This window comes from Streptococcus equinus (assembly GCF_049393805.1).
GTDB classification, from domain to species: domain Bacteria; phylum Bacillota; class Bacilli; order Lactobacillales; family Streptococcaceae; genus Streptococcus; species Streptococcus equinus.
Map to the genome: position 1 here is coordinate 57,672 of NZ_CP185763.1, position 230,686 is coordinate 288,357.

The window sequence follows — 230,686 nt, forward strand, 5'->3', positions numbered from 1 at the left end:
TCCTATGACGATAAAAATGTTATTTTTAACTAAAATTCATAAATAGTGATAGTGACTCAATTCGTTTATATAGTTTCACAGAAAAACAGCTCCTTGAGCTGTTTTTTTGTACTATCATTTTGAATATATTCAACATTTTGCCTTCTTAAAAGAAAAACATATTATAATGTTTCAAAATCAATTAAGGAGACAAAATGATGATATTATTTTTTAAAAATAAAATTTATAGCCTTCTAACCATTTCTCGTTTTCTAAATACTATTGGATCCTCCTTATATAATATTGTTTTTGTTATCTATGCTGCTACCGTTTTTCATTCGAAAATTATGGTTAGTATCGCCAATGTAACCATGGTTGTTCCGACACTTTTTACCATTTGGGTTGGCGTAAAAGCTGATCAAATCCAAGCTAAAAGGAAATGGATTGTCATCACTGGTTTTGTTCAATCAATTATTTTTACACTCTTAGCATTCATAATCACTGAGCCTAGTTTGCTGGCTTTCTCTTTTATCTGTCTTTTTAACATTTTTAGTGATGTGTTAAGTGATTTTTCAAATGGCCTACGAATGCCTGTCATTCAAAAATATGTTTTCCAAGAGGATTTAACCGAGGCCTATTCTTTTACGCAATTCATCACTTATATCTGCAGTTTTTCTGGACAAGCTTTAGGTATTTGGTTGCTAAAGATTTCTCAGCATAATTTTTCACTTGTTGCACTTATCAATGCGTTATCGTTTTCACTGTCAGCGCTTGTTGTATTACTCATCAAAGATAATACAAATTATGATGTCTTACCTAAAGACGAAAAACAGTCACTAAAAAAACATTTTTCATCTTTATATCACAACGTGATGCTAATTTTTAATGAGACTAGTGCACTCGATTTTAGTCGCCTAATTTTGTCAATTCTTTTTTTAAATATGCTCAGCGGCTCAGTTAATGCCATTTATAATATTTGGCTACTAACTGCAAATATTAGTCATTTTTCTTACAGTCAAGCACTACTCCTTATTGAGTTTATCTTAGTTGGTGGTATTTTGATAGGAAGCTTAACACCACACGATTATTTTTCTCAAAAATCAATTAGAGAGTTGCTAAAGATTAATGCGCTAATCTTCTTTTTCGTTGGTCTTTCAAATCTGATTCATCTGCCTTTAATTTTCGGTATTCTGCTACTAGGATTTGCAAGCTATCTGGTGGGTAAAGTCAACCCTAAAATTAGTTCTTTATTATTAAGTAATATTCCTACTGAGTCTTTGGCTCAGACAAGTAACTTCTTATCCTTTCTATTCACCCTATCACTTCCTATTGGGACTGTTTTATTTAGCAGTTTATCTTCGTGTAACATTACACTTACTTGGTTTACATTTCTTATTGTTACAGTTATTATTTTTAAATTCTCAAAGTCAAGAAAATAATTAAAAATGAAAAAAGAACCTGAGATTAGTCTTCAGATTCCTTTTTCTATATATCAGTCTATTTCTTCTCAATCGGTGCGACACTAGCCAGTAGTTTTTTGAGTCCGACTTCTGGGAAATTAATTTTAAGTTCTTGTGTTTTACCTGTTCCAGAGACAGCAAGGACAGTTCCATCACCCCATTTTCTGTGATGAGCGATATCTCCAATTTGCCAGTCGACTGCTTCTTTTGAAGCGCTAGCTGATTGACCAAACGGAACCCCTTTAACAGCTTTTGAATATGGCTGTGCTGCTCGTGTCGTTGGTTGAACTTTTGCTTTACGTGCTTGAAGAGCTTGTTGAAGACTCATGCCTTTACCAAACGACATTGAGTTATCATTGCTATTGCTATAGCGTACTCCAAATGAGGAATTAGCTGGGCGAGCTAAACCTTGGTATTGCAATAGCTCATCATCGATTTCACGAATGAAGCGTGATGGACGATTGTAACTTGTTTTACCAAACAAAGTACGTGTATTAGCATTTGTCACAAAAAGTAACTGCTCTGCACGAGTGATACCAACATAAGCTAAACGACGTTCTTCTTCCAACTCGTCTTGGTCTTCAGCAGCTCGAGAAAGTGGGAATACCCCTTCTTCCATACCAATCAAGAAGACAATTGGAAATTCCAAACCTTTTGCAGCGTGTAATGTCATCAAAGTCACTTCTGCTGTCTCAGCATCGCCATCATCAGTATCAGCAATCAAAGCCAAGTCATTCAAGAAACGGCTTAGTTTGTCAATACCAGATTCATCTTCTGGAGCATCATCTTGATTTTCATCAAAGTTTTTCGTAACTGTCAAGAATTCTTCGATATTTTCAATACGTGCTTGGCTTTCAAGAGTATTTTGCACACGAAGGGCATCAAGATAGCCAGTCTTGTCAAGGACTGCTTCAACTAATTCAGTCACACTGTATTTGTCTAAATCATCACGAAGATTCATGAGCAAATTAGACAACTCCCAAACAGCTTGCGCTGCTTTTCCTTTAACATCAGAAAGCATGATATTAGCCGATGCATCAAGTAAACTCATATTTTGTTGATTAGCAAAAGTACGAATTTTTTCAAGTGTACCAGGACCAACACCACGTTTTGGTTCATTAACGATGCGTTCATAACTAATGTTATCAGCAGTATTTGCAATGACATTCAAGTATGAAATGACATCACGGATTTCTTTACGGCTGTAGAACTTCGTACCACCAACCATTGTGTAAGGAATATTTGATTTGAGCAAAGCTTCTTCAATGGTACGTGATTGGGCATTCGTACGGTAAAGAACCGCAAAATCTTTAAAGTTTTTACCTTGTTCACGGACAATGTTATCAATAGTTGAGGCTACAAAAACGGCTTCTTCACGTTCGTCACGCGCACGGTAGTAAACAATCTGCTCACCATCAGCATTTTGTGTCCAAAGATTTTTAGGACGACGATTGCGGTTGTTATTGATAACAGCGTTTGCTGCCTGAAGAATCTTCTTAGTTGAACGATAGTTTTCTTCAAGCATAACCACTTTAGCTTCTGGATAATCTTTTTCGAAATCAAGAATATTTTGCATGTCAGCACCACGCCAACCATAAATAGATTGGTCTGCATCACCGACGACACAAATATTTTTAAAACGAGAAGCTAAAAGTTTGACCAACTGATATTGTGCATGGTTAGTATCTTGATACTCATCAACGTGAATGTATTGGTAGCGTTGTTGATAGTATGCCAAGACATCAGGATTTTGGTCAAACAAACGAAGCGTCAACATGATGAGATCATCAAAATCCATAGCTTCACTTTGACGAAGTTCTGCTTGATATGCTTTGTAACATTTGGCTACAATTTGCGTATACATATCACCTGCTTGATTTTCATAGGCAACTTCATCAAGAAGGTCATTCTTAGCATTTGAAATTGTCCCCAAAATCGCACGTTCATTCCATTTTTTAGGATCAAGATTAAGCGTTTTAAGGATTCGTTTCATAAGCGTACGTTGTTCACCAGGATCAACAATCGTAAAGTTGCGATTATAGCCAATATGGTCAGCATCACGGCGCAAAATACGAACACACATACTGTGGAAAGTTGCAATCAGAGTATCTGCTGTTGCTGGATTTAAAGCCATCGCACGTTCACGCATTTCACGCGCCGCTTTATTGGTGAAAGTAATCGCTAAGATATTCCAAGGATTGACAAATTTTTCATCAATCAAATAGGCGATTCGATGTGTCAACACACGTGTCTTACCTGAACCAGCTCCTGCCATAATCAAAAGCGGACCTTCCGTTGTTTTTACAGCTTCGGCCTGCTTGTCATTCATACCATTTAATAAAGGATTCATCGTATACTTTCACGGACATGTAACTGCTAAAATATCCGCGATTTATTCCTCTCTATATCAATAATTTCATTTTTAAATAATGCTTATCTATTGTACCATTTTTTGGAGAAATAGTCTTTGCTGCTTATTCTTTGTTTTGACAAATCTTTAAGAAATATGAATGAATGCTATTATCGTTATCAACTTCTGGGTGATAGGCTAAAGCAATTTGATTTTGATAGCGTACTGCAACGATTTTACCATGATGCTCAGATAAAATCTCAACACCATTTCTAACCTCACTAATGAATGGGGCACGGATAAAAGTTGCAGGTACTTGACCAATATTTTTAAAATCTAGATGAGTAAAAAAACTCCCTAGCTGTCTTCCATAAGCATTTCTTCTAACCGTTACTGGCAAGGTTGCTAAATACGTTTTAGATTGATTTTCAACCTGCTCAGATAGTAAAATCAGTCCAGCGCAAGTTGCAAGAACAGGTAAACCTTGTATAATCTTCTCACGCAAAGGCTCTAAAAGAGACAAATCATTCAATAGTTTTCCTTGAACTGTTGATTCACCACCTGGTAACACAATGCCATCCAAAGGTTTGTGTAAATCATCAAATTGCCTAATATCAACTGTCTCAGCTCCTAATGAAGCTAATTTTGCTTTATGCTCTGCAAAATCACCTTGCAAAGCTAGTACTCCAATTAAAACCATTATACCTCCTAAATGCCTCGTTCAGCCATGAGCAACTGAATTTCTTCTTCATTAATCCCAACCATAGCTTCGCCGAGATTCTCTGATAAATTAGCAAGTAAGTTTTTATCTTGATAGTTTGTCACCGCTTGAACGATTGCACGAGCGCGCTTTTGAGGATTTCCAGATTTAAAAATTCCTGAACCAACAAAAACTCCTTCTGCCCCAAGTTGCATCATAAGCGCAGCATCAGCAGGCGTCGCTACACCTCCTGCAGCAAATAAAACTACAGGTAATTTTCCGTTCTCATGAACCTCTTTTACTAAATCATAAGGCACTTGCAATTCTTTAGCAGCTTGATACAATTCATCTTCACGAAGAGATTGTAGACGATGAATTTCTTTGTTTAATTCACGTAAATGACGAACAGCTTGGACAACATCTCCTGTACCAGGTTCACCTTTTGACCGAATCATGCTAGCTCCTTCAGAAATACGACGAAGGGCCTCACCTAAATTTTTTGCCCCACAGACAAAGGGAACATTAAATGTTGTCTTATCGATATGATAAAGGTCATCAGCAGGTGATAAAACTTCGCTTTCATCAATGTAATCAATCTCAATCGCCTCTAAAATTTGTGCCTCAACAAAATGCCCAATTCGAACTTTTGCCATAACAGGAATAGAAACAGCTTCTTGGATTTCTTTAATCATTTTAGGGTCACTCATGCGAGATACTCCACCTGCAGCACGAATATCTGCTGGAATTCTTTCAAGCGCCATAACGGCACAAGCTCCCGCTTGTTCAGCTATCCTTGCTTGCTCGGGTGTTGTCACATCCATAATAACGCCACCTTTTAACATTTGCGCTAATTGTTTATTGATCTGATAACGTTGATTTCCCATAAAAAAACACCTCATTTACATTTTTATTGCTTTTCATTATAATAAAAACTGACATGGTATCAAGCACCAAATAAAATCTTTTTTATAGGGTCAGATTGGAGAATTTATGCTTACATATTCACTAGATAATCACGGAAATATTCCGCTATACGAACAACTTTATCGTGCAATAAAACAGGATATTACAAGAGGTACTTTATCAGCTAACGAAAAACTTCCCTCAAAGCGAAATTTAGCCAAACATCTTGGAATATCAATGGTTACTATCGAAAACAGCTATCAACAACTTAAAGCAGAAGGATATATTTACAGTCTACCTAAAAAGGGGTTTTTCGTTTCTGAAATCAACCTGCACCATCCGCCTGTTGAAAAAACACTAAGGTTACTTTCACATCCAGAAACCAGGCCAGATGAAAATAAGTCTCTTTTACGATTAAGCAATAATCAAACTAATTCAGAAACTTTCCCATTTGCAACCTGGTCAAAAATTGTTAGACAAGTGCTAAATAATTGTCAAAACGAACTTGTCCAACCATCTCCTAGTAAAGGTATTCTTTTACTTCGACAGGCAATTGCAAAGCATCTTAACGACTATCGAGGAATGGCTGTCGATCCAAGACAGATTATCATTGGTGCTGGGACAGAGTATTTGTATACTATTCTCATTCAATTACTTGGGCTTGATAAAATAATCGCCTTGGAAGATCCAAGTTATCCTAAAATCCGAAAGATTTACCAGCAATTTAATATTAATCAAACCTACATTGATATGGAAAAAGACGGCATTAGTATTTCAAAACTAAAGCAAACAAAAGCTGAGGTTATTCACTTATCACCCTCTCATCAATTTCCAACTGGGAGTATTCTTTCGATTGGTAAACGTTACGAGCTTCTTAGCTGGGCTAATCAAGGAAATCGTTATATTATTGAAGATGATTATGACAGTGAGTTCCGTTTTCAAGGTCTTCCCATACCCAGTCTGCAAGAAATCGATACACTTGGAAAAGTGATATATATTAATACTTTTAGTAAAAGTCTTTCTTCTACGCTGCGAATTAGTTATATGATTCTTCCACCACAGTTACTTGAGCAATTTGAAGATAAGCTAAATTTTTACAGCAATACTGTATCGAATTTGCAGCAATACACTCTTGCTTATTTTATAAAGGACGGCTATTTTGAAAAACATTTAAATCGTATGCGTCTGTTTTACCAAAGAAAACGTGATAGCTTGATTCAAAAATTACTTTCAAGTCCACTCAAAAATCACATTACAATACATGAGGACGAATCTGGTCTGCATTTTATCATGACTATCACCAGTGATTTATCAGAAGAAAAAATTTGTCAACTAGCATTAGAAAATCATTTGTTAATGACTCCAATTTCACATTACTATCACGGGAAAAATAGGCTATTTGAGAAAAGTTTTATTGTCAATTATGCCAACATTTCTGAAAAAGAAAGTGATTACATCATTAATGTTTTATCAAAAATAATTCTCTGATTTTTTAATTTTTTATATTTTTCCCAAACAATTCAAAAAATAGGCTTGACAAAGTTCGGCTTTTACTTTATCATAGTAGACAAATCAAATAGCGAACCGAATGATGTCATTCAGGAGAAGAAAGCTTGCCTTTCGCCGAAGGAGTTACGCTCTCAGGTGTCATAGACAGGGACTGGGTGATGGACGGACTTCTGGAGAGACCTAGCCATTTTCAATGGCACTGGTATTCTTTAGTTAGTATGTTTTTAAGGACTAAGTATTATAATACTAACTTTGAGTACTGGATAGGCGCCGAAGGGGCAAGGCTAAACGTTTTGTTTAGCTCAAACTCTCAGGCAAAAGGACAGAAGATAAGAATCGATTAACAGGTAAGGTATATTATCTTTGTCAGTCTTCTTATCACTTTTCAGGAGTTATCTTAATGATAACTCCTTTTTCTTTTCTTAATGGCATCATAGGCGCTATATTAGTAGGAGACTATTCATATATGCTTAACTTTTTTACAATACTTGATGATATTGTCTGGGGTGCCCCACTATTGATTTTATTGGTGGGAACAGGGATTTACTTGACTATTCGTCTTGGTTTACTTCAGATTCTTAAACTCCCTAAAGCATTTAAATTAATTTTTGCTGACGATAAAGGGCAAGGAGATATTTCAAGTTTCGCTGCTCTTGCAACAGCCTTGGCTGCGACAGTTGGTACTGGTAATATTGTTGGTGTCGCAACAGCTATCAAGGCTGGTGGACCAGGAGCTCTCTTTTGGATGTGGATTGCTGCATTCTTTGGAATGGCTACCAAATACTCTGAAGGGCTTCTTGCCATTAAATACCGCACTCGTGATGATAACGGAGAAGTTTCTGGTGGACCAATGTACTACATTTTAAATGGTATGGGAAAACGTTGGAAACCACTTGCTATCTTCTTTGCCGTTGCAGGAATTCTTGTAGCTTACTTTGGTATTGGTACTTTTTCACAAGTTAACTCAATCACTTCATCTCTTGAAAATTCTTTCGGACTAGCACCGCAAATTGTTAGTATCGTAGTTGCAGTTGTGGTGGCCATTATTATCTTTGGTGGTATCAAGTCAATTTCTAAAGTTGCTGAAAAAGTGGTTCCTTTCATGGCAATCATTTACATTCTTGCTACTCTTGCTGTTATTTTCTGTAATGCTAACCAAATCATTCCAGCCTTTGGGCAAATTTTCTCTGGTGCATTTACAGGAACTGCTGCTGTCGGTGGTTTTGCTGGTGCTGTTGTAAAAGATGCTATTCAAAAAGGTATTGCGCGTGGTGTTTTCTCAAATGAATCTGGACTTGGTTCTGCTCCGATTGCCGCTGCTGCCGCTAAAACTGAAGAGCCTGTAGAACAAGGGCTTATCTCAATGACAGGGACTTTCATTGATACAATCATCATCTGTACATTAACTGGACTTTCAATCATCGTAACTGAAAAATGGACAGTTGCAGGTCTTGAAGGTGCTCCGTTAACACAAGCTGCCTTCTCTTCTCTTTTTGGAACTCCAGGAGCACTAGCTCTTACATTCTGTCTTGTTCTATTTGCCTTTACGACTATTCTTGGTTGGTCATATTACGGTGAACGTTGCTTTGAGTTTCTTTTTGGAACAAAGCACATTAAACTTTACCGAGTAATCTTTGTTATCATGGTTGCTCTTGGTGGTTTCTTGAAACTTGAGCTTATCTGGATTATTGCGGATATCGTAAATGGTCTAATGGCTTTGCCAAATTTGATTGCGCTTTTAGCACTTTCACCAGTTATCATCCGTGAAACAAAAAATTACTTTGCTCGTATGAAATAAATCAAACTCCTGAGATTTCTCAGGAGTTTTTTGTTTTAATGAGATGCTAAATATTTTTCAATAACTTGAAAAACACCAGATTTAGTATTTGCCGGAGCAATAAAGCGTGCTGTACTTTTCACACGTTCAGTTGCGTTTTCCATAGCATAAGAATATTCTGCTAACTCAAGCATGGCTAAGTCATTATCACCATCACCAAATGCCATGACTTGGTTGCTTGATATGTTTTCCAATTTCATTAGTTTTTTAATACCAAGTGCTTTATCGACACCAGGTAAAACAACATCAATGGCGCCAAAACCACTAGCCATAGGTACTAAATCTGGAAATTCTTTTTTGAATTCTTTTGTTACGTCTTCTTCCAACTTTTCAGGCAACTGCATGGTTAGCTTATTAATTGGCTCATTCGGAAGTTCAAACATTGAATCAAGAAGAATTACATTTGGAAAACTCGCATTATAATAAGCAAGTCTTTCAGGATTTCCAAGATTTTGACAATTGTAAGCGCCTTTTGTCATGTAAGAATGGTCAGGTGACGAGATGACCATATGATAATCATTAAAATGATTTTGATAAAAGTCCAAAAGGTGGTCGAACTGCTTTGATGTAAAATTTTTCAAGTACTTCGTTTCATTTTTTACAACCAAATGACTGCCATTTCCAACAACGTATGCAAGTCGCTCTGCTTGTTTGCCAAAAGCGAGTCTCATTCGAGAAATTTGATTTCCAGTAGCTACAACAAAAATTATCCCGCGTTTATCTAGCTCGTTAAGAATTTTTTCAAATCTTTCAAAATCATACTCACCTTTTCCGTCCAGAAAAGTACCATCCATGTCCACTGCAATCATTTTTATCATATTTTTCACCATTTCAAAGTATTCTAATACTATGATAGCAGTTTCAAAAATCTTTCGCAAAATAAAAACTGGAAGTTGCTTAAACTTCCAATTTTGTAATCATACATCTACTACTTTAACAAATGGATTACCTAAACTGTTGATATCACCTGCTTGTGTACTTTGTTCTCTCCAAAGAAGTGCAATTGGATACCAACCATTATTTGAAGCGTTGTATGGGTCGTAAACATATGTATTACCGTTTGAGTAGCCTTTAAGAACAATCTCATGACTAGTTCCCCACCCCCAAGGTGAGAATTTATCCATTTGAACAGCAGCTAAAACATAGTGCCCCTCTTTCAAGACGTTTGATAACGCTCCTTCTGAATGAACAACCGAAGTTTGCAAGCCCCAATTTTGAGCTCCCATTATCACACCTCTTCCAGTGGTTCCTGCACCACCACGATTATATTCAATAGTGTTGTTATAAAGGTAACTGCATACTGTTGTAGGGAGCACCTCATGACCTGTTAGTGCTGAAACAACCATTGCAACACTTGTCGGAGCACAAGCTGTTGCAGCCATTGTATAATACCCAAAATGTGTATTTGCCCAACGTCCATCACGTTGATTGTAGTATGGCGCGCTATAATTCGTACGTTTTACTGTGAAATCAGTTGATGTTAAGAAATACATTTGTCCATTATCAGACTGGTAAACATGTAAATGATAAGTGCCAGTTCCAGAATGATTTGCAACATTGATTAAACCGTTTGCTGAATTTCCCGATGTAATAGCATCATACCATCTAATGTCATCTTGACCGTTAACATCAGACCACACAGCATATTTAACGACTCCACTTGAATATACTCCTGAAATGCTTATGCCGTAGACACCTGTTCCTTTGTAATTAGTTGAAACACTAGCAGTTACTTGCTTATTATCTAAAGCGTATTGCCCGAGATTATAACCAATTGTTTCACCATCTTTTGTCTTGACATAAACATAAACAGTATAATTAGCGGGAATGTTGTGATGATATTTTTCATCGACAGTAATAATAACTTTGCCGTCTACAACTTTTGCAGAATTATACCAATGAAGATTTTTTTGATTTGGGTCTGACCAAGCAGCAACTGTAACACTTTGAATATCTTTTGAATTCTCAGTTTCTGCAATCACAACTTGTAATGTGCCTCTTTCAGAATCATGATTTTGAACAGTTACCGTTGGATTTGTAAGAGATTCATCAAAAATTAAATCAATTCCATCAGAACCCGATAAACAAACAAAAGAATGTGTCACTTCACTCGTACCATAGACATGAACATTATAGTGGCCTGATTCAAATTTATGATTTTTGGCATAGAACGTATACACATAAGAACCATCAGCTTGTTTAGTAGTATGATACCACTTGATATCATCCTGACCACCTTTTTCTGTCCAAGTTGGTAGTTGAATATCATGAATATAAACAGGAACATTTGAAATAGTTACTTTTGCTGAATAATCTGTCACCTTATCAATCTGAACAGCAACTTCTGGTTTTGAAATATCAAGACTAGTTGCACCAATACAAATCATTTTACCATTGACATTTGCATAAGTGTGTACGTGATATGTACCGTAGTCTCCTGTATACGGAGCCACTACATGTCCTGTGGTATCGCTGTACCACTTGATATCATCTTGACCGTTGACTTTTGACCAAACCGCATGAGACACATTTCCTACTTTTGCAATATCTTGAGGCATCGTGATTTCAATACCAGTTGCACCCAATTGGGCTGTAATGGCAATGTCTCCAAGATGATAATCACTAGTAAAACTTGTACCACCTAGACCTGTTAAAGTATTGGTGACACTGCTAATTCCGTAATAGTGAACATTATACTTGCCACTTTCAAAATTATGTTCAGCGACACTAAATGTTTTAGTGAATGTGCCATCAGATTGACGTTCTGCTGCATACCAGATAGTATCATCCTGACCACCCTTTTCTGTCCAAGTTGGTAGTTGAACACTTGTAATATAAGCAGGAACGTCTGACACAATAACTTTATAAGTTGTTCCACTTTCTTTTACGATACTAACTTTGGCACTTGGTTTTGGAATATCAATAGTGGTAGAGCCAATACAAATCATTTGGCCTTTGACATTCGCATATGTGTCCACAAAATATGTACCGTAGTCTCCTGTATATGAAGCCACAACATGACCTGTGCTATCGCTGTACCATTTCAAATCATCCTGACCGTTGACTTTTGACCAAACCGCATGAGACACATTAGCTAATTTTGCTACTTCTTGTGGCATCGTAATTTCAATACCAGTTGCGCCCATTTGAGCTGCAATGGCAATGTCTCCAAACTGATAATCACAATTAAAACTTGTACCACCTAGACCCGTTAAAGTATTGGTGACACTACTAATTCCGTAATAGTGAACATTATACTTGCCACTTTCAAAATTATGTTCAGCGACACTAAAGATTTTGGTGAATGTGCCATCAGATTGACGCTCTGCTGTATACCAGATAGTATCATCTTGATCATTTTTAGCCGTCCAGATTGGTAGTTGAACACTTGTAATATAAGCAGGAACATCTGACACAATAACTTTATAAGTTGTTCCACTTTCTTTTACGATACTAACTTTGGCACTTGGTTTTGGAATATCAATAGTGGTAGAGCCAATGCAAATCATTTGGCCTTTGACATTCGCATATGTGTCCACAAAATATGTACCGTAGTCTCCTGTATACGGAGCCACAACATGACCTGTGCTATCGCTGTACCATTTCAAATCATCTTGACCGTTGACTTCTGACCAAACCGCATGAGACACATTAGCTACTTTTGCTATATCTTGTGGCATCGCGATTTCAATACCAGTTGCACCCATTTGGGCTGTGATGGCAATGTCTCCAAACTGATAATCACAATTAAAACTTGTACCACCTAAACCCGTTAAAGTATTGGTGACACTGCTAATTCCGTAATAGTGAACATTGTATTTACCACTTTCAAAATTATGTTCAGCGACACTAAAGGTTTTTGTGAATATTCCATCAGATTGACGTTCTGCTGTATACCAGATAATATCATCTTGATCATTTTTAGCCGTCCAGGTTGGGAGTTGAACACTTGTAATATAAGCAGGAACATCAGACACTATAACTTTATAGGTTGTTCCACTTTCTTTTACGATACTAACTTTGGCACTTGGTTTTGGGACGTCGATTGTACGCCCGTTTAAACCTTTCATCTGACCATTAAGATTTTGGTAAGTATGAATGTTGTATAAACCATATGTGCCAGTATACTTAGCAATGGCATGGCCGTTACTATCAGCCGTATACCAAATCAAATCATCTTGACCATTGACCTCTGACCAAACGGCAAACATGATTTTAGCACCTGGTGTGATGGCTTCATTGTATTGAAGGTCAAAGCCTTTAGCGGTTAGAGTTGCACTTGTTGTTTCTGTTGTAGCACTTCCGGTTGCTCCTTTTTTATCCGCCTTCAGAATAATTTGATTGTCAGAAGTTACTTGATCTTGTTTTGCTAATTCAAGCGGAGTTTCAGTAATCGATTCTGAATTGTCAATTTCTGTACTTTCAATTTGTTTTTCTTGCTCACTTGACACTCCATTAGAATTACCTTCATTTGAAGTATCAGAAATGACATCATCACTTTTTAGTATTTGACTACTATCAGATGTTTCAGTTGTAGCAATCGTTGACGATTGAGACGTAGAATTACTTTGATTGTCATCAACAGTTTCATTTGTTTTAGAGACTTCCCCATCATTAGTTGTTGCTGTGAAACTGTCAGCTGTTTCAGTTAATGGACTATCAATCTGATTTTCTACATTTGACACATTTTCAATAACATTAGATGAAGTATTAGTCACTTCATCAGCACTGACACTTTCATTTCCAAAAGACACAATCAAAGCAGCCGATAGTAAAAGCGTGCCTATTACCCCATAAGCTTTTGATTTCTTAATTGTTCCATGACCTTTAATTTTCATAAGTTTCTCCTGTTCAAACGTTTTCATAACACAGCTTTATTCTATCATAATTATCGTATGAAAGTTACTAGAAAGCTGAATTTACAAACAAAAATCCCTTCCACCATAGGTGAAAGGGCAAAGGATTCACATTAATTTTCTATTATTTTTGTTCAGCTTCTTCAATAGCTTTTTGTCCATTTGTTGCAATTACATCTTTATACCAATAGAAGCTATCTTTCGGCGTGCGGTTAAGAGTACCATTACCTGCGTCATCCATATCAACATAAATGAAGCCGTAACGTTTACGCATTTCACCTGTACCTGCTGAAACGATATCGATACATCCCCAAGTTGTGTAACCGATAAGATCTACCCCGTTTGCAATAGCATCTGCCATAGCATTGATATGAGCACGGTGATAATCGATACGATAATCATCATGGATTGAACCATCTTCTTCAACAGTATCAAAAGCACCAAGACCATTTTCAACAACCATCAACGGAATTTCGTAACGGTCGTAGATTTTTTCTAGATAGTATTGAAGTCCTACTGGGTCATGTGCCCATCCCCAATCAGAGTATGTCAAGTAAGGGTTTTTGGCACCAGTCGAGAAGTTCCCTGCCACTTCTTCAACCCCAGTATGAGTAGTAACGTTGTTAGACATGTAGTAAGAGAATGTGTACATATCAACTGTACCACGTTTCAAATCTTCAAGGTCTTCTTCAGTGATATCTAACTCAACATTGTGTTCTTTCCAGAGACGTTTTGCATAAGTGCCATATTTACCTTTGGCTTGAACATCACCACAGTAGTAAATACCTGATTGCCATTTGTGTTCATTAGCCAAGATATCTGCAGGGTCACAAGTTCCTGGGTAGAATGTAATACCACAAATCATGTTACCAATCATAAAGTCTGGATTGATAGCATGTCCGATTTGGACTGCTTTAGCTGACGCGACAAATTGGTGGTGAAGAATTTGGTAACCTTCTTGATAATCAGCATCGGTTGCTTTTGCACCAAACATGTCAAGGAACATAGTTGTATTGTTGATTTCGTTGAACGTCAACCAATATTTGACCAAGTCTTTGTATTCGTTGAAAATCACTTCACAGTAGCGAACATAAAAATCGATGAGTTTACGATTCTTCCAGCCGCCATAGTTTTCTTCAAGAGCAAGTGGTGTATCAAAGTGCCAAATTGAAACAAGTGGTTCAATATTGTATTTACGACATTCTTCAAAAACTGAGCGATAGAAATCAAGTCCAGCTTGATTTGGTTCTTTATCATCACCATTTAGGAAAATACGTGCCCAAGAAATTGACAAACGGAATACTGAATATCCCATTTCAGCAAACATTTTAATGTCTTCTTTATAGCGATGATAGAAATCAACTGCCATGTGATTTGGATAATGTTCAGTATCTAAAACAGCGTGTTTTGCACCTTCAGGAATTTTACCATTGTGTCCCATGGCTGGTACTTTACCAGGATTACCATCTTTATCAATGTATGTCATGTAACGTGGTGAGTTAACGCTACCACCTGTAGTTACATCTGTAGCAACGAGTCCACGACCATCTTCATTATAGGCTCCTTCGGCTTGGTTTGCTGCGATCGCACCACCCCAAAGGAAATTTTTTGGAAATGCTTTTGTCATCTATTCATTCCTTCTTTCAATGTTTTACAATAATATTATACCGTCATTTGGAAGCGCAATCTTGCATTATTATCTTAGGAACTGATACTATCCAACTATAAATGCTGCTGAATAATTTTAGAAATGATAGTATAACCATCTATCGTCAAATGAAGACCATCAACTGTTAAGTCACGACATAATTGTCCAGATTCATCACAAAGCAAGTCATGAACATCCAGCCATTTCACTTTATCACTTGCCAAGTGAGAGAGAAATTTATTTAGTATTGAAATACTTTTATTACTTCGAAGACTTGGTGTGCGAATAAATTCAGGTGACTCATTCATCGGAAAAACTGACAGCAGAAAAATCTGTGTTTCAGGTAATTTTTGCTGAATCTTATCAATAATTTCACAGACAGTTTCACAGACTTCCTCTGGTTGTCGATTTTTCAAATCATTGACACCAATCAACAAAAAGACTTTATTTGGTTTCAAGTCTAAAATTTGACTGTCAATATGATCTAGCAATTGCAGACTATTGATGCCGTGAATACCACGGTTGTAAAGTTTCAATTCAGATTGAAGCATTTCATGGACTGGGAAAAATTCGGTAATCGAATCACCAGCAAAAACAATGTTTGGTTGTGAGGCAAGCTTATTAAGCGCAGCGTATTTTTCCCACAACTGCTCCTGCTGATCCTTTAGCACATACGCTCGAAATTCTTTGACATCACTTTTTTGATACAAAACTTGAAAATTAGTCATTTAGATTCCTCTTTCTAAAATGTTTTCAATCGCATTGAGCACGCCATCTCTTGCATTTGATTGGATAATGTAACGAGCAACCTTTTTAATCTCATCTGAAGCATTAGCAACAGCATAAGACTGCCCAGCTAACTCAAGCATTTCACGGTCATTACCGCCGTCACCAAAAGCAGCAACTTCTTCTGGTTTAATGCCATGTTTAGACATCAACGTTTGCACTCCCCAAGCTTTATGAATCCCAGTTTTGATAATATCAACAGCACCATAGCCACTTGCGACCGCACGCAGTTCACCTTTAAAAGCTCGATTAAATCGCTTTGTAACCTTTTTAGCGGACTTTTCACTAACGGTCATCGTGATTTTAACAATCGGGTCAGCAGGGCGTTTATGAAAATCATCAACTTGAACCATATTTTTGAAAAATTGTTGTACATCTTCTAATTCGAAATCAAAGGCTTCCATATCAAAATCAGTCCCAGTCATAACGTAAGCCGAATCAATCCCTGAAAGTACGATACGATAATCTTGAAATTTGTCATCAAAAAAATCAAGAACAGCATTTACCTGTTCTTCTGACATAGACTCACGCGCAATCACTTCACCATGATCAATAACAAGCGCTCCATTTTCAGCAACAAAATCGATGTTACCAGAAATTCCTGAAAAAATAGCATTCAAACGGTCCATGCGATTACCGCTTGCTACTACAAAAGAGATGCCTTTTTCAGTCATTTTATCAAGTAATTTTTGGAAACGTTCTTTGTCATATGCCCCTTTTGGATTTAAAAACGTTCCATCCATATCACTAACAATTAATTTAATCACAATCTGCCCCCTTCAAGAAATAATCTGACAAGACTCTCAGTACCCCATTTTCCTGATTTGATGGTGCTTGATAACTAGCAATATCTTTAATAGCCTGCGGTGCATTAGACATAGCAAAAGAGTACTTAGCTAATTTCATCATTTCAATATCATTACCACCGTCACCAAATACCATAAGGTTTTCTGGACCATATCCCCAATGATTGAGTAAAAAATCAAGCCCAGTTCCTTTATGAACATGTGACGGAATTACATCGATACAGCCAAATCCACTAGACGTTGCTGTTAGCTCATACTTTTCAAAAAGTGTATTGATTTCATTGCGAACTTGAAATGTTAATTCATCACGAACAAGCAAGGTCACTTTGAAAAAATCGTCATCAGGAATTGGATGAAGATTATCAACGTATTTTAATACAGGTAAATAGTATTGCAACATATTCTTTGCCTTAATCGGTGTTGATTTTGGAAGATACGATGAAGCTTTACCAGCTAAATTAATAATAGTATCAGGATACTTTTTCTCAATATAGTTTACCAAAGCTGATACAGCTTCTGTCGTTTCAAATTCTTCCTGTAACGTCTTTCCATTTTCAACAATGTGACCACCATTTTCGGCAACAAAAGACATCAAATGTTTGTGTTTTGGAAATTGCTTGATAATCTGACGATATTGATTACCACTTGCTACCACAAATTTAATACCTTCTTCAAGAAAATGATCAAAAAGACGTTCAAAGAGATCTTTATCGTATGTTTTTGAATCTGTTAAAAACGTTCCATCCATATCTGTTGCAATTACTTTTACTGTCATATGAGTCTCCTTTACTTTCATTATACGATAGATTCCTGAAAATTTCTTTGAATATCTTCAGAAAAAATAATACTATGATATGAAAAGTATCTTATTTTCTTTCATTTCAAAACAAAAAAAGAACGGGAAAACCCGCTCTTAATTTTTATTAAGCTTCTACGCCTTCTTCTTTGAGAAGTTTCAAATCATACATTTTAAGGAATGGGAACCAAACAAAGAATGCTGCTACAGCACAAACAAGAGCTGTAATAACGGCACCGATGTTACCACCTGATCCGATGTAAGCACCAAGACCGATTGGTGTTGGCCATGGAGTTTGAATGATAGATACAGCGGCAAAACCAAGTTTGATTGACCAATATGCGATTGAAGCACTCACGATTGGTGCCAAGATGAATGGAAGGGCAAGAATTGGGTTGTATACAACTGGAAGACCAAAGATAAGTGGTTCATTGATATTGAAGATTGCAGGACCCATAGCTGCACGACCAAGCATTTTAAGTTGAGATGATTTAGCTGCTACTGCAAGCCATACACAGGCAAGAAGCATTGCACCAGAACCACCCATGATAACGTATGAGTTTGAGAATTCACCGGCAAATGCGATGTGAGCTCCATCAACGTTTTCTGCCATGTTTGACAAAAGGATTGGGTTAACAAGCCCCATGACAATGTTAGCACCGTGAATACCAACAATCCACAAAGCGTGAACAAGAAGGTAAATAACAACAATACCAAGCCAAGAGTTTGCGATGTGTTTAACAAATCCAAATGGAATAGCAACAACGTTGTATATATCAGTACCAAGTGAAATGAAGATACCGTTGATGATAAGAACAACAAATGCAACAACTGCTGCTGGAATCAAAGCTGAGAATGAACGAGCTACACCTGAAGGAACAGCTTCTGGCATTTTTACAACCCAATTGCGTTTAATACAAGTTTTGTAAAGTTGTACAGCAAGAATTGCCATCAAAATAGCTGTAAACATACCTGAAGTTGACAAACGGTCTAGGCTGTTACCACCAACAGTCCAACCATTGATTGTAGCACCTTTAACGTTCAAGTATTCAAATGCACCATTTTTGACAAATAGTTGTGGAATTGTCAAGAAGTATGCAAATACTGAAAGCAAAGCACCGTAAACTGGATCTACTTCAAGTTCTTCTTCATCAGCGAAGATCTTTGTGTATTCATAACCAATAACAATGGCAAAGTATAGAGACAAGATACCCATTGTACAGTTGTAAGCTTGCAAGTAAAGTGGTGCAATCTTATCAACTGAGTTTGCCCAAATAGTGGCTAAGGCAGGAATTGGAAAGGCTTGTGGAATAATGCTCAAGACAAGGAACATTGACCCCACGATAGTAAATGGAATACTGGCCATACCAGCGGCAACAATTGCACGGACAGGACGCCAAGCAGATACTTTAGCCATTGGCCCCATCAAGTACTTTTCTAAGAATTCAAACATTTTCTTCTCCTCCTAAAAACTGTTGAATTTTTTATAAACTAATTAATTGATGCCAAATATTGTTGAATGCGGTAATATTGTTTGTCTGCATTTCGATTGATACGTCCAAGTTTTACTAACATCCATGATGCAATCATAATCCCGAGTAAAAGCACCACAAGAAGGAAAATTTGTGTCGTACCATTTTCAGACAAGAATGGATAAAAGTATGGATATTGATTAAATAAAGTAGCAATCATTAAAATGACATTTAATGCAATAATCGTTTGGAAATAAAATTGCGTTTTAACCGCAGGTTTTTGCTCCCTTGAATACATTTGCGATTGTTCCCACATACAAATAGCACCAAAAATCGCCATAAGAACTGGAATGATAACTAGACTGATTCGGCTGGCTGATAGAAACATCAAAATCCAGTACAGATTTACGAAAAAGAAGAAAGCAACCACATAACGAATGAGAAAATATCGTGTGTAATACATGTTTTTAATCCCATTTTCACGTCTTGTTGCATCTAATTCTCTTTTTTCTTTCTCTGTTAAAGCAGCCATAGCTATCCCCTTTCTTGCCTAACTAACCAAGTTTTTTGTATAGATTTAACATTTCAAGCGCCACTTCACGAAGTGTCATTGTTGTCATCAAATGGTCTTGGGCATGAACCATAATGATTTCAACATTAATCTCTTTACCACCTGCATATTCTTGTAACAAATGGGTTTGTGACTGGTGCGCTTTTAGCAGTTCATCATTTGATTCTTTCAACTTTTCTTCTGCTAGCGCGTAGTCTCCATCACGCATAGCATCGAATGCTTCGTGCACAATTGAACGAGCATTCCCAGAATTTAGAATAATTTCAAATGCTGCAACTTGCAATTCTTCTGAATTCATATAACTCCTACTTCCTTTTTAAATAGATAAAAATATTTTTTTAAATTCATCAAATGATTGGCAAGCTAACATTTGTTCTTGAAGTTTTGGATTATCAACCAAATCAACAATGGCAGATGTCAACTCTGGTAAGCCATCATTATCATGAATCGACATTGACATTAAAAAGATGATCTTAATTGAAGGATATTGTTCATCCCATTTGACACCATTTTTGACAATGGCTACTGCAAAGTGATGTTTGCTTCCGACGGCTTTTAATGGATGTGGTACAGCGATATTTTCGCCAAATACAATCGAGCTCATCGCCTCACGCTGTTTCATCATATCCAATAAACGTTTTTCAAATTGATCATTTTCATTAACTGAAATACTTTCAGCAAGTTTTTTCAAAACATCCTCTTTTGTCGCATCAGACATTAAGAAGAAATAATCTTCTGAAAAATAATCGTCAAAAACATCTTTTACACTAAGTTCAGATTGATGATCTTCGACATTTGCCATAGAAGTATTCAAATGAGCGATTCCCTGTTTAATATCTTTCAATTCCTCATCATTTAAAAAGACTGAAACCGTAAATACTGGAATGTTAAACATCAGATTTGATAAATCGATGGAAGATACGATAAAATCGATCCCTTTTAACTTTTCATCATTGATTTCGTAGTATCCGATAACATCCGTAATTGAAACTAAGTTCCCGAGCTCATTTTCAATTCTGCTCTTAAGCATTTGAGCGCTTCCGTAACCTGTAGCACAGATAACGAGAACATTGTATTTACGCTGTTCTTTGTAACGCTCTTTTGCCGCCATAAAATGCAGAGCAATGTATGCGATTTCATTTGGTGATAAAGTATAAGGACTGAAAGTTGGCATATTTGACACCACGCGCTCTGCTAACTGATACATGTCACGATAGTTGGCTTGGATTTCTGCTGTTAAAGGATTTTCCATAACAACTTTTCCTTGCAAACGAATGTACATAGTAGACAGATGAGCTAAAAGCCCTTCAATCAGTTGAAAATCATTTTTCACAGTTGGATTTATCTGATCAATACTGTCAATCAATTCCTGACGAACTTGCTCTTGCAAAACTTCAGAAATGTGACAAGAGTTCCCATGACCTTTTGACACCAAGTGAAGCGTAATGTAATCAACTTCTTCAACCGGAAAATGAATTCCTGTTGAAACTGAAACGCGTTTTAAAATATTTTCAGCAACACGTCGTTCTGCCAAGCCTCTCAGCACCACTTCATCATCAGACACCTTACTGATACGAAAACCTTCAGTAATACGTCTAATAGCTAAAGCAATATGGATGACCAAATTTTGAATCACAAAATCTGATAATTTAAGACCACCCTCCCGGCACTCATCAAGAACGATAATCGTTAACTCTTCAAAAGAAATCTTTTGGTTGAGCAACTCATTATCGACATATGAATGCATGGTATTGATGAAACCAGAATCGATAAAGTAATCCATAATGAATCGACGTTTATCACGTTCTTGCCCCATCACGTAAACACCCTTATTGGCTTTGCTTTCAATTTTTAAATGATACGGTTTAAACTTTTCTCTAATCTTTTTAAAGTCACTGGATAAAGTTGATCGACTTACAAATAATTCATCTGCTAAATCATCAAAATAAATTTCGTTTTGTTCAAACAACAATTTATTTAACAGAAAATTGTAGCGATCATTGATATCCGTTACACTTTGATAATTAAAATGGTGATCATTGATGTGATTTTCTTCCAAGAAATCAGCATAAGCATCATCGTCTAAGATATCAAGCTTATAACCGTATCCTTGCTTAGAAATCAAATCAAGTCCAGAATGATTATCTAATTTTTCAACTAGTGTTTTATAGTAAGTTCTAATTGTTCTATCCGAACATCCCATGTGCGCTGCTAGTTCTTTACTAGTTACAAATTGTTCTTTATCTTTTGTTAGATATTGAATAATTTGCTTTTCTTTTTTGTTTAACACAGAAAAGGACACCTCCAAACAACAATAGAACTATTATATCACATTAGGCATTAGATGTTTTCTTTCACCAAAGCTGCCATTTTTTCAATTCCCATTGGAATTGGAATGTAAGCTTGCGGTGGAATTTGAACGATTGGTTTGTTTTTCTTAGCAGCAGCATCTGCTAATTGTTTGAAGTTCATTTTTGTTTGTGGGCTGACAAGATACAAATCATATTTATCAGCTTCAATACGTTTTTGACCTTCTGGAACACCAACGGCATCCATTTCGATGTCTTCACCTTTTTCTTGAAGGTATGTCATCGTTTTTTTAGCAATCATTGATGATGACATACCGCCTGCACAGATAATTAAAGCTTGTTTAGCCATAATGTGAATCTCCTTTGTTTTTTGTTTACAATGATATTATATGAAAACGCATCCACTATGTAAACGTATTCTTTTTCCTTTGCAATACGGAAAAAATTCCTACTATTGCGGAAATTACTGTAAAATCTTGATTTTTTCCGCATTGAAAAATTTCCACTACGGAAAATACTTGTTTTTTTTTAGAAAAAAAAGGAGACAGACTAGAAAACTAGTCTGACTTCTCTAAAAGAAAGCTGGAATAAATAGTTTTGTGTAAATTACAGAAACTTGATTTTCTTGCAAACCTAACTCATTGATAATTAGCTTTTTAAGTTTTTCATCATTCACCTTAGAATATACACGATAGCCTTTAGAGTCCTTGTGAAGCAGTTGAATTGTTTCAGCAATTTTTTGATTTGTTAAAATATCTGGCTGCTTATCAAGATTTGAAAACTTGATAATATAGGGACCTCCCATTTGTTCACCTTGATTATCATAAGTTTTTCGATATTTACTTGTTCCAAACCAAGCAGCTGCAATTGCTACCAAAAAAAGTACAAGCCATAAATTAAAGTGAAGCATTTTTACATCTCCTACATCATACCAAGTGCACCAGATAGTTGTGCTGGGCGAATAAAGACCTGTTCATCTGATAAGTGATAGTCTGCCATTAAAATCTTTTTCAATTCCACATCGTTGAGGTGTGATTGAACACTGCAAATATCATCTGATGAGCTAACAACTCTAATTTTTCCTTTAAGGTGCGCATTACTTGCTAAATCAGGCAATGTTACCCCATCTTTCACCACCACTACGTAGTTATAACCAAAGGTTTTTGTCACCAATAGTTTTGCATGAACTGCGTAAATAGCAGCTGCAATAAAAGCAAGCATTACAATAATTCCTACTGTTTCTAACATCGTTAATCTCCTTATGCCTTTTATTCTGAAGTGTTTCTTAAAACTTCATTGACATTATAAGACATTTATACAAAAAAACAATTATTTTTTAAAACAAAATGTCATAAATATTAACTTTTTTATTTTTGAACTTCTTCGACAAGTACCTGAGTTGAATCTAAACCATAGTCTTTCATCAAGGTTGTTTTCAGCTCAGTATCATTAATCTTTGATTGTACCATACAAGTAACATCTGTCATTGAAATAATCTTAATTTTTCCTCTGAGATTATGATTTTTTCTCAAATCTGGTAACTTCAAGCCATGTTGCATAGCAATCGAATAATGGTAAATTGGACCTTTAGTTAGTCCAAGCTTAATCTGGGCAACCCGAACAATTGCAAAAACGAGCAAGAGTCCAAAAATAATTGCTAAAATCGTCACCATAATACCTTAAACACCTCCTGGTTCCTAACAGGAACACTCGAATTATACGATTACTATAATCTTTTTTGAAAGCCCTGTCAATTATTTTCTGCAAAGCTAAATTCTGTGATTAAATAAGAAGATTTTACAACATTTCTCTTGCAAAAAAAGCCTTCAAAACATCGATTTATCAACATTTTAAAGACTTTTAAGATTATTTATAAATGATTTTACAAATTAGGATAATTCCTGCTAAAGCAACAGAAATGGAATTTGCTACGATTAGAGCTGGATCTGAGACAGAAATGCCATGAGCCAACCATAATGCCATACCAGATACTGACATGGTATACATGCCAAGTGAAATTGATTCAACATCTTTTGTCTTTAAAACTTTAATCATTTGTGGTAAAAAACCAAAAGTTGTCAAACAAGCTGCAATATATCCAATCATGACTTTCTCTCTTTCTTACAACCATCTAAAAACCTTCGTGAGGTAAGAGATTACACCCTCACAAAGGTTTCATAAATAAATTAATAGTTTTAGACTTCTTCACCATTAGAAGCGATGACTTTTTTGTACCAGTCAAATGACAATTTTGGTGTACGTTTGTATGTGCCGTTACCTTCATCATCTTTATCAACGTAAATGAAACCATAACGTTTACGCATTTCACCCGTACTTGCTGAGACAAGGTCGATACAACCCCATGGTGTGTATCCCATCAAATCAACACCATCTTCGTCAACAGCTTTAATCATTTCTTTAATGTGAGCGCCAAGGTAATCAATACGATAATCATCGTGAACCATGCCGTCTTCTTCAACTTGGTCAATAGCACCAAAACCATTTTCTACGATGAAAAGTGGCAAGTGGTACATATCAGTAAACCAGTTCAAGCTATAACGAAGTCCTTCTGGGTCAATTTGCCAACCCCATTCAGAAGCTTTGACGTATTTATTTTTAATCAAATCTTCTGTTTCAAGGTAGTCAAAGTGAGGATTATTTTCACGGTGGGCATCAATTGCAAATGACATGTAGTAAGAGAACCCGATGTAATCAACAGTTCCTTCTTTCAAATCTGCCAAATCTTCTTCCGTCACGTCGACATTAATGCCTTTACGTTCCCAATACTTAAGAATGTGATTTGGATAGAAACCATGAACATGTACATCAGCAAAATAATAACGTTTTTCCATGGCTTTTTGTGCCATCAAAATGTCTTTTGGATTACATGTTGCTGGATAAATTGGACACATAGCAATCATACAACCAATTTGGAAATCAGGGTTGATTTCACGACCAATCTTAACCGCACGCGCTGACGCTACCAATTCATAGTGAGCTGCTTGGTACATAATCGCTTCGCGGTCATCACCTTCTTTGTAGACGATGCCAGAGTTTGTGAACGGTGCAAAATCTTCTTGATAGTTAGCTTGGTTATTGATTTCATTGAATGTCATCCAATATTTAACTTTATCTTTGTAGCGACGGAAACATGTTTCAGCAAAGCGAACAAAGAAGTCAACCAATTTACGATTTGTGAAACCACCGTATTCTTTAACTAAGTGATATGGCAATTCAAAGTGAGACAAAGTGACAACTGGTTCAATACCATGTTTCAAACATTCATCAAATAAGTCATCGTAGAATTGCAAACCTGCTTCATTTGGTTCTAATTCATCCCCATTTGGGAAAATTCGTGTCCATGCAATTGAAGTACGGAAGCATTTGAAGCCCATTTCAGCAAACAAAGCAATGTCTTCTTTGTAGTGGTGATAGAAATCAATTGCTTCATGGTTTGGATAATATTTTCCTTCAACAACACCATCAGTGATTTCACGAGGAACACCATGACGTCCTGCTGTCATCACGTCAGCAACACTGAGTCCTTTTCCTCCTTCTTTCCAACCACCTTCAAGTTGGTGAGCAGCAACTGCACCACCCCACAAAAAATTATCTGGTAACTTAGCCATTACATATCCTCCTTGTTTTTTACAATGTCATTATAGCAAGCGGTTACAAAAATAAAAATAGAAAAAATTTCCTAAGTCATTAGGAAATTCTATCTATCTTGTTTCAGTACTATTTTTTCAAAATGAGAAGTAAATCCCATACAAAAAGTAAACCAGACATAGCAAATAGCCCTATCGATACTGGAGTCATTTGTGGGTTAAAGCTCAAAATTACTGCTGCCATTAAAACAGCAAAAAAGAGAATGCTCACGACAAATCGATTAGCTACTCTATTAAAGAACTTAATGCGATTTGTGTAGTCGTACAGGTCATGATTAACTAAGATTCGTCCGTTTAGCACCTGCTCTAAAAGTTGATTGAGCCTGCGAGGGATATTTTTGCCATTTTTGAGTTGATAGAATAGCTCAATAAGCAAAGTTTCTTTATTCAATGCTTGTTTGAGCATATCTGGTCCCATATTTTCCAAGAAATAATTCTTAGCAAGCGTCATTAAATCAACTTCTGGTGCTAACTCTCGGAAAATTCCTTCGATTTGAAGCGCAGCTTTTTCCAAAATCGTAATCTGTGGCGAAGCCTTCAGACCATTTTTGACAAAAACATTAAGCAAGTCTTCAATCAAATCTGTAATAGATAAAGCACCGATATCAAGGCTAGAATACTTAGCAAGCATGCGTTCAACATCTTGGGCTAGCGCTGTTTTGTTCATCGATGTGTCGAAACTTGTGACTGCAAGAATTCCTTGCATCATTCCTTCAACATCTTGAGCCGTAAAACTATAGAGAATGTCATTTAAAGCCACGCGCATGCCATTTTCAAGTTTTCCCATGATACCAAAATCAATAAAATATATCTTACCTTCAGAAATAAAAAGATTTCCTGGATGCGGATCACCATGGAAAAATCCGTCTTTAAAGACTTGCTTGATAAAGCTTAGCATCAGCTTTTTACCAACATCTTCAAGGTCATAACCAGCTTTAACCAACTCATCATAATGATTAATTGGAATACCTGAAACGTAGTCTTCGACAATCATTCGAGGAGTCGTAAATTCATCATAAACTTCTGGAATAGCAACACATTTAACGTTTTGATTGAGATCCGCAAAAGTAATCATAGCTTGTGCTTCGTTACGAAAATCAATCTCACGTGTCAGACTTTCCTTAATCTGTTGCAAAACTTCAGGTAGATTGACCATTGGAAGAAGTGCTTTTGGAACACGTCTTGATAGTCGAATTAACAAAGTTAAATCTTGTTCAATAATTTCAGGTAAATGAGGTCGTTGAATCTTGATAATGACATCTCGACCATTTAACAAACGAGCGCGATGTGTCTGAGCAACTGAGCCACTTGCCAAAGGTTCTGGTGTAATTTCAGTAAAGTATGCTGAAACTGGACCAGAAAGCTCATCAGAAATGGCCTCCATCACCAGTTCAGTTGGCAATGGAAGCACATTACTTTGCAATTTACTCAACTCTTTGACATAAGCTTCAGGAAACAAATCACTTCGTGTTGATAAAATTTGACCAATTTTTACAAAACTTGGTCCTAGTTTTTCAAAAGCAAGACGTAATTTTCTTGGCGTTGACTTATCTTCTGTTGCTTTTCCTTTTTCGATTATAGACGTTAATCCAACTGAACTAAAAGCACCAATGATTTCTCGTAAGCGTCTACCTGACATACTCCACCTTTTCTAATTTAGGATATTTGATTTTTTCAACAATGCATCAATCTTGTCTTCAAGACGAGAAACATCTTCCTTGGTAGCGTATTGAATTGGCTTTGTTTTTCTATCAAGGTCAGTTAAGAATTCTTTTGCTTCGTCTTCACTTCGTCTCTTGAGTTCAGACTGTAATTCCTTTCCTTCGTCAACAGTGAGGCGTCCTTTTTCGACTAACTCTTTAACAAAAGCGTCAGCTTTTTCCAAAGTCATAGACGTCAAACCAATACCAGCTAAGAGAACTTTTTTCAATTCTTCCATGATAATTCCTCCTTGAACGACTTTTATTAACATTATGTTTACCCTTTCATTCTACTACTTTTGAATCAAAATAGCTAAAAAGAAGGGCAACCTTTCATGAAAATACCGTTAGCGCTTTTCCAAGCAATAATACTTTAATATTGATATTTTTTAGAAAAGCCATGAAAACCCTTTCTAGAATGCGCTTCCATTTTTCAAAAACTTTTGATATAATAAAAAGGTATTATAATACTATGATATGATTAGAAGGATTGTTATATGAATAAGATTAATTCTGCTCATGAAATCAAAATAGATGAAAGTAAACATCTATTGCCTTACGGCTACTACAGCACAGTCGTTGAAAATGGCCGTCCTGACGTGCTTTTTCACTGGCATCCAGAGGTTGAAATCAATTATATCTATGAAGGTTCAGCGCGTTTTCACATTGACTATGATTATTTTAATAGTCAAGCTGGTGATATTATCCTCATCAGACCTAATGGTATGCACTCTATTCACCCACTTGAAAATCAAAAACATGTGACTGATACTTTCCGCTTTCACCTAGATATGATTGGCTATTCAATCGTTGACCAAGTTAGTTTAAGATACTTGCAGCCTTTGCAAACCAGTCTTTACAAATTTGTTCCACGCATTCAACCTGATATGGAAGGTTACGAAGAAATCAAAGAATGCCTCTTCACTATCTTTGAACTTTCAAAAAATGAAGGACGTCACTTTGAATTGATGTTAAAATCGAAACTCAACGAATTTCTCTATCTACTCTTTTACTATCGTTATGTTTTGCAAAAAAATACTGACGATACTTACCGCAAAAACGAGCAAATTCGTGAATTGATTGATTTTATTAACAATAACTACCAAAAGAATCTTTCAATTGATTATTTATCGAAGTTTATGGGTTATAGTAAAACCCATTTCATGGCTGTTTTTAAGCAGCACACTGGTAGTTCATGTACTGAATTTATCATTCAAGTTCGACTTAGTAAAGCATGTGATATGCTAATTAATACCTCAAATCCAGTTCTTGAAATTGCAACAGCCGTTGGCTTTAATAATTTATCTAATTTTAATCGACAGTTCAAACGCTACTATGAATTGACTCCAAGTCAATACCGCAAACAATTCAGCAAACGAAAAGAAAGTCGAATCTTGATTAATCCAGCTAAAAACACTAAATAAACTAAGCCAAAACGGCTTAGTTTTTTTAATTAAATTCAGATATTTACTGCAAGAAAAAAAGAGCGCTTTTCGCGCTCCCTTTTTGTTAGGCGAGTGTAGTGAGGAGATAGTCGCCTGTAGTAATTTGTGTTTCTTGAGTTGTCAAAACATCTTCATAATCTGATGAATTTGTCACAATAATTGGTGAGATGACTGGAAGATTTGCTTTGCGAATAGTATCCAAATCAAACTCAAGTAATTTTTGACCTGCTTGAACTTTATCACCAACTTTAACAAGTGTATTGAAGCCATTACCTTCAAGTGACACAGTATCCATACCAACGTGAATCAAGATTTCTGCTCCATTTTCAGTACGCATACCAATAGCATGTCCAGTTGGGAAGACAAGAGTGATTTCACCAGATGCTGGTGCTGCTACTAAACCTTCAGCTGGATCAACAGCAATACCTTTACCCATAGCTCCAGAAGCAAATACTTCATCAGGAACATTTTCGAGTTTTACAACTTTACCAGAAATTGGGCTAGCAATGATTTCTTGTTTTAATTCTTTAAGTTCAGCAACTGGTTGTGCTGGTTTTTCTTCAGTTTTTGGAGTTTCATCTTTTGGTCCACCGTAAAGGTAAGGAACTGGGGCAACCATTTGAATGGCAAATGAGATAAGAATTGCAGCAAGTGTGAATGCAAGACCAATCCACATTGGAGTCATCCCTTTAGTTGGGCTAACCCATGCTGGGAATTGGAAAATACCCATTGCACCAAAAGCGTACATTTTAATATGGAAGAGTGATAGACCTGCACCAATCAAACCTGAAACTGCACATGAAATGTAGAATGGAGTTTTCATTGGTAGAGTAATACCATAAATTGCTGGTTCAGTAACACCAAAGATTGATGAAATGAATGCTGGCATTGCAATTGTTTTAACTTTTTGTTCTTTTGTTTTAAGCATAATTGCTGCAAGAACACCTGTTTGTGTAAAGTTTGGAAGAGCTGCAGCAAGAAGAATATCTGTCCATCCGTTTTGTGAGAATTGAAGCATTGCAAGTGGAACAAGTGCCCAGTGAAGGCCAAACATAACCATAACTTGCCACAAAGCACCAAGTAACAATCCATAAACGATTGGACTAAAGTTCATAATTGATGTAAAGGCATTTGAAATTAAATCAGATGCGTAGTTAGCAACTGGTCCCACAACCAAGAAAGTCAATGGAACAGTTACGATAATTGTAACAAATGGAACAACGAAAACTTTAACAACATCTGGAGTAATTTTCTTCATCCATTTTTCAATCAATGAACCAACCCAAACTGCCAAGATAACTGGCATTACAGTTGAAAGGTATGAACCTGATGAAGGTAATTCAAAAGGAATACCTAAAACGTTATTAACGCCTGCTTTTGTCAAAGTCGCAACAGTTGTTGCAATATCAGGATATACAAGTGCTGTAGCAATCGCTGCTGCTGTCCATTCGTTCATCTTGAATTTACGAGCTGAAGTAAATGCGATTAAGACTGGTAAGTATTGGAAGAAACCATCACCTGCAGCATTTAAAATAGCATAAAGTGCATTGTTATCTGCTGTCCATCCAAGAGTTGCACCTAAAATAGCAACTACACCTTTAACAATACCTGCAGCAGCAAGTGGTCCAAGGAATGGTTGGAAAATACCTGAAATCAAATCAACAAATCTATCAAAGAGATTTCCTTTTGGTCCGTCACCCTCATCGATATCAAGACTTCCTCCAGCAGCAATGCCACCAACTTTAAGAACTTCGTCGTAAACATCTGGAACGTGATTTCCGATAACAACTTGGTATTGGCCACCTGCTTTAACAACCGTTACAACACCGTCGCGTTGTTTGAGATAATCATCATCTGCTTTTGATTCATCTTTCAAATCAAAACGAAGACGTGTGACACAATGTTTTAAGCTGTTGACATTTTCTTTACCACCAACGTGTGCTAAAATGTCTTGAGCTAATTCAGTATATTTAGCCATAATTGGCTCCTTTCTAAGTAACAGAAAAAACCTAAATAAACACCAAACAACTTCTTGCGCCCAATCGGTAACGCCGAAATTATCTCGTATTTATTTAGGTTTTGCCTGCTTATCAGTAACAATCCTTTTAACAGTTCTTAGTATAGCATGCGCTTTCATAAAATGCAAGCGCTTTTTTGAAACTTTTTCTAGCATTTTAAACCGTTTTCATAAAAATGAAAGCAAAAACTTTCTTCATTTCCTGCTACTTCAAGTTTTTTCAGCGCTTTCCAAAAAATTTTCATCATAAAAAATTTTTTAAAAAAATCTTCTCGAACTCAATTCGAGAAGATTTAGACTTAATTACTACTAGTTTCTAAACGTTGAATATGGATGGTAATATAGACCTGCTCATCTTTGCTCATTAGAAAATCGTAGCTACTTTCAACATAGTTTTTAATCTTTTCAGAACACGAAAAAGCCACAGGATAGTTTAATTTAACTTGTTCGTACAAAAAACTATCATTTTTCCCTTGAACAACGCCATTAACAACACGTTGGGCAAAATACTGAATATGAGTAATGAAACGATTGTAACTAACCGAATCCTCATCAACGACTTTACCATAGAACAAGCGTACAATTCCCAAAATATCTGTTACAATTTTTGAAATTTGATAATTTTGTTCTATCATGCCAGAATCCTTCTGAGCATTAATAAAATGAAGTGCAATTGATGAGATTTCATCATCTGGAAGAATGACACCCAATTTTTCAAAGATAATCTTCAAAGCATCACGTCCCAATTGATACTCTTTTGGGAAAAATTTTCGAATTTCCCAAGATAGTGGATTTTGAATCGTTAAATTCTCACGATTTCGTTGAAGTGTATAATGGAGGTGGTCAGCAAGCGCTATATAAAAGGCTGTATCAAAAGTTGTATCAAGAACCTTTTGTCCATGCTTGATAATATCAAGAACTACCTCAGTCTCTGCTGGAGACAAATCAACATAGACACGTGTCAATTCATTAGTAGCTTTGCTGTCTTGCATAACAAATGTTTTTTCAATTAAAGATGCATCAATCTCATCACCTGGTTTCTTTTGAAAACCAAGACCTCTCCCCATTACGATGATTTCTTCGTTGTTGTCACCTTTAACCAAAACAACATTGTTATTATAGACTTTATCAATCCTCATTATCTACTACTCCCTCAAAAAAATTCGGAAAGAAAAGGCAAAACTAATGTACACAAAAGGCAATGCCAAATTGACATTTTCTTTACACTGTACATTAGGTTTTGCCTGCTTAACCAGTAACAATCCTCTTACGCTATCCATTGTATCAAAACTTTTAAGAAAATGAAAGGGGATACAAAACTTTTGCTCAGTAATTTACATTAATAATTGACGAATTTTTCCAATTTCTGGCTCATTGACTACCAAGAAAATGGTGTCACCAGCATTGAGGACAGTATTTCCTCGTACAACCTCTGATTTTTGACGATGAATTTGGGTTGTGATTAAAACATTTTTTGGAAGAGTCAAATCACGAACACGTTTACCTGCTATTTTATCAGACACGGTTAACTCGATAAGGGTTGGTTCAATGACTTCTCGGTCTTTAGAAATTGATAGCTTGGCAAGCATTGCTTCATAGATTGGTTCACCTTTTAATAAATCCATGACAATATAAGCAACCAAAGTAACTACCGCAATTGTCATAAGTTGACGGAAATCACCAACCATTTCAGTTACCAAAATCATAGCAGTTAGCGGAGCTTTAGAAATGGCACCAAAATAGCCAGCCATGCCAAGTACAAGAAAATTAATCAAGGCTGCTGTGCTAATAAAGCCAAGCTGATTAACACCCAAACCAAAGCCGAAACCAAGAAGTGCTCCCAAAGTTAAAATTGGAAGGAAAATCCCTCCTGGTAGGCCACTAGCATAACTTAAAGCACTCCAAGTAAATCTGATAATAAAATACAAGAAAACTACTGCTAAAGTCAAATGACTAGTCGTCAAAGACGTGATTAAACCATTACCACCACCAAGAAGTTGTGGAAAAAAATAACCAACTGGGATAATCAAAACTGCTGCAAAAATGCCATAAAAATAATTCGGAATATGGCATACTTTTCCTAAGAAATCATAGACAACACCTGCATTCAACGTTACCTTTTCATAAAGATAGCCCATAGCACCTAAAAATGCTCCCAAAATCAGCAAAAGCCAATAATCTTTCAAAGGTAGGATAACAAGTTCACCAGGCATGTCAAGAACTGGTGTCAAACCAAAAATATTTAAAGAAATAAAGTTAGCAACTAAACTTGCAACCAAGGCTGATATCCAAACCAAACGAGAAAACTGGTGATAGATTTCTTCAACAACAAAGAGCAATCCTGCAATTGGAGCATTAAAGGCAGCTGAAAGTCCTGCTGCTGCACCACTAGCAATCAAAACACGCTGTTCCATACGCTGCGCTTTCAACGTTTTTGCAACACCTTTTCCTGCCATTGCTCCCAATTGAATACTAGGACCTTCACGACCTAGCATAAATCCCATTGAAATTGCCAGAGTACCACCAAGGAATTTTTTCCAAAGAACAGACCACCAATCAGGGTGAAGTAACCCTTTTAACTCACCTTCCACGTGAGGAATTCCAGAGCCTTTAATATCAGGATCAGATTTCACCAAAAATCCAATTGAGATGACTACAATAACACTTACTAGCAAAATCAAACCTAACAAAGAAGGGTTTTCATGTGATAGTTGGTAATATTTGACAACTTGAGCAAAGATTTTTGCAATCAAGAGTCTAAAAAGGCTAACCACGATTCCTGCAGTGCACCCAACTACAATTCCTCGCCAGACAAAACTCAAAATCGAGGACAAAGAAAATTCATATTCCCTACGATAACTTTCCATTTAACGCTCCTTACTAAATCTTATTAAGTACAAACTGTTATTAAAGATTTTCAAAAAATCTCTCATTACTATTTTATCAAATCTTAGTGATGATTTCGAGTTCATTAAAAAAGAGCTTGGAAATTTCCAAACTCAATTTATCATTTACGATACATTTTAAATTGTAAGTATAAATCGTTATAAATGCCAAGCCATTTTTGACCAAGATTGTCATAAACTTCTAGATGTTTAAAAGTTTCTGTTGATGGATAAAATGCCTTGTCTTTTTTAATGTCGTCAGGTAACAACTTCTTAGCCTCATTATTTGGTGTTGCATAGCCGATGTATTCAGCATTCTGCGCAGCATTTTCAGGCTTAAGCATAAAGTTAATGAAAGCGTAAGCTTCTTTAATGTGTTTTGCTGTTTTTGGAATGACAAGATTATCAAACCAAAGATTTGAACCTTCGCTCGGAACTACATAATGTAAGTGTTCATTAGAATCAAGCATTTCACTTGCTTCACCTGAGAAAGTGACACCAATCGCCGCATCACCATTAATCATATAGCCTTTCATCTCGTCGCCAACAATCGCTTTGATATTTGGTGTTAGACTATCTAATTTTTTAGATGCCGCATCAAGTTCAGTTAATGATTTTGTATTTAGGCTATAACCAAGTGTTCCAAGTCCAATTCCCATCGCTTCACGGGCACCATCAACAAGCATGATGTCATTAGCGTACTCAGACTTCCAAAGATCTGACCAGTGCTCAGGTGCATTAGCAACCATAGTATCATTGTAAACAATACCTAGCGTTCCCCAGAAATATGGAACAGAATAATCATTGTTTTTATCAAAGCTTAAGCCAAGAAATTCTTTTCCAATGTTACCCAAGCCATCAATCTTTGATTTATCAAGCTTGATAAGAAGATTTTCTTTACGCATCTTATCAATCATGTAATCAGATGGAACTGTAATGTCATAAGTTGTCCCACCTTGCTTGATTTTAGTGTACATAGATTCATTAGAATCAAAAGTCTCGTACTGAACCTCAATACCAGTTTCTTTGGTAAATTTTGTAATTAAATCAGGGTCAATGTAATCACCCCAGTTATAAATGACCAATTTATCAGACTGGCTAGAAGAACTTGACGTCCTTTGCATATAGACTGAAACACCAAACAAGACGAAAGTTACCGCAATTATTCCGAAAACAAATGAATATAGTCTACGCATCGCGAGCCTCCTTCTTATCTTGCGAGATGAAGTAATAGCCAATCACGAGCAAAATACTAAAGATAAAGACAATCGTTGAAAGTGCATTAATTTCTAGAGAGATTCCACGTCTTGCACGTGAATAAATTTCAACTGAAAGTGTTGAGAAACCATTTCCTGTGACAAAGAAAGTTACCGCAAAATCATCCAAAGAATAAGTAAATGCCATGAAGAATCCTGAAATAATTCCAGGTGTCAAATATGGCAGCATCACTTCTTTCAGCATTTGCCATGGAGTTGCTCCCAAGTCATAGGCTGCATTAATCATATCGTCATTCATTTCTTTAAGTCGTGGCAACACCATAAGCACCACAATCGGAATTGAAAACGCAATGTGACTTAGCAAAACAGTCATAAATCCTAGATTAAAATGAAAAATATCAGCCAAACGAGTGAACAGAATCAGGAAACTTGCACCAATCATAACATCAGGCGCCACCATCAAAATATTATTCAGAGATAAAATAGATTGCTGACGTTTTTGGCGTGATTGGTAAATGTAAATTGCTCCAAAAGTACCGATTGCTGTCGCTAAAATCGAACTCAAAAATGCTAGGAAAAATGTCTGAATCAAAATCAGCATCAAACGGCTATCTGCAAACATTTCTGAATAATGCTCTAAAGTAAGACCTGTGAAGCCGTTCATATCTCCACCTTGATTAAATGAATAAAAAATCAAATAAAAAATTGGGATATAAAGGATAACAAAGACCAAGGCTAAATATAGATTTGCAAATTTTTTCATTTTCGTCTCTCCTTAGTCATCCACATAATCACAAGCATTGCCATGATTAAAATTACTCCAATAGTAGAACCCATTCCCCAGTTTTGAGTTGTTAGGAAATGTTGCTCAATGGCAGTACCAAGTGTAATCACTCGGTTACCACCAATCAAACGAGTCAACATGAACAGACTTAAACTTGGAATAAAGACAGACTGAACACCACTTCTGACACCGTTTAATGACAGTGGAAAGACAACCTTTGTAAAGGTTTGAAAATTATTTCCGCCCAAGTCATGACTGGCATTAATCAAATTCTCATCAATATCATCAAGCGCATTAAAAATCGGCAAAATCATAAATGGAATTTCGATATATGATGCAACAAAGATAAATGAAAAATCAGTAAACAAGATTTGTTTTGGACCAATACCGACAAATGACAAGAATGCGTTGACACCACCTTGTTGACCAAAAATTCCCATAAAAGCGTAAGCTTTTAACAAAAGATTAATCCAAGTTGGCAAAATCACCAGCATTAACCAGAGTTGCTTATGCTTAAGCTGCGTCAAAAAATAGGCAGTCGGGTAAGAAATGACCAAAGTTACCAAAGTGATAATAGCCGCATACAAGATTGAGTTAAAACTCATTCTAAGATAAGTCCAAGAACTGAAAAAAGTCTTGTAGTTATCTAGCGTAAACTGACCTTGGATGTCAAAAAATGATTGCCACAAAATCAAAATAACTGGCGCAATGACAAACAGCAACAACCATAAAATATATGGAATGGAGAAGAAACTATTTTTCTTCATTTCGCTCCTCCTCGATTGCATGAATCAAACCATCTTCATGCTCTTCCATTTCAACATACTCTTCCAAACGAGCATCAAATTCTTCTTCTGTCTCATTTAGACGCATGATGTGAATATCTTCTGGCGTGAAATCAAGACCAATGACTTCTCCTTCAATCGCCTTGCGTGTTGAGTGAATCATCCATTCATTACCAAGTTCATCATGAGCCATAATTTCATAGTGAACACCACGGAAAAGTTGTGTATCAACTTTAACACGAAGTTTTCCTTCTTCTGGCATTGTGATTTGCAAATCTTCTGGACGAATGACAACTTCAACCGCCTCATTTGGTCGCATACCACCATCAACTGCTTCAAAGCGTTTGCCATTGAACTCTACCAAGTAATCTTCAATCATTGTTCCTGGCAAAATATTTGACTCACCAATGAAAGTCGCAACGAAATGATTGATTGGTTCATCGTAAATATCAACAGGTGTACCAGATTGGACAATCTCACCATCATTCATGACAAAAATCCAGTCAGACATAGCGAGTGCTTCTTCTTGGTCGTGAGTGACAAAAACAAAGGTAATCCCAAGGCGTTGTTGCAATTCACGAAGCTCATATTGCATCTCTGTACGAAGTTTTAAATCCAACGCTGACAAAGGTTCATCAAGCAAGACTACTCGTGGCTCATTGATAATAGCACGCGCAATAGCCACACGCTGACGCTGCCCACCAGATAATTTTTGAATTGGACGCTTCTCAAAGCCAGCCAAACGCACCATTTTAAGTGCTTCTTCTACACGACGCTCAATTTCTTTTTTGTCGACTTTTTTTAATTTTAGAGGAAAAGCGACATTTTCAAAAACATTCATATGTGGAAATAGAGCGTAATTTTGAAAAACAGTGTGGACATCACGTTTATTAATTGGAATTTCATTAATACGTTCACCATCAAGGAAGACATCACCAGTCGTTGGTTGTAAAAGACCAGCAATGATATTTAAAATGGTCGATTTACCTGAACCTGATGCACCAAGAAGGGTGTAAAACTTTCCTTCTTCAAGTTCAAAGTTAATGTCCTTTAAAACAACTGTACCGCTGTCTTCAAATACTTTTGATACATTTTTAAATGCAATAATTGGATTAGTCAATTCTCATAAAACCTCCATGGAGCTTCTTTAATCTTTTTTCTCACCGATAATTCGAACTTCTCGTTCTAAGCGAACACCTGAATTTTTCTCAACGGTATCAATAACGTAAGCAATCAAATCTTCATAATCTTGTGCTGTACCATCAGCAACATTCACCATAAATCCAGCGTGTTTCTTACTAACTTCAACACCACCGATACGGTGTCCTTTTAGATTTGCCTCAGTAATCAATTGTCCAGCAAAGTGACCAACAGGTCGTTTGAATACTGAACCACATGATGGGTATTCAAGTGGTTGTTTCAATTCACGTAAATGTGTTAAACGAGCCATTTCTTGCTCGATAAGAACATAGTCACCTGGTTTAAGGGCAAATTTTGCTGAAATAACAATATCACCACTGTCTTGAACTGCAGAATGACGGTAACCAAACTTCATGTCACGTGCTTCAATTGTCTTAACTTTTCCTTCTTTTGTAAGCACTTGTGCAGAAACTAAGACATGTGAAATTTCACCACCGTAAGCTCCTGCATTCATGAAAACAGCACCACCGACACTACCTGGAATACCACAAGCAAATTCAAAGCCTGTTAAACTGTGGTATTTAGCAATACGTGTTGTTTCTGCTAAGTTTGCACCTGCTTCTGCTTCAATAACATAACCGTTAACAGTAACGGTATTTAATTTATCAAACATGATGACAAAACCACGAATACCACCATCTCGAACAATAATATTACTTGCATTACCAAGTACCATCCATGGAATGTCATTTTTATTAGCGAATTCGACGATACGAACCAATTCATAACGATTACGTGGAAAAGCGAGATAGTCTGCTGGACCTCCCACTTTTGTAAACGTATATTTTTTTAAAGGTTCATTAACGCGAATATCAATTCCTTTTAGTTCATCATTTAAAAATTCTAACATTTTCTTCCAACTCTAAAACTATTTAATCAAAATCGTAGTTATCTTTTGATTAAAATCAACTAATTCATCTAAAAAATTAATTAGCTCATTTATGATCAAATGATTGTATCGACTACTAAAAAATCGGCATAAAGCCGACCTTAATTATAACAAAAAAATCAGCTTTTGACGATATTTAAGACTGAAGTTTTCGCACTTCTTCAAGATTTAATTTTTTTAAATAAGACGTAATAGATTTGCCACAAATGTCAAGTGACGGTGCAATATCATGCAAAGGCACCAAAACAAAGGCACGTTCTGTCATATAAGGGTGCGGAACTTTCAAATTTTCTTCATTAATAAGGTCATCACCATACAAAAGAATATCAATATCAATTGTTCTTGGTCCCCAATGTTCATGACGAACACGGTCTAAATCTTTCTCAATTTGTTGACAATTCACTAGCAACTCTTGTGCAGGTAAACTAGTTTCCAACTCACAGCACAGATTTAAAAAATCATCTTGGTCTGTTTTACCCCAGGCCGCTGTTTCATAAAATGGTGAAATAGACACTACCTGAGTTTTTGGCAATTGGTTTAGCTTATTAAGAGCAGATTCTAAATATGCCTTTTTATCACCAATATTACTACCAAGACTTAAAAATACTTTTGTCATTGACGCTCCCGTTCTAACTCAATGCCAACTGAGTCGTAATGTCCATTAATTGGCGGATTTTCTTTTGAAATTCTGATTTTAATGGCTTGAACAGCAGGAAATTGTTCAAAAATATCTTGGCAGATTGCACCGCCTAAGCGTTCAATTAAAATATATTTATGTTCTTCGACTTGTCTTTTAATTGCTTCAAAAACTAAACCATAATGAACAGTATCTTCTAAACAGTCACTTTGCGAAGCCTTTTGTAAATCAACAGACAAGGTGCAGTCAACGACAAAAATTTGACCTAATGTCTGTTCTTCTTTGAAGGCACCGTGATAACCATAAAATCGGCAACCTTGCAGATAAATTTTATCCATATATCTTTATACAACAAAGAAGCTTTGCCATATAGCAAAGACAACTTTTATTACTCCTTTCAAGCGAGTTGACTAATGACATTAACAATATCTCGGTTAGCTTCCACGTTATGCACACGAACAATTTGACAACCTTTTGTAATTGCCCATGCAGATAACGCTGCTGTACCCATATCACGCTCAGTAGCTTTTGTTCCACCACCGAGCAAAAAGTCAACTGTGCGTTTACGTGAAATACCAAAAAGAACTGGGTATCCTAATTGACAAACGGCATCTAAACCTTTCAACAGTTCAATATTTTGTGCTTCATTTTTAGCAAAGCCAAAACCTGGATCAATCCAGATATTTTCTTTAGCAACGCCAGATGCTAAAGCTGCATTTGCTCTTTCTTTCAAGAATTCACAGACTTCTCTAGTGATATTGTCGTATTTTTCTTCTTCCTGGTTGTGCATTAAAATAATCGGAACATTCTTTTCGGCAGCAAGCGCTAGCATTTCGCCATCATAAAGACCTGCCCAAACATCATTTAAAATGTCTGCGCCAGCCTCCAAGGCAGCACGAGCTGTTTGAGTTTTATAAGTATCAATACTCACTAGCACATCAAATTTTTCTTTGAGAGCTTTGATGACTGGAACAACACGTTTTATTTCTTCTTCAGCATCGACAAAAGTGTACCCTGGGCGTGTTGATTCTCCGCCAACATCGATGATTTTAGCACCTTGTGCAATCATTTTTTCTGCTTGATTAAGCGCTTTTTCAACAGATGTATAAGAACCACCATCTGAAAATGAATCAGGAGTGACATTTAAGACACCCATGATGCATGCTTTTCCAGCAACACTATGCTTACCAATTTTCATCATTCTCTCCTTTTACCAGTGCTTAACTAGCTATTATTTCCCTAAAATAAGTAACAAAATTTCTTTTCGTTCTTCACGATTTTCTTTAAAAATACCACGAGCAACTGTTGTTACAGTCTTACTACCTGGCTTTTTAATACCGCGCATTGTCATGCACATGTGCTCTGCTTCTACCATCACAAAAACACCTTTTGGATGAAGTGCTTCTTCGAGGGCAGTCGCTACTTGATCAGTTAAGCGTTCTTGCAATTGTGGACGTTTACTTGCCACTTCAACAGCACGCGCTAATTTGCTAAGACCAGTTACGCGACCATCACTTGGCAAATAAGCAACATGCGCTTTTCCGTAAAAAGGAACTAAGTGGTGCTCACACATTGAATAAAAAGGAATATCCTTCACAAGCACAACCTCGTCATGATTTTCAGAAAAAACTGCTGTAAATTGATCTTTTGGATCTTCGTTTAAGCCTGAAAACATCTCTTGATACATCTTTGCAACACGTTTAGGAGTGTCAAGCAATCCTTCACGTTCAGGGTTTTCACCCAGTGCTTCTAAAAGTTGATATACTGCTGCTTCAAGTTTTTCTTGATTTGCCATTATCTTTTCCAATCTTTTTATATTTTTTCTATTATAGCTTAATTTTCCTGTCTTGACAAAAGTACGGGACGTACTTGTGAAATAAAATAAAGTGAACCTGTAATTAAATAAAAGTCTTCTTGACTATTTAGGTTAATCTTATCAATCCACTCTTTCCAATTAGCAACTTTATGGTAGTTGCTTGGGTATTTTTCAAGTGGTAGTGAATTGTGATAAACAAAAGTTGTCACATCAACATCAGCTAGTTGGCTGAGCAATTCCAACATGGAATCAATAGGTTTGGTATCAATTGCTGCAAACAAAATGTGAAGATTTTTATCTTTGTATTTTTGCATCACATCAACCAAAGCTTTGACGCTCTCATTATTATGCGCACCATCAATCATAACATTTGGAAACATGAGTTCAGTACGTCCAACCCAATGTGTCTCCTCAAGGCCTTTTCTAATAATATCATTAGTTACTTTTGGATAATCCTTTTTCAACAACAAAGCGGCTGTAATTGTTAAGCTAGCATTACTAACTTGATGTTTTCCAGGCATTGAAAGTTTCACATTTTTAAGATTTTCAAGGCCTTGATAATCAAAACCGTTTTCATTTTCTTGAGCATAAAAATCTTTTGAAAACTCAAACAGACGGCTATCACAATCATGTGCTTTATTGACAAAAACGTGACGAACATCTTCTCGTTCAGTCGCAAAAATAAACGGCACTTGCTCTTTTAGAACGCCAACTTTTTGCGCAGCGATTTCTGCATAAGTCTGTCCCAAAACATTTTGGTGATCTAATCCAATCGATGGGCAAACCACTGCTAAAGCTTTGAAAACATTTGTCGAATCATAAAGTCCACCCATTCCTGCTTCAATGATTGCAATATCAACTGGATGCATGTGACCAAAATATTCAAACATCAACACAGTAATTACTTCAAATTCTGTTGCTGGTTCTAAATCAGTTTCGACTGACAAACGCTCAACAACAGGACGAACACGTTCGACCAAGTCAAGAAAATCAGTTTCTGAAATCATTTGACCATTTAGACTGATACGTTCACGAAAATCAACGATGTAAGGTGATGTAAACGTTCCAACTTCGTACCCAGCTGATGAAAAAATATGCTGTAAATAACTTGTGACAGAACCTTTGCCGTTTGTCCCAACAACGTGGACAGCTGCTAAATTTTTTTGAGGATTTCCAAGTTCTTCTAGCATCCATGCCATTCGTTCTAAACCAGGTTTAATTCCAAATTTTAACTTGCCATGAATCCAATCCAAAGCTTCTTGATAATTCATTAATGAATGTCCTACTATGACCAAAAGTTGCTGACATTAAAAATAAGATTGAGACATTTACCTCGAAATCTTTCAATGATAAGCTTTTAGCGCATATACCTTTCTCTTATAAAATTACAATAACACTTCTATTATAGCACAAGGAAAGTCGATAGAAACGATTTCTAAAAGAAGCTTTGCTATTTATTCAAAGTGATTTCATAAACGCCACGAACACTATTACAAGCATAAATGTGACTAGCTTTCTTTAAATCATCTTTTGTCAAATATGCTTCAAACACGCGACCTTCCTTAATTAATTTTTGCCTGCAAATGCCATCTAAAATACCCACATCAACCGAGGGCGTATACCATTTCCCATCAATTTCTAAAATGAGATTACCAATAGTCGTTTCCTGCAGATAACCCTTATTAGAAATAAAGATAGACTCACCAGATAAACTTTGTAAATGCGGACGATAGGTCGTCTTAAAATAAGTAAACGGACCGTCAATTGACTCACTGCGATGAACCAGCTCAGCTTTCAGATAATTTTCTGGCAGGTCTCTAAGTTCTGCTAGCTGGAACTGAATAGCACCAGTTTGCTTCACTAAAATTCGCAAACGATAGTCAGCATCATCTAACTCCTCAAGCTTCTTAGACAGTTTTGCTAAAAAATCTTCTTTTGAGAACGGGTAAGCAAAATACCTTGCCGACTCTTTTAAACGCTTGATGTGTTCGTCTAAATCCACCACTTGCTTACGAGATACCCTAGCGGTTGTGAGTATGTCAAAGTCAGGTTGATTGCGATATAAAACCGCAGCCTTATCACAAGCCTCTTTATACTCATCATCGCAGGCACTCCCCCAAGTAATGCCGCCACCAGCACCATAAATAGCCTGATTACCTAGTTTTTGAATGGTACGGATACCGACATTAAAGATAGCATCTCCATTCGGCAGACAAATCCCAATCGTCCCACAATAAACGCCTCGAGGTTGCTTTTCTAGCTGATTGATAATCGCCATTGTCGCAATCTTTGGAGCTCCGGTAATTGACCCACAGGGAAAAAGGGCAGAAAAAATATCTAAAAGACTTTTATCTGATTGCAACTGACTTTCAATGGTTGAGGTCATTTGCCAAACCGTTGAGTATTGTTCAACCTCACAAAGTTTTGTTACCTTAACGCTACCGATTTCTGAAATGCGTCCCATATCATTACGTAACAAATCAACAATCATCATGTTTTCAGCACGATTTTTACTATCATTTGCCAGCCAGATTTTATTTTCCAAATCTTCTTTAGTGCTGTAACCGCGAGTAATCGTTCCCTTCATCGGACGCGTTATCAAACGATTTCCTTTTTTCTTAAAAAACAGCTCTGGACTAACAGACAAAATAGCAAAATCATCATGTTCGATATAGCAATTGTAAGCTGCTTCTTGAGCAATGACTAAGTGATTATATAAAGTAAAAGCATCTTCCTCAAGCAGACTAGATAACTGCAAAGTGTAGTTAACTTGGTAGGTATTTCCTTGCCTAATTTCTTCTTTAATCCTAGCAATAGCTTTCACATAATCGCCTTTACTCGTTCTTGATTGCCATGATTTTGGCAATTGAATATTTTTTTGAGATTGACACGGGAAAGGCTCTTTTTTAACTTCTTGATGAACCGTAAAATAAGCCAAATACTCACCTGAAAGCGGACGAGTCTTAACTGAAAACTTATCGTCAAAGGCTTGGGCAGCTTCATAACTCACATAACCAATGACATAATATCCTTGCATTTGGTAATTCTCTACCTCTTGCAAAATGGTTTTAACATCCTTTGCTGACTTAGCAGAAAGCTCAATCAAGGGATTTTCAAAAATCAAACGTTGCCCTAATTCCTTAAAATCAACAACAGTTTTTTTGTGCATGTTAGCTCCAAACTACTTATTTTTACGCATCACAATAACTTGTCCTAAAATAAAGACAGCAATGGCAATCCAGATAAAGATAAATCCTTTTAATTGTCCTACAGCTATTGTTTCTTTAAAAATAAGAACCGCAATAATCAACTGAATCGTCGGGTTAATGTATTGGATAAACCCAATAATATTTAAAGGTGCTCGCTTAACGGCCTCTGCAAATAAAAGCAAAGGAATTGCCGTCACCACACCAGAAATTACCAACAAAACATTTTCCAGTAAAGTATAATCAAGCATACTTTCCTTACTAAAAGCTACCAAATAAATGATGACAAAAGGCAAAACCAGACTACTTTCAACCAGCATAGCAACATCACTTGAGAGTCGAACATTTTTCTTAACCAAGCCATATAAGCCAAAAGATAAGGCTAAAACAATCGAAACTAGTGGCACTTGACCTGTGTCAAAAGCAAGCATTCCAACTCCAAATCCTGCAATAGCAATTGCTAAAAGCATCCAAGAACTTAAACTTTCGTGCAAGAAAATCACAGCAAGTAAAATGGAAACAAGCGGCATAATATAATAACCAAAACTCGCCTGAGTTGCTTGACCATGTGCCACTGCAAAGATGTAAGTCAGCCAGTTAATAGCAATCAAAAAGCTCGCCAAAATCATCATAAATGACTTCTTCTTATCAGCTATCAAACTACCAATCTCACTCTGATACCGCTTGTAATTTCTGGATAACAGCATGTAAAGCAACATGGTAATAACTGTGAAAATGATACGATAAGAAAAGGTGTTATATGAACTAACACCTGAAAGTATTTTCCAATAAAGGGACAAAAAGCCCCACAAAATGTATGTTACTAAACCAAGTAGAAAACCTAAATTAGTCTTTTTCAACAAAAACTCCTTTAGTATCTACATATAGAGCAACTACCTCACCGTCCAAGCCAAGTGATTGAACAGCCTCTAGAACTTTGCTTTCTTGCTCTTTTGGCGTCAAAACCATCACTGTTGGACCAGCACCAGAAAGATAAGTCGCATAAGCACCAGCTTGATGCGCTTTTTCTTTAATCTGAGCAAATTCTTTTACTAATTTTTGACGGAAACGTTCATGGAAAAGGTCAGCTTCAATCGCTTTTCCAGCTTTTTTCAAATCTCCTGTCAAAAGAGCTGCAATAGCAACATTGGCAATTGATGACGCTGCTACAGCTTCTTTATACGATAGCTCATGAGGCAACACATTGCGACTATCACTGGTTTTCAATTCATAATTTGGAATGAAAGCAACAAATGACGCTTCTGGAAATGGTGCAACAATGCTGCTGACTTTTCCTTCGACATACGATGAAACGACAAGGTTACCAAAAATCGCTGGCGCAACATTATCAGGATGCCCTTCAATTTTAGTGGCTAAAGTTAACTTTTCATCATCAGACAAATTCAAATCTGCTAATTGATTAGCTAACTCAATCCCCACTACAATAACTGAAGATGAAGACCCTAATCCTCGCGCTAACGGGATATCAGAAATCATCTTGATACGATGAGGAATGAGGTCTTCTTTTACTTGCAATGCTGTTGCAACCAAAAGATTTTTTTTATCACTAGGCACATCCCCTAAGTCATGTAAAACTTCCCATTTATCAGCAGGTTCAAGCACTTCAATTGTAAGGTACTTAGAAACTGCTACACCAACTGAATCAAACCCAGGTCCAATGTTAGCAGATGTCGCTGGTACAGTTATTTTCATATCTCTATCAATGCTCATTTTACATGAGCTTTCCTTTCATTTACTAAGTAATTCTTATTCGCCCAAAACTTTAAGTGTATTTAATACTTTGAAATCTTTTTCAGCTTCAAGTTTTTCAGTAACTGCTGCCAATTGTGTCTTACTCATTGAGTGAGTGATAATGACAACACGTGCACGTGTTCCATTTGCTTTTTGCTGAAGCACTTGTTCAAATGAAATGTTTTCAGAGTTAAAAATTTCAGCTAAGCGAAGCAATTGACCTTTTTTGTCTGGCGTATTAATTGCAAAATAATAATGACTTGTCACATCTGATGGATTTGCCATTTTTGTCTCACGAGCAAATTCATTGAAAGGTTTGCCGACATTTCCATCTTTGATACGGCGACAAATGCGGATAATATCCGCTGTAACTGAAGTAGCGGTTGGTTTTTGACCAGCACCTGGTCCGTAGTACATTGATTCACCAATACCGATTGACTCAACAAAAACGGCATTCATCACATCGTTTACACTAGCAAGTGGGTGTGATTTAGGCAAGAATGTTGGAGAAACCTCAGCTGAGATACCAGACTCAACTTCACGAATATCACCAACAAGCTTAATGACATAGCCAAGTTTTTGTGCAACCGCAACATCATCTGGTGTGATTGTAGTAATCCCTTTGTGAGCAACATCATCAAAATCAATTGTCATACCAAAACCAAATTGACTCAAGATAACTGCTTTATAGGCTGCATCAATACCTTCAACGTCATTTGTTGGGTCACTTTCAGCGTAGCCAAGTTCTTGAGCTGTCTTAAGAGCATCATCGTAAGTCCAACCTTCATCAACCATTTTAGTCATCATGAAGTTTGAAGTACCATTGAGAACACCCAAAATACGAGTGACTTTATCAGAAGTGAGTGAGTTAGCTAGAGTACGAAGAATTGGAATACCGCCAGCAACTGCTGCTTCATAATAGAAAGCAACACCCTTGTCTTTTGCAAGAGCAATCAATTCTTTACCGTGAGTCGCAATCAAATCTTTGTTAGCAGAAACAACGTTTTTCCCAGCTTCAAGCGCTTTTGTAATGAATGTACGAGCTGGTTCAATACGTCCCATTAACTCGATAACAATGTCAATAGTTTCATCACTCAAAATCTCATCAACATTTGTAACAAAATTATAGTCGTTCCCAGCAGCCAACAAACGATTCTTTTCATCATCGTCTTTAACGAGAACTTTTGCGATTTCAATGGTATCATGAGCTGCTTCTGTAATTTTTGTTTGATTTTCTTTCAAAAGAAAAGGAACACCACTAGCAACCGTACCAAAACCGAGCAAAGCAATTTTTATTGACATCTTATTCTCCTTAGTAAGTAATTTTGAATAGAAAAGCGGTCCCGAAAACCAACAATCCTAAGTATAAAAACATTTTCTACATTATACCACAAAATTATTCAGAATTTACAGAAAATATAACAAACTATGAAAATCTTTTTCTAATTTAAGGTAAATTCTTTATTTTACTTTCAAAAAACAGTACAATAGAAGAAAGATTTTATTTTTGGGAGAGATTTTTATGAAAAAACGTTACAAGCACGAAAAGAATTCAAAAAAGCCTTTGGCAATTATTAATATCATTCTTTTATTAGCTTGTATTATCGCTAGTGTTTTCCTTTTCTTTGTCTTAAGGAATAATCACTTGATTTTATCAAATGAAAAAACAGAACACGTTGTGCAGAAAAAAGCAAAACAATCAAGCGCCACTTCTTCTAGCAGCTCTTCTCAAGCAGATCAAAGCATTGAAAAGACTGAAGAAGTTAATTGGGTTCAACAAGACTCAGATGTTTCTCTTCCAATTTTAATGTATCACGCTATTCATGAAATGGCACCTGAAGAAGAATCTAATGCTAACCTTATCGTTAACCCGGCGACATTTGAAAGTCATATTCAGCGTCTATCTGAAGAAGGTTACTATTTCTTAACCCCAGAAGAAGCTTACAAAGTCTTGACTGAAAATGTTTTACCGAATGGAAATTCAAAAATCATTTGGTTAACTTTCGACGACAGCTTATGGGATTTTTACACCAACGCTTATCCAATTTTAAAAAAATATCAGGCAAAAGGCACAAATAATGTCATCACAAGTACTGTCGGTGATAATGGAAACTTAACTCTTGATCAAATGTTAGAAATGAAAGAACAAGGAATGTCTTTCCAAAGTCATACTTCTACTCACCCTGATTTGTCAGCAAGCGATGATGACACTCAGAAATCTGAAATGGAAGATGCTAAAACGTACCTTGATAACAATTTATCACAAGACACGATGGCAATCGCCTATCCTGCAGGACGCTATTCAGATACAACACTTCAACTAGCTAGTAACCTCAACTACAAGATTGGTGTCACTACTAACGAAGGAATTGCAAACAAAGAAGATGGCCTTCTATCATTGGATCGCGTACGAATTTTACCAGAAACCACTGCTGATAGTCTCATAGCAAGCATCAGCCAGTAAAAGGAGCCCCATTCGGGTTCTTTTTTTGTCTTCAATTTTCTCCAATATTAAATTTTAGTCAATATCCTATTCAAGAATATCTACCTATAATTTCAAATAACTATATTCCCAGAAAACATTTTTCTACCAACTTTTTGTGCTTATTTCTCTTTGAAGTGCTATAATAGTTCTGTTCGTTACATAAAATGAAAGTAGTTGATAGCATGGTATGTAAAAAATGTGGTAAATTACAACAAATAAAAGATACAAAGAACAGACTTTTTCTCGCTTTTATCTGTCTTATGAGAAATGAAAAATACGAAAACATCACAATCAAAGATATCCTTGAATACGCTGAAGTTTCTAGAAGAACATTTTACAGGCACTTTAAAAATAAAGATGATCTCTTAAATGATTATTTTGAAAAAATTATTAACGATTATTTAGACGAGCGTAAAAAATTTGCACAATCAGAGAGCTTCGAAAAAATGTTAGAAGGCTCTTTTAACTTTTGGTACAAACAACGTGAGGTTCTATCAATTATAATGAAACATCAGAAACCTGAGCTTTTATTTCACCAAATGAAAAAATACTCAAAGGAAATCTACGATAGTATCACTCTTCCTTGGTTTGCTTACGACGGAGATGTTACTAAAATAAATTATGCCATGTCATTTATCATCGGTGGTTATTACAGTGTACTATGTAATTGGTTAGTAAAAGACGAACCTGAAGATCCTAGTGTTATTGCCATCGAAGTTAAGAAAATGGTTATAAAACTTACCAAATTTTTCGACCTAGATGTTGAGCAGAACTCACAAGATTCAAGTGAAATCAAAAAAGCTTTGTAATAATTTCAAAGCTTTTTATTTTTTTTATAGAAATTTTTGGAATATCACAAGGATAAAAATCAAAATCATTACAGAATAACTCTGAATAAATTTTTTCTCGGTTTCAAGCAAAATGGGAAACTCTCTCAAATTAGCCTTTTTTCGATACCATTTTGACCAGAGTATACTGACTTCGCCAATAATGATTGTGATAAAAGAAAAAAGAAAGAGAGAATCTTTATGAGGATAGCTATAAAACGTTCCTTCTTTAAATTGATTTAAAGTTGAGCTTGGCGAAAGAAAAAAGAAAACTAACGTCATAAGAAAAAATATGAGGTACAAAATTCTAACATATAAGGCCATTTTTTTCATAAAACTGCGCTCCTACTACATTCTCAACCACAATCATAGTCTTTAAAATGGAAATTGTCAATGTATCTTACGATTTTGTCTTTTCAAAACTATAAAAAAACCGCTAGTCCTAAGACCAGCGGTTTTATCAGCTTTATTAAGCTACTTGAGTAATAACTCTATTATTTAAGAGTGATTGAAGCTCCAGCTTCTTCAAGTTTAGCTTTGATTTCTTCAGCTTCTGCAGTAGCAACGCCTTCTTTAACGTTAGCAGGTGCACCATCAACAAGAGCTTTAGCTTCTTTAAGACCAAGACCTGTAACTTCACGTACAGCTTTGATAACAGCAACTTTTTTGTCACCAGCTGAAGTCAATTCAACGTCAAATGAGTCTTTAGCAGCACCAGCGTCTGCAGCACCAGCAGCAGCTACAGCTACAGGAGCAGCTGCAGTTACACCAAATTCTTCTTCGATAGCTTTTACAAGATCGTTCAATTCAAGGATTGAAGCTTCTTTAATTTCAGCAATAATGTTTTCAATGTTCAATGCCATTGTAGATTCCTCCAAAAATATTAATGTTTTATTAGATAAATGTTTGTAGCGCTAGGCTACCATACGCATTAAGCAGCGTCGTCTTCTTTGTTGTCTGCAACTGCTTTGACAGCAAGTGCAACGTTGCGAACTGGCGCTTGAAGAACAGAAAGGAGCATAGAAAGAAGTCCTTCGCGGCTTGGCAATGATGCAAGGGCAACAATTTCTTCTTTAGAAGATACAGCGCCTTCAATTGCTCCACCTTTGATTTCAAGTGCTTCAGCATCTTTAGCAAAGTCGTTAATAACTTTTGCTGGTGCAACAACATCTTCGTTAGAAAATGCTACTGCAGATGGTCCTACGAAAAGATCTTTCATTCCGTCAAGACCTGCTTTTTCAGCTGCACGAGTCAAGATTGAATTTTTGATAACTTTAAATTCAACACCGTTTTCGCGAAGATTACGACGAAGAACTGTATCTTGTTCAACTGTAAGACCACGTGAATCAACAACAACGATAGATGCAGCAGCTTTCATTTTTTCAGCAACAGCATCAACTTGTTCAGCTTTTTTAGCAATAATTGCTTCACTCATTAGTTTTTACCTCCGTTATTATTTTTGGGCTAGGTACAAAAAAATTCGCACCTAAACCTAGACACGAAAGTACAAATACGTTATTTCATCATTACGTTTTGTGCCTCGGCAGGAATATTATGAGCACTGCTCCCCTGCTGTCTTAGGTCAGTTTCATTACAAAACCTCATTTATTATAACTTACATTTTTGACTCTGTCAACACTTTTTTATTATTTTTTTCAAAATTAATTACTTTTTATTGTTTCTACTATTAAATTATTTTATAATTCTTCTTTTATGATGACTGTTTTTTGCACCATTTCAGATTATAGTATCACAATTATAATTTATAAAACGCTATCTAAGAAAAATAATCATATTTTCTGCGCATAAATCTTTGACTTTTACTGACCAATGAGTTATTATATCCTCAGAAGGTGATTGATAGGAACAATCAAAGATTTCTTTAAATACGACCTCTCTACTCTGATATGTAAAGACTAAAGAACTCCTACCTTCTATCAAATCGTATCATTTTGATTTGATTAAATTTCACAAATAAAGCGAGGTAATTAATATGGCAAACAATCAATTTTATGGAAGAGATCCTTTTGGAAACATGGATGACATTTTCAACCAACTTATGGGAAATATGGGAGGATATAACACAGAGAACAAACGTTATTTGATTAACGGACGTGAAGTTACTCCTGAGGAATTTGCTCAATATCGTCAAACCGGTAAACTTCCTGGAAATGCTGAATACCAAGAAGGAGCTCCTACTTCTGCTCCAAAAGAAGGTGGTATCTTGGCTAAACTAGGAACTAACTTAACTGAACGTGCTCGTAATAATGAACTTGACCCAGTTATCGGACGTAACAAAGAAATCCAAGAAACTGCTGAAATCTTGTCACGTCGTACAAAAAATAACCCAGTTCTAGTCGGAGATGCTGGTGTCGGTAAGACTGCTGTCGTTGAAGGGTTAGCGCAAGCTATTGTTAATGGTGATGTTCCTGCTGCTATCAAGAATAAAGAAATCATCTCAATTGATATCTCAGGGCTTGAAGCTGGTACACAATACCGCGGTGCTTTCGAAGAAAACATCCAAAACATGATTAAAGAAGTTAAAGATGCAGGTAATATCATCCTCTTCTTCGACGAAATCCATCAAATTCTTGGTGCTGGCTCAACTGGAGGTGACTCTGGTTCTAAAGGTTTAGCAGATATCCTAAAACCAGCCCTTTCTCGTGGTGAATTGACTGTTATTGGTGCAACTACTCAAGATGAATACCGCAATACTATTTTGAAAAATGCTGCGCTAGCTCGTCGTTTCAATGAAGTAAAAGTAAACGCACCTTCTGCCCAAGACAGTTTCAACATCTTGATGGGAATTCGTGACCTTTACGAAAAACACCACAACGTCATTCTTCCAGATAATGTTTTGAAAGCTGCTGTTGATTTTTCAATTCAATACATCCCACAACGTAGCCTTCCTGATAAAGCAATCGACTTAATTGATATGACTGCTGCTCACTTGGCTGCGCAACATCCTGTGACTGATGTCAAATCTTTAGAAAAAGAAATTGCAGAACAAAAAGAAAAACAAGAAGCTGCCGCTGCAAAAGAAGATTACGAAGCTGCGCTTAATGCTAAAGTTCGTATCGAAGAATTGCAAAAACAAATCGACAATCACACAGAAGATAAAAAAGTCACTGCAACTGTTAACGACGTGGCTGAATCCGTTGAACGTTTGACTGGTGTGCCTGTTTCAAATATGGGAGCTTCAGATATTGAACGTTTGAAAGAATTGGCTAGCCGTTTGAAAGGTAAAGTCATCGGTCAAGACGAAGCTGTTGAAGCTGTTGCACGCGCCATCCGTCGTAACCGTGCTGGTTTTGACGAAGGTAACCGCCCAATCGGTAGTTTCCTATTTGTCGGACCAACTGGTGTCGGTAAAACAGAACTTGCTAAACAATTGGCACTTGATATGTTTGGCTCAAAAGATGCCATTATCCGTCTAGATATGTCCGAGTACTCTGATCGCACAGCTGTATCTAAATTAATCGGTACTACAGCCGGTTACGTTGGTTACGATGACAATAACAACACACTTACTGAACGTGTTCGTCGTAACCCTTACTCAATCGTCCTTCTTGATGAAATTGAAAAAGCTGACCCCCAAGTTATCACACTTCTTCTCCAAGTTTTGGATGATGGTCGTTTGACAGATGGTCAAGGTAATACTATCAACTTCAAGAACACTGTCATCATTGCAACTTCAAATGCTGGATTTGGTAATGAAGCCTTGACAGGTCAAGAAGACAAAGATGTGAAGATTATGGATCGTATCGCTCCATACTTCCGTCCTGAATTCCTCAACCGTTTCAACGGTATCATTGAATTCTCACACTTGACTAAAGATGACTTGAACGAAATTGTTGACTTGATGTTAACTGAAGTTAGCAAGACTATTGCTAAAAAAGGTATTGACTTGGTTGTTAGCGACGATGCTAAGAAACATCTTATCGAAGAAGGATACGATGAAGCAATGGGTGTTCGACCACTCCGCCGTGTTATCGAACAAGAAATCCGTGATAAAATCACTGACTTCTACCTTGATCACACTGATGTTAAACACCTTAAAGCTGATATGGTTGACGGAGAACTCATCATCAGCGAAAAATAAATGTAATCTTACTCCTATTTCTAAGCACTCCTTACATAGCTCAACTCAGACTAATGAGTTGAGCTTTTTTATTGTAATCGCAAAAATTTCACAAATCCATCAATGAATCCTTTCAACCTATCGATGATTTCAAGAAAATCTTTCTCATTTGAATTAATTAAAGTTCGATTATTTTTTTCACAAATCTCCCCTAGTACCTGACTTAATAAAATGTTACAATATGACTGTTGACTCTATTAGAAAGAAGGACATGGTGTGAATGATTTAGAATACATGCCTCAAAATAGTCGTTTTGAAGCTGTTTTACTTGGATTTTTAGGCGGAGCTCTTGATGTCTACTGTCAAATTCAATTTGACACCTTAGTTGCTACTCAAACAGGGAACATTTTGTTTCTTATTGCTGATATCAGCCATAGTTCACTACATCAGACATTAATCCGTTTTTATTCAGTTTTCTTTTTCTCACTCGGATTTATGTTTGGATTGCGTGTTCGAGCTCGGGCAAAAACAGCATTTTGGCGTGCTTATGCTATTTTACCATTGCTATTTGTTACCATTGCTCTACCGCTCTTACCTGAAAATCGACTTTTATGGGTAATTCTTTTAGCATTAGGAACTGGTCTATTAACCTTGACCTTCTCAGGCAGCCAAATTGAATCACACGCTTACTCGATTTTGATGACTTCCGGAAATTATCGTAAGATGATTACCGCTTGGCATAACTACCTTACTACTGAAAATAAAACTGCTAAGATGAAACGACAAGCTGTCAATTATTCATTGGTCGTTGTCAGTTTTGTTCTTGGTGCTATCTTTGTAGCAATCATTCACCACTTTATCCAAGTAAGAACCATTTGGATTGTATCATTGATACTATTAGCAATCATTTATCACTATACAAGTGTCGTTATCCGCTATCGCTTGCAAACGGCAAATATTTAACAAAAAACGTCTAGAAAATTTCTAGACGTTTTTATTATCTAAGATGATTAGTCAAACAAGCAATGTCATCAGGTGTTGTTCGGCAACAGCCCCCAACAACTTTTGCACCGAATTGATGCCAAATCTGACTGTTTTCTAGTAAAGTGTGAGTGTGATCCGGAAGAGATTTCCAAGTCTGTGTAGCCCCGTCATAAATCTCTCCCGAGTTAGGATAAGTGACTAGTGGCTTTTGTGACACTGTTCTAATTTTCTTAAGTAAATTTGAAATAACAGCTGGACTGCTGCAATTAATCCCCAAAGCTAAAATCTGCTTGCTAGCATCACACAAAGCTGCTACAGTTTCAATCGCAGTTCCATCAGAAATAGACTCATCATCCTGTGCCGTAAATGACATATAAGCCTCAGTTTCTGGAAATTCATCAGCTAATAATTCAATTAAAGCTTCTGTTTCAACAACATTTGGAATGGTTTCAATTCCCAAAAAATCACAGCCAGCTGACAATAGTGCCTTGATACGAGTGCGATGAAAATCTTTGAACTCTTCCTTAGACAAGTGATAGTTTCCATTGTATTCGGAACCATCAGCCAAATAAGCAGCGTAAGGTCCAACATCACCAGAAATCAAAGGATAGGGACGTTTACTCTTTTCATCATCAGACAAAACATTCCAAACATTTTCTCTTGCTTTTTTTGCCAAATCTACTGTTAAAGCAATGGTGTCAGTAGCTTCTTGTTCTGTTAAACCGTAATCTTCAAGTCCTTGAATGGTTGCCTGATAACTTGAAGTTGTGATGATATCAGCACCAGCTCGCAAATAAACTTCGTGTAAATCTTGAATCACTTTTGGATTTTCAAGTAAATACTTTGCAGACCAAAGTTTTCCTGACACATCATAGCCGCGATTTTCTAACTCCGTTCCAAGCGCACCATCTAAGATAACATATTCATTCTTGTCTAGTAAATCCTTAAATTTCCCCATAACTAACCTTTCTTACCATTTTTTATAACGAAGGTAATGATACAAATAACACAAAATAATAAATGGAATTCCAAAATAAAGTCCCGCTCTTTGCGAAGCATCCCAAGCAATCCCAACAATTGAAATTAACAATAGGATAATAGTAACGTATGGTAGCACCGGCGTAAATGGAGTTTTGTACGATAACTCAGAAATAGAGTGTTCTTTTAAAAAGACTTTTCTGAACTTAATCTGAGCTAAAGGAATTGATAGCCAAACCACTACCACAGCAAAACCAGCAATAGAAACAAGAGCAAGATAGACAGTATCTGCAGCGTATATACTTGAAAAAAGTGATAAAACAGCACCCAGCATTGATAATAATAATGCGCGCATTGGAACACCATGCTCATTAATCTTAACAATCTTTTTAGAAAGCATGCCTTCATTTGCAAGAGACCAGAGCATGCGACTTGAAGCATATAGTCCAGAATTTCCTGCTGATAAAATAGCTGTTAGAATAACAAAATTCATCACATCAGCTGCAAACGGAATTCCCATTTTATCAAAAACATCAACAAATGGTGCACTTGATACTCCAGCTTCTTTCATTGGTAACAGCGATGCCAAAACAAGAATTGTCAAAACAAAAAAGATGACCAAACGACCAATCGTTGTTTTAATTGCCTTTGGCACTGCTTCTTTAGGATTGTCAGTCTCACCTGCAGCAATTCCAATTAATTCAGTTCCAGAAAAAGCATAATTGACTGCTAACATTACTGAAACAACTGCAGCAAAACCTTTTGGAAATGCGCCGTTAGCAGTTAGATTTGTAAATAAAATTGCCTTGTGCTGACCTTCAAAACTGACTATTCCAAGCATTGCACCTAACCCAAGAATGATAAAGATAATGATGGCAATGACCTTAATGGATGCAAAAAAGGACTCCGCTTCCGCAAAACTTTTTACACTTAAGGCATTAATAGCAAAAATAATCAGAGCAAAAAATGTTGCAAAAGCCCATGTCGGAACACCTGGAAACCATCGTCCCATGAGCATTGCTGCGCCTAAAAATTCAGTTCCCAAAGCAACTGTCCAACAAATCCAGTACAGCCAGGCAACTGTAAATCCAGTTCCGGGACTTATGAATTTTGTAGCATAAGTGTGAAAAGACCCAGTAACGGGCATCGCTACAGCTAGCTCACCAAGTGATAGCATAACCAAATAAACAACAACAGCTCCTACCAAGTAAGATAGAACTGCTCCGAAAGGACCTGCTTGCGCAATTGTATACCCAGAACTGAGAAATAATCCCGTTCCAATAACACCACCAAGCGACAACATAAAGAGATGCCTGCTTGTCATCTTGCGTTGAAATTGACCTTCATTTTCAAAATTATGATTTTCCATAAAAACCTCTCAATACATAATAGGTCTATGATATCACAAGATTTTAAGAAACGGTAATAGACTTTAACTATCGACTTCTTAGTTTAAAACTATAGCATTGAAAAAAGCTTGAAATTTTCATCTCAAGCTTTCAATATTATAATTCTTCTAAAATACTATCCCATGATTCATCAAGACCAGTACGATCAACAGATGAAAAGACAATAAATTTATCAGTCTTATCGAAGTTCAATTTTTTCTTGATAGCTGATTCATGCTTATTCCATTTACCTCGTGGAATTTTATCTGCTTTCGTCGCAACAACGATAACAGGAATTTCATAATATTTTAGGAATTCATACATTTGGATGTCATCAGCACTTGGGTCATGACGAAAATCAACTAAGCTGACAACTGCACGAAGATTATCACGGCTTACAAGATATTCTTCAATCATTTTGCCCCATTTAGCACGCTCAGATTTAGAAACTTTGGCATAACCGTACCCTGGAACGTCAACAAAACGCAATTTGTCATCAATATTATAGAAATTAAGCAACTGCGTTTTTCCTGGCTTACTTGACGTACGTGCCAAGTTTTTACGCCCTAAAAGTGTGTTGATAAAACTAGATTTTCCAACATTTGAACGACCTGCTAAAGCAATTTCAGGCAGATCATCTTGTGGGTAATGTGATTTATTAGCTGCACTTAGTAGAAGTGAGGCATTATGGGTATTTAAATACTCAGTCATTTTCTCTCCTTATGCAGTTTCTAAGATAGGTTTATCAGTACCTTCGACAGCATCTTTAGTGATGCGAACTTTGGTAACTTCTTCGCGACTAGGAATTTCAAACATGATATCCATCATTGTTTCTTCGATAATTGAACGAAGTCCACGCGCACCTGTCTTACGTTCGATAGCTTTATTAGCAATTGCTTGAAGAGCATCTTCATCAAATTCCAACTCAACACCATCATAAGATAGCAATGTTTGGTATTGTTTAACCAAGGCATTGCGAGGTTCAGTCAAGATACGAACCAAATCATCCGCAGTCAATTGTTCAAGCGCAGCTACTACAGGCAAGCGTCCGATAAACTCTGGAATAAGACCAAATTTTTGAATATCTTCTGAGATGATTTCTTGCATATAAGATGCATCTTCATCAATTTTACGGTTATTTTGACCAAAACCAATAATTTTTTCACCAAGACGTTGTTTAACAATATCTTCGATACCGTCGAACGCACCACCAACGATGAAAAGAATATTCTTGGTATCAATTTGAATCATTTCTTGGTTAGGGTGTTTACGTCCACCTTGTGGTGGTACGCTAGCAACAGTTCCTTCAATGATTTTAAGAAGAGCTTGTTGAACACCTTCACCTGAAACGTCACGAGTAATTGAAACATTTTCACCTTTTTTAGCGATTTTATCAATTTCATCGACGTAGATAATACCACGTTCAGCACGTTCAATATTAAAATCAGCTGCTTGAATCAGTTTCAAAAGGATATTTTCAACGTCTTCACCGACATATCCTGCTTCAGTCAATGATGTCGCATCTGCAATCGCAAATGGAACATTAAGACTTTTAGCCAATGTTTGAGCAAGGAAAGTTTTCCCTGACCCTGTTGGTCCGATAAGCAAAATGTTTGATTTTTGCAATTCAACATCTTCTTCATCACGACTTTCAGCAAAAGATACACGCTTGTAGTGATTGTAAACTGCTACTGCAAGAGCACGTTTTGCACGTTCTTGACCAACAACATATTCATCAAGGGTAGCTAGTAATTCTTTTGGTTTTGGAACTTCTGCCAAATCTGCAAGAACTTCTTCTGCTAATTCTTCTTTAATAATCTCTTGGGATAAAGCCACACATTCATTACAAATAAAAACATTATTTCCTGCAATAATTTTTCTTACTTCGTCTTGGCTTTTTCCACAAAATGAGCAATAAACTTTTACATCATTTGTTCGATTTCCAACCATTTTGTTCTCTCTAACTTTATTTTTTCTCTCTATATATTAAAACAAGGTACCATACACGGCATGAATGGTATTTACAATATTAGTAAATGCATTCAAAAATAAAAGGACAGCTAATCCATAGCGTTTTTTACGAAGTGCTGGAATTGCACACAAAATACAGATAACTGCGAGCAGAGCCGTGAATACACCGAAAATACTTCTTTGCATTCCTATCTCCATGTGTTATTTTTCAAAAACAGTAATTGTAAAGTCATAGGCATTCTTGTCATCTTTTTCATAAAATGACTCAGAAACCTTTGTAAATTGTTCTAAATCAACGTCTGGGAAGTAAGTATCTCCCTCAAACTCACCGTGAACTGTTGTTTTTATAATCTCATCACAATAAGGCAAGAAGGCTTTATAAATACTTGCACCACCAACAACATAAAGGGTCTTATCGTGATTTTTAAACCACTCAAATACTTGATCCATATCGTGAACGACCGTCACACCATCAGCTTCAAAAGCTTTATCTCGAGTCAAAATCAATGTTTCACGGCCAGGTAAGATGCGACGTTTCATGCCATCAAAGGTCACTCGCCCCATTAAAAGAGCTTGTCCCATCGTTGTTTCTTTAAAATGCTTCAGTTCCTTTGGGAGTCGCCAAGGCAACCCATCATTCACACCGATTAGATGATTTTCATCTTCGGCCCAGATAGCAACGATTTTCTTTGTCATATTGTCCTCTCATTCATTACTTTCATTTTATCAGATTTCCTGTAAAAATGCAGAGATGCGATACGAAAAAGCCATGAAATAGATTAAATGGCTAAGTCAAATTTTAATTGTGGTTTGACTGGATCATAATCGACTAATTCAAAATCTTCAGGCTTAATATCAAAGAAATCTGTTCCATCTGGCACATTAAGAACCAAACGAGGTTTGCAATCAGTAGGTTCACGACGAAGCAATTCTTTTGCTTGTTCAAATTGATTGTCATAAATGTGCAAGTTGTTAACGAAATAGAAGAATTTTCCGACCTTCCAACCGAAGTGTTTTGCAATCATCATTTGGAGAGCAACGTATTGCATAGCATTAATATGGTGTGAAACCAACATGTCATTTGAACGTTGAGTCAAAGTGGCATCAAGATAAATATCGCCATCAACACGACGCACATCATACATAGTTTGGAAAGCACATGGCAAAAGACCATCTGTATTTTCAAAAGCTTCGTAATCCCAAAGTGAGATAACATTACGACGATTCCATGGATTGGCTTCTAATTGTTTTAAGATTTTACGAATGATATCGTGTTTCTTAACAACCGCTCCATAACGTTCACCGATTGTACCAGTGCCATCGACTTCCCAATCGTTCCAATATTTAACGTTGTATTTATCATTTAGAACTGAAAGATCATTGGTTTGATCTTGATAGATCCAAAAAATTTCGCGAATAGCACTTTTAATTGGAATAGGACGAAGAGTTGTAATCGGGAATTCACCTTTACTCAAATCATATTCAGCAAAAGCACCTGTTACGTATTTAGAATTTGCTTGTCCACCGCTTTGGTAAACAGGACGTGCGTTTTCTGAAAATACCCCTTCATCCATAATTCTTTTGATATTTTCTTTAAAAATAACATCTGCTTTTGTCATGCTATCCGCTCTCCTTTGATTTATTGTTTGATTTTTAAAAAATCATTCTTTTCCATTTTATCTGAAAACAGTTAAAATTTCCAGCTTTTTAGTAGATTTAATAAGATTTTCTCATTTACTTTGAAAGATTAAATCAATATTTTTTTATAGAGTAATTAGGCTACTTTATGGTAAAATTATCAATGGACAATTAGTCACGCCGTAAATTTACTAAAAAAGAGTTTCTTATTTAAAAGGATTTCCCCGCCTTTTAAAAACTTGTTAGGCTAATAAGAAGAAAGTAAAACACCTAACATTTATTGGAAATTCAATAAAAAGAAAGGTTTTTTCATGAACATTGGTATTGATAAAATTGGATTTGCAACAGCACAATATATGCTGAATATGGACGACCTAGCCGAGAGCCGAGACGTTGATCCAGATAAATATAGTAAAGGTCTTCTATTAAATAACTTAAGTATCACACCTGTTAACGACGACATCGTAACACTTGGTGCTTCTGCTGCAAAAAGTATTCTTAGCGACCAAGATAAAGAAGACATTGATATGGTCATTGTAGCAACAGAATCATCTGTTGACCAAAGTAAAGCTGCTGCAACTTGGATTCACCACCTTTTGGGTATCCAACCTTTTGCTCGCAGCATCGAAATGAAAGAAGCTTGCTACAGTGCAACAGCTGCACTTGACTATGCTCGATTGCATGTTCAAAAACACCCTGAATCAAAAGTATTGGTTATTGCTGCTGACGTAGCACGCTACGGGGCGAACACACCAGGTGAACCTACTCAAGGTGCTGGAAGTATCGCTATGCTGATTTCAAAAGACCCACGCATTATGCTTTTGAATGATAATTCAGTTGCTCAAACGCGTGATATCATGGATTTCTGGCGTCCGAACTACTCAACAACACCTTTTGTAAATGGTATTTACTCTACAAAACAATACCTTAGCATGCTAAAAACAACTTGGGAAGAATTCCAAAAACGTTTTGAAACATCACTAGCTGACTTTTCAGCCTTTTGTTTCCACTTGCCATTTCCAAAATTAGCCCTCAAAGGCTTTAATAAAGTAATGGATAAAAATCTACCAGAAGAATTGCAAGCTAAACTCAAAGACAACTTTGAAAAATCAATTCTCTACAGCAAACAAGTTGGTAACATGTACACTGGTTCACTCTACCTTGGACTTCTATCACTTCTTGAAAACTCTGAAAATCTCGCTGCTGGTGACAACATTGCCCTCTTTAGTTATGGTAGTGGTGCCGTAGCAGAAATTTTCACAGGAACTTTGGTAGAAGGATTTAAAGATATGCTTCAGACAAGTCGTCTTGAATCTCTAAAAAATCGTATCAAACTTTCTGTTGAAGAATATGAAAAACTCTTCTTTGAAGAAGTTGAAGTTGACTCAGAAGGTAATGCTACCGTTGCCGATTACAAAACTGGTGCATTTGCCCTCAAAGAAATTCGTGAACATCAAAGAATCTATGGTGAAGTAAATGACAACAAATAAAGTGACTTGGGGAGGTTTCTCCAAAAAAACGTTGGCTGAACGCCTTGAACATCTCAAAAAAAATGAACTAATCAGTTCTGAAAATCTTGACCGTTTAAAATCAAATGAACTACTCTCACTTGAAACAGCTAATCAGATGACAGAAAATCTTATCGGAACATTTTCATTGCCGTTTTCATTAGCACCCGATTTTCAAATTGATGGAGCTATTTTCAATGTTCCAATGGTAACTGAAGAACCTTCAGTGGTTGCTGCAGCTAGCTTTGCTGCGAAAATTATCAAACGTTCTGGAGGCTTCAAAACTCAAGTTCACTCTCGTAAAATGATTGGACAAATTGCACTTTACGATGTTCCAAATAAAAGTGCTGCAAAAAAAGCAATCATCGAACACACCGACCAACTGATTACTTTAGCAAACGATGCTCATCCTTCTATCGTAAAACGTGGGGGTGGTGCTCGTGAATTGAGTATCGATGAAAAAGATGATTTCCTTATTGTCTACTTAACCGTTGACACTCAAGAAGCGATGGGCGCTAACATGGTCAACACCATGATGGAGGCTTTAGTACCAAGTCTTGAAGAACTCTCTGGCGGAAAAAGCTTAATGGCAATTCTGTCAAACTATGCGACCGAATCTTTAGTAACTTCAGAATGTCAAGTTGACCTACGTTACCTCAGTCGTAATAAAGATGAAGCTAAAGAGTTAGCTCGAAAATTCCACCTAGCAAGCAAACTTGCTCAAGAAGATGTTTACCGAGCAAGCACACATAACAAAGGTATTTTTAACGGAATTGACGCTGTTGTTATGGCAACAGGAAATGACTGGCGTGCCATCGAAGCTGGTGCAAACACTTATGCTTGTAAAGATGGTCAATACCGCGGTCTTGCCACTTGGAATTACGATGAAGAGGCTCAGGTGCTTCGTGGTCAGCTAACGCTTCCTATGCCAATCGCAACTCGCGGAGGTTCAATTGGTCTTAATCCAACAGTCAAAATCGCTCACGATATGCTTGGTTACCCTGATGCTCGTCAACTAGCTCGAATCATCGTTTCTGTCGGTTTAGCACAAAACTTTGCTGCCGTTAAAGCTTTGACTTCAACTGGTATTCAAGCAGGACACATGAAACTACAAGCAAAATCGCTTGCCCTTCTTTCAGGTGCTAAAGATAAAGAAGTTGCTGAAGTTGTAAAAGCTTTGCTTAAGGCACCACATATGAACCTTGAAACAGCGCAGCACATCTTACAAAATATTAGAAATTAAATTACATCGAGCCAACTTATTAATATTGGCTCGATTTTTATTTTTGAACTCAGGACAGTTAACCAGCTCTTCTATTTCCCGGCTCGTGAAAAAACTGTCCACTGGACAGTTTTTTTCCTTGACTTCAATTATCGATAATTATATAATCTAGTTATCAATACTAGATGAAGAGGTGGAGATAACTTTATGAGTACTACTTATCCAAAATGGTCTGAGTTACCACAAATTGATTTATACTTAGACCAAGTTCTTCTTTATGTTAATCAAGTTGGTCAGGCTAATCAACAAGATGCTAAAGGCTTGACTGCTTCTATGATAAATAATTATGTAAAACATGGTCATCTTGAAAAACCAATTAAAAAGAAATATAGCCGTAAACAAGTCGCTAGACTAATCGTTATTACAGCATTAAAAAATGTTTTTTCAATTCAAGAAATTAGTCAAACTTTGGCACTCTTAACTGCTGATGATCAATCACAAAAACGTTACGATGATTTTGTGTCATGTATGAATGACGAGAAAATTGATGACTTACCTCCTGTGGTCGTCTCTGCTTGTCAAACTTTGAAACTTTATTTTCAAACACATGAATTAGTCCAAAAATTAGAAGGAGATTCTCATGAAAGCTAGCATGACTTTAAAACTCAGTAAACGTCTTTCTTTTGGTGAAGAGGTTGCAAATAGTGTTACTCACGCGGTTGGTGCGGTAGCAATGCTTGTACTACTTCCTATCACTGCTATTTATAGTTATCATCACTATGGCATGCAAGCTGCTGTGGGAATGTCAATTTTCGATATTAGTTTATTTTTGATGTTTCTGTCGTCAACAGTTTATCACTCAATGCAGTATGACTCACCACAAAAATTCATTTTACGAATCATTGACCACAGCATGATTTACATTGCTATTGCGGGTTCATACACACCAGTTGCTCTTTCTCTTGTTGGTGGCTGGCTTGGTTATTTGATTATCATTTTGCAATGGGGTGCCACAATCTTTGGCATTCTTTACAAAATTTTTGCTAAAAAAATCAATGAAAAATTCTCACTCTTTCTTTACTTGCTCATGGGATGGTTGGTCATATTCATCATTCCAAGTATTGTAAGTAAGACTGGCGTCGTCTTTTGGGCTCTAATGCTTGCCGGTGGTCTAGCTTATACTATTGGTGCAGTTTTCTATGCTAGAAAACGTCCTTACGACCACATGATTTGGCATATCTTTATCTTGATTGCTTCTGTTCTTCATTACATTGCAATTGTTTATTTCATGCTATGATACAAAAAAACACTGATTTAAAATCAGTGCTTTTTATTTGCTTCGCTTAATTTTCCGTATAAAAGGTAATCAACATTTCGTAAGTCTGCAATCGTCTTACAATTAAGAGCACACATAATAAGACGCAAATCATCTTTCCAGCCATTTACAATATCAACAACTTGCTCAACTGGATATTTCTCAACAAGCTCTAAAACAGTTCGTGAAAGACCGACACCTTTTGCACCAAGAACAAAGCATTTCACCATGTCAAGAGGATGACGTACACCACCTGAAGCCAGAATTTCGACGGTGTCAACAAAATCTTGTAGATTTAAAAGGCTTTGAACAGTAGTTTGACCCCATTCATTTAAGTATGAACGGTCGCCACCACGTTGGTTTTCAATAAAAGCAAAACTTGTTCCGCCACGTCCTGAAATATCAAAGGTTTTAATGCCAAATGCATGTGCCATCTGAATAGTTTTTAAATCCATTCCAAATCCAACTTCTTTTAAAACGACTGGAACAGGCATTTTTGTAGCGTAGTTTTCTAAATTTTTCTTCCAAGAACGAAACTCTCGTTCACCCTCAGGCATCAAGAGTTCCTGCATCAAATTCACGTGAACTTGCAAGAAGATAGGCTGCATTTCATCAACGGTCTGCAATCCTAGTTCATATGGTTTGTCAATACCAAGATTTGTCGCAAGTAATAAATCTGGATAATCTTTCTTGCTTGGATAAGAATCATCTTGCGGATTTTTTAGCGCGGCACTATATGACCCTGTCACCATGACAAGACCTGTCGCTTGAGCAACTTGAGCTAATTTACGGTTAACTGCCTTTGCTTTTTCTGAGCCACCTGTCATCGCATTGATATAAAATGGGTAATCAAAATCGCGCCCAGCAAAATGCGTGTGCAAATCAATCTCACTCAAATCATAATCTGGAAGAGAATGGTGAATCAATTCCATCTCATCAAAGGAATTATAAGGAGATTGGTATTTCAATGCATACTTAATATGCTCATCTTTACGATTCATCATGATAATTTCTCCAAATCTAGTAGTTCAATACCAAGATTTTGCCAACGTGTGATAAGTTCTTTCGTGTCATTGCTGTCAAATGATATTGCAATACCACAGTCACCACCGCCTGAACCAGATGATTTAGCAATCACATCCAGACCTTCTTCTGCAGCCTTCAAATCTTTTAGTTTATCAATGTAAATAGCTGAGCTAAGGCTGAGCAATAAATCACTGACGTTTTGAAGTGCAGATTTAATTTTCTCTTTATCACCGCTCAAAAGAGCTTTTTTACAAGTTTGAACTTGCTGTTCAGTTTCCGTCAAAAATTCTTCTGAAATGGCTGATTTAACGAGATTAATCATATCTTTTGAAATTGACGGTTGCTTAGTCCAACCGACCAAAAACTCACAAGACAAGGCTGGTTTTATCACCTCAATCTGATATTCCCAGTCTTTATCAAGGACAGTCTGAATTGGCTCATCCGCAATCCATTTGGCAACCTTTTGTCGATTAAATGAAGTAAATGCAACTAAGTCATCGTATGCAATACAAGCAATATCCCCCATCGAACCATTGTCACCAAGTTTTAAAAGTGTGTAAGACGCCAATTTAAAAAGAAGGTCGGCTGACAAATTCAAATCATAAAAAGCTGATAAAGCCTTGAGCGTTAGGACAGTGACTGAACCACTTGAACCAATGCCAAATTTTTTCCCGTCACGTTCCATTTTTCCTGTGATTTCAAGTGAAAATGGTACTAATTCATCAATTGACTTGCCAAGATAATCAGCTAAAGTCTGAACACTTGCTTGAATTAAAGCATAATTTTTATCTTCAGACATTGTAGCTGAGTAATCAAACATATCAGAAGAAAGCTTGATTGTAGAATTCTCTTTAACAACCGCTGTCATATGAATTGGGATATTTTTAATGATTGCAGTCTGCCCTGGTGTCAGCACAGCGTATTCTCCAGCGATATAGAGTTTTCCGCCTGTCTGAACTTTAGTCATTTTCATATGGTAATTCCTTAGTACGTGAAACAATTACACGATAGTTTTCTTCAAAACGTTTTGTCAATCGCTCTAAATCTTCTTCTAAACAAAGCACTTTAACATTTGGCCCAGCATCCATTGTGAAGTAACATTTTTCACCTTCAGCACGAAGTTGTTTGACAAAGTCCATTGCCTTATAACTTTCTTCTGTCAAGTAGTTAAACGGTGGGTTGGCATGCGTGTTTGTGTCATGCATTGCAAGTGCGTTGCGTTCAGTTAACTCACCAACACGTTCAAAGTCGTTATTTTTAAGATAACCTAGCATGTCTTTGTAATCTTGTTCAGATTGTTTGACCCAATTCTCAAACGTTGTTGATGTTTCAACACAGCGTTTCATACCTTCTCGACTAGAGATTGGTTTCTTGCTATCGCTCAAAACAAGCATAATCATGCCAAGTTTGAGGTCAGTTTCTACTTGATAGACTTCTCCAGTATCTTTATCCCAAGCAGCAAGTGGTCCGAAGAATGAACGTGAAGATGAACCAGAAGCAAATTTTGCTTTTTGAGCCAGTTCAGCCTGAGTCAAACCAGTTTCAAAAAGTTCATTACATGCCTTCACAAGCGCTGACAATCCACTAGAACTTGATGACAATCCTGCTGCTGTTGGCATGTTATTACTTGTCTCTACTTTTACAAACTCAGTACGCTGCCCGCGGTACTGATCAATGATGGCAGAAATTTTAGCATGCTCTTTCTCATCTTGCAAAACACCGTTAATATAAAATTCATCGTGAGTTGCTGTGCCTGGCAAAAAGGATACACTTGTTGTGGTAAACATATTTTCCAGTGTCAATGAAATACTGCTGGTTGCTGGAATCATCTTAGCTGCGTCAGCTTTCCCCCAGTATTTAATAATAGCGATATTGGCATATGATTTTACCGTTACAATTTTTCGATCCACGTTTGAACCGCTCCTCCTTCTGTTAATGCTTTACTAATTTTTTCTGCTTGTGCTTTGGTCTGTGCAAGGGCAATAATGCATCCACCAAGACCTCCGCCACTCATTTTGGCACCAAGGGCACCATTTTCTAAAGAAATCTGAACTAATTGGTCAGCTTTTTCAATGCTAACGCCAATTGCTTGTAAGTGACTGTGTGCTTTTGTCATCAAGGAACCAATTTCAGAAATAGCCTTGTCTTGAATCGCTTTTTGAACCATTTCTGTCAAGTCTCCTAAAGCTGCAAGATGTGGCAAATTAGCTTCCTCAGCTTGTGCAACTTTTTCAACTGCTTCACGCGTATTTCCATAAATACCCGTATCTGCGATAACAAGATAAGCATCCAAGTCTAGGTCAAGTGTGCTAAAACCAATATTTCGAATAAAGGTAATTGCCTTGTCACTCAAACATGTCTTAGCATCAAGGCCACTCGGATTTGAATGTGCAATAATTTCTGCTTTATTTACCAAAATTTCAAGAGTATCCATGTCAATACTTTGCTCGAAATAATCAAACACGGCACGAATTGCTGCGATTGAAACCGCCGCTGATGAACCCATGCCTCGTTTTTGAGGAATTTCTGAGCGAATATCATAAGTGATTGAAACATCAGTATGATTTAGGTACTCAAGTGCCGCATAAACGGCTGTTGATAGTGTATCATAATAATCAAAGTGAATTTTTTCATCAGCTGGATAAATACGACATTCCACTTCAATGCCTTGAAGTGGAATTGCAATGGCAGGATAGCCATACACCACTGAATGTTCACCCATCCAAATAATCTTACTATGCGCCTTTCCGACGCCAATTTTCTTAGTCATTTTCTTCTCTTACAATTTTTAGTTTACACTCCATTTTATCATTGTTCCGCAAAAAAAGCGACTCTTACTAAAAAATGTTTTAGCATTCAAATAAATCACGAAAAAATCTGAGATAATCAATCTCAGATTTCTTAATTTTTACATTGTTGATTTTTTAATCAACTTCACCACTCTCTACGACCAAGTCATCTGCTTTTGCAGCATCACCGTAAACTGGAGCTAATGTCTTGTCATAGTCTTCGTGGAAGAAGTTTTCATCACCCAAAGATTTAATTTCATCATTAATCCAATCAAGAAGCTCAGTATTTCCTTTTTGAACTGCTGGAGCAATGGTATCTGTGTCACCCAAACTTGTAATGCCAACTTCGTAACCTTTATTTTCCAAAGCCCATGCTAAAACTTCTGTATTGTCAGTTGATAGCGCGTCACCTCGACCATCTAACAGTGCTTGATATGCTTCGCTGTACTGATCAAATTTTAAAAGATTTACTTTTGGATAATGTTTTTCAAAGTATGTTTCAGCTGTTGTTCCTTTGCCAACGATCAAAGTTTTTCCTTCTAAAGCATCAACGTCAGAAATTAATTGATTACTTGGCGATACGACACCTAACGCCACTTTCATGTATGGCAAAGCAAAATCAACTTGTTTTGCACGTTCGTCAGTCACTGTAAAGTTGGCAAGAATAATATCTACTTTAGCTGATGTCAAATACTCAACACGACTTGCTGGGTCTACTGAAACATATTTAACTTTAACACCCAAATCTTTTGCTAAACGGTTTGCAAAATAAACATCATATCCTTGGTATTTTCCTTTGTCATCAACATAACCAAACGGTTTTTTATCTGAGAAAACTCCAATTTTAATGGTACCGCTCTTCTTGATTGCATCAAGAGAGCGAGCTTTGGCTGTTGACGTAGCTGAAGATGAATTTTTAGTAGTTGAAGATTTTGAAGTTGAGCATCCTGCAGCAAAAACAATTAATAAAAGACTAACAATCGCTAAAAAACGTTTTACAATTTTCATATATAACTCCTTAAATTTTTATTACCTATTTAACCAACTGTAGAAAAATCAAAGACATTCAAGAAATCACGCGCACGTTGAGTTCTTGGTTGCCTGAAAAATAATCTCGCATCACTTTCTTCTACAATTTGTCCCTTTTCAAGAAAAATCACACGATCTGCTATCGCTTTTGCAAACTGTAGCTCATGCGTCACAATAATCATTGTCCTACCTTCGTGTGCAAGTTCCCCAATCAACTCTAAAACTTCTCTAACCATTTCAGGGTCAAGTGACGCTGTAACTTCATCAAATAGAAGCACTTCAGGATGTAAAAGTAAACTTCTCACAATAGCAACCCTTTGCATCTGACCGCCAGATAACTCGTGAGGATAACTATTTTCTTTTCCTTCTAAACCAACTCGCTTAAGTAGTTTTAATGCCTCGCCCTTCACTTCCTCTACTGACCTTTTTTGAACCTTTACTGGTGCTAATAAAAGATTTTTTAGAACTGTTAAGTGTGGGAAAAGGTCGTAGGATTGAAATACCATGCCGATTTTTTGGCGAACAAGGGGAAGATTTTTAGACTCTTTTAAAATTTCCTTGCCTTCAAGTTCAACTCTTCCTGCTTGAATTGGTTCCAAGCCATTGATACAACGAAGTAATGTTGATTTTCCACAACCTGACGGACCTAGAATGACTAAAACTTCACCCTCTTCAACGGAAAACGAAACTTGGTTGAGAATCTTTTGCTCGCCATAAGATTTTTCAATATCTTTAAGTTCTAAAATCGTTGCCAAATGATTCACTCCTTCCAACGTTTTTCTAAATAAACTGACAATCTCGAGATTGGAAAACAAACAGCAAAATACATCATAAAGATTAAGCCATAAATCCAAATTGCGGTACTAGGTACCGTCAAACGATTAGCTTCAATAATCTCTTGACCAACTTTTACCACTTCGACAACACCAATCAAAACAATTAATGACGTTGTTTTAATCATTCGTGTCATTAGGTTAACCGCTTGGGGTAATAATTGTCGTAAAATTTGTGGCATAACAACGTAAATGAATAACTGTCGATTGTTTAATCCCAGAGCAAGACCACTTTCAATTTGGTGTTTTGGTAGTGATGTCAACGCTCCGCGAACAAGATCTCCCATCTCAGCTGTCCCCCACATTGAAAAGACAATAAGTGCTGCTACTTCACCAGATAAATTGAGATTAAAAGTTCTAGCTAAACCAAAATAAACAAGAAAGAGCAAGACTAATTGTGGCATGATTCGAATAAATTCTAGATAGATTTGTGAAATAAAGCGAATCACTCTAAAGCGTGAAATCATTATAAAACCAAATAAGAATCCTAAAACCACTGAAATAAGAATGGACACTAAGGAAATATTAATCGTAACTAACAGTCCTTTAAGGAGTCGCAAAAGATTATTTCCCTGAAACAGCACCTGGAGTCCTGAAACCTGCATGATGCAACCTCCTTTCTAGTACCCTTGCCAATAGTGAAATCGGTAAAAGAACAATCAAGTAAGCAACGACCAACATTAACAACGCCTCATCGGTCTCATAATACAGTCCAATCAAATCCTTAGCAATGTACATCAAATCAGCAAGTGCAACAATTGAAAAGACAGACGTCTCTTTGACAAGAAAGATGATATTAGCAACCAACGACGGAAGTGCAACTGCGATTGCTTGAGGAAGGATGACATAAAAAACATTCTGAAGATGTGATAATCCGATGCTCAAACCAACTTCATACTGTCTTTTGGACACTGCTTCCAACCCTGACCGAAATGACTCCGCCATGTAAGAACCACCTAAAAAGATTAGACCAACAATCGCACAAAGCTCCGATGGTAAAACCACTCCAACTTTAGGCAAGCCATAATAGAGAAAATAAAGCTGTATCAAAAGCGGCGTGTTACGAGACAATTCAATATAAATCTGGCAAATTTGACTTAAAATAGCTACATTGTAGTACTTAATCAAACTAATGAAAAAGCCTAAAATAATCGCTCCCAAGATGCCAAATAGAGCCAAACGAATCGTAAGCACCAAAGCTTGTTGATACAAGGGAATATTCTCATAAACAAAGCCCCAATCTAACATAATATCCCTCCAAACGTTATAAAGGTATTATAAAGAATTCTTCTATAGTCGTGTACTCTAAATATTTTATGCTGTGCCATAAATATTTTTTATAGCACAACACTTAAAAAGAAGCTGAAATGTATCAGCCTCCTTTTGTTTAGGTAATTAGTTCAATTGATAAAACCAGTCATAACATAGCTTTTTACTTCTTCTTTTTCAATAATCTCATAAGAGCCATCTATATCACTGGGTCAATATTTAATTCTGGAATAATTCGTGTCAAGAATTGTTTGGTACGTTCTTCTTTTGGTCGTGTGAAGAATTCTTTCGGGTCACCTTCTTCGATGATATGCCCACCTTCCATAAAAATAACGTGCGTTGCGACATCACGCGCAAAACTCATTTCGTGAGTAACTACCACCATTGTCACACCCTCTTTAGCAAGTTCTTTCATGACATCAAGCACATCACCGATTAATTCTGGATCGAGTGCAGACGTTGGTTCGTCAAAAAGAATAACCTCTGGTTTTACCGCAATAGCACGCGCGATTCCAATACGTTGTTGTTGACCACCTGATAATTGGCTTGGGTAAAAATCTCTTTTTTCTAACAATCCAACTTTTTTTAACGCACTCTCAGCAATCGGAATGGCTTCTGCTTTTGGAACTTTTCTTGCAATGACTAAGCCTTCTAAGATATTTTCAAGCGCTGTTTTGTTGGCAAATAAATTATAATTTTGAAAGACAAAGGCTGTTTTTTTGCGGATTTCAAGCACCTCTTTACGGTTAATTTTTGGCAAATCATATGTCTTTCCGTCCAACTCTAACAGACCTGAATCAGCTGCTTCAAGATGGTTTAACGTTCTCAAAAAAGTTGTCTTTCCTGACCCAGATGGCCCTAGAATAGCAACAACATCCCCTTTATTTACCGTCAAACTAATCCCATCTAAAACTTTCTTTTCTCCAAAAGATTTCTCAATATTTTTAACTGTTAGCATAACTTCTCCCATCTTTTCTCTCAACCAATCTGAGCACGTCTTTCCAACACTTTAAAAGCATATTGAATCAACCCACAAATCACAATATAAATCACAAAAATAACAAAGTAAGATTCAAAATAATGATAGCCGTATGCTGCCTCAACCTTAGCAATCGCCGTTATATCTTTTACTGTCATTACAAAAACAAGAGAGGTACCTTTAACTAGATTAATGACAAGATTGCAAAGATTAGGAAGAGCTTGCTTAATGGCTTGTGGAAAAATAATCCTCAAATAAGCTTGCTTTTTCGTAAGTCCTATAGCAAGTGCTGCTTCTAGTTGCCCTTTATTAACCGTCAAAAGACTCGAACGAATAATCTCTGAAAGACTGCCTGTTGTCATAAGCCCAAAAATAACAAACGCGTAATAAATAGGATTGATGTCAAAAACGTTAAAACCAGAAGCTTTCAATACTTGATTAATCAAACTTGGAAACAGACTGTAAAAAAATAAAATTAACAAAATCGGCGGCGTTGAGCGAATAAAAGCAAGATAAACCACTGAAAATCCCGTAACACCTTTTACTTTGTGAATACGCCCCAATGCTAGAAAAAGTGCCGGAAAAAAGCTGATAAGAATTGAAACAATCATAATTCCTAAAGTGACCGGAATTCCTGCAAGAGCCTTGATAAACGTTTCTGAAATATAAGAAAAATCCATAATCTCCTCCTTAGCCCTTTTCGGTATTCAATTCATTTTCAGTCACATGTGCAATAAAAGATAAGAAGAAGGCTAAAACCCAGTAAACAATAGCAACTGCCGTATAAGTTTCAAGAGAATAATTTCCCATGTTTCTTGAAATGATGAGATTTCCTTCTCCCATTAAATCAACTAAACCAATTGTATAAGCAAGTGCAATATCTTTTAAAAGATTAATAATAGCTGTCACAATATTTGGAAGTGCAATTCGAAACGCCTGTGGTAAAAGAATTCTAATAAAGGTTTGATATTCTGTCAGACCAATGCTAAGTCCAGCCTCTAATTGCCCCTTAGGTAGAGCTTGATAAGATGACTTAAAAACTTCAGAAATGCTTGCACCAAACAGCAAAGTCATTGCCAAAATGACAAATACCGCACGAGACCAGCCATTCACATCGATGCCAAGCCACCATTCAATAAAACGAGGTAAACCATAAAACACAAGAAAAATGAGAACAATCGGTGGCGTACATCTCAAAATAAAAACATAACCTTTTGCGATTTGAGAAAAGCTAGCTTCTCTCGATATTTGTGCATAAGCTAGTAAGAAACCTAATAAGCTTCCTAATAAAACAGTCACAACTAAAACCCAAAGAGTGAGAGGCAAAGCTGACAAGATTTCAGGAATAACTCTTATCACACGAGACGGTTCATAAGAAACCATAGGCACCTCCTAATCTGTTACATAACTAAAGACATCTTCTCCAAAGTATTTTTCTGAAAGTTTTGCAATCGTACCGTCTTCCTGCAATTCTTTAACTGCTTTGTCATACTCTTTTGCAAATGCTTTGTTAGTTGAATTTTTGTGAATCAACGGATAAGTTTCAATTCCCTTATATGGGAACCAAGTTAATTGATCAGCGTACTGATGATAAGCACCATCTTCTTTTTGAACGGCTTCTTCAAATGATAATTTAATTGAGAAATAAGCATCGTAACGACCTTCAAGAACCCAAGCATAAGCATCAGCAACAGAGAAACTTTCTGACTCAGTCAATTCAATCTGATTTTTAGCTTTCTTATTGTATTCTTGAATCACATTGTATTGAGCATTTTGAGGGGAAATTGGCACTAACTTACCACCGTTTTTTGCAAAAGAATCAATATCTTTGTATTTAGATTCGTCCTCCTTTCGAATAGCAAAGCCAATAACACTTGCACCGATAGCTTCATCAGGAATAATGAATTTTTGAGCACGTTCTTCAGTGTACCAAGCACCTTTGACACCAATGTCATATTTACCAGATTCAAGTCCAATCAACAAATCTTCATCACTTGTTCCAGTGTAATCGAATTTATAGTTTTTCAATTTTTCATCAACAGCTTTCAATACCGCAACTTCAAAACCATCGCTATCACCTTTTTCGTTGATATAATCATATGGAACATAGTTTTGCGTGTGAGCGACTTGCAAAGTTGTCACTTTTTCAGAGCTTTCTGATGAACTATCTGCACTTGCTGAATTTTTCCCTGTCAATTGACGTCCAACAATAGTTGCTGCAACAAGTGCTACGATAACGCTTCCTGAAATAATCCATTTTTTCTTACTCATATAACTCTCCTTTTTCTTTTTACCTAAAACTTTCCTTGATTTCTGAAATCTCTAAAATCCGACTGCTTCTTTGACCCAAGCAATGCGCTCAGCTTCAATGTCATTTGGCACTGTGCAGTCAGCTCCAATAACTACACCTTTTCGACCTGTTTCATCGAGAATTTCTCTAACTTTATTTTGAATCGCTTCTTTGCTGCCTCGATAAAGCAAGTCATTTTCAGTATTTCTAAATCCGCCAAGAACTGTCTTCCCGCCAAATAATTCACGACCTTCTGATAAGCTAACACCTTCCAATTCAACAGCCCAATTAATCACATCAGCAGGATAACCAGTGTAGTAAGAAATGTCATTTGTCGCACCTTCGTAACCGCAAATGTGAAGAATGTTTGTGCCACCTGAGCTAATAGCTCGATTCAAGATATGAAGTTCACCTGGCTTAATAACATGGTCATATTCCTTACGACTCAATCGTGAATCTTGCAAATTTTGAACACTGAGATAAATACCATCAACACCTGCTTCTTCAATCAAACGTTTCGTTAACAAGCCAATATCAAAAGCAATCACATCAAGAACTGTCTTTGTCAACTCAGCATCTTCTTTGATAAAATCTTCGATAATCGTATCACCATTACCACCTTTTCCTGCGAGATGCCATTTGAGATAAGTCGCTGGGGCAAAAATATTATAAAAAGAGGCAATATCTTCTGGAAAATCGTCACGGATTTTTTTTGCGAGCTCAATTTGCTTTTCAATCCATGGATGATTTTCACCGATTGATGTGATACCTTCGAGTTCTTTAATAGAAGTGATTCCTTCACGAATCTGTTCGTTTGGATAAGTGAAGAAACCATCGCTCATGATTTTGACAAAATCAGGATTAACGTCAGCGACAAATTTTTTGTGACCAGCAATATTTTTATTAAAAATTTCTGGATTAAAACCATCACTTCGTTCCTCATCAGTTGTAAAGTGATACCAGAAGCCGACTGGAACCTTGTCAACTGATTCATTTTTAAATGCCTGTAAAACCCATTCTCTTTTTGTTGTCATAATGTCATCTCCTTTGCAATTGGTATGGCAATTATACTATCACGCTTTAGAAAACTTGAAAAATCTATTTTATTTATGCTTGGTCATAAAGATTAGTTATGACCTTAAAAATTATGATGACACAAAAAAGAAGCTGAGCACTTTTATCCCAGCTTCCTTTACTCGTAAGGTAGATGTGTTAAATTTCTTAGACTATCTAAAAAAACAATATCTTCCTTTTCAATATGTGAAGAGATTTTATTAGTTTGATAGGCTTTGAAGGAAGAATATTTAAAAAATATTAGAAGAGATATGACAAGAACAATTGTAACAACGATTGAACTATTTCTTAAGCGCTTTTCTGTAAAGAGCATTAACACATCACCTCCGAGAAGCTTTCTAGGCTCATTGTAGCAAGCTTTCACACATTTGAAAAATCTTTATTTTTTATGGCTAGCCATAATATTGGTTAATGATTAGATTGTTTTATCACTGGCTATAGGATTTTTTTATCAAGACTTTAAATATTTTTATCAGAATATTGCTGATTTTTTAATTTAATTCAATTATAATAATATCAATTATTTCAAGAAGGGATGATGTTTTATGAATTTCCAACAATGTCGTTATGTCGAAGTCGTCGCTCGTGTGGGGTCTTTTAGTCAGGCTGCCAAGGAATTATATATGACTCAACCCAACTTGTCATGTTCTATCAAGGATTTGGAAAATGAACTTGGTGTTCAACTGTTTACTCGCTCAAACACTGGAACGCGTTTAACAGAGGACGGGCATGATTTTTTGAAATACGCCAAGCGTATCATTGGTGAGCTAGATTTGTTGCAACAACGCTATCATGACCAATTCAAAAAGAGCTTTACGGTTGCTTCTCATCACTATGACTTCTTATCAATTCCCCTTGCCAAAGTCGCTCAAGAATTCAAACATGACTACCAAGAATTTCAAACCATCGAAACAAGTACTAAAAAAATCTTAGACAGCGTAGCATCTTTTGAAGCTGATTTGGGAATTATTTACCTAGATGATGAAAATAAGCATATTTTAAAATCAGCTCTGGAGCACCATGAACTCGAGTTCACTTCACTTGGTGACTTTCCAACACGTATTTTTCTTAGACGGAATCACCCTTTGGCAAGTAAAACTGTCATTTCTGAAAGTGACTTGAAAGGTTATAATCAAATTCGTTTTCGTCAAGAACAGTCTGGGCTCAATTTTGACGAAGACGCACTTGAAATTCATGATAAGCAACATATTCTCTATAGCAATGACCGTGGAACTGTGATGAATTTATTGTGTGCAACCGATGCTTACGCTTCTGGTCTTGGAATTGTCAATAGCTTTGTTCGAAATCAAATTGTTCTTATTCCTCTAAAAAACAGTCCAAAGCACACGCTTGGTTATGTGACCAATAAGAAGAAAAAATTGGCGCCAATCAGCCAATATTTTATCAATGAAATCAAACTTAGCTTAAATGAATTCGCTGACCATAGCAACATAGTTTGAGACAAATTTTTTTACCATGAAAGCCTATTATGCTAGAATCAAGGAAAAAAGGAGAATTAGCATGGAATATAAAACTCTAAATAATGGTGTTGAAATTCCAAAATTGGGATTTGGTGTTTGGCAAATTTTCGACCAATCTGAATGTCAAAAATCTGTTGAAGATGCTCTTGAAGTCGGCTACCGTCTTATCGATACTGCTGCTCTTTACAAAAACGAAGAAGCAGTTGGTCAAGCTATCAAAGCTTCTGGTATCAAACGTGAAGATGTTTTCATCACAACAAAAGCGTGGATTAACCAGCTTGGCTACGATGAAACCAAAAAAGCATTTGAAACAAGTCTTAAAAAACTAGGAACAGATTATCTCGATCTTTATCTCATTCACCAACCTTATGGTGACACTCATGGTGCTTGGCGTGCAATGAATGAACTTTACAAAGAAGGTCGTATTCGTGCCATTGGAGTGTCAAACTTCTCAACTGGGCGCGTGACTGACTTTGCAATCAACACCGACATCGTTCCTGCACTAAATCAAATCGAACTTCACCCATACAAGCAACAAACCATTCTTCGTGCGACAAACCAAGAACTCGGTGTTGCTACCCAAGCTTGGAGTCCATTTAACCAAGGAAAAGATGATATTTTTAAAGACGCTACGCTCAATAGCATCGCTGAAAAATACGGCAAGTCTGTCGCTCAAATCATCCTTCGCTGGCAAATTCAAAACGACATTCTTACCATTCCAAAATCAGTTCACATCAACCGTATCAAAGAAAATTTTGACGTTTTTGATTTTGAACTTACCCAAAACGACCTTGATACCATCGCTAAACTTGACCGTTTTCCAAACAACTACGGACCAAACGAAAGTCTCGAACAAGTCAAACGACTTTCAGGATTTAGTGTTTGAGAACTAAAAACCAGCTAGTTTAACTAGCTGGTTATTTTATATGCTCACCACAAATGTAATGGTATCATCTTTATAGTTCACAGAGATATTTCCCTTAAAGAGTTTCACCATAGTTCGTGCCATAGAAAGTCCGATGCCGTAGCCAGATTTCTGGTTATTGTGCGACTCATCTTCACGGTAAAAGCGTTCGAAAAATTTGCTGTAATCAACGTCTTTGCCTTCAGCATAAGTGTTTGAAATTTCAAGTTTTGCTTTGGATAATCTGCCCTTACTCAAGACAACAGAAACTGTACCACCTGGGTCACAGTATTTATTGGCATTATCAACGAGAAGCGTAACCAACTCAAACAAAGACTTTTCTTCAGCCTTGATGTGAATATTTGGCTGAATGTCCATGACGAATTTCTTGCCATCTTTGATAACTGGTCCTTTGAAATCTTCTGCAGCATCTTCTGCAATCTCTGAAAAATTCAAATCCGTTAGCACAACTTCAGGCTGTTCTTCTAAACGCGCCATAGCAACCAAACCATTAATCAGACCAGTCATGCGCTGAATCTGGTCATTTGTACTTTTTGTCCACTCTGACTCACCATTCATCAGCTCAACAAGTTCATTATTAGCTGAAATGATGGCAAGAGGCGTCTTTAATTCGTGTCCGGCATTTGTGATGAAACGACGCTGCCTTTCATAATTTCTGATAAATGGCTTAATAACCTTACCAGAGACAATCGAAATCACCAAGACAAAGAAAATAAAACTAATTCCCGACATCCAAATTGACAAGTGCACTAAAGTCATGTTGTCATTAAATTGATTGGTCGAGTCAAGAACAACGATTGATTTTACCCCCTTGTCCTTTGTCACCAAATAAGAATAGGTGTGGTGATTGAACGAAAAATCATCTCTTGTGTTTCTAGACTTGCTCACCTTAACAAGAAACTCTTCTACTTGCTGGTCAGACAAATCTGAAATATTACTTGAATTCATGGAAATAATATTGCCATTTTGATTGATTTTCGCACTAAAATAACGGTATTGAAAGAGTGTATCTGTCGAAACGGTGTCACCAAGCTCACTTGTCGTCTTAGAAATACTTGGAAAACTACCACCATTATCTGCTAATAAATTCAAGATTTTATTAATCTCATCTACTGTCTGAACATGGCGTGCTGAATTTAAAACCCCAACAACCGAAAACAAGACAAGTAAAATCGCTAAAGAAGCAATTGTAATAAACCGTATCCGAAGTTTCCGAAACATATGCCACCTACAATTCTCTTAACTCGTAGTCTCCCATTTCCTCTCCTTCAATCACGAGATTTGCCCCAATAGCTTGAAGTTTCTGGCGAAGGTAGGAAACATATATAAAGACATAACCATTATCAATGTCAGGGTCATCCTTATCTGTTGCCCATACGTGATTAAAAATTTGGTCGGTTGATAATTTTTTCCCTGGGTTCAGCATGAAGAATTCAAGCATTTTTGCTTCTTTACCAGCTAATCGAATCGTATTTTGGCTAGCAAGTTCCTGCTCACCGACATTTAAAGTAACACTACCCAGTTTTAAAATATTTGAAGTGAAAGCTGTATCTACACGACGTGACATTGAACGAAGTCGCGCGAGCAATTCCTTCAACGAAAAAGGTTTTGTCAGATAGTCGTCAGCTCCTGCATCAAGCCCTGTCACACGGTCGTCGATTTCTGACATAGCTGTCAGCATAATGATATGAGCTTGATTGCCACTCTGGCGAATTTCCTGCACAGCCTCAATTCCAGACTTAATGGGCATCATGATATCCATGACCATGACGTCATATGCATTTTCATTTGCCTTATCAATCGCAGCTTGTCCATCATAAACAGAATCAACGTCATATCCTTCATGTGTCAACGCTGTTGTCAAAACACGATTCATCTGAACTTCATCTTCTGCAATCAAAACTTTCATCGTTTTCTCCTTAAGTTAATCACTTTCCTGAATCAAATTACGAATGGTTTGCATGGTCAAATCACACGATGCCAATTCATCTGCACAACGTTTTAACTCACGTACAATTCGTTTTGGGTCTTTGATGTCATGCTTGTATTTCATTTGATGTTCAAGACTCGCCCAAGAATCCATAGCAATCGTGCGAAGCTGAATTTCAATGAAGTATGAGCCTTGCTCATTCCCAAGACAGTCAGGATATGGTGTCACCACTTCTACAATCATGTGATATGAGCGGTAGCCGTTTGGTTTAGCATTTTTGATGTAGTCTTTTTCAGTAACCACTTTACAATCATCAAAACTGCGAATCAGTTCAACCAAGGTATAAATATCATCGACAAAGCCACAGACAATTCGAAGACCAATACTGTCACGAATTTCTTTTAAAGCTGACTCAGTAGTCACTGGAAGACTTTTTCGTTGGCATTTTTCAACCATACTCTCAGGCGTCTTCACACGCGCCACAAAATGCTCAAATAACTTATATCCTGTCGCCTGCTTCGCCTCTTTATTTTTTTCTTGAATACGCTCGCTAAAATCTTCTAAAATCAAAGGAAGGTACCCAGCATATTCTCCATAAATTGTATCTGTCATATTATTTCCTAACTAAGTGATATCTCAATTATAGCAAAATTCCTTAAAATAAAGATAAATCAAGCTATTGAGACAAATAAAAAGCCGGTCTAGCCAGCTTTTTCATTTTTAAATAATTCTTCAATCAAGTAGAAAAGTAAGTTAGCAAGTAAACTCAAACCAACTGCCAAAATAATACCCCAGAGGAGCTTAACTAGACTCATCGTTCGAAGTCCATCAAACAAAATAGTCCCAATTCCACCCGCATTAATTATTGCACCAATGGTTGCTATGGCAATAATCATCTTATCTGATGGTTTTCTAAAAGCCCTCTTAAATTTTCTGTAAACATCGCTGTCGCTGACAATAAAACTTCTTGTTGTTCTTTGCTTAAAGCTGCCATTGCTTGCGCTTCAAAGTTCGATAAAGGTTCCAACAATTCTGCAGCAAATTTTTCACCTTTTTCAGTCAAACGAACAATTTTTTTGCGACCATCTTTTTTAGAAGGCTCTAAATATAGAATATCCTTTTTGATGTAAGTTTTTACAATCGCTTGAATAACTTGTTTTGTTGAAAATGTTCTTTTTGCGATACTTTCTTGAGTCATACCGTGTGAATTGTGATAAATCCACATAAAAACTAATAATGACTTGCTGTTTAATCCATGTTTTTTAGCGTAATTTTCAAATAAAGCGTACTGTTCGTCACGTAAACGAGCGTATTTTTTTGCGTTACTAATCATCTTCACCTCCAAAGATTGATTTCGCGGTTAATTAAATTCGCGTAATACATTAGATCAATATTTTCAATCTGTAAATCATCGATTTCTTTAAGTATCAATCGACTATGTTCAACTTCATATAAAAATTTCTCTGATTTGATGTGATATTTTTCTAAAATGGCAGGCATTTGATAAAATGGTATCTTCTTACCTTCGAAATACTGTCGGTACTGCCAAGCATTTTTGACATCAACTGAAGCATAAAAAGCCTCTGCTGAGGTAACTTCAAGATAAGTCTCACCTTTGAATAAATACTGAAACTTTGCTTTTATTGGATAAATAGGAACCATGAAAAATTCTTTGATTGTATCAAGAGGTTTCTCTTCTAAAAAGAACTTTAGATACTTAAAAATAAGATTTTCATCAAAATCACCATTTTCAGTAATCATTTTTTGTAAGACCCAGTCAATAATCGGCGGAGTGTCCATGTTAGTCGTCACATCAGAACCTTCATGATGATTAAAAGATGCTCCCCTAAAAACGTGTTGCTTAGTCTTCATATCAAAGTAAGTATAATTATTGGTATCTTTAATGATTAAATTTTCAATAAAGCGATAGTCAAAATAAACATCCAACACACGAAGACACTCTTCAAATCGTTTCTGATTAAAATTTGTTATCTCAAAGAAAATGACTTCATTATTCAAGCTAATTGGAACCATTCCTTCATCAGTCAGTGTTTTTAGTAAACCAACCAACAAAAGATTATGAACCAACCGCATGCTGTAAGCATATCTTGGTGTGTGTAAATCATGTTCAAAAGGTGTATCCATACTTCCTTGAATGGGATACAACAATCGATTAAGTGCTAAACGATGCTCAGGCTCAGATTGCCATCTGCCCAATACCCGTGCTAACTGACGTTTAAAGTAAGAATCTTTTACCGTTTCTAACATGATATAAGATTGAATATGCGTCAAATCAAGACGAATAGCTCTTTCATATCTTTTGGTTTTAACTTGAGAGGACCATGATTTTTGAGGATTATAATTTTCAACATAAAAGCCAATTGGAGCTGATGCTCCTGATAATATCGTAAAATGCGAAAGTTGAGTTACGGCACCATTCTTTCCAAAAGTTTGTCGGATTGCTTTTTTAGGATTTTTGGATTGATAACAATCGTACAACTGTTTCAATTCTCCTTGTAAAAAATAGCAAAAAGGCTTGTATTTTTGGGGAATAAAAACTGAATAGGCATCCTGTAATTTTGATTTTGTATAAAATGATTCTGTCAGCTGCGCATCTGTCGTTGTTTCATTAACAGGAATATGAAAATTTCCCTTAAACGTTTCTAACAGATATCTTTTTTGTTGAAAAACTTCTTGAAAAGCTTTACTTCTAAAAATAATTTCTAAATGCGATAAATACTCTCTCTGATTTTTAGCAGGTGGCAGCAACGATTGAATTTCCAAGCGTTCAAATGAGTTATGATAAATTCTGCCATCAAAGGTTTCAATATCAAGCATCAACGGATGAGACAATAAGGCTAAATAGTCCTCATAAAAATTGACTTTTAGGTCTAACGTTTTAAGTGTATCATTCAGTCGCTTGGTTGGAGCCATATCAAAAGCATTCAACTCTTGAAGCTTTTGCAAGAAAATATCATTTGCAACTTTCTCTTTTAATAAAATAGTAATTAAAACAATCATTGGTTTTTCAATATGATTTCCTCGGTAAGAAATCTTGTAAAAAGTTTTATTTCTAACAATCCAATCTAGCTTCTCTTTAAATAATTTGCTGTCAGAAAAATAATCATAAACAGCGTATTTTCCTTGATACCAAAAATGTAATTTCAAAGAATCTTTAACAGTGAGTGAATAATAAATAAATTTCATATCGTCTTCCTTTTTCACATTATGTCATATCCTTGAAATATAGTCAAATATTTTTACTATTTTAAACACAAAAAGAAAACTAGAAAAGCTCTAGTTTTCTAACATTTTTATGCTACTTCAAACTGTGAGTTGTAAAGGTCAGCATAGAAGCCACCTTCTGTCATCAACTCATCATGATTTCCTTGTTCGATGATGTTACCATCTTTCATAACAAGGATAAGATCAGCGTTTTTAATAGTTGATAGGCGGTGAGCAATTACAAATGATGTGCGACCTTCCATCAATTTATCCATAGCTTTTTGAATCAATTCTTCAGTACGTGTATCAACTGATGACGTTGCCTCATCCAAGATAAGAAGCGGAGCATTTTTCAAGAGCGCACGCGCAATTGTCAAAAGTTGTTTTTGACCAATTGAAAGGGTTACTGAATCATCAAGATAAGTATCATATCCATCAGGAAGCGTCATGATAAAGTGGTGAACACCGACTGCTTTAGCCGCAGCAACCACTTGTTCATCAGTAATGTTTTCTTGGTTGTAAATCAAGTTTTCTTTGATTGTACCTTCAAACAACCAAGTATCTTGAAGCACCATTGAGAATTGATCGTGAACTTCTTCTCGTGACATGTTACGAGTATCGATACCATCGATAGAGATTTGACCTTTGTCAATTTCATAGAATTTCATAAGCAAATTAACAATGGTTGTTTTACCAGCACCTGTTGGTCCAACGATAGCCACTTTTTGTCCTGGTTTAGCAACAGCTGAGAAATCATGGATAATCGTTTTATCTTTAGAATAACCAAAAAAGACATTATCAAAGGCAACCTCACCTTTAACAGCTGTCAATTGACGTTCTTTGTGAGAATCATCTTCCATTTCTTCTTCTTCAAGGAACTCAAAGACGCGGCTCATTGCAGCAGTTGCTGATTGCATTTGTGTGAAGGCTTGCGCAATTTGTGACAATGGTTGTGAGAAGATACGAACGTAAGTCATAAAGGCAACCACGTCACCCATTGTAATATCACCGTTAATAACTTTTACGGCACCAACAACACAGACCATAACGTAACCAAAGTTACCAATGAAAATCATCAGCGGCATCATAATACCAGACAAGAATTGTGATTGCCACATTGATTTATAAAGGTTTGTATTTAGTTTCTTAAAGGCTTCACTTGTTTCTTCAGACGCGTTGTAACTTGTTACCACATTGTGTCCAGAATAAATTTCTTCGACATAACCATTGACTGCTGCCAAGTTATTTTGTTGACGTTTAAACAATGGTTGTGATGAACCCATAATGACGATAACCAAAAGGAAACCAACGAAAACTGAGCCAATAGCTGTCAAAGCCATGCTGACGTTTGAATGGAACATCATGAAAATTGAACCAAACAAAAGCACAACAGAAGTCACTAATGTTCCCAAACTTTGGTTAAGTGATTGAGCAAGTAAGTCAACATCGTTTGTCACACGAGAAAGGGTATCACCTTGTGAATGACTATCAAAATAATTTAGTGGAACACGGTCAATTTTAACTTGAATAGCTGCACGTAATCGTTGTGAAAAACGTTGAACGATTGTGGCAACTGTAAAGTTTTGAATATAACCAACCACAGCTGAGACACCATACAAAATAGCAAGTGTCATTGCAATTTCTCCGACTTTGTCCAAATCAACACCTGGAATTGTTCCCATTTTCGTAGGTGTCAATCCGTCCATAATCGTATTTGTAATCTCTTTTAATTTATCAGGTCCAATAACCGTGATAGTCGCAGAAATAATCGCTCCAATCACCGCAAGGATGAATGGAAATTGGAAACCTTTGATATATGGCTTCATTCTGCTATAGAAAGATGCTTTTTTCTTATTTTCCATTTTCTAATTCCTCCTTAGATAATTGTGAGTAGGCAATTTCACGGTAAACTTCGTTGTTTGCAAGAAGTTCTTCGTGAGTACCTTGACCTACAACTTTACCTTCGTCAAGAACCAAGATTTGGTCGGCGTCCATGATTGTCGAAATACGTTGAGCAACAATCAACTTTGTCATGTTGGCTGTGCGTTCTTTCAATTGTGAACGAAGAATTCGGTCAGTCTTGTAATCAAGTGCAGAGAATGAATCATCAAAGATAATGATTTCTGGTTTACGTGCAAGAGCACGCGCAATTGCCAAACGTTGCTTTTGACCACCTGAGAAGTTCTGACCGCCTTGAGAAACGGGTGCTTTTAGTTGACCTTCTTTGCTTTCAACAAAGTCTCTACCTTGAGCCAAGTCAAGAGCTTCCCAGATTTTATCATCATCAAGTGGTGAGCTATTGCTGTCACCCATATCCATATTAGAAGTGATATCTCCGCTAAAGAGAACTGCTTTTTGTGGAATGTATCCGACAATCTTATGAAGCGTATCATGGTCGTAATCACGAACATTGACACCATCAACCTTGATTGTTCCTTCAGTTGCATCGTAGAAACGTGGAATCAAGTTCACTAAGGTTGATTTACCTGAACCAGTTGACCCAATAAAGGCAACAGTATCACCAGCTTTTGCTTTGAAAGAAACATGTTCTAGGACAGCCTCAGAATTTTTACTGTATCGGAATGAAACATTGTCAAATTCTACAGTTCCTTTTTCTTTTGGTTCAGCTTTACTTTCTTCAGGATAAAGTACAGATGATTTTGTATCCAAAACTTCATTGATACGACCTGCCGCTACAACCGCACGCGGCAAGATGAAGAACACAGCAATCATCATCATAAATCCGATAACAACTTGCATGGCATATGATGAATAAACCACCATATCAGAGAAAATGTTCACCTTGTCTTGCATAGCGCCTGCAATTTTTGTCGGATCTTTTGGAATAGCAATATCTTCAATCAAGAAGGCACCAATCCAGTAAATCGCCAATGTCATACCACTTGAAATACTTGTCATAACTGGTGACATCAATGACATTGAACGTCCAATGAAAAGGTTAAGATTTGTGACATCGTTATTTGCCTTTTCGAATTTAGCGTCTTGGTAGCTTTCAGCGTTATAAGCTCGAACAGCACGAATACCACTTAATGATTCACGTGTAATACTGTTTAGTTTATCAGTAAGTTTTTGAATCATACGTTGTTTTGGCATTACCATCATAAGAAGGAAAGCAAGCATGAAAATCATGACTGCAACCGCCACAACAAGTACCATTAACCATTCATGGTTTTTATCAGCAATCTTAGTAATTGCCCAAATCGCCATAATCGGACCTTTAGTAACAACTTGAAGTCCCATTGTGAAAACTAATTGAATTTGAGTAATATCGTTCGTTGTACGTGTTAAAAGACTTGGAATTGAAAACTTCTTGATTTCGGCATCCGAATAGTCTAAAACACTATGGAAAATATCATCACGCAGACGTGTACTGAAACTTGCTGCGATACGTGCCGCTAAGAAACCGACAACCACAGATGCTGCAAAACTTCCTAAAGAAAGCAAGATCATACGCATTCCAGGGGCATCAAAATTCCAAGCAAATATATCTTTCGCTTTTGTTCCTTGAGTTGATAGCAAGGATGTGATATCTGACATGTAATCAGGGATTTTTAAATCCAAGAAAACATTCAAACACACAAATAGTACGGCAATAATTATCATAGCGACTTCTTTTGCCGTTAATCGTTTAAAAATCTTTAACATGCGTTACTCCTTGTTTTCTAAATTTTTCAAAATACGATCAAAGACACGACCAGAAATTTCTAGCTCTTCACGACTAATGCCAGCAAAAATTTGCTTGTGAACCGCAGCGTGAAAGGCATCAATATCTTTTGTCTTAGCTCGACCAAGTTCAGTAAGCACTACACGCTTGTAACGTTTATCTACTTCAGATGGAACAACTTTTATAAAACCATTCTTTTCCATTCTTTTAATCAAATTACTGGTTACAGATTTTGAAATTTTAAGCTTACGTTCAATATCTTTAATGAAAACTTCTTTATCTTCATTATCTCTCAAATATAAAACCGCAAACCCCTGCGGACCAGCTAAGTTCTCCACATCATGAAGTTCACCGAGTTCGTGCACACGGTTTTCCATCAAATTAACGAAGTCTCTTAATTGTGAAAACGGATCTTTATCTCGCATTTTTTCCTCACTTTCTGAAAAGTTTTCAAGAATAATTCTTGCAAGTTACATTCTAGTTCTTATGAGAACTATTGTCAAGAAAAAAGTTCTCATGGTAATTATTTTTTAACTATAAAAGAAAAAGCACTGACTATCAGCGCTTTCACCTTAAATAATAATACCTTCTAAATGATCCAACTCATGCTGACAAATTTGTGCAGGTAGCCCTGTCAACGTAAGGCTTTGCTTGTTCCAATTTTTATCCATGAAAGTAACATCAATTTTTTGATAACGACGTGTCGAACGTGAACCCAGCAAAGAAAGGCATGATTCCTCTGTATCAAAAGGCAATGATTTATTCGTCAAAACTGGGTTAAACATAACTAAATCACCTAGTCCCATATTCACAATGATGGCACGTTTTTTAACGCCAATCATATTTGCCGCCATACCAACACAATTTTCACGATTCGCATTCAAGGTATCTTGTAAATCTGCTGCAAGATATAAATCAGCTTCTGTTGCTTCTTCTGATTTTTGTGCCAAGAAAAACGTATCTTTTACAATTTCTTTAATCATATTTACTCCATTACTAATTCCATAATATCAAAATCAATCAAAAGTCCATCGACTTCCATAAAACCTTTAAAGGTACCAATTTTTTGAAAACCCAAGCTTTCATAAAGGTGAATAGCTGACTTATTGTCAGACCTAACCTCAAGGGAAAGAATTTTTAAACCAGACTGCTTTGCAAGAGCAATTAATTGAGTCATCAACTTTCGACCGATTCCTTGATTCCAATTAGACTTTTTTACCGCAATCCCAATCTCAGCTCTATGAGCTAAGCGTTTTTTACGAAAACCACTACAGTTACAAGTACCAACAATTTGGTTATTAATTTCAGCTAACAGAAAAAAAGATGTGTCAGCATTTTGAATTTCTGCTAAAATACTCTCTTCGTCGGCAACAGAAAGTCCAATGCCTTCACTCCCATAGGAAAGATTGTCCGTTTCTGAACCAATTTGCTGACAAAATTCTATAATGGCTTTAGCATCACTTGCTTTTGCTTCCCTTATTGTGATCATGTGAAAGTCTCCTCTTTCGATAGAATCATTATATCAAAAAATGGTATTAACCAAAAGAGCCCACCAAAGTGAGCTCCGTTCGTTTATTTGATATTAGAGAATTAATTAAGATAATAATGGCTTGTTTAATCTGTCTGTATGCTTCTAAAAAATTAGACAATACCTTGTGCTGACATAGCTTCCGCAACTTTAAGGAAACCAGCAACGTTAGCACCGACAACAAGGTTACCCTCTGCACCAAATTCCTTGGCTGCAGATGCTGCGTTTTCGTAGATACCTTTCATGATGTTATAAAGTTTAGCATCTACTTCTTCGAATGTCCATGGTGTGCGTTGGCTATTTTGTGCCATTTCAAGTGCTGAAACAGCTACACCACCAGCGTTTGCTGCTTTGGCAGGACCAAATGAAACACCAGCTTTTTGGAAGACTTCAATTGCTTCAAGTGTAGATGGCATGTTTGCACCTTCAGTGACTGCAATAACACCATTTGCAACAAGAGCTTTTGCGTGTTCTTCGTTGATTTCATTTTGAGTAGCACATGGGAATGCAAGGTCTGCTTTGATGTTCCAGATTGACCCTTCAGATGCAGGAGTGAATGTTGCACTTGGACGAGCTTCAGCGTATTTAACGATACGAGCACGTTCAACTTCTTTCAATTGTTTAAGAAGTGGTACATCAATACCTTCTGGATCATAAACGAAACCAGATGAATCTGAAACAGCGACAACTTTAGCACCCAATGTTTGAAGTTTTTCAGTTGCATAAATCGCTACGTTACCTGAACCAGATACAAGAGCTACTTTACCAGCAAAATCTTCGCCACGTGCTTTAAGCATTTGTTCTGCAAAGTAAACTGCACCGTAACCAGTTGCTTCAGTACGAGCAAGTGATCCACCATAAGTAAGGCCTTTACCAGTAAGAACACCAGTGTATTCGTTACGAAGGCGTTTGTATTGACCGTAAAGGTAACCAATTTCACGTCCACCTACACCGATATCACCAGCTGGTACGTCAGTATCAGCGCCGATGTGTTTGCTCAACTCAGTCATAAAGCTTTGGCAGAAACGCATAATTTCGTTGTCTGATTTACCTTTAGGATCAAAGTTTGAACCACCTTTACCACCGCCGATTGGTTGACCAGTAAGAGAGTTTTTGAAAATTTGTTCGAAACCAAGGAATTTAATGATTGATTGGTTTACAGAAGGGTGGAAGCGAAGACCACCTTTGTATGGTCCAATTGCAGATGAGAACTGAACACGGAAACCACGATTCACTTGAACTTGACCTTTATCGTCAACCCAAGGAACACGGAAAGTGATAATACGTTCTGGTTCTACCAAGCGTTCAAGAAGGTTTTCTTCGATATATTTTGGATATTTATCGAACACTGGGACAAGTGATTCAAAAACTTCTTCTACTGCTTGTAGAAACTCTGGTTCGTGAGCATTTTGAGCTTTAACCTTTTCAAAGACGCCAGCTACGTACTCTTTACCTGTTGTCATATATATTCCTCCAAATGCGAGATTGTAATTTTTATTACATTAAATATTATAAATTTTCTGAATATTATTGTCAAGCATTTTCGGTAAGTTTTTTGAAAAATTCACGATTTTATGTCATAAAATATTACATAGAATGTTAAAAAGTCCTAAAAACCTGTCAGTACATGCTCTAACAATCTTTTTTGTGAAAAATGTGATATGATAAAGGTGACTTATAGGAGGTATCATTATGAAACGTTTTTCATTTCTAGCAGGGATTATCGCAACCCTTATCGGCTTGTTTCTTTTTATCCATCCTTTTACAACAACTGCTATGATTGGCTGGATCATCGCCATCATCATTTTCTTGTCTGGTTTCACCAGTCTTATGATGTTTTCTAGCAGTTTCACTCGTTCACCTTGGTACTTATTACAAGGAATTCTATCCATTATTTTTGGCATTATTCTTCTCTCAAGTTCAGTTATGTCACTATCAAGTGCGGTTATGACAATCGCTGCTTATTGGTTTTTGATTAGTGGTATTCTTCGCTTAATTGGTGGATTTCAAATGCGTAAAGCAGGATTTTACGACGCTAATCGATTTTTGAGTTCAGCCGTAATTGCTATTCTTATTGGACTCTTCCTCCTATTTAATCCAACATTATCAGCTATATTTGTTGGTCGACTTGCTGGTCTTCTTCTTATGGCTGTTGGTGTTTCAGGAATTACTTTTTCATTTAAACTATAATAAACAAAAGTCTCGGATAATTTTCCGAGACTTTATTTTTAGCGGTTATCAATTTTTTCTGGGTAGAGATCGTGATTCATCAAACGATGCTCTGCCATTTTTTCATATTTTGTACCAGGTTTACCATAGTTGAAGTATGGATCAATTGACAATCCACCACGTGGTGTGAATTTCCCCCAAACTTCAAGATATCGAGGATTAAGTAATTTAATCAAATCTTTCCCGATTGTGTTAATGCAATTTTCATGGAAATCTCCATGATTGCGGTAACTAAAAAGATAAAGTTTTAAAGATTTTGATTCAACACAAAGTTTGTCAGGGATGTATGATAGATAAATAGTAGCAAAATCAGGTTGCCCTGTAATCGGACAAAGCGATGTAAACTCTGGACAGTTAAATTTGATAAAATAATCATTTTCAACGTGTCGATTATCAAATGATTCTAAGATACTTGGGTCGTATTCATATGTGTATTTTGTGTTTTGGTTTCCCAAAAGTGTTAAGTCTTTCATTTCATCTGTTCTTGTCATTTTAAATCTCCTTTTTTAGACACCACGTTTATTGTCATATAAAAGCGTATGTAATTGTGGCAATACTCGTACAGATTGCCATTCAGGGTCTGCAGCCACCGTTTCCCATAGCATGCGCAGACGATTAAGCTGTGCTTCTACAATATTTCCAGCAGCGTGGGGCTCTGGGTTACCTGCAGATAAGTACAAAACATCTGGTTGATAACGGTTTTGAATCATTTTTGCAAATGCCAAATCGTCATCATCAAAGACAGGAATTTTAAAAGTAAGCTGGTCTTTTTCCAATTGTGACACAATAAAATCAAGTGTTTCAAAATTCACAGTCATTTTACTTGATGGTGGTTTTGGGCTAAGTGTCACCTGATCAATATCCTTAAGCCAAGTTTGCCAACGTGACCCTTGCGTTTCAATACCAAGTGTGACACCACGCGCCTTGAGTTTAGTAACTAATTCTCCCATACTTGCCCCTAAAAGGCATGGATTCCCACCTGACAAAGTCACATAATCGTAAGTACCAAGTCGATCGAGCTCAGCGATGATTTCATCTGCTGTCATTCGACTTGGCTTTTCAGAACCATTCCACGTAAAATCTGAATCACACCAAGCACAATGATAATCACAGCCACCTGTTCTGACAAACATGGTCTTTTGTCCAATTGCTCTGCCTTCTCCTTGGAAAGTTGGACCAAAAATTTCTAAAACAGGAATGGTTAATGGTCGCTTAGGCATCTAACTCCCACTCCCTTCTGAACTCAGCATAAGAAGTTGGTGTTTCATATAAACGGACATATTCTACTCGAATATCTCGCTCTTTTGGCAGATGCTGCTCCAACTGTTTAAAAATCCAATAAACCATATTTTCAGCAGTCGTATTCATGTAGGGTAGACTTTCATTTAAATAGCGATGATCCAAATATGGTTCCAAGTGGTCTTTATAAATTTGCTTGATATCTCCAAAATCAACTGCCATTGCGCGATTATCCAGCATTCCAGAAACAGCAAGTTGCAAGTGATAAGTATGCCCATGAAGTGCCTTACACTTTCCATCATAATCATATAAATGATGCGCTGCATCAAATGTAAATTCTTTTGAAACCATGACACGGTGCGGACAATACACAAGTGACTCACCTGTCGGTTTTTTAATTTCTTTTGGAATTTCAAACATCAGTCTTGACCTCTTCTAGCTAAATACTTTTCAAGACCAGCTTGACGAAGTTTACATGAAGGGCATTCACCACAACCACTTCCCTTGATACCATTGTAACAAGTCAAAGTGTTTTCTCGGACATAATCAAATTTTCCAAGTTTATCTGCCAACTCCCATGTTTCTGACTTATCAAGCCACATTAAAGGGGTTTGAATGACAAAGTTATAATCCATTGCCAAATTCAAAGTCACATTTAGTGATTTAACAAAGGCATCACGACAGTCAGGATAACCTGAAAAGTCAGTTTCACAAACACCAGTGATAATATCTGTAATGCCAAGACGTTTTGCAAGCACAGCCGCAAACGATAAGAAGAGATGATTACGACCATCAACAAAAGTATTTGGCACATCATCATCAGGATTTTCAATCTCAATATCACGAGTCAATGCATTTTCAGTTAATTGCCCGAGCAATGACATATCAAGCAAGTGATTTTTAACACCTTGCTCAGCTGCAATTTGTTTAGCAACTTCGATTTCAAGGCTATGGCGTTGACCATAATTAAAAGTCACAGTTTCGACATGTTCATAGTGCTTCAAAGCCCAAAATAGGCAAGTAGTTGAATCTTGTCCGCCACTAAAGACGACAAGAGCAGATTGACGTTTCATTCAATATCTCTTTTCTAAGATATCTGGGCAAAGAAAAAGCCCCTATGGGAATCCACAGGGGCGCTAATATCAGTCATTAGGCTGGTTTTTTTTAGCGATGGCTTTTCCCAAACATCGATAATATTACTTTCTAATCATACCATTTTTAAAACTGATATTCAATTTTTAACTGTTTTTAGCAAACTGGCTATTGTAAAGGTCATAATAGAATCCCTTAGCAGCAAGTAAACTTTCATGATTTCCTTGTTCAACAATTTGACCATTGTTCAAAACAAGAATTTTGTCAGCATCTTGAATAGTAGACAAACGGTGAGCAATGACAAAGCTTGTTCTGCCATGCATCAATTTTTCCATTGCTTTTTGGATAAGCAATTCCAATCGTGTATCAACTGAAGATGTCGCTTCATCCAAAATCAAAATTTTTGGATCTGCTAGAAGAGCACGCGCAATTGTTAATAATTGTTTTTGTCCAAGAGAAACATTACTTGATTCTTGATTCATTTCCATGTTGTATCCACCAGGAAGGGTGCGAATAAAGTGGTCAACGTTCGCGGCTTTAGCAGCTTCAACAATTTCTTCATCAGTCGCATCAAGATTACCAAAACGGAGATTTTCTTTAATCGTTGCTTCATAAAGCCATGCATCTTGCAAGACCATACCAAACTGCTTACGATATTCCTGACGTGATAGATTTCGAATGTCATGACCATCAATTTTAATTGAACCACCAGTGACATCGTAAAATCTCATCAACAGATTAATCAAGGTTGTCTTACCAGCACCCGTTGGACCAACAATTGCAACCATTTCTCCTGGTTTGACGTCAAGATTAAAGTTACGGATGAGTGGTTTGTCAGGTGTGTATTGGAAAGAAACATCCTCAAAAGTGACTTGACCAGACAAATCATGTGTCAACTGTTCTTTGACTTCAGCTGCTTCTTCTGGCTCATCAAGAACTTCAAAGATACGTTCTAGTGATGATTTTGCACTTTGTAGAATACTTGCCAGTTGCGTAATCGTTTGAACTGGCTGGCTAATTTGCCAAACGTATTGAACAAAAGCCTGCATGTTACCAATCGTCAAAGCACCTGCTAACACTTGAAGCGCACTGAGCATGGCAATGAGTAAGTAAGCCATATCTGAAATTGCACTTAAAACGGGCATCATAATCCCAGAAATGAAACTGGCTTTAAAACCTACTTCTTGAAGATTTTCTGTAATGTCTCGAAATTCTTCACTTGAAATTTCTTCACGACCATAGAGTTTAATGACATTAAAACCAGAAAGATTTTCCTGAACAAAACCATTCATATCTCCAAGCGTATCGGCTTGTTTTTTGAAATAGGGCTGAGATTTTTTCAAAATGAACTTAGCACTGAAATAATTAATCGGAATAATGGCTACAACAATCAAAGCTAATTTCCAGTTAAGGTAGAAAACCATAAACATAACAGCAAAAATCGTTACAAAAGCATTGATAATTTGCAAGAAACTTTGTTGAAGAGCGTTTGACACTGTTTCAACATCAGATGTGAAACGTCCCAAAACATTACCAAATTGTTGGCTATCAAAATATGAAACTGGAATTTTATTGATTTTTTCACTCAAATCACGACGCAAATCATGAATCGTTTTTTGCACCGCTTTAGTCATAAAGAAGTTTGAGCCGTATGAACCAATTTCATAACCAAATCCACGAATAAAATACAGTACCAAAATAATCGCAATATAAGTTGTATTGATATGTGCGCCAGAAACACCTCGAGCCATATCAAGTAAGTTTGCTGTTAATTCAGTAATTGCAAGACCAAGTACGAAAGGCTCCAACACACTCATGATACCACTGAAAATTTTAAGAAAAATCGCTAAGAAAAGTGAGCCTTTATAGTTGCGGAGATAATCCCATAAACGTAAAAATACATTTCGTTTTTCCATGTTTACTCTCCTTTCATTCCATCTACATTTTTCAACTGTGAATTAGCAATTTCACGATAAATATCATTTGATTGCATTAATTCGTCGTGTGTACCACGACCTACAATTTCACCCTTATCAAGAACGATAATTTGGTCAGCATTCATGATAGTACCAACACGTTGAGCAACAATTAAAACCGTCGCATTATGCGTAACCTCTTTTAAACGAGCACGCAACTGCGCATCAGTCTTATAATCAAGAGCTGAGAATGAATCATCGAAAATGTAAATATCGGGTTTCTTAACAACCGCACGCGCAATTGACAAACGTTGTTTTTGACCACCAGACAAATTGCTTCCGCCCTCTGCCAAGTGAGTCTGATAACGTTCATCACGACTTTCAATAAATTCTTTTGCCTGCGCAACGTCTGCAGCTTCTTGCAATTCAAAGTTTGTTGCGTCAGCCTTACCATATTTTAAGTTTTCCTCAATTGTTCCTGTAAATAGCAAAGCTTTTTGAGGAATAAAACCAATTTTTTGACGAAGTGCTTTCAACTGATAATCTCTGACATCAACACCATCCACTAAGATTTTACCAAGTGTAACATCGTAAAAACGTGGAATCAGATTCACAAGAGAAGATTTACCAGAACCAGTTGACCCGATAAAGGCAATGGTTTCACCAGGTTTTGCCTTGAAGGAAATATCTTTTAAGACCGGGCTTTCTGTTTCGCCAGGATAAGCGAATGTAACCTTGTCAAATTCCAAATAACCTTTTGTTTGTGTTTCAGTTACACCATCTTCATTCGGATTGATAGAGATTGGCATATTCATAACTTCAGAAATACGTTCACTTGAAACAACCATTCTTGGATACATGGTAAATAAATTGGCAAAAAGCAAGAATGAAAATAATGCGTGGAAACTATACTCAATGAAGGCAACTAGGTTACCGATTTGCAAAGCACCACTTGCTAACGGGTTCAAAGCAAACCAGACAATTGAGACAATCATTGAAATGATAATCAAAACAAACAGCGGCTCGGTCAATCCTGTCAAAATAAAGAGACGACTTGATAAATCTTTGTATTCTTCATTTTTCGAATCAAAACGTTTTTCTTGGAAATCTTCTCTAGCAAATGCACGAATAACGCGCAAGCCAGTTAAATTTTCACGAACATATTGGTTAATTTTATCTAGAGTTGCTTGTTGTTTTTCAGATAATGGACGTGTCTTAGTTGCCACATAATAAACAACTAAAATCAAAAATGGAATGGCAACTGCTACAATCCATGCTAACGACGGACTTGTCAGCAAAATCATAACAACACTAGAAACCATCATCAAAGGTGTAATCACACCCATTCGAAGTGACTGCTCAGCAAATTGTGTCAAGATGAAAGCATCACTCGTCATACGCGTAACAAGGGAAGACACACCAATTTGTTCATATTCATGGTGTGAATATTGTTGTAATTTATCATACATATCATTACGCATATCTTTAATCATATTAGTTGTGATTTTACCCGCCGCATAAGCAAGTACAACACGCCCAACAGTACCAATGACAATGATGGCAAACATAACAATCGCCCAAAAATAAACACGTTCTTTATTTCCAGGTGTTACCCCTTGGTCAATCATTCGAGCTAGAGCTGTTGGCAAACCTAAGTTAACCAATACAAAAGTTAAGGCTCCGACAACATCTAGAATTAGCCATTTAGGATATTTTTTCAAATAAGTCCAAATTAGTTTCATGGTCTTTCCTTTCTATATTTTGTGTATGAAAGAAGTGACCTCGCCTACTCGGCTAAGTCACTTAGGTATTCATATCTTTCGTATTTTTCAAGTAAGTTTTCATTAGCTTCATCTAATGAACGTTGAAGCTCTGCTAATTTACCATAATCACTGGCATTTTCTTGCATTTGAGCTTCGATAGATTCGATGTCTTCTTCAAGTTTGGCAATTTCATCTTCGATGACTTCCCATTCTTGTTTTTCAAAATAAGACATGCGTTTCTTTTTCGTTTTTTCTTTTTCGGTCTTTTGTTGTGATTCTTTTTTAACTTGTTCTGCTGCATTTTCTTCAAATGCTTTTTCGTCAAGATAATCCGTGTAATTTCCGAAAAATTCTCTGATATGACCATTTTCAAAGGCCAAAATTTTATTAGCTACCTTATCAAGGAAATAGCGGTCGTGACTAACTGTGATAACTGGCCCTTGGAAAGTTTGTAAGAAGCTTTCAAGAACAGTCAAAGTCGCAATGTCAAGGTCGTTTGTCGGTTCGTCGAGCAAAAGAACATTTGGTTTTTCAATCAAAATTTTCAAGAGGTAAAGACGTTTCTTCTCACCACCAGAAAGTTTTGAAATCAAAGTTCCATGCGTTGAACGTGGGAACAAGAATTGTTCAAGTAAATCTGTGACGCTTGTTGAACCTACACTTGTCTTAACCTCATCTGCCACTTCTTGAAGATAATTGATAACACGTTTGTTCTCGTCCATATCTTTTGGCAATTGTGAGAAATAACCAATGCGAACAGTCTCACCAATTTCAAGTTTACCTGAACTTGGCTTCAAATCACCATTAATCAAATTAAGAAGGGTTGATTTCCCGACTCCGTTATCTCCAACAATCCCAATTCGGTCTTTATTTTGCACCAATAAATTGAAATCTGTTAGGATTTGTTTATCAGGAAAAGCAAATGAAACATCTTCAAAATTGATAACTTTTTTCCCGATACGGCTTGTTTCAAAGTTAATTTCAAGCTCTGTCGACTGAGTCGTACCAGACAAGTCAGCTTTTAAATCATTAAATCGATTAATACGTGCTTGTTGTTTTGTTGCACGAGCTTGTGGTTGCGTACGCATCCAAGCCAACTCCTGCTTGTAAAGTTGTTTTTTCTTGTGAAGCGTTGCTGCGTCACGCTCGTCTTGTTCTGCACGCAAACGAACGTAGTCCTGATAATTTCCTTGGTATTCTGTCAATTGACTATTTGCCAATTCAAAAATGCGTGTTGCCACATTATCCAAGAAATATCGGTCGTGGGTGATGAAAAGAACTGTCTTTTTAGAAGTTTTCAAGAAATTTGTCAGCCAAGCAATGGTATCAATATCCAAATGGTTTGTCGGCTCGTCAAGCAACAACAAGTCAGCATCATTTAGCAAGACTTGTGCTAATTGCACGCGGCGACGAAGACCTCCAGACAAATCACCAACTTTTTGTGACAAATCTTCAAGACCAAGTTTTGTCAAAACTGTCTTCACTTCACTCTCAATCGCCCAAGCATCAAGTGAGTCCATCTCGGCCATGACTTTTTCAAGCTTATCTTGATTAGCTTCATCATAATTTGCCATCAAGGTTTCATAAGTCTTAATCAAAGTCATTTCGCGTAAATCAGATGACAAAACAGTGTCCAAAATGGTTTTCTCATTGTCAAATTCAGGTTCTTGCGTCAAATAAGCAATTTTATAACCATTCTTGGCAGAAAATGGTGACACATCACCGTCAAAACCAAGTCGACCTGAGATAACATCGAGCAAGGTTGTTTTACCGGTCCCATTAACACCAATAATTCCGATACGATCAAAATCATGAATAATAAAGGAAATATCACGAAAGACGGTTTTATCCCCAACAGATTTTGTTAAATGTTCTACGATAAAATCGCTCATTTGTTTTCCTTTCTAATGAATTCAAAAATTGCCTCTTTGTCGTTTGCTAATTCTCCAAGGACAATTTGTTTTTCGATTTCTTTTAAGATTTTACCAAGTTCTGGTCCTGGTTTGTATTGCATTTCTTTGATTAAAATGCCTCCATTAACCACAATTTCATGCTTATCATGAATCGTCAATTCTTTATCTAATCGATCAATAATGTCAAAATCAACTGGCAAACCAAAACCTAAGCGAAGATCTTCAGCTTGCTCAATCAAGTTTCTACCATAGCTATACATTTCCATCTTGTCAAGTTCATTGGTCATGCGGAAACGATAAATTGATACGATTTTTTCAACATCCTTTTGAAATTGACTTGACGTTTTCCAAGCACGCAAGAATGCTCGAACATCCTTAATCTCTAAAGCTAATAGCAAAGCTGCCCAAGCTTGTTCAGACGATTTAAAGTGATAATCACAAGATAAATCATCCAACAATTGCTGCAAATTATCATGTGCATTTTCAAGATAAGGAAGATATTTTTGAGCATCACTTGCAATCATGGCTTTAATCCCTTTACGCCAGAAAGGTGCCATCAAAAGTTTGTCAAACTCAATAAAAGAGCGCTCTACCGAAATTTTTTCAAGTAAGGGCGCATGTGCTGCCATTGCAGCAAAAGTTTCAGGTTCAATGTCAAAATCAAGACTCGCAGAAAAACGGAAACCACGCATAATGCGAAGAGCATCTTCGTTAAAACGCTCTGCAGGATTTCCTACTGCGCGCAAAAGCTTCGCTTTCAAGTCGTCTAAACCATTGAATTTATCAATAATCAAACCTGTTTCGTCAAGAGCAAAAGCATTCACCGTAAAATCACGACGTTTCAAATCTTCTTCAAGTGATCGAACAAATGATACGCTGCTTGGTCTACGATAATCCACGTAAACATCTTCAGTACGGAAAGTCGTAATTTCATACTCTCCACCCTCTTCTAACACGAGAACTGTTCCGTGTTCAATACCGATATCAACCGTACGATGAAAAATGCTTTTTGTCTCTTCTGGATAAGAGCTTGTCGCAATATCAACATCGTGAATTGGGCGGTGCAATAACACATCACGTACACTGCCGCCAACAAAGTAAGCTTCATAGCCTGCTTCACGAATTTTCTTTAAAATTGGTAAAGCCTCCTGAAATTCAGAAGGCAAATTATTTAATTTCATAGTAATTTTTCCAAACCATAAACAAGTTTATCTTGTTTCACAACTGCTTTAATTCCAATATTTACGCCACTCATAAATGAAATACGATCATATGAATCATGACGAAGTGTCAAACCTTCACCTTGTGCTCCAAAAATAACTTCTTGGTGAGCAACCAAACCAGGTAAACGAACACTGTGAATACGCATGCCATCAAAATCAGCACCACGCGCACCCTTTAGTGTTTCAACTTCATCAGCTGCACCTTGTTTTTTAGGCTGACGCACTTCACGGATCAATTCAGCAGTCTTAACAGCTGTTCCTGAAGGAGCATCTTTCTTCTTATCATGATGTAGTTCAATAATCTCAACATCTGGGAAGTATTTAGCAGCTTTAGCGGCAAATTCCATGAGTAAAATAGCACCGATAGCAAAATTTGGAGCGATTAGCCCACCAGTTTTCTTTTCTTCAGAAAGAGCAATAAGCTCTGCAATTTCTTCTTCAGAAAAACCAGTTGTTCCAACAACAGGAGCAAAACCATTCTCCAAGGCAAAACGAGTATTTTCATAAGCGACAGATGGCATCGTAAAATCAACCCACACGTCAGCGTCAAAGCCAACTAGTTGTGATTTGTCAGTAAAAACTGGAACACCGTCAACTTCTGTTTCAGTCGCAAATGGATCAAGCAAGCCTGCTAAGTTCAAGTCTTTGTCTTCCTTAACCATATTAACGGCTGCTGAGCCCATTCTCCCTTTAAAACCTGCTACGATAACTTTAATACTCATGTTTTTTTCCTCTCTAACACTTAGACAATTGGTGTGAAACCAAATGCAACTGCGCCTTCCCCTAAATGAGTAGCAATTACGCCATCAAATGATACAATTTCAAGATTATCAGTCTGACCTTTATCTGCCAAAGCTTGATAGAAGTGTTGTGCTTTTTCTTCGGCACGAGAATGGATAATAAAGACTTCGTAATCTCCATTAACTGTCACTTCTGAAAGAACATCAACGAGACGTTTAATAGCTTTTTTCTCTGTTCGAACTTTTTCGTAAACTTCAATAACACCTTCGTCGTTAAAGTAAAGAATTGGTTTGATGCTAAGCAAGTTACCAATCAAAGCTGAACCATTTGACAAACGACCACCTTTTACCAAGTGATTCAAATCATCCACCATAATAAAGGCACTTGTTCCATCGATTTGTTTTTGCAATTTTGCTAAAATATCGTCGAATGAAACACCTGCTTCAGCCCAATTCAAAGTATTGCGAACCATGCTACCTAGTGGTGCTGAAGTGATTTTGCTATCTGGAAATGCAATCGTCAATTCAGGGTAGTCTTCAATCAAGAATTGAATATTTTGCCAGAATCCTGAAATACCAGATGACAAGAACAAACCAACAACATGTGTGTAGCCTTCAGAAGAAACTTTTGTTAAGATTTCATCTAATTTTGCTAAACTTGGTTGACTTGTTTTTGGAAGAACTGGTGATGCTGCCATTTTCTTGTAAAAATCATCTAAGCTTAGATTTTTACCTTCTACATAAGAAACACCATCAATCATAATAGGGATATCAAGGACAAAAAGATTCTCTTTAGCCTTGATGTCATCTGACAAAACTGCGGTTGTATCTGTTATAACTGCTAATTTCATTAATTTCTAAACTCCAATTTAACCCCTGGACGATCGAGGGCAATTTCGGTTACTTCGTATGTTAGGCGTTGCACGATATCTAGTAAAGGTGCAGCCAAATATTCAACTTCGTCCTTAGTGAATTCGCTTGGTTCGTTAACAATACGATTTTGAATGTGAACCATTTGTGAGACAACACCGCTAATAACAAACTCTTGTTTCACGACCATAAACTGCAAAACAGAAACAATTGTTGTTTGATTGTTGTCTGTGTCTTTTTTCACTAATTGAAATGTTACTTCAAAATTAGTCTTCGGTGTACCATTTTCTTTTTCCCATTCGAGATTTCTTGCATCATAATGGTATTGGTTGACAAATTCTTTTTCACGTACTAATTCCATACTAATCTCCTCTTTGTATATCACTTTTCATTATAGCATAAATAACTTGTATTTTGCACGCTTTTCTTTGAAGTTTGAAACAATATCGAACAACTTTTTCAAAAGAAGGAAACGCTCACCAACTATCGTAAATTGTCAAGTCATATTCTGAAATAATTTGGTTTAACTTGCTGCCATACGATGTGTCTGTGGCATAAGTTCCTGTCAATGCTGCCGTAGCATCTTGATAAGATGTTGTATTTGATTTTCGAACTCCAGCATAAATATCTTTTTGTAAGAACTGTGCATAATCTTGTAACGATTCTTCTTGGCTACCGTAAGAACGGAACTGAGCATCAATCGTATAAGTATTCCCACTGCCATCATCTTCCCAAGTTTGCATAGTTGTCGACTGCCCGTTGTAATCACCTTTAATGCCAAAATAATTATAGTAAGGAGGTTGACTAAGTGCAGACTGACCACTATTTGACTCAAGAATAGCTTGCGCAATCATAACCGAAGCATACAAATCATTTTGAGCAGCAATTTGGCGCGCTGTTTCACCAATTTCCTGAATAAATGAAATCGTTGTCGTATCTTGAGATGATTGGCTTGTATCTGCAGAAGCTGAATAAGCGCCGTCTTGCGAAGAAATGGCATAGAACATCAAGGTCGAACAAGACAAAAAAGCCAGAAAAACCATTCCATACAAAACTGATTTTGACAGTTTTTTAGAAGTTCGTTTTCTCCTAACTTTTCTTCTTCCTTTTATTTTTCTTACCTTTGCCAAATGCACACAATCCTTTCAAAATATCAATTTTCAGTATACCAAATTTTCATTAAAAATGAGTTAATCAACTGTTAAGTTAAGAAAAAAGTCAGCGTCTAACGGCACTGACCTTTCTATTTTATTAATCTACATTTTTCAAAATGTTGTTAACGATATTTTCTACAGAAATACCATTTTCAGCTAACAATTCTTGAGCATTGTAACGGTCATGGAAAGCTTTTTCCACTCCGTAGTTTTGAACCTTAAGATCATGGTCACCAAGATAGCTTGCAACCATTTGACCGTAACCACCTTCAAGTACGCCATCTTCAAGCGTTACAACAAGCTGGTGCTCAACTGCCAAGCTATCAAGCAATTCTTCATCCAATCCTGTGATGAATTTTGGATTAACAATTGTCGCTGTAATACCATGTTTGTCAGCTAATTTATTAGCAACTTCCTCTGCTAAAGCGTAGAAGTTACCAAGTCCAAAGATAGCAACCTTGTTACCTTTTTGAGTCACTTGGTTTTTATTAAGAATTGAGTAATCTGTGTTATCTGCAACACCTGTCTCACGAAGTGGTCCAACAGGAATACGGATAGCAACTGGATGTTCATTTTGTTCAACTGCCCAATCAAGCATAGCCATGTGTTCTTCCTTACTTGTTGGTGCCAAATAAACAACGTTTGGAATGTGTGCCAAGAATGGAATATCAAAAAAACCAAGGTGACTTTCGTCATTCATTGCATTAACAGATGCTGAGTAAACAAGTGTTGTAACCGGAAGATTGTTCAGCGCAATGTCATGAGACCATTGGTCATATGTACGTTGCATAAATGGCGCTGCAACATACCAAATTGGTTTGGCACCATTTTTAGCAAGCCCAGCTGACATTGTAGCAGCTTCTTCTTCAGCGATACCGACATCAACAAATTGTTTCCCGGCTTCTTTACGTTGATCTTGGTTCAACATAAACATTGGTGTTCCTGCATTAACAGCAACAACTGTCGGATCATTCTTAATTTTATTCAAGACAAAATCTGTAGTGATGCTATTGTATGTTTCACCAGCATTTCCACCTCGAAGATACACACCTGTTTCGGGATTGTAGGGTCCACCTGCATGGAATGCTTCACGATTTTCTTCCATGAATGTCACACCATGACCTTTTTGCGTATGAATATGTAACAAAACTGGATGATTAGTATCTTTGATCTTTTCAAACAAAGCAATCAAAGCATCGAGGTCATTACCCGCATCAAGGTAATGATAATCAAATCCAAGAGCTTCGAAAAGATTATTTTCAGCTTGACCATTGCTTTCACGCAGGTCACGAAGGGCTGTGTAAATACCACCAGTTGGGTTAACAGCAATTGATTGGTCGTTATCGTTAACAATGACAATTATATTTGTGCCTTCTGTTGCGATTTGGTTCAAACCTTCGTATGCCATACCACCTGAAAGAGAACCATCCCCAATGACTGCAACTACGTTGTATGATTCATCTTTTAAATCACGCGCTTTAGCAACACCTGATGCAAGAGACAAAGAAGTTGACGTGTGACCTACTGTGAAGAGGTCATGTTCGCTTTCTTTAGGATTTGTGTAACCTGATACGTCATCATAATGCGCTGAGTCAAGAAAAGCTTGCGCACGACCAGTTAACATTTTATGAACGTATGATTGGTGTGACACGTCAAAAATGAATTTATCTACTGGTGAATTAAAGACATAGTGCATAGCAACTGTCATTTCAACCATACCAAAGTTCGGTCCATTGTGTCCACCATGTTGGCTTGTTTTTTCAAGAAGCGCTTGTCGTGCTTCATCAACAACACGGTGCAAATCTTCACGTGATAATTGTTTTAAATCTTGTGGTGATGAAATTGTTTCAAGTACCATATCGTCTCCTTTGAATTTTTTTTAAGTATGATTATCATACACCTTGGAGTCCACTCCAAGTCAAATACTTTTTTAATTTTTTTCAATAATAAACTAACTAATCAGACCGTTATCTGCCAACCAGCTATTAATTGACGTTTCGCTTGATAAAATACGCCCCTTGACAGGATTTTTCAGCAAATTATACATTTCAATCTGGGCATCACTATAAGTTGAACCGCCAGAGGTTGCAAAACTAGCCACTTTTTTATCAGACAAGTCCAAAGCTTCGATGACCGTATAGATGATACGTGGCGGAATTCCCCACCAAATCGGATGACCAAAAATAACTGTGTCATATTGGCTAATATCAGGCAATTCCCCGTGATAAGCTGGGCGACTTGCTGAATCTTTTTGTTCAACATTGGCACGACAATTTGGAATTATCCAGTCTAAATCCTTACTTGTATAGGGATTTTCAACGTCAATTTGATACAAATCAGCGCCTATTTTACGTGCCATTTGCTGTGCAACACGTTTCGTATTTCCTGTAATGGAAAAGTAAATAATCAATGATTTCGACATCAGAATCCTCCCTTCTGGAAGCCATTAAACTTTCCAAGTGTCTTTTATCATACACCTTAGAGTCAACTCTACGTCAAGCTGTTTTTTGACTTTAATCAAAGATTTTTTCAATAGGTGTATTACCTGGATTAATCGCAATCACACGTTTAAAAGTTGACGGTTTGTCAACAATTTCTGCTAAAACACTCGCCACATCTTCAATTGAAATAGCGGTAAAGCCTTTATCTCCCAAAGCAATGTGACCTTGCCCTGCTTCTTCCAATAAATTTCCTGGCTGAACAATCGTGTAGTCCAAACCAGATTGATTCACCAGATAATTATCCGCAAAGAATTTAGCGATATAATAATCAGTCAGATTCTCAGGCCATTTTTCTGGTGTTAACGAAAAGAGAGCACTGAGCATAACAAAGCGTGTTATGCCAACTTTTTTAGCTGCCTGCATTAATTTGACAGCGCCGTAGTCATCGGTTTGTAGCAAATCCTTACCACGAGAACCCGCCGCAAACACAACAACGTCAGCACCTTTTAAAAGTTCTGCAATATTATCAACCGAAGCATGCAAATCCATTTTCTGTGGCGTAACATTGGGGAGTTCAACAACTGCTTCTGGACGACGAGCACCCGCAATCACTTGGTAATTTTTTGCTGATAATTTTTTCAAAAGTTCTGTCGCTACACGACCTGTCGAACCTGCCACAAAAATCTTCATTTTGATACTCCTTTTCTGTCTCATTCGTTCCAACCAAATAAACCATGTCCACGGTCAAGCTGGCGAATTGCTTCCATATCTTTAGCAGACAATTCAAAATCAAAAACCTCAAAATTCTGTTTCATCCGTTCACTATTGGCTGATTTTGGAATAGCTACCACACCTTCTTGAAGTAAAAAGCGTAAAATAACCTGCGCAGCTGTCTTGTGATATTGGCTGCCAATCGTTGTTAACAAAGGATGATTAAAAATATTTTCCTTGCCTTCGCCAAAAGGCGCCCAAGATTCAAATTGAATATCATTTTCGTGGCAAAATTGTCGCATAGCAACTTGTTGCTGAAAAACGTGCATTTCATTTTGGAGCACCGCTGGTTTCACAGAAAATTTAGCTAAAATTCCTTTGATTTGTTCTTGGTTAAAATTCGACAAACCGATTGCTTTTAATTGACCTGCTTGATAAGCTTCTTGCAAAGCTTGGTAAGTTCCTTCGTAATCAGATACCACCCAATGAATCAACATCAAATCAATATAATCTGTTTGCAAATTCTTTAAAGCCTGCGCAATCTGTGCCTTTGTCGCACGATAACCTGATGTTGCTAATTTGGTTGTGATGAAAAAGCCCTCTCTTGGCAAACCAGACGCCTTAATCGCCTGACCAACACCAACTTCATTACGATAATATTGTGCCGTATCAATGTGACGGTAGCCTGTTTTTATCGCTTGCCTAACAATTCTCTCTGTCTCTTTTTCAGGAATTTGATAAACACCAAATCCCAACTGAGGCATCTGTGCCCCAGTATTGAGGGTTACGTATTGCATCGCTTTCTCCTTTCGCTTTGAAATGAAAGAAATTATTCCGCAGATAAAACTTCAACAAATTTTTCGGCTTGCTCTGATAAGTTAGCATCACTTAGCTTAAGAGTGCCTGTTGTAATAAATGGCTCTAAAAATTGCAAACCTGTGTGATATTGGATAGTCACAATTGGTTTTAAAACCTCTTCAATAGTTGTGTGAAAACGACCTTCAAGTTGGTAATCATCAAGAGCTGCACCAAAACTTGCTGCTAAAATTACTTCTTTACCACAAAGAGCATTTCCAGTTGAACCATAAGCCCAACCATATTCTAAAACAGCATCAAACCATTGTTTTAGAAGAGCGGGTGTTTGGTACCAATAAATCGGAAATTGCAAAACAATTCGATCAGCTGCCTCAAGTGCTGCTTGTTCTGCTGCCACATCAATTTTAAAATCGGGATATAATTGATAAACATCGCGAACTTCAAAACCTGCTGTACTGGCTGCTTTTGCAAGGTTAGCGTTAATGCGTGAGCCATTTTCTAAATTAGGGTGAAATGTAAAAATAGTTGTTTTCAATTGCATACTCCTCTCAACAATTAAGCTTGACCTTCCCAACCACCACGAGTATCAACAACTGATGCAACAGCAGTTTGTTCCAATTGTGAGACTTCCTCATCTGTCAAGATAATAGTCGAAGCTTGCGCGGCATCAATCACTTGTTCCACTTTTGTTACACCTAAAATCGGTGTTGTTCCTCGACCAATCGCCCAAGCAGTCGCAATTTGTGCTGGAGAAACGTCATATTTGTCAGCTAATTTACGCAAACCAGCAAGTAAATCTTTCAAAGCTGGGAAAAGTGGATTATAAGTTTTACCACGACTTGAATTTTCTGGTAGCAAGTGGTTCTCATCATATTTTCCTGAAAGAGCACCTTGTTCTAGCACCATATATGAGAAAAATTGAATATCATTTTCTTTACAATAATCAAGTAGTCCATCTTCGATAGAATTACGGTACAAAAGACTAAAGTGATTTTGAACAGCTGAAACTTTAATACCATGTGGCGCTAAAATGTCTTGGACTCGCTTCACTTGGCTAAGACTGTGATTTGAAACACCAATACGTCCAATTTTTCCAGTTTTTACCGCATCAACCAAAAGTGGTGTCCAACGTTCTACATCTGCTGAATTGTGAATCCAATAAATATCAATAAAATCAGTTCCTAAACGTTTTAAACTTCCTTCGAGCATATCAACAACTGGATTTTCAGCTGCATCATTTTGCATACCTGGTGTAAATTTATCTGAAATAACGACTTGGTCACGACCATAAGCATTAGAAAGTTCACCAAGAATACGTTCAGATTCACCATTTGCGTAAGCGTAAGCTGTGTCAAAAACATTAAATCCATTATCCATGGCAGTATTAAAGACGTCTTTCAAATCAGCTGTATCTAGTTGGTTACCAAAAACGGCATCACCACCAGCAAAACCACCAACTCCCCAAGACCATGTTCCTAGTGCAATTTTTGCTTCTGTTTTTTGAGTCATATCTGTCACCTCTTATTTTCCTTTATAGTCTGTAATATTTTCTGCGATAATATTAGCTTGAAATTCGTGAACATCATAAGTTGCCATATCTGGATAGTAAGCATCTTTAGCAATCAATTCATCTAATTCAGCTCTGCTATTTGCCTGTGCAATCACAAGCCCTGCCATTGCTTTATCACGATATGGTCCTACTAACAAAAAATTACCTGCCTTAGCTTGAGCACCAAACCATTCGCGATGCCCAGCCAAAAGTTCATCAGCCTTATCAGCAGGAACTTGCTCAGCGTTAATTGTAATATCGATTAAATACATTTTTTCTCCTATTTCATCAAATTTAAAATACAATTTTCAATCATTTCTGAAACACTCATGTAAACGTAAGGAACTTCTGCCTCAGCCATTGCTTCTTTTTGTTTTTCTGTCACTTCTGTGTACGGATAAACGCCGTAAAGAAATGGGAAAAAGGCAAAAATAAACTGTTGATTGGCTATCTCATTTCGTTTTGGAAAATGTTTTTCAAGTATCTGTCTCACCAAATCAAGAGAGCGTCCATAAACTTTTTTAAACTCTACTAAAGGTTCAATTCGACTTTCAGCATCAAGCGAAGCCATGTCCACCGCTAAAATTTTAAGCAAAGTTAATCTCTCTTCAAGACTTTTTGCCATTTCACTAGCAAACATTTCTTGAGTTAGTTTTTCCTTTTTCAAAATGTCTTGCAAATCTTGCTCCCATTTTAAATATTCTCGCTCCAAAAGAGCTAAAAAGATTTCTTCTTTATTATCAAAATAGGTATAAATAGCTGTGCGGGTAAACGACAGACGATTACCAATTTCTTTAACATTGATTTCCTTAAATGGCATTTCTTGGTAAAGAGCTTGTGCTACATCAATGATTTCCTCACGTCTTCTCTGACATTCTTCTCTAGAAATTCTACCCATATCTACCTCCTTTTATTTTGACACCATGTCATTTTATGTTTTTATTATACTCTTTTATGACACCGTGTCAAGTTAAATGAATCGAATTAACCAAAAAAAGTTTCCAGCACAAAGCCAGAAACTTTTGTCTTATAAGGCACCTACAATTTTATGTGGCAAATATTTTTCATCTAAATAAGCCATATCATCTTCAGTTAATGTCACATCAAAAGCGCCCATAAAATCATCTAGGTATTTTTCTTTTGTGACACCGACAATTGGTGAGTCAATTCCTTTTTGCCATAGCCAAGCAAGTGCAACTTGAGCGCGAGTCACACCATATTTTTCTGCGACTTCTGCCACACGCGCAACAATTGCTTTATCTTGCTCTTCAGTGCTATCGTATTTCATTTTTGCAGTTTCATCCGTTTTACTGCGAGCAGTATCAGCATCCCAATCTCTAACCACACGACCAGCAGCTAAAGGACTATATGGTGCTAAACCAACACCTGAATCTTTACAAAACGGAATCATTTCACGTTCATCTTCACGATAAAGCATATTGTAATGATTTTGCATGACTGAAAATTTCGTCCAACCATTTTTCTCAGCCACATATTGTGCTTTTTGAAATTGCCAAGTATACATTGCTGACGCACCAAGATAATGCACCTTGCCAGAACGCACCAAATCATTTAGGGCAGACATGGTTTCTTCAATCGGCGTATTGTAATCCCAACGGTGAATGTAAAGAACATCGATATAATCAGTTCCCAAGCGTTTAAGACTAGCTTCCACTTGATTAAAAATCGCTTTTCTAGATAAACCAGTTGTATTTCTTCCATCGTGCTGACCATCACCAAAGAAAACCTTAGTAGCGATAATCACTTCATCACGGTCTGCAAAATCACGAAGGGCACGCCCAAGATATTCTTCGCTAGTTCCTTTTCCGTAAACATTGGCTGTATCAAAAAAATTGACACCCAAATCAAGGGCTTTTTTAATAATAACGCGTGATTTTTCTTCATCTAAGAGCCAACCAGAATGAAAACCAAGGCTAGCATCCCCAAAACTCATGCAACCAAGGCACAATTTTGACACTTCAAGACCTGTATTTCCCAATTTTGTGTATTCCATAAGAGACCTCCACTTATTTTTTAAACGGTTTCATTTTACACCTTAGAGCCCACTCCAAGTCAAGAAAAAAATGGACTTAATTGTCCATTTTTATGATATTTTTTGTTTTTTCTCTTCCACCTTTTGGTGAATGTAATTAACTAGCTCGACAGTTAAATCATATCGCATAAAAGGGGTAATAAGATAAATCCCATTAAAAAACTCTAAAGCGTAGTCAATTAAAGCCTTGCTTTCTTGTAATGCTAATTCTTGACATTTATTCTTATCGTCTTTGACCGCTTCTATTTTTTCTAAAAAGTCATCCGACAACTGAATACCTGGAACCTCATTATGTAGAAAAATTGCGTTATTGTAGCTCGTAATTGGCATTATTCCAACAAAAAACGGTGCTTCATAATCTCTTGTTAGCTCTGCTAAATTTTCAATAATCTCTTTGTTAAATATGGGCTGCGTAATAAAACAATCAGCTCCTGCAGCAATTTTTTTATCTATCAAACGACTGCAACGTGATAAATTTTTAACATTTGGGTTAAATGCTGCAGCTGCTGTAAAAGTTGTTTCTTTTTTTATGCTAGCGCCACTGTATCCTTTTCCCTTGTTAAGCTGCTTAATCAGCTCTAATAACTTAAAACTTGTAGCATCATATACGCTGGTTGCTCCCGGAAAATCTCCTATTTTAGATGGATCCCCTGTAATTGCTAGAACTTGATGAAATCCTAAAATGTCCATTCCCAAAAGACGTGATTGAAGACCTATCATATTGTGATCACGACACGATAAATGTAGTAAAAATGGTGTTGAAATCTCATTTTTCAAAAGTGATGCAATACTGACATTGCAAATTCTTGTCTTAGCAAGAGAATTATCTGCCAATGTTATAGCTGAGACACCTGCGTCATCTAGAGCTTTGACACCTTCAGTAAACTTCTCAATATCCAACGTTTTTGGAGGATCAATTTCTGCAATTACGGTCACTTGCCGTTTTACCTTGTCGACAATAGTCTCAGACTGCTTGACTGCCTTAATCAGCTCAGCTTCTTCAACCATTGGTGTCACAAATTTTCGCGAAACTGGTTTTAAACCTTTGACAGCACGCTTAACAGCTCTAATATGATCTGGTGTCGTACCACAACATCCACCAATCAAACGAGCCCCTTCAGCCACTAAAAGCTCTGCACTTTTTCCAAAATAATCCGCATTTTGACTAAAGCCATATTGCCCACTACCATTATCATCAACAAATGATAATAAACTAGCATTTGGATAAACCGACAAATAAGACTGGGCAAAAAGCGGAACTTGTTTTAGAGATTGAATCATGTGATAAGGTCCCAAATGACAATTTAATCCAACAACATCCGCTCCCAACATGACTAATTTGCCAAAAATTTCTACTAAAGGCTTACCATTTTCTGTAATTCCCGCCTCATGAAGAGCAATATTAGTAATAATTGGTAAATCCGTCAATGGCCTGACTGCTTTTAAAACCGCGATAATTTCTTCTTCATCATAATAAGTTTCAAAAAGTAATCCATCAATCTGATTAGTTTCAAGTAAGTAGTTCACCTGTTCAAGCGTTTCTTGGATAATTTCATCAAGTGATAACTCACACTGTTTTAGACCACGAAGAGCACCAACCGTTCCCAAAACAAAGGTATCCTTCCCAGCAGCTTGTCTTGCAATTCTGACTCCAGCTTGATTAATCTCCTTGACTTTATCTTCATAGCCATATCCCTTAAGTCGGTGTCGTTTTGCTGCATATGTGTTAGTCTGGATGACATCAGCTCCTGCTTCAATATAAGCTTTATGAATGGCAGATACCTTTTCAGGATGAATCAAATTATAGGCTTCATAGCAATTGTCAAGACCATTGGCGTAAAGAAGAGTTCCCATAGCACCGTCAGCTACCAGAATATCTGTTTTTAAACGTTCTAATAATCGTGACATAGCTTAACCTTCCTTATTTTCTGTATTTTGCTCGGACTTCCTTTGTTGCTTCCACTAAAACTTTAAGCGCTGCAACTGTTTCTGGTTCACGACGTGTTTTTAATCCACAGTCAGGATTAACCCAGAATTGTTCGACAGACAATTGACGAAGAGGACGTTCGATATTTGCAATAACTTCTTCTTTTGTTGGAACACGAGGTGAGTGAATATCGTAAACACCAAGACCGATTCCAAGCGGATAAACCGCTGTTTCAAATGACTGAATAACATCTCCATGACTACGACTTGTCTCAATTGAAATAACATCAGCATCCAAATCTCGAATTGAGTCAATAATTTCGTTAAATTTTGAATAACACATATGTGTGTGAATTTGCGTTTCATCTTTAACCGACGAAGTAGCAATACGAAAAGCATGCACAGCATCGTCAAGATATGCCTGTTGTTTAGCTTTACGAAGTGGCAAGCCCTCACGAAGTGCTGCCTCATCTACTTGGATAATAGCAATACCCGCATCTTCTAGCAATTTGATTTCGTCTTTGATGGCAAGCCCAATTTGATTAAATAAATCAGCACGTGAAATATCAGAACGCTCAAACGACCAATTCGTAATCGTGATTGGACCTGTTAGCATACCTTTAACCGGACGATCAGTTAAACTTTGTGCATAAACCACTTCTTTCACTGATAATGGTTGAATGTGTTTCACATCACCATAAATAATCGGCGGTTTAACGGCACGAGAACCATACGATTGAACCCAACCAAGTTTTGTTGTGGTGAATCCAGCCAATTTTTGACCGAAGAATTCCACCATATCCACACGTTCAAATTCACCGTGCACCAGAACATCGAGATCTAAATCCTCTTGAATTTTAATCCAACGAGCAATTTCGGATTTGATAAAATCTTCGTATTCTGTATCAGAAATATCCCCACGCTTCCAAGCCAAACGTGTTCTTCTAACCTCTGGTGATTGTGGAAATGAGCCAATAGTTGTAGTCGGAAGAGTTGGCAAACCAAGTTTAGCTTCTTGTACTTTACGACGAACTTTATAGTTTACACGCTGAGTTGGAACATTATCTAGGTTTTCAAGGGTAACATTTCGAAAATCAGCTGCTTGTAAAGCATCAAAGTTAGCAAGATGCTGTTTGTAACTATCTGACTCTTTCCCATCTAAATGCTGAGCTAAAAGAACCAGCTCTTCTAATTTTTCATCAGCAAAAGCAAGACCATTTTTCAATACTAACTCTAGCTCATTCTCATTTTTTGTCGTCACCGGAACATGAAGTAGGGAACAAGACGGTTGAATCACAAGATTACCAACCTTATCTTGGAGCTTTTTCAACAGTTCTGATGTTTTTACAAAATCATTTGCCCAAATATTTCGCCCATCAACTACGCCAGCAAAAACTTCTTTATTCTCAAAAAGACCATTTTCGACAGCTTGCAAATTTTCATCAAACCCATGAACAAAGTCAAGTCCAAAAGCAGCTACAGGAAGTTCAGACAATGTTTCAGCATCAATCAATGCTTCAAAATACGTTTGGAAAATAATATTCACCTCTGGCACTTCCTTTGCAAAATAAGAATAAACATATTTTGCAGCCTCTAAAAGTCCAGCACCCTCATCCGTCACAAAAATTGGTTCATCAACTTGAACATAAGTCGCACCAGCTGCAGCTAATTCTTTAAAAACTTGCTTATAAAGTGGTAAAAGTTTTTTTACTGCCGATGTAAAATCACTAACTTCAGATGAAAGTGCAACATAAGTAATAGGACCTGTAATTACCGGCTTTGCCTTATCACCAACAACCTCTCTTGCCTCAATGTATAAATCAAGCAAGCGTGTATTTGTCAAATGCGGCTTCACTTTTGACCATTCAGGTACAATGTAGTGATAATTTGTATTGAACCATTTTTTCATTGAAGAAGCCACATTGTCCTTGTTTCCACGAGCAATCGCAAAAAACAAATCCAGATTGACGTCTTCTTTTGAAAAACGATTTGGAATAACACCAAATTGAACAGATAAATCCAAAATATGGTCATAAAGTGAAAAATCACCTACTGGAATAAAATCAAGCCCTGCCTCAGCTTGCTTTTTCAAAAATGACAGACGCAACGTCTTAGCTTGTGCTTCTAACTCAGCTTGAGAAATATTTCCAGACCAATACGATTCAATCAGTTTTTTCCACTCACGATTCTCACCTAAACGCGGATAACCCAAATTCGAAACCTTAATCATAGTTACCTCCTATAACCTCATTAGTTTAAAACTATATGATTCAAAAATTTTATAGTTTAGATTTTAACTGATAAGCCCTTATTTTTCAACGGTTCTAGCCATTCTATCTTTTTATGCTTTGTTATAGTTATCAGCTATGTAGTTAGATATTGTTATAGTTATAAACTATAACTGTGGTGTTTAAATAACAAAAAGAACCCCCGAAGGGGTTCTCTAGTGTGTTAGATTAATAAAATTTTATATTAGTTGTTTTTAATTATTTAGCTTTGCGAAGAGCACCAAATAGGATACCCGCAATGATTGCTCCGATGATAACAAAGACAAGGTAAAGGATTGGAGCGCTTGTCAATGCAATAACGAAGATACCACCGTGTGGAGCCATAAGTTTGATACCAAATGCACCAACAAGACCACCAGCTACAGCTGAACCAACCATGAAGCTTGGGATAGCACGAGCAGGGTCAGCAGCACCAAATGGAATAGCACCTTCAGTAATGAATGAAAGACCCATGATAATGTTAGTCAAACCTGAGTTGCGTTCTTCTTCAGTGAATTTATTTTTGAAAAGAAGAGTTGCAACAAATACTGCAAGTGGAGGAACCATACCACCAGCCATAACTGATGCCATAGCAACTGAACCACCTGATGCTACAGATGCAGCAAGTGTACCTGTACCAAATACGTAAGCAGCTTTGTTAAATGGTCCACCCATATCGATAGCCATCATTCCACCAAGGATAGCACCTAGAAGAACAGCTGATGCACCTTGAAGACCTCCAAGGAAGTTGTTCAAACCAGTGTTGATTGCTGCCATTGGGATATTAACAAATAGCATTGCAAAACCTGTCAAGAATACACCAAGTAATGGGTAAAGCAAGATAGATTTAATACCTTCAAGTGAACGTGGAAGACCAGCACATGCTTTTTTAACAAGGTTTACAAGCCAACCAGCAAGGAAACCACCAACAAGAGCACCAAGGAATCCTGAAGGAGTTCCTTCAAGGTTACCCCATGCAGCACCACTTGAAGCAATAGCACCAGCTACGAAACCAGCTACAAGACCTGGTTTTTCAGCGATTGAGTATGCAATGTAACCAGCTAAAATTGGAAGCATGAATCCAAATGCTGCATTACCAATTGTTTTGAAGTAAGCAGCTGCTTGGTGATATGTACCCAAGTTAGAAAGTTGATCTTTTGGTACACCCAAAATGTTATCAATCAAGAATGCAAGTGCAATCATGATACCACCACCGATAACGAATGGCAACATTTGAGAAACACCACTCATCAAGTGTTTGTAGAATGCAGCACCAAGGCTAAGTTTTTCACTTGATTCTTTTTCTTCAGTAGAAGAACCTGCTGCAGCTTTGTAAGTATCAGCTTTACCATCAAGGATGATGTTAATTAATTCTTCAGTTTTCTTGATACCGTCAGCAACTGGACGAGATACCAATTGTTTACCGTCGAAACGAGCCATTTCAACAGCTTTATCAGCAGCAACGATAACACCTTTAGCGCGAGCAATTTCATCTGCTGTCAAGCGGTTACCAACACCTGATGCACCATTTGTTTCAACACGAACTGTTACACCCATTTCTTCACCTTGTTTGATGAGGGCTTCTTCTGCCATGTAAGTATGTGCAATACCAGTTGTACATGCTGTTACAGCAACGATAAGTGGTTTATCATCTGAAACTGGAGCAGCTTTGACTTCTTCTTTTGCTTTGTTATCTTCTTCTGCAGCGTTAAATGTTGCAATAACTTCATCAGCAGTAGTTACTTTACGCAATTGATCTGCAAAACCGTCTTTCAAAAGGTATTTTGAAAGTTCAGCAAGGGCTGCCAAGTGAGTATCGTTTGCCCCGTCTGGTGCAGCGATCATGAAGAATAGGTATGTTGGTTGTCCATCCAAGGCTTCATAGTCAACACCAGCAGTAGATTTTGCAAAAAGAACTGTTGCTTCTTTTACAGCAGCATTTTTGCTGTGTGGCATAGCAATACCATCACCTAAACCAGTTGATGTTTGAGCTTCACGGTTCATGATACCTTGTTTAAAAGTATCAAAATCGGTTACAACACCGTTTTCAACAAGGCTTGTAATCATTTCATCGATAACAGCTTCTTTTGAAGTTGCTTTCAAATCAAGAATCATGACTTCTTTTTTAAGCAAGTCTTGAATTTTCATAGTTTTTCTACCTCTACTTTTTGATATGTTTCTTTGATGAATTCAGCTGTTGCTAAGTCATCTGAGAATGTAGTTGCTGTTCCACAAGCGACACCCCATTTAAGAGCTTCAACAGGGTCACCAGATTTAACGTATTCTCCAGTGAAACCTGCCACCATTGAGTCACCAGCACCTACAGAGTTTTTAACTGTACCTTTAATTGGTTTTGCGAAGTATGCTGCTTCTGGAGTTACAAGCAATGCGCCATCTCCAGCCATTGAAATAATAACGTTTTTAGCACCTTTAGCAAGAATTTCACGAGCGTATTTTTCAATATCAGCTAGACCATTCAATTCTACACCAAAGATATCAGCCAATTCGTGATTATTTGGTTTTACTAAAAGCGGTTGATAGTTTAGTGAGTCAAGAAGAGTTTGCCCTTCAAAATCACATACTACTTCAGCACCAGCTTTTTTAGCAATTGGAATCAAAGTGTTGTAAACTTGGTTTCCAAGGCTGCTTGGAGCTGAACCCGCAAAAACAACAGTATCTTCGCTAGACAAGCCAGCAAGAATTGATTTCAATTCTTCTAATTTTTCATCTGAAATTTTTGGACCAGCACCATTAATTTCAGTTTCTTCACCAGCTTTGATTTTAACGTTAATACGTGTATCTTCAGAAACTTCAACAAAGTCTGTTTTAATACCTTCAGCTACTAAGCTATCAGCAACAAAACGTCCAGTGAAACCACCGATAAAACCAGTTGCAGTATTATCGATATCCAATCGTTGCAAGATACGACTAACGTTAATTCCTTTACCACCAGCAAACTTATCATCGCTAGACATACGGTTAACACTGTCAAGCACTAAGTTATCCAAGCGAACGATAAAGTCGATTGATGGATTCAGAGTTACTGTGTAAATCATACTTCAATTACCCTCGTATTTTCTTTTATTTTTTTCATCAGTGCTCCGCTAGATTGATTGGTAATGATCGTAACATTTTCAATCTTTTCAACCTTTGCAAAAGAAATACGACCAATCTTTGATGAGTCAGTGACTACATAAGTCTTTCTGGCATTCTCGATAACTGTCCTTTTAATAACCGCTTCCTCTACGTCAGGTGTTGTTAGGAATTTTTCATCAATTCCATTAATACCTAAGAAAGCCTTATCAAAATTCAACTGTCGAATTTGATCGTAAGCTGCTACTCCGATACTTGCATCAGTTGATTTTTTTACATGACCACCAATAATGATGGTCTTGACGTTTTTATCAACCAACTTAGCAGCGTGGTGAATTGAATTCGTTACAACCGTTAAATTATCCTGATTTAAATAGCCTAATAATAATTCGTTGGTTGTTCCTGCATCCACAAAAATAACTTCATCACTTGAAATCATTTCTGCTGCTTTTTGAGCAACTAGCTTTTTTTCTTGAATGTTTTTGATAGATTTTTGTTGATTGGTAAATTCCTCTTGGAGCGAGTGAGGAAGTTCAGCTCCACCATGAACTCGGTGAAGTTTTCGCTCACTTTCAAGCTCGTCTAAATCCCTTCGAACAGTGGATTCAGAGGTATCTAGCAGGCTAACTAAGTCATCCAGCCGAACAAATTTATCATGAGACAATTTCTGCATGATTAATTGTTTTCGTTTAGACTTTAGAATCCTCATCACCTCCATTGAAATCGTTTACAGATAGAATTATACTATATTTCCAATCAATGTCAAGCACTTTCTCTCAAATTCTATCATTTTTCTGCAAAAACGTCAATTTCAGAAAATGAATTTTTGATTTCAGAAAAAGCCTTGTAAAACAAGTGGAATTCACTGTCTTACAAGGCTTTTTTATTATTCATTAATTAATGATGTTGAGTGAACAACTCGATTATCACGATCAGGGAAAATGTATTTAATAGCTTGGTTAATAGCTGTTGGTGCTTCACCAAAACCAGTTGCAATCAAATCAACTTTTCCTTCGTAATCAGCTGCATCACCGATTGCATAGACACCTGGTTGACTTGTTTCAAACAATGGTGAAACTGTAATACTTGAACGTTTGTAATCAACATTCCAGTTTTTTAGGTTTTTATTTGAAGTTGAAAAACCAAAGCTTACAATCAATGCATCAAGCGGTAACTCTACTGTCTCATCTGATTTCACCTTTTGAACTGTTAAGCTCTTAGCAAATTGGCCATCACCTGAGAGTTCGTATGGTACATAAGGTGTCAAAATATTGACATTTGAATTTTTCAACACTTCAACACTGTGTTCATGAGCTCGGAAAGCATCACGACGGTGTACGATTGTGACACTTTTAGCCAAACCATCCAAGTGGTTTGCCCAGTCAACTGCTGAGTCTCCTCCACCACAAATAACAACATTTTTACCAGCGAATTGGTCAAGTTTGTGAACGTTGTAGAAAAGGTTATTATCTGCGTATAATTCTTCGCCTTCTAGACCAAGTGTACGAGGAGCAAATGCGCCATTACCACAAGCAATCACAATCGCACGTGAAAAATGTTGTCCTTTATTTGTATCGATAGTGAAGATGTCACCATCTTTTTCAAAAGTTTTAACTTCCTCTTTAAGGCAAATAGCTGTGTTATCTTTAAAACGATCCAATTGTTTAATAAGATTTTCAGTCAAATCTGCTGCTGTGATTCCTGGGAAACCAGCAACGTCGTAAACCATTTTTTCAGGATAAAGAACTGCAGGTTGGCCACCAAGTTCAGATAAACTTTCAATGATTTTTACTGAAACTCCACGCAAACCAGCATAAAATGCTGCAAACAGACCAACAGGTCCACCACCAATGATAGTAATGTCATAGATTTCACGATTTTCTGACATTTAAATTTCCATCTCCTTATATATTTGTTCAATAATAGTTGATTTATAGGCTATATAGCTATCGATATCTTTAGGAAATAGCTGCGCTGCTTTCTCTTTTACTTCGCCATAAACCTGAACAGCTTCTGGATGACAGCGCAAATAATCTCGAAAAGCAAGATGACGTTTTAACTCACGCGAACTTTCAGGGCAGACGTAAAGGTGATGAAGTTGCAAGTGCTCTTTGCCAGAATAAGCAAAAGCTTCTCTTCCTTCTATCCCTAAATTTCCTTCATGAACATAACCAATTTTTGACAAACTATCAATCACTTCAGTTAAATCTGTATCATCTGAAACAACAAGATCAATATCAATAATTGGCTTTGCCGAAAGTCCTTGAACGGAAGTACTACCGACATGTTCAATTCGAAGTATTAGCTTCCCTGCAGCTTCTTGTAACTCTTTTGAGATTTGCTCAAAATCGTCTTTCCAACTTTCTTGGTAAGAAAGCACTACAACATCTTTTGTTCGCATAAAACCTCCACAAAAATAAAAAGACATACAGCCGCATGTCCTTTATTATATCACATATTCTATTTTTTCGCGTCTCTATCCTTTAGAATCTTACGGAAAATGGCCTCTTCTTCCTTCGTAAAGGTATAGTTTTCCAACAAATCAGGTCGACGATCCAATGTTTTGCGAAGGCTTTGTTCAATTCGCCACTTACGAATATTCTCATGGTGACCACTCATCAAGACATCAGGCACCTTCATACCACGGAAGTCATATGGACGAGTGTACTGAGGAAATTCTAACAAACCAGATGAAAATGAATCATCTTGGTGACTTGCTTCTTTTCCGAGAACATTTGGAATCAAGCGAACTGTCGCATCAACGATTGTCATCGCTGCTAACTCACCACCCGTTAAAACAAAATCGCCAAGTGAAATCTCATCTGTCACTAACGTCTTGATACGCTCATCATAGCCTTCATAATGACCACAGATAAAGATTAACTCTTCTTCTTGTGAAAGCTCCTCTGCATAGCTTTGGTCAAATTTACGACCTGCAGGATCCAAAAGAATCACACGAGGTTTTTTAGCGTTAATTTTGTCAATCGTATCAAAAATAGGCTGCGCACGAAGTAACATTCCTTGACCGCCACCATAAGGTTCATCATCAACATGACGAGCTTTTTCAGCATTATCACGGAAATTGTGGTAATTAATGTCAAGCAGTCCTTTTTCAGTCGCTTTTCCGACAATTGAGTATTCAAGCGGTGCAAACATTTCTGGAAAGAGTGTCAAGATATCAATCTTCATCGTCAAGTCCTTCCAATACATCTACATCAACACGATTACCTGCAACGTCAACATTCAAAACAACTGGTGGAATGTACGGCAATAGCAAATCGCGTTTTCCTTTACGTTTGACAACCCAAACATCATTAGCACCAGGTTGAAGAATTTCTTTAATTTGCCCAATTAAAACATCATTTTCATAAACGTCAAGTCCAATGATTTCATGATAGTAAAATTCACCATCTTCAAGTTCTGAAAGATTTTCTTCAGCAACCTTCAATGAGCAACCTTTATATTTTTCGATATCATTGATATGATACATACCTTTGAATTTGATGATGTCAAAATTCTTTTGTTTGCGATGGCTTGCAATTTCTACATCAAGCAGAAAACGATCCTTATCATCAAAAACAGCTAGTTTTGAACCTTTTTTAAAACGTTCTTCAGCAAAATCTGTAACTGACAAAACACGCATCTCACCTTGAAGACCTTGTGTGTTGACAATTCTTCCAACATTATAGTAATTCATTTTCACTCCACATAACTTAGTCTTTATCATTTTACCATAAAAATAGTAAAGAAAAAACCAGCTGCCCTACTGCAACTGGTCAAGATAGTCCGTACGGGATTCGAACCCGTGTTACCGCCGTGAAAAGGCGGTGTCTTAACCCCTTGACCAACGGACCATATTAACAAAACCATACGGTTTACTGGGGTAGCTGGATTCGAACCAACGCATGAGGGAGTCAAAGTCCCTTGCCTTACCGCTTGGCTATACCCCATAAATAACATAATTTATTCTATCGCAATCAGCTTTATTTGTCAACCCCTTTTTTGAAGTTTTTTTAAAAGTTTTTTTCAACTGCGATAATCTGACTTGCACAACAACTCTCAAAAGTTGTCTCTCAAATCAAGACAAGATATATTCTATCATGATCGAACTACTTTGGCAATACTTTTTTGAAACTTTTTTCAATTTTTTCAGGATACTTGACATTTACAAAAAGAAAAAGAGTAGCATAACACTACTCTTCTCCTTTTTCGTCAATAACGAGTCTTACTTTTTTACCTTGAGTTGGTACCGAATAGACAATCGATCTTATCGCTGTAATGGTACGACCTTTTTTACCGATAACACGACCGATGTCCTGTGCATCCAAATCCAGATGATATTCTAAAAACTCAGGTGTATCTTCAATTTTAATGGTAAGATTATCTGGTTGTGAAATCAAAGGTTTCACAATAGCGATAATAAGATTTTCAATGGTATCCATAGGCTTTTGTTACTCTATTATTTTGAGAATTTTGAATCGTGGAATTTTTTCATAACGCCTTGTTTAGAAAGGATGTTACGAACTGTATCTGAAGGTTGAGCACCTTTAGACAACCATTCAAGAACACGTTCTTCTTTAAGTGTTACTTGGTTTTCAGCTACAAGTGGGTTGTAAGTACCAACTGTTTCGATGAAACGACCATCACGTGGAGCACGTGAATCAGCTACGTTGATACGGTAGAAAGGTTTTTTCTTAGAACCCATACGAGTTAAACGGATTTTTACTGCCATTAGTATAAAGTCTCTTTTCTATTTTTTTGTTTAGGTTAATAGCTCTGCTACTAACTCACTTAACTTATTATACCATAAAAGAAGAGGGTGTCAAGAAAAAAACTTGACACGAGTTCATATTTTTTTAAATACCTATAAATCAAGAGATTTATCCAAATTTATTCCAAAATAAATATGTGATGGCAAGGCCTAGGCACAGTCCAAAACCAATTAGTAAATAAAATATTTGGCTGGATTTTATTGCAAAAACTCCAAATACCAAAAGTGTAAGAATAGCTAACAGAGTAAGAAATTTTTTTCTTCCGTCCATAGTGTCTACTCCTCTAAAGCTTTATATAGAGCTGCCTTTAATTCTCCTATTGTAGTAGCTCTAGGTGAATCTAAGCTTAGTTCTTCTACGACTTGTCCAGTTTCAGTATCATAGGATTTTGAAATAGCATGATTATCACTTACAGAAAAGAATAGTCCTCCATCAGAATCAGCAATAATTTTAGTATCATCCGACACATTCATCACTTTAAACATCTCATCAACATAATCTTTTGTGAAATATTCTTCTCCCTTATAACTATTAACAATTTTACTAATTGTGTAATTTTCGACATCCTCATTTATCTCTATGTCTTTTGCTTCAACATTATAAATTACTAATGTTCCAGCAAACAAAAACAATGCTCCAATTAACAAAATTCCCTTTTTTATCATAATTAACTCCCAAATAATGTAGTTTTCACTTGCATCATTTTATGCATGTACTTGATTATAGCTGAATTGTACTATTTTCCCATAAATCAGTCAATCAAATTGAATATCATTATCTTTTTTCTAAATCATCCAAGAAAAAAGAACACTTTACAGTGTTCTTCAAATCTCAATAACTCCATAATGGAATTTTTGATTTTTTCTTATAAGATGTTCAAAGCCATATTTTTCAAAGACATCATCTCTAAAATGAGCTTTAATGATAATCTTCTTTCTAGCCACGCGCTTAGTTTCTTGCAAAAGCTCTTCTGAAAAAGCTGTGACATTAGCATACTGACGTAAGCCATCCAGATTCTTCGATTCCTCAATTCTCTCAGAAAACATCGGATCACAATAAACAATATCAAAAGAATCATTCGGTAGTTTTTTTAAGTATTCCAGATTCTCAGCACAAATAGTCTTGATTGAACGCATTGCTTGGTTTAGTGAATCAGAGTCACTTTGATAGTTTTTTAAACCTTCTGAAACAATAAAATGGATTAAAGGATTGCTTTCTATTGCAGTCACATCATGTCGAGCATGGGACATAACAATACTATCACTTGCTAATCCCATTGTCGTGTCAAGAACCTTCAAAGAGTCCGTACCAAGTAAATCAACCAATGCATCGTGTGAACTTTTTATTCGTAGCATAGCCGTATCTGGATGAAAAGAAAGCTCACTACCATCTTGATTTAATAAGCGCAGCTTATTTTCATAAACCAAAAGGACACCCTCGCGACCCTGCAACAGCTTTTTTGCTGATTGTTTATTTCGCTCAATCACTGGAAGATTAAGCTTTTCACCGATTGATTTTGCTTTAGCAAGCAAATTAGCATTTTCTCTCAAACTAGTTGTAATTACAATTGACATAACCACATTATACCAAAATCACAAAAAACTTTTGATGAATCTTCCACCATAAATCCAAAAATAACTAAAAGCAACAATCGAAATCGGCTTACAAATTAAGATAATGTATAAGAATCGTTTAAAGGACATTCTTGATAAGCCGGTTATCATAACCAAGATATCTGCTGGTGATATAGGAGAAGCCATATTCAAAGCAAATACAGTTTCATATGTTGATGATGCCAATTTTTGCTCATAATGCTTAAATGATTTCTCATCTACAAATAATAAAATAAACGGTTTACCATATCGCCTCGTAAGCAAAAATAGAATGATGCTCCCAATCACAATTCCAACATAATTCAGAATAAATCCCAGAATTGGTCCAAATGCCATAAAACCAACAACCGTTGTCACACCACCTGGAATAATCGGGATAACAACTTGAATAATTTGTAATAGTAGAAATCCAATGCTACCTATAATCAAATGGCCTTTAAGCGCTCTTGTTAAAGCATCAGGATCATTTAAAATATCCATGTTCTTAAATAGATAGACTAAAAATAAAACAGTCAAAGCAATTGAAAAAATTCCCAAAAATTTAACCAACTTCTTCAAAGTATCATACATCATATCACCCTTTATCACATCTATTACTTAAATTTATTATACAAGGGTTATTCTTTTTTAACAAGAAATTATGTAACTCCTTTCATTATTCATAACGAAGGGCTTCAATTGGATTTAGTTTACTTGCTTTGTTAGCCGGTAATAGCCCAAATACAATACCGATAAAGGCTGAAAAGATAAGGCTACCTAGTGCAATATTTAGAGAAATAGATGGTTTAACATTTGGAATAGCATTTCCAAGCAAGGCTGTCACTCCAGACGCTAAGGCAAGCCCAATCAATCCACCTAAAATTGTTAAGACCATTGATTCAATCAAAAATTGAGTCAAAATTTTCTGGCGCGTAGCACCGAGAGCTTTACGTAAACCAATCTCACGTGTTCTCTCAGTTACAGATACTAACATGATATTCATGACACCAATACCACCAACAAGCAATGAAATACCTGCAATAGCACCGATAACCGTTGTCATCATGCCATAAGCTGATTTCACCTGAGAAAGTACTTGCGTCATGTCATAAATTGTAAATCGACCAGTTCTAACACCAGAAATCTGTGTCATCAAACGAGCAGCTTCTTTTCCGACTTTAGACGATTCTTTAACATCGCTGACATGAACAAATGCTCCCTGAACCTCGTCAATGTTGAACTCTGCAGCTAACTGAGTATTTGTCATAACAGCATTTCCGCCTGATTGCATGCCATACTGTGCCGAACCAGCATCTGGGTCTTTATAAACGCCAACAACTAGATAGGTTTTTGAACCGATAGAAACTTGCTGATTAAGCGCAGCATCATTGCTGCCGAAAAGTTTAACAGCTAATTTTGTATCCAACATAACAATACGAGAAAAACGATCATAATCTCCCTTTTCAAAACTTCGTCCTGCTAGTACTTTGAATTTTTTTACCGCAAAATAAGTCTTGTTTACCCCTGTTATATTAACATTTTTAGATTTTTTCTGATTTCCCTCAACTGTTGATGTTGTCCCATTTGTCAAATAGTAATTCGTAACACCTGGAAGCTCGCTTGTGATTTTTTGCAACCACTCTTCCTTAATTTGTGGTCCTTTGTCAGACGCCGTAGGGTCTTCATCATCAAAAATATCAATATCATCTGACTTCTTAGTTGTGTAATAAATTTGAATATTTTGATTGTCAGAAGCAAACATATTAGTGACTTGATTTGTCATTCCTTCACCCAATGCCATAATGACAACCACTGAAGCCACACCGATAATGATTCCTAAAGTTGTTAAAAACGAACGCATCTTGTGCCCCATGATTGAACTTAGGGCGAATTTCCAATTTTCCATCATAATCCTCCCTTAATCAATTCGAACACTTTCTGTGGTATCTCTTGTAATCTCACCATCACGAATAATAATTTTTCGTGTTGCAAAATCAGCCACCTCAGGCTCGTGCGTTACCATAACAATCGTTTTTCCTTCACGATTTAACTCCGTCAATAAGTCCATGATTTGAATACTTGTCTTAGTATCAAGGGCACCTGTTGGCTCATCGGCAAGAATAATTGAAGGATTATTGACCAAAGCACGCGCAATGGCAACACGTTGCTTTTGTCCACCAGACAACTCAGATGGCAAATGCTTCATTCGTTCGCTCAACTCAACTTTTTCTAAAAATTGTTTTGCTAATTGACGACGCTTGGAAGCACCGACACCAGCGTAAATGAGTGGAAGTTCAACATTTTGTAGAGCTGATAACTTAGACAGAAGGAAGAATTGTTGGAAGACAAATCCAATTTCTTCGTTTCTAACTCTGGCAAGTTCTTTTTCTTTGAGTTCTTCGACTTGTTTGCCATTCAAGCTATAATCACCAGATGTTGGTCTATCCAAGAGACCGATAATGTTCATCAAGGTTGATTTACCTGAACCAGATGGTCCCATAATGGCAAGAAATTCACCTTCATAAACTGTTAAATCAATTCCTTTTAAAACATTGAGTTCTTGATCGCCATTCTGGTAAGATTTTATAATATTATTTAATTGAATTAGTGGTTTTTTCTCATCTGTCACTACTGTCACCTCTTATTCTTCTTTAGCAGTGGCATCTTCTTTAGTTACATGTTCAACTTTTTTACCATTTTTTAGAGCTTTATCAGGATTTGAAATAACAGATTGACCTACTTCTACTCCACTTAAAATTTCTTGTTGTGAAGCATCAGCATTTCCAAGGGCTACTTCTACTTTGCTTACTTTTTTAGAATCTTTGTCATAAATCCAGACAAACTTTTTATCTCCCTCAGTAGAGACAGCGTCAACTGGGACAAGTTTATTTTTGTTTTCATTAACAACTTCTACTGAAACTGTAAATCCTTGTTGAAGGTTAGTAGTGTCACCTGTCAAATCAATTTTGTAATCATATGAAGCTGAACTATTTGATGAGTTGCTTGATTCAGAAGTTGCTGCATCAGCAGTTTGATTTGGGTAATTTGAAATGTATGAAATTGTACCAGTCCATTCTTGATCAGGATAAACTTTTGACTTAATCTTAACGTTTTGACCAGTCTTAATGTTTGCCAAATCGTATTCTGTCAATGTTCCTTTTACCTGAAGTTGACCTTCTGTTGCCACGTGAACAAGCGTTTGACTATTTTTAGATGATGGGTCAATATCATTATTAACTTCAACAACTGTACCAGAAACATCACTTGTAATAATTGTTTCATTTAGTGATTGTTGAGCTTTATTTACCTCAGCTTGAGCATCCGCATAAGAATCATTCAAATCTTGTAATTGCTGATTGTATTCAGCAGTTTGTTGAGCTGTTGGCTGAGAAGTAACTGTTGTTTCCTCACCAGTTTCTTCATCGGTACTAGTTGTTGTTGTTGGCAGGTTACCGTATTTTTTCAAATAGTCAATTTGGCGTCCAACTTTATTAAGTCCACGAACAGCTGTATCGTAAGCTGCTTGTGCCGCAGTTGAGTCATATTGAACAAGTTGTTGACCTGTTGTGATTTGGTCTCCGACAGCTACAGTTGGTCTAGCTGAAGTACCTTTACTACTATCAAAATACACATATTGCTCCTGAGAAGCTTTCACTTTCCCAGTTAGTAAAGTAGATGATGAAATTGTACCTTCTGTTACATTGACAGTGTTGTAAGATACTTCACTTTTTACTGATGATTTGGACTGTTGCCACATCATCAATCCCCCACCAGCAACCACAAAAATAGCTACTGCTGCTCCAATTGTAATCTTAGTCTTTTTTGACATACTTGACTTGCTTCTTCTAGACATTTTCTTCCTCGATTTCTTATTGTATAATTGTATCGCTAAGATAGAACAATTATACATTTTTGGTATTTTACTGTCAAGAATAAACCGAAGTTCATCTTTATAACCATTATAGTTGAATTCGTTAGCAAAAATTCTTACAAGTTTGTAAGTGAAAACAAAAAAGCTGAGACCATAGTCTCAGCCTTTGATTTATATTAGATGGCTTGTGTTGTAAATCCACGACTTTCAAGCACACGAATCATAGCATCTACTGTATCCAGCGCAGTAAAGAGAGGAACACCGTGCTCAATAGCAGAGCTACGAATAATAGCTCCATCTTCATCAAGAGTACGTTTTGTACCAACTGTATTAACAATTGCTTGAACTTTTCCTGCACGAACAAGTGCTGGAATGTCATTATCGTCATCTTGACCAATCTTATCAATGATTGTTGAATGAAGGCCATGCTCAGCAAAGAACTTAGCTGTTCCGTGTGTTGCAAGGATACAGTATCCAATGTTAGCAAAACGTTTTGCTAATCCAAGTGCTTCAGCTTTAGTATCATCAGATACGGTAAAGACTACATTACCAAATGATGGCAAGTGAAGATATGAAGCTTCGAACGCTTTGTAAAGAGCTTTTTCAAGTGTTTGATCTGATCCCATGACTTCACCAGTTGATTTCATTTCAGGACCCAAAAGGCTATCAACTTTAGCAAGTTTTGTAAATGAGAAGACTGGTGCTTTGACATGGACATAATCAGCTTCTGGATAAAGACCATCTTCATAACCAAGGTCTGCCAAAGTTTGTCCAAGAATCAATTTTGTTGCTACTTGAGCCATTGGAATATTTGTTACTTTAGATAAGAATGGAACCGTACGACTTGCACGCGGGTTAACTTCGATAACATAAACAGTTTCATCTTTGATAACAAATTGGATATTCATCATACCAAAGCAATTCAACCCAATCGCTAGACGTTTTGTGTAATCCGCGATAGTTTCTTGAACTTTCTTAGAAAGTGTTTGTGGTGGGTAAACAGCCATTGAGTCACCTGAGTGAACACCAGCACGTTCAATGTGTTCCATAATACCTGGAATCAAAACATCTTTACCATCTGAAATGGCATCCACTTCACATTCACGACCAACAATATATGAGTCTACAAGAACGGGATGGTCAGGACTTGCTTTTACAGCTGTACGCATGTATGAACGAAGATCTTCTTCATTTTCAACGATTTCCATAGCACGTCCACCTAGAACATAAGATGGGCGAACAAGAACTGGGAAACCAATCTTATGAGCTGCTTCTACTGCTTCTTCTTCATTTGTTGCAGTTTGTCCTGGTGGTTGTGGAATGTTCAAAGCTTTTAGAGCTTGTTCAAAAAGATCTCGGTCTTCAGCACGGTCAAGGTCAGCCACTTGTGTACCAAGAATTTTGACACCTGCTTTTGATAATGGCTCTGCTAAGTTAATCGCTGTTTGACCACCAAATTGAACGATAACACCTTTTGGCTGTTCAAGCTCAATTACATTCATAACATCTTCAAATGTAAGTGGTTCAAAGTAAAGTTTATCTGAAATTGAGAAGTCAGTTGAAACTGTTTCAGGATTTGAGTTCATGATAATAGCTTCATATCCTGCAGCTTGAATTGCTTTAACAGAGTGAACTGTTGCGTAGTCAAATTCGACACCTTGACCAATTCGGATTGGTCCAGAACCAAGTACGATAATTGATTCTTTGTCTGATTTGATTGATTCATTTTCCCATTCATATGTTGAATAGAAGTATGGTGTTGCTGATTCGAACTCAGCAGCACATGTATCAACCATTTTATAAACTGGAATGATTTTATTTTCGATTCGAAGAGCTCGAACTTCTTCAGCATTCATGTTCCAAAGCTCTGCGATTTTAAGATCCGCAAATCCATTTCGTTTTGCTTCTTTAAGAACATCGACATCACCAACGTGAGTAGCTAATTCTTGCTCGATTTCAAAAATGTGAAGCAATTTATCAAGGAAGAAAAGATCAATTTTTGTTAGTTTTGATAATTCTTCAATTGTGTATCCACGACGGATGGCTTCAGATAGGTAGAAAAGGCGATCGTCTTGAGCACGAACAATCTTATTCACCAAATCATCATCTGAAACATTTGCTAATTCGGGCATTTCATTGTGATGAACACCAATTTCAAGAGAGCGACAAGCTTTCAAAAGTGACTCTTCAATGTTACGACCGATAGCCATAACTTCACCAGTCGCTTTCATTTGAGTACCTAAACGACGTTCACCATTTTCAAATTTATCAAATGGGAAGCGAGGAATCTTAGCTACCACATAGTCAAGAGCTGGTTCAAACATAGCGTATGTCGTACCAGTAACAGGGTTTACCATTTCATCAAGTGTTAAACCAACAGCAATCTTAGCAGCTAATTTTGCGATTGGGTAACCAGTAGCTTTTGAAGCAAGAGCTGATGAACGTGACACACGTGGATTTACTTCGATAACATAGTATTTAAAGCTATTTGGATCAAGGGCAAGTTGAACGTTACATCCACCTTCAATTTTAAGAGCGCGGATAATACTCAAACTTGCATCACGCAACATTTGGTTTTCAATATCTGAAAGAGTTTGCGTTGGCGCAAAAACAATTGAGTCACCTGTGTGAATACCAACAGGGTCAAAGTTTTCCATGTTACAAACAACCAAAGCATTGTCTGCTGCATCACGCATCACTTCGTATTCAATTTCTTTAAAACCTGCAATTGAACGTTCAATCAAACATTGAGTAACTGGTGACAATTTCAAACCATTTTCAGCGATTTCACGGAGTTCTTCTTCATTGTCACACATACCACCACCAGTACCACCAAGAGTAAAGGCTGGACGAACAATAACTGGATAACCAATTGAGTCAGCAAAAGCAACTGCTTCATCAACAGTATTTACAATTTCAGATTCAGGAATAGGTTGATTCAAATCTTCCATCAATTGTTTAAATTGATCGCGGTCTTCAGCTTGGTCAATAGCTGATAATTTTGTACCTAGCAATTCAACTCCAAGTTCATCAAGAATTCCTGCTTTTGACAATTCCATTGCCATGTTAAGACCAGTTTGTCCACCTAATGTGGGAAGAAGTGCATCTGGACGTTCTTTACGAAGAATTCTAGTTACAAATTCTGTTGTCAAAGGCTCAATGTAAACTTTATCAGCAATTTCTTTATCTGTCATGATTGTTGCAGGATTTGAGTTAACAAGAACAACGCTGTATCCTTCTTCTTTCAAAGCAAGACAAGCTTGTGTTCCTGCGTAGTCAAATTCAGCAGCCTGACCGATAATAATCGGACCAGAACCAATCACCATAATTTTTTTAATATCAGTACGTTTCGGCATAATCTATGATACAAGAGTTACTCATCCAACAACTGGTGAGCACTCAAATGCTCAAGTTAACTTCTAGCTAACTTGCAGCTTGTATCTTCTCCTTTCTATATTCTCTATCTCACGGGATAGAATTAAATAGTTCTCCGACATTTAAAACTAACTTATTCGCAAAATCAGTTTCAAACTCAAGTATGACTAGTCATACTTCTTATATTTTCTAACTCTCAGGTTAGCTTTAAACATTAGTTACGAGTTTTTCCAGCTTGAAAAGCATCAATTAATTCGATGAAATCATCAAATAGATAACTTGCATCATGTGGTCCAGGCGCAGCGTCTGGGTGGAATTGAACTGAAAATGCTGGGAAATCACGGTGACGAACACCTTCTACAGATTTATCGTTGATTTCTTCATGAGTAACCATCAAGCAATCAGGAAGTGAGTCTCGATCAACTGCATAACCATGGTTTTGACTTGTAAAATCAATACGTCCAGTGGCAATTTCGCGCACCGCATGGTTAAATCCACGGTGACCGAATTTCATTTTATATGTTTTAGCACCATTTGCTAAGCTGAAAAGTTGGTGACCCATACAAATACCGAAGATTGGAATTTTTCCTTGAACACCACGAATCATATCCAGAACTTCTGGAACATCTTCTGGGTTACCTGGACCATTTGACAGCATAACACCGTCAGGGTTGAGTTGGAGAATCTCATCAGCAGTAATGTTATAAGGTACAACCGTTACATTACATTTACGTTTTGAAAATTCTCGTAAAATAGAATGTTTAAGTCCAAAGTCAACCAAAACAATATTTTTACCAACACCTGGTGCTGGATAAGCAGTTTTTGTTGATACTTGCTCAATATTATTAGTTGGTAAAACTGTTGCTCGCAACTGGTCTTGTAAATGCTCAAGAGTATCTCCTGCATTTGCCAAAGTTGCTTTCATCGTACCATGTTTTCGAATGATTTTTGTTAGAGCTCGTGTGTCAACTCCTGAAATTCCAGGAATATTTTTTGCTTTCAAAAATTCATCCAAAGTCATTTGATTACGCCAATTATTAGGTCGACGTGTGTTTTCTGAAACAACAACCCCTTTACATGTTGGTTTGATTGATTCGTAGTCATCTCGATTGACACCGTAGTTACCCACTAGCGGATAAGTAAATGTCAAGATTTGACCGTTATAAGACTGGTCAGTAATTGATTCTTGGTAACCTGTCATACCAGTATTAAAAACAATCTCACCTGTTACATCAAGGTCAGCTCCAAAAGCTTTCCCTTCAAAAATTGTTCCATCTTCTAAAATTAAAAGTCTTTTTGCCATTTTTATTCCTCTCGTTTGCTCTCACGGGAGCAGTTTAACGTTTTTAGCGGACACTTCAAATAAGTAGTAAATAGTTAAGCTTTACCATTAAGTACAGCTTCTAAGATTGCCATTCTCACAAAAACACCGTTTTGCATTTGTGTAGCAATTCTTGATTTTGGTGCTTCTACCAGTTTATCAGCAATCTCAACATCACGATTAACTGGTGCTGGGTGCATAATGATGGCAGAAGTCTTCATTTTGTCATAACGTTCATAAGTTAGACCATAAGTTTTATGATAAGTTTCTTTTGAAAAACCACGCTCGCTATCATGACGTTCATGCTGAACACGCAACATCATCATGACATCAACTTTGTCAACAATCTCATCAATTGTTACAAATTTTCCATAGACATCAAATTCACTTGAATACCATTGCTCTGGACCAGCAAAGTATAACACTGCTCCAAGTCGTTTAAGAATTTGCATGTTCGATTTTGCAACACGAGAATGTGTGATATCACCGACAATAGCAACTTTAAGATTTTCAAAACTTCCAAACTCTTCATAAATTGTCATCAAATCAAGCAAACACTGACTTGGGTGTTGACCAGAACCGTCACCACCATTAACAATTGCTGTTTGAATTGTTCGGCTATCAATCAACTCTTTGTAATAATCCTCCATTGAGTGACGAATCACGCAGATATCAATTCCCAATGAGCTCATTGTCAAAATCGTATCATACAAAGTCTCACCTTTGTTAACAGAACTTGTTTTTGCATCAAACTCAATGACATCAAGTCCAAGTTTTCTTTCAGCAACTTCAAAAGATTTGTGTGTACGAGTTGATGGTTCAAAGAAAAGATTAGCCGCAAAATATTGTCTATCTAAACTAAAGTCAACTTCGTTATTCTTAAACTGAATACCACGTTTGATTAAGCCTAACACTTCTTCATTTGATAATGTTTCCATTGTAACCAAATGTTTTAATGAAACAACGCCATCTGTAATTGCCATTTTTTAGTCCTTTTCTGGAAGAATTTGATACAAGATAATTCCTAAAAGTGTTGAGAAAGCAACACCTGTAATTTGAAGACCAGCGACTTGTAATGTCAAACCACCGATACCAGAAACTAGGATAACACTTGCAATTAAAAGATTTTTCTTATTATCAAAATCAATTTTATTTTCAACTAAAATTTTAAGACCACTTGATGCAATAACACCAAAGAGTGCAATTGAAATACCACCGATAACTGGTGTTGGAATTGATGAAAGAAGAGCTGAGATTTTTCCGATAAAGCTCATCACAACCGCAATCACAGCAGCTCCAGCGATAACGTACACTGAATAGATTTTGTTAAGAGCCATGACACCGATGTTTTCACCATATGATGTTACCGGTGGAGCACCGAAGAAACCTGCGATAATTTGTGCTAGACCATCACCTGTAAGAGTGTGATCAAGACCTGGATCTTTAAAGAAGTCACGTCCAGTTAAGCTATTAAGAACCATAACGTGTCCAAAGTGCTCAGTCATTGTAACAAAAGCGATTGGAGCCATTGTCAAGATAGCACTTGGATAAAGTTTAAAGTGATAATCTACAAAAAGAATATCAAAATCTGGAACTTGGAACCAAGCTGATTTTGCAACGCCTGACAAATCAACAATGCTTTGACCTGTCACAGCACCAATAACCAAGGCAAAAATATAACCAACAATCAATCCAAGAAGAATTGGAATAACACCGATGATTTTTTTGCCATACATGTTAAAGAGAATAACCGCAAGCAATGTTACCATACCAATCAAAAGGTAAGTGAAATTATAAGCGCCATCTTTAAGCATTACATCATTAACGGCTGTTGTTGCAAGGCTAAGACCGATAACAATGATGATTGGACCAACCACAACCGGTGGCAATACTTTATCAATCCAAGCATTTCCTGCAAATTTCACAATCAAGGCAACAATCAAGTAAACCAAACCACCAGCAATTGCCCCCTGAGCTACCGCAGCAATCCCATCTGTTTTCATGAGCATTTGCATTGTTGCGATGTAAGCAAAACTTGAACCCATATAAGCTGGAATTTTATATTTGGTTACTGTCAAATGCGCTAGAGTACCCAAACCACTTGAAAATAGTGCAATCGCAGGATCAATTCCAACTAGGATTGGAACCAAAACTGTTGAACCAAACATTGCAAACAAATGTTGAAATGATAGTCCAAAAAGCATTCCTGGTTTTGGCATATCATGCACATCGTATCTTACGTTTTCCACTTTTTATCACTCTCCTTAATTCTTATACTGATTAACTTGGATCAACAATGCTAACGCGATCTTTACCGTCTACTTCGATAACTTCAACGATAATTTCTTCGATTGCACTTGTTGGAATGTTTTTACCAACGTAATCAGCACGAATTGGGAGTTCACGGTGTCCACGGTCAACTAATACTGCAAGACTGACACGCGCTGGACGACCAAGACTTACCAAGTTATCAATTGCTGCACGAATTGTACGACCTGTATAAAGAACGTCATCTACCAAAATAACGTCTTTACCAGTAATATCAACTGGCATATCAGTTGTATCTTCTTCAACTTTCATATCATCTCGGAAAGGTTTGGTATCAAGGTCACCAATCGGAATATCAATACCTTCCAATTGTTTCAAACGGTCTTGAATACGACGAGCGATATAAACACCACGTGTCTTAATACCTGCAAGGACGATATTATCAAGATTTTTATTGCGCTCGATAATTTCATAAGTGATACGTGTAATAGCACGTTTCATTGTTACGCCATCAACAATTTCTTTTGTTTTCATAAACAAACCTCTCTAAATATACAAAAAATCTCCTCGTTACCAAGGAGATTCCACAAAATATAGGTACAACTATACCAGTTGCACTTTTCTTTTACCGTTCTCTCCTTGCCTGCCTCACGGGACAGTATTAAAGGATAATATTTACTGTCTATATAATACCAAATCGTTTATCGTTTGACAAGTAATTTACGAACTTGGACAAAAAATATCTTGAAATTATTTTTAAAAGACGAATAAAAAACAGGTAGCAATCAGCTGCTAATCCTGTTTTTATCATATTTTCTTACGCTTTACCGCTTCTTAATTTTTCTAGTGTTTCTTTAAAAATTTCAGGAACTTCTGCCGTAAATGTCATTGTTTCACCAGTTTTTGGATGTGTAAAGCCAAGAGTTTGCGCATGCAAAAATTGACCGTGACCTTTAAGTGTTTTACGTGGTCCGTAAAGTGGATCACCTGCAACAGGATGTCCAATATAAGCCATGTGCACACGAATTTGGTGAGTACGACCTGTCTCCAAAGTCAATTCAACGAGTGTGTAGCTTCCAAATCGTTCCAAGACTTTAAAATGTGTCACAGCTGGTTTTCCCTTAGCTGTTACAGCTTGTTTTTTACGATCTTTGTCTGAACGGCCAATAGGTGCTTCAATCACACCACGATCATTTGGAATATTTCCGTGAACAATGGCAACATACTTACGAAGTGATTTTTTATCTTTCAACTCTGCTGCGAGAGCATTATGCGCAGTATCATTCTTTGCAATCATCAAAAGGCCTGAAGTATCTTTATCAATACGATGGACAATACCCGGGCGAATAACACCATTAATTGATGATAAATCTTTAATGTGATACATCAATGCATTTACTAACGTACCAGATGTATGCCCAACTGACGGATGAACAACCATACCTTGTGGCTTATTAACAACAGCTACATCTTCATCCTCATAAATAATATCAAGTGGAATATTTTCAGCAGTATACTCTAGTACTTCTTCTTCTGGAACTTCGTAAGTGACAACATCACCAACTTTAACAGCATATTTCGCTTTGACAGCTTTGCCATTTACCAAAACAGTTCCTTTTTTAATTTCATCATTAGCTTGGCTACGTGACAATTCTGTCAAATCCGCTAAGGCTTTGTCCAAACGAGCACCAGCTTCTTTAATGATTAATTCCATTTTCCTCCTCTTTCCATAGGGTAATGAAAAGAATAATTACCCCAACAGTTAAATACGAATCTGCCACATTAAAAATCGCAAAATTCATAAAATCTAAGTGAACCATATCAACAACATAGCCTAGGCGCACGCGATCAATAAAATTTCCTAATCCGCCTGAAATGATTAACAAAAGCCCAAACAAGAGCCAAAAATTACCTTGTAAATTTTTAATAAAATAATAACAAGCAGCGCCAACAACAGCAAAAGTAATCACCGTAAAGAACCATTGCTGATTTTGTAAAATTGAGAACGCAGCGCCATAATTACGCAAGTAAGTTAAACTAAAAATACCCGGCAAAAATTTATGAATAGTGTTTAAAGGAATATGATTGACAATCCATAGCTTGCTCAATTGATCTAATGCAATCAAAACAACAGCAGCTAATGGAAAATAAATTTTTCTGTAGTTTTTCATTTGGTCACCTTTGGACTGAATTTTTCAAAATAATCTCTCATGACAGCAGTAAATTTTAAAGCAATCGGTGATAAGTTTTTATCACGTCGTTTAATATAAACCATTTTATTATCCAGCTTATCTTCAAGAGGAATAACAGTGATACCATTAACACTTCTACTATCCAGAAAACCTGACCCTGTTGCAAATGCATCTGTTCGCTCTAAAATACCATTTAATGTTGCCCTGTCAGTCACATTGAAAATATGAGGGCTGTCAGAAGTGTCTACAAAGTTTTCAGAATAATAAAGATACTCATCTTTTTCTTGAGTGAAACGCACCGTTGGAAAGTTCTTCAAGTCATCCATTACAAGACTTTCTTTTTGAGCTAAAGGATGATTCTTAGCAATATAAATGTGGGTTTTAAACGGAATCAATTCAATAAATTCCAAACCCAGTTTTTCCATACGCTGTAAGAGTCCCTTTCGATTTTGATTATTTAGATAAATAATCCCAATCTCACTGTCACCTTGTGCAACCTCATCAAGGATTTGAATGGTCGTTGATTCAAAAATACGAAAATCCTTGTGTTCTGGATGAGCCTTAGAAAAAGCTGTGATTAACGGTGGCAAAAAATCATAGTGCTGACTTGCAATTGAGAATTCATCAGAATCAACTGCCGATTGCGAAAATTGCTTTTCAAAAGAATCAAAACTCTTAACAACTTCGAGTGCCTTTTCATAAAACGTCATACCATGACTGGTCAAAACAGCACCAGTTGTTGTTCGTGTAAAAATTTGAAACCCTAATTCACCTTCAAGATCCTTTATAGCTACTGACAAACTCGGTTGGCTAACAAAAAGCTTAGACGCCGCTTCACGAAAAGTACCGCTATTTGCAATAGCTACAACGTAACGTAGTTGCTGTATATTCATGTCAATCATTCTTTCTAAAAAATCAATCAGTTTCATTATATCAAAATATAGTAAAAGGCGCTATATCAAGTAAAAATTGACAATAACTTAAAAAATCAAACAAAAAAAGTCTGCACAAAGCAGACTCTTTTGCTAAATTATTTTGCGATTGGATAAACTGATACTTGACGTTTATCGCGACCTTTACGTTCGAAGCGAACAACACCTTCAACTTTAGCGAAAAGTGTATCGTCACCACCGCGACCTACGTTCACACCTGGGTAGATGTGAGTACCGCGTTGACGGTAAAGGATTGATCCACCTGAAACAGTTTGACCGTCAGCTGCTTTAGCACCAAGACGTTTTGCTTCAGAATCACGACCATTTGATGTAGAACCTCCACCTTTTTTGTGGGCGAAAAGTTGCAAGTTAGCAAGATTCATTTTTAACATATGTAGTGTCCTCTTTTCAAATTAGTTTGCAATGACCTTAACTGAGACAAACTCTTGAGAGTTCTCTGCCAAGTTGGTCATTCCTAAAAGAAAGCTTTCAAATAAAAGTTGAACTTTCTCATCTGTCTTTTTGGTCATATGAGAGATATCAATCTTCATATAACCACCATCAATCTCATTGACAGCTAAATCAACGTCACAATCTGTCAAAGCCTCTAACGAATTAACTAAATTAATCGATAAGGTTGAGACAGCTGCGCATACGATATCAAAGCCATATTCACCACTGCCAGCATGTCCAGTAAGCTCAACACTTTCTAGATTTCCTTCATGACGAATAAAAGTTGCTTGAATCATGAGAATGCTAAATTAAGCGTTGATAGCGTTGATAACAACTTTAGTGTAAGGTTGACGGTGACCTTGTTTACGGTGTGAACCTTTTTTAGGTTTGTATTTGAAAGTAACAACTTTCTTTTGTTTTCCTTGTTTTTCAACAGTACCAACAACAGAAGCTCCTTCAACAACTGGTGTACCAACAACAGTTTTTTCACCACCAACAAGAACAACTTCGTTAAATGTTACTTCTGAACCAGCTTCAACATCAAGTTTTTCAACATAGATAGCTTGACCTACTTCAACTTTAACTTGTTTTCCACCAGTTTTGATGATTGCATATGTGCTCATCGTGCACCTCCTATAAATTTTTGTTGCGGATTTTTCCGCTTGTGAAGACTCGCCTAAATCGTGAACCTCGAAAGTTTCTTAAAAACGATTTTCGTGCGGTTGCACAGGATGTGCATTTAGTCAACGTTCATATTTTAACACGTTAAGGTGATTAAAGCAAGGAATATGCTGCCTTTTTTTAATGATAGTACGTTTTCATTCTCTATTTTTTATCATAAGATACTTTTACTAAACCTAGAACTGCTTTTTTCGTCAATTTTTCGATAGAGTCAATTGCAATTGTTTTATTATTTGCCATCATCTGATAAGTCTCAGTACCCTCATGATAATAATATACTGTAATGTGAAAACCATTTTTCTCATAAAAACGCACGCGTTTCAAACGTTGGTCAAAGTTGTCAGCTTTTTCATCCATTGGCTCAATAGCTAGAACAACTGGACGGTTTCCTGCTATTTTTTTGATATCCTGCAAAATCTCAGAGCCATATCCACGGGAACGAATTTGCGGATTAACCGCCAAGAAAAATAAATAAACGACATCTTCATTTTGTAAAACATAGGCTAATCCAACAAAGTCATCTCCATCATAATAAGCGTAAAAATCTGCCAATTCTCGGTAACTTGTCAAAAGCATCGGAACATACGGCACACGTTCAACAGCTGGAAATGCTGATAAGTATAAGTTTTTGACATCACGGGAACTTTTTGAAAAAAGTTTCACCTTTTGACGTTTTAATTCCATTGTAAATTCACCAATTCATTCATTTCTTGATAGGCAGTATCAACTCTTTCTTGCATTGCTGCATCGAGTTTATCACGATATTTACCACCTTTGATAAAATCTTCCAAAATCAGCGTACGGTAATCTGAAAGTACAAAACCTTCTGAACCAACTACGCCTTTGCTCCAAACCCAAACCATAGTTGGGTGAGCAGCAACCTTCTTAATAGTAGTTTTATTGTTTTTCTTCTCAAATGTCACATCCATCAATAAACCACGTTCTGTCCAAATATCATCTACTGTCTCCAAACGTTGATTAGAAATGAAGTTTCCCATTGAGTAGATGATAAATTTCTTCTCACCATTTTTTTCGATTGTTTCGGATGGTTCTACCACGTGTGGATGTCCACCAAAAATAACGTCTGCACCCCAATCAATCATTTTGTGATAGAGCGTTACCTGCTCTTGAGTTGGTTCGCGCTGATATTCAACACCCATTTGGGGCATGACGATAGTGACATCAGCTTTCTTTTCTGCTTCCTCGATTTCAGACTTCATCTTATCTTCATCTAAATCAGACATGTATTTTTCATAGTCACTTGAAGAAAGATTTGCTTCTAAACCATTGTAAGCATAAGAATAACCTAGGATTGCAATTTTGATTCCATTGACATTTTTAATTAAAATATCTTCTTTGTCACGATTGTTTTTATAGACTCCGATACTTGGCATACCAAGTTTGTCAAATGTTTTTACAGTATTAATGGCACCTGAAAGCCCTGAATCCAAAATATGATTATGAGCTAAATCAACGACATCATAACCTGTATCCTTCATTGCATCAGCAATCTCACTTGGCGCATTAAATAGCGGGTAACCTGCTAGAGGATAATCAGGACTAATTGTCCCTTCATAGTCTCCAATCGCTAAATCAGCGCTTGAAATCCAATCTTTAGCATACTCAAAGAAAGGCTTAAAATCATACGTTCCATCAGATTGCTCAGCACTGCCATAAAGTCCATTATGGATTAGAATATCTCCATTTGCCATAACACGCGCAGTTTTAACTTTTTTAGAACTTACTTTTGCCTGATTAACACTGCTTGCCGCATGCTTTTCAAAAATCAAACCATAAATAGCACTTCCAAACAAGCTAACCAGTAAAAAAGCCAAGCAAGCCAAGGTTGTTTTTTTATAAATCATCCTATCTAACATCTCAGTCACACCTCCATGGGCATATTATACCATTTTATGATGAGGCTTTCAGACTTTAACTGGTACAAAAAAGCCATCTAAGATGGCTTTTATACTATAGTAAGTCGTCGATTAAATCATCGACTTCATCATGTTCAGCTTGAGGTGTAATTGTTGTCACTTTGATACCAGCAACTGCACGTTCAACAAGGCCTTCAACATCCATACGTTTTTCGTATTGTTCAACATTTTTGATTTTTGGATTTGTTTTTGGACGATCTGGTGCAAAGATTGTACAACAATCTTCAAATGGTTGGATTGAAATATCAAAAGTATCGATTTTTTGCGCGATATCAATAATTTCCAATTTATCCATTGTAACAACAGGACGAATGATTGGTGTTGCAGTTACAGCATTAATAGCACGCATACTTTCAAGTGTTTGACTAGCAACTTGACCAAGGCTTTCACCATTGATGATAACCAAACCATTACGTTCTTCACGAATTCGGTCTGTAATGCGCATCATGAAACGACGAGTCAAAGTCATCAAGTAAGCTTCTGGCGCTTTTTCTTTGATTTCCTCTTGAATTTCGGTAAATGGAACTTCGATGAAATCAATATTTCCACCAAATTTTGTCAATTTACGTGTTAAATCTTGAGCTTTTTTAAGAGCACCGGGACTAGTATATGGTGGACTAGCAAAGTGAACAGCCTCGATATCAACACCACGTTTAAGAGCAAGGTAGCCAGCAACTGGTGAATCAATACCACCAGAAAGCATTAACATACCACGACCTGCAGTTCCTACAGGAAGGCCTCCAGCACCTTTAATGTTTTCATATGAAAGATATGCCGCTTCTTCACGAATCTCAACTTTTAAGTTGACATCTGGGCCTTTCATTTGTGCTTGAATATCTGGTAAGACTTCAAAAACAGCTGAGCCAAGGTATTGGTTTAACTCACGGCTGTCCATTTCAAAGTTGTGATCACTACGTTTACTTGTGATTTTGAAAGTAAGCCCTTCACGATAAACGTCTTTCATCACATCTTGAACAGCTTTTTTGATTGTTTCAAGATTTTTTTCAACCTTGTAAGACGGTGAAAATGCTTGAATCCCGAAAATTTGTTTCAATGATTCAGCAACTGGTACGTAATCTGTTCCATTCAAATAAATGTGAGCGCGGTCGCGGTCTGCCACAACTCTGACATCAGGGTAAATTGAAAGAACATGTTTCATGTTACGTTTCAATTTATTGATGAAACGCATGCGGTTCTTACCTTTTGTTGATAATTCGCCGTAGCGAACCATGATTTCTGAGTATTGCATAGTTTATTAAAGAGAGAACTCTCTTTATCCTTTCTTCTTATTATCTAACTTTTTTTGTTTTTTCGTAAACTTGTTTGAAAATCGTTAAGAATTGCTCAACTTGCCCCATATCATTGTCGTCGTCAAGACTAATACGAACAGCTGATTGAGCTTGTTTTGTTGGAACTCCCATAGCAATCAAAGTTCCAGCTGGTTTTCCAGCTTTTGATGAACATGCTGATGTTGTAGAAATGTAGATTTCGTGCTCTTCAAAAGCATGAACAACAACTTCGCCTCGAACACCTCTAATACCAAAGGTTAGGATATTCGGTGCAAAATCATTTCCTTTACCAGAGAAAATCATGATATCTTCGTGTTTTGCAAGTTCATCATAGATGATTTCTTTCATTTTAGCAATTTTTGGAAGAGCAAATTCTTCTTTATCTGTTACCAAACGAAGTGCCTTAGCTGTTGCTGCAATTCCTGCAACGTTTTCAGTAGTTGAACGAAGGTCACCTTCTTGCCCGCCACCGGCTAGCAATGGATTTAATTTCTTGCCTTCTTTTTTGTAAATGAATCCAACACCACGAACACTGTGGAATTTGTGACCAGAAAAGCTTGCAAAATCAACGCGTTCTGTCAAATATTCATTCACAGGGATTTTACCAATTGCTTGTACGGCATCCACGTGAAAAGAGATTCCAGGTTTGTCAGCTAATAATTCTGAAATAGCATGAATTGGCTGGATTGAGCCGATTTCATTATTGACTGCCATGATTGACACCAAAGTAGTATCTGGGCGCAAGAGCTCAGATAATTTATCAACATCGACAAAACCTTTATCATTAACAGGTGCATATGAAACTTCAAATCCGTGTTCTGCTAACCATTTTGCAGATTCTTTAACAGCTGGGTGTTCGATATCTGATACGATGATGTGTTTTCCATAGCGTTCTTTTTCAAAAGCAACACCTTTTAGCACCCAGTTATCTCCTTCTGTCCCGCCAGAAGTGAAAATAATCTCTGTATTTTTGACACCAAGTAAGTCAGCAATTTGTTTACGACTAGCTTCTAGAATACGGCTAGCTTTTGTTCCGAGATTGTGCAAACTTGATGGATTTCCATAAATCTTAGTTGCCACTTCCTGATATGTTCGTAAAACCTCAGGATAAGGAATTGTAGTGGCAGAGTTATCAAAGTAAATCATTTTTTCTTCCTTCACAAAAAAATCAATACTACCATTATAGCACAGTCTATCAAAAGTGTGAAAGCTTTAATACTAAGTTTTTAAGGCTTATTTTAAGAATCTCTGATAAAATATTTTATAAAAGACAGCTATTTTATACTAGACATTTAAAATGAAAAAACTATAATAGAATCATACGCGAAAAAGGAGTTAAAAATGTCTCAACATTATTCAAGACGTCAAAAATCATCAACTGAAGATAAGGAACCAACTCCGGCAAAACACATCAAAAAAGGTTTTTCAGCCTTTCAAAAAACAGTTGCCCTAATCGGTTCTATTCTTAGTATCATTGTGGCAAGTATTACGATTACTAATGCTCTTAAAGGTTCATCAGCAACTAAGCCAACTGACAAATCAACGACAACTGTTGTCATCAAAGGTGGCAATAACAGCAAAACTGACACATCAGCATCCTCAGCTTATTCTGATGATACTGATAATGATTCAGGCACAGTTAATAATACTTACAATGACGATGCTAACACAACTTACAGTTCAAGTTCAGATACTACATACAGCTATAGTTCTGACGACAGTCAAAGTGATAGCACACAAAACAGCGCAGCAACTTCTGATGACACTGCAAGTAGTGCCACTGAAGCTACTGAATAAGTTACTAACGGAAGGAGACATATTATCTCTCCTTCCTTTTTTATAAGGTATTAATAACAATGAACTATACTACTACACTTAATTGGATTCATTCTCACAAAGCTAATGGTAGAAGACCTAGCCTTGAACGCATGCGTTACTTACTTGATTTACTTGACAATCCCCAAGATAAATTTCCTGCTGTCCATGTTGTCGGAACAAACGGCAAAGGCTCAACAACAAGCTTTTTACAGCATATTTTAACAAGTTCAGGATATAAGACCGGCACATTCACTTCGCCATTTATCACGCGCTTTAACGAACGTATTGCAATTAACGGCGAACAAATTTCAGATAACCACTTAGTCCAAACAGCACAAGCAATTAAGCCAATTGTTGAATCAGATTCTTTTCAAGAAAAAGTTGGAAAGGTGACTGAATTTGAATTAGTCACAGCTCTGATGTTTTACTACTTTGCTAACATTAATCCTGTTGATATTGCTGTTATTGAAGCTGGAATTGGCGGAACATTTGACTCAACCAATGTATTCGTTGCTCAAGCAGTCATCTGCCCTTCAATTAGTATTGACCATCAAGACACGCTTGGAAAGACTTTAGTTGAAATTGCTGCTCATAAAGCTGGAGTTTTAAAATCAAATGTGCCATTCATTTTTGGAAAAATGGCCCCTGAAGTTAGAGAAGTTTTTTACCAAAAATCAACTTCTTTAGGATGTCCAACATATGAAATAGACAAAGACTTTTTTGTCACTGAAAACAAGAAAACATTTACTTTTACTCAAAATGATTTCTCTATCTCAGACATTTCATTGAAAATGCTTGGGCACCATCAAAAATCTAATGCAGCTCTTGCAGCTATGACGGCACTAATTCTTCAAGATAAATTTTCAAAAATCAGCAGAGATAGTATTAAAAATGGTCTAGAAAATACCATTTGGGCAGGACGATGTGAATTAATGACTCCAAACCTCATGTTAGACGGCGCCCATAACGAAGACTCCATTGCAAAATTAATTGACGTTCTCAGAAATGAATTCTCAGGAAAGCATATCCACATTCTTTTTGCAGGATTAAGTCGCAAACCATTAGACACTATGCTTAAAGAGTTATCAGATTTTGATCTGTGTGTCACAACCTTTAACTTCTATCAAGCACAGGCTCTTTCTGATTATCCCGAAAAATATCAAAAAATACCGGATTATAAAAAATGGTTACAACAAGCAGAGCAAAATCCTAACGACATGTTTGTCGTCACAGGTTCTCTTTATTTCATTTCAGAGGTTCGAAACTACTTACTAAATCAATAATCCCATCTAACCAGATGGGATTTCTTTTTTATTAATTCAGACTTTCTGCAAATTTACGTTTAATAAAATTAGCTGAGTTTTCTAGCTTAGCCTCTTCGTCTGCTGGAAGAGTCAATTTAATTTGTTCAACAATACCATCTCGACCGACAATTGCTGGATAACTAAGATAAGTATCGAGTGGCTCATAGTAATTTGAAACCGGTAGTTCTTCGTGACTATCAGAAACTACCGCAATTGCCAAACGAATAGCTGCACTTGCAATGCCATAACTTGTATATTTTTTACCATAAAAGACTGTATGACCACCTACCATTGCTTCGTGCGCAATTTTTTCCAAGGTTGCTTCGTCTGTAAAAGTTGAAATCGGTTGTCCTTTAACACGTACTTGACTCCAAGCTGTAAACTGAGAATTTCCGTGTTCGCCTAAATTATAGCCGTAAACACTGCGAGCATCAACTCCAAAACGTTCTGAAACCGCACGCTTCATTCGAGCTGTATCAAGTAGTGTTCCTGTGCCAATAACGCGTTCTTTAGGAAGACCAGAATAATGCTGATAGAGGCTCGTAATGACATCAACAGGATTTGAAATGGCAATGATAATTCCGCTAAATCCTACTTCTTTTAATTTTTTAGCAACTGTGGGAACTTCTTTTGCAGTAAAAGGCAACTCAGCAAAACGATCCGCGTTAGGGTTGTCTTGAAGTTTGATATTTCCCAAAGCCGAAATGACAACATCCGCATCAGCTAAAGCATTATAGTCATTAACCACAATATTTGCATGTTGATTAAGGTTTGCTGCTGCATCTCTAAAATCAACAGCATCTGCCGTTACTTTTTTCTCATTAATATCAATTAAGACATAATCATCAAAAGCACCTTGCGCAATCAGACCATGAGCAACTGTTGAGCCAACATGACCCATTCCAATAATTCCAACTTTACGTGACATAAAACAACCTCCTTATAAAAGTTAACACTCATTATAGACCTTTACGGATAAAAACACGAAAAAAACCTAACACAAAATGTTAGGTTGCAATCACTACTTCAAAAGATCTTGAAGTGGACCAAAAATAATTTTTTCAAGGTCTGAAACATATACTGACAAAGATTGTTGAGCACCAAGGTATGCTTTCAAGATTGGATTTGCTTCAATTTTTGCCCCCAATTCTTGCATCTTAGTTTGCTCATCACCTGTAGGCATTTGACCAGATTGTAATTTTGCATAAAGTCCTTGTTGAAATTCAGTAAATTCTTTGAACAAAGCTTTTGCTTCAGCATCACCGTCAATTGCTGCGCGGCACTCTTGTGCTTTTTTATATTCTGGAAGAACGCGAATTTCACGTTCCAATTCGTTTGCTAAATCATAAATATTTGCCATGATAATTCTCCTTAATTAAATATGTACTTTATAGTTTGTTTTTTCTGTGATAACTTTCTTAGCGTGCTCCAAGTCTTTGGCACTCTTAAAGGAAATTTGTAAAATACCATTAATATCTTCACGATTCTCTTCATTAATATGAATATTGACCAAAGAAATCCCTCGAAGTAATTCCAAAATTTCTAGAATAACATCTTCTTTATCTGGGACATCAACAAAAATATCAAAGGCACTTTCTACCCCACCGCGCTTATGGATACGCATTGCCTTACGAGTCTCTCTAGCTTGGTTGAAGTAATTCCAAATAGCGTCACCATCACCCTGAGCAATCAATTCTTTTACACCGTCGAGCCTTGTTTTGAAATCATCAATACGCTCCATAACAGCTGATTGATTAGTTAAAAGAATACTTGTCCACATACCAGGTTCACTCTCAGCAATACGTGTCATATCACGAAAAGCACCTGCAGCAAAATGATTTGTCATCTCATGCTCACAAGCATAATCACCAGCCTGTTCCATCAGACTTGCCGCTAAAATATGTGGAAAATGCGAAATCTGACTAGTAACGCGGTCATGCTCACAAGCATCAATTTCTACAAAACGAGCATGCAAGCCAGATAAAATTTCTTTCATCTCATCAATGGTACCTGCTGTTGTTAGCGGTGATGGTGTAAAAATATAATAAGCATTTTCAAACAAATTGACATCTGCTGCGATTGCTCCAGACTTGTGTGAACCTGCCATTGGATGTGAGCCAACAAATCTAACATTTTTTCCAGTTAAATACTTTTCTCCAGCCTCGACGATTTCTCGTTTTGTTGACCCCGCATCAGTGATGATGACATTGTCCTTCAAATCCATTTCAGCTAAATCTTTAATGAATTCAATGGTCTGCTTGATTGGAACAGCTAATATAATCACATCCGCTTGAGGAGCAAATGCTTTAAAATCTCCAGTAGCCTCATCAACAATTCCTCTTTCCAGAGCAACATTTCTCGATTTGTCAGAACGATTATAGCCTAAAATTTTATAGTCAGGATGGTCACGCTTAATTCCTAGCGCAAGCGATGCACCAATTAATCCTAAACCAGCAACATAAATCACTTTATTTTCCATAATTTCTCCATTTCCGGAATCTACAATCTTTATAGAAATAATGGAGAGCCTACGCTCTCCATGTCAACTGTTTATGCATTAAAAATGTTTGACATAATCACGGTGACGGGCAACAGCTTCTTTTAATTCTTCAAGATTATCAGAAGAGAATTTCTCAAGAATCTCATCAGCAATAACAGTTGCTACAACTGCCTCCATAACAACTCCAGCTGCTGGAAGAGCAGTCGGATCAGAACGTTCAACTGTTGCTTTATATGGTTCATGAGTTTCAATATCAACTGACATCAAAGGTTTATAAAGTGTCGGAATTGGTTTCATAACGCCACGAACAACAATAGGTTGTCCGTTTGTCATGCCACCTTCAAAACCACCAAGATTATTCGTGCGACGTGTATAACCTTCTTCTTCGTTCCAAAGGATTTCATCCATCACTTGGCTTCCCTTGAGATATCCATCTTTGAATCCCAAGCCAAATTCAACACCTTTAAAAGCATTGATGGAAACAACCGCACCTGCAATCTTAGCATCTAGTTTCTTATCCCATTGGACATATGAGCCAAGTCCAACTGGGACACCTCCAACAACTGTCTCAACGACACCACCAATCGTGTCACCATCTTTTTTAATCTGGTCAATGTAGTCTTTGATTTCTTGTTCTCGTTCTTGATTAACGATTGAAACTTCAGATTGACTTGCCAATTCTCGAATTTGAGAGACTGTTAGTCCTTCCGGAACGTCGATTTCTTTTCCACCAAACACCACAACATGGTTAGCGATTTCGATATCAAGCTCTGCTAAAATACGTTTTGCAACAGCTCCTACTGCTACGCGCATAGTTGTTTCACGCGCAGACGAGCGTTCAAGGGAATTTCGCAAATCCTCAAAACGATATTTCATACCTCCGACCAAATCAGCATGCCCTGGACGTGGATGCGTAATTTTTCGTTTTGTTTTTAGAGAATCATCAATATCCTCAACTGCCATAATATCAAGCCACTTTTCATGGTCTTTATTAATGACATTCAGAGTAATAGGAGCACCAGTAGTTTTTCCGTGACGTACACCAGAAGTAATTTCGACTTTATCTGACTCAATCTTCATACGACCGCCACGACCATAGCCACCTTGGCGTCGTTTCAAATCTACATTAATATCTTCAGCAGTCAGTGGGAGCCCTGCTGGAACTCCTTCAATAATTGCAGTTAAACGTGGTCCGTGGGATTCACCAGCTGTCAAATATCTCATATTATTTCTCCAAATACTCTTTCATCTCTTCTAAAGGAATCTGATTGATTGCTGCACTACCAAGCTCTGGCACGATGACGGTCTTAATCATTTTTCCACGAGCTTTTTTATCATGCACTAAAGCACCATATAAAACATCAATATCCCATGGTTGATAATCTGTTGGCAAACCAAATTTTTGGCACATGTTAAAGATATCTTTTGTGATACCTTTAGGCATCAAGCCTTTTTTCTCAGCAATTCGAGAAATTTGCACCATACCAATCGCAACAGCTTCACCATGCATAACTTTGCCATAACCTGCTGTCGCTTCAACAGCGTGTCCAATAGTGTGACCAAAATTAAGGTAAAGTCGAACACCATTATCAAGCTCATCTTCTACAACAACTTTGCGTTTAACATTGCATGAACGATAAATAATACTTTCAGCATGCTTTAAGATGCTTTCTGGTGAACCATCCATAGCTGACAGCTCATCCCACAATTCAACATCTTCAATCAATCCATACTTGATAACCTCACCCATACCTTCAATGAGTTCACGTTTACCAAGCGTTTGAAGGGTTTCTGGATCAATTAATACACCATCAGGCTGCGTAAAAGTACCAACCATATTTTTAGCAAATGGTGTATTTACCCCTGTTTTACCACCAATTGACGAATCAACTTGAGCAGTTAAACTTGTCGGAATTTGTAAGAAATGGATTCCGCGCATATAAGTAGACGCAACAAAACCAGCTAAATCTCCAACGACACCACCTCCGAGGGCAACAATACCATCACTGCGTGTCATCTCGTTTTTAACCAAAAATTCGTAAGCTTTATTTACAGTTTGAAGATTTTTAGAAGCTTCACCTTCTAGAAAATCAAAAACAATCACTTCAAAACCAGCATCTTCAATACTGAGTTTAACCTTTTCAGCATAAAGACTTCCAACATGGTTATCTGTAATAAGGGCGATTTTTTGAGGTTGCCATAATGATTTTACCCAATCACCGGCTTTTGCTAAGACACCTTTTTCAATGACAATATCATAAGGTGTTTGGGGGAGATTAACATTTAATTTCATTAGCGTCACCTATGTTTTATCCTATTTTGTATTGTACTTTTCTTCTAATGCAGACCAAATCTCAGCAGTCGGCATTTTTTCACCAGTCCAGATTTCAAAAGCTTCAGCCGCTTGGAACAAAAGCATTCCAAGTCCATTAAGAGCTGTTAAGCCTTTACTTCTAGCTAATTTCAAGAACGGCGTTTCAAATGGTTGGTAAATCGTATCAGCAACTAAAAGTCCTTCAGGAAACTCAAAGTCTTCTGTAATAATCATTGACTTACCATCCATCCCAACACTTGTCGCGTTGACAAAAAGTTGTGATTCTAACACTTTTTCTTGAATTGCCTTTAAATCTTCGACTGGATATACAGTGATTGATACACCTGTTTTATCAGAAAGTTCTTCAGCTTTTTGACGTGTAGCATCTAAGAACTGTGTCTGATTAAAAATGTTAATATGACCAGCACCGTTAAGCGCTGCTTGAGCAATTAAAGCTGTTGCAGCCCCTCCGCCTCCAAGGATGGTCATTGTTTTACCTTTGACATCAAAATCAGCAAAAGTAGAAAGGCTTCTAAAGAAACCAATACCATCGGTATTGTGACCAACTAATTTACCATCACGATTAATGACAGTATTCACAGCACCAATCAAGGCTGCTGAATCAGTCAACTCATCCATGTACGGCATAACTTTTTGCTTGTACGGCATGGAAATATTCACACCGAACATGTCATAACGTTTAACATTTTCTAAAGTAACCGCTAAATCTTCTTCTGGGATATCCCAAGCAACATAAACACCATTCACACCTGTCTTATCAAAGGCGTAGTTATGAATAAACGGTGAAATAGAGTGCTTAATAGGTGTTGCCACGACAGCGGCTAAGCGAGTGTATCCATCAATCTGCATCAAGTACCTCCCTAATACGTTTCATATCAGCAAGAGCAACCTGTCCTGGTGCGCTTGTTTGATCTAGGCTTGCAAAAGTCCATGATGATCCGAAAACATCAACAGCAAAACGTGATACGCGACCAAGTTTGCCCATTGACATAGTGGCATACTCTTGCTCAGGATTTAATGTCTTAAATCCGCGAGTATAGTTCATCAAGTCAATAACATCTTGTTCACTCTGTGGCATAACGGCAACTTTAACAACACGTGGTGCTAAAGCTGTCAGCTCAGAAAATGATTCCATCAAATTCTCAGGTGTCTCATCAAAGTTATGATAAGACAAAACGAGATTTGGAAATTCCAACATTTGTTGGAAAGCTTCTTTATGTGAAAAATATTCAAAGTCAATATAGTCTGGGTGGTAAATAGCATTAATATTTTTCAAAAGCTCAACATATTCTTCATCAGATATGCTAAGGTTTCCACCTTCTTTATCTGTACGAATTGTAAAAATAATTTCTCTGCCAGAAAATTTTTCAAAGATTGCTGGTGCAACAGTCATGATATCTTCTTTAGGTAAAAAATCTGCTCGCCATTCAATAACATCGACGTCGTCAAATCTTGAAATATCAATCGACTGTGCCTCATCTAAATCTCTCGGCATAATAGGTACTACTATTTTCATTTCTTAACCTTTATTGTAAATACTTTCAAATAATTACTGCTCATGTCTGCTTTGTTAACCGTGAAATCACTTGGCAATTGCTGCAAACGAATGTATTCGTGTTTAACAGAAGCAAATCCCTTTTCCAATTGCTTTTTAAACTGCGCTACTGTTAAGTTAGCTGCGTTTGTAGATGCGATTATTGTTCCATCATCAGATAATACTTCCAATGCTTGGCTAATTAATCGGTGATAGTCTTTAGCAACTGAAAATGTTTGTTTTTTATTACGAGCAAAACTTGGTGGATCGATAACAATCAAATCAAAAGTCAAGTTTTTGCGCTTAGCGTACTTGAAATATTCAAAAACATCCATGACCACAAAATGATGATTTACCAAATCAAGGCCATTGGCTTCAAAATGTGCTTGAGATAGCTCTCGAGAACGTTTAGCAAGGTCTACAGATGTTGTTTCTGTTGCACCACCCATTGCTGCTGCAACAGAAAACGCCGCTGTATAAGAAAACATGTTCAAAACGCGTTTTCCAAGACCAAGTTCATTAATCAAAGCATCACGGACTTCATGCTGATCTAAAAAGATCCCTGTCATCAGGCCATCATTCATGAAAACACTGTATTTGACACCATTTTCCAAAATTGTAAAGGTTTCAGGTGCTTCTTCACCATAAATATGAGCTGACTCATAATCAAGTCCTTTAAAACGGATTTTCTCATATCCGCCCTTAACCGTAGGATAAACCTCTTGGATGGCTTTGACAATTACATCACGATACTGATAAACAAAAGTGTTGTACCAAGAAAATACAACAAAATCAGCATAACGATCTATCGTCACACCACCAAAATTATCTCCATCTTGATTAAATAATCGATAAGCTGTTGTCAAATCCGAGTTTTCAAAATGCTGACGTTTTTTCTTTGCTTTCTTGAACAGGTTAACAAAGTAAGTTTCGTTCAAATCAACATTTCCATTTCCTAAAAACCAACCAATCCCTTTATTTTGACGAGAAAGGTATGCTGTTCCTAAGAACTTGCGTGAATGATTATAAAGAGCAACTAATTGATCATCTAAATCAAGTTGATGAAAATCTTTTCCATCCAAAAGTTGAATACCACGCTTAATTTTCTTTTCAACAAAAGAATCCACGTATAGTTTGTTCATGAAGCCTATTATATCAAAAATTCAGAATTTTTCCCACTAAATTTTGCATTTCTCACTCATACCAATAAAACTTTTTATGTTATAATTGAAGATGAGATTGTATCTTTAGGAAAAAAAGAATAAAGGAAGTTCCTACAGTGAAAAAATTGAAACAAATTATCTCTCACGTGGTTAACACACGTTTGGGATTTATTTTGACACTTTTAGTCATTTATTGGCTAAAAACAATGTGGGCTTATCATGTTGACTTTAGTCTTGGACTAGAGAATCCGTACCAACTACTACTATCACTTATTAATCCTATTCCATTAGGATTACTTTTACTCGGGTTAAGCCTTTATATCAAAAGAACGCGTGTTTTTTATATCGTTAGTTGGATTATCTATACGATTTTAAACATCCTGCTTATTTCCAACGCGATTTATTTCCGTGAATTCACAGACTTCATTACTGTAAGTACATTGCTCGCAAGTAGTAAAGTTTCTGCCGGTCTCGGGGATTCTGCCTTGAATCTATTTCGTGTCTGGGATGTTATTTATATCATCGACTACGTTATTTTAATCGCGCTATTTGCTACTAAAAAAATTAAAGCTGATAATCGTCCGTTTAACAAACGCGCAAGCTTTGCTATTACAGCCTTATCAACTTTATTTTTTTCAATTAACTTATTCATGGCTGAAATTGATCGTCCAGAACTTTTAACGCGTGGCTTTTCAAACGTATATGTTGTCCGCGCTCTCGGATTGCCATCGTTTACAGCCTACAGTGCTAATCAAACTTATCAAACTGAAAAAGTTCGTAGCGAAGCTACAGCATCTGATTTAGATGAAGCTAAGAGTTATATTAGTGAGCACTACGCAGCACCTAATTCAAAATATTTTGGGATTGCTAAAGGTAGGAACGTAATTGTTATCCACTTGGAAAGTTTCCAACAATTCTTGATTGACTATCATTTACAAGTCGATGGTAAATCATACGAAGTAACACCTTTCCTTAATTCACTTTACCATTCAAATTCAACCCTTGCCTTCTCAAACTTCTTCCACCAAGTTAAAGCCGGAAAAACATCTGATGCTGAAACATTGATGGAAACATCGTTATTTGGTCTTAGCAATGGTTCTTATTTAGTTAACTACGGTGGTACTAATACCGCTTATGCTGCCCCATCAATCCTCGGTCAAACAGGCGATTACACAAGTGCCGTATTCCACGGTAACGTTGGTACTTTCTGGAACCGAAACAATGCCTATAAACAATGGGGTTACGATTATTTCTTTGATTCTTCATATTTCACAAAACAAAATAGTGAAAATTCATTCCAATATGGTTTGAACGATAAATATATGTTTGCTGACTCAATCAAATACCTTGAGCACATGCAACAACCTTTCTACACTAAGTTCATTACTGTAAGTAACCACTATCCATACACTAGTTTAGCCGGAAATTCTGATGAAGAAGGATTCCCATTGGCTGATACCGATGATGAAACAATCAATGGTTACTTTGCTACAGCGAACTACCTAGATTCTGCTGTCAAAGCATTCTTTGATTATTTGAAAGAATCTGGTTTATATGATAATTCTATTATCGTCCTCTACGGTGACCACTACGGTATTTCAAACTCAAGAAACACTGACTTGGCTCCGCTTCTTGGAAAAGATTCTGAAACATGGACAAGCTATGATAACGCCATGCTTCAACGTGTCCCTTATATGATTCACATCCCAGGATTTACCGAAGGACATATCAGCGATACCTTTGGTGGTGAAGTTGATAATTTACCAACACTACTTCATTTGTTAGGTGTTGATACAAGCGATTATATTCAACTTGGGCAAGATTTACTGTCAGAAGACAATGACCAAACCGTTGCATTCCGAACTGCTGGAGATTACGTTACACCAACTTATACCAGCAGCAGCGGACACTTATACTACACTGCTACTGGTGAGGAAATTACTAATCCTGACGAGAATACTCAAGCAGCAACTAAAGCAATACGTGATGCTGTTGCCTTACAGCTCTCTACAAGCGATGAGATTCAGACCGGAGATCTTCTTCGATTCGCAAAAATCCCAGGTTTAAAACAAGTTGATAGCTCATCAATTTCCTACACAGACTCACTTAAATCATTAAAAGCTATTGAGAAAAAACGTGGCGATGAGTCGACAAGTCTTTACAGTGAACACGACAACGAATCAACTGTAGATATGTTTAAAGCTCCAAGTTACATGCAACTTCACGAAAGTTCAAGTAGCTATAGCAGCGAATCAGAATAACTTATCTATAATCAATAAACCACCAGCAATGCTGGTGGTTTTCTTATACTCTATTACTTTACTACATAACTGCTTCTTGATATATATCTTCTCCTACTCTATAGGAAAAAAATATGATTAAATTAAGTTTACTCCTCAAACAGCAGGTAATTTAAACACAAAAAAAAGACTAACATTTGTTAGTCTTTAATTAATTATTTACCAAGTTTAGCTTTAGCTGCATCTGCAAGAGCTGTGAAAGCTGCTGCATCGTTAACTGCTAAATCAGCAAGCATTTTACGGTTAACTTCGATTTCAGCCAATTTCAAACCGTGCATCAATTGTGAGTATGACAAACCGTTCATACGAGCTGCCGCATTGATACGAGTGATCCAAAGTTTACGGAAATCACGTTTTTTCTGACGACGGTCACGGTATGCATAGTAGTAAGAGTTCATTACTTGTTCTTTTGCAGTACGGAACAAGATATGTTTTGCACCATAGTAACCTTTAGCAAGTTTCAATACACGTTTACGACGTTTGCGTGATACAACGCCACCTTTAACACGAGCCATTTATATTCTCCTCCAAATAATTCTTTAATAATATCGAGTAATTGCTTTAGTCTTATTTAAGACCTGAAAGCATTGCTTTAATACGTTTGAAATCTCCTGAGTGCACCATAGCTGCTTTACGAAGATGACGACGTTGTTTTTTAGTTTTACCGTGGAAACGGTGTGAAGTAAATGCGCGGAAGCGTTTCAATCCACCAGAACCTGTACGTTTGAAACGTTTAGCTGATGCGCGGTGTGTTTTTTGTTTTGGCATTTTAAAATTCTCCTCTTAAAATAGTTTAAAATTGACAATTATTTTTTGTCTGGAATTGGAGCAAGTTGCATGAACATTTGACGTCCATCCATTTTAGCTCTTTGCTCAATAATAGCAATGTCTTGCGTTCTTTCTGCAAATTCCGCCAATACCTTTGCTCCAATTTCTTTGTGAGTAATCATACGACCTCTAAAGCGAATAGAGACTTTCACTTTGTTCCCTTTTTCAAGGAATTTACGGCCGTTACGAAGTTTAGTCTCAAAGTCACCTTTATCGATAACTGGGCTAAGACGAACTTCTTTAACAGTCACAACGGCTTGTTTTTTGCGTTGTTCCTTACGTTTCTTCTGATACTCAAATTTGAACTTTCCGTAGTCCATAATTCTAGCAACAGGTGGCGTAGCTTGTGGTTGAATAAGAACCAAATCAACATTAGCGTCATCAGCAATAGCTTGAGCTTCTGATAATGGTTTAATTCCTAATTGTTCACCATCAAGACCAATGAGACGAACTTCGCGAACGCGGATTTCATCGTTAATGAATAGATCTTTCTTAGCTATGATCTTCACCTCTTTATTTTTTTAGAGAAAAACGAAACGGACCTGATAAAATCAAGCCCGCACACACGTAATATTCCTAATGGAATCTTTGACATGTTGGGCCAGACAACCGTAGTCGCAAGGCGAGAAGTTCTCACTTCTGCTTTTCTCATTGGTTATATTCTATCACAGTAACTAATCCATGTCAATGATTTTTTCTGCTTTTTCTTGAATAAATTTGACAACACCGTCAATATCTACTCCAGTTGTGTCAAAAGTGATGGCATCTTCAGCTGCTTTTAGTGGAGAGACTTCACGGTGACTATCTTTGTAATCACGCTCAGCAATTTCGCGTTTTAACGTTTCAAAATCAGTTTCAATACCTTTTTCTTTATTTTCTTTGAATCGACGTTCTGCACGCTCTTCAACAGATGCAATCAAAAAGATTTTAAGTTCTGCATCAGGTAAAACAACCGTTCCAATATCTCGACCATCCATGATAATCGCTCCATTTTTAGCGATGCGACGTTGCTGTTCGACAAGTTCTTCACGAACTTCTGGAATAGCTGCTACCCAAGAAACATTATTTGTTACGTCATTTTGACGAATATCAAGGGTAACTTCTTTATCTCCAACAAATACTGTTTGACTACCATCTTCAGCTCGTCCAAATGATACTGGATTCTCTGCCAAAGCTTTTAAAATTTCTGCTACATTATTTTCTGTTAAATTATTTTTTAATGCAAGATAAGTTGCTGAACGGTACATTGCTCCAGTATCAAGATAAGTATAGCCAAGATTTTTAGCAATAATCTTGGCTACAGTACTCTTTCCACTTGAAGCAGGACCATCAATCGCAATTCTAATTGATTTCATGATTCCTTTTTTCTTCCTAATTAACGTGTACTTCATCTCCAGGATTGGCGTACCAATATCCTTGAGTCATGTGGTCTGGGTTTAATTCGTAAAGTTTATCGACTGAGATGCCAGCACGAGCTGCAATTGAGGCAGCACCTTCACCTGACATAACAGTGATTGTATCGCCGTTGCTTTCACTTAATGATTCTTCTGTTTCATCACTTGAACTTTCTTCAGTTGAAGAAGCTTCTGTTGATTCTTGAGAAGTTTCAGAACTTGTTGCTTCACTTGAAGATACGACGCTGCTAGACGATGCACCGTAAAAGTTTGATGTTTCTGATGCTTTGTCGCCACCACGATTTGAAGTGTAAAAAACAACAAACAAAATCGCAACAACAATAACAAAGAAAACACTCAATAAAGCTGTCAAAAAAGGTGTGCTAATAACAGAATCTTTTGTTTTACGGCTAATTCTGATTTCGTTGTCATCGACTACTTTTTCTTCCCATGGTTGTTTTGCCATAATGTCCCCTTGTTAAATATATCATTTCATACTACAATAGTAATATGAAAGTATCAATTATTCCTGAAAAATGTATCGCTTGCGGTCTTTGCCAAACATACTCTGACCGTTTTGATTATCATGATGATGGCATTGTAAAATTTGCTAATTCTGATTCATTAGAACAAACATTTCCAGACTCAGACAAGGACACACTTCTCGCTGTCAAATCTTGTCCAACCAAAGCTCTTACGATTTAGTAGGAGCTTTTTTGTCAGACTTATAAGTTTCAAAATAATCAAGTTTAATTAGATTATCCGTCAGCTCAACTGAACCACGGAAATCTGGGTGAACAGCCAAAGCATCTAAGAAATATTTCTTAGGCCATTTTCTCATGTAAAAAATTCTATCTGGCTGATTTTTTATTTTTAAAGTTAAACCTGATTTATTAACATCAATTCTTTTAATCTGTGCAATTGCAACTCTTGATTTTTTGAAAGGATTTAATGAAACGATGCGAAGCTTTCCATCTTCTTCTATCACAAAATAACGGTGAAAACCTAATCCAACCAAAATAATAAAGATAGCAAATAAAACAAAGAATTGACTTGGTATTTTTGTTCGTTCAAACAATAATGATAAGCCGATAAACATTGGTACCAGAGCAATTGACCAATAAATAATTGACCAGGATAGTTCTGGCTGCCAGTGATATCGAATCTTTCCAAAGATTTTAATCATTGCAGTCCTCCGTTAGTTAGTGTAACAAACATTGCTTAGATAAAACTTAACTATTTTTGAACAATTCCAATGATAACATCAACTGCTTTTTCCATTGTTTGAAGGCTGACGAACTCAAAACGTCCGTGCATGTTTTCACCACCAGCAAACAAGTTAGGTGTTGGAATACCCATAAATGAGATTTTAGACCCGTCTGTTCCACCACGAATTGGTTCAATGACAGGCTTGATATCTAAATCTTCCATAACTTCTTTTGCTAGTTCAACAGAAGTCATATCTTTTTCAATGACTTTTTTCATGTTGTAGTATTGGTCATTGAGTGTAATAATAACACACTCTTTGCCAAGTTCAGCATTCATTTTATTAGCGATTTCTTGAACCATTTTTTTACGATTTTCAAATGATTCATCTTCAAAGTCACGAATGATGTATGAACTATGTGCTTGCTCTACGCTACCATTCATTCCGTGCAAGTGGAAGAATCCTTCATAGCCTTCAGTGTTTTCAGGACGATCAGCTTCTGGTAGTTTATTGTGGAAATCGATTGCCAATTGCAAAGCGTTAATCATTTGATTTTTAGCTGTACCTGGGTGAACATTGCGTCCCATGAAATCAATTTCTAAGCCAGCAGCGCTAAATGTTTCGTACTGAAGTTCTCCAAGAGGACCACCATCAACAGTATACGCAAAGTCAACGTTGAAGTCTTCAACATCAAACTTATCAGCACCAACACCGATTTCTTCATCAGGACCAAATCCAACACGAATCTCACCATGCTTGATTTCTGGGTGAGCAACAAGGTACTCGATTGCTGTCATAATTTCAGCAATACCAGATTTATCATCAGAACCAAGAAGTGTTGTCCCGTCTGTTGTTACCAAAGTTTGACCAAGGTAATTATTCAAATTTGGAAATTCTTCTGGTGTAAGAGCATAACCTGATTGACCAAGTTCGATAGCTCCTCCAGCATAGTTCTCAACGATTTGTGGAGCAATTCCTTCAGCATTAAAATCAGCTGTATCCATGTGAGCGATAAAGCCAATTTTGCGTGTTTTTGTAGCATCGTTTGCTGGTAATGTACCAACAAGATAACCATTTGTTAAGTAGTGCACATCTTGCAAACCAACAGCTTCCATTTCAGGTTTCAAAACGTTAAGTGCAAAATCAACCTGAGTCTGAGTTGAAGGTGTTGTTGTGCTTTCTGGGTTACTACGTGTATTGACTTTCACATAAGTCAAAAAACGATTCAATAAGTTTTCGTAAGACATTATTCACCTCTATATTTTTCCATATCATTATACCATATATTCACCAACAAAAAAACAACCACGTAGGTTGTTTTTTGCATGAGTTTTAGAAAAATATTTTCTAATTTGAAACGTGATAATAAGCTTTCGAAGCTAAGTCACCAGAACCAATATCTGCTGAAGAAATCACACGATCTTTAGAAATATCTGTATTATCATCTTGTCCATTTAAGTAGTCAGATGAAAATGTTGTATTCGCTGGAACAATATAAAGCGTAACATTTGAACGTTGTCCTGTCTGAACATCAAGCAAAAGAATACCATTTTGATCAATGTCCAAAATATTAGGCGTCATACCTTCAGTTGCTAATCCTTGATTACTAAAAGTTAGGACATTTCCTGCAGCATTTTGCCAATTTCCTGCCATTGTCGAATAGTTTGCTTTTAAGATCGCACCAGTATAAATCGGAGCAATCTCTTGTTCAGCTTGTGATTGTTCAGTTGATGTTTCTACTGTAGATGATTGACTCTCTTGAGAATTAGACGATGAACTACTTGTGCTTGAACTTGAGCTAGAAGAAGTAACTTTAGTACTTGTCTTTGTTGTTTGTGAACTGTGTTTTGTCTGATGTTGAGTCTGACTTGTACAAGCTGTCACCATGCAAAGTGATAAAACTAAAGTCAGAACAAGTTTCAATTTATTTTTCATCGTAATTCTCCTCCCTTACCAAGTGAATCGACCAGTATAATCAATACTTTCATCGAGTGGATGAGATAATTTTGGCGATGCACTTGTATACTGCCATGCAGCACTATTTGAATAGTAAGACAATGACTTAGCAGATTCTTGATCCAAATACTGAGTAGAGTACAAATAATGCGCTACCCAAAGATTTGACATGCCAAATTTTGAAGTGTTGAATTTTCCACCTTTAACATCAAGCCAAGATGCCATTGTGTAATAAACGTTATTGTTGTAACCAAGACGATTCATCTCGTCTTTCCAAGCTTGTGTATTAGCATTCAAATCACTTCTAAGCATAGTCTGCTCTTCCATATCATTAACCATAGTCGTCGCACCAGAAAGCCCCATTGACTTAGCAGCATTTACAAAATATTGCGCCTCAGCTTTTGCTTCTGCTGCTGTTTCATAATGAGAATAGTGGTAAGCCGATACTCGCAAACCTGCAGCTTGCGCATTAGCAATTTGAGTACGAGCATATGGGTTCGTATAGGAAGTTCCTTCGGTTAATTTAACAACTACTCCAGTAATTCCTTGACGTTTCAATGATTGATACTCGCTAACAGAAATCACACCATTGTGACTACTGATATCGATAAAGTATGACTGAGCATGAACTGGTTTATCAGCATTCAAACGATAGGTACCAAGATTAAATCCTGAAGTTGTGTTATCCGTAAAGTCTACATAAACGTGAACAGTATAATCTCCTTTGATATAGTCATGATTCTTTTCATTAACCATAACAGTCACTACGCCGTCATGGATGTCTGAACTTGTATACCAGTGAAGATTTGATTGATTGCTTTCTGACCATGCTGCAACACGAACAAGTTTTATAGTCTTAGAATTCTCTGATTCTGCAATACGAACTTTCAAAGTACCGCCATTGGCATCATGATTTTGAACAGTTACAGTTGGTTCAACAACATATTTCTCAGTTGCTAAATCTACACCACCTGTAGATGACAATCCTTCTAATGAGTGACTGATTTGGCTCTGACCATAAATGTGAATATTATAGTGACCTGATTCAAAATTATGTTGTTTAGGTGAGAAATTTAAAACATATGTACCATCAGATTGCTTAGTAGCCTGATACCATTTAAGATCGTCTTGACCATTTGATTCAGTCCAAACAGGAATTGTGATACCAGTAATATAAACAGGAACATTGGAAACCATTACTTTAACACTAACTTCACTTTCTTTGGTGATTGTTGTTTTAATTTCTGGTTTTGGAATATCAATAGTGGTAGAGCCAATACAAATCATTTGGCCTTTGACATTCGCATATGTGTCCACAAAATATGTACCGTAGTCTCCTGAGTATGGAGCTAATACATGTCCTGTAGTATCGCCGTACCACTTGATATCATCTTGACCTTTGACTTCTGACCAAACCGCATGAGACACATTAGCTACTTTTGCTATATCTTGTGGCATCGTGATTTCAATACCATTTGCCCCCGCTTTGGCTGTGATGGCAATATCTCCAAACTGATAATCACAATTAAAACTTGTACCACCTAGACCTGTTAAAGTATTGGTAACACTGCTAATTCCGTAATAGTGAACATTATACTTGCCACTTTCAAAATTATGTTCAGCGATACTAAATGTTTTAGTGAATGTGCCATCAGATTGACGCTCTGCTGTATACCAGATAGTATCATCTTGATCATTTTTAGCCGTCCAGATTGGTAGTTGAACACTTGTAATATAAGCAGGAACATCTGACACAATAACTTTATAGGTTGTTCCACTTTCTTTTACGATACTAACTTTAGCACTTGGTTTTGGAATATCAATAGTGGTAGAGCCAATGCAAATCATTTGGCCTTTGACATTCGCATAAGTATCCACAAAATATGTACCGTAGTCTCCTGTATAAGGAGCCACTACATGTCCTGTGGTATCGCTGTACCATTTCAAATCGTCTTGACCGTTGACGTTTGACCAAACCGCATGAGACACATTAGCTACTTTTGCAATATCTTGTGGCATCGTAATTTCAATACCAGTTGCGCCCGCTTTGGCTGTGATGGCAATGTCTCCAAACTGATAATCACAATTAAAACTTGTACCACCTAGACCTGTTAAAGTATTGGTAACACTGCTAATTCCGTAATAGTGAACATTATACTTGCCACTTTCAAAATTATGTTCAGCGACACTAAAGGTTTTTGTGAATGTTCCATTAGATTGACGTTCTGCTGTATACCAGATAATATCATCTTGATCATTTTTAGCCGTCCAGGTTGGGAGTTGAACACTTGTAATATAAGCAGGAACATCTGACACTATAACTTTATAGGTTGTTCCACTTTCTTTTACGATACTAACTTTGGCACTTGGTTTTGGAACGTCAATAGTGGTAGAGCCAATGCAAATCATTTGGCCTTTGACATTCGCATATGTATCCACAAAATATGTACCGTAGTCTCCTGTATAAGAAGCCACAACATGCCCTGTGGTATCGCTGTACCATTTCAAATCATCTTGACCGTTGACTTTTGACCAAACCGCATGAGACACATTAGCTACTTTTGCAATATCTTGTGGCATCGTAATTTCAATACCAGTTGCGCCCATTTGAGCTGTAATGGCAATGTCTCCAAACTGATAATCACAATTAAAACTTGTACCACCTAGACCTGTTAAAGTATTGGTAACACTGCTAATTCCGTAATAGTGAACATTATACTTGCCACTTTCAAGATTATGTTCGGCGATACTAAATGTTTTAGTGAAAGTTCCGTCAGAATTGTAAGTTGTACCATACCACTGAATATCATCTTGACCACCCTTTTCTGTCCAGGTTGGTAGTTGAATGCTAGTGATGTAGGCTGGAATATCTGATAGTGTTACCTTATAAGTTGTTCCACTTTCTTTCACGATGCTAACTTTAGCACTTGGTTTTGGAACGTCAATTGTTCGGCCATCCACGACAATCATTTGACCATTAAGATTTTGGTAAGTATGAATGTTGTATAATCCATATGAACCTGTATATTTAGCTACTACATGACCATTACTATCAGCCGTATACCAAATCAAATCATCTTGACCATTGACCTCTGACCAAACGGCAAACATGATTTTAGCACCTGGTGTGATGGCTTCATTGTATTGAAGGTCAAAGCCTTTTGCTGTTAGAGCTGCACTTGTTGTTTCTTTCTTAACAACTTTTGAATCAGCTAATTGATCAATAACTTTCTGGCTAAGTGCTTGAATATTCGATGTAGAAACTTTAGAGTCTGTAAGAATTAAATTTTTCGTCTCATCTGGAGAGAGATTTTCATCATCACTATTAGTTTCTTGCTGTTCAGACTCTGAAGTAGTGATATTTTCATCTTTAATAGATTTATCAGATGTCTCTTGTGAAATCACAGGGGAGATTAAATTATTATCTTCTGTAGTTTCTTGAGTCTCAGAAGACACTGCTTCTTGATTATTAAAATCTGATTGTTCTTGATCTACTGACTGATTCTCCGATAATTGAATGTCGTTATTCGTATCAGTATTTTGCTGAGCTGACTCAGATTCATTTACAGTTGATTGAACATTCTCAGTGACTGTCGTTGCTTGCGTTGGGACATTTTCATCAGCGAAAACGTGCCCCGAACTTAAAAAAGCTCCTATAATAAGTGGAGATACTAGGCAGCTTCGAAGGATATTCTTTTTCACATTAATCCCCCTCTTTCTATCTTTCCTAATAATCATTTTACCATGATTTTGAAAGCCCTTCAAGTGTTCAAAATATTGAAATGGCAGTGATTACTACCACTGCCATTCATTTTAATCTGGATAAATGTATGAAACGTCACCGCCCCAGAATGAATCAAGCGGATTAAACCAGCCTCGGAAATTACCAATATAATGTTTTCCTGCATAGTTTGCTTCTTTAACTTGAATACGTGTATTACTTGAAACATGAGTTACGTAAGCAACATGTCCATATCCGCCACCATCATGAGGCCAAACAACAATTGATCCTACTCTTGGAGTCGTTCCTACTCTAAATCCCTTCGCACGCGCATTGACTGCCCATCCGCCAGCATTTCCAAGCCAGTTTGGAATCCAAGGTGCTAAAGACTTAACACCCCAAGTACATTGTCCAACCGGATACGTATTGGTCTCATTAATGTATGTTGTAATACGTGGAGATGGGGTTGCTTGAGGTTTATAAGACTGATCAGCAAGATTAAATGTTGCTGTCGAATTATCTGAGTAAATCACCGTCGCAGTCACAGAGAAAGTATCTGCTTGATTATTAATAGATTTCAAATCTACTATCTGAGAAACCTTACCGTAAGACGTCGTTTTTGCCTCGTACATTTTTGATTTTTGTGAATTTGATTTTGAAGTAACTTGTACTCGCAACCCATTAACTCGTTTGGACATTGCCTTTTCAGTAGCAGTTACTTTAAATGTACCATTTCCTGTATTAACCTCACTAATACCAATTGCAGGATTTTCTAGGCCACTAATCTGTTCAACTCGGAAACCCGGGGTTCCAGACAAACAATCAAAATTATTTGTAATTGAATTCTGACCATAAATGTGAACACTGTAGTCTCCTAAATCAAATCCATGATTAGTTAATTGAACTACAGCTTTGTAAGTACCATCAGAAATTTTATCAGCCTGATACCATTTTAAATCATCTTGACTATTGACATTTGACCAGACTGGTACAGTGATTGAAGTAATGTATTCAGGAACATTTCTAACCACAACTTCATAAGTCTTATCAGAAATCTGATTAATCTGGCTTGAAACTTCTTGCTTTTCAATCATTGTATCCTGACCATTAATTGCAGTCATTTTACCGTTTTGAGCTAAGTACGTATGAACAAAATATCTTCCATATCCTTTATGATTTTTCAAGTCGACGCTCGTCACACCTTTTCCTGAATCATCATACCATCTTAAATCATCTTGTCCGTTTTCCTCTGACCAAACAGCATAAGTAATTCTTCCGTTAGATGGTGCATTGATATCAGTTGACAACTGAATTTTACCATTTTGAACACTTACTTGCGGAGCTTTTGGATTAATTTTTATAGCATCTAATGCTACACCTGAAACTCGTCCATCGGAATAAGTTGTATAAACATGAGTAATATAATTCCCAGCACGATTACCATAATCCGCTAAATTAACTTTAACTTTTGCTTGACCATCATTAATATCAGTTACATTGTACCACTTAAGATCATCCTGTCCATTTTCTTCTGACCAAACGGCAACATCAATACGCTTAATCTCCTTACACTTTTCTGTTTTTTGTGCTGTCACTTCAAACGTTTTACTAACAGCATCGAATGGTGTTTTTGTTACCAGAGCATCGTTTTGTTGATCTGCCATGACAGAGTTAGAAAGAATTGCCATACTTAGTACGGCCGTAGACAATAAAGCTGATTTGATTTTATTCAAAAAGCTGTTCTCCTTTTTTAATATAATGTTTTACACTATATTAATTCGGAAAAACAGCTAAAAACTTTTATAAAATTTTAATTTTATCCCTTTTCTTTGATGATATAAACAGGACGCTTTTTAGTCTCAAGGAAAATCTTAGAAATATATTTTCCGATAATTCCAAGAGCAAGTAGTTGAATACCACCAATAAATAAAATAATACAAACTAAACTTGCCCAACCAGAAACACTACCACCAATTGTAAGTTTTCGGATAATGATAAATAGAATTCCAATAACAGAAACGAGAAATGAAATTGATCCCGCCCATAGTGAAAGATTCAATGGCGCTTCAGAAAAATTGATGAACCCTTCCATTGAGTATTTTAGTAAGCTCCAAAAACTCCATGATGTTTCACCGGCCACGCGCTCACGATTTTCATAAGCGATATATGTGACATCAAAGCCAACCCAAGAAAAGATTCCTTTTGAGAAACGATTAACTTCACCAAGTTCCAAGATACTATCCACAACTTGTCTAGTCATTAATCGGAAATCACGCGCGCCGTCAACCATCTCTGTATCAGAAACGGCATTAATGATTTTATAAAACATTTTTGAAAAGAAAGAACGAATAACTGGTTCACCTTTTCGATCAGCACGACGTGTTCCCACAACATCGTAACCCTCTTTGATTTTTTCATACATATCAATCAAAAGTTCAGGTGGATCTTGCAAGTCAGCATCCATAACGGTGATAAAGTCACCGTCTGCAGCTTCAAGCCCAGCTAATAAACCGGCCTCTTTTCCAAAATTACGTGAAAATGAAAGATAATGAACGTTAGGAAAACGACTTGCAACATCACGCAATACGTTTAATGTTTCATCTTTTGAACCGTCATTAACAAAAATATAATCAAACACCAAATGATTTTTTAACTTTTGCTCGACTTTTTGAGTTTCTTCTAAAAATGGATAAATTGTTTCTTGTTCGTTGTAGCAAGGAACAACAATAGATAATTTTTTCATTTATTTACCTTCAATCTGATTTAGCACCTTATAAGTATAACACAGTATAAAATAATTTTCATGAAAAACTTCAAAAGAAAAAAGAGAAGGAAAAACCTTCTCTCATATAAAAATTCATAACTTTTTCAACTTTTGTCTAACTCTATAAAGAGTGTGACTAATTTTACGAGCACAACGTTCCAATTTTGTAGGCTCAGTATTAACTGTAAATAAATCAGCAATATGACGTAACGAACTCTTAGAGGTCAATGCTTTTTGAGATTTAATTTTTGAAATAATTTCCTCATAAGTCTTCTCAACTTTGTATAATTGTTTAGCTTTTTCTTTATCTTGATGAGCTTGAATGTAAACCTCTTGTTGATTCCCCAACATAGAGATAATCATACCACTTAGCTCATCAACATCCCCCAAATGATACATTGAACCAATTTTGAAAATATCGTAAGCAGTCTTATGTCCTAAATTATCTGATAAAATTACTGGAAGACCTTTAAGTATAGCTTCAACATAAACCAAACCAAATGTTTCTTGAGCTGATGTAAAAACACAAATATCTTTATCAGTAAGGTACTCCCAAGGATTTGATTTAAAACCTAAGAATGAAATATTTGTCAAATTATGTTCATCAATATAATTTTGGCATTTTTTCTTGTAGTCATCATCCCAAGGACCTATGAATACTAATTCAAGATTACTATTTTCATCTTTTTGTAACTGTCCAAAACTCTGAATCAACTCGAGCTGATTTTTTCTCTCATTAACTCGACCAACAGAGACAATTCTAGCCTTATCCCCTTTATCTAATTCCATATCAGGAATTTGTGTGTACGGAACAAAACAACCTATTTGTTTGTCATTAAATAGTTGTTGAAGTTTATCATTAAGATTTCCTGAAACACTAAAAATTTCTGTTGAGAATTCTGAAATAAAATCACATTTGTCAAGATAGTAAGCAAACTCTTTTTCAGGGAACTCATGTATTAACCAGTAATGAGGCACCCCTGCAACCTTTGCTGCTACAGCTCCTTGAAATACATTTACTGTATTTGAAATAACTAAATCAATAGAGTATTCTTCAATGACGTCGCCAATTTCTTTTATATTTCGACGATAAGACTCTACGCGATGAGCCTTGGAACCTGGCTGGCCACCAGGTGCATCCTCCCACCACCACTTAGCAGCAGGAAGATAAATCGCATTAATCCCAACCTCATCATAGTGTTTTCGATGCTCATCTTGCTGCGGTTCAGGAATCTCCTGACAAACACTAAAGACATTATATCCTTGCGACACCAAGTATTTCATCAGATAAAAAATAGATATTTCTGCACCATTATCAAATGTTGTAGTTGGTGTTACAAATAAAATATTTTTCATTTCTACCCTTCTAAAAAATTCTTTTTAATTGCACTAGTAGTTGAATTAGTCATAACTGATTGATAAGCATTTTCTGCTATTTGAATTCTAAAATCTTTATCGACAATTAACCGTTCTAGTTTTTCTTTCCACTCTGTTTCAGAAGCTAGAACACCATCAATACCATCTTCAATCACATCTTCAAATGAACCTATTTTACTAGCAACTGTCGGAACTTTAACAGCAGCTGCTTCAAGCCATTTTATCTCTGATTTAGCTTCATTAAAGGTTGACTGAACTAGGGGCGCTAAATTAATATCTATAGATGAAATCAATTTTGGTAATTCTCTCCAATCAACATATGGATGCGTCACAATCTGCTCACCAAAACAAGCAATATCCTCAGGAATATCTAAATGCCCCGCTAAGTGTAATTCAAGGTTTTTATATTCTTTCAATAAAGAAATAATAGCTGGTTTAATCATTTCAAAGTTTTCATTATGAGTTATTGAACCTGAGAAATATCCCATTCTAACTTTGTTATCATCAAGTTCCATATGTGGAGTTTTCTGACTAATTTCAACCAACTCTTGTGATAACACATTACGATTCAAAATCACAGTTGACTTATAATTTCTTAATTCTTTTGCCAACTGATTTGTTGAAGTAATGACTGCATCACATTTATCAAGCATTCGACCATAGCCTCGAACACTTTCATCGTAGTTATTTTTATCTGCTGTTGATAAGCCTTGCGTATAAGCAAGTTGATCAGTATATTTTATATCAAAAACCAAATCATCAATATCATAGAAAACTGGAACACCTGTTTTATTTGCTAACTGACAAACTTTACTTAAAATAGGAAGATCCGGCGCACGATAAATAATAATACGACTAGCACCTTTGCAGTCTAACAATTGAAGTTTAGAAAGGTTAACGACCTTCACATCATATCCAAGTTTTTCAAGCTGCTCAGCTTTATTTAAGACACGGTATCTTGTACACTGAGGAATGATATTTTCAACACCATCAATGATTAAAACGTATTTTTTCTCTGATTTTTTTTTAAAATCATCAATGATATCTGTGATAATTTCAACAGGATAATCAGTCTTTTCTTCAATATATGAGATAAGTTCTGGAATTTCACTCTGACGTTCCAAGCCTTGCCAAATAAATTGATTGTCATTATAATTTGACAACGCTGAATATTTTATCAGTGGAGAACCCTGATTTAGTACACGCAAAGGATGAATGTACATAGCACTATCAGTTGTATCTCTAATCAAAGCATCATAACGAAAACCTAGGTTAGCAAAATGTTTTGTAAAAAATGTTTCGTGTTTGCCAATGGCCTTTTGACGCGAATCAGTATCTCCAAGCTTCTCCCAGTAGCGGTAAAATGAGTTTTGATGTAATAAGCTACGTTCAATAACTAAAAAATACGTTTGAATATGTTCTGGAATATAACCAAACGGATTTAAACCAGTAAAGTCTGGTTGGATTTCACCAAGTGAAACACCCCAAAAATCTAACATTTTTGAATCTACTGATGAAAATACAGTTTCTAAATCTTTAAAAGGACCAATATTAGTATCATTAACCAATAACAACTGATCATATTCTTTTAAACGTTCTTGGCCAAGATTTAAAATTCCAGCTCTAAAAGCTGCTACATCATAACCTTTATTTTCTCTTAAAGTTACTTTACCAATTTTTTCGAGACGTTCAACATCTGACTGAGATAGTTCACCATTAACAACGATATGAGCTTCATCAACAATTTTAGCTAGTGCCTCCAAAAAAATAATCTTATATTCTTGAAGAGCATCTTTTCCCTCAAAAATATTATAGATCAAAATACGTTTTGCACGTGGAAGATAGTTGTTATCTCGAAAGTTGTCTCGAAAAACTCGAAGTATAAGGCATCTTAGTTTTAAGATAGCTTTCTTACCAAAACGAACAATTTTTTTAAGAACTTGTGCAATTTTTCGCAGTACTGCCTTCATTTTAACTAAAAGTTGTTTTTTACTAATATTCCTCATTTTCATTTCCAATCTATTTACTCTTATCTATTTTACACTAAAGCAATCTTTTTTTCACTAATAAAATTATTAAAGTAGCTATTCAAGGAAATATGTAGATATAGTAAAGATATAATTTTCTTATACTTGATATTGCTTAAAAAATTTTTAAAGATAGTTCAATTACCATAAGTCATATTTTCTATTGAGCCGGTTAAAGTTAAAATGAAACTAACACTATCTTTTCATTGTTAGTTTCACTTTATACATTAACACACCCAAACTATTTATATTCACTATTCCTAATAAAAAACAGACTAACCTTTTATGGTTAACCTGTCTCCATTTAAAGAATTATCATAACATATTTGAAATGCTACTTCATTACAACATAAAGTCCGTCTTCATTGGAATAAATTGCATATAGTTTGCTATCCTGTATTTTTTCAAACATTCTTACGTCAACCTTTGTTTCATCAAAAGGTTGTAAATCAACATTTAAATTAGTTAACTCATTAAATCTCATTGTCATATCCCAAGAAATATTCGAGTTAGGCATTATTAATGAATTTAAAATAGGATAATTAATTGCTGAGTTAGTGTAAATCTTTGAATTTGTGAATAATCTATTTAGATGAACCACATTACTAGTCTGCTGTGGTAAATAACGGTTTAAATCGCCTGCTAGCATAATAGACTGACTTTTAAAAACATCGTTTTGTTGTTTGAGTGCACTAGGATATAATAGAGAGAAAATCGCTAAATAAAATGATAATAATAATACAACTAATTGATTCGATTGTCTAAAAATATGTCCCTTATATCTTAAACTGAGTAAAATCAATATCGTGCTAAGAAAAAAACCAAAGCCGTATTCGTAACGAGGACGCAACAATGAGTATGGCGTCATAAAAATTAAATAAGTACCATAACTTAGCACTGAGGAAAGTCCAAGATAGGCAGTTACTAAAAGAATAGTTAATAATTTATTTAATTTAGAAGTTAGAACAACATTAAATACAAATAATACAACCGATATCAATGCTAAAACTACCCATACTTTATTACTCTGGTTGTATATATTTCTCAAATAAATTTTGCTATTTAGAAAAATAAAATGTACTAGCTTATTGATTGGCGCCGTATCAGCAGCACTAGAAAAGACTGGTGGAAAAAGTTTGATTTGACAGAAATATAACAACACTCCCATAACATAAGAAATTGCCGCACTTCCAAATCTATAAAGTAAGCTAATAACATTTTCTTTATTCACTACGTCAAGTAATAACATTGTAGCTGTTAAGACTAAAAAAATTCCAGATGATGCTTGATAAGAATTACACATCAAAAAAGTAGAAATAACTGACGAAACAATGAATAACCTTCTGGATTTATTCCAAAAAATAAATGGAATAATAGAGAATAGAACACTTAGAGTCATAAAAGGAGAGTCAAACCTAAAGCTTAAACATTCGATAAAGAGAGGGTTAATTCCGATTAGAGTTGATGCAAAAGAAGTTATTTTACTTACCTTTTTTGTTGGAATAAATATATAGATAAGTAATAAACTTGAAAGAGTCATTATAATCGCAGATAAAATTTGCGAAGCTAAACCTATATCAGATAAGTGCCCCCCTAGATTTAAAAAACGAACAGCAACTTCGCTAACATATCTAGAATAATGTTCTGAAAATCCTGAATACCCCTGAATTTGTCTACCAATATCATCAATATAAGGAAATTCTGCTAATCCGATATTAAGACAAACAATTAGATAAATAATCAGTATAAAAAGTGCACTGGATTTATTAGACTTAATAAATCTTAAAAAATCTTTCCAAATAGAAATTATGTCTTGATGCAATTCTTTAATCATTTTTTCTCCTTGTAATACAGTACTACTAAAAATTAATATTTAAAATTGTACTTCTCTCCTTCTTATTCTGGAAATTCAAAAAAGTGCTTATAATTATTAATATAATTCTCACCCTCAGTTAAGTCATATTGAATCATTTTAAGATCATTTGCAATTTGTTTACCATCACTATCCAACTTATCTTTATCGACACTTGCTTTATTCAAAACTTCTGTCAACAATGCATAATAAGGTGAAACACGCGAATTTGTGTGTGCTAATAATTCAGCAGGAAAATCACTTGAATTTACTAATGGGTAATATTCTTTTGTAGTACCGTGATTTGACCAAATAAAGTAATCTGTAAGATATTGAAGTTCAGGATTGTCATTAAACATCGTTTGAGGATATAAACCTGGTAAGTGATCTCCATAAAACACAACTGTTATTTTCTTATCAATTCCTTCAAGTTTTTGTAAGAACTCAGCAGTACTACTATCTGTATAACTCAAAAGTCTTGCATAATTTGTAAGGCTTGCATTTTGATCACTTGTTAACCCTTCACCACTTGCTGTAATGTCGCTAAAATCAGTCTCTGACCACATGCCATGATTTTGCATTGTCATCACAGAAAAAAACTGATTTTTATTAGTATCGATTTCAGATAAAATATTGTCGTATGTTGATTTATCGCTCGGATAACCACCAAATATTTCTACCTCATCCGCGATAGTATCAGAACCTGATCTTGCAATAAACTTATTAAATTTTAGTTTTGCGTAAACCGTATTTCGGGCATAATGTGTTGCATCCGACAAATGAATAGCTATCCTATTTTTAGGAGCGAAAGCATTACTAATTGATGGCATATAATTCATGTCAGGAACAATTTCTGTGTACAAGATTGATATCATGTCATTAAAGTTATACATAGGTAAACCAGTCAGAGACTGAAATTCCATATTAGCTGTACCACCACCATAGCCATCTGATTTCATCAATCCCGAAGTCGTTCCAGCTTGAATTTGCTGAATTTGCGGCAATACTGAAGCAGACAAAGATATTCCTGGAATACGAGTTGGATCCGATAAGCTTTCGCTCAAAATAAAGATGACTGTCTGGTCAGAAATATTTCCTGTCCTTGTTGTATTAATCTCATCAGCTATTTTAGTGTATTTTTTATAGATTTCATCAATCTTATCTTGAGTATACCCCTTAGGTTTTTCCATATCAGAAATTGTTAATTGCTTTAACCAAACAAAACTCAATGATTGAAATCTTGCATTAGCTGACGTTCCAAGCCAATTTACATCATAAAGATTATAAACAGCAGATAAAACCGGAATTTTATCCGGAATTCTACCATCTTCTTCGTTAGAAAATACTGTTAAAACTGTTACAAAAGATAATATGATTGTAGCAATTAACGTTAAACGTAGTTTCAGATTTTTATAAATTTTACCTGGCAAGCAGCTTTTTCTAAAATAATACAAAGCAAAAATAACCCAAGCTATTAACGTTAAAGCGACTAATAAAGTATTATCGTCAACATAGTTTTTAAAAAATCCTATATCTCCAATCCAATTCAAATCCGACAATAAAAGCGGCTCATTACGAGCAGAGAATTTGACAATGTTAATATAACTGATTAATACTCCTATGATAACATTTATAATTGTTGCTAATAAATACCTATTTATCAGTACGTAAATAAATAAGAAGCATATTGCAATAAAAACTATTTGAAAAATAGTTGCACCTGATGCAGTATAATACCCGTACCAACTTCCTTGATCAGTAATTCCTGCTTGAATTGAATAATTAAAAACAAAAGCCAAAAGAAAACTTGTTGATAAAGCTAAAGCTGGCGTCGGCTTATTTTCACAAAGATAGGCAATGCCTTTTATAGCCGAATATGTTATCAAACTGAAAAAGAGATACATTCCAAGAGAATACCAGAACAACTGACCTGCGTAAGGTACTTTTTTTATATCACTTACGGCAAAAAGCTTATTCGATAGAAAACTTTGAACAAACTGATTACTTGTAACAATAAACATCGTTGCAAACTGACTCAATATGTGAAAATATAATTTTGAATTTTTTTTATACTCAAAATTAAAAAATTTTATGTCCAAGAGTTTTTTCGAAGCTATCATCTTAAATACGAAAATAAGCAACAATAAAATCAAAAAACATGGGATAAAATTCGTATCCCAAAAGCCATGAAATTTTGTCCACTCAAAATCCTCATTATTAAGATTTAATGTCATTTTAGCGAAATATGATCCAGCTAGAAATAAGCAATAAATAGATAAAAATATTAATGACCACCACTTATTAACAATTGATTTCACTTGTATTGCATACAAAATAACAAGTATTCCTAGAGGAATCCAAATAATCGGTGAAATAAAGCACTGACTCTTTTTATCAATTATCAGAATAAGAAGCAAGTAAGAAATAAAATAGGTTACAAAATAAGAGATAAAAACTAACCTATTTTTAAACCACTGCTCACCTATTGATTTTATATTTAACATTTAATTTTTTAATCCTTACCCTTTAAATTCTTGTGCACCCAAGTGAAACAAATTATTGAGTAAAATACTTCTCCTCTCCCGTTATGCTAACAAGTATAGCATATTATTATACCCAGTAGTAAGTAACTATAACGACAGTTGAAATAGCAACATTAATAAGAATCATCACCGTCACAATTCTTACTAAAAATTTTGAATCAACTTTAACACTCAGCTTTGATTTATAAGCACTGAATAGAGGTGCTAAATAAATCAAGAAAGGTGTGAAATAACGGCCCTGTGCCCCCTGAGAAACACTTGCATTTGGTCCTAAGACTTTTGGAGTCCAAGCAAAATACATCCCAGCAATGATAGCTAAAATTTGAAGTGGAAAAATTAGGGCAGATGCCACTCCTTCAAGTTTTGTCATTTTAAAATCTTCACTAAAGAAAATGAGTGTCAAAATAACTATGTCAATAAAAATCAACCATAGTGGTAAAGCAGTAGCTAACCAACCAAAGTAGCCAAAAATACCAATTGTTAAGAACGTATTCAAATGACCATTTTCTTGATTTAAAAACATCGTATTGAACATCACCCAAATAAAATGGAAACTTCCACCTCGAGATTTTAAGAAGAAATAAAGTCCAAGTAGTCCAAGTACAATCACTGCTGTAATAAAATACTTACGATACTTTTTGAAAAAATCATAAGCTAAATTTAAGAAAGACAGTTGTCCCTCAAAATTAAAATCAATCATTGCTAAAAATGGAAGTAACAATAGATTGTTAGCCTTACTTCCCCATAGAAGAATTACCAATATGAATAACTCAACAAATCTTTTATTAGTGAATTTACGATCATTTGACAGATTTACATAAAAGACAAAAAAAGCTGCTATAAAGACATAATTTAAAACATCATATGATAAAGAAGCTGCCTGCTGTAACATCATTGGCAATAATGAGATAAATAACATTGCTAATTTACCAACTTGTAGATGCTTAATCAAGAAATACATAACAAAAACATATACAAAAGCATTAAGTAAACGTCCACACATCATCATTACACCTAACGATGGATATATCGCTCTTCCGATTAACATTCCAATTACTTGAGGCAAATGAATAATATTTTTAATTGAGATTTTTGGGGCAAAGACATCAGATGAAAAATCCTTTTTCTCAATAAAAAAATTAGCATACTTTTCTTTGCTTACGTCAGCTGGTATTGGAGTATTATTATTAATAATATCTGTTTGATGAAGTGTTAGCCAATCAAATGTTTTACTATTATCATAAAAAATATCCCATGCCATACTTGCATGCATTCCTTCATCAGGGGCCTCAGTTACTGGCACCAAAAAAACAAACAATGCAATGCACGGAACTGCTAATAGTAAAAATAATTTTTCTATTTTCATTTTCTCTCCTTATATGAGTCTTTTGCGCTAAAATAAATAACTAGTGATACTAGTAGCCATGTCAGCATTGATAATGTAAATGATATAGAAGCACCATAAATACCATAGTGTTCAACTAGAGGATTTGCTGAAAGACATGAAACACAAAAACCACTAGCAAATGATATAACCAAGAGTTTTTGCTTACGCAAGACTGTCAAAATGTTATCACAAACCGTCGCAAATGTACTTGCAATTCCTCCAGACATCAAAATAATAAATGGAACTAAATACCTACTTAAATTAGTTGAATAAACAATATTTAAAATTGGAATACCAATTACAGATACAATTGCTAAAATAAAAAACGAAATAACGACGAGTAACTTCAATAACTTTCTACGATAATTAACAAATGCTTCATATTCTTTTTTCTCAAGATAAATTGCCATCTGTGTCATCATAGGCCTGAAAAAAATTAGCATCAAATTCATGGAAAAAACAGGCATGAACAAAATATTAAAATCTGTCTGAATTCCTACCTCTAATGAACCTCGCTCAAATAAATTATCCAATGCATATTTAGGCTGATTATAAATTGAAACCAGTAAAAATCCGTTGATAAACAGCGGACTACTTTCAATCAATAAGCCTTTGATTTGTTTAAATGAGAAATGGAAAGCTTTAATTTTACTGAAGTATCTACTTAACAAAAAATCAAATACAAATACAAAAGCAAACGATAGCGCATTCATAATAATCAACGATAATAGTAACTCATGTGTAATAATCAATGCGATTGTAAAACCTACAAAGATAAAACCATTTCTAAAAAAAAGCGATTTTCCAGCAATATCCAAACGTTCGTGCTGTTGAAACATACCTTGAAAAACATCGGATAATGCATCACTACTTCGATAAAAACAAATCAGTACAACACATAAAGATTTATAAAAATCATATCCGTGAACAACAACATAGCCCAATGCAACTACTATCATAATAATGATAGTCAATACACGTGCATAAAAATAATTGTTAAAGGAATACTTTTCTCTAATATCTGTTGCCTGAAAATCACGAACTTGGAAAGTTGCTACAGTAATTAATAGATTACCAACTGCATAAGCAATACTAAAGACATCAGCGTTATAACTATCCAACAAACGAGCAACTGATAATAATAATAGTGTCGACATCGCTGCAGAAGCTAAACTCCCTAAAATATTCCACATGAAAACTTCTTTTTGAGAAACTTTCTGCCCTATTTTTAATAACTTAATCATCTTTCTTCTCACTTAGTGCAACTTGCTGAGCTAAACTCTTAATTTTTGAAGTTTGGATAGATACAACACGAGTTAGTGAGAAAAGAATCCACAAACTCAAGCAAAATCCAACAAAAAAGACTAGATTAATTGGAGAATAAATTCCAAAAATATTTGCTAAAATAACTAATAAATTTGGAAACCAAACCGCAATCAGTAAAATAACACTTAAAATGTACCATGATAAAGAATAGCGGATTGATAATTTATCCTTTTTAATCAAATGGAACGAGTAAACAACAAAAAGAATAATAACAATCGAAATAAAAAGGCTTGCAGTTTGTGTCATCTTATTTCCCCCTTAATTTTACAAATAAAATAGCCAATGTTACTTTAATCATGTAATAAACTGATTTTGTTGCAGAAATTGATGAAACTCCACCCTGTCTTTCATTCATGATGACAGGAATTTCTTTAACAGAATATCCTTTATTTAACAAAGAAACGATTGTTTCCGGCTCTGGATAATCATCTGGATAATCATTTGCAAATAATTCAATGATATTTCGATCAATCATTCTAAGACCTGATGTTGCATCAGTGATTTTTTTACCTGTTAACATACGAATTAATCCAGTAAAATATCGAATACCTACACGTCTCATGAATGATGATTGGAAACCTTCTTTTTCAAGGAAACGTGAACCAATGACCATGTTAACATTACTTTCAATTAACTCATCAGCCATTTTTGATAAGAAAGCAGGGTTATGTTGTCCATCACCATCTACTTGAACAGCAAGATCATAGCCATACTTTTTAGCATACAAGTAACCAGTCTGAACAGCACCACCAATGCCCAAATTGATTGGAAGTGAAACTACATTAAAGTTATTTTTGTGACAAATTTCAAGCGTATTATCTGTCGAACAATCATTGATAATGACATAGTCAAAATCTGGTGCATCTTTTTTAATTGCAGCAACCGTACCTTCAATATTGCTACTTTCATTATAAGCTGGAATAATAATTAATTTTTTAAGCACGTAGCCGCCTCCTATTGGTTTGAATTTTGACTTTTTTGATAAAACTTAATCAAAAAATTGGCAATCGCTTTCGGCCAAAGTAATTGATACATTTGCAAGTCTTCATTTGTGCGAGTATTATTAGAAATCGTCGCTGTCGTTTCAGATTCTTCATGAATACGATGGAACATCAAAGGTTCTTTAATGTAAGAAAAGCGCCCTTTATATTGTGTAGAAATAGTATACCAAGCATACCAGTCCAAACTTGTTTTCATTTCTTCATCAAATTTAAAATCAGACAGTTTAGACATATTGTATGAAACACTAGGACAACAAATTGGATTGCCAAATGACAGAACTCGATTACGCCACCATTTTGAACCTGGGCATGCAGATAAAACATTAAGCATCAAACGTTTGATTTTCAAATTCTGATTGCTAGCAATATCTTTTGCACCTTCTGCTGTCATTTTTAATTCATGGTAATCAGTATAAATAATTGTTGAATCCGGGTGTTTTTCAAACGAAATCATTACCTTCTCAGTGAAAGTTTCATCATATAAGTCATCTTGGTGAACAATTGTTGCATATGTTGTCTTGCAATGTGAAAGAGCTTGATTCCAGTCAGCTCCGATTGATTTACGTTCACCAACATATAATGGAAGATGATGTTTCTCTGCTATTGATTTAATGTAATCATTTGGTGTTGAAGTATATAAATAAACATCAGATGATACGGTTTGTTGCTCAACTGAACGAATACACTCTTCTAAATATGAACTTTCCCCATATGCGCAAATGGCAATGGTATGTTTATTTTCACTCATTTATTATGTTTTTCCTTAACTAATTTGATTAAATTTAGACGTTTTAAAAAATAAGTCAGAGTCAATTGGGTTGCTTTTTTAAAGAATCTCATAACTATTTTAGCGCTTACTGGATAGTTAATTTCATCAGGAACATCAAGTTCCGATGCAAAAAGCATATCATTTGCTTTTTGGGCATCAATTAAGGCAGGTAAACTTGCTTTATTTGGTAACAAAACAAAATCATAGCGCTCTTTCCAATTGAAAAATGGAAGAAGTTTCTCAAAATCTGAAAGCGCTAGATTACCTTTGCCATTACATAACTTTTGTAATTCATCTAGCCTAATCCAATAAGACGCCCAGGATTTTTCTATCATAGGATTTTTCATTTCTGCTTCAGAAAGATTAAATTTATCCAGAATTTCTTTATTGACGGGTAATTGACTATCTTTATATCTTTCATATGAAAGCATATCAGGAATAGCTAAACCAATCTTTTCATCATCAAGAAATGTTTTCTTAATGGTATCCTCTGATGAAAACATCATCTCAAGTAGTTCAACTAGGCTATAGGAGTCAACCAGATGGTTTGAAAAGAAATCTGAAACATGGATATAGGCTATGCAATTACCATCAAACATCTCAAAAGAATCACTAAGAAATTTTTGCCAATCACTAACACTTGCAATATGTGCGTAAGCATAACTAGTGACATCTTCTTGCTGGAACCGTTCTTTTACTTCCTCTAAAAGTTTCTCTGATTCAGCACTAACTAAAGTTATAATGTTTTTACGACTCTTCAAAAAACTAGTTAAAATTTCTACACCATTTCGTGTTGAAAAATGTAGATGTAAAACTGTCTTTGAAATTTGCTTTAGCACATTGTTATCAGACTGATTCAACTTTTTATAAGGTAATAAGAAAGATGTAGTCGGCGATAATATATTAGATAAATGATTAACGATTAAATCACTTGGATACTCACTCTTTTCTTCAACCGCTTTTAAAACATACGGTGCTAAGTAATCTGCATGGCTAAATGACTTAATTTTGATAAATGGAATTCCATTCTGAATGATTAAATCAGGTCTGAAAATAGAAACATTGCCAAGCTCTGGTTTGTTTGACAAGTCAAGCGCTGAAGCATAATGGAAACCTGCTTCAACTAATTGTTCAGTCAATTTTGCTTCATAAGCATCAATGACTTGTTGAACATTTTTGTAAATTTTAACATTTGACCAAAAATCAATAAACGCTTGACTCTCTACAACCTGTTTCTTAAAAGAGAGAAAATATGATTGCAGATGCTCTGCCACATAGCTTCCCCCCTTTAATTTACAAGCTGCATGATTAGTCAACCCCCAAAAATCAATGGTATCATCTAACTCAAATTGATTCATGATAATTTTAAAATCCCACAAAGGGCCAAAACAGGTATCATTCATCAAGGTTAATGAATCAAAATTCTTTATACTATCTAATGAAGCAAAAATACCATCTTTCCATGCTGCAAAATCATAACCTTCATTTTGTCGTTCAAGTAAATCTTCAATGAGCTTAGCATCTTGCAATTTTTGAACTGCTTTCTTGCTTAACTTACTATTCGAAATGAAATAGATTGATGAAAACAACGGCCTTAGGTGTTCAAGTTGGTAGAGAACATGGGGACTTAGTTCATTAAATTTATTGTAATGAACATAAAGTAAGAGACGTTTCATCGATTTCTCCTAAATAAATTGATTATTTTTGTTGTAATAATCCAACGTTTTGAATGAATAACCTTATTATACTCATCTACCCAATATTCTTTTTCAGCTATTGTACTTTTCAGATTTTCCTCAGTTATTTTTAAGTTTGCCCTCTCTTCAAGTAATTCCTCTAAAATAGATTTTGCATTCGTCAATTGAGTTGCTAGTTCCCGTTGACGGAGAGCAAGAATTTTCTCATGCTCCGTATTTTCTAAGAAAAGATAACGTGTTAATGCATTGAAATCTATACGAGAGTAATACTTATCAAGGTACTCTTCTTGGGTTTCTTGAAGTTTTTCAAAACGTTTTGACATTTTTTCAACAGATGCTGGATGTGAATCTGAGCCTTCATGCAAGCGATAAACAGTTGTCGCTTCAGGCAAAAATGTCAACTCAGTTTTCATAAACAATTCTAGTTGAAGACAAAATGTATCATCAACAGCATCTGGAGTGATAGCTTCATTCACTTTCAACATCAATTTACGATCTACTAACCAAGTTGATGACATGGTCATTCCTCGAAATGCTAGCATTTCTTCAAAACTAGACATTTTGCGGATAATTCCATTTTTAATAGCTTCTTTATGGCGAAGCTCTCCTGACTCAGAAATAATGTCAAAATCACTACAAGACCAACTTGATGTTTCTGATTTATCCAAAATATCAACTTGCTTCTGAAGTTTATATTCATCTATCCAATAGTCATCGCCATCACAGCGGGCAATATAATCACCTTGAGCTAACTTACAAGCCTCAATCCATGTCTTTGTAATTCCAAGATTTTCTTGATGAAAAACGGCTTTAATTTTTTCTGGAAATTGTTTAGCATAGTGCTCAATAATTTGAGGAGAATGATCACTAGAAGCGTCATCAACTAAAATGATTTCATAGTCAAAATTACATTTCTGGTTCAAGAAACTCTGAATAGCTTCTTCTATCCACGCTTCTTTATTATAATTTGTACAAATAATAGATACTTTCATTCTTTACCTCATTTATTGAACCATTATTTTAAAAATCCCATTGACCATTACGTTGAATAAGACCTGTTGCTGAATCAACTTCAGATTCATTATTATAATCAAGATCATCACGTGTTAATAAAATAATTGGTGATTTTTCAGCTGGGACAAAGCCAATCATTTGTCCATCTTTATCTCGAATTGTCACTTCCAATTTCAATTTCAAATCATTCACATTTGGAATGTGACAACTATATTTAACATTTTTTTTACCAGCGCCTGTTGTCATATGTTCTTTCGAATTATCATTATAAATCCAGATATTACGGTCAATATCTGTAAATGATAGAGCCACATATGTATCCATATCTTGAAGCATGTTGTAATTGACTTCAAAAGAAATTTCATCTTTTGGTGTTAGGCGTTTTTCAGATAATAAGTTAATAGAAATATCTGAGATTTTATCATCTTCTTTAACTTCTCGTTCTTCTTGAACATTGTCATCATATTCTTTTTCAGTATTATCATAACTGTATTGATTAGCTACATCAAATGGATTACCATACGCTTTAACTAAACCATTTTCAATTAAAACAGCTCGGTTACAATATTTCTTAACTGCTCCCATATCATGGGTAACAAGAATAGTTGTCTTACCACTTTCTTTACGTTCCATAAAGTAATCGTTACATTTACGTTGGAAAGCCTCATCACCTACGGCAAGAACTTCATCAAGAATGAGCACGTCACCTTGAGCTTTAATCGCAACTGAGAATGCTAGACGAACTTGCATACCACTTGAGTAGTTTTTAAGTTTTTGGTTCATAAAATCTTCAAGCTCAGCAAATTCGACAATGTCATCGTACATTGCATCGATTTCTTCGGTTGTAAAGCCAAGCATGGCACCATTCATATAGACATTTTCACGTCCAGTCAATTCAGGATTAAATCCAACACCAAGTTCGATAAATGAAACCATTTTACCATTTACTGTAACTGAACCTTTTTCAGGGACGTAAATTTGTGAAATGATTTTCAAAAGTGTTGATTTACCTGAACCATTACGACCAACAATCCCAAAGAAATCTCCTTTATGAACATCAAATGAAATATCCTTTAAGACATGTTGCTCACGATAACCTTTGATTCCTTTAAAACGGTTAACAAGTGCTGTACGTAAACTGTGTGTTGCTTCAGTTGGTAATTTAAAATATTTACTTACATGATCTACTTTTACTGCAATTTCTTTATCTGACATTATAAAATCTCCGCAAATTTCTTAGCATGTTTATGGAAAATTGAATATCCAATTGCAAGAATTACAAATGGAATAACGTATGGAACTAGAGCAATGATATTATTATTAATCAGTTCCCAACCTCGCATATTTCCAGAATAAACAATAAAATGACGCATATCTTGGATAACTTGTGCAATAGGATTTAGCATCATAATTTTACCAATAGTATAGTGGTGACGTTGTAAAATAAATGTCAAAGAATAGATAATCGGTGTGCCATACATACCAGCCTGAAGAATTACTTCCCAAATTGGTCCCAAGTCACGATATTTAACAAATAGGGTTGACAAGATAAACGCAACACCAGTAGCTAAAACAAATAATTCAATAAACAAAGGGAAAATTACTAAGAAACCAAAGCTAGGATGGACACCATTTAATAAAGCAAAAATGAACACAACCACCATGTTGATAGCATAGTTAATTGCCGCACCAACAACTGATGAAATAACAATAATTTCTTTTGAAAAATTCAATTTACGAAGCAAGTCACCACGTGACACAATAGAAAGCATCCCCATGTTTGTCGCTTCAGCAAAGAAGTTCCATGTCACCATACCAATCAATAAACCAATTGCGTAGTGAGGTGTTCCATCATCAAAGCGCAAGAAACGAACGAATACCAAATACATAATTGTAAATAGCATCATTGGTTTAAGAATTGACCACAAGTGCCCGATTAGACTTCCCTGGTAACGAAGTTTAAAGTCCGTTTTTACCATTTCTTTTAATAAGATTTTATTTTCTCTACTAAAGAACTTCATTTATTTCTCCTATAACCAAATTTGGTAATAATTAGTGTTCTAAATACAAAAGTATGGAATGCTCTGTTTTTTCGTAAGCTGTATTTTCTTAAAGTACGGATACGTTGAAAAAGTGGCTTATCCAAAATAGTTATGAACTGTTCAACCAGTTCTCTATTTTCAGGTGATAAATCTGTATCCAATAAAAAGCGAGCCTGAGTTTGGCTTGCACTGATTAACCACCAATATTTTTCAACTAATTTATGAGGTTTAATCCAATTTTTTATACGTTTAGACCATGTACGCGCTCCTAAAACATTAGCATCGTGTTGACGATACAATTCTGTTGGGTAGTTAACATAAGCAAGTGTCCCTAGAGCACTTGCTAACAAGGCTAAATACCAGTCATGCATCAACAAATCTTCTGTCGATGTCCATAACTCAGCAAGAGCATGATTAATCATCGCTGTTCCACCGGTTACTGTATTTTCTGTTAACTCTTGAACCAGCTCGGTATTAGCATGATCAGATTGCGTTTTTATCATACTTTCATGTAAAACATTTAATTCACGGTCAACAACTTTCAAATCTGTGTAAACCAATAAAGGCTTTTGATTATCGTGTTTTTGCGCTTCTGCTATAGTCACAGCTAACTTATCTTCTAGCCAAATATCATCTTGGTCAGAAAAGAAATAATAATCTGCTTCGCTATGTTTCAAAAGCGTATAAAAGTTTTTGATGACACCAAAATTTTCACGATTGTCGGCATTAATAAAAATAATACGTGAGTCAGCCTGAGCATATCGTTTAATAATATCTGGTGTTTTGTCACTTGAACCGTCATCTCGAATGTAAAGCGTCCAATCTTTGACCGTTTGATGCTGAATACTCTCTATCTGCTCAGCCAAAAATTGCTCACCATTGTAGGTAGACATCAGTATATTAATCTTCATTTAAAAATAGTCCCTCATACTCTCCTACAATTTTTTCCCATGTATAATTTTTCTTCACAATCGCACGCGCACGGTTACCATATTCTGTAAAATCATAATGACCATCAGCGTCGTTAATCAAACATGAGAGATTTCCAGATGTCTTATTCCAGTAAAATGCACTCTGCCCAGCGACAGATTTATTGAAATCAACATCCAAAACGAGATTTAACTTCGTATGTCCCAAAGCCTCAAGCAAACCAGGGTTTGTTCCACCGACTTCATGACCGTGAATATAAGCGAAGGCATTTTCACGGATGTAATTTAACAAATCACGATCATAAACTGTTCCGACAAATTTGACCCTATAATCACGTTCAAAATTTGTCAAATGCTTCAACTTTTCAAAGTAAGCACTATTCTTATGATTCGTAATGATAATCAAATCACGTCTAGTTTTTGATTTCATAAATTCACGAATAGCTGTTTCATAGTTATTTTCTGGAACAAAACGTCCGACAATCAAATAATAGTCATTCTCTTTTGTTTTCCAATTATCGAAGCATTTTCTTACCTTGTAATCATCAGCTGTTAAAGTTGATTTCTTCAAATCTGTTCCATAAGCAATAAAACGCGTCTTAGCTTCTGGATATGACTCTTTAATGTAATTTTCAATTCCAATGTTATCAGAAATGACCAAATCAGCTGTCTTAGCCATCGATTTTTCAGCATATTTTAAATAAGCTTGAACCGGTTTTGACCATTTTGAGCGTTTCCATTCAAGACCATCTGGATTGACGTAAACTTTTCCGCCAACAGCGTGAATTAGTCTTGCAAAGGGCGCAATAAAAGCACCAATCGTGTTGCCCAAGATATAAAAAATAGGTTTTTTAATACCAGATCTTTTTACCATTTTAAGTCCGTAAGTAATCGCCATCATATCATAGGCGATAACACGAGCAGGACCAATCTTAGGTGCCTTGATGGTAAAACAGTCTGCGCCCTCGTATTTGAAATGCGTATGGTGCTTATCATCGCTTAAACAAGCGACATGATAAACAATGTCTGAGCTCTGCTTATTTTTCACCAACTCCTCAACAAAAGTCTCAAAGCCACCGTACTTAGCTGGCAAGCCTCGACTTCCGATGATGAATACATGTTGCATGGCACACTTCTCCATTCTAAAATACAATCAAAAATATTATATCATAATTTAGATAAGCTGGCGATGAAAAAACGAAAGAGCCTATATATAACAGGAAAGGCAGCCATTTTTAGGACAATAAAAAAATATCAGTAATCGTAAGATTACTGATATTTTTCTATTATCTAATTCCTAAAGCAATGCGAGCATAGCGACTCATTTTATCAACCGTCCAAGCTGGATACCATACCAACTTGACCTCTACGTCTGCCACCTCAGGAATATCACGCATTGCATCATGAATTTGATCAGTCAGAAGATTAGCCAACGGGCATCCCATTGTTGTTAATGTCATATCAATCTCAGTATGTCCATTCTGTTCAAATCGAATCTCATAAACAAGACCAAGATTGACAATATCAATTCCCAACTCTGGGTCAACAACCGTCTCCAAAGCTTCAAGAATTCGATCTTTAATCTTTGTGACGTCTTCTTCTGTATATTTTTGCTCAGACATAAGCGAACCTCTTGATTAATTTTAATCTTCGATAAAATCGCGAAGCTGTTTGCTACGGCTCGGATGACGAAGTTTACGAAGTGCCTTAGCCTCAATCTGACGAATACGTTCACGTGTCACATTGAAGACTTTACCAACATCTTCTAATGTACGCATTTTACCATCATCAAGACCAAAACGCAAGCGTAAAACATTTTCTTCACGATCAGTCAATGTATCCAAAACTTCATCAAGTTGTTCACGAAGGACAACACGTGTTGTATAGTCTACAGGGTTTTCAATAACTTCATCTTCAATGAAATCTCCAAGATGGCTATCATCTTCTTCACCAATCGGTGTTTCAAGAGAAACTGGTTCTTGAGCAATTTTCAAGATTTCACGAACTTTATCAGGAGTCATATCCATACGTTCAGCGATTTGTTCTGGTGTTGGATCTTGTCCAAGTTCTTGAAGAAGGTTACGTTGTTCACGAACAAGTTTGTTAATTGTTTCAACCATGTGAACTGGGATACGGATTGTACGAGCTTGGTCTGCAATCGCACGTGTGATTGCTTGACGAATCCACCAAGTCGCATAAGTTGAGAATTTGAAACCTTTTGAGTAATCAAATTTATCAACAGCTTTCATCAATCCCATGTTTCCTTCTTGGATAAGGTCAAGGAATTGCATACCACGTCCAACATAGCGTTTTGCGATAGATACAACCAAACGCAAGTTAGCTTCTGCCAAACGTTGTTTTGCTTGAAGGTCACCTGCAGCAACTGCGACTGCCAATTCTTTTTCTTCTTCGCTTGAAAGAAGCGGCACAACACCAATTTCTTTAAGGTACATACGAACTGGGTCATTAACTTTTGCTGAGTTGCTACCAAGTAACTCTTCGTCAGTTAATTCTTCAGGTTTTGGTTCTTCAACAACGTATTTAGTTGATGGATTTCCTTCTTTGTCGGTAATTGAAATACCACCATCTGTCAAACGTTCCAAAAGGTCATCAATTTGATCGGCGTCCAATGAAAATGGAATAACCAATTTTTCTGTCACTTCATCATCGACAGCTGTTCCGTTCTTTTTATGATTACGAATAAATTCTGCAACTTGAACATTAAAAGTTGTAATTTCTTTTTCTTTAGCCATATTTTCCTCTATTCCATTTTTCTTTTTTGGGCAATAAGATTTTCTAAAGCAGCTAGAGCCGCATCAACGTCACCAAGGTTGCTAGATTCACGAATTAATTTACTTTGCTTTTGTAAATCTCTCTCCTGAAGCAGACGATTACGTTTCTGAATAATTTCTTCTATTTCATTAGGAGCGACTTCATCTGGTAAATTTTCCTCCAAAACTCGATAATACATCTGCCGCGTTCGATCATCCAACTGCGCTAGGTCATAAGATGTTATCTCACCTTGCTGCATCAATATATCGTACAAATTCTGCAACTCTTTGGTATCAAAAATAAACTCTTCTTGATTTCTAAATTCATTGAGCAAATAGTCATGCGTCATCAAACGTTGCAACAGCTGACCTTCTGCTTTCATAATTGCAGAAATGTTTTTAGATATCGGCAACTCAACTACAGTGACGCTTTGCTGAACAGCTCCTGTTTGGAGAGCAGAGCGATTTTGAAGTCGTTCGCTGTTAACCGACTGCTCCACTTGATAGTAATCAAAGTCAGGTAATAAATCAGCCACCATATTAATATACGAATTTTGTGCTGTAATTGACGGCGACTGCGCAATAATTTTAGAAATTTGCTCAACATAAGCAATCTCAGCCTGAAGATTATCACTATTTTCTGGTTTCAAGTAATGAATAAAAAATTCCGTACTGCTAATGCGACTATTTTCAAGCAAGTTCGCTAGAGCGTCAGGTGAATTTTTTTGGATAAATTCATCAGGGTCCATTTGTTCAGGAACTCGCACAATTTCTACATTAAAGTCTTTTAGAAGTTCCAAAGATTTAGCAATTGCATTTTGACCTGCGTTATCACCATCATAGGTCAAAATAACCTTCTTAACATAACGTTTTAAATGTCTCACATGTTCTGGTGTCAAAGCAGTCCCCATAGAAGCGACGGCATTTTCAATACCTGCCCTATAAGCGGCAATTACATCCATAAAACCTTCCATCAAATAGACTTCATGTTTTTTAGACATCACCGGACGCGCTTTATCCAAATGGTAAAGTTCATATGATTTGTTAAAAAGCGCTGTTGACCGCGTATTTTTGTACTTAGACTGCTTAGCTTCTAAATCTTCCTTGGTCCATATACGCCCCGAAAATGCAACCACCTGACCAGTATCATCCGTCAATGGAAACATAATTCGGTTTTGGAAAGCATCATAAACACGATTCGTGCGTTCAGACAAATTAAAAAGACCTGAAGCCATCAAAGCATTTTCTTCATACCGTTTTGCGAGAGTTTGATAAAGAAAATCAGGCTCATTTGGCGACAATCCAATGTTAAAATAATCAATCAAATCATCTGTCAGTCCACGCTGTGCCAAGTAAGCTTTCGCTTCTTGTCCTTCTTTAGTTGTTTTTAAGACAGCATTGTAAAACTTAGCCGCATCCTTATGAATGTCAATCAAAACTTGATTTGGATTTTTAGGCTTAGATTGCACTTGCTGTGTTTCAACTTGCAAAGGAATCCCAGCACGCTCTGCAACAAGATGAACACTTTCTAAAAAGCTAATCTGACGATATTCTTCCAAAAATTTGTAAACATCACCAGATTTTCCGCAACCAAAACAATGAAAAAACTGCTTATCTTCTATTACATTAAAAGAAGGTGTTTTTTCCTTGTGAAACGGACACAATCCGATATAGTTGCGACCTGCGCGTGTAAGATTGACTACTTCGCCAATAACATCAACAATATTAACGCTATTTTTTATCTCGGTAATTAACTCTTTGTCAATTGCCAAAAGCTTCACCTCCACGCACTATTCCCATTTTAGTTTTGTATTTCATTATAACATTTTGATCGTAATTTGTAAATTCTCAAAAACCAGACTTTAGATGCTTTTTTTGGTATAATAATACTAACAAAACATACAGGAGGTTTTTCGTATGATTAAAGAACTTAAAGAATTTTTGTTTAAAGCAAATGTTCTTGATCTTGCTGTCGCTGTTGTTATGGGGGCTGCTTTCAATGCCATCGTAACATCACTTGTCAATGATGTGATTACACCACTTTTCTTAAACCCAGCTCTAAAAGCCGCAGGTGTTGAAAAGATTGCTGATTTGTCTTGGCATGGGGTCGCTTATGGTAGTTTTCTAAGTGCTGTTATTAATTTCTTAATCATCGGTACGACACTATTCTTCATCGTTAAAGCTGCTAATGCTGCTGCAGCTCTCACTAAAAAAGAAGAAGCTGAAAAAGCAACTGAAGAAGCTACCCCAACTCAAGAAGAACTTCTTGCAGAAATCCGTGACTTATTAAAAGAAAAATAAATCTTATTTTTAGAGCATAAAAAGAGACGCTAGGCGTCTCTTTCTTTGTATCTAATATTAATTAGAATTTTTTACGTTTGCGAGCTGCTTCTGATTTGCGTTTACGTTTTACAGAAGGTTTTTCGTAGAATTCACGTTTACGTGATTCTTGAAGAGTCCCAGCTTTAGTCACAGAACGTTTGAAACGACGAAGTGCATCGTCAAGTGATTCGTTTTTACGTACTACTGTTTTTGACATGTGTTTCACCTCCTCAAGACATTGTAACATTTACACGTTCATTACCATGATAACTGAAATATGCTAAAAAGTCAATCTAAAAGATGTAAATATTGCTACTTTTTATCTATTTTTCTCCATTGCTAAATAATAAATAAAAAGAAAGGAGTTGATAATCAACTCCTTTTAATTACTCGTCAATTTCTTTCCCTGTCAACTGTGCAGCATCTGAAATGAATTGCTTATATTTATCTTCTTTGGCTAATTTTTTGATAACTTTATTAACCGTTTTGACAAGTTTTCCGCTACCTTTTGGCATTGCTACAGCTTTAGCATCACCGTCACTTGTTTTCAATGCAAAATTAGCTAGCGCTAAATCTGAGTTTTGTGAAAGGTATCCTTCGGCAACTGGTTTTTCAAGGTCAACTGCTTGAACTTGACCAGATTTCAATTCGTTAATAGCCTCACCCATTGCTGTCAAAGAAATGATTTTTGAATCTTTCAATTGTTCTTTAGCCAAGCCTTCTTCAATTGTTCCTTTTTGAACAGCTACTTTAAGACCTGACAAACTATCAATTGAGTTATATTTATCAAGATCACTTGCCTTAACTAAAACAGCATTTTCTGTTTCATAGTAAGCATCTGAAAAATCATATGCATTTTTACGTTCTTTCGTTGCAGACAATCCTGAAATCGCCATATCTGCTTTTCCTGTTTGAAGGCTTGAAAGCACATTGTCAAAACTCATTGAAGATAATTCAAGTTTAACATCAAGTTCATCAGCAATCGCTTTAGCCAACTCAACATCAGCACCAACAATAGTATCTTTACCATCGATCAAAGCTTTAAATTCAAACGGCGCGTAGTCTGGGCTAATAGCGACAACTAGTTTACCTTTTTTCTCAATCTTATCTTGTAAATTTTCATTAGATGAAGATCCACAAGCAGCCAAAGAACACACACTAACAAGCGCAAGTGCCCCTAAAATAAACTTTTTAACTTTCATATTTATTCTCTTTTCTCTTAAACTTACCTTTATTTTATCTATTTTTTTGCAAAAAGTCAACAAATATTGAATAAAAATTCACTTCAACATACTAACTATTTTTTGAAATTTTTCAAACATGTTGATAATAAAGCAAGTCCCTTTTCCAAAGTATCTTGGTTGCAAGAGTAACCAAGTCTCACATAACCTTCTCTGTCAAAGCGATTTCCAGGGACCAGTAATACACCGTAATCTCTCAACAATGTTAAACAAAAGTCTTCGATTGGCACACCAACATCTATTTTGACAAATGAAGTTGGAACTTCTGCTGGTCTTACGTAAGATACCTTTGGTTCTTTAGCAATCCAATTGTCTAGAATAGTTAAATTTTTTCTAATAATCTTACGATTACGTTCTAAAATTTCTTCTTTATGTCGCAGTGCTAGGCTCGCCACCATATCATCAAAAACACCTGCACATATCATAGTGTAGTCACGATAATCTCGTAAAATATCAGTAACCTCATTACAAGCAGCAACCCAGCCAACACGAATCCCTGGAAGCGAGAAGGTCTTTGACAAACTATTCACCGAGATTCCTTTATCATACAAATCAACAATGGATGATACCTTGCTGTCAGTAAAAGGACGATAAACCTCATCTGCCAAAATGTAGGCACCACACGATTTAGCAATCCTAACTAATTCGCGTAGATAATCATCATCCATAACAGCACCAGTAGGATTATTAGCATTATTGATGCATATCATCTTTGTATTTGGACGGATTAACTTGTGCAGTTCAGCTAAATCAGGCAGCCAGCCATTTTCTTCTCTGACTTGCCAAAAATCCACTTCTGCTCCTAGCGATTTTGGAATGTCATATAACTGCTGGTATGTCGGGTAAATGGAAATCACATGGTCACCTGGCTCAATAAGACTGTACAAGACCAACATATTTGCTCCGGTAGCTCCATTTGTCTGGAGGATTTGCTTTTCATCTACAGTCTGATACAAATCGCAAACTGATTTTTTAAACTCTGGGGACCCTTCAATCCAACCATAATTTAACTTTTTGGAAAATAATTCTTGATAGAATTCTTCCTTTGATTCGCCTGTTAACTCAAACAACTCTTGCAAAGTCAAAGCATCAATTGACACGCCAGCAATGTCATATTTTGCTTCTCGTTCATGGCTATTAAGCCACTCTTCAACTCCAAAACGCGGTAATTTCATTACATTCACCCTTTTATTTTCTAAAAATATTTTATCATTTACAGTCAAAAACTGAGAGTAAAAACCTCTCAGTTTTCAAACTATTCTTCTGAGCTTACTTTGTTCTGCGTATAAGTCGACGCTTTTTCTATCCAAGCATCAAACTGACCTGTTTTCTTAGCGTTTTTAATGACTTTATTTACAGAAGAAATCAGTTTTTTATCGGTACCTTTAGCAAAAGCAACCGCATAGGCATCAGTAGCAGTTGATTTCAAATTCAGATTTGCAATTGTCAAATCATCATTTTGTGAAATGTATCCTTCAGCAATCGCTTTTTCTAAAACAACAGCCTGAAGTTGATTGTTTTTCAGCTCATTAATCATTTCACCATTTGATGTCAAGGATACAAGACTTGAATTAGGTAATTGATCTTTGGCGATATTTTCCTGAATTGACCCTTTTTGAGCGCCAATTGATTTACCAGACAAACTATCAAGTGTTGAATAAGCAGCTAAGTCTGTCTTTTTAACAATCACAACATTTTCAGCTTCATAATATGACTTTGAAAAGTCATAAGCTTTCTTACGCTCATCTGTCACTGAGATTCCTGCAATAGCAATATCCGCTTTGCCAGATGTCACAGAAGCCAAGACATTATTAAATGACATCACTGAAAAATCTGCCTTAACTCCTAGTTCTTTCGCGATAGCTTTGCCAAGTTCAATATCCGCACCAACTAAGGTATCTTTACCATTAATCAACGTTTTAAACTCAAATGGAGCGAATTCAGATTCTGTGGCAATAACGATTTTACCATTGTCTTGAATACTTTTTTGATTTGTTCCATATGAACAAGCTGTCATCGTTCCAAGTGTTACTAATAGAAATAAAGCACCTAAAATCTTTTTCATATTCTCTCCTTAGTTGTTTGAATCACTTGTTGAAAGGGCATAAGCATCTTGAACAAATTGGTCAATCTTACCTGAATCTTTTAGATCATTGATAACTTTATTGACTTTTTTAGTCAATTTGTCGTCATCTTTAGGAAGGGCAACAGCATAAGCATCTGCGTCATTATTTTTCAAAGTAATATTTGAGATTGTTAAATCGTCATTATTGGCAACGTAGCCTTCAGCAATTGGTTTTTCAAGAACAACGGCTTGGATTTGACCATTTTTCAATTCATTAATCATCTCACCATTTTGCGTCAAAGCGACAACTTTTGCCCCTTTTAATTGTTCAGAAGCAACTGTTTCTTGGATTGTCCCTTTTTGTGTTCCAACAGACAAGCCATCTAGAGACGTTGTTTTTGTATATTTATCAAGATCTGTTTTCTTAATCAAGACAACATTTTCTGATTCATAGTATGGTTCTGAAAAATTATAAGCTTTTTTACGTTCTGGAGTTGCTGAAATCCCTGAAATAGCAATGTCAGCTTTTCCTGATTGAAGACTCGCTAAAACATTATTGAATGACATTGAAGAAAATTTCACTTTAACACCTAGTTCTTCACCAATCGCTTCAGCAATCTTAACATCTGCACCTACAATAGTATCTTTACCGTCAACTAATGTTTTAAATTCAAACGGAGCAAATTCTGGATTAAGTGCTACCACCATTGTTCCTTTATCTTTAATATCTGAGACAGATGTGTCTTTTTTATCGCTTGAGCCACAAGCTGTCAACAAGCATGTAGAAGCAACAAGAACCAACCCACCAAACACTTTACTCAATTTCATAGTCATTTTCTCTTTTCTTTTTTTGATATGTATACATTTTATTTTATATTTATACATTTGTCAATGGATTTTTTATAAAAATTCAATGTTTTTTGCATAAAAAAGCAAAGTTGCTATAAAACAACTTTGCTTATTCATTTTAAACGTTATGTTTATTTACTGTGCCAGATTTCGTTATTATATTGTTCAATTGTACGGTCAGATGAGAAGAAGCCTGCTTTGGCAATATTTTTGATAACTTTTGTCATCCAAGATTTTTGATCTTCATAATCCGCTAGCATTTTTTCTTTAACAGCGATATATTCTTTAAGGTCAATCAAAGTCATGAACCAATCTTTGTTAATCAATTCATTGTAAAGACGTTCTAAACGTTCTGCATTACCATGTTTCACCAATTCATCGCTAACGATAAAGTCTACTGCTTCTTTAATAACTGGATCATTTTCGTAGTAGTCAGTCGCTACATAACCTTGTGTCGCATAAAGATCAATGATTGTGTCAGAATCTTTACCAAATGTATAAATATTATCCATACCAGCAAGTTCAGCAATTTCAACATTGGCACCGTCCATTGTACCAAGTGTCAAAGCACCGTTAAGCATGAATTTCATGTTACCAGTACCTGAAGCTTCTTTAGAAGCAAGTGAAATTTGCTCTGAAATATCTGTCGCAGGAATCAAATGTTCGGCTACTGTAACATTGTAGTTTTCAACCAAGTGAACATTCAAATATTTGTTAACTTCAGGGTCGTTGTTAATCAACTCTGACAAGCAAAGAATCAAGTGAATAACATCTTGTGCGATGATGTATGCTGGCGCTGCTTTACCACCGAAGATAACTGTAATCTTACGTTCTGGTAGGTTACCGCGTTTGATTTCAAGATATTTATGAATCACATAAAGTGCATTCATTTGTTGACGTTTGTACTCGTGGAATCGTTTGATTTGTGTATCAATGATTGAGTTTTCATCAAGCTCAATACCTTTATTATCTTTAAGATAACGTTTAAGAGCTAATTTATTATTATGTTTGATTTCAGCAAGTTTTGCATGAACTGCTTCATCATCAGCAAAAGCAAGCAATTTTTCAAGTTTAGTTGCGTCAGTGAGGTACTCATCGCCGATTAATTCTTTAAGGTAATCCGCTAAATCTTGGTTAGCAAATTCAAGCCAACGACGGAATGTGATACCATTTGTTTTGTTATTGAATTTTTCTGGATAAATATCATAGAATGGTTTCAATTCACTATTTTTAAGAATTTCAGTATGGAGCGCTGCAACCCCATTGACAGATGTTGAGAAGTGAATATCCATGTGTGCCATGTGAACACGGCCTGATTCGTCAATAATTTGGACAGCAGGGTCAGAATATTTATCCGCAACCAATTTAGCAAGTTTTTCAATGATTGTTACTAAGTGTGGCACAACTTCGTTAAGGTAATCAAGTGGCCATTTTTCAAGTGCTTCTGCCAAAATTGTGTGGTTAGTGTAACCAACCATATTTTTCACGATTGATACTGCTTCTTCAAAATCAATGCCGTGTTTTTCAGTCAAAAGACGGATAAGTTCCGGAATAACCATTGATGGGTGAGTATCATTGATTTGCACGTAAGCGTAGTCAGCCAAATCATGCAAGTTTGAACCACGTTCAAGTGCTTCATCAATCAGCAATTGTGCAGCATTTGAAACCATGAAATATTGTTGGTAAATACGGAGCAACTCACCGTTACGGTCTGAATCATCTGGGTAAAGGAAGAGTGTCAAATTTTTCTTGATTTCAGTCTTATCAAATGAAATACCATCGTGAATCAAACCGTAATCAAGACCATCGATATCAAACAAGTTCAAATAGTTCTTAGTATCACGTTTGTAACCAAGAACATCAATGCGGTCAAGGCGAGATTTAAGTGTGAAGTTTTTGAATGGTACATCGTAGCTAATATCCGTTGGAACAAGCCATGAATCTTTTTCAATCCAGTAATTAGCTTCTGCTTCTTGTTGGTTGTCAACAAAGACTTGTTTGAAAAGTCCGCAATGATAGTTAAGACCAACACCTTCACCGTTGATTCCAAGAGTTGACATTGAATCGATGAAACATGATGCCAAACGTCCAAGACCACCATTACCAAGTGATGGTTCAAGTTCAACATCCTCAACCTCAGCGATTGATTTACCAGCTGCAGCTAATTCAGCTTTAACATCTTTGTAAATACCAAGGTTAATCAAGTTGTTTGACAAAAGTTTACCAATAAGAAACTCAGCTGAAATGTAGTAAACTTTGCGTTTGGCAGTGTTTTTTGGTTTTTGTGCAGCTAATTCTTTGACGTAGTGTAAAAGAGCTACATAGATATCTTCATTGCTCAATTCAGCAAGCGTTTGACCTTTTGAAGTTACGTAATCTGTAAATTTAGTTGTCATTATAATATTCCTTTTCCTTTTTTTATTTGAATGTATTTTTGCGGCAATAAAGAGCTGTAATGTCTTTCAAGAAAGCTTTGCGCTCATCAGTCAAATCTTCCTTAAGCATACGCCATTGCCAGTTTCCACCAACGGTATTTGGAATGTTCATACGAGAATCAGCTGGTTTATCCAAAATATCTTGCATAGTCGCAATTGCAACATCACTAACAGTCGCAAACAAAGTACGAAGCATAGTTTGTGTGATTGGTTCACCATCCTGACGATGTGTATAAGCATCAACAAATGCTTTTTGTTCATCAGTCAAGTTTTCATACCAACCGTTAACCACTTCATTATCGTGTGTACCAGTGTATGCAACACTGTTTTTGTTGCAGTTATGCGGCGCATCAATACTCTTGCCTTCAATGTCATAGAAACCAAACTCAAGAATCTTCATGCCTGGGAATGCTGTATCTTGTAAGAGTTTTTCAGCTTTAGCATCGATGTAACCAAGGTTTTCAGCAATGATTGGAAGGTCTCCAAGTTCTTCTTTTACAACATCAAACAATGCTCGTCCTGGACCGGGTTGCCAGCTACCATCATTTGCAGTTTCATAATCACCACGAATTTCCCAATAATCTGAGAAACCTTTGAAGTGGTCGATTCGAAGTAGGTCGTACAATTTAATACCTTCTTTAATACGGTAAACCCACCAAGCGTAATTTGTTTTCTTATGATTTTCCCAATCGTAAATTGGATTTCCCCAAAGTTGACCGTCGTCGCTGAATGAATCAGCAGGAACCCCTGCAATGCAAAGTGGATTCTTTTCAGCATCAACTTTGAAAAGTTCTGGCATTGTCCAAACTTCAACACTATCAGCAGAAACATAAATTGGCATGTCACCGATAATCTTGATACCTTTTTCATTGGCGTAGGCTTTTAGAGCAGCCCATTGTTGATAGAAGAAATATTGAGTGACTTTTTGATATGTAATAACATCTTTTAATTTTTCACGATAAGCATCAAGTGCTACCTCTTCACGTCGAACAACAGCTTTATCATCCCACTCTTGCAAAGCTTTATTGCCAAAGAATTCTTTAATCGCCATAAATTCAGCGTAGTCTTTTACCCAAGTTGCTTCTTTTTCAAAATCAGCTAGCGCTTTTTGATTATCAGCATTTTGCATAAATACTGCAACTGCTTTCTCTAAAATTGGACGACGTGCTTCAAAGATACGAGCGTAGTCAACTTTTTCTAAGTCATCTCCAAAGTTAACTGTTTCATAGTCTTCTTTTGCTAAATAGCCTTGTTTACAAAGTAATTCTAAGTCAATTAAGTGTGTATTCCCAGCAGTTGCTGAGAATGATTGATAAGGTGAATCACCATAACTTGTCGTTGTCAATGGTAGAATTTGCCAGTAAGTTTGATCAGTTTCAACCAAGAAATCAACGAAGTTATATGCTTCTTGACCAAATGTTCCCACCCCTTGTTTGCCAGGTAATGATGTGATATGCATCAATACACCACTTGCACGTTTTTCCATATGTTTTCTCCTTTATCAGCTATCTTTACACTGCAAATTATAACGCAAGCGTTTGCGTAAGTCAATCATTTTTTTGCAAAAAATATAAAAAATACCTCAACTGCTTTTAAAATTAGCAGTTAAGGTATTCTTTTTTTCCTATAAAATGTCGTGAAAAAACGTATATTAATTTTTTTCAGTTAACTGACGAACACTTTCGCGTTCTTTTAGCGTGAATGGAACAATAATTTTTTCGGTAATAGCTTTATCTGGTGATTTGATTAGCTCAACCAATCGTCTGAAGCTTGTTCGACCAAGATTTGCAACATTAATATCAAAAGTTGTCATATAAGGATGAATCAAAGTTGAGTAAGCTGAATTATTGAAAGTGATAATCGAAATATCATCAGGTACTTTTAATTCATAATATGATAAAAACTGAGATAATCGCACTGAAATTGTATCAGCAATAACAATCAAAGCCGTAGCCTTGCTTGATTTAATCTGCTCAATCAAATTTTCCATTACAACTGGATCTCTACGATCGAATAATAAGGCTTTTTCACTTTGAAGTCCTAATTTTTCCATACCACGAAGATATCCAAAATAACGTTCTGATGACACTTCTGATTTCAAATCATCGGTAATAAATAAAATGTCGCGATGACCTTTTTGGTAAAGGTACTCAACAGCTTTTTTCCCCATCAACTGGTTGTCATTATCTATATAAGTAATATCATTTTCAAAACCTTCAGGAGCACCAACGATAACAAATGGCACTTCATTTTCCATCAAATATTTGCGAACAGGGTCTTCTGGATCTGAATATAAGATAATAAAACCATCAACACGTTTCTGACGGTACATCAATTTAACCTGTTCTTCCAATTCTTCAACAGTCATACCCGTTGCAATTGAAACAGTGAAGTCATTTATTTTAGCTTCGCTGGTTATTGTTGAAAGAATTTGCATAAAGAACGGTTCATTCAAACGATCTGGGGTAATCAATGGTGGAAAAATTAATCCAACATTGTAAGTCAGACCACTTGCAAGCATTTGTGCAGCAACATTTGGGACATAGCCTAGTTCTGCCATCGCTTTCCTAACTTTTTCTTTTGTTTTCTGAGAAATGGATCTATTATCCTTCAAAACACGGCTAACCGTTGAAGGATTCACACCAGCTTTAGCCGCTACATCTTTAATTGTAACCATCTAAGTCTCCTTTGCACCTTTCATTTTATAATAGATTTACTGTACTGACAAGGTTTTCGAGGTAAATTATCCTTTTTTTATCACCTATTATACATAAATGATTGGTTTCTGCAATTGTTTGCCTTGTTTTTATCAAATTTTTAAATTTAAAATAGGTTTTAATAGTAAAAATCGACGTTTTTATATCATATCTATGCTTTTTATATCAGCTTTTTTATTTCAAAGTTCAAATTTTTTTAAACTTTTTTGATGAAAACGCTTGACAATATCCGCAAACGGTTGCATAATAATAACTGTAAATAATATAAAACTTTCTCTAGGAGGGGAAACTCATGAAGAAGAACACATGGAAAAAAATGGTCCTTGCCGGTGCAGGTTTGACACTTGCTGGAAGCGTTTTAGTTGCTTGCTCTAATAACTCATCAACTAAATCATCTTCTGCTTCTGACAGCAAGACAATTAAACTTTGGGTACCAACTGGTGCTAAAAAATCTTACACTGCAGTCGTAAAAGATTTTGAAAAAGAATCTGGTTACACTGTTAAGATGGTTGAATCAAACGATTCAAAAGCACAAGAAAACGTTAAAAAAGACCCACAAAAAGCTGCTGATGTCTTCTCACTTCCACACGACCAACTTGGTCAATTAGTTGAATCTGGTGTCATTCAAGAAGTTCCTGAAGATTACGCTAAAGAAATCGCTGAAAACGATACTGACCAAGCAGTAGCTGGTGCAAAATACAATGGCAAAACTTATGCATTCCCATTTGGTATCGAATCACAAGTTCTCTTCTATAATAAATCAAAACTTTCTGCTGACGATGTTGCTAACTACGAAACAATCACAAGCAAAGCAACATTTGGTGCTACTTTCAAAGCAATGAACGCTTATTCAACAGCTCCACTCTTCATGTCAGTTGGTGACACACTATTTGGTGAAGATGGTGAAACTGTTGACGGCACAAACTGGGGCAACGATGCTGGTGTATCAGTACTTCAATGGATTGCTGACCAAAAATCAAACAAAGGCTTTGTTAACTTGACTGCTGAAAATGCCATGTCTAAATTCGGTGATGGTAGTGTTGCTTCACTTGAATCTGGTCCTTGGGATCTTAAAGCTGCTCAAGATGCTGTCGGTAAAGATAATCTTGGTATCGCAGTTTATCCAAAAATCTCAATCGGTGGCAACGACGTTCAACAAAAAGCTTTCCTTGGTGTGAAACTTTTCGCTGTTAACCAAGCTCCTGCTGGTTCTGATACTGATCGTATCGCTGCTTCTTACAAACTTGCTTCTATGCTTACTAGCGCAGAAAGCCAAGAAAATCAATTCACTTACGAAGGTCGTAACATCATTCCTGCTAACAAAGAAGTTCAAGCATCAGACACAGTTCAATCTGATGAACTAGCTCAAGCAGTCATCAAGATGGCTTCTTCATCTGACTACACAGTAGTTACACCAAAACTTAGCCAAATGACAACATTCTGGACTGAAAGTGCTGCTCTTCTCAGCGATGTCTACAATGGAAAAATTCAAAGTAGTGACTACCTCGCTAAATTGCAACAATTTGACAAAGATTTAGCAAACGCTAAATAAAATGTTTTTGGTGGGGAGTTACTTCCCCACTTTATTTTTAGGGAAAACATTGTCGGAGTTATTGCTAAGCCATTTAATTTTAAAGTTTTAGCAGTGACTTCCAACAATGCTTTAAAAGGAGTTTTGTATGACAAATTCACACTATTTTGACAGTGTATCTGTTAAAGAAGCCTTTCAAAAAGGAAAATTCGACACTAAACTGTCATTTCTGATTATGGGATTTTCAAACTTTTACCATAAACAGATTATCAAAGGTTGTCTATTTTTACTTTCTGAAATTCTTTTCTTGATTACTTTCTTTTCTCAGATTATCCCAAACCTACAAGGGTTAATCACTCTGGGAACACACGAACAAGGGCTCGTTGAACAAACCGTTAATGGTATAAAAATGAAAGTTGCCGTAGATGGTGATAATTCAATGTTAATGCTCATCTTCGGACTTGCGTCATTGATTTTCTGCCTTGTCTTTGCCTACATCTACTGGTGCAACCTCAAGAGCGCTCGAAATCTTTACGTCATCGATAAAGAAGGTTTGAAAGTTCCTACCTTTAAAGAGGATTTTGAAACTTTGGCAAATGGTCGTTTCCACATGACTTTGATGACAATTCCAATGATTGGAGTTCTGCTCTTTACAATTTTGCCATTGATTTATATGATTTGTCTGGCATTTACAAGCTATGACCACAATCACCTACCACCAAAAAGTTTGTTTGACTGGGTTGGTTTTGCTAACTTTGGTAATATCTTTAATGGTCGTATGGCTGGAACTTTCTTCCCAGTTCTTTCATGGACTTTGATTTGGGCAGTTTTTGCAACAGTTACTAACTTCTTCTTTGGTATCGTTCTAGCACTTATCATCAATACCAAAGGTTTGAAATTGAAAAAAATGTGGCGTACAATCTTCGTTATCACAATTGCCGTGCCACAATTCATTTCACTTCTCATTATGAGAAACTTGCTTAGTGACGCTGGTCCAATCAATGCATTCCTTGAAAAAATTGGGCTAATCTCTGCAGCAAATCCATTACCATTCTTATCTGACCCAATTTGGGCTAAATTCTCAATCATCATCGTTAACATGTGGGTTGGTATTCCAGTAACAATGCTTGTTGCTTCTGGTATTATCATGAACTTGCCACAAGAACAAATCGAAGCTGCTGAAATCGATGGTGCCAATAAATTCCAAATCTTTAAATCAATCACATTCCCTCAAATCTTACTTGTGATGATGCCAAACTTGATTCAACAATTTATCGGTAACATCAACAACTTCAACGTTATCTACCTACTTACTGGTGGTGGTCCTACTAACTCTAACTTCTACCAAGCTGGTAGCACAGACTTGCTAGTTACTTGGCTCTACAATTTGACTGTAACTGCTGCTGACTACAACCTTGCTTCTGTTATCGGTATTCTCATCTTCGTTCTTTCTGCGGTATTTAGTTTACTTGCTTACACAAGAACAAGTTCTTACAAGGAAGGGGTTGCCAAATAATGAAAAACAAAAAACGTTTAACACTGACATTTGTCTATATTTTATTGATTGTCTTATCAATCATCTGGCTCTTTCCAATCGTTTGGGTTGTTCTTACTAGCTTCCGTGGCGAAGGAACAGCATACGTTAACTACTTCATTCCAAAAACTTGGACGCTGGATAATTACATCAAACTCTTTACCTCAGATGCCTTCCCATTTGGGCAATGGTTTATGAATACCTTATTTGTAGCTTCTGCTACTTGTGTGATTTCAACATTCATTACCGTTGCTATGGCATATTCTCTTAGCCGTATCAAATTCAAACACCGTAATGGTTTCTTGAAACTAGCTCTTGTGCTTAACATGTTCCCTGGATTTATGAGTATGATTGCAGTCTACTACATCCTCAAAGCATTCAATCTCGACCAAACATTGTTGGCACTTATCCTAGTTTACTCAGCTGGTGCGGCACTTGGTTTCTACATCGCTAAAGGTTTCTTTGATACAATTCCTTACTCCCTTGATGAATCTGCCATGATTGATGGGGCAACACGCGCTGACATTTTCTTTAAAATCACTCTCCCTCTATCAAAACCAATCATTGTCTACACAGCGCTTATGGCTTTCATCGGTCCTTGGATTGATTTCATCTTCGCCAAAGTTATCCTTGGTGATGCGACAAGTAAATACACCGTTGCCATTGGACTCTTCTCAATGTTGCAACAAGATACCATCAATGACTGGTTCATGTCATTCACTGCTGGTTCAGTTCTTATCGCTGTTCCAATCACATTGCTCTTCATGTTCATGCAAAAATACTACGTTGAAGGCATCACTGGTGGTTCAGTTAAATAAGAAGAAGTTACCAACTTCTCCCCTTCTATTTATTAATTATCAAAGAAAGCTTGGAACAATAGTTCCAAGCTTTTTGTATGTATTAAAATCTTCTCATATTATAGGAAGAAAACTTTCTATTCTCACCAAAATTCACGTAAGAAATCGTCTTTCAAGCGTTCACGATAAAAGAGTTCGTTAAGGTCATCTTCTTCAAAGACACGAAGTAAGTTAAGCATATCATAGGCTAAATCTAAATTAGGCAAATCTTTTCTGGCTACCCATTTGATTTCACCTTCTTCAGTTGAATGAATCTCACCATCAAAATCAGAAGCGCGATACAAGAAAACAAGGTAACGCTCATCTTCTTTAGTATACCAATGTTTCATTCCTACAAGCTGCGGATTTTTAATGGTTAAACCAGTTTCTTCCTTAACTTCACGAATCACAGACTCCACAAGTCCTTCGTGAGCCTCGATGTGGCCTCCAGGAAGGGCATATCCTGACCAAGAATAACGTTTTGGGTCACGAACCTGCATAACGACATTGCCTTTACAATCTTCAATTAGGCACATATTCGTTAAAATCACACTTTGTGCACGAGACATTTTTAAAATTCTCCTCTTCTAATCCATCGCTTTTAATTCCAACACCATATCACGCAATTGAGCAGCGAGCTCGAAATCAAGCATTTCAGCAGCTTCATGCATTTGTTTTTGAAGTTTCTTAATAGCTTCTTTACGTTCAGTTTTATTCATGCTGCTGTAGTCAGGGGTGTCTTCAGCAACGTCTGTTTCGTTTGCTTTAGAAATCGAAATCAAATCACGAATATCTTTCTTGATTGTTTGCGGGATAATGCCGTGTTCTTCATTGTAACGCATTTGAATTTCACGACGACGTGCCGTTTCATCCATAGCTTTTTGCATAGATTCAGTAATCTTATCAGCATACATAATAACATGTCCTTCGCTATTACGAGCTGCACGACCAATTGTTTGAATCAGACCACGTTCATTTCGAAGGAAACCTTCTTTATCCGCATCAAGGATAGCAACCAAACTAACTTCTGGTACGTCAATCCCTTCACGAAGCAAGTTAATCCCAATCAAGACATCAAAAACTCCCAAACGCAAGTCACGAATAATCTCCGTACGTTCCAAAGTCTTGATATCTGAGTGCATGTATTTGACTTTGACACCCATTTCTTTGAGATAATCTGTCAAATCTTCTGCCATTTTCTTAGTAAGAGTTGTAATAAAGGTACGCTCACCTTTTTCAACACGAGCATTGATTTCACCAAGCAGATCATCCATTTGACCCATGGTTGGACGAACCTCAACTTCTGGGTCAAGCAGACCTGTCGGACGAATGATTTGTTCGACGATTGTGTCTGTTTGCTCAAGTTCATAATCACCTGGTGTCGCTGATACGTAGACAATCTGATGAACATGGCTTTCAAACTCCTCACGACGAAGTGGACGGTTATCAAGAGCACTTGGAAGACGGAAACCATAGTTAACCAACATTTCCTTACGAGAGCGGTCGCCGTTATACATTCCCTTAATTTGCCCCATCGTCATGTGACTTTCATCAACCATAATAAGAAAATCTTCTGGGAAGAAATCAAGAAGTGTGAAAGGAGGTTCACCTTCTGAACGTCCATCCATGTGACGAGAATAGTTTTCGACACCATTTGTATAACCCATTTCACGTAGCATTTCCACATCATACTCTGTACGTTGTCGAATACGCTGCGCTTCAATGAGTTTTCCTTCTTCTTCGAACTTCTTAACCTGTTCTTCCATTTCTTCCAAAATGTTCTTGATGGCATGTTCCATGTGCTCTTCATTAGTCATGAAGTGAGTAGCAGGGAAAATTGCCAAATGTTCTACCTCACCAAGAACCTTACCAGTCAAACTTTCAATTTCTCGGATGCGGTCAATTTCATCACCGAAAAATTCAACACGAAAGGCATGTTCGTCTCGACTAGCTGGGAATATTTCAACAACGTCTCCTCGAACACGGAAACGTCCACGCTGAAAGTCAATGTCATTTCGCTCAAATTGAATATCAACCAAGTCGTTTAACAATTGGTCACGTGAGATTTCTTGACCTGGGCGAAGGCTGACAACACTATCTGCATATTCTTTTGGTGAACCCAAACCATAAATACATGACACAGAAGCTACCACGATAACGTCATTGCGCTCTAGCAAAGCCGAAGTTGCCGAGTGACGGAGTTTATCAATCTCATCGTTAACTGAGCTATCTTTCTCAATGTAAGTATCGCTAGATGGCACATAAGCTTCTGGTTGGTAGTAATCATAGTATGATACAAAATATTCAACCGCATTATCTGGGAAGAATTCTTTGAACTCACCGTACAGTTGACCTGCCAAGGTTTTGTTGTGGGCAATGACTAGTGTAGGTTTATTGACCTTAGCAATAACCTGACTCATTGTGTAAGTCTTACCAGTTCCTGTTGCTCCAAGAAGAATCTGCGCTTTTTCGCCACCTTCAATATTATCAACCAAAGTCTCAATCGCTTGTGGTTGGTCTCCTGAAGGTTCGTATTTTGAAACAAGTTTAAATTGATTATCTTCTATTCTATCTATCATAGTATTCCTCAAACTGTCATTGTAATACATTCATTTTAACATAAATATAGGTAAATTACTCTTACTAGGTCCCAAAACCATCACATCATTACATCTTATGTTAGGTTTTCTAACATGAGCAAGAAATCTAAGTTGCCTTGGTCCTGTTATTTTGATATAATTATACCAATCTATACAAAAGGAGACTAACATGAAGCACAAATTGAAAGCTATTATGCTAGCTATGATTTCTGCAATCTTTGTGTTTGGTGCAAATGCGCAAGCTGATACGATTAGTGTTGTATCTGATACTGCTTATGCTCCATTCGAATTCAAAGATTCAGATCAAGTTTATAAAGGTATTGACGTTGACATTATTAATGAAGTCGCTAATCGAGAGGGCTGGGACGTCGAGATGACTTTCCCTGGTTTCGATGCTGCCGTTAATGCTGTCCAAGCTGGTCAAGCCGACGCTCTTATGGCTGGTACAACAGTTACTGAAGCTCGTAAAAAAGTCTTCACATTTTCAGATACTTATTACGATACCGCTGTCGTTGTCTACACTCGTAGCGATGCTAAAGTGACAAACTATAAACAACTTTCAGGAAAAACTGTTGGTGTTAAAAACGGTACCGCAGCTCAAAGCTTCCTAAAAGAAAATCAAAAAAAATACAACTATAAAATCAAAACATTTGATACAAGCGATTTGATGAACAACAGCCTAGATGCTGGTTCTATCTACGCTGCTATGGATGACCAACCAGTTGTCCAATATGCTATTAACCAAGGTAAAGACTACGCTATCAATATTGATGGTGAAAAAGTTGGTAGCTTTGCATTCGCCGTTAAAAAAGGTAGCAAATACGAATACCTTATCGACGAATTCAATGAAGCCTTTGAGGCTATGAAAGAAGATGGTACTTATGATGCCATCATGGCAAAATGGCTTGGCGATTCTAAAGACTCAGCTGACAAATCAACTGTTGTCACGTCAGATAGCTTAAAACTTTCTGGTGATGCATCAACAAAAGCAACACCTGTAAAATCAACTTACAAAATCGTTATGGATTCTTCATTTGCCCCATTTGAATACCAAAATGACTCAGGCAAATATGAAGGAATCGACGTTGACTTAATCAAAGCCATCGCTGAACAACAAGGTTTCAATATTGAACTTTCAAATCCTGGTTTTGATGCTGCACTTAATGCTGTTCAAGCCGGTCAAGCAGATGCTGTTATTGCTGGTATGTCAATCACAGATGCTCGTAAAGAAATCTTTGACTTCTCTGACCCATACTACACTTCAAACATCCTGCTTGCTGTTAAAAAAGGTAGCTCAGTAAAATCATACGAAGACCTAAACGGTATGACTGTTGGTGCTAAAAATGGTACTGCTTCATACACATGGTTGTCAGAACACGCTGACCAATACGGTTACTCACTTCGTGCATTTGATGAAGCATCTACTATGTACGACAGTTTGAACTCTGGTTCAATCGATGCTCTTATGGATGACGAAGCTGTTCTTCGTTACGCAATCAAACAAGGTCGTAAATTCGATACACCAATTGACGGTGAAAAATCTGGTGAATATGGATTTGCTGTTAACAAAGGTGCTAACCCAGAATTGCTTGAAATGTTCAACAACGGACTTGCTGCCCTTGTAAAATCAGGTAAATACGATAAAATTGTAAACAAATACCTTGGAACATCTGAAAACAAAAAATCATCTTCAAGTGTTGATGAAACAACAATTTGGGGATTGATTAAAAACAACTATTCTCAATTGCTCACAGGTCTTGGAACAACACTTAGCCTTACACTTATCTCATTTGCTATCGCTATGGTTATCGGTATCATCTTTGGTATGATGGCAGTGGCTCCAAACAAAGTCCTTCGTACAATTTCAGCAATCTTTGTTGACGTCGTACGTGGTATTCCATTGATGATTGTTGCTGCATTCATCTTCTGGGGAATTCCAAACCTCATTGAATCAATGACAGGTCACCAAAGCCCAATCAATGACTTCCTTGCTGCTACTATCGCTCTTTCATTGAATGCTGGTGCTTATATCGCTGAAATCGTTCGTGGTGGTATTGAAGCTGTTCCAAAAGGACAAATGGAAGCAAGTCGAAGCCTTGGTATTTCATACGGTAAGACAATGAAAAAAGTTATCTTGCCACAAGCAGTTCGTGTAATGTTACCAAACTTCATCAACCAATTTGTTATCTCACTTAAAGATACAACTATCGTTTCTGCAATTGGTCTTGTTGAACTCTTCCAAACTGGTAAAATCATTATTGCACGTAACTACCAATCATTCCGAATGTACGCTATCTTAGCAGTAATCTACCTTGTAATGATCACCCTTTTGACTCGTTTAGCAAAACGTCTAGAAAAGAGGCTTAAATAATGGCAGAATTAAAAATTGATGTACAAGATTTACATAAATCTTATGGAGATAATGAAGTCTTAAAAGGAATTACAACACAATTCCACGAAGGTGATGTTGTCTGCATCATTGGCCCTTCTGGTTCTGGTAAATCAACTTTCCTTCGTACGCTTAACCTTCTTGAAACAATCACAAGTGGTAAAGTTGTTGTGGATGGATACGAACTTTCTGACCCAACTACTGATGTCGATAAAGTTCGTGAAAACATCGGTATGGTGTTCCAGCACTTCAACCTCTTCCCACATATGACAGTTCTTGAAAACATCACTTTTGCTCCAGTCGAACTTGGAAAACAAAGTAAAGAAGAAGCTGAAAAACATGCGATGGAACTTCTTGAAAAAGTTGGTCTTGCTGATAAACGTGACGCCAAACCAGACAGCTTATCTGGTGGTCAAAAGCAACGTGTTGCTATCGCACGCAGCTTGGCTATGAATCCTGATGTCATGCTTTTTGATGAACCAACTTCTGCACTTGACCCAGAAATGGTCGGTGACGTTCTTGGGGTTATGAAAGACTTGGCAGAACAAGGCATGACAATGTTGATTGTTACTCACGAAATGGGATTTGCCCGTAAAGTTGCCAACCGTGTTATCTTTACAGACGGTGGACGATTTATCGAAGATGGAACACCAGAACAAATCTTTGATAACCCACAACACCCACGTCTAAAAGACTTCTTAAACAAAGTATTAAACGTTTAATAACATAAAAAAGCTAGTTAAACTGAACTAGCTTTTTTCTTACTTTCAAAGCACATTTGTTGTTAAAATTTTGACTTTCATATTTGCTTTTGTTAGACTTAAGTTAAGTTGTTTAGACAAACTACAAGTCAAAAATTCTATCAGACTTGGCTTTTACCTCACTTATCTTTATAAGATTTGTCATAAGCGAGATAATCTTATTTATTCGTAGCAAATCCAAATGACTACTCATCTGTGATACTCAGTAGACTTTCTACTGTTTTAATATAAGGAGGACTTTGATATGTCTAAGTATGCAGGCACTCAAACTGAAAAAAACTTGCAAGCTGCGTTCGCTGGAGAATCTGAAGCTCGCAACAAGTACACTTTCTTTGCTTCAAGAGCTAAAAAAGATGGCCTCGAACAAATTGCCGACCTTTTCTTAAAAACAGCCGACAACGAAAAAGAACATGCCAAAATGTGGTACAAGGAATTGTATGGTATCGGAGATACTTCTGAAAACCTTGAAACTGCTGCCGACGGTGAAAACTACGAATGGACTGACATGTACGTCCAATTCGCTAAAACAGCTGAAGAAGAAGGTTTCCCTCAATTAGCTAAAAAATTCTTGATGGTTGCAGAAATCGAAAAACATCATGAAGACCGTTATCGTGCTCTTTTGAAAAACATCGAAACTTCTCAAGTCTTTGAAAAGAGTGAAGTTAAAATTTGGGAATGCCGCAATTGCGGACATATCATTGTCGGAACAAAAGCTCCAAAAATTTGTCCAGTATGCGCACACGCTCAATCTTACTTTGAAATTCGCGCTGAAAATTATTAATAGACACAACTTCCAACTTTTTGTTGGAAGTTTTTTTATCATATTCTTTGACAAGATTGTTGCTTATCTGCTAAAATTAAAACAAATCTATTAGGAGGACACAGTGCAATGAACAACTAAGAACAAAAATTTTGGTAATCCTTATCAGGTTTTGTTTTTAGTGCACTCTTATACCTTCTTCAATCCCCTACAAGATATTAGCCAATTTTGGGGATATTTTTAGCGTTGACCATAATGAGATACACTCTGCCTGATGAGGTGGAGTGTGTTTTATTAAAAGCGAGGTTTATATGCTAGAAATTTCTCATTTAACCATAACCCATATCAAGGATTATAAGCAGATAGTTTGTGATTTAAGCTTAAATGTTAAATCCGGTGAAAAATTAGCAATCATCGGAGAAGAGGGAACTGGAAAATCTACTCTACTAAAACTCATACTTTCTCCTTTAAAGATTCACGATTACACAACTGTTGAAGGAACTATTCAAAATACTTTCAACAAAATTGGATACTTACCACAAACTCTGTCAAAACATGAAAGACAACAAACTGTTTTAGAATTTTTGTTCAAAAATTCCGAGGATTTATTTGACTACAATGCTTTTTATCAATCGGCTGCATTGTTAGATTTAGACGTTAAAAAATTAGAAGATAGTAACTTACATCTAGGTCGCTTATCTGGAGGAGAACGACTGAAACTCCAACTTGCAAAACTAGCTGGTGATAATGCTGATTTACTTTTACTCGATGAACCCTCTAGTGATCTTGACTTAGAAAGTCAGTTGGCACTACAAAAATTTATCCAAACATCAGCTAAAACTATTATATTTATATCTCATGACGAATCTGTCCTAGAAAAAACAGCTACTACCATTTTACATCTTGAACTTATCAGACATCGGCAACTCGCCCGTTCTAACTATTTTCCAGGAAAATATTCAGATTATCTCAAATATCGCAAAAACTCTTATCAAAAACAACTCAATTTAGCTAAAAACGCTAAAAAAGCAAAGCAAAAACGGGACGAAAAAATTCACCGACTACACCAAGCAGTTCAATTCAAAGTTAGAAATACACATGATAGCTCAGTTGGCAGGCTTGCAGCTAAAAAAATGAAAAATATCCTTTCTCTTGAAAAAAGATACCATAAACAAGATGAGCATTTACCAGATTTTCCAGAAGAAATGGATAATCTGTCACTTTCTTTTAATAACATCGAACCACTTGATAGCAAAAAGTGCATTCTATCGTGGAATAACGAAAATTTGCTTACTGGTCAGAATATTGATTTAAAAATTTTTGGAAGAGATAAAATTGTCATTACAGGAAAAAACGGCATAGGAAAATCTTGTTTACTAGAGAAAATTTATAACACATTACAGCAAGATAAAAATTTATCTATCGGTTACATGCCGCAGGATTATGATAACTTTTTACCTAAAGAAATGAACGCCATAGATTTTTTAAGAGAGGTTTCAACCGAGACTGATGCGAGAACAATCTTAGGCAGTCTGCAATTTACTCGTTTTGAAATGGAACACCCTACTAATGAATTATCTGGTGGTCAAAAAGCAAAATTATTTCTAGCTCATATGGCCTTAGCCAAAAATCACATTTTGATTCTAGACGAACCAACCAGACACTTCTCTCCAACCAGCCAACCTATCGTAAGAAAGCTCTTATCAGATTTTGCTGGATGTATTATAAGTGTCTCTCACGACAAAACCTTTATTCAGGAAGTTCCAAAAATATCCTATCGTTTGAATGAAATTTTTTTAGAAAAGCAATAAAAAAAGCCCAGCAAATTGCTGAGCTGTGGCAGGAAAGACGACTAAGACTCTTGGTCGTCAACTTCTCCTGCTTTTTCTTTTGCCAATTTTTCGCGTTCCAAACGGAAGCGACGATTTGGATTAAGTGTATTGAAAAGTTCTTCTAGCTTTTCAGCATTCCAAACATCGGCTGCTGATACAAAATTACCATCTTTATCTCTAAAAGATATCGGTTTTTCACCCATAAGAACCTCCAGTTAAATCAATTTAATACCGAAACAAGTCTATCTCGACTAATATAACAAGCAAGCACGTCCTACTAGCTATGCAAAAAGATAATTTTTGCTTCGCTCGTTTAACGGACTTTGTATCTTATATTAATCTACAAATTCGAATTCGAATTTACCGATTCGAACAATGTCACCATCTTTTGCACCGCGTTCACGGAGAGCTTCATCGACACCCATACCACGCAATTGGCGTGCAAATTTCATGATAGATTCATCACGTTCCATATTAGTCATGACAAAGAGTTTTTCAAGTTTTTCACCTGACAATACCCAAGCAGCATCGTCATCACGTGAGATTTCAAATGGACGTTCATCTGGATCAAATCCATAGTAAACTTCTTCATCAATCATATCATCATCAGAGTAAAGCAAGAATTCGTCAGTCTTATCAAGCAATTCTGCAGTTGCTTCCATAAGATTTTCTAAACCTTGGTGAGCTAAACTTGAAATTGGGAAAATCATTGGCACTTCATCAAAATCATCATAGTTAGCCGCCAATTTTTCTTTGAAGACTTTCAAGTTTTCTTCTGCTTCAGGCATATCCATCTTGTTAGCGACAATAATTTGCGGACGTTCCATCAAACGAAGGTTGTAGCTTTCAAGTTCTTTATTGATTGCAAGATAATCTTCGTAAGGATCACGTCCTTCGCTTGCTGACATATCGATAACGTGCAAAATAACACGTGTACGTTCAATGTGACGAAGGAATTGAGTACCAAGTCCAACACCTTGTGAGGCTCCTTCAATCAATCCTGGAAGGTCAGCCATCGCAAAGCTATCACCTGATTTTGTACGAACCATACCGAGGTTAGGCACGATTGTCGTAAAGTGGTAAGCACCGATTTTTGGTTTTGCAGCAGTCACAACACTAAGAAGAGTTGATTTACCAACTGATGGGAAACCTACAAGACCAACATCAGCCAAGATTTTCAATTCTAATTGAAGGTCACGTTCCTCGCCAGGTTCACCATTTTCAGCGATTTCTGGAGCAGGGTTACGTGGTGTTGCAAAACGAATATTACCACGTCCACCGCGTCCACCGCGCGCAACAACAAATTCTTGACCATTTTCAACAAGGTCAGTGATGACCTTACCAGTCTCTGCATCACGAACAGTTGTTCCTTCTGGGACACGAACAATAAGGTCTTCTGCACCACGTCCGTGCATTCCCTTTGTCATCCCTTTTTCACCTGATTTTGCTTTAAAAATGCGGTTATAGCGGAAGTCCATCAAAGTACGAAGCCCTTCGTCAACTTTAAAGATAACTGAGCCACCTTTACCTCCGTCACCGCCCCAAGGACCGCCATTAGCAACATATTTTTCACGACGGAATGCAACCATTCCATCACCGCCGCGACCTGCTTTAACGCTAACCTTGGCAGTATCTAAAAACATACTCATTATTAATTCCTATTCTTTCATTAGTATAAACTTGATTTGTCAAAGCATAAAAAAACGCCTCTTCAGCGTTCTTTAAATAATTGAACCAATAGCAGTCGCAATAAGACCACCTACAGTTACTAGAACCATTAAGATAACAACTACTAAAGTTAGTTTTTCAAACGCTGTTTTTTTACGTGGTCCGTTTTCACCAAATGCCACCTTAATACACCTCGCTCAATTGATTTTATTACTATTATCTTAACATGATTGCCTTAAATAAGCAAATAAGTAATGCATAATTTTTACAATTCGACGCCAAATTTTTGCAAGCTTTCCAGTTCTTCTGTAGAAAGTCTTCTCCACTCTCCCAAAGCCAATTCGTCATCCAATCGAAGTGGTCCCATGCTCAAACGTTGTAAATCAGTTACTTCCTTCCCACAAGCTAAAACCATGCGCTTAACTTGGTGAAATTTACCTTCCTTGATTACAATTTCAACCAAAGACGTATTTGATTTCTCATCAGCCTTGATAATATTAAGCTGAGCAGGTTGACACGTAAAATCTTTCAGTTCAATTCCATCCGCAAACGCCTTAACATCTTCATCAGTCATAATGCCAGCAACTTTAGCGCGATAGAGCTTATCAACATGCTTTTTCGGAGAGAGCATAGCGTGCGCTAACTTACCGTTATTTGTCAACAGCAAAAGACCATGAGTATCAATGTCTAGACGACCAACAGGAAAAACTTCTTTGTCCCAAGCTGTCTTGTCCAGTAAATCTAAAACTGTCTTATGATGGTCATCTTCTGTTGCTGAAATAACCCCTTTAGGCTTGTTTAGCATGTAATAAACGAATTTTTCATAAGAAAGATTTTGTCCCTGACAGACGATCTTATCCAACTTTTCATCAATTTGTGTTTTTGGGGAAGTTTCTAATTTTCCATTTACCAAAACCTGTTTTTTCTTCAGCAATTGTTTGACTTCTGTACGTGAGCCAACCCCTGCTTCTACTAAAAATTTATCTAAACGCATCGTTTTCCTTTATTCTGATTTGATACCTTCATTGTAACATTTTTTGAAAGATAAAAAAACAAGGTCGAGCAAGCTCGAACCTTGTTTTATCACTCTTAAAACGACTTATTTTTTGTATGCGTATGTGAAGTCTACAGACAAACCTGTTGAGTTACGAACAAGTCCTTTAAGGTTAGGATTTTGAAGTGATTTAGTACTACGGAAGTAGATTGGGTTGTAAAGTGCGTTATCGTAAAGTGCTTTTTCAGCAGCTTTATAATCGTCAGCAGCAGCTTTTGCATCTAATGCATCAGTAGTGATTGCTTTTTTGTATGCAGCATCGTAATCAGCATTTGAGAATTTACCGTAGTTGTATGATGAACCAGTAGTGAAGAGTCCATAGAATGTTGAACCTTCTGGATAGTCACCACCCCAAAGAACAAGAGCAACATCAAAGTTTTGGTTCTTAGTATCTTCTAGACGTTGTTTGAAAGTAACAAATTTTTCTTCAACTTTCAATCCAGGAAGAGCTTCTTCCCAAGTTTGTTTGATGTAGTCAACTGAAGCTTTTGCAACTGGTGCATCTGAGTCAGCTGTGATAGTCAATTTAACTGAGTCTGTACCAAGTTCTGCAAGGCCTTCTTTGAAGAGTTTTGCTGCTTCTTTCTTATCATAGCTGTAACCTGGTGATACATATTTAGCCAAGTCTGTTCCATCAGGAAGTTTTTCAAGACCTGTTGGAGCAAGAGCTGTTGCAGCTTTTGAACCAGTATCGATAGCAGCTTTAACAATACCTTCACGGTCAGTTGCTAAGTTAAGAGCTTGACGGATTTTAGTATTGTTCAAAGCAGTAACTGTACCAGTTTGGTTGTAAACCATGTAAGCTGTTGTTGCTTCTGGAACTGTAACTACATCGTCACGGTTTTTATTTGCTTTGAATGTAGCTTCTGTATTTGAGATGTTTGCTGTATCAATGTCACCATCTTTGTACATTTGAACAGCTGTATCAGGTTTCTTGATTGTTTGGACGTTTACTTTCTTAGTTTTAACGTCTTTTGCATCCCAGTAATATTTGTTTTTCACAAGTGTGAAGTTACCGCTTGTACCGTTCCATTTTGTAACAGTGTATGGACCTGAGTACAAAGCTTTTTCTGATGTTGTACCATAGTCATCACCTGCTTTTTCAACAAATGCTTTACTTTGTGGCATGAAGTTAGCAAATGATAGAAGGCTCATAAATTGTGGAGATGGGTTAGACAAAGTAAAGATAACTTTGTTTCCGTCTGCCTTAACTCCAAGTTCATCAAGACCTTTTGTACCAGCAATAACTTCGTCAGCGTTCAATACATGAGCATCTGATACTAGGTAAGAATATTCTGAAGCAGTTTTTGGATCTGCAATACGTTGCCATGTGTAAACAAAATCTTCTGCAGTCAAATCACTACCATCTGACCATTTAAGATTGTCACGCAATGTCGCAGTGTATGTCAAACCATCTTCTGAAACATCAACACTTTTAGCCAAATCTGGTTGTAATTTTCCATCTTTATCAACACGGAGAAGGTTACTTCCTGAGTTACCAATAGCAATTGATGAGTACATATCAGATACTTTAGAAATATCAAGAGTACTGATTTCAGTTGGCACGAACCAATTGATATCTTTGCTAGCAGATTTTGATGATGAGTTATTTCCACCACATGCTGCTAGTGTAGCAACAGACAACAATGTGACAGCTCCAAGGCCGACACGTTTTAAAGATTTAATCTCCATAATGGATCCTCCTACCATATAACTTTCTTTCGGTATGTAAAGTATTATAACACAATATTTTCTAAAAATACAGAAAATTTGTAAATTAATTAAAATTTCAAAAACATATTTTAGATTAACCTTTATATCATTTTCTTTTAATTTTATACAACAAGAGGATGAATTGTCTGTTTTTTATAAAAATACTATCCGCTTTGTCACATTTGAAGTAGTCTTACATCTTTCATTTTTAGCTACTATTAGAACTTCTATCACTCAAACTATCGACTTTATCAAACTTTATGCCGTTGTACAAAATCTGACATCATTTTACATACATTTTCATTTAATGGTATAAATATCATCAAAAAAGCAAGGTATACTTTTACATAAACCCTGCCTTTTTCAACATATTTCTAATTTTTATAAGCGTAAGTAAAGTCTACTGTCAAACCAGTTGAATTACGAACAAGTCCTTTAAGAGATGGATTTTGAAGCCATTTTGTACTACGGAAGAAGATTGGGTTGTAGTGTGCGCCTTCGTAAAGAACTTTTTCTGCAGTCTTATAATCTTCTGCGGCAGCATCTGTATCTAAAGCATCTTCTGTGAGTGCTTTGTTATAAGCAGCATCAAATTCATCACTAGATACTTTACCATAGTTGTATGCTGAAGTTGATGAGAACAAGCCATAGAAGGTTGATCCTTCTGGATAATCTCCACCCCAAGAAACTAGTGCAACCTCAAAGTTTTGATTTTTAGTATCTTCAAGACGTTGTTTAAAGGTTACAAATTTTTCTTCAATCTTCAATCCTGGAAGAGCTTCTTCCCAGCTTTGTTTGATGTAATCAACAGCTGCTTTTGTCACAGCATCATCAGAATCTGCAGTTACTGTCAATTTCACTGAATCTGTACCAAGTTCTGCAAGACCTTCTTTGAATAATTTAGCTGCTTCTTTTTCATCGTATTTATAACCAGGTTCAACGTATTTTGAAAGGTCAGTACCATCAGTTAATTTTGCAAGACCTGGTGTTGCAAGTGCTGTCGCTGGTTTTGAGCCAGTATCAATAGCAGCTTCTACGACACCTTGACGGTCTGTTGCCAAGTTAAGTGCTTGACGAATTTTTTCATTAGCAAGAGAGGCAACTGAGCCCGTTTCGTTATAAACGATGTAAGTCATTCGAGCTTCTGGAACTGGAACTGCTTCTTTGTTGCTCTTGTTTGCTTTATAGATTGATGAGGTTGCTGAGATATTTGCGGTATCAAGCTCACCGTTTTTGTACATTTGAACGGCAGTATCTGCTTTTTTGATTGCTTGAAGATTGACTTTTTCAGTCTTAACGTTCTTAGCATCCCAATAGTATTTATTTTTAACTAAAGTAAAGCTGCCATCACTTCCGTTCCAGCCTTTGATAGTATATGGCCCAGAATAGATTTGGTCTTTAGAAGTTGTAGCATATTTGTCGCCTTCTTTTTCAACAAATGCTTTTTTCTGTGGCATAAAGTTAGAAAAGGCTAGATAGTACTTAAATTGTGGGCATGGACTTGTAAGCTTAAAGGTAATTTTATTACCATCAGCTTTAACACCAAGTTGACTCAAATCAGAGATTTCACCAGTATTAATCTTATCAGCATTTTCAAGATGTGATTCAACAGCTAAATAAGCGTATTCTGAAGCTGTCTTTGGATCAACCATACGTTGCCATGTGTAGACAAAATCATCAGCAGTCAAGTCACTACCGTCAGACCATTTCAAACCATCACGCAAAGTCGCTGTATATGTCAAACCATCCTCAGAAACTTCGACACTTTTTGCCAAATCTGGTTTTGGTTCACCTTTTTTATCTACACGAAGTAGGTTACTTGATGAGTTCCCAATTGCTAGCGCAGAATATTGGTCAGTATTTTTTGAGATATCCAGTGTCAAAATCTCAGTCGGTGTGTACCAATTAATCTCGTTTTTATTAGCTGCAGTTTTATTTCCGCCCCCACACGCAGCCAATAAAGCAACTGAAACCAAGCTTACCGCTCCAAGTCCAACACGTTTCAAAGTAGACTTATTATCCATAAAAGTTTCCTCCTACCATAAACTTTCTTTCGATATGTTTGGTATTATAGCACACTATTTTCTAAAAATACAGAATATTTTAAAATTAACAAAAATTGTTTTTTTCTTCAGGAAAATCAAAAAAATCCAGCAGAAGATTCTGCTGGATGTTATCTATTTATATTGCTATTCTGCTAGGCTTGCTGCACGTTTAAGTGAGGCATCGATATTTTCACAAAGGTTTTCTTGACCAACTTTTTCAACAAAGCCAGCTTTTTCCATTACACGGTAAGGTTGTTTGTTAACGTGAGATAAAATCAATGTCATGCCACGTTTTTGACAGATTTCAAGTGTTTCTTCAAGAGCTTCAAGTCCTGAAATATCCATAGCAGGCACATTACGCATGCGAAGGATCAAGACATTTTTACCTTCTTCATGGTTAAAGTTAAGGAAGTCATTTGCAGCACCGAAGAACAATGAACCGAAGATTTCATAAACAACTGTATTACTTGGAACATGTTTCAAATCAGTGTTTTCTGAAAGTTCAGCATCATCAAGGCTATCTTTATCAACCCATTGACGAACTGCGGCAACGTCTGACATACGTTTAAGGAATAAGAAGGCAGCCAAAACCATACCAAATTCGATGGCTACAACAAGGTCAAAGAAGACTGTCAACACAAGTGTAATCACCAAGACAGCAATATCACTCTTAGGTGCTTTTTTAAGCATGTGAACAAATGTACGCCATCCACTCATGTTATAGGCAACCATAATCAAGATTGAAGCAAGACAGCTCATTGGGATAAGTGATGCGTAAGGCATCAAGAACAAGAGGATCAAGAGCAATGTCACAGCGTGAGTCATACCAGCGATTGGTGTACGACCACCATTTTTAACGTTAGCTGCTGTACGAGCGATAGCACCTGTAGCAGGGATACCACCAAATAGAGCAGACATCATGTTACCAACACCTTGTCCGACCAATTCAGCATTTGAACGATGGTGACTACCAATCATACCATCTGAAACCACACATGAAAGAAGTGATTCGATAGATGCCAAGATTGCAATTGTAAAGGCTGGTGAAATCATTTGACGAACAAGACCAAATGACAATTCAGGCATTGTAAATGTTGGCAAACCAGCTTTGATAGTATACAAGTCACCAATTGTTTTAACTGACATGTGACCAAATCCAACAAGAGCCGTTGTTACGATAATAGCAACAAGAGAACCTGGGATTTTTTGAGAAACACGTGGCCAGAAGATTTGGATAAGCAAAGCGATCATACCAATCAAAAGTGTTGGCCAGTTGATTGTATTGATGTGTTGAGCATAAGCTACCATTTTCTCGATAAATTCAGCTGGAACAGCCCCCATACTTAGTCCGAAGAAATCTTTTAATTGACCAACAAAGATTCCGATAGCGATACCTAATGTGAACCCAACCGTGATTGTTTTAGGGATGAATTTAATCAAGTCTCCAAAACGAAGAAGCCCCATGATAATCATCATGATACCAGCTAAGAATGTTGCAATAGTAAGACCTGCCATACCATATTGAGCAATGATACCGTAGATAATAACAACAAATGCTGCAGTTGGTCCACCGATTTGGACACGACTACCACCTAAAAATGAAATAAAAAAACCTGCGACAACGGCAGTATAAAGACCTTGTTCTGGATTAACACCTGATGCAATCGCTAAGGCAATTGACAATGGTAAGGCAATGATTGCCACAATAATCCCCGCAACAAGGTCTTTTGCAAACTGCGCACCCGAATAATTTTTAAGAGTACTAAACAGTTTTGGCTTAATATATTTAAAAGCGTCCATCTTTTCCTCCTACTTTTATTTGTTCTCAGACGCTTACGAGAACTGACGTTACCATTTTATCACACCAAAAGTTAGAATTCTAGGGATATTACCATAAAAATTTGCAATATTTGCCCCTTTTTTGCTCCTCTAAGGGCTTTTGTTTAAAATTTTGACCAAAAAACACTAATCACCTAAAATGTAAGCGCTACACGTCGATATACGCTTATCTAAGATAATCAAAAACTGTCAGTAGGAAAAATTCTGATTTTTTCATAAAAAATATCTGAGATTTTCACCTCAGATATTAAAATTATTCAAATAGCTATTTTCACAAAACCTCTACAGCTTCAAACTCTTCAAAGACAACTGACATTTGTGGTGAAAAGTGATACCCAAGCATCTCTCCCTCACGAGTAAAGAAACGCTCGTGGCTTCTTTTCCAAGAGTCTAATGTCTCATCTTCGCCTTCAAGCTTAGCAAGGTCATAAGTGATTTCTTCATAAGGAAGGATGTGCAATTTCTTTGTTCTCACCACACAACGAGGATTACCATCCCAATCAGTAATGACACTTAACTCTCCTTTTTTTGGCATAGTTTCATCACCAAGTTCAAAGGCTGCTAAGCTGCTTGACGTCGCTCTTTTCTGACCTTTTAAAACCAAGTCAAGCAAACTATTACAAGCTTTCTCGGTCAGCTCGAAATGCCATTTTTCAAGATTTTCGATGTTCATTTACTTTTCCTTTTCTCTCTTATTTTTATTAAATGTTACAAATTGCCATCACAGATTGATACCATGTTTCAGGATATGATGCCAAAAGTTCTTCGTGACGATAATTTTGTCTATGAATAATAGGATTTTTGAAATGTTTTTTATAGCGTTCTAAATACTTCTCGCCCATTTTTTCCGCATAAAAAATATGCACCTCAGTCTCATCATTTTCAATCATATTAGATAAAGGCGTGATTAAATCTGAATAGAATTGATTGAAAAGTGATTGTTTACTGACAAATGTCAAACCAGTCATGAAAGAAAAAATGTTCCTCACATAAGAATCTTTAGAAGACTCTTTTTGAAAATAACTTTGCACACATTTTGGAACAAAATACCCATTTTTCAAAAAAGGATGCATTAGCATTACTAGCAATTTTCCCTTTAAAAAGGCTAATAGATGATTCTCTTGGTCAAAATCCGAGCTACCAATGATTGCTTTTGACATTATCACTTTCTTTCGTGCCACAAGCTGTGCGACAAGCGTTCCACCAAGTGATGAGCCATAGGCTGCAAAAATTTTTCCTTGATAATTTTGCTGAATCATCTCTTCAATCTGTTGAACCTCAGACAAAATTGATTGAAAATCCTCCCTATCCTCACCATCAAATCCTGTATACGAAACAACAAGGACAAAAAAATCTGACAGCAATCGTGGAATCACTTTCTCAAAATTCGCTTTCCAGTGACACATCGTTCCTGGAAAGAGCATTATAATTGGTTTTGAAGGGTCACCAAACTCATGACATAACATGACTAAACTTACACTCACCTTCTAAATTGACATCGACTCCCTAGCATTATATCACTTTATCAAGAAAAAAAGCTGTAACAACTTGTGCTACAGTCGATTTAACTTATCTACAATTTCTTAGTAGAGATTATGTTGCATGTTTTGATAATCTTTAAAGACTTTCAAACAATCATCATGACCAAGCTGAACAAGATAATCTTCAGGGAGATTTTTTCGTCCTCCCATGAGCTCATCAAAGTGTTGGTCACGAAAACCAATCATGGCATTATCAGCAATTGTACAACCATAATAAACTTTATCAATATTTGCCCAAAGACAAGCTGCTAGACACATTGGACACGGCTCTCCAGTTGTAAACAAAGTTGTTCCTGACAAATCATGCGTGCCAAGCATTTGACCTGCTGCTCTGATTGCCGTTACTTCTCCATGTGCCGTTGGATCGTGGTGAGCTAGGACCATATTGTGCCCACTAGCAATGATCTTGCCATTTTTTACGATAACCGCACCAAAGGGGCCACCATCTCCTTTTTTAATCCCTTCGTAAGCCTCTTCAACAGCTTTTTGCATGTAATCTTCAAGCATTTCAAACACGCTCCTTTCACTACTAATATAGCAAAAAATCCCAATTTTAGACAATTTACAAGGTGATTAGATAAATAGTTTAAAATTTTATAAAAATAACTAGCTTGAAATTATTAACCGTTATTTGACCGAAATGCCAATCATAACCGTTTCTTCGTCTTGATTACTCCAAACCGAATGAGGAATTTTCCCTTCAACCAAAAAAGCTTCGTTTTCTCGGATAATGATTTCTTCTTTATCAAGCAACACTTTAGCCTCACCCTTTGTCACAATGAAAAGATGATTATGTTCATGAGTATGCTGCTTTATCGGACCACCACCCTTTAGGTTAATATAAGCAATTGAACCATCAATAATTTCACCAACATTGTCAAATAATTTCTTAGCTTCAAAATTCACGTGCTCTGGTGGTGTCATAAAATCTTTTTTCATTTTCTATCTCCATTTTATAAAATTAAATCCTTAGTGACGTTAAAAAATGATACTTTCAACAAATACCTCTACGATTCCTTTCTTGTTAGCATGACAAGATATTCTGTTGTTCCTTCTTCAAATTTCTTTGTGTCGGTTAAGTGAAAGCCATGTGCCTCGTAAAAACGAATGGCATCTTGATTTTTTTCAATTGCCCACAAAAATGTAATCGGATAATGTGCCTTAGCGTATTCAATCAAGGCAGAGCCAATGCTCTGATTTTGGAAAAAGTAGTCAACATATAGTTCGACAATTTCATTTCCCTCTACACGAATGAAGCCTTTGACAATCCCGTCATCATAAACCAAAATATTGTCAATAATGCCTTCGTCAATGTATTGCTTCGCAACTGAAATCACTTGTAGCTCACCAAATGAAAAGTCATCATCTTGAAAAATCGGACGGAATTTTATTCTTTTTACAAAGACAAGTATTTCCGCAATTCGTGAAATATCCTCTTTTCTCGCTTTTCTAATCATATTTTCTCCTTTTCAATCATTAATACTAAAAACTAAGTCCATAAGGATGTGATAAAAAGCGGTGAGCAATCTTCACTTTTAACAAAACCACAGTTTTCATAAAAGTTAATTTCTTTATTATATCCAATCACTGCAATCCGCATGAAAGATTTATATTTTTCCTTTACCATCTGAACCAATTTTCTACCGATAGCATGTCCTTGATAGTCTGGATCAACAAGTAAATAGTGAATATAGGCATTCATCACCCCATCATCCATGACACAAATCATCCCTATTAATTTATCCCCATCCCAAGCCGAATAAACGGTTTTAAAATTCTGCATGGCCAAAACAAGCTTTTCAGGATAATGCCCTGATGACCATTCTACTGAAAGAAATAAACGCTCCAAATCACTGCACTTAAAGTCATGAATTGCTTTGTATTCAATAGCCGCCATAATACAACCTCTTTCTTTATTCAGCTAAGTCTTCTGTGTTAGTTATCACGCTCGGTATTCTTCAAATGTTTTTCAATATAATCAAAAAATGGTTTCTTTTTGACATCGAAGACGTGGTTTTCATACCATGTGTAGGATTCTTTTAAGCCAATTTCTAGAGGTGTTAGCTCTGGTAATAATTTCTCTTGCCTTTTAACATCTAAAAAGAACTCATAGTCGTAAAAACTGAAGTAATTGCGCTGATTGACCTCATCAAAGACTTCGATGAATTCTGGAATTTTATTGCTGCAAGCATAGCAGAGCTTCACCCACTGGCGAGTACTTATAACTTCAGTATTTCCAACATTATAGAGGTGTTCTTTGGGTCGCTTTTCGATAATAGCTTCCATCATGCGGCACAAATCCTTAATATAAAAGAATTGTAATTTTAATTCACCGTGACGTGGTAGATAAAAAGGCAAATCATCCTTAGCACAATCAAAGACAAAAGCTTCTCGATAAACATTATTCATCGGTCCGTAGAGATATGGTGGACGTAAAATATAAGCTTCTGGAACCAGCTCAAGCAAACGTTTTTCTGCTGCAATCTTATCTAGACCATACTGGCCCCAGAATTTATTTTCACCAAGTTGAGATGTTTCTAAAAATGGCTGCGCGCCATCATCTGGATAAACAGAACTTGAACTAATCATGATATATGTTTCAAATGAGCCTATTGCTTCTACTAAACAAGAAATGTCATTAGCGTTATAAGCTGTCACATCTAGAACGACATCAAAATGAAGATTTTTCAGTCGATTGCCTAAATCGTGTCTATCAGCTTGAATCACAGTCACGCCTTCAACTTGTGTCTTGGTATTTCGATTAAGCACATAGACGTCATAGCCTTTTTTATCAAAATAAGCCGCTGTATATTTACTAACAAAAACTGTGCCACCCGTTACAAGTACTGTTTTCATCCTAGAAACCTCCTTCTAATTATCAGAATATTATGATACCTGCATTGTAACACAAAAAAACAGCAGTTACAAAGAACTACTGCTTTCAGTGCTAATCCTTTTATTTTCCCCATAAAAATTAGTCAAATTCATTATCGCTATCATCATCGTCTTTACTTAACAAAAGACCAGCAATAAGTCCGAAAGCTATCCCAAGTGACGTCCACAAGCCGATACTGTGTGTTAAGACACCAATCCCAGCTCCGATAAGGACACCAATACACATTGCAACTGCAACTCCACGTTCTCTATTCATAATACTCTCCTCCTAAATTTAAAAGCTATTATCCCCTAATCATTTAAAAATTTTGCTTACTTATCCTCCAATCTCGAAACTAGTTTTAAAAATTTTTTGTCATTCATTTGCTCATTTGTCACGTAATCACCATTATAAAAAAGCGCATAAGTTGTAATCGGTGTCGGTGCCGACCTTGCTTCTTCCTTGCTAGTAAGATGGATAGCCTTAAAAGCAATTCCGTGCTCTTTAGCAGTTTCTTCTAATATTGGAACGTACTTTGCATTAAACGGGCACTGGCTCGTGTAATATAAAACGTAACCTTTTTCTTCTACCTGAGGGTGTTTGGCACAGTCTTTAAAACTTGGCACAACAGCATCATCATCAAATGGCAAGTACCAAAGTTGAATACCATTATCAGCCTCATCAGCCACCTTAAAGCCTTTGTGTTTTAGATACTTTGGGTCGGCAAGAAATGGCTTCTTCTTAGCAGCTGCTAAAATGCACAAACCCTTCTTTTCCTTAGACTTACTGTCAGCGATGCAAGTCTCAAGCAAATCATTCGAATAGCCATGTCCTTTAAAACTCCCCGAAACCCAAAGACAATCAATATACATGTAATCTTTAGCTTCAATCGGATTCCAGGCATTTTCAGCAGGAATATACTCGATAAAACACTTGCCACGCTCGATACTTTTTAAAAACACCAGTCCATCATCAAAACGCTCAGAAAGCCAAGCTTTTTTAGACGAAACTTGCGCATCTTTGTTATTTGAAAGGGCACAGCAAATATGCTCTTCTTCTAAATTTTCTTTTGTTACTTGGATGTATTCCACGCTAATACCTCCCTAAAGAAAACGCTATCATTGTTATTTTCATTGTATCAAAAACACTATAATCTTTCAAAAGAAAACTGAACTCACTTGATTTTTACGGAATTTTGACAAATAAAACCCAGACAAAAATAGATTGTCTGGGTTATTTTACATGTTTCATTCTACTAACCATTACTAAACTTCCAAGATAAAATAGGATAACGTAACCTAATAAGACTAGAAAACTTGAAAGTTCAAATTCAAAAATTAAGTTAACCGGAAGTGCAATTGGCATCCAAAGCACGTTTAGAAAAGTTTTGTTTGTCGCAAAAACGATAAACAAACATTCGACAAACGCAATCAGTAAATTGCCACCTTTTCCCATAAATAGACTCAAAAACATATGAAAATGATTAAGCATAACTAGCAGTAAGCATGTGATTATAGCAACATAAGCAAAATAAGAAACATTATCAAGCTCAATACCAACGGCTAACCAAAGTAAAAACGTGGGAACCATCACTACCAAATCAGCAGCCACAAGCTTCATTGTCCAAATGGTCAGTTTATGTTTTTCGCTTCTGATGTTTTGAAAATGATTGGCATCCATTTCTTGCTCATGTAGCAAAAGGGACACAACACTCATCACAATGCAATAGCCAAGCATGTATATGAAAACAAGATTTTCCAGTATAGTCGGGTTATTAACAAGCAAAACATACGGCAAAATTGTCGCTAATTGTAAAACTGAAAGGACTAATATTAAGTAACAGGCATAGGAATTTTTCCATTTTAGCAACTCACTTTTTAGATAATTCATTGCTATTTTCCCTCCATTTCAGTAAAAATATAAATAGCAAACACATCAAGACTGATAATGCAAGCGAAGTAACAATCAGCTGAACATCAACCACTCCTGCAACATCTAAATCACCTGACGGTTTTAATCGCATCATGCCATAAGCAATTTTATAATGGTAAGTATAAGGAAAAACATACCAAATTGGTGCTTGTGCTAAAAAAGGCGCAACCAATAGGCAAATCAATGAATTTCCTGCTAATAAAAGATAAGGGCTCAACCATTTTGACAAGAAATAAAGAAACGAAAGGTTCCAGATAGAAGCTAACATAATCAAAATCAGACAAAGAAAATCCTTGCCGATATTCACCGACATCACTCCTGAAAATAAAAGCGAAACAAGATAGAAAATCAAAGTAAATATTACCGTTGCCACAAAAATATCTTTTACTTTTAAAATCAGCTTAGCGAGATAAATCTTGAACGTTTCTTTTCCTAGATGAATATTTTGAAAATGCCCTGCTTTTTCTTCTGCTTTATAGTCATAAAGAAACAACAATCCGATTAAAGTGTACAAAAAGATAGCTTCCCACCAATAAACCGAAAAACTTTCTAAAAGACTGTAACCAGAAAGCAATACTGCGATAAAAATCGTCAAAAAAGGCACAAAGAACAATAATTTTTTATCTGAACTCGACTTTTGCTTTAACCATTCTGATTTCAATATTTTTTTCATCCTAAGCACCTCCATGAACGATTTTAAAGAATAATTTTTCCAAATCATCATCGTGAGTATTAGCTTCATCATAGAAAATTTCGCCATCATGTAAAATGACAATGTGGTCAGCAACTTTACTAACTTCGTGGAGTTGATGACTTGATAGAAGAATGGTCATGCCAGTATTTTTCAAATGAGAAATCAAATCCAATAATTCCTTAATTCCATCTGGGTCTAAACCATTTGTTGGCTCATCCAAAATCAACAAATCAGGATTTGTTATCATAGCCATACCAAGACCCAAGCGCTGTTTCATTCCTAATGAGAAGTGCCCAGCTTTTTTCTTACCTGTATGAGATAATCCAATCAACTTCAGCACTTCTTTGATTCGAACGTCAGAAATATCATATAAGAGTGCGCGTGTTTTTAGATTATCAAAAGCTGACAAGTTCATATAAATCGCTGGTGATTCGATAAGAGCACCGATGTTAAAATCTGAACTAGATTTCTCACTAATCTTTTCACCATTAAAAATAACTGCACCGCTGTCAGCTTCTTCTAAACCAAAAATGATTTTCATAATGGTTGATTTACCAGCTCCATTAACACCAAGCAAGCCACAGACACTTCCTTTTTCAATTTCAAATGAAATACCTTTTAATATCTCTTTATCTTTAAAGGATTTTTTCAAATTTTTAACTTGAACACCCATAATGCTACCTCCTTTTTATAGATTAACTATACCGAGACTTTTTCAGGATTTGTTCAGAAAAAGAAAATAGCACCTAAAAAAGATGCTATTTTTTGATAGATAAACTAACTGTCGCTCCACCCGTTGGGGGATTTTGTAATACAAGTTTTCCGTGGTGCTTTTTAGCGACTGCTTGTGCAAATGACAGACCAATGCCATAATGCTTGTTACTTCTGCCTTTATTTTCTGTGTAAAAAAGATTATCTGCGCTCTCTAAAGCTTCTTTTGTAAAAGCAGGACCATTATTCCAGACGGTAAAAGTCAGAAAATCTTCCTTCTCAATCACTGAGAGTGTTACTTTTTTATGACCCGAACTATACCTAGCAGCATTTGACAAGATGTTAATCAGCGCACGACTTAAATTAAGTTGATTTCCTTTGAAAAATTCAGAGTTCACGCGCTTAATTACACTAAATTCAGCTCCTTGCGCATCCATGATTGCCTTTGCTTCGGTAGTCAGTTCTTCTAAAAATTCTGATAAGCAAAGCTCTTCCTGATATTTTTTTTCTTCCACTAGTAAGCGAGAATAATGAATCATGTCATTAAAATATTTCTCAAAAGTTTGGATACTGTTATTAGCTGAAGTCAGGAATTCTAACTGTCCTTTTGTTAAGCCAGTCATTTCAAGCAACTCCAAATTTCCCTTTAAAACTGTCAAAGGAGTCTTGATATCGTGAGCCAAAGCTGCCACTTGAAAGGACAAATCTTTCTTTGCTTTTCGCTCTGCCTGAAGCAAAGAAACTAGCTCCGCATCTTTCTGGTAAAGCATTGATAAAATGTCATTGAACTCTGTCATTTCAGTCTGAGAATGTTTGATTGCTACTTCAGGCTGTCCCATATTCATAGAGATCTCTTGAATTAATCGAAAATTTTTAGTGAATTCCTTTAAGAGCCTTGAAACTGACCAAATGACTAAAATGAGCTCTAGTATCAAGAAAAACAAATATGAAAAACTGTTAAACGATAAATGCCTCAACCTAGGGTTAACAAATTCAGGCAAAGTCGGACATCTAACGATAAGCACATAGTTTGAATTACTGAATTTTGCATAGCGAATCGTTCCAAAATCCTCAGACCTAGCATGATTAAAGGCAGCTCTATAACAGCCATAATCTTCTCTCTGATACTTACCTGAGCTGATTTTTCCAGAAGACTTTTCAAATAATATATAATCAAAAGTCGTTTGGTTTAACCGCTTAGCAATCTTCTCAGCAGAGGCACTATCTTTAATATCAACTTTAAAATCAGAACCGTAACTATTTAGCTGACCAGTCATCGCTAAAACATAGCTGAGTAAAAAGAGCACAAAAACATTAAGCACCGTTCCAATCACTATCTCAGAAACGCAACGTAAAACTCTTCTTTTGATTGAATACTGTTTAGTCATACCATTTATATCCCATTCCCCTTACAGTCTTAATCGGATTAATATCATATGCAGAAAATTTCACCCTTATCTGATAAACATACTCCGATATCGAGCGAAATAGCGCATCTGCCTCATCATCGTAAATGTGACTATAAATATCTTCCCGCGTAAAAACTTTATTACGATTAGCTGATAACAAATCCAGCAAATCATATTCTCTGCTGGTTAACGGGACAATATTGCCATTAACACAAACTGTTTTTTCCTGCAAGTAAAATGTAATCGGCAGCAGTTCACGGATAATTTTCTCATCAGATTCAGCTTGTCTAAAGCGTTCTTCACGTTTTAAATGCGCAGCAACCTTAGCCACCAGCTGCTTCACACTAAATGGTTTTGTAATATAATCGTCCCCACCAAGATTTAAACCAGTGACAATATCATCTTCTTCATCTTTTGCACTCACAAAAATAATCGGCGCACTCACCTTGTCACGAATCTGTCTGCAAACTTGCAAGCCATCAATATCAGGCATCATAACATCAAGTAAAATCAAGTCAAAGCCTTGAAAATCCTTACTATTTAGTGGTAATGTTATTCCCTGATAAGTTGTCACATCGTAATTTTTCATCTCCAAAATCGTACGCATCAATTTCAAAATCTCAAAATCATCATCTACAACTAAAATTTTATACATTCATATCTCCTAATTAACACTCAAGTTTTCATGATAGTTTACCATTATTATTTCAGAATTTGTTCAGTACTTGAATCAAAATTTTCCAAAAGCTCTTTCACGTATAAGTCTGGATGGTTGATAGAATACTGACCGTGAGCTAGACCAGATTTGATTTCAAGATGGCTGTCTGGCAAAATATCGTGAAGCATTTTAGCTGAAGCATGCATCTTTTTAGTTTCTTTTTCTCCTACAATAATGCGAACACGCGCTAACGAATTCTTCAATTTTTTCTTTACTTGATACAAGCTACTTGCTTTTGTAAAAGCAATCAAATTTTGCTTAGAAAGTTTCACCGTGTCCTCATAATAATGTTCAAACAAATCAGCTCGAATGCCAAGATAACGAAACTGCATCTTTGCAAACCACTTCTTCTTAATCAAAGGAAAACTCATCGAAAATAGCAGAGCGACCAAACCTGCTGTCAATTTATCTGGAATAATGACAGCACTTTCTACAATAGCGTACTGACAAATATCTTTTCGCAAAGCAAGCATTTCTAAAAGAATCTGACCACCAAGCGACAAGCCAGCAATCAGCAAAACCGAGCCACCATATTCTTTATCGATGTAAGCTAGCAGCTGCTTGGCACTTGCTTCTATACTGACAAAATCAGCATTGCTACCAGCATGCCCATCAAGAATCGGCACGACCACATGATAATTTTTACACAGCAGCTCCATCTGAGATTGATACTGCCACCAGGACAAACCGCCGCCGTGAAGTAACACGATAACGTCTCGATTTTCTTGACCAACTTCAACAACTTTCATCACAATCTCCTCCCCAAAATGCTAACAAAAAAGACCAAAAGTCCTAGTAAAATAATAACACAGCACAACTAATCAAGTACCTGTTATCATATTACCATACTTTTGGTTTTATTTGATGGGGGTAATGTTTTTATATGAGATATAATCCCAATATTACACTTCACCAGATTTTCGACACCTAGAACC

Annotated in this window: 220 protein-coding genes, 2 tRNA genes, 2 pseudogenes, 1 riboswitch and 3 other annotated features; of the genes and pseudogenes, 27 read left to right on the forward strand and 197 right to left on the reverse strand. The window is 36.4% G+C overall.

Annotation, left to right across the window (positions count from 1 at the left end; genetic code table 11):
* Window positions 1-197 precede the first annotated feature (197 nt).
* On the forward strand, window positions 198-1,418 hold the full coding sequence (locus tag ACN0NP_RS00280; RefSeq protein WP_423217686.1) for a transporter: 1,221 nt from the start codon (window positions 198-200) through the stop codon (window positions 1,416-1,418).
* A gap of 58 nt (window positions 1,419-1,476) precedes the next feature.
* Here ACN0NP_RS00280 and pcrA read toward each other — a convergent pair whose 3' ends face one another.
* From pcrA to pdxS, 3 genes are all read right to left on the reverse strand, one after another.
* The gene (gene pcrA / locus ACN0NP_RS00285) at window positions 1,477-3,789 is read right to left on the reverse strand and encodes a DNA helicase PcrA (RefSeq protein ID WP_423217302.1); all 2,313 of its coding nucleotides are present in this window, start codon (window positions 3,787-3,789) and stop codon (window positions 1,477-1,479) included.
* Between the two features lie 124 nt (window positions 3,790-3,913).
* Window positions 3,914-4,489, reverse strand: coding sequence for a pyridoxal 5'-phosphate synthase glutaminase subunit PdxT (gene pdxT, locus ACN0NP_RS00290; RefSeq protein WP_033152701.1), 576 nt, complete (start codon window positions 4,487-4,489; stop codon window positions 3,914-3,916).
* Between the two features lie 8 nt (window positions 4,490-4,497).
* The gene (gene pdxS / locus ACN0NP_RS00295; protein WP_423217303.1) at window positions 4,498-5,373 is read right to left on the reverse strand and encodes a pyridoxal 5'-phosphate synthase lyase subunit PdxS; all 876 of its coding nucleotides are present in this window, start codon (window positions 5,371-5,373) and stop codon (window positions 4,498-4,500) included.
* Window positions 5,374-5,479: 106 nt separating this feature from the next.
* Here pdxS and ACN0NP_RS00300 point away from each other — a divergent pair, with 106 nt between their 5' ends.
* Together ACN0NP_RS00300 and ACN0NP_RS00305 are read left to right on the forward strand one after the other, a co-directional pair.
* Window positions 5,480-6,880, forward strand: a complete 1,401-nt coding sequence (locus ACN0NP_RS00300; RefSeq protein WP_423217304.1) for a PLP-dependent aminotransferase family protein — start codon at window positions 5,480-5,482, stop codon at window positions 6,878-6,880.
* 181 nt (window positions 6,881-7,061) lie between these two features.
* A riboswitch (glycine riboswitch) is annotated at window positions 7,062-7,237 on the forward strand.
* Between the two features lie 130 nt (window positions 7,238-7,367).
* The gene (locus ACN0NP_RS00305) at window positions 7,368-8,699 is read left to right on the forward strand and encodes an alanine/glycine:cation symporter family protein (protein ID WP_423217305.1); all 1,332 of its coding nucleotides are present in this window, start codon (window positions 7,368-7,370) and stop codon (window positions 8,697-8,699) included.
* Between the two features lie 35 nt (window positions 8,700-8,734).
* Here ACN0NP_RS00305 and ACN0NP_RS00310 read toward each other — a convergent pair whose 3' ends face one another.
* From ACN0NP_RS00310 to ACN0NP_RS00395, 18 genes are all read right to left on the reverse strand, one after another.
* Window positions 8,735-9,556 (reverse strand): Cof-type HAD-IIB family hydrolase, encoded by an 822-nt coding sequence (locus tag ACN0NP_RS00310; RefSeq protein WP_423217306.1) that lies wholly within the window; start codon window positions 9,554-9,556, stop codon window positions 8,735-8,737.
* A 99-nt stretch (window positions 9,557-9,655) separates the two neighbouring features.
* Complete coding sequence (locus tag ACN0NP_RS00315; protein ID WP_423217307.1) at window positions 9,656-13,576, reverse strand: GBS Bsp-like repeat-containing protein; 3,921 nt, start codon at window positions 13,574-13,576, stop codon at window positions 9,656-9,658.
* A 142-nt stretch (window positions 13,577-13,718) separates the two neighbouring features.
* Window positions 13,719-15,221 (reverse strand): glycoside hydrolase family 1 protein, encoded by a 1,503-nt coding sequence (locus ACN0NP_RS00320; RefSeq protein ID WP_423217308.1) that lies wholly within the window; start codon window positions 15,219-15,221, stop codon window positions 13,719-13,721.
* Between the two features lie 95 nt (window positions 15,222-15,316).
* A complete protein-coding gene (locus tag ACN0NP_RS00325; RefSeq protein ID WP_423217309.1) occupies window positions 15,317-15,970 on the reverse strand; it encodes an SGNH/GDSL hydrolase family protein in 654 nt (217 codons plus the stop codon).
* A complete protein-coding gene (locus ACN0NP_RS00330; protein ID WP_423217310.1) occupies window positions 15,971-16,795 on the reverse strand; it encodes a Cof-type HAD-IIB family hydrolase in 825 nt (274 codons plus the stop codon).
* Window positions 16,788-17,609 (reverse strand): Cof-type HAD-IIB family hydrolase, encoded by an 822-nt coding sequence (locus ACN0NP_RS00335; RefSeq protein ID WP_423217311.1) that lies wholly within the window; start codon window positions 17,607-17,609, stop codon window positions 16,788-16,790. Before ACN0NP_RS00335 ends, ACN0NP_RS00330 begins: the two co-directional genes overlap by 8 nt.
* Before the next feature lie 148 nt (window positions 17,610-17,757).
* Complete coding sequence (celB, locus tag ACN0NP_RS00340; RefSeq protein ID WP_074567206.1) at window positions 17,758-19,083, reverse strand: PTS cellobiose transporter subunit IIC; 1,326 nt, start codon at window positions 19,081-19,083, stop codon at window positions 17,758-17,760.
* A gap of 38 nt (window positions 19,084-19,121) precedes the next feature.
* Window positions 19,122-19,634, reverse strand: coding sequence for a hypothetical protein (locus ACN0NP_RS00345; protein ID WP_423217312.1), 513 nt, complete (start codon window positions 19,632-19,634; stop codon window positions 19,122-19,124).
* Between the two features lie 22 nt (window positions 19,635-19,656).
* Window positions 19,657-19,971: a PTS cellobiose transporter subunit IIA gene (locus ACN0NP_RS00350; RefSeq protein WP_004231937.1), complete on the reverse strand. Its 315-nt coding sequence runs from the start codon at window positions 19,969-19,971 to the stop codon at window positions 19,657-19,659.
* Between the two features lie 18 nt (window positions 19,972-19,989).
* Entirely contained in the window at window positions 19,990-21,963 is a 1,974-nt protein-coding gene (locus ACN0NP_RS00355) for a BglG family transcription antiterminator (RefSeq protein ID WP_074567204.1), read from the reverse strand.
* Between the two features lie 50 nt (window positions 21,964-22,013).
* On the reverse strand, window positions 22,014-22,331 hold the full coding sequence (locus tag ACN0NP_RS00360) for a PTS cellobiose transporter subunit IIB (RefSeq protein ID WP_021142392.1): 318 nt from the start codon (window positions 22,329-22,331) through the stop codon (window positions 22,014-22,016).
* A gap of 222 nt (window positions 22,332-22,553) precedes the next feature.
* Complete coding sequence (locus ACN0NP_RS00365; RefSeq protein WP_074533738.1) at window positions 22,554-22,892, reverse strand: hypothetical protein; 339 nt, start codon at window positions 22,890-22,892, stop codon at window positions 22,554-22,556.
* A gap of 11 nt (window positions 22,893-22,903) precedes the next feature.
* Window positions 22,904-23,230, reverse strand: coding sequence for a hypothetical protein (locus ACN0NP_RS00370; RefSeq protein WP_423217313.1), 327 nt, complete (start codon window positions 23,228-23,230; stop codon window positions 22,904-22,906).
* A 119-nt stretch (window positions 23,231-23,349) separates the two neighbouring features.
* Window positions 23,350-23,655, reverse strand: a complete 306-nt coding sequence (locus tag ACN0NP_RS00375; protein ID WP_423217314.1) for a hypothetical protein — start codon at window positions 23,653-23,655, stop codon at window positions 23,350-23,352.
* 193 nt (window positions 23,656-23,848) lie between these two features.
* Complete coding sequence (locus ACN0NP_RS00380) at window positions 23,849-24,088, reverse strand: SemiSWEET transporter (protein WP_004231953.1); 240 nt, start codon at window positions 24,086-24,088, stop codon at window positions 23,849-23,851.
* 89 nt (window positions 24,089-24,177) lie between these two features.
* Window positions 24,178-25,611 (reverse strand): 6-phospho-beta-glucosidase, encoded by a 1,434-nt coding sequence (locus tag ACN0NP_RS00385; RefSeq protein WP_021142395.1) that lies wholly within the window; start codon window positions 25,609-25,611, stop codon window positions 24,178-24,180.
* A 109-nt stretch (window positions 25,612-25,720) separates the two neighbouring features.
* Window positions 25,721-27,289: an ABC1 kinase family protein gene (locus ACN0NP_RS00390; protein ID WP_423217315.1), complete on the reverse strand. Its 1,569-nt coding sequence runs from the start codon at window positions 27,287-27,289 to the stop codon at window positions 25,721-25,723.
* A gap of 12 nt (window positions 27,290-27,301) precedes the next feature.
* Window positions 27,302-27,589 carry a phasin family protein gene (locus ACN0NP_RS00395; RefSeq protein ID WP_024344011.1) on the reverse strand — a complete coding sequence of 96 codons (288 nt, stop codon included), beginning with the start codon at window positions 27,587-27,589 and terminating at the stop codon, window positions 27,302-27,304.
* A 258-nt stretch (window positions 27,590-27,847) separates the two neighbouring features.
* Between ACN0NP_RS00395 and ACN0NP_RS00400 the strand changes: the two genes are divergently transcribed.
* The gene (locus ACN0NP_RS00400) at window positions 27,848-28,774 is read left to right on the forward strand and encodes an AraC family transcriptional regulator (protein ID WP_423217316.1); all 927 of its coding nucleotides are present in this window, start codon (window positions 27,848-27,850) and stop codon (window positions 28,772-28,774) included.
* A gap of 85 nt (window positions 28,775-28,859) precedes the next feature.
* Here ACN0NP_RS00400 and ACN0NP_RS00405 read toward each other — a convergent pair whose 3' ends face one another.
* The 17 genes from ACN0NP_RS00405 to ACN0NP_RS00485 all read right to left on the reverse strand — a co-directional run bounded on the left by ACN0NP_RS00405 (window position 28,860) and on the right by ACN0NP_RS00485 (window position 47,285).
* Window positions 28,860-30,773 (reverse strand): beta-glucoside-specific PTS transporter subunit IIABC, encoded by a 1,914-nt coding sequence (locus ACN0NP_RS00405; RefSeq protein ID WP_423217317.1) that lies wholly within the window; start codon window positions 30,771-30,773, stop codon window positions 28,860-28,862.
* Window positions 30,774-31,111: 338 nt separating this feature from the next.
* Window positions 31,112-31,951, reverse strand: coding sequence for a BglG family transcription antiterminator LicT (gene licT, locus ACN0NP_RS00410; protein ID WP_423217318.1), 840 nt, complete (start codon window positions 31,949-31,951; stop codon window positions 31,112-31,114).
* A 195-nt stretch (window positions 31,952-32,146) separates the two neighbouring features.
* The gene (locus ACN0NP_RS00415; RefSeq protein ID WP_423217319.1) at window positions 32,147-33,679 is read right to left on the reverse strand and encodes a ClC family H(+)/Cl(-) exchange transporter; all 1,533 of its coding nucleotides are present in this window, start codon (window positions 33,677-33,679) and stop codon (window positions 32,147-32,149) included.
* 140 nt (window positions 33,680-33,819) lie between these two features.
* The gene (locus ACN0NP_RS00420) at window positions 33,820-34,893 is read right to left on the reverse strand and encodes an ABC transporter substrate-binding protein (RefSeq protein WP_423217320.1); all 1,074 of its coding nucleotides are present in this window, start codon (window positions 34,891-34,893) and stop codon (window positions 33,820-33,822) included.
* The gene (locus ACN0NP_RS00425; protein WP_027968667.1) at window positions 34,886-35,677 is read right to left on the reverse strand and encodes an ABC transporter permease; all 792 of its coding nucleotides are present in this window, start codon (window positions 35,675-35,677) and stop codon (window positions 34,886-34,888) included. Before ACN0NP_RS00425 ends, ACN0NP_RS00420 begins: the two co-directional genes overlap by 8 nt.
* Window positions 35,674-36,465: an ABC transporter permease gene (locus ACN0NP_RS00430; RefSeq protein ID WP_021142407.1), complete on the reverse strand. Its 792-nt coding sequence runs from the start codon at window positions 36,463-36,465 to the stop codon at window positions 35,674-35,676. Before ACN0NP_RS00430 ends, ACN0NP_RS00425 begins: the two co-directional genes overlap by 4 nt.
* Window positions 36,452-37,603, reverse strand: a complete 1,152-nt coding sequence (locus tag ACN0NP_RS00435; protein WP_021142408.1) for an ABC transporter ATP-binding protein — start codon at window positions 37,601-37,603, stop codon at window positions 36,452-36,454. Before ACN0NP_RS00435 ends, ACN0NP_RS00430 begins: the two co-directional genes overlap by 14 nt.
* Before the next feature lie 27 nt (window positions 37,604-37,630).
* Complete coding sequence (gene murB, locus ACN0NP_RS00440) at window positions 37,631-38,533, reverse strand: UDP-N-acetylmuramate dehydrogenase (protein WP_004232010.1); 903 nt, start codon at window positions 38,531-38,533, stop codon at window positions 37,631-37,633.
* Between the two features lie 175 nt (window positions 38,534-38,708).
* The gene (gene folK / locus ACN0NP_RS00445) at window positions 38,709-39,188 is read right to left on the reverse strand and encodes a 2-amino-4-hydroxy-6-hydroxymethyldihydropteridine diphosphokinase (RefSeq protein WP_423217321.1); all 480 of its coding nucleotides are present in this window, start codon (window positions 39,186-39,188) and stop codon (window positions 38,709-38,711) included.
* Window positions 39,185-39,547, reverse strand: a complete 363-nt coding sequence (gene folB / locus ACN0NP_RS00450; protein WP_039698160.1) for a dihydroneopterin aldolase — start codon at window positions 39,545-39,547, stop codon at window positions 39,185-39,187. The genes folK and folB overlap by 4 nt, the downstream gene beginning before the upstream one ends.
* A gap of 59 nt (window positions 39,548-39,606) precedes the next feature.
* A complete protein-coding gene (gene folP / locus ACN0NP_RS00455; RefSeq protein WP_423217663.1) occupies window positions 39,607-40,407 on the reverse strand; it encodes a dihydropteroate synthase in 801 nt (266 codons plus the stop codon).
* 33 nt (window positions 40,408-40,440) lie between these two features.
* Window positions 40,441-41,004 carry a GTP cyclohydrolase I FolE gene (folE, locus tag ACN0NP_RS00460; protein WP_423217322.1) on the reverse strand — a complete coding sequence of 188 codons (564 nt, stop codon included), beginning with the start codon at window positions 41,002-41,004 and terminating at the stop codon, window positions 40,441-40,443.
* A gap of 38 nt (window positions 41,005-41,042) precedes the next feature.
* A complete protein-coding gene (locus ACN0NP_RS00465) occupies window positions 41,043-42,296 on the reverse strand; it encodes a bifunctional folylpolyglutamate synthase/dihydrofolate synthase (RefSeq protein WP_423217323.1) in 1,254 nt (417 codons plus the stop codon).
* 179 nt (window positions 42,297-42,475) lie between these two features.
* Window positions 42,476-44,194, reverse strand: coding sequence for an aminodeoxychorismate synthase component I (gene pabB, locus ACN0NP_RS00470; protein WP_423217324.1), 1,719 nt, complete (start codon window positions 44,192-44,194; stop codon window positions 42,476-42,478).
* Window positions 44,195-44,206: 12 nt separating this feature from the next.
* Window positions 44,207-45,091 (reverse strand): EamA family transporter RarD, encoded by an 885-nt coding sequence (rarD, locus tag ACN0NP_RS00475; RefSeq protein WP_423217325.1) that lies wholly within the window; start codon window positions 45,089-45,091, stop codon window positions 44,207-44,209.
* Window positions 45,078-45,944, reverse strand: a complete 867-nt coding sequence (gene thrB, locus ACN0NP_RS00480; RefSeq protein WP_423217664.1) for a homoserine kinase — start codon at window positions 45,942-45,944, stop codon at window positions 45,078-45,080. Before thrB ends, rarD begins: the two co-directional genes overlap by 14 nt.
* Window positions 45,945-45,998: 54 nt before the next feature.
* Window positions 45,999-47,285, reverse strand: a complete 1,287-nt coding sequence (locus ACN0NP_RS00485) for a homoserine dehydrogenase (protein WP_021142420.1) — start codon at window positions 47,283-47,285, stop codon at window positions 45,999-46,001.
* A 220-nt stretch (window positions 47,286-47,505) separates the two neighbouring features.
* On the opposite strand from ACN0NP_RS00485, the gene ACN0NP_RS00490 reads away from it, so the two are divergent.
* Both ACN0NP_RS00490 and ACN0NP_RS00495 read left to right on the forward strand, forming a co-directional pair.
* A complete protein-coding gene (locus tag ACN0NP_RS00490; protein WP_423217326.1) occupies window positions 47,506-48,447 on the forward strand; it encodes a polysaccharide deacetylase family protein in 942 nt (313 codons plus the stop codon).
* A gap of 185 nt (window positions 48,448-48,632) precedes the next feature.
* The gene (locus ACN0NP_RS00495) at window positions 48,633-49,277 is read left to right on the forward strand and encodes a TetR/AcrR family transcriptional regulator (protein ID WP_423217327.1); all 645 of its coding nucleotides are present in this window, start codon (window positions 48,633-48,635) and stop codon (window positions 49,275-49,277) included.
* Window positions 49,278-49,301: 24 nt separating this feature from the next.
* Here the strand turns inward: ACN0NP_RS00495 and ACN0NP_RS00500 are convergent, their stop codons facing one another.
* The 3 genes from ACN0NP_RS00500 to rplJ all read right to left on the reverse strand — a co-directional run bounded on the left by ACN0NP_RS00500 (window position 49,302) and on the right by rplJ (window position 50,730).
* On the reverse strand, window positions 49,302-49,628 hold the full coding sequence (locus ACN0NP_RS00500; RefSeq protein WP_027968657.1) for a hypothetical protein: 327 nt from the start codon (window positions 49,626-49,628) through the stop codon (window positions 49,302-49,304).
* A 161-nt stretch (window positions 49,629-49,789) separates the two neighbouring features.
* Window positions 49,790-50,158, reverse strand: a complete 369-nt coding sequence (rplL, locus tag ACN0NP_RS00505; protein WP_004232036.1) for a 50S ribosomal protein L7/L12 — start codon at window positions 50,156-50,158, stop codon at window positions 49,790-49,792.
* A 68-nt stretch (window positions 50,159-50,226) separates the two neighbouring features.
* Window positions 50,227-50,730, reverse strand: coding sequence for a 50S ribosomal protein L10 (gene rplJ, locus ACN0NP_RS00510; RefSeq protein ID WP_021142424.1), 504 nt, complete (start codon window positions 50,728-50,730; stop codon window positions 50,227-50,229).
* A 29-nt stretch (window positions 50,731-50,759) separates the two neighbouring features.
* Window positions 50,760-50,895, reverse strand: a sequence feature (ribosomal protein L10 leader region).
* 393 nt (window positions 50,896-51,288) lie between these two features.
* Here rplJ and ACN0NP_RS00515 point away from each other — a divergent pair.
* A complete protein-coding gene (locus ACN0NP_RS00515) occupies window positions 51,289-53,397 on the forward strand; it encodes an AAA family ATPase (protein ID WP_423217328.1) in 2,109 nt (702 codons plus the stop codon).
* Window positions 53,398-53,670: 273 nt separating this feature from the next.
* Window positions 53,671-54,339 (forward strand): DUF1275 family protein, encoded by a 669-nt coding sequence (locus ACN0NP_RS00520; RefSeq protein ID WP_029875966.1) that lies wholly within the window; start codon window positions 53,671-53,673, stop codon window positions 54,337-54,339.
* A 34-nt stretch (window positions 54,340-54,373) separates the two neighbouring features.
* On the opposite strand, the gene mmuM is transcribed toward ACN0NP_RS00520, so the two are convergent.
* From mmuM to ACN0NP_RS00555, 7 genes are all read right to left on the reverse strand, one after another.
* On the reverse strand, window positions 54,374-55,318 hold the full coding sequence (gene mmuM / locus ACN0NP_RS00525; protein ID WP_423217329.1) for a homocysteine S-methyltransferase: 945 nt from the start codon (window positions 55,316-55,318) through the stop codon (window positions 54,374-54,376).
* Window positions 55,319-55,330: 12 nt separating this feature from the next.
* Entirely contained in the window at window positions 55,331-56,707 is a 1,377-nt protein-coding gene (locus tag ACN0NP_RS00530; RefSeq protein WP_423217330.1) for an amino acid permease, read from the reverse strand.
* 136 nt (window positions 56,708-56,843) lie between these two features.
* Window positions 56,844-57,437, reverse strand: a complete 594-nt coding sequence (gene yihA / locus ACN0NP_RS00535) for a ribosome biogenesis GTP-binding protein YihA/YsxC (RefSeq protein WP_423217331.1) — start codon at window positions 57,435-57,437, stop codon at window positions 56,844-56,846.
* A gap of 9 nt (window positions 57,438-57,446) precedes the next feature.
* The gene (clpX, locus tag ACN0NP_RS00540; protein ID WP_423217332.1) at window positions 57,447-58,676 is read right to left on the reverse strand and encodes an ATP-dependent Clp protease ATP-binding subunit ClpX; all 1,230 of its coding nucleotides are present in this window, start codon (window positions 58,674-58,676) and stop codon (window positions 57,447-57,449) included.
* A gap of 36 nt (window positions 58,677-58,712) precedes the next feature.
* The gene (locus ACN0NP_RS00545; protein WP_021142431.1) at window positions 58,713-58,883 is read right to left on the reverse strand and encodes a hypothetical protein; all 171 of its coding nucleotides are present in this window, start codon (window positions 58,881-58,883) and stop codon (window positions 58,713-58,715) included.
* 15 nt (window positions 58,884-58,898) lie between these two features.
* The gene (locus ACN0NP_RS00550) at window positions 58,899-59,393 is read right to left on the reverse strand and encodes a dihydrofolate reductase (RefSeq protein ID WP_021142432.1); all 495 of its coding nucleotides are present in this window, start codon (window positions 59,391-59,393) and stop codon (window positions 58,899-58,901) included.
* An 83-nt stretch (window positions 59,394-59,476) separates the two neighbouring features.
* Window positions 59,477-60,316 carry a thymidylate synthase gene (locus ACN0NP_RS00555; protein WP_021142433.1) on the reverse strand — a complete coding sequence of 280 codons (840 nt, stop codon included), beginning with the start codon at window positions 60,314-60,316 and terminating at the stop codon, window positions 59,477-59,479.
* Between the two features lie 330 nt (window positions 60,317-60,646).
* Here ACN0NP_RS00555 and ACN0NP_RS00560 point away from each other — a divergent pair, with 330 nt between their 5' ends.
* The 4 genes from ACN0NP_RS00560 to trhA all read left to right on the forward strand — a co-directional run bounded on the left by ACN0NP_RS00560 (window position 60,647) and on the right by trhA (window position 64,362).
* Entirely contained in the window at window positions 60,647-61,825 is a 1,179-nt protein-coding gene (locus tag ACN0NP_RS00560; protein ID WP_074483567.1) for a hydroxymethylglutaryl-CoA synthase, read from the forward strand.
* A complete protein-coding gene (locus ACN0NP_RS00565; protein WP_423217333.1) occupies window positions 61,812-63,086 on the forward strand; it encodes a hydroxymethylglutaryl-CoA reductase, degradative in 1,275 nt (424 codons plus the stop codon). Before ACN0NP_RS00560 ends, ACN0NP_RS00565 begins: the two co-directional genes overlap by 14 nt.
* Window positions 63,087-63,272: 186 nt before the next feature.
* A complete protein-coding gene (locus ACN0NP_RS00570) occupies window positions 63,273-63,716 on the forward strand; it encodes a DUF1836 domain-containing protein (protein ID WP_423217334.1) in 444 nt (147 codons plus the stop codon).
* Entirely contained in the window at window positions 63,706-64,362 is a 657-nt protein-coding gene (gene trhA, locus ACN0NP_RS00575; RefSeq protein WP_024343981.1) for a PAQR family membrane homeostasis protein TrhA, read from the forward strand. Before ACN0NP_RS00570 ends, trhA begins: the two co-directional genes overlap by 11 nt.
* Window positions 64,363-64,385: 23 nt before the next feature.
* Here trhA and fni read toward each other — a convergent pair whose 3' ends face one another.
* From fni to ACN0NP_RS00640, 13 genes are all read right to left on the reverse strand, one after another.
* Entirely contained in the window at window positions 64,386-65,384 is a 999-nt protein-coding gene (gene fni, locus ACN0NP_RS00580) for a type 2 isopentenyl-diphosphate Delta-isomerase (RefSeq protein ID WP_423217335.1), read from the reverse strand.
* A complete protein-coding gene (locus ACN0NP_RS00585) occupies window positions 65,381-66,379 on the reverse strand; it encodes a phosphomevalonate kinase (protein ID WP_074450561.1) in 999 nt (332 codons plus the stop codon). The genes fni and ACN0NP_RS00585 overlap by 4 nt, the downstream gene beginning before the upstream one ends.
* Window positions 66,366-67,316, reverse strand: a complete 951-nt coding sequence (gene mvaD, locus ACN0NP_RS00590) for a diphosphomevalonate decarboxylase (protein ID WP_423217336.1) — start codon at window positions 67,314-67,316, stop codon at window positions 66,366-66,368. Before mvaD ends, ACN0NP_RS00585 begins: the two co-directional genes overlap by 14 nt.
* Window positions 67,298-68,176, reverse strand: a complete 879-nt coding sequence (gene mvk / locus ACN0NP_RS00595; RefSeq protein WP_074629521.1) for a mevalonate kinase — start codon at window positions 68,174-68,176, stop codon at window positions 67,298-67,300. The genes mvaD and mvk overlap by 19 nt, the downstream gene beginning before the upstream one ends.
* 154 nt (window positions 68,177-68,330) lie before the next feature.
* A complete protein-coding gene (locus ACN0NP_RS00600; RefSeq protein ID WP_039690569.1) occupies window positions 68,331-69,203 on the reverse strand; it encodes a cysteine ABC transporter substrate-binding protein in 873 nt (290 codons plus the stop codon).
* 29 nt (window positions 69,204-69,232) lie between these two features.
* Window positions 69,233-69,979 carry an amino acid ABC transporter ATP-binding protein gene (locus ACN0NP_RS00605; RefSeq protein ID WP_274641809.1) on the reverse strand — a complete coding sequence of 249 codons (747 nt, stop codon included), beginning with the start codon at window positions 69,977-69,979 and terminating at the stop codon, window positions 69,233-69,235.
* A gap of 5 nt (window positions 69,980-69,984) precedes the next feature.
* A complete protein-coding gene (locus ACN0NP_RS00610) occupies window positions 69,985-70,662 on the reverse strand; it encodes an amino acid ABC transporter permease (protein WP_014334857.1) in 678 nt (225 codons plus the stop codon).
* Window positions 70,622-71,305, reverse strand: a complete 684-nt coding sequence (locus tag ACN0NP_RS00615) for an amino acid ABC transporter permease (protein WP_288275257.1) — start codon at window positions 71,303-71,305, stop codon at window positions 70,622-70,624. Before ACN0NP_RS00615 ends, ACN0NP_RS00610 begins: the two co-directional genes overlap by 41 nt.
* A gap of 220 nt (window positions 71,306-71,525) precedes the next feature.
* Window positions 71,526-72,284 (reverse strand): amino acid ABC transporter ATP-binding protein, encoded by a 759-nt coding sequence (locus ACN0NP_RS00620; RefSeq protein WP_423217337.1) that lies wholly within the window; start codon window positions 72,282-72,284, stop codon window positions 71,526-71,528.
* A gap of 20 nt (window positions 72,285-72,304) precedes the next feature.
* Window positions 72,305-72,985: an amino acid ABC transporter permease gene (locus tag ACN0NP_RS00625; protein WP_024343976.1), complete on the reverse strand. Its 681-nt coding sequence runs from the start codon at window positions 72,983-72,985 to the stop codon at window positions 72,305-72,307.
* A 10-nt stretch (window positions 72,986-72,995) separates the two neighbouring features.
* Window positions 72,996-73,688, reverse strand: coding sequence for an amino acid ABC transporter permease (locus ACN0NP_RS00630; protein ID WP_024343975.1), 693 nt, complete (start codon window positions 73,686-73,688; stop codon window positions 72,996-72,998).
* 9 nt (window positions 73,689-73,697) lie between these two features.
* Complete coding sequence (locus ACN0NP_RS00635) at window positions 73,698-74,576, reverse strand: transporter substrate-binding domain-containing protein (protein ID WP_423217338.1); 879 nt, start codon at window positions 74,574-74,576, stop codon at window positions 73,698-73,700.
* Between the two features lie 51 nt (window positions 74,577-74,627).
* Window positions 74,628-75,632 (reverse strand): uroporphyrinogen decarboxylase family protein, encoded by a 1,005-nt coding sequence (locus ACN0NP_RS00640; protein ID WP_423217665.1) that lies wholly within the window; start codon window positions 75,630-75,632, stop codon window positions 74,628-74,630.
* 582 nt (window positions 75,633-76,214) lie between these two features.
* Between ACN0NP_RS00640 and ACN0NP_RS00645 the strand changes: the two genes are divergently transcribed.
* Window positions 76,215-77,129, forward strand: coding sequence for a LysR family transcriptional regulator (locus tag ACN0NP_RS00645; RefSeq protein ID WP_045797835.1), 915 nt, complete (start codon window positions 76,215-76,217; stop codon window positions 77,127-77,129).
* 61 nt (window positions 77,130-77,190) lie between these two features.
* Entirely contained in the window at window positions 77,191-78,036 is an 846-nt protein-coding gene (locus tag ACN0NP_RS00650) for an aldo/keto reductase (protein WP_423217339.1), read from the forward strand.
* A 36-nt stretch (window positions 78,037-78,072) separates the two neighbouring features.
* Here ACN0NP_RS00650 and ACN0NP_RS00655 read toward each other — a convergent pair whose 3' ends face one another.
* The 12 genes and pseudogenes from ACN0NP_RS00655 to gdhA all read right to left on the reverse strand — a co-directional run bounded on the left by ACN0NP_RS00655 (window position 78,073) and on the right by gdhA (window position 89,906).
* Window positions 78,073-79,296 (reverse strand): ATP-binding protein, encoded by a 1,224-nt coding sequence (locus ACN0NP_RS00655; RefSeq protein WP_423217340.1) that lies wholly within the window; start codon window positions 79,294-79,296, stop codon window positions 78,073-78,075.
* 7 nt (window positions 79,297-79,303) lie between these two features.
* Window positions 79,304-79,984 (reverse strand): response regulator transcription factor, encoded by a 681-nt coding sequence (locus ACN0NP_RS00660; RefSeq protein ID WP_024343969.1) that lies wholly within the window; start codon window positions 79,982-79,984, stop codon window positions 79,304-79,306.
* 15 nt (window positions 79,985-79,999) lie between these two features.
* Window positions 80,000-80,617 (reverse strand): GTP pyrophosphokinase, encoded by a 618-nt coding sequence (locus tag ACN0NP_RS00665; RefSeq protein WP_423217341.1) that lies wholly within the window; start codon window positions 80,615-80,617, stop codon window positions 80,000-80,002.
* 89 nt (window positions 80,618-80,706) lie between these two features.
* Window positions 80,707-80,898, reverse strand: a pseudogene (locus tag ACN0NP_RS00670) (ABC transporter permease); the annotation flags it as partial.
* Window positions 80,898-81,338 (reverse strand): MarR family winged helix-turn-helix transcriptional regulator, encoded by a 441-nt coding sequence (locus tag ACN0NP_RS00675; protein ID WP_182001176.1) that lies wholly within the window; start codon window positions 81,336-81,338, stop codon window positions 80,898-80,900. The pseudogene ACN0NP_RS00670 and the gene ACN0NP_RS00675, both read right to left, overlap by 1 nt.
* 2 nt (window positions 81,339-81,340) lie before the next feature.
* Window positions 81,341-83,212: a hypothetical protein gene (locus ACN0NP_RS00680; protein ID WP_423217342.1), complete on the reverse strand. Its 1,872-nt coding sequence runs from the start codon at window positions 83,210-83,212 to the stop codon at window positions 81,341-81,343.
* Window positions 83,213-83,319: 107 nt separating this feature from the next.
* Complete coding sequence (locus ACN0NP_RS00685) at window positions 83,320-85,092, reverse strand: ABC transporter ATP-binding protein (RefSeq protein WP_021142469.1); 1,773 nt, start codon at window positions 85,090-85,092, stop codon at window positions 83,320-83,322.
* Complete coding sequence (locus ACN0NP_RS00690) at window positions 85,082-86,896, reverse strand: ABC transporter ATP-binding protein (RefSeq protein ID WP_423217343.1); 1,815 nt, start codon at window positions 86,894-86,896, stop codon at window positions 85,082-85,084. The genes ACN0NP_RS00685 and ACN0NP_RS00690 overlap by 11 nt, the downstream gene beginning before the upstream one ends.
* A 3-nt stretch (window positions 86,897-86,899) precedes the next feature.
* Window positions 86,900-87,340: a MarR family winged helix-turn-helix transcriptional regulator gene (locus tag ACN0NP_RS00695; protein ID WP_074628587.1), complete on the reverse strand. Its 441-nt coding sequence runs from the start codon at window positions 87,338-87,340 to the stop codon at window positions 86,900-86,902.
* 147 nt (window positions 87,341-87,487) lie between these two features.
* Entirely contained in the window at window positions 87,488-87,898 is a 411-nt protein-coding gene (locus ACN0NP_RS00700; protein ID WP_423217344.1) for a peptide deformylase, read from the reverse strand.
* A 2-nt stretch (window positions 87,899-87,900) separates the two neighbouring features.
* On the reverse strand, window positions 87,901-88,404 hold the full coding sequence (locus ACN0NP_RS00705) for a GNAT family N-acetyltransferase (RefSeq protein ID WP_423217345.1): 504 nt from the start codon (window positions 88,402-88,404) through the stop codon (window positions 87,901-87,903).
* A 152-nt stretch (window positions 88,405-88,556) separates the two neighbouring features.
* Window positions 88,557-89,906, reverse strand: a complete 1,350-nt coding sequence (gene gdhA / locus ACN0NP_RS00710; protein ID WP_021142476.1) for an NADP-specific glutamate dehydrogenase — start codon at window positions 89,904-89,906, stop codon at window positions 88,557-88,559.
* A 229-nt stretch (window positions 89,907-90,135) separates the two neighbouring features.
* Here gdhA and ACN0NP_RS00715 point away from each other — a divergent pair, with 229 nt between their 5' ends.
* On the forward strand, window positions 90,136-90,633 hold the full coding sequence (locus tag ACN0NP_RS00715) for a DUF308 domain-containing protein (RefSeq protein WP_021142477.1): 498 nt from the start codon (window positions 90,136-90,138) through the stop codon (window positions 90,631-90,633).
* Between the two features lie 38 nt (window positions 90,634-90,671).
* Here ACN0NP_RS00715 and queF read toward each other — a convergent pair whose 3' ends face one another.
* The 55 genes from queF to ACN0NP_RS00990 all read right to left on the reverse strand — a co-directional run bounded on the left by queF (window position 90,672) and on the right by ACN0NP_RS00990 (window position 143,267).
* A complete protein-coding gene (gene queF, locus ACN0NP_RS00720) occupies window positions 90,672-91,163 on the reverse strand; it encodes a preQ(1) synthase (RefSeq protein WP_021142478.1) in 492 nt (163 codons plus the stop codon).
* Window positions 91,164-91,178: 15 nt separating this feature from the next.
* Entirely contained in the window at window positions 91,179-91,892 is a 714-nt protein-coding gene (gene queE / locus ACN0NP_RS00725; RefSeq protein WP_423217346.1) for a 7-carboxy-7-deazaguanine synthase QueE, read from the reverse strand.
* Window positions 91,885-92,331: a 6-carboxytetrahydropterin synthase QueD gene (queD, locus tag ACN0NP_RS00730; RefSeq protein WP_024343959.1), complete on the reverse strand. Its 447-nt coding sequence runs from the start codon at window positions 92,329-92,331 to the stop codon at window positions 91,885-91,887. The genes queE and queD overlap by 8 nt, the downstream gene beginning before the upstream one ends.
* Window positions 92,331-92,984, reverse strand: a complete 654-nt coding sequence (queC, locus tag ACN0NP_RS00735; RefSeq protein ID WP_004232125.1) for a 7-cyano-7-deazaguanine synthase QueC — start codon at window positions 92,982-92,984, stop codon at window positions 92,331-92,333. Before queC ends, queD begins: the two co-directional genes overlap by 1 nt.
* A 165-nt stretch (window positions 92,985-93,149) precedes the next feature.
* Window positions 93,150-94,919 (reverse strand): ABC transporter ATP-binding protein, encoded by a 1,770-nt coding sequence (locus ACN0NP_RS00740; RefSeq protein ID WP_024343958.1) that lies wholly within the window; start codon window positions 94,917-94,919, stop codon window positions 93,150-93,152.
* A gap of 2 nt (window positions 94,920-94,921) precedes the next feature.
* A complete protein-coding gene (locus ACN0NP_RS00745; RefSeq protein ID WP_021142483.1) occupies window positions 94,922-96,661 on the reverse strand; it encodes an ABC transporter ATP-binding protein in 1,740 nt (579 codons plus the stop codon).
* A 44-nt stretch (window positions 96,662-96,705) separates the two neighbouring features.
* Window positions 96,706-98,574: an ABC-F family ATP-binding cassette domain-containing protein gene (locus tag ACN0NP_RS00750; RefSeq protein WP_423217347.1), complete on the reverse strand. Its 1,869-nt coding sequence runs from the start codon at window positions 98,572-98,574 to the stop codon at window positions 96,706-96,708.
* Entirely contained in the window at window positions 98,571-99,776 is a 1,206-nt protein-coding gene (locus tag ACN0NP_RS00755) for a CCA tRNA nucleotidyltransferase (protein ID WP_024343955.1), read from the reverse strand. Before ACN0NP_RS00755 ends, ACN0NP_RS00750 begins: the two co-directional genes overlap by 4 nt.
* Window positions 99,773-100,540, reverse strand: coding sequence for a 4-hydroxy-tetrahydrodipicolinate reductase (gene dapB / locus ACN0NP_RS00760; RefSeq protein ID WP_423217348.1), 768 nt, complete (start codon window positions 100,538-100,540; stop codon window positions 99,773-99,775). The genes ACN0NP_RS00755 and dapB overlap by 4 nt, the downstream gene beginning before the upstream one ends.
* Window positions 100,541-100,560: 20 nt before the next feature.
* Entirely contained in the window at window positions 100,561-101,409 is an 849-nt protein-coding gene (locus ACN0NP_RS00765; RefSeq protein WP_027968628.1) for a DegV family protein, read from the reverse strand.
* A complete protein-coding gene (locus tag ACN0NP_RS00770; protein WP_021142489.1) occupies window positions 101,409-101,789 on the reverse strand; it encodes a DUF1149 family protein in 381 nt (126 codons plus the stop codon). Before ACN0NP_RS00770 ends, ACN0NP_RS00765 begins: the two co-directional genes overlap by 1 nt.
* A 115-nt stretch (window positions 101,790-101,904) precedes the next feature.
* Entirely contained in the window at window positions 101,905-102,564 is a 660-nt protein-coding gene (locus ACN0NP_RS00775) for a glucosaminidase domain-containing protein (RefSeq protein ID WP_423217349.1), read from the reverse strand.
* Between the two features lie 115 nt (window positions 102,565-102,679).
* The gene (locus ACN0NP_RS00780; RefSeq protein WP_423217350.1) at window positions 102,680-104,440 is read right to left on the reverse strand and encodes a 1-deoxy-D-xylulose-5-phosphate synthase; all 1,761 of its coding nucleotides are present in this window, start codon (window positions 104,438-104,440) and stop codon (window positions 102,680-102,682) included.
* Between the two features lie 93 nt (window positions 104,441-104,533).
* Window positions 104,534-105,004, reverse strand: coding sequence for a flavodoxin (locus ACN0NP_RS00785; protein WP_423217351.1), 471 nt, complete (start codon window positions 105,002-105,004; stop codon window positions 104,534-104,536).
* Between the two features lie 91 nt (window positions 105,005-105,095).
* The gene (locus ACN0NP_RS00790) at window positions 105,096-105,713 is read right to left on the reverse strand and encodes an SDR family oxidoreductase (protein WP_423217352.1); all 618 of its coding nucleotides are present in this window, start codon (window positions 105,711-105,713) and stop codon (window positions 105,096-105,098) included.
* A gap of 20 nt (window positions 105,714-105,733) precedes the next feature.
* Window positions 105,734-106,531 carry an aldo/keto reductase gene (locus ACN0NP_RS00795; protein ID WP_423217353.1) on the reverse strand — a complete coding sequence of 266 codons (798 nt, stop codon included), beginning with the start codon at window positions 106,529-106,531 and terminating at the stop codon, window positions 105,734-105,736.
* A gap of 32 nt (window positions 106,532-106,563) precedes the next feature.
* Window positions 106,564-107,085 (reverse strand): NAD(P)H-dependent oxidoreductase, encoded by a 522-nt coding sequence (locus ACN0NP_RS00800; RefSeq protein WP_423217354.1) that lies wholly within the window; start codon window positions 107,083-107,085, stop codon window positions 106,564-106,566.
* 20 nt (window positions 107,086-107,105) lie between these two features.
* Entirely contained in the window at window positions 107,106-108,059 is a 954-nt protein-coding gene (locus tag ACN0NP_RS00805) for an aldo/keto reductase (protein WP_423217355.1), read from the reverse strand.
* A 12-nt stretch (window positions 108,060-108,071) separates the two neighbouring features.
* Window positions 108,072-108,371: a YciI family protein gene (locus ACN0NP_RS00810; protein ID WP_021142499.1), complete on the reverse strand. Its 300-nt coding sequence runs from the start codon at window positions 108,369-108,371 to the stop codon at window positions 108,072-108,074.
* 8 nt (window positions 108,372-108,379) lie between these two features.
* Window positions 108,380-108,997: a TetR family transcriptional regulator gene (locus ACN0NP_RS00815; RefSeq protein ID WP_024343945.1), complete on the reverse strand. Its 618-nt coding sequence runs from the start codon at window positions 108,995-108,997 to the stop codon at window positions 108,380-108,382.
* 129 nt (window positions 108,998-109,126) lie between these two features.
* Window positions 109,127-110,113, reverse strand: coding sequence for an aldo/keto reductase (locus tag ACN0NP_RS00820; RefSeq protein WP_027968621.1), 987 nt, complete (start codon window positions 110,111-110,113; stop codon window positions 109,127-109,129).
* Between the two features lie 90 nt (window positions 110,114-110,203).
* On the reverse strand, window positions 110,204-112,060 hold the full coding sequence (locus ACN0NP_RS00825) for a bifunctional homocysteine S-methyltransferase/methylenetetrahydrofolate reductase (protein WP_423217356.1): 1,857 nt from the start codon (window positions 112,058-112,060) through the stop codon (window positions 110,204-110,206).
* A 13-nt stretch (window positions 112,061-112,073) separates the two neighbouring features.
* Complete coding sequence (gene metE / locus ACN0NP_RS00830) at window positions 112,074-114,308, reverse strand: 5-methyltetrahydropteroyltriglutamate--homocysteine S-methyltransferase (RefSeq protein WP_423217357.1); 2,235 nt, start codon at window positions 114,306-114,308, stop codon at window positions 112,074-112,076.
* Between the two features lie 256 nt (window positions 114,309-114,564).
* The gene (locus tag ACN0NP_RS00835) at window positions 114,565-116,493 is read right to left on the reverse strand and encodes a PTS fructose transporter subunit IIABC (RefSeq protein ID WP_074567146.1); all 1,929 of its coding nucleotides are present in this window, start codon (window positions 116,491-116,493) and stop codon (window positions 114,565-114,567) included.
* Entirely contained in the window at window positions 116,490-117,401 is a 912-nt protein-coding gene (pfkB, locus tag ACN0NP_RS00840) for a 1-phosphofructokinase (protein WP_004232166.1), read from the reverse strand. Before pfkB ends, ACN0NP_RS00835 begins: the two co-directional genes overlap by 4 nt.
* Entirely contained in the window at window positions 117,398-118,147 is a 750-nt protein-coding gene (locus tag ACN0NP_RS00845) for a DeoR/GlpR family DNA-binding transcription regulator (RefSeq protein WP_024343941.1), read from the reverse strand. Before ACN0NP_RS00845 ends, pfkB begins: the two co-directional genes overlap by 4 nt.
* Window positions 118,148-118,324: 177 nt before the next feature.
* Entirely contained in the window at window positions 118,325-119,326 is a 1,002-nt protein-coding gene (locus tag ACN0NP_RS00850) for an NAD(P)/FAD-dependent oxidoreductase (protein WP_027968617.1), read from the reverse strand.
* Window positions 119,327-119,839, reverse strand: a complete 513-nt coding sequence (locus ACN0NP_RS00855) for a GrpB family protein (RefSeq protein ID WP_033152844.1) — start codon at window positions 119,837-119,839, stop codon at window positions 119,327-119,329.
* 59 nt (window positions 119,840-119,898) lie between these two features.
* Window positions 119,899-120,627: a tRNA (guanosine(37)-N1)-methyltransferase TrmD gene (gene trmD / locus ACN0NP_RS00860; protein ID WP_423217358.1), complete on the reverse strand. Its 729-nt coding sequence runs from the start codon at window positions 120,625-120,627 to the stop codon at window positions 119,899-119,901.
* A complete protein-coding gene (gene rimM, locus ACN0NP_RS00865) occupies window positions 120,617-121,135 on the reverse strand; it encodes a ribosome maturation factor RimM (protein ID WP_021142513.1) in 519 nt (172 codons plus the stop codon). Before rimM ends, trmD begins: the two co-directional genes overlap by 11 nt.
* Before the next feature lie 85 nt (window positions 121,136-121,220).
* Window positions 121,221-121,292 (reverse strand) — tRNA-Glu (locus ACN0NP_RS00870).
* 24 nt (window positions 121,293-121,316) lie between these two features.
* Window positions 121,317-121,388, reverse strand: a tRNA-Gln gene (locus ACN0NP_RS00875).
* Window positions 121,389-121,631: 243 nt separating this feature from the next.
* Window positions 121,632-121,880 carry a KH domain-containing protein gene (locus ACN0NP_RS00880; RefSeq protein WP_003065320.1) on the reverse strand — a complete coding sequence of 83 codons (249 nt, stop codon included), beginning with the start codon at window positions 121,878-121,880 and terminating at the stop codon, window positions 121,632-121,634.
* Window positions 121,881-121,897: 17 nt separating this feature from the next.
* Complete coding sequence (gene rpsP, locus ACN0NP_RS00885) at window positions 121,898-122,170, reverse strand: 30S ribosomal protein S16 (RefSeq protein ID WP_004232185.1); 273 nt, start codon at window positions 122,168-122,170, stop codon at window positions 121,898-121,900.
* Between the two features lie 315 nt (window positions 122,171-122,485).
* Entirely contained in the window at window positions 122,486-122,875 is a 390-nt protein-coding gene (locus tag ACN0NP_RS00890) for a hypothetical protein (RefSeq protein ID WP_235671180.1), read from the reverse strand.
* 159 nt (window positions 122,876-123,034) lie between these two features.
* Window positions 123,035-123,784, reverse strand: coding sequence for a class I SAM-dependent methyltransferase (locus tag ACN0NP_RS00895; protein ID WP_423217359.1), 750 nt, complete (start codon window positions 123,782-123,784; stop codon window positions 123,035-123,037).
* A gap of 18 nt (window positions 123,785-123,802) precedes the next feature.
* Window positions 123,803-124,393 (reverse strand): TVP38/TMEM64 family protein, encoded by a 591-nt coding sequence (locus ACN0NP_RS00900; protein WP_107374655.1) that lies wholly within the window; start codon window positions 124,391-124,393, stop codon window positions 123,803-123,805.
* A gap of 85 nt (window positions 124,394-124,478) precedes the next feature.
* A complete protein-coding gene (locus ACN0NP_RS00905) occupies window positions 124,479-125,708 on the reverse strand; it encodes an ABC transporter permease (protein WP_021142517.1) in 1,230 nt (409 codons plus the stop codon).
* A 12-nt stretch (window positions 125,709-125,720) separates the two neighbouring features.
* Window positions 125,721-126,431 (reverse strand): ABC transporter ATP-binding protein, encoded by a 711-nt coding sequence (locus ACN0NP_RS00910; RefSeq protein ID WP_021142518.1) that lies wholly within the window; start codon window positions 126,429-126,431, stop codon window positions 125,721-125,723.
* Window positions 126,432-126,443: 12 nt separating this feature from the next.
* A complete protein-coding gene (locus ACN0NP_RS00915; protein WP_423217360.1) occupies window positions 126,444-127,655 on the reverse strand; it encodes an efflux RND transporter periplasmic adaptor subunit in 1,212 nt (403 codons plus the stop codon).
* Between the two features lie 194 nt (window positions 127,656-127,849).
* Window positions 127,850-131,029 (reverse strand): carbamoyl-phosphate synthase large subunit, encoded by a 3,180-nt coding sequence (gene carB, locus ACN0NP_RS00920; RefSeq protein ID WP_423217361.1) that lies wholly within the window; start codon window positions 131,027-131,029, stop codon window positions 127,850-127,852.
* Between the two features lie 233 nt (window positions 131,030-131,262).
* Window positions 131,263-132,351, reverse strand: coding sequence for a carbamoyl phosphate synthase small subunit (locus ACN0NP_RS00925; RefSeq protein ID WP_021142521.1), 1,089 nt, complete (start codon window positions 132,349-132,351; stop codon window positions 131,263-131,265).
* 74 nt (window positions 132,352-132,425) lie between these two features.
* Complete coding sequence (locus tag ACN0NP_RS00930; RefSeq protein ID WP_423217362.1) at window positions 132,426-133,352, reverse strand: aspartate carbamoyltransferase catalytic subunit; 927 nt, start codon at window positions 133,350-133,352, stop codon at window positions 132,426-132,428.
* Window positions 133,353-133,355: 3 nt separating this feature from the next.
* Window positions 133,356-134,588 carry a uracil-xanthine permease family protein gene (locus ACN0NP_RS00935; RefSeq protein ID WP_074450880.1) on the reverse strand — a complete coding sequence of 411 codons (1,233 nt, stop codon included), beginning with the start codon at window positions 134,586-134,588 and terminating at the stop codon, window positions 133,356-133,358.
* Window positions 134,589-134,649: 61 nt separating this feature from the next.
* Complete coding sequence (gene pyrR, locus ACN0NP_RS00940; protein WP_021142526.1) at window positions 134,650-135,171, reverse strand: bifunctional pyr operon transcriptional regulator/uracil phosphoribosyltransferase PyrR; 522 nt, start codon at window positions 135,169-135,171, stop codon at window positions 134,650-134,652.
* 283 nt (window positions 135,172-135,454) lie between these two features.
* Entirely contained in the window at window positions 135,455-136,351 is an 897-nt protein-coding gene (locus ACN0NP_RS00945) for an RluA family pseudouridine synthase (RefSeq protein ID WP_024343904.1), read from the reverse strand.
* Window positions 136,335-136,808 (reverse strand): signal peptidase II, encoded by a 474-nt coding sequence (gene lspA, locus ACN0NP_RS00950; protein ID WP_024343903.1) that lies wholly within the window; start codon window positions 136,806-136,808, stop codon window positions 136,335-136,337. Before lspA ends, ACN0NP_RS00945 begins: the two co-directional genes overlap by 17 nt.
* On the reverse strand, window positions 136,805-137,722 hold the full coding sequence (locus tag ACN0NP_RS00955) for a LysR family transcriptional regulator (protein ID WP_024343902.1): 918 nt from the start codon (window positions 137,720-137,722) through the stop codon (window positions 136,805-136,807). The genes lspA and ACN0NP_RS00955 overlap by 4 nt, the downstream gene beginning before the upstream one ends.
* A gap of 137 nt (window positions 137,723-137,859) precedes the next feature.
* Complete coding sequence (gene rpmA / locus ACN0NP_RS00960; protein WP_004232221.1) at window positions 137,860-138,153, reverse strand: 50S ribosomal protein L27; 294 nt, start codon at window positions 138,151-138,153, stop codon at window positions 137,860-137,862.
* Between the two features lie 21 nt (window positions 138,154-138,174).
* Window positions 138,175-138,510, reverse strand: coding sequence for a ribosomal-processing cysteine protease Prp (locus ACN0NP_RS00965; protein WP_004232222.1), 336 nt, complete (start codon window positions 138,508-138,510; stop codon window positions 138,175-138,177).
* Window positions 138,511-138,522: 12 nt separating this feature from the next.
* Window positions 138,523-138,837 (reverse strand): 50S ribosomal protein L21, encoded by a 315-nt coding sequence (gene rplU / locus ACN0NP_RS00970; protein ID WP_004232223.1) that lies wholly within the window; start codon window positions 138,835-138,837, stop codon window positions 138,523-138,525.
* 35 nt (window positions 138,838-138,872) lie between these two features.
* Window positions 138,873-138,948 (reverse strand) — a sequence feature (ribosomal protein L21 leader region).
* A 91-nt stretch (window positions 138,949-139,039) separates the two neighbouring features.
* Entirely contained in the window at window positions 139,040-139,579 is a 540-nt protein-coding gene (locus ACN0NP_RS00975; protein WP_423217363.1) for a GNAT family N-acetyltransferase, read from the reverse strand.
* Window positions 139,570-140,772 carry a CapA family protein gene (locus ACN0NP_RS00980; protein ID WP_423217364.1) on the reverse strand — a complete coding sequence of 401 codons (1,203 nt, stop codon included), beginning with the start codon at window positions 140,770-140,772 and terminating at the stop codon, window positions 139,570-139,572. Before ACN0NP_RS00980 ends, ACN0NP_RS00975 begins: the two co-directional genes overlap by 10 nt.
* A gap of 94 nt (window positions 140,773-140,866) precedes the next feature.
* Window positions 140,867-142,081: a tRNA uracil 4-sulfurtransferase ThiI gene (gene thiI / locus ACN0NP_RS00985; protein ID WP_021142534.1), complete on the reverse strand. Its 1,215-nt coding sequence runs from the start codon at window positions 142,079-142,081 to the stop codon at window positions 140,867-140,869.
* 40 nt (window positions 142,082-142,121) lie between these two features.
* Window positions 142,122-143,267: a cysteine desulfurase family protein gene (locus ACN0NP_RS00990; protein WP_423217365.1), complete on the reverse strand. Its 1,146-nt coding sequence runs from the start codon at window positions 143,265-143,267 to the stop codon at window positions 142,122-142,124.
* 195 nt (window positions 143,268-143,462) lie between these two features.
* Here ACN0NP_RS00990 and ACN0NP_RS00995 point away from each other — a divergent pair, with 195 nt between their 5' ends.
* Both ACN0NP_RS00995 and ACN0NP_RS01000 read left to right on the forward strand, forming a co-directional pair.
* A complete protein-coding gene (locus ACN0NP_RS00995; RefSeq protein ID WP_243602581.1) occupies window positions 143,463-143,918 on the forward strand; it encodes a DUF6556 family protein in 456 nt (151 codons plus the stop codon).
* A 59-nt stretch (window positions 143,919-143,977) separates the two neighbouring features.
* Complete coding sequence (locus ACN0NP_RS01000) at window positions 143,978-145,222, forward strand: bifunctional folylpolyglutamate synthase/dihydrofolate synthase (protein WP_423217366.1); 1,245 nt, start codon at window positions 143,978-143,980, stop codon at window positions 145,220-145,222.
* Between the two features lie 31 nt (window positions 145,223-145,253).
* Here ACN0NP_RS01000 and ACN0NP_RS01005 read toward each other — a convergent pair whose 3' ends face one another.
* The 8 genes from ACN0NP_RS01005 to ACN0NP_RS01040 form a co-directional block, all read right to left on the reverse strand.
* The gene (locus ACN0NP_RS01005) at window positions 145,254-146,171 is read right to left on the reverse strand and encodes an L-lactate dehydrogenase (RefSeq protein WP_134775378.1); all 918 of its coding nucleotides are present in this window, start codon (window positions 146,169-146,171) and stop codon (window positions 145,254-145,256) included.
* A 93-nt stretch (window positions 146,172-146,264) separates the two neighbouring features.
* Window positions 146,265-146,603, reverse strand: a complete 339-nt coding sequence (locus ACN0NP_RS01010; protein ID WP_004232255.1) for a YlbF/YmcA family competence regulator — start codon at window positions 146,601-146,603, stop codon at window positions 146,265-146,267.
* A gap of 15 nt (window positions 146,604-146,618) precedes the next feature.
* Window positions 146,619-147,722 (reverse strand): prephenate dehydrogenase, encoded by a 1,104-nt coding sequence (locus tag ACN0NP_RS01015; RefSeq protein ID WP_423217367.1) that lies wholly within the window; start codon window positions 147,720-147,722, stop codon window positions 146,619-146,621.
* A 78-nt stretch (window positions 147,723-147,800) separates the two neighbouring features.
* The gene (aroC, locus tag ACN0NP_RS01020) at window positions 147,801-148,967 is read right to left on the reverse strand and encodes a chorismate synthase (protein ID WP_423217368.1); all 1,167 of its coding nucleotides are present in this window, start codon (window positions 148,965-148,967) and stop codon (window positions 147,801-147,803) included.
* 1 nt (window position 148,968) lies between these two features.
* Window positions 148,969-150,036 (reverse strand): 3-dehydroquinate synthase, encoded by a 1,068-nt coding sequence (gene aroB / locus ACN0NP_RS01025; RefSeq protein WP_045797796.1) that lies wholly within the window; start codon window positions 150,034-150,036, stop codon window positions 148,969-148,971.
* Between the two features lie 21 nt (window positions 150,037-150,057).
* On the reverse strand, window positions 150,058-150,927 hold the full coding sequence (locus ACN0NP_RS01030) for a shikimate dehydrogenase (protein ID WP_045797795.1): 870 nt from the start codon (window positions 150,925-150,927) through the stop codon (window positions 150,058-150,060).
* Window positions 150,917-151,594, reverse strand: coding sequence for a type I 3-dehydroquinate dehydratase (aroD, locus tag ACN0NP_RS01035; RefSeq protein ID WP_423217369.1), 678 nt, complete (start codon window positions 151,592-151,594; stop codon window positions 150,917-150,919). The genes ACN0NP_RS01030 and aroD overlap by 11 nt, the downstream gene beginning before the upstream one ends.
* Window positions 151,591-152,754 carry a class I SAM-dependent rRNA methyltransferase gene (locus ACN0NP_RS01040; RefSeq protein WP_423217370.1) on the reverse strand — a complete coding sequence of 388 codons (1,164 nt, stop codon included), beginning with the start codon at window positions 152,752-152,754 and terminating at the stop codon, window positions 151,591-151,593. The genes aroD and ACN0NP_RS01040 overlap by 4 nt, the downstream gene beginning before the upstream one ends.
* A gap of 137 nt (window positions 152,755-152,891) precedes the next feature.
* Here ACN0NP_RS01040 and ACN0NP_RS01045 point away from each other — a divergent pair, with 137 nt between their 5' ends.
* A complete protein-coding gene (locus tag ACN0NP_RS01045; protein WP_423217371.1) occupies window positions 152,892-155,036 on the forward strand; it encodes an LTA synthase family protein in 2,145 nt (714 codons plus the stop codon).
* 194 nt (window positions 155,037-155,230) lie between these two features.
* Here the strand turns inward: ACN0NP_RS01045 and rplT are convergent, their stop codons facing one another.
* The 5 genes from rplT to ACN0NP_RS01070 all read right to left on the reverse strand — a co-directional run bounded on the left by rplT (window position 155,231) and on the right by ACN0NP_RS01070 (window position 157,763).
* Window positions 155,231-155,590, reverse strand: a complete 360-nt coding sequence (gene rplT / locus ACN0NP_RS01050; RefSeq protein WP_000124839.1) for a 50S ribosomal protein L20 — start codon at window positions 155,588-155,590, stop codon at window positions 155,231-155,233.
* A gap of 52 nt (window positions 155,591-155,642) precedes the next feature.
* On the reverse strand, window positions 155,643-155,843 hold the full coding sequence (rpmI, locus tag ACN0NP_RS01055) for a 50S ribosomal protein L35 (protein ID WP_003065422.1): 201 nt from the start codon (window positions 155,841-155,843) through the stop codon (window positions 155,643-155,645).
* A gap of 38 nt (window positions 155,844-155,881) precedes the next feature.
* On the reverse strand, window positions 155,882-156,412 hold the full coding sequence (gene infC / locus ACN0NP_RS01060) for a translation initiation factor IF-3 (RefSeq protein ID WP_004232283.1): 531 nt from the start codon (window positions 156,410-156,412) through the stop codon (window positions 155,882-155,884).
* 13 nt (window positions 156,413-156,425) lie between these two features.
* Window positions 156,426-156,554 (reverse strand) — a sequence feature (ribosomal protein L20 leader region).
* A 23-nt stretch (window positions 156,555-156,577) separates the two neighbouring features.
* The gene (gene cmk, locus ACN0NP_RS01065; protein ID WP_024343890.1) at window positions 156,578-157,258 is read right to left on the reverse strand and encodes a (d)CMP kinase; all 681 of its coding nucleotides are present in this window, start codon (window positions 157,256-157,258) and stop codon (window positions 156,578-156,580) included.
* A gap of 16 nt (window positions 157,259-157,274) precedes the next feature.
* The gene (locus tag ACN0NP_RS01070; RefSeq protein WP_423217372.1) at window positions 157,275-157,763 is read right to left on the reverse strand and encodes an SAG1386/EF1546 family surface-associated protein; all 489 of its coding nucleotides are present in this window, start codon (window positions 157,761-157,763) and stop codon (window positions 157,275-157,277) included.
* A gap of 44 nt (window positions 157,764-157,807) precedes the next feature.
* Here ACN0NP_RS01070 and ACN0NP_RS01075 point away from each other — a divergent pair, with 44 nt between their 5' ends.
* On the forward strand, window positions 157,808-158,002 hold the full coding sequence (locus tag ACN0NP_RS01075; RefSeq protein WP_004232288.1) for a ferredoxin: 195 nt from the start codon (window positions 157,808-157,810) through the stop codon (window positions 158,000-158,002).
* Here the strand turns inward: ACN0NP_RS01075 and ACN0NP_RS01080 are convergent.
* The 24 genes and pseudogenes from ACN0NP_RS01080 to dnaG form a co-directional block, all read right to left on the reverse strand.
* Complete coding sequence (locus ACN0NP_RS01080) at window positions 157,992-158,483, reverse strand: EbsA family protein (RefSeq protein WP_024343889.1); 492 nt, start codon at window positions 158,481-158,483, stop codon at window positions 157,992-157,994. The genes ACN0NP_RS01075 and ACN0NP_RS01080 overlap by 11 nt on opposite strands.
* A 50-nt stretch (window positions 158,484-158,533) precedes the next feature.
* On the reverse strand, window positions 158,534-159,751 hold the full coding sequence (gene pepT / locus ACN0NP_RS01085; protein WP_024343888.1) for a peptidase T: 1,218 nt from the start codon (window positions 159,749-159,751) through the stop codon (window positions 158,534-158,536).
* A gap of 100 nt (window positions 159,752-159,851) precedes the next feature.
* A complete protein-coding gene (locus ACN0NP_RS01090) occupies window positions 159,852-160,439 on the reverse strand; it encodes a DUF6287 domain-containing protein (RefSeq protein ID WP_423217373.1) in 588 nt (195 codons plus the stop codon).
* A 15-nt stretch (window positions 160,440-160,454) separates the two neighbouring features.
* Complete coding sequence (locus ACN0NP_RS01095; RefSeq protein ID WP_423217374.1) at window positions 160,455-164,162, reverse strand: GBS Bsp-like repeat-containing protein; 3,708 nt, start codon at window positions 164,160-164,162, stop codon at window positions 160,455-160,457.
* 111 nt (window positions 164,163-164,273) lie between these two features.
* Window positions 164,274-165,914 carry a GBS Bsp-like repeat-containing protein gene (locus tag ACN0NP_RS01100; protein WP_423217375.1) on the reverse strand — a complete coding sequence of 547 codons (1,641 nt, stop codon included), beginning with the start codon at window positions 165,912-165,914 and terminating at the stop codon, window positions 164,274-164,276.
* A gap of 83 nt (window positions 165,915-165,997) precedes the next feature.
* Window positions 165,998-166,924, reverse strand: coding sequence for a glycosyltransferase family 2 protein (locus tag ACN0NP_RS01105; protein ID WP_423217376.1), 927 nt, complete (start codon window positions 166,922-166,924; stop codon window positions 165,998-166,000).
* Window positions 166,925-167,038: 114 nt separating this feature from the next.
* Window positions 167,039-168,301 (reverse strand): glycosyltransferase family 4 protein, encoded by a 1,263-nt coding sequence (locus ACN0NP_RS01110; protein WP_423217377.1) that lies wholly within the window; start codon window positions 168,299-168,301, stop codon window positions 167,039-167,041.
* Between the two features lie 2 nt (window positions 168,302-168,303).
* Complete coding sequence (locus ACN0NP_RS01115) at window positions 168,304-170,334, reverse strand: rhamnan synthesis F family protein (RefSeq protein ID WP_423217378.1); 2,031 nt, start codon at window positions 170,332-170,334, stop codon at window positions 168,304-168,306.
* A 349-nt stretch (window positions 170,335-170,683) separates the two neighbouring features.
* A complete protein-coding gene (locus tag ACN0NP_RS01120) occupies window positions 170,684-172,183 on the reverse strand; it encodes a glucosyltransferase domain-containing protein (RefSeq protein WP_423217379.1) in 1,500 nt (499 codons plus the stop codon).
* A 62-nt stretch (window positions 172,184-172,245) separates the two neighbouring features.
* On the reverse strand, window positions 172,246-174,705 hold the full coding sequence (locus ACN0NP_RS01125) for an LTA synthase family protein (RefSeq protein WP_423217380.1): 2,460 nt from the start codon (window positions 174,703-174,705) through the stop codon (window positions 172,246-172,248).
* Window positions 174,706-174,811: 106 nt separating this feature from the next.
* Window positions 174,812-176,110 carry a DUF2142 domain-containing protein gene (locus tag ACN0NP_RS01130; RefSeq protein ID WP_423217381.1) on the reverse strand — a complete coding sequence of 433 codons (1,299 nt, stop codon included), beginning with the start codon at window positions 176,108-176,110 and terminating at the stop codon, window positions 174,812-174,814.
* On the reverse strand, window positions 176,107-177,375 hold the full coding sequence (locus ACN0NP_RS01135) for a polysaccharide biosynthesis C-terminal domain-containing protein (protein ID WP_423217382.1): 1,269 nt from the start codon (window positions 177,373-177,375) through the stop codon (window positions 176,107-176,109). Before ACN0NP_RS01135 ends, ACN0NP_RS01130 begins: the two co-directional genes overlap by 4 nt.
* Window positions 177,368-177,703, reverse strand: coding sequence for a DUF2304 domain-containing protein (locus tag ACN0NP_RS01140; protein ID WP_423217383.1), 336 nt, complete (start codon window positions 177,701-177,703; stop codon window positions 177,368-177,370). The genes ACN0NP_RS01135 and ACN0NP_RS01140 overlap by 8 nt, the downstream gene beginning before the upstream one ends.
* A gap of 1 nt (window position 177,704) precedes the next feature.
* On the reverse strand, window positions 177,705-178,400 hold the full coding sequence (locus tag ACN0NP_RS01145) for a glycosyltransferase family 2 protein (protein ID WP_157328397.1): 696 nt from the start codon (window positions 178,398-178,400) through the stop codon (window positions 177,705-177,707).
* Between the two features lie 11 nt (window positions 178,401-178,411).
* Complete coding sequence (locus ACN0NP_RS01150; protein ID WP_074567115.1) at window positions 178,412-179,206, reverse strand: glycosyltransferase family A protein; 795 nt, start codon at window positions 179,204-179,206, stop codon at window positions 178,412-178,414.
* Window positions 179,203-180,903, reverse strand: coding sequence for a rhamnan synthesis F family protein (locus ACN0NP_RS01155; protein ID WP_423217384.1), 1,701 nt, complete (start codon window positions 180,901-180,903; stop codon window positions 179,203-179,205). Before ACN0NP_RS01155 ends, ACN0NP_RS01150 begins: the two co-directional genes overlap by 4 nt.
* The gene (locus ACN0NP_RS01160; RefSeq protein WP_423217385.1) at window positions 180,900-181,916 is read right to left on the reverse strand and encodes a glycosyltransferase family 2 protein; all 1,017 of its coding nucleotides are present in this window, start codon (window positions 181,914-181,916) and stop codon (window positions 180,900-180,902) included. Before ACN0NP_RS01160 ends, ACN0NP_RS01155 begins: the two co-directional genes overlap by 4 nt.
* A gap of 28 nt (window positions 181,917-181,944) precedes the next feature.
* Window positions 181,945-183,153 (reverse strand): ABC transporter ATP-binding protein, encoded by a 1,209-nt coding sequence (locus ACN0NP_RS01165; protein ID WP_423217386.1) that lies wholly within the window; start codon window positions 183,151-183,153, stop codon window positions 181,945-181,947.
* A complete protein-coding gene (locus tag ACN0NP_RS01170) occupies window positions 183,153-183,959 on the reverse strand; it encodes an ABC transporter permease (protein ID WP_039698098.1) in 807 nt (268 codons plus the stop codon). The genes ACN0NP_RS01165 and ACN0NP_RS01170 overlap by 1 nt, the downstream gene beginning before the upstream one ends.
* Window positions 183,956-184,891, reverse strand: a complete 936-nt coding sequence (locus ACN0NP_RS01175) for a glycosyltransferase family 2 protein (protein ID WP_423217387.1) — start codon at window positions 184,889-184,891, stop codon at window positions 183,956-183,958. The genes ACN0NP_RS01170 and ACN0NP_RS01175 overlap by 4 nt, the downstream gene beginning before the upstream one ends.
* Window positions 184,881-186,035 (reverse strand): beta 1-4 rhamnosyltransferase Cps2T, encoded by a 1,155-nt coding sequence (cps2T, locus tag ACN0NP_RS01180; RefSeq protein WP_039690441.1) that lies wholly within the window; start codon window positions 186,033-186,035, stop codon window positions 184,881-184,883. The genes ACN0NP_RS01175 and cps2T overlap by 11 nt, the downstream gene beginning before the upstream one ends.
* Window positions 186,036-186,195: 160 nt before the next feature.
* Window positions 186,196-186,531 carry a metal-sulfur cluster assembly factor gene (locus ACN0NP_RS01185; protein WP_004232340.1) on the reverse strand — a complete coding sequence of 112 codons (336 nt, stop codon included), beginning with the start codon at window positions 186,529-186,531 and terminating at the stop codon, window positions 186,196-186,198.
* Window positions 186,532-186,552: 21 nt separating this feature from the next.
* On the reverse strand, window positions 186,553-187,662 hold the full coding sequence (gene rpoD, locus ACN0NP_RS01190) for an RNA polymerase sigma factor RpoD (RefSeq protein WP_024343868.1): 1,110 nt from the start codon (window positions 187,660-187,662) through the stop codon (window positions 186,553-186,555).
* 8 nt (window positions 187,663-187,670) lie between these two features.
* Window positions 187,671-189,480, reverse strand: a pseudogene (gene dnaG / locus ACN0NP_RS01195) (DNA primase).
* 117 nt (window positions 189,481-189,597) lie between these two features.
* Here dnaG and mscL point away from each other — a divergent pair.
* Window positions 189,598-189,981 (forward strand): large conductance mechanosensitive channel protein MscL, encoded by a 384-nt coding sequence (gene mscL, locus ACN0NP_RS01200; RefSeq protein WP_074479572.1) that lies wholly within the window; start codon window positions 189,598-189,600, stop codon window positions 189,979-189,981.
* A 61-nt stretch (window positions 189,982-190,042) separates the two neighbouring features.
* Here the strand turns inward: mscL and rpsU are convergent, their stop codons facing one another.
* The 8 genes from rpsU to ACN0NP_RS01240 all read right to left on the reverse strand — a co-directional run bounded on the left by rpsU (window position 190,043) and on the right by ACN0NP_RS01240 (window position 199,269).
* Window positions 190,043-190,219, reverse strand: a complete 177-nt coding sequence (gene rpsU / locus ACN0NP_RS01205; RefSeq protein WP_000048058.1) for a 30S ribosomal protein S21 — start codon at window positions 190,217-190,219, stop codon at window positions 190,043-190,045.
* A 169-nt stretch (window positions 190,220-190,388) separates the two neighbouring features.
* Window positions 190,389-191,204 (reverse strand): transporter substrate-binding domain-containing protein, encoded by an 816-nt coding sequence (locus ACN0NP_RS01210; protein ID WP_024343866.1) that lies wholly within the window; start codon window positions 191,202-191,204, stop codon window positions 190,389-190,391.
* Window positions 191,205-191,299: 95 nt separating this feature from the next.
* Window positions 191,300-192,418: an aminotransferase gene (locus tag ACN0NP_RS01215; protein WP_423217388.1), complete on the reverse strand. Its 1,119-nt coding sequence runs from the start codon at window positions 192,416-192,418 to the stop codon at window positions 191,300-191,302.
* An 80-nt stretch (window positions 192,419-192,498) separates the two neighbouring features.
* A complete protein-coding gene (locus tag ACN0NP_RS01220) occupies window positions 192,499-193,308 on the reverse strand; it encodes a transporter substrate-binding domain-containing protein (RefSeq protein WP_423217389.1) in 810 nt (269 codons plus the stop codon).
* Window positions 193,309-193,317: 9 nt separating this feature from the next.
* Entirely contained in the window at window positions 193,318-194,136 is an 819-nt protein-coding gene (locus ACN0NP_RS01225; protein WP_423217390.1) for a transporter substrate-binding domain-containing protein, read from the reverse strand.
* A 152-nt stretch (window positions 194,137-194,288) separates the two neighbouring features.
* Window positions 194,289-196,553 (reverse strand): glycogen/starch/alpha-glucan family phosphorylase, encoded by a 2,265-nt coding sequence (gene glgP, locus ACN0NP_RS01230; RefSeq protein WP_033152928.1) that lies wholly within the window; start codon window positions 196,551-196,553, stop codon window positions 194,289-194,291.
* Between the two features lie 22 nt (window positions 196,554-196,575).
* The gene (gene malQ, locus ACN0NP_RS01235) at window positions 196,576-198,078 is read right to left on the reverse strand and encodes a 4-alpha-glucanotransferase (RefSeq protein ID WP_423217391.1); all 1,503 of its coding nucleotides are present in this window, start codon (window positions 198,076-198,078) and stop codon (window positions 196,576-196,578) included.
* 165 nt (window positions 198,079-198,243) lie between these two features.
* Window positions 198,244-199,269 (reverse strand): LacI family DNA-binding transcriptional regulator, encoded by a 1,026-nt coding sequence (locus ACN0NP_RS01240; RefSeq protein WP_074862337.1) that lies wholly within the window; start codon window positions 199,267-199,269, stop codon window positions 198,244-198,246.
* A 332-nt stretch (window positions 199,270-199,601) separates the two neighbouring features.
* Between ACN0NP_RS01240 and ACN0NP_RS01245 the strand changes: the two genes are divergently transcribed.
* The 3 genes from ACN0NP_RS01245 to ACN0NP_RS01255 all read left to right on the forward strand — a co-directional run bounded on the left by ACN0NP_RS01245 (window position 199,602) and on the right by ACN0NP_RS01255 (window position 203,192).
* A complete protein-coding gene (locus ACN0NP_RS01245) occupies window positions 199,602-200,861 on the forward strand; it encodes an extracellular solute-binding protein (RefSeq protein ID WP_039690426.1) in 1,260 nt (419 codons plus the stop codon).
* Window positions 200,862-200,988: 127 nt separating this feature from the next.
* A complete protein-coding gene (locus tag ACN0NP_RS01250; RefSeq protein ID WP_039690425.1) occupies window positions 200,989-202,356 on the forward strand; it encodes a carbohydrate ABC transporter permease in 1,368 nt (455 codons plus the stop codon).
* Window positions 202,356-203,192, forward strand: a complete 837-nt coding sequence (locus ACN0NP_RS01255; protein WP_004232368.1) for a sugar ABC transporter permease — start codon at window positions 202,356-202,358, stop codon at window positions 203,190-203,192. Before ACN0NP_RS01250 ends, ACN0NP_RS01255 begins: the two co-directional genes overlap by 1 nt.
* Before the next feature lie 122 nt (window positions 203,193-203,314).
* Here the strand turns inward: ACN0NP_RS01255 and ACN0NP_RS01260 are convergent, their stop codons facing one another.
* Both ACN0NP_RS01260 and uvrB read right to left on the reverse strand, forming a co-directional pair.
* Window positions 203,315-203,779, reverse strand: a complete 465-nt coding sequence (locus ACN0NP_RS01260) for an 8-oxo-dGTP diphosphatase (protein WP_423217392.1) — start codon at window positions 203,777-203,779, stop codon at window positions 203,315-203,317.
* 18 nt (window positions 203,780-203,797) lie between these two features.
* Window positions 203,798-205,789 carry an excinuclease ABC subunit UvrB gene (gene uvrB, locus ACN0NP_RS01265; protein ID WP_024343856.1) on the reverse strand — a complete coding sequence of 664 codons (1,992 nt, stop codon included), beginning with the start codon at window positions 205,787-205,789 and terminating at the stop codon, window positions 203,798-203,800.
* Window positions 205,790-205,979: 190 nt separating this feature from the next.
* Between uvrB and ACN0NP_RS01270 the strand changes: the two genes are divergently transcribed.
* From ACN0NP_RS01270 to ACN0NP_RS01285, 4 genes are all read left to right on the forward strand, one after another.
* Window positions 205,980-208,181: an ABC transporter substrate-binding protein/permease gene (locus ACN0NP_RS01270; RefSeq protein WP_423217393.1), complete on the forward strand. Its 2,202-nt coding sequence runs from the start codon at window positions 205,980-205,982 to the stop codon at window positions 208,179-208,181.
* Entirely contained in the window at window positions 208,181-208,921 is a 741-nt protein-coding gene (locus tag ACN0NP_RS01275; RefSeq protein WP_004232375.1) for an amino acid ABC transporter ATP-binding protein, read from the forward strand. The genes ACN0NP_RS01270 and ACN0NP_RS01275 overlap by 1 nt, the downstream gene beginning before the upstream one ends.
* Before the next feature lie 283 nt (window positions 208,922-209,204).
* The gene (gene rbr / locus ACN0NP_RS01280) at window positions 209,205-209,741 is read left to right on the forward strand and encodes a rubrerythrin (protein ID WP_024343854.1); all 537 of its coding nucleotides are present in this window, start codon (window positions 209,205-209,207) and stop codon (window positions 209,739-209,741) included.
* Window positions 209,742-210,031: 290 nt separating this feature from the next.
* Entirely contained in the window at window positions 210,032-211,531 is a 1,500-nt protein-coding gene (locus ACN0NP_RS01285; protein WP_423217394.1) for an ATP-binding cassette domain-containing protein, read from the forward strand.
* A 41-nt stretch (window positions 211,532-211,572) separates the two neighbouring features.
* On the opposite strand, the gene ACN0NP_RS01290 is transcribed toward ACN0NP_RS01285, so the two are convergent.
* The 22 genes from ACN0NP_RS01290 to ACN0NP_RS01395 form a co-directional block, all read right to left on the reverse strand.
* Window positions 211,573-211,755, reverse strand: a complete 183-nt coding sequence (locus tag ACN0NP_RS01290; protein WP_004232387.1) for a hypothetical protein — start codon at window positions 211,753-211,755, stop codon at window positions 211,573-211,575.
* Window positions 211,756-211,887: 132 nt separating this feature from the next.
* On the reverse strand, window positions 211,888-213,201 hold the full coding sequence (gene obgE / locus ACN0NP_RS01295; protein WP_021142623.1) for a GTPase ObgE: 1,314 nt from the start codon (window positions 213,199-213,201) through the stop codon (window positions 211,888-211,890).
* 72 nt (window positions 213,202-213,273) lie between these two features.
* A complete protein-coding gene (locus tag ACN0NP_RS01300; RefSeq protein ID WP_003065505.1) occupies window positions 213,274-213,402 on the reverse strand; it encodes a DUF4044 domain-containing protein in 129 nt (42 codons plus the stop codon).
* Window positions 213,403-213,485: 83 nt separating this feature from the next.
* Complete coding sequence (locus ACN0NP_RS01305; protein WP_423217395.1) at window positions 213,486-214,214, reverse strand: pseudouridine synthase; 729 nt, start codon at window positions 214,212-214,214, stop codon at window positions 213,486-213,488.
* A 105-nt stretch (window positions 214,215-214,319) separates the two neighbouring features.
* The gene (locus ACN0NP_RS01310) at window positions 214,320-215,966 is read right to left on the reverse strand and encodes a peptide ABC transporter substrate-binding protein (RefSeq protein ID WP_423217396.1); all 1,647 of its coding nucleotides are present in this window, start codon (window positions 215,964-215,966) and stop codon (window positions 214,320-214,322) included.
* Between the two features lie 395 nt (window positions 215,967-216,361).
* The gene (locus ACN0NP_RS01315) at window positions 216,362-218,011 is read right to left on the reverse strand and encodes a peptide ABC transporter substrate-binding protein (RefSeq protein WP_423217397.1); all 1,650 of its coding nucleotides are present in this window, start codon (window positions 218,009-218,011) and stop codon (window positions 216,362-216,364) included.
* Window positions 218,012-218,176: 165 nt separating this feature from the next.
* Complete coding sequence (locus ACN0NP_RS01320) at window positions 218,177-219,832, reverse strand: SulP family inorganic anion transporter (protein WP_423217398.1); 1,656 nt, start codon at window positions 219,830-219,832, stop codon at window positions 218,177-218,179.
* A 310-nt stretch (window positions 219,833-220,142) separates the two neighbouring features.
* Window positions 220,143-220,544 (reverse strand): ASCH domain-containing protein, encoded by a 402-nt coding sequence (locus ACN0NP_RS01325; RefSeq protein WP_423217399.1) that lies wholly within the window; start codon window positions 220,542-220,544, stop codon window positions 220,143-220,145.
* A 28-nt stretch (window positions 220,545-220,572) separates the two neighbouring features.
* Window positions 220,573-221,337, reverse strand: coding sequence for an alpha/beta fold hydrolase (locus tag ACN0NP_RS01330; protein ID WP_423217400.1), 765 nt, complete (start codon window positions 221,335-221,337; stop codon window positions 220,573-220,575).
* Window positions 221,338-221,454: 117 nt separating this feature from the next.
* The gene (locus tag ACN0NP_RS01335) at window positions 221,455-221,919 is read right to left on the reverse strand and encodes a nucleoside deaminase (RefSeq protein ID WP_423217401.1); all 465 of its coding nucleotides are present in this window, start codon (window positions 221,917-221,919) and stop codon (window positions 221,455-221,457) included.
* Between the two features lie 120 nt (window positions 221,920-222,039).
* Entirely contained in the window at window positions 222,040-222,351 is a 312-nt protein-coding gene (locus ACN0NP_RS01340) for a cupin domain-containing protein (protein WP_009854512.1), read from the reverse strand.
* Window positions 222,352-222,419: 68 nt separating this feature from the next.
* Complete coding sequence (locus tag ACN0NP_RS01345) at window positions 222,420-222,869, reverse strand: GNAT family N-acetyltransferase (protein ID WP_423217402.1); 450 nt, start codon at window positions 222,867-222,869, stop codon at window positions 222,420-222,422.
* Window positions 222,870-222,901: 32 nt separating this feature from the next.
* Window positions 222,902-223,309 (reverse strand): GNAT family N-acetyltransferase, encoded by a 408-nt coding sequence (locus tag ACN0NP_RS01350; RefSeq protein WP_423217403.1) that lies wholly within the window; start codon window positions 223,307-223,309, stop codon window positions 222,902-222,904.
* A 38-nt stretch (window positions 223,310-223,347) separates the two neighbouring features.
* Window positions 223,348-224,268, reverse strand: a complete 921-nt coding sequence (locus ACN0NP_RS01355; protein ID WP_423217404.1) for an NAD-dependent epimerase/dehydratase family protein — start codon at window positions 224,266-224,268, stop codon at window positions 223,348-223,350.
* Between the two features lie 118 nt (window positions 224,269-224,386).
* A complete protein-coding gene (locus tag ACN0NP_RS01360) occupies window positions 224,387-224,563 on the reverse strand; it encodes a hypothetical protein (protein ID WP_420543343.1) in 177 nt (58 codons plus the stop codon).
* 56 nt (window positions 224,564-224,619) lie between these two features.
* Complete coding sequence (locus ACN0NP_RS01365) at window positions 224,620-225,378, reverse strand: GNAT family N-acetyltransferase (RefSeq protein WP_423217405.1); 759 nt, start codon at window positions 225,376-225,378, stop codon at window positions 224,620-224,622.
* A gap of 142 nt (window positions 225,379-225,520) precedes the next feature.
* On the reverse strand, window positions 225,521-226,177 hold the full coding sequence (locus ACN0NP_RS01370; protein ID WP_423217406.1) for an ABC transporter permease: 657 nt from the start codon (window positions 226,175-226,177) through the stop codon (window positions 225,521-225,523).
* Window positions 226,158-226,892, reverse strand: a complete 735-nt coding sequence (locus ACN0NP_RS01375; protein ID WP_423217407.1) for a lantibiotic ABC transporter permease — start codon at window positions 226,890-226,892, stop codon at window positions 226,158-226,160. The genes ACN0NP_RS01370 and ACN0NP_RS01375 overlap by 20 nt, the downstream gene beginning before the upstream one ends.
* Before the next feature lies 1 nt (window position 226,893).
* Entirely contained in the window at window positions 226,894-227,586 is a 693-nt protein-coding gene (locus ACN0NP_RS01380; protein WP_423217408.1) for an ABC transporter ATP-binding protein, read from the reverse strand.
* 85 nt (window positions 227,587-227,671) lie between these two features.
* Window positions 227,672-229,012, reverse strand: a complete 1,341-nt coding sequence (locus ACN0NP_RS01385; RefSeq protein ID WP_423217409.1) for a sensor histidine kinase — start codon at window positions 229,010-229,012, stop codon at window positions 227,672-227,674.
* Window positions 229,005-229,688, reverse strand: a complete 684-nt coding sequence (locus tag ACN0NP_RS01390) for a response regulator transcription factor (protein ID WP_024343836.1) — start codon at window positions 229,686-229,688, stop codon at window positions 229,005-229,007. The genes ACN0NP_RS01385 and ACN0NP_RS01390 overlap by 8 nt, the downstream gene beginning before the upstream one ends.
* A 47-nt stretch (window positions 229,689-229,735) precedes the next feature.
* Window positions 229,736-230,500: an alpha/beta fold hydrolase gene (locus ACN0NP_RS01395; protein WP_423217410.1), complete on the reverse strand. Its 765-nt coding sequence runs from the start codon at window positions 230,498-230,500 to the stop codon at window positions 229,736-229,738.
* Window positions 230,501-230,686 lie beyond the last annotated feature (186 nt).

What these genes read in the sequence shown, in the direction of transcription:
- ACN0NP_RS00280 (WP_423217686.1), top strand. Translation starts at nt 198, where the DNA reads ATGATATTATTTTTTAAAAATAAAATTTATAGCCTTCTAACCATTTCT.
- pcrA (WP_423217302.1), bottom strand. Translation starts at nt 3,789, where the DNA reads ATGAATCCTTTATTAAATGGTATGAATGACAAGCAGGCCGAAGCTGTA.
- pdxT (WP_033152701.1), bottom strand. Translation starts at nt 4,489, where the DNA reads ATGGTTTTAATTGGAGTACTAGCTTTGCAAGGTGATTTTGCAGAGCAT.
- pdxS (WP_423217303.1), bottom strand. Translation starts at nt 5,373, where the DNA reads ATGGGAAATCAACGTTATCAGATCAATAAACAATTAGCGCAAATGTTA.
- ACN0NP_RS00300 (WP_423217304.1), top strand. Translation starts at nt 5,480, where the DNA reads ATGCTTACATATTCACTAGATAATCACGGAAATATTCCGCTATACGAA.
- ACN0NP_RS00305 (WP_423217305.1), top strand. Translation starts at nt 7,368, where the DNA reads ATGCTTAACTTTTTTACAATACTTGATGATATTGTCTGGGGTGCCCCA.
- ACN0NP_RS00310 (WP_423217306.1), bottom strand. Translation starts at nt 9,556, where the DNA reads ATGATAAAAATGATTGCAGTGGACATGGATGGTACTTTTCTGGACGGA.
- ACN0NP_RS00315 (WP_423217307.1), bottom strand. Translation starts at nt 13,576, where the DNA reads ATGAAAATTAAAGGTCATGGAACAATTAAGAAATCAAAAGCTTATGGG.
- ACN0NP_RS00320 (WP_423217308.1), bottom strand. Translation starts at nt 15,221, where the DNA reads ATGACAAAAGCATTTCCAAAAAATTTCCTTTGGGGTGGTGCGATCGCA.
- ACN0NP_RS00325 (WP_423217309.1), bottom strand. Translation starts at nt 15,970, where the DNA reads ATGACTAATTTTCAAGTTTTGTATCAAAAAAGTGATGTCAAAGAATTT.
- ACN0NP_RS00335 (WP_423217311.1), bottom strand. Translation starts at nt 17,609, where the DNA reads ATGACAGTAAAAGTAATTGCAACAGATATGGATGGAACGTTTTTAACA.
- celB (WP_074567206.1), bottom strand. Translation starts at nt 19,083, where the DNA reads ATGTTTGAATTCTTAGAAAAGTACTTGATGGGGCCAATGGCTAAAGTA.
- ACN0NP_RS00345 (WP_423217312.1), bottom strand. Translation starts at nt 19,634, where the DNA reads ATGGCTGCTTTAACAGAGAAAGAAAAAAGAGAATTAGATGCAACAAGA.
- ACN0NP_RS00350 (WP_004231937.1), bottom strand. Translation starts at nt 19,971, where the DNA reads ATGAATTCAGAAGAATTGCAAGTTGCAGCATTTGAAATTATTCTAAAT.
- ACN0NP_RS00360 (WP_021142392.1), bottom strand. Translation starts at nt 22,331, where the DNA reads ATGGCTAAACAAGCTTTAATTATCTGTGCAGGCGGTATGTCATCATCA.
- ACN0NP_RS00365 (WP_074533738.1), bottom strand. Translation starts at nt 22,892, where the DNA reads ATGCTTCACTTTAATTTATGGCTTGTACTTTTTTTGGTAGCAATTGCA.
- ACN0NP_RS00370 (WP_423217313.1), bottom strand. Translation starts at nt 23,230, where the DNA reads ATGTTAGAAACAGTAGGAATTATTGTAATGCTTGCTTTTATTGCAGCT.
- ACN0NP_RS00375 (WP_423217314.1), bottom strand. Translation starts at nt 23,655, where the DNA reads ATGGTGACGATTTTAGCAATTATTTTTGGACTCTTGCTCGTTTTTGCA.
- ACN0NP_RS00380 (WP_004231953.1), bottom strand. Translation starts at nt 24,088, where the DNA reads ATGATTGGATATATTGCAGCTTGTTTGACAACTTTTGGTTTTTTACCA.
- ACN0NP_RS00385 (WP_021142395.1), bottom strand. Translation starts at nt 25,611, where the DNA reads ATGGCTAAGTTACCAGATAATTTTTTGTGGGGTGGTGCAGTTGCTGCT.
- ACN0NP_RS00390 (WP_423217315.1), bottom strand. Translation starts at nt 27,289, where the DNA reads ATGTCAGGTAGACGCTTACGAGAAATCATTGGTGCTTTTAGTTCAGTT.
- ACN0NP_RS00395 (WP_024344011.1), bottom strand. Translation starts at nt 27,589, where the DNA reads ATGGAAGAATTGAAAAAAGTTCTCTTAGCTGGTATTGGTTTGACGTCT.
- ACN0NP_RS00400 (WP_423217316.1), top strand. Translation starts at nt 27,848, where the DNA reads ATGAATAAGATTAATTCTGCTCATGAAATCAAAATAGATGAAAGTAAA.
- ACN0NP_RS00405 (WP_423217317.1), bottom strand. Translation starts at nt 30,773, where the DNA reads ATGGCTAAATATACTGAATTAGCTCAAGACATTTTAGCACACGTTGGT.
- licT (WP_423217318.1), bottom strand. Translation starts at nt 31,951, where the DNA reads ATGAGGATTGATAAAGTCTATAATAACAATGTTGTTTTGGTTAAAGGT.
- ACN0NP_RS00415 (WP_423217319.1), bottom strand. Translation starts at nt 33,679, where the DNA reads ATGGAAAGTTATCGTAGGGAATATGAATTTTCTTTGTCCTCGATTTTG.
- ACN0NP_RS00420 (WP_423217320.1), bottom strand. Translation starts at nt 34,893, where the DNA reads ATGCGTAGACTATATTCATTTGTTTTCGGAATAATTGCGGTAACTTTC.
- ACN0NP_RS00425 (WP_027968667.1), bottom strand. Translation starts at nt 35,677, where the DNA reads ATGAAAAAATTTGCAAATCTATATTTAGCCTTGGTCTTTGTTATCCTT.
- ACN0NP_RS00430 (WP_021142407.1), bottom strand. Translation starts at nt 36,465, where the DNA reads ATGAAGAAAAATAGTTTCTTCTCCATTCCATATATTTTATGGTTGTTG.
- murB (WP_004232010.1), bottom strand. Translation starts at nt 38,533, where the DNA reads ATGTTAGAATTTTTAAATGATGAACTAAAAGGAATTGATATTCGCGTT.
- folK (WP_423217321.1), bottom strand. Translation starts at nt 39,188, where the DNA reads ATGACAAAAGTATTTTTAAGTCTTGGTAGTAATATTGGTGATAAAAAG.
- folB (WP_039698160.1), bottom strand. Translation starts at nt 39,547, where the DNA reads ATGGATAAAATTTATCTGCAAGGTTGCCGATTTTATGGTTATCACGGT.
- folP (WP_423217663.1), bottom strand. Translation starts at nt 40,407, where the DNA reads ATGAAAATTGGTAAGCATAGTGTTGCTGGAAAAGCATGCATCATGGGT.
- folE (WP_423217322.1), bottom strand. Translation starts at nt 41,004, where the DNA reads ATGGCAAATCAAGAAAAACTTGAAGCAGCAGTATATCAACTTTTAGAA.
- ACN0NP_RS00465 (WP_423217323.1), bottom strand. Translation starts at nt 42,296, where the DNA reads ATGAATTATCAAGAAGCTTTGGATTGGATTCATGGCAAGTTAAAATTT.
- pabB (WP_423217324.1), bottom strand. Translation starts at nt 44,194, where the DNA reads ATGCACAAAAAAACTGTTGTTGATTTTAAGGAATTAGGGCAACGTTTG.
- thrB (WP_423217664.1), bottom strand. Translation starts at nt 45,944, where the DNA reads ATGAAAATAACTGTACCAGCGACATCTGCTAACATTGGACCTGGGTTT.
- ACN0NP_RS00485 (WP_021142420.1), bottom strand. Translation starts at nt 47,285, where the DNA reads ATGTCAATAAAAATTGCTTTGCTCGGTTTTGGTACGGTTGCTAGTGGT.
- ACN0NP_RS00490 (WP_423217326.1), top strand. Translation starts at nt 47,506, where the DNA reads ATGAAAAAACGTTACAAGCACGAAAAGAATTCAAAAAAGCCTTTGGCA.
- ACN0NP_RS00495 (WP_423217327.1), top strand. Translation starts at nt 48,633, where the DNA reads ATGAAAGTAGTTGATAGCATGGTATGTAAAAAATGTGGTAAATTACAA.
- ACN0NP_RS00500 (WP_027968657.1), bottom strand. Translation starts at nt 49,628, where the DNA reads ATGAAAAAAATGGCCTTATATGTTAGAATTTTGTACCTCATATTTTTT.
- rplL (WP_004232036.1), bottom strand. Translation starts at nt 50,158, where the DNA reads ATGGCATTGAACATTGAAAACATTATTGCTGAAATTAAAGAAGCTTCA.
- rplJ (WP_021142424.1), bottom strand. Translation starts at nt 50,730, where the DNA reads ATGAGTGAAGCAATTATTGCTAAAAAAGCTGAACAAGTTGATGCTGTT.
- ACN0NP_RS00515 (WP_423217328.1), top strand. Translation starts at nt 51,289, where the DNA reads ATGGCAAACAATCAATTTTATGGAAGAGATCCTTTTGGAAACATGGAT.
- ACN0NP_RS00520 (WP_029875966.1), top strand. Translation starts at nt 53,671, where the DNA reads ATGCCTCAAAATAGTCGTTTTGAAGCTGTTTTACTTGGATTTTTAGGC.
- mmuM (WP_423217329.1), bottom strand. Translation starts at nt 55,318, where the DNA reads ATGGGGAAATTTAAGGATTTACTAGACAAGAATGAATATGTTATCTTA.
- ACN0NP_RS00530 (WP_423217330.1), bottom strand. Translation starts at nt 56,707, where the DNA reads ATGGAAAATCATAATTTTGAAAATGAAGGTCAATTTCAACGCAAGATG.
- yihA (WP_423217331.1), bottom strand. Translation starts at nt 57,437, where the DNA reads ATGACTGAGTATTTAAATACCCATAATGCCTCACTTCTACTAAGTGCA.
- clpX (WP_423217332.1), bottom strand. Translation starts at nt 58,676, where the DNA reads ATGGTTGGAAATCGAACAAATGATGTAAAAGTTTATTGCTCATTTTGT.
- ACN0NP_RS00545 (WP_021142431.1), bottom strand. Translation starts at nt 58,883, where the DNA reads ATGCAAAGAAGTATTTTCGGTGTATTCACGGCTCTGCTCGCAGTTATC.
- ACN0NP_RS00550 (WP_021142432.1), bottom strand. Translation starts at nt 59,393, where the DNA reads ATGACAAAGAAAATCGTTGCTATCTGGGCCGAAGATGAAAATCATCTA.
- ACN0NP_RS00555 (WP_021142433.1), bottom strand. Translation starts at nt 60,316, where the DNA reads ATGACAAAAGCAGATGTTATTTTTAAAGAAAATATCAAAAGAATTATG.
- ACN0NP_RS00560 (WP_074483567.1), top strand. Translation starts at nt 60,647, where the DNA reads ATGAACATTGGTATTGATAAAATTGGATTTGCAACAGCACAATATATG.
- ACN0NP_RS00565 (WP_423217333.1), top strand. Translation starts at nt 61,812, where the DNA reads ATGACAACAAATAAAGTGACTTGGGGAGGTTTCTCCAAAAAAACGTTG.
- ACN0NP_RS00570 (WP_423217334.1), top strand. Translation starts at nt 63,273, where the DNA reads ATGAGTACTACTTATCCAAAATGGTCTGAGTTACCACAAATTGATTTA.
- trhA (WP_024343981.1), top strand. Translation starts at nt 63,706, where the DNA reads ATGAAAGCTAGCATGACTTTAAAACTCAGTAAACGTCTTTCTTTTGGT.
- fni (WP_423217335.1), bottom strand. Translation starts at nt 65,384, where the DNA reads ATGATGAATCGTAAAGATGAGCATATTAAGTATGCATTGAAATACCAA.
- ACN0NP_RS00585 (WP_074450561.1), bottom strand. Translation starts at nt 66,379, where the DNA reads ATGAAAATGACTAAAGTTCAGACAGGCGGAAAACTCTATATCGCTGGA.
- mvk (WP_074629521.1), bottom strand. Translation starts at nt 68,176, where the DNA reads ATGACTAAGAAAATTGGCGTCGGAAAGGCGCATAGTAAGATTATTTGG.
- ACN0NP_RS00600 (WP_039690569.1), bottom strand. Translation starts at nt 69,203, where the DNA reads ATGAAAATTGTAAAACGTTTTTTAGCGATTGTTAGTCTTTTATTAATT.
- ACN0NP_RS00610 (WP_014334857.1), bottom strand. Translation starts at nt 70,662, where the DNA reads ATGCAGGTTTCAGGACTCCAGGTGCTGTTTCAGGGAAATAATCTTTTG.
- ACN0NP_RS00615 (WP_288275257.1), bottom strand. Translation starts at nt 71,305, where the DNA reads ATGTTAGATTGGGGCTTTGTTTATGAGAATATTCCCTTGTATCAACAA.
- ACN0NP_RS00620 (WP_423217337.1), bottom strand. Translation starts at nt 72,284, where the DNA reads ATGCTAACAGTTAAAAATATTGAGAAATCTTTTGGAGAAAAGAAAGTT.
- ACN0NP_RS00625 (WP_024343976.1), bottom strand. Translation starts at nt 72,985, where the DNA reads ATGGATTTTTCTTATATTTCAGAAACGTTTATCAAGGCTCTTGCAGGA.
- ACN0NP_RS00630 (WP_024343975.1), bottom strand. Translation starts at nt 73,688, where the DNA reads ATGGTTTCTTATGAACCGTCTCGTGTGATAAGAGTTATTCCTGAAATC.
- ACN0NP_RS00635 (WP_423217338.1), bottom strand. Translation starts at nt 74,576, where the DNA reads ATGAGTAAGAAAAAATGGATTATTTCAGGAAGCGTTATCGTAGCACTT.
- ACN0NP_RS00645 (WP_045797835.1), top strand. Translation starts at nt 76,215, where the DNA reads ATGAATTTCCAACAATGTCGTTATGTCGAAGTCGTCGCTCGTGTGGGG.
- ACN0NP_RS00650 (WP_423217339.1), top strand. Translation starts at nt 77,191, where the DNA reads ATGGAATATAAAACTCTAAATAATGGTGTTGAAATTCCAAAATTGGGA.
- ACN0NP_RS00655 (WP_423217340.1), bottom strand. Translation starts at nt 79,296, where the DNA reads ATGTTTCGGAAACTTCGGATACGGTTTATTACAATTGCTTCTTTAGCG.
- ACN0NP_RS00660 (WP_024343969.1), bottom strand. Translation starts at nt 79,984, where the DNA reads ATGAAAGTTTTGATTGCAGAAGATGAAGTTCAGATGAATCGTGTTTTG.
- ACN0NP_RS00665 (WP_423217341.1), bottom strand. Translation starts at nt 80,617, where the DNA reads ATGACAGATACAATTTATGGAGAATATGCTGGGTACCTTCCTTTGATT.
- ACN0NP_RS00675 (WP_182001176.1), bottom strand. Translation starts at nt 81,338, where the DNA reads ATGATTAGTAACGCAAAAAAATACGCTCGTTTACGTGACGAACAGTAC.
- ACN0NP_RS00680 (WP_423217342.1), bottom strand. Translation starts at nt 83,212, where the DNA reads ATGAAATTTATTTATTATTCACTCACTGTTAAAGATTCTTTGAAATTA.
- ACN0NP_RS00685 (WP_021142469.1), bottom strand. Translation starts at nt 85,092, where the DNA reads ATGGAAAATAAGAAAAAAGCATCTTTCTATAGCAGAATGAAGCCATAT.
- ACN0NP_RS00690 (WP_423217343.1), bottom strand. Translation starts at nt 86,896, where the DNA reads ATGTTAAAGATTTTTAAACGATTAACGGCAAAAGAAGTCGCTATGATA.
- ACN0NP_RS00695 (WP_074628587.1), bottom strand. Translation starts at nt 87,340, where the DNA reads ATGCGAGATAAAGATCCGTTTTCACAATTAAGAGACTTCGTTAATTTG.
- ACN0NP_RS00700 (WP_423217344.1), bottom strand. Translation starts at nt 87,898, where the DNA reads ATGATTAAAGAAATTGTAAAAGATACGTTTTTCTTGGCACAAAAATCA.
- ACN0NP_RS00705 (WP_423217345.1), bottom strand. Translation starts at nt 88,404, where the DNA reads ATGATCACAATAAGGGAAGCAAAAGCAAGTGATGCTAAAGCCATTATA.
- gdhA (WP_021142476.1), bottom strand. Translation starts at nt 89,906, where the DNA reads ATGACAACAGGTAAAGAGTACGTAGCTGGCGTCTTTGAAAAGGTTAAA.
- ACN0NP_RS00715 (WP_021142477.1), top strand. Translation starts at nt 90,136, where the DNA reads ATGAAACGTTTTTCATTTCTAGCAGGGATTATCGCAACCCTTATCGGC.
- queF (WP_021142478.1), bottom strand. Translation starts at nt 91,163, where the DNA reads ATGACAAGAACAGATGAAATGAAAGACTTAACACTTTTGGGAAACCAA.
- queE (WP_423217346.1), bottom strand. Translation starts at nt 91,892, where the DNA reads ATGCCTAAGCGACCATTAACCATTCCTGTTTTAGAAATTTTTGGTCCA.
- queD (WP_024343959.1), bottom strand. Translation starts at nt 92,331, where the DNA reads ATGTTTGAAATTCCAAAAGAAATTAAAAAACCGACAGGTGAGTCACTT.
- queC (WP_004232125.1), bottom strand. Translation starts at nt 92,984, where the DNA reads ATGAAACGTCAATCTGCTCTTGTCGTCTTTAGTGGCGGACAAGATTCA.
- ACN0NP_RS00740 (WP_024343958.1), bottom strand. Translation starts at nt 94,919, where the DNA reads ATGGAAAAACGAAATGTATTTTTACGTTTATGGGATTATCTCCGCAAC.
- ACN0NP_RS00745 (WP_021142483.1), bottom strand. Translation starts at nt 96,661, where the DNA reads ATGAAACTAATTTGGACTTATTTGAAAAAATATCCTAAATGGCTAATT.
- ACN0NP_RS00750 (WP_423217347.1), bottom strand. Translation starts at nt 98,574, where the DNA reads ATGAGCGATTTTATCGTAGAACATTTAACAAAATCTGTTGGGGATAAA.
- ACN0NP_RS00755 (WP_024343955.1), bottom strand. Translation starts at nt 99,776, where the DNA reads ATGAAATTAAATAATTTGCCTTCTGAATTTCAGGAGGCTTTACCAATT.
- dapB (WP_423217348.1), bottom strand. Translation starts at nt 100,540, where the DNA reads ATGAGTATTAAAGTTATCGTAGCAGGTTTTAAAGGGAGAATGGGCTCA.
- ACN0NP_RS00765 (WP_027968628.1), bottom strand. Translation starts at nt 101,409, where the DNA reads ATGAAATTAGCAGTTATAACAGATACAACCGCAGTTTTGTCAGATGAC.
- ACN0NP_RS00770 (WP_021142489.1), bottom strand. Translation starts at nt 101,789, where the DNA reads ATGGAATTAGTACGTGAAAAAGAATTTGTCAACCAATACCATTATGAT.
- ACN0NP_RS00780 (WP_423217350.1), bottom strand. Translation starts at nt 104,440, where the DNA reads ATGGTACTTGAAACAATTTCATCACCACAAGATTTAAAACAATTATCA.
- ACN0NP_RS00785 (WP_423217351.1), bottom strand. Translation starts at nt 105,004, where the DNA reads ATGTCGAAATCATTGATTATTTACTTTTCCATTACAGGAAATACGAAA.
- ACN0NP_RS00790 (WP_423217352.1), bottom strand. Translation starts at nt 105,713, where the DNA reads ATGAAGATTTTTGTGGCAGGTTCGACAGGTCGTGTAGCGACAGAACTT.
- ACN0NP_RS00795 (WP_423217353.1), bottom strand. Translation starts at nt 106,531, where the DNA reads ATGCAATACGTAACCCTCAATACTGGGGCACAGATGCCTCAGTTGGGA.
- ACN0NP_RS00805 (WP_423217355.1), bottom strand. Translation starts at nt 108,059, where the DNA reads ATGACTCAAAAAACAGAAGCAAAAATTGCACTAGGAACATGGTCTTGG.
- ACN0NP_RS00810 (WP_021142499.1), bottom strand. Translation starts at nt 108,371, where the DNA reads ATGTATTTAATCGATATTACAATTAACGCTGAGCAAGTTCCTGCTGAT.
- ACN0NP_RS00815 (WP_024343945.1), bottom strand. Translation starts at nt 108,997, where the DNA reads ATGGGTAGAATTTCTAGAGAAGAATGTCAGAGAAGACGTGAGGAAATC.
- ACN0NP_RS00820 (WP_027968621.1), bottom strand. Translation starts at nt 110,113, where the DNA reads ATGGAATACACAAAATTGGGAAATACAGGTCTTGAAGTGTCAAAATTG.
- ACN0NP_RS00825 (WP_423217356.1), bottom strand. Translation starts at nt 112,060, where the DNA reads ATGTCACGATTATTAGAACGTTTAAAAACAGATATTCTGGTAGCTGAC.
- metE (WP_423217357.1), bottom strand. Translation starts at nt 114,308, where the DNA reads ATGATTAAGGTTTCGAATTTGGGTTATCCGCGTTTAGGTGAGAATCGT.
- ACN0NP_RS00835 (WP_074567146.1), bottom strand. Translation starts at nt 116,493, where the DNA reads ATGAAAATTCAAGACTTGCTTAAAAAAGAAGTCATGATTCTTGATTTG.
- pfkB (WP_004232166.1), bottom strand. Translation starts at nt 117,401, where the DNA reads ATGATTTACACAGTAACTCTGAATCCATCAATCGACTTTATCGTTCGC.
- ACN0NP_RS00845 (WP_024343941.1), bottom strand. Translation starts at nt 118,147, where the DNA reads ATGAGGATTCTAAAGTCTAAACGAAAACAATTAATCATGCAGAAATTG.
- ACN0NP_RS00850 (WP_027968617.1), bottom strand. Translation starts at nt 119,326, where the DNA reads ATGTCAGAAAATCGTGAAATCTATGACATTACTATCATTGGTGGTGGA.
- ACN0NP_RS00855 (WP_033152844.1), bottom strand. Translation starts at nt 119,839, where the DNA reads ATGCGAACAAAAGATGTTGTAGTGCTTTCTTACCAAGAAAGTTGGAAA.
- trmD (WP_423217358.1), bottom strand. Translation starts at nt 120,627, where the DNA reads ATGAAGATTGATATCTTGACACTCTTTCCAGAAATGTTTGCACCGCTT.
- rimM (WP_021142513.1), bottom strand. Translation starts at nt 121,135, where the DNA reads ATGAATTACTATAATGTTGGAAGAATTGTCAACACACAAGGTCTTCAA.
- ACN0NP_RS00880 (WP_003065320.1), bottom strand. Translation starts at nt 121,880, where the DNA reads ATGGATACCATTGAAAATCTTATTATCGCTATTGTGAAACCTTTGATT.
- rpsP (WP_004232185.1), bottom strand. Translation starts at nt 122,170, where the DNA reads ATGGCAGTAAAAATCCGTTTAACTCGTATGGGTTCTAAGAAAAAACCT.
- ACN0NP_RS00890 (WP_235671180.1), bottom strand. Translation starts at nt 122,875, where the DNA reads ATGATAAAAAAGGGAATTTTGTTAATTGGAGCATTGTTTTTGTTTGCT.
- ACN0NP_RS00895 (WP_423217359.1), bottom strand. Translation starts at nt 123,784, where the DNA reads ATGTCAATTGTAATTACAACTAGTTTGAGAGAAAATGCTAATTTGCTT.
- ACN0NP_RS00900 (WP_107374655.1), bottom strand. Translation starts at nt 124,393, where the DNA reads ATGTATGATACTTTGAAGAAGTTGGTTAAATTTTTGGGAATTTTTTCA.
- ACN0NP_RS00905 (WP_021142517.1), bottom strand. Translation starts at nt 125,708, where the DNA reads ATGGAAAATTGGAAATTCGCCCTAAGTTCAATCATGGGGCACAAGATG.
- ACN0NP_RS00915 (WP_423217360.1), bottom strand. Translation starts at nt 127,655, where the DNA reads ATGTCTAGAAGAAGCAAGTCAAGTATGTCAAAAAAGACTAAGATTACA.
- carB (WP_423217361.1), bottom strand. Translation starts at nt 131,029, where the DNA reads ATGCCGAAACGTACTGATATTAAAAAAATTATGGTGATTGGTTCTGGT.
- ACN0NP_RS00925 (WP_021142521.1), bottom strand. Translation starts at nt 132,351, where the DNA reads ATGGCAAAAAGACTTTTAATTTTAGAAGATGGAACAATTTTTGAAGGG.
- ACN0NP_RS00930 (WP_423217362.1), bottom strand. Translation starts at nt 133,352, where the DNA reads ATGGCAATTACAGATGGCGTTGTTTCATTAAAACATTTGGTTACAATG.
- ACN0NP_RS00935 (WP_074450880.1), bottom strand. Translation starts at nt 134,588, where the DNA reads ATGCCAAAACCAGGAATGCTTTTTGGACTATCATTTCAACATTTGTTT.
- pyrR (WP_021142526.1), bottom strand. Translation starts at nt 135,171, where the DNA reads ATGAAAACAAAAGAAATTGTTGATGGCGTAACAATGAAACGTGCTATT.
- ACN0NP_RS00945 (WP_024343904.1), bottom strand. Translation starts at nt 136,351, where the DNA reads ATGGAATTAATCATTAAAGAAGCTGGTGCTCGTTTGGACAAAGCCTTA.
- lspA (WP_024343903.1), bottom strand. Translation starts at nt 136,808, where the DNA reads ATGAAAAACTACAGAAAAATTTATTTTCCATTAGCTGCTGTTGTTTTG.
- ACN0NP_RS00955 (WP_024343902.1), bottom strand. Translation starts at nt 137,722, where the DNA reads ATGAATATACAGCAACTACGTTACGTTGTAGCTATTGCAAATAGCGGT.
- rpmA (WP_004232221.1), bottom strand. Translation starts at nt 138,153, where the DNA reads ATGTTAAAAATGAATCTTGCTAACTTGCAACTTTTCGCCCACAAAAAA.
- ACN0NP_RS00965 (WP_004232222.1), bottom strand. Translation starts at nt 138,510, where the DNA reads ATGATTCAAGCAACTTTTATTCGTCATGAAGGAAATCTAGAAAGTGTT.
- rplU (WP_004232223.1), bottom strand. Translation starts at nt 138,837, where the DNA reads ATGAGCACATATGCAATCATCAAAACTGGTGGAAAACAAGTTAAAGTT.
- ACN0NP_RS00975 (WP_423217363.1), bottom strand. Translation starts at nt 139,579, where the DNA reads ATGGAATTAAAACGTCAAAAGGTGAAACTTTTTTCAAAAAGTTCCCGT.
- ACN0NP_RS00980 (WP_423217364.1), bottom strand. Translation starts at nt 140,772, where the DNA reads ATGTTAGATAGGATGATTTATAAAAAAACAACCTTGGCTTGCTTGGCT.
- thiI (WP_021142534.1), bottom strand. Translation starts at nt 142,081, where the DNA reads ATGCAATACTCAGAAATCATGGTTCGCTACGGCGAATTATCAACAAAA.
- ACN0NP_RS00990 (WP_423217365.1), bottom strand. Translation starts at nt 143,267, where the DNA reads ATGATTTACTTTGATAACTCTGCCACTACAATTCCTTATCCTGAGGTT.
- ACN0NP_RS00995 (WP_243602581.1), top strand. Translation starts at nt 143,463, where the DNA reads ATGTCTCAACATTATTCAAGACGTCAAAAATCATCAACTGAAGATAAG.
- ACN0NP_RS01000 (WP_423217366.1), top strand. Translation starts at nt 143,978, where the DNA reads ATGAACTATACTACTACACTTAATTGGATTCATTCTCACAAAGCTAAT.
- ACN0NP_RS01005 (WP_134775378.1), bottom strand. Translation starts at nt 146,171, where the DNA reads ATGTCACGTAAAGTTGGAATTATTGGAATGGGTCATGTTGGCTCAACA.
- ACN0NP_RS01010 (WP_004232255.1), bottom strand. Translation starts at nt 146,603, where the DNA reads ATGGCAAATATTTATGATTTAGCAAACGAATTGGAACGTGAAATTCGC.
- ACN0NP_RS01015 (WP_423217367.1), bottom strand. Translation starts at nt 147,722, where the DNA reads ATGGAAAATAAAGTGATTTATGTTGCTGGTTTAGGATTAATTGGTGCA.
- aroC (WP_423217368.1), bottom strand. Translation starts at nt 148,967, where the DNA reads ATGAGATATTTGACAGCTGGTGAATCCCACGGACCACGTTTAACTGCA.
- aroB (WP_045797796.1), bottom strand. Translation starts at nt 150,036, where the DNA reads ATGAAATTAAATGTTAATCTCCCCCAAACACCTTATGATATTGTCATT.
- ACN0NP_RS01030 (WP_045797795.1), bottom strand. Translation starts at nt 150,927, where the DNA reads ATGCAGATTGATGGATACACTCGCTTAGCCGCTGTCGTGGCAACACCT.
- aroD (WP_423217369.1), bottom strand. Translation starts at nt 151,594, where the DNA reads ATGAAAATAGTAGTACCTATTATGCCGAGAGATTTAGATGAGGCACAG.
- ACN0NP_RS01040 (WP_423217370.1), bottom strand. Translation starts at nt 152,754, where the DNA reads ATGAACAAACTATACGTGGATTCTTTTGTTGAAAAGAAAATTAAGCGT.
- rplT (WP_000124839.1), bottom strand. Translation starts at nt 155,590, where the DNA reads ATGGCTCGTGTTAAAGGTGGCGTTGTATCACGCAAACGTCGTAAACGT.
- rpmI (WP_003065422.1), bottom strand. Translation starts at nt 155,843, where the DNA reads ATGCCAAAACAAAAAACACACCGCGCATCAGCTAAACGTTTCAAACGT.
- cmk (WP_024343890.1), bottom strand. Translation starts at nt 157,258, where the DNA reads ATGAAATCAATTAGAATTGCGATTGATGGTCCTGCTTCAAGTGGAAAG.
- ACN0NP_RS01070 (WP_423217372.1), bottom strand. Translation starts at nt 157,763, where the DNA reads ATGGCAAAACAACCATGGGAAGAAAAAGTAGTCGATGACAACGAAATC.
- ACN0NP_RS01075 (WP_004232288.1), top strand. Translation starts at nt 157,808, where the DNA reads ATGAAAGTATCAATTATTCCTGAAAAATGTATCGCTTGCGGTCTTTGC.
- ACN0NP_RS01080 (WP_024343889.1), bottom strand. Translation starts at nt 158,483, where the DNA reads ATGATTAAAATCTTTGGAAAGATTCGATATCACTGGCAGCCAGAACTA.
- pepT (WP_024343888.1), bottom strand. Translation starts at nt 159,751, where the DNA reads ATGTCTTACGAAAACTTATTGAATCGTTTTTTGACTTATGTGAAAGTC.
- ACN0NP_RS01090 (WP_423217373.1), bottom strand. Translation starts at nt 160,439, where the DNA reads ATGAAAAATAAATTGAAACTTGTTCTGACTTTAGTTTTATCACTTTGC.
- ACN0NP_RS01105 (WP_423217376.1), bottom strand. Translation starts at nt 166,924, where the DNA reads ATGAAAAAATTATCTATTGTTGTTCCTTGCTACAACGAACAAGAAACA.
- ACN0NP_RS01110 (WP_423217377.1), bottom strand. Translation starts at nt 168,301, where the DNA reads ATGAAAAATATTTTATTTGTAACACCAACTACAACATTTGATAATGGT.
- ACN0NP_RS01115 (WP_423217378.1), bottom strand. Translation starts at nt 170,334, where the DNA reads ATGAAAATGAGGAATATTAGTAAAAAACAACTTTTAGTTAAAATGAAG.
- ACN0NP_RS01120 (WP_423217379.1), bottom strand. Translation starts at nt 172,183, where the DNA reads ATGATTAAAGAATTGCATCAAGACATAATTTCTATTTGGAAAGATTTT.
- ACN0NP_RS01125 (WP_423217380.1), bottom strand. Translation starts at nt 174,705, where the DNA reads ATGTTAAATATAAAATCAATAGGTGAGCAGTGGTTTAAAAATAGGTTA.
- ACN0NP_RS01130 (WP_423217381.1), bottom strand. Translation starts at nt 176,110, where the DNA reads ATGAAAATAGAAAAATTATTTTTACTATTAGCAGTTCCGTGCATTGCA.
- ACN0NP_RS01135 (WP_423217382.1), bottom strand. Translation starts at nt 177,375, where the DNA reads ATGATTAAGTTATTAAAAATAGGGCAGAAAGTTTCTCAAAAAGAAGTT.
- ACN0NP_RS01140 (WP_423217383.1), bottom strand. Translation starts at nt 177,703, where the DNA reads ATGACACAAACTGCAAGCCTTTTTATTTCGATTGTTATTATTCTTTTT.
- ACN0NP_RS01150 (WP_074567115.1), bottom strand. Translation starts at nt 179,206, where the DNA reads ATGAGTGAAAATAAACATACCATTGCCATTTGCGCATATGGGGAAAGT.
- ACN0NP_RS01155 (WP_423217384.1), bottom strand. Translation starts at nt 180,903, where the DNA reads ATGAAACGTCTCTTACTTTATGTTCATTACAATAAATTTAATGAACTA.
- ACN0NP_RS01160 (WP_423217385.1), bottom strand. Translation starts at nt 181,916, where the DNA reads ATGAAAGTATCTATTATTTGTACAAATTATAATAAAGAAGCGTGGATA.
- ACN0NP_RS01165 (WP_423217386.1), bottom strand. Translation starts at nt 183,153, where the DNA reads ATGTCAGATAAAGAAATTGCAGTAAAAGTAGATCATGTAAGTAAATAT.
- ACN0NP_RS01170 (WP_039698098.1), bottom strand. Translation starts at nt 183,959, where the DNA reads ATGAAGTTCTTTAGTAGAGAAAATAAAATCTTATTAAAAGAAATGGTA.
- ACN0NP_RS01175 (WP_423217387.1), bottom strand. Translation starts at nt 184,891, where the DNA reads ATGAAGATTAATATACTGATGTCTACCTACAATGGTGAGCAATTTTTG.
- cps2T (WP_039690441.1), bottom strand. Translation starts at nt 186,035, where the DNA reads ATGCAACATGTATTCATCATCGGAAGTCGAGGCTTGCCAGCTAAGTAC.
- ACN0NP_RS01185 (WP_004232340.1), bottom strand. Translation starts at nt 186,531, where the DNA reads ATGTCTGAGCAAAAATATACAGAAGAAGACGTCACAAAGATTAAAGAT.
- rpoD (WP_024343868.1), bottom strand. Translation starts at nt 187,662, where the DNA reads ATGGCTAAAGAAAAAGAAATTACAACTTTTAATGTTCAAGTTGCAGAA.
- mscL (WP_074479572.1), top strand. Translation starts at nt 189,598, where the DNA reads ATGATTAAAGAACTTAAAGAATTTTTGTTTAAAGCAAATGTTCTTGAT.
- rpsU (WP_000048058.1), bottom strand. Translation starts at nt 190,219, where the DNA reads ATGTCAAAAACAGTAGTACGTAAAAACGAATCACTTGACGATGCACTT.
- ACN0NP_RS01210 (WP_024343866.1), bottom strand. Translation starts at nt 191,204, where the DNA reads ATGAAAGTTAAAAAGTTTATTTTAGGGGCACTTGCGCTTGTTAGTGTG.
- ACN0NP_RS01215 (WP_423217388.1), bottom strand. Translation starts at nt 192,418, where the DNA reads ATGAAATTACCGCGTTTTGGAGTTGAAGAGTGGCTTAATAGCCATGAA.
- ACN0NP_RS01220 (WP_423217389.1), bottom strand. Translation starts at nt 193,308, where the DNA reads ATGAAAAAGATTTTAGGTGCTTTATTTCTATTAGTAACACTTGGAACG.
- ACN0NP_RS01225 (WP_423217390.1), bottom strand. Translation starts at nt 194,136, where the DNA reads ATGAAATTGAGTAAAGTGTTTGGTGGGTTGGTTCTTGTTGCTTCTACA.
- glgP (WP_033152928.1), bottom strand. Translation starts at nt 196,553, where the DNA reads ATGACAACTAAATTTACAGATTACGTAACTTCAAAAGGTCAAACGCTT.
- malQ (WP_423217391.1), bottom strand. Translation starts at nt 198,078, where the DNA reads ATGGAAAAACGTGCAAGTGGTGTATTGATGCATATCACATCATTACCT.
- ACN0NP_RS01240 (WP_074862337.1), bottom strand. Translation starts at nt 199,269, where the DNA reads ATGGTTACAATTAAAGATGTAGCGGCTAAAGCTGGTGTGAATCCTTCA.
- ACN0NP_RS01245 (WP_039690426.1), top strand. Translation starts at nt 199,602, where the DNA reads ATGAAGAAGAACACATGGAAAAAAATGGTCCTTGCCGGTGCAGGTTTG.
- ACN0NP_RS01250 (WP_039690425.1), top strand. Translation starts at nt 200,989, where the DNA reads ATGACAAATTCACACTATTTTGACAGTGTATCTGTTAAAGAAGCCTTT.
- ACN0NP_RS01255 (WP_004232368.1), top strand. Translation starts at nt 202,356, where the DNA reads ATGAAAAACAAAAAACGTTTAACACTGACATTTGTCTATATTTTATTG.
- ACN0NP_RS01260 (WP_423217392.1), bottom strand. Translation starts at nt 203,779, where the DNA reads ATGTCTCGTGCACAAAGTGTGATTTTAACGAATATGTGCCTAATTGAA.
- uvrB (WP_024343856.1), bottom strand. Translation starts at nt 205,789, where the DNA reads ATGATAGATAGAATAGAAGATAATCAATTTAAACTTGTTTCAAAATAC.
- ACN0NP_RS01270 (WP_423217393.1), top strand. Translation starts at nt 205,980, where the DNA reads ATGAAGCACAAATTGAAAGCTATTATGCTAGCTATGATTTCTGCAATC.
- ACN0NP_RS01275 (WP_004232375.1), top strand. Translation starts at nt 208,181, where the DNA reads ATGGCAGAATTAAAAATTGATGTACAAGATTTACATAAATCTTATGGA.
- rbr (WP_024343854.1), top strand. Translation starts at nt 209,205, where the DNA reads ATGTCTAAGTATGCAGGCACTCAAACTGAAAAAAACTTGCAAGCTGCG.
- ACN0NP_RS01285 (WP_423217394.1), top strand. Translation starts at nt 210,032, where the DNA reads ATGCTAGAAATTTCTCATTTAACCATAACCCATATCAAGGATTATAAG.
- ACN0NP_RS01290 (WP_004232387.1), bottom strand. Translation starts at nt 211,755, where the DNA reads ATGGGTGAAAAACCGATATCTTTTAGAGATAAAGATGGTAATTTTGTA.
- obgE (WP_021142623.1), bottom strand. Translation starts at nt 213,201, where the DNA reads ATGAGTATGTTTTTAGATACTGCCAAGGTTAGCGTTAAAGCAGGTCGC.
- ACN0NP_RS01305 (WP_423217395.1), bottom strand. Translation starts at nt 214,214, where the DNA reads ATGCGTTTAGATAAATTTTTAGTAGAAGCAGGGGTTGGCTCACGTACA.
- ACN0NP_RS01310 (WP_423217396.1), bottom strand. Translation starts at nt 215,966, where the DNA reads ATGGAGATTAAATCTTTAAAACGTGTCGGCCTTGGAGCTGTCACATTG.
- ACN0NP_RS01315 (WP_423217397.1), bottom strand. Translation starts at nt 218,011, where the DNA reads ATGGATAATAAGTCTACTTTGAAACGTGTTGGACTTGGAGCGGTAAGC.
- ACN0NP_RS01320 (WP_423217398.1), bottom strand. Translation starts at nt 219,832, where the DNA reads ATGGACGCTTTTAAATATATTAAGCCAAAACTGTTTAGTACTCTTAAA.
- ACN0NP_RS01325 (WP_423217399.1), bottom strand. Translation starts at nt 220,544, where the DNA reads ATGAACATCGAAAATCTTGAAAAATGGCATTTCGAGCTGACCGAGAAA.
- ACN0NP_RS01330 (WP_423217400.1), bottom strand. Translation starts at nt 221,337, where the DNA reads ATGTTATGTCATGAGTTTGGTGACCCTTCAAAACCAATTATAATGCTC.
- ACN0NP_RS01335 (WP_423217401.1), bottom strand. Translation starts at nt 221,919, where the DNA reads ATGCTTGAAGATTACATGCAAAAAGCTGTTGAAGAGGCTTACGAAGGG.
- ACN0NP_RS01340 (WP_009854512.1), bottom strand. Translation starts at nt 222,351, where the DNA reads ATGAAAAAAGATTTTATGACACCACCAGAGCACGTGAATTTTGAAGCT.
- ACN0NP_RS01345 (WP_423217402.1), bottom strand. Translation starts at nt 222,869, where the DNA reads ATGATTAGAAAAGCGAGAAAAGAGGATATTTCACGAATTGCGGAAATA.
- ACN0NP_RS01350 (WP_423217403.1), bottom strand. Translation starts at nt 223,309, where the DNA reads ATGGCGGCTATTGAATACAAAGCAATTCATGACTTTAAGTGCAGTGAT.
- ACN0NP_RS01355 (WP_423217404.1), bottom strand. Translation starts at nt 224,268, where the DNA reads ATGAAAACAGTACTTGTAACGGGTGGCACAGTTTTTGTTAGTAAATAT.
- ACN0NP_RS01360 (WP_420543343.1), bottom strand. Translation starts at nt 224,563, where the DNA reads ATGAATAGAGAACGTGGAGTTGCAGTTGCAATGTGTATTGGTGTCCTT.
- ACN0NP_RS01370 (WP_423217406.1), bottom strand. Translation starts at nt 226,177, where the DNA reads ATGAATTATCTAAAAAGTGAGTTGCTAAAATGGAAAAATTCCTATGCC.
- ACN0NP_RS01375 (WP_423217407.1), bottom strand. Translation starts at nt 226,892, where the DNA reads ATGAAAAAAATATTGAAATCAGAATGGTTAAAGCAAAAGTCGAGTTCA.
- ACN0NP_RS01380 (WP_423217408.1), bottom strand. Translation starts at nt 227,586, where the DNA reads ATGGGTGTTCAAGTTAAAAATTTGAAAAAATCCTTTAAAGATAAAGAG.
- ACN0NP_RS01385 (WP_423217409.1), bottom strand. Translation starts at nt 229,012, where the DNA reads ATGACTAAACAGTATTCAATCAAAAGAAGAGTTTTACGTTGCGTTTCT.
- ACN0NP_RS01390 (WP_024343836.1), bottom strand. Translation starts at nt 229,688, where the DNA reads ATGTATAAAATTTTAGTTGTAGATGATGATTTTGAGATTTTGAAATTG.
- ACN0NP_RS01395 (WP_423217410.1), bottom strand. Translation starts at nt 230,500, where the DNA reads ATGAAAGTTGTTGAAGTTGGTCAAGAAAATCGAGACGTTATCGTGTTA.